The sequence below is a fragment of the Streptomyces sp. NPDC058001 genome (genome assembly GCF_042886315.1).
Lineage (GTDB): Bacteria > Actinomycetota > Actinomycetes > Streptomycetales > Streptomycetaceae > Streptomyces.
The window spans coordinates 340,883-530,173 of record NZ_JBHVQT010000008.1 but is presented as its reverse complement, the minus strand read 5'-3'; the positions used below and the strand labels follow the sequence as shown (position 1 = coordinate 530,173).

Below are 189,291 nucleotides of genomic sequence, written 5' to 3'. Positions count from 1 at the left end.
GACAGGACCCTCGATAAGTCCCATCGTTGCAGGTCAGCAGCACTCTCCGCTTATTTGATCAAGACCCGGACAGGCCCACTCACGAAAGCGCGAGGTTAGTCCCTGGCCGGGAACCCGGGTGACGCGGCCGGCCCACGGTGCTTGGGCAGCCCGATGGGATGCCAGGTCCGTTGGGCCGCGCCACCCGCGGTGGTTCACGCTGGGGCAGGCCGCCGACGCCGCCAAGTACGGATGGTCATACGGGAGTCCGGCGATTCGCCACGCCACGTTGTGGGGGCCTCGTCAGTGTGATTTGGCGGACGAGTTGGTGGAAACAGGCAACAGTGGCGATGGTGGGAAGGCTCGCTACGGTCGCACCGGTGAGGGTGCGGGGAGCCTGGTCGATGCAGAACCCGATGGCGAAGACCGAGAAGAGAAGGACCACGCACCAGGCGTGTGGTGCGCGGCGCTTGTTCAGCGCGGCGTGCAGGATCGACAGGGAAGCGACCAGCCAGGGCCCGTACACAAGGAGTGGCCACCAGTCCGCCACCTCGGACGGCGCGTCGGCCCCCGCCAGATGGCGCAGCGGGTCATGGGCCACGGTCCCTCCGAGCGCGCCGACCACGGTCATGATGACGACCGTCATGACGGTCGTCACGCAGCTCAGCATTTCACCCCGGGTGAGTTTGCGTCGTACCTCCTCTTTCTGCGCTTTAACCTTCTGGCGACGATGGCGATGACGTTGGTGGGGTAGCGAGACGCCCCTCGTCGGGGAGCCGACCGTGAGCCGATCTGCTCCTTTGGTCTCGACGGATGTTTCGAGGAGTCGCCTCAACTCCGTGTCTGATCTCCAGAACTCCTGGACACTGTCAAGGCCGGGAATCGTGGATTCGAGCGTATCCAGGTTATCGGCGGCAAGCCATGTGTCAGGGGGTGGTACCGCGGTGAAATCCCTGCTGCCGGCATCCTGAAGGTAGGGATAATCCCACACGTCATGCATCGTGGATCCTGTGATGCGTGAAGGTGCCCTCGATGCGGGTCATCATTTCCGCGAACCGCTCAAGGTCCACACCGCAGTGAAGGAGTGGGACCCGCTCACCGTCACGTTCGAGGTAGGCGTTTTCCTGTTCACCGGCGGATCCGAATGAGGCCGGAATCAGCACCCATCCGCCGAGCAAGGAGCCGGACCTGGTGATGGGAACTGGTGATGCATATTTCACCGTGAGTCACTCCAGATGTGACATTAATTCGTTCTCGCGTGCGCGCGAGGGACGGCAGTTTTATATGAGGGAAACTTGTGTGGCTTCAAGCGTCGGGAATGAGCGGGCCCCGGCCGACTCAAGAGGGGGTGTCGGCCGGGGCCCGCGTCTGGGGGACCCCCCGTTGATGTCCCCCAGTCGGGGTGGTTTCGGGGGACGCAAGCCTTGACGATCCTTTGGTCCAGTCAAGTCTGAGATTTTACGAGAACTTACATGAGGTTGCTCCATTGCTTTGATCCGCGGGCCACGCCAGGTGATGCCTGGAAATGGCGCCGACCGGCGGATCCCGTCCCCTCCCGGAAGAGTTTGCCCAACGACGCTGACGGCCGGATTGCTTTTCCGCCGGCCAGGTAGGTCGAACGGCAGCCGTCTGTCGCAACTCTCCCGGGAGGGGTGGGTAGCCCACCGGTGTGGATATGCACAGCAAATCATTGTAGGCGAATAAAAATCAAGGCGAGCAGGAGTAGTCGTATTAGGTGCAGGCATTTCTTGCGAACCTCGGGTGTACCACCCCTTTGTGCCAACCCCGTAACCCCCGACCGCCCTGACCTCCTTTTGGCAACACCATCGAAGGATTCAGGGAGCGAGTCACGGCCTTACCGCCTGGTGGATCCCATGCGCCGGGGGCGGAGCGAGGCGCTGAGCTGGGCGGCGGCGCCTTCGGGGCGAGGGTTTCGCACGCCGGCGCGAGCGGTCACCTGAGGGTCATTCGGTCAACGCGGTTCCTTCAGGAATCGATTGACCGCCTTCGCGGTACGTGACCACGCGACCCGTTGCTTCATTTCTCTCGACTCGCTCCTCGAATTCCCGTACCACCGGCTCATGGCGGTGCTTCCTCAGTTGGGACTGGAAACTCTTCAAATATCCCTTGCTGAGGTCTGACCGTAGATGAGCGTGCAGGGACAATGCCTGGGAGGCCGTGTGGCAGGCCGCACCCACTTCCCGGTCCTGAAGCTGCGCCATGGCAAGCAGAAGGAGGTCGATGGCGCGTCGGCGCACTCGGTGTTCCGGATGTCCGGCAAGTGCCTCCTGTGCTTTACGCACGGCGAGCTTGGGCTGCCGGAGGTCAACATAGCAATGGGCCAACTCGTCGGCGAGATAGGCATGATCGAAGTGACGGATCCACTCGGGTTCGTCGACGGGGTCGGCGCGTTCGAGTATTGCGGCAGCCTTGCCGGCGGCGAGGCTGCACGACCGTGCGTCACCGATGCGCGCGTACCCGCGGGCCTCTGCCACATAGAGGCACGCCTGGGTGGTGAACGTCGCCTGATCGCGTGTACCTTCCTGGGCCACACGTGCGAGTTGGGAGACCTCCCGTGGATAGCCGAGGGAGGCTGCGAGATGACTCATTCCCGCCGCCAGGACGTAGCCACCGTAGCCACGATCACCCGCGGCCTGGGCGAGACGCAGGGCTTGGATGTAATAGCGCTGGGCGAGTCCGGGTTTTCCGTTGTCAACCGCCATATAGCCCGCGAGTTCAGTCAAGCGTGCGCTCGCGGCGAAGAGTTGGGACCCGATGGTTTGCCGGTATGAGCCCTTGAGCAGGCCGGAGACGACACTGTTGAGGTAATGGACGGCGATCGGACGTACGTGTCCACTACCGAACCTGTGGTCCAGATCGGCAAGGTACCGCGTGGTCTTGGTCATCAACTCGATGTCCGCACTACCGACCAGTTGGCCCCCGGACCGGGACACCGCGGAGTCCGGATGGGTGATCAGCCAGTCACGGCTGGGCCCCAACAGCGCGGACGCGCCCACGACGGAGCCCGCGTGCACATTGCGCCCCGTGGCATCGGAGTGCCATAGCTCGATCACCTGGTCGACCGCATGAGGAAGGGCGCGGGCGAACATCAGCCCCACTCCTGATGCCTCCTGCTGACGGTTGTTCGCCATACCGATGTCCTCGACCGACACCGTACGTCCGAGCTGGTGACTGAGCACGTCCGCGATGATCGTCGGTGTCAGACCGCGGGGCTGTTGCCCTCGCAGCCAGCGGCTGACCGACGTCTTGTCGTATCGCAGGTCGATACCCCGCTCGGCACCGTACATATTGACTCGGCGCGCCAATCCCACATTGGAGCAGCCTGCCTCATTGATGGCGGACTGGAGTCGTTCATTGGGTTGGCGTTCCACGAGCGGTCGCGCCATGCTGACGCCCTTTCTTGAGTGCAAGGCTGACTAAGGGTCAAGGTCTATGTGTGCCAAAGGATTTTCGGGCACTGAATACCAACGCTGGTATATGCCCGGGGGATACTGTCAAGTTCGCTGCCGTGCGGGCTTGTTGGTGCGCGGGGTGGGTCAAGGGGCGCACTCCGGCCGTTTCGCTCTCGAACCCCCGCGTGAACGCGTGTGTGAATGGCCTTTGTTGAGCGATGAGGGGGCGCGGGGCGCGCCTCGGTGAAGCCGCCTTCGGGTGAGCTTGTCAAAGCGCTCGGACAGGCCGACTGTTTGATCCGCGGTATGACGCGCCGTCCGACCCGGCCGAACCGCGACCCGCAGCCGTTCGTCAGGAGTCCGACGTATTTCCCTCGGGGGAGTCCGCTACCGACAACTGCCGCTGTCGCCCGCTCTCATGGCGGTCGCACGCGGTCGATCGATGCGTCGGCGCGAGGGAATGGTCTGTGGTCATGGCTGAGCCGTTCGTCGGGGGGTGGAGCTCCCGGGCGCGCGGTGTGGGCATCACCCATGCACAGGTGCGGACAATTTCTGATGGGCCTTGGGCGCGTTCGCGGGTGTAGCGCGCTCGCGGCCGGGCAAGGCCACGTGGCAGCGCGCGCCTTGGACGATCTGGTCCGAGACGGGACGAACGCTGCCCGGGAACTTTATCGTCAGCACTGTGAGTGTTCAAGCGGCTGCGATGCGTCGCGGGCGCTGTGGCCGGCCTGCTCCGGGGCGGCGGTTGACGCGGTGGGTATCACGTGAGGGGGACAGTCGCCCACGTTGTCCGGGTGCCGTCGCGTTCCACGCGCGTGCCGAGTGCTTGGGTGGAGGTGATGATGAGGGCCAGGCCGCGGCCGTACTCAGAGGTGTTGTGCCAGTGGTCGTGGCCGGTGGGCTTGTTCCCTTCGTCGTTCACCTGTACCTGGAGGTATTTTCTGTTCTTTTGCAGGTTGGCGGTAATGATGGTGCTGCCGGTGTGGACGATGGCGTTCGTCGCCAGTTCCGTCGTGATCAGCAGCACGGTATGGCGTAAATTCTCATCGGTGAGGCGTTGATGAACGAGCCATAGACGGGCCAGGTGCCGGCAGACAGGAACTGCGCGATCCACGGCGGGGAGACGAAACGTGGTGGAGCGCGATCGGGGCCAGGTGGCGGTCAGTCTCCGGGCGGCGGGTGTGTCAGGCCATCGTTCGACTTCCTGCGGGGAGAACGCGATACGCGCGCATGGATGTACGGGCCTCAACATGGTTCTTCCTCGGTGAGGGGCGCAGGCGGGAAACGGCGAAACCGCCGCGCCTTGCGGAGTGGCGGTCTGCCCCGCGGTTCGTGTACTGCGGGCGAATTCCGTGTCACGGGGGCCCTGTGGTGGGGAAGATCCCCCGGTGCGTAGGGCAGGTACGTCCTGTGCGAACCGGGCGCGTCAGCCGGCGCCGGCCGACGCCGGCTGACGGATCCAAATCCCTCTCACGGGGGGCCCATCGTGGCTGACCCACCCCAGCGGCCGACACGTGGCCGACGCACGTGATGGTCGGGCAGCCACCATTCCCCCGGAGAGGATGGGCAGCCCACCGGTTGGATACGGACTGTTATCCCCCCAGGTGGCATATGGCTGCAACGGTGGACGACGGGCTACCACCCGGATGGCGTACTTCTGTCCGGGTGCCGGCCCGCATGGGCCGGTCTCTCCCGGGGCCCGAGCCCGACGGTGCTTTCAGCGTCCCAACGGGCAGCCGTACGGGGGTGGTTGCCTCCCGCGGCGAAGGATTTCCGGTGAGGGGTCCGGGCTTGCGCCGGTGGCAGCTGCGCGTTCCGCCCGCTGACCTGCAACTTGCCCTGATCGGAGCCGAGTTGAGTGCGTCCGATCGGGTGATGTGGCGGCCGACTCCTTGTGATGCCATTCGCCGCTGTGGCTTTACTGGATGACGAACCGGTGGGTCGCCCATCCCTTCCCCGGGGACTTGGCCGCGACCTTTCCGCTCGACACTCCCTTCAGGTGAAGTGCCAGGCAGTCAGGGTGAGTTCTCGTTCCCCGGCAGGCTCCTGGAAAGAGGGGCTGCGCTTCCGCCGGCCGCCGTTGCCGATAGGCGCGTGCATCACCGATAGGGAGTTTTCCATGAACCGTTCCCGCTTTACCGCCGCTACCGTCACCGCCGCCATGGCCGTGGCCGTCACTCTGGGCATCGTCCCCCTGGCAGTGGCGGCTCCCGCCGCCGTGGCTGCCTCGCCCTGTGTCAACGACCTCCAGGCCGCCCAGACGTCCAACAACGCCGCGATCGCTGCCGACCTGGTCAACGACACCAGTACCGCTCGCACCCACAACCTGTCCACCGCCACTTCGCTCGTCGCGGCCATGGGCGACTGCGTCGGGCAGCCGCCGGTGGTGGGGGCCAACATCCTCACGGCCTCCGCGACCAACGCGACCGCTCTCGTGTACAACCTGCTGGGCGCCTCGGCGTCGGCCCTGAGTTCCGAGCGCGCGACCGCTTCGTCCCTCACCCAGGCGCTGGCCAACGCGACCTGACCGGTGCGCAGGCGGGTGCCCGTTGCCGGGCCCCGCCTGCCGTCCCCGCCCGGGTGCCTGCCGGGCCGGCACACACCCGGGCGGGGACGGCCCTCTCATCGCATGACAGCGACGGCCCTTTGATCGCATGACGAGGTTTCTGTGCTGATTTCCCAGTTTCTCAGGTCACTGTGCCGGGCCTGCCTCCTCTTGTCCCGGTGCCTGATTCCTACGTACTACTACTTTCAGCGCGCGGCGGAGAATCGAAGGATATGCCGAAAATGATTCGCGTGATGCTTACCGAAGGGCCGGACTGGGCTCCCGTCGAATGGGAAGTGGAGTCCGTGGAAGGCGAGTCGAAGGTAAAGATCCTGTGCGGCAACGCCTACGAGCATTTCGAATTCTCGGGATCCTGCACGGCGTACGAAGGTGAGCAACTCCCCGTGTACCGCTGGTGCCTCCGTACCTATGTGGCCGAATAGGCCGGTTCATAGCTCCTGAAGGGAATTTCCATGATCAATCCATCGTCACCTGCGGGTGACTCGTGAGCCGGCGGACCGGAGGACGGGCGCGGGACGTGGTGGTCACCGGCATCGGACTGTGCCTTCCGGGCATCCAGTCCCCGGTCTTCAGCGCCGACGACCTCTGGCAGGTGGCCTCCAGCGGAATGTCCTGCCTCATCAAAAAGGGTGTCTACTACGGCACGGTAGGTCTGTCGGCCGAAGCGTTCGAGGAACGAGCGCCCGGCATTCCCGAGTTCTTCTCCCGCCACTACACGGATGCCCACCGCTTCGGGCTGGTGTCGCTGACACAGGCGTGCGCGGACGCGGACCTGGATGTCCACAGTGATCTGGAAGAGGCCGCCGTCCTCGTCGGCCGTGGCGGTGTGGACGCCAACATCGACAGCTATCTCGCCGTCCTGAGAGCCGATCCCGCGACCCTTCCCGTCGCGGAGGCGATGGAGATGTTCGTCGCGGCGGAGCAAGCTGTCACCCCCTCGGATGTGGCCCTGGTGCAGGGCGCGCTCACGCGGTCGAGGGGCGCCAACTTCACCGTCTCGTGCGGCTGTGCGTCCTCGGCCCTCCAGATCGGAAACGCCCAACGCATGATCGCCGCGGGCGAGGTCGACATCGCCGTGGTGACGGGGGTGGACGTCTTCAGTGTCACGCTCATCCGCAACATCCAGCGACTGCTGAGCGGAGCCCAGCACTCGTACGAAGCCCTGCGGTCCCAGGACATGCCCGCGCTCCTGCCGTCGTTCGACTCCTTGATGCGCCCGTACGACCGGCGTGCCGACTGCATCAATCACGGCGAAGGGTCCGCGACCCTCGTCATGGAGAGCCGGGAACACGCCTTCGGCCGGGACGCCCGTCTCTACGGCCAAGTCCTCGCGCAGGCCACCACCCGGGACGGTCTTGCCAACCCACTGGCCTGTGACGAGACCGGAAAGGCGCTGGTGTCGGCGGTACGGCGATGCCTCGGTGACACCTGGGAGATCGGACAGGTGCCCTACGTCCATGGCGGCAGCGACGGCAATGTGGTGGTCACGACGTTCGAGGCGAACGCGATCAAGGAGTTGTACGGCCCCGCGTCACGCGATCTGCTCATGACCTCCCAGGAGGGCTGCTTCGGTCACAACGGCGCACCCGCGGGCTGCCTCGGGGTGGCCGTGACGCTGCTGATGATGAACCACGGGCAGGTGTGTCCCACCGCCAACTGCGAGGAGCCGGCGGAGAATCTGACCTTCGACCCGGTCCCGGGGACGGTTACCCGGCCCCTCGACTTCGACTACGCCCTCAGCTTCAACTACCAGGTCGGGGGAGTGAAGAGCGCGATCCTGTTGGGCAGCCCCGACGTGTGAATCCCCCCTGCCGGGCCGTCTCCCCTGTGTGCGGGTCGTCGCCGGTCCGAGGCAGGTGGGGACCCGCGGGAGCACGCCCTCCTGAGGCTTCCCGCAGATCGGTCCGGACGTCCGCCGCCGGCATTCGGTACGCGCTCCGGTGCGCCCTGCCGCGTGGCACACCTCCTTCTCCTCACACAGCATCCGTTCCCCCCTTCCCTCATGGACGACAAGGAGAATGCCGTGCCCCTCGACAGTCACACCACTCGCCGTGCCAGTGCCAATGGACCCATCGCCGTCATCGGCATGGGGTGCCGGCTACCCGGAGACACCGACTCCCCGGCCGCCTTGTGGCGTCTGCTGATGGAGGGCCGCGAGGCGGTGGGCCCCCCTCCGCCCGGTCGTGACCTGGCAGGACCGGGCGACGGGACGGCAGCAGACGCACAGACCTTGTACCGGCGGGGCGGGTACCTGAGCGACGTTTCACGATTCGACGCGGATTTCTTCGGCGTATCGGGTCGCGAAGCCGACGTCCTCGACCCCCAGCACCGACTCCTGCTGGAGGTCGTCTGGGAGGCCCTGGAACACGCCGGCCTGGCCCCCGACCGGCTCACCGGCTCCCCGACGGGCGTCTTCACCGGCCTGAGTTACAACGACTACATGGACCAACTCGTCGGCCTGCCCCAGGAACTGGAAGGCTCCATCCTGACGAACGGCCACTGCGTCGCCGCCGGCCGCATCTCCTATCTCCTCGGCCTGAACGGCCCCAGCATCGCCCTCGACACCGCGTGCTCGTCCTCCCTCGTCGCCTTCCACTTGGCCTGCCAGTCACTGCAGCGCGAGGAGTGCGACCTCGCGCTGGCCGCCGGCGTCACCCTCATGCTCACCCCACGCACCACCCGATCCTTCGCCAGGATGGGCATGCTGTCCCCGACCGGACGCTGCCACACCTTCGACGCCGCAGCCGACGGATTCGTCCGCGGCGAGGGCTGCGGAGTCGTCGTCCTCAAACGCCTGACCGACGCCCGCAAGGCCGGCGACCGCATCCTCGCCGTCGTCCGCGGGTCGGCAGTGAACCAGGACGGCCGCTCCGACGGGCTCGCCGCCCCGTCCCCCACGGCCCAACAGGCCCTCTACCGCACGGCGCTCTCCCGGGCCGGCATCGACGCGGCCCAGATCTCACTGATCGAAGCCCACGGCACCGGCACCCCTGTGGGCGACCCCGTCGAGTTCACGAGCCTGGCCACTGTGTACGGCAACGGCCTCTCCCCGTGCGCCCTCGGCTCGGTCAAGACCAACCTCGGCCACCTGGAGCCCGCCGCGGGCATCACCGGACTGATCAAGACCGTCCTGTGCCTCCACCATGGGGTCATCCCTCCCAACCTGCACTTCACCCGCTGGCACCCCGACATCTCCGCGGACGCCACCCGCCTCTTCGTCCCCGTCGAATCGACCCAGTGGCCCAGGAAACAGCCCGTCAGGCTGGCCGCGGTCTCCTCGTTCGGCTTCTCGGGCACCAACGCCCATGTGATCCTGCAACAACCCCCGTCCCATCGGCGGGCCGGCCTGCCCGTTCCACGTCGGCCTCAGAGCGCACCGCCCGAGGCGATCCTCGTCGCGGCCGGATCCCACCGAGCGCTGCCGGCCGCCGCCCGTCGTCTGGCCGACTGGCTGGACTCGGACGGAGCGCGCGTCCCGCTTCGGGACGTCGCCCACACCCTGGCGCTGCGCCGTAGCCCCGGTCGAGGGCGTCTTGTTGTTATGGCCCGTTCCCGCACCGAAACCCGCGACGCACTGCGGCTGTTCGCCTCCGGGCAGGCCCATCCGGCCCTGATCTCGGGCGCGGCCGATGTCACTGCCCCCCGCCGGCCGGTATGGGTGTTCTCCGGCCAGGGCTCCCAGTGGGCGGGCATGGGCCGAGAACTCCTCGCGCAGCACGGGCCTTTCGCCAAGGCCCTGACCGACGTCGACGCCCTCATCCGGGACGAGGCGGGTTTCTCCGTCCTCGACCTGATCCGCACCGGCGAACCCGTCACCGGATGCCCGCGGGTCCAGCCGGTCCTCTTCGCGCTGCAGATCGCCCTGGCGGCGGCATGGCAGGCATACGACGTCCAGCCCGCCGCCGTCATCGGCCACTCCATGGGAGAGGTCGCCGCCGCCGTCGTGGCCGGAGCGCTCACCCTCGGCGACGGGGTCCGAGTCATCTGCCGCCGCTCGGCACTACTGGAGCGGATCGCGGGTACGGGAGCCATGGCGACCGTGGGTCTGGACCACACCACTGTGGAGGCCGACCTCGTGGACGCCGGGACCCATGCCGTCTCCGTGGCCGTCCTGGCCGCACCCGGTACCACCGTCGTCTCCGGCGACGCCGACCAGATCGCCCAGCTGATCACCCGATGGGAACAGCGCCGGATCCCCGCCCTGCCCATCGCGGTCGACGTCGCGTCGCACAGCGCCCACGTCGAACCCCTCCTGACCGACCTGCACGCAGCACTCACCGGCCTGAACCCCCGTCCGCCCCGCATCCCCTTCTACTCCACCGTGACCGAGGACCCGCGGCACGGCCCTCTCCTCGACGCCGCCTACTGGTGCGACAACCTGCGCCGACCCGTCCGCTTCCAGCCCGCCGTGGCCGCCGCCGCGCAGGATCGCCACCAGATCTACATCGAGATCTCGCCCCACCCCGTGGTCACCCAGTCCCTCACCGAGAGTCTGGCCGAACTGGCCCCCGACGCCCTGGTCCTGCCCACACTGCGCCGCGCACAGGACGAAGCCACCACCTTTCGGACCCAGCTCGCGACCCTCCACTGCAACGGCGGCACCGTCAACTGGGCTCCCCTGTACGACGGCGGCTCCTTGACCGACGCCCCCACCATCACCTTCGACCGCACCCGCCACTGGGCCTCCGGCCAGGGGACATCGACCGACGTGGACGCCCTGCCCGGTCGGCACACCGAGATCCCCGGCGACCAGATCCGCCACACGTGGCGTGCCGCCGCCCCGGCCCACCATCTGCCCTGGCTCAACGACCACCGCGTCCACGGCACCGCCGTCCTGCCCGGCGCCGCCTTCTGCTCCCTCCTCCACACGACCGCCCACACCGCGCTCGGCGGCGGGGCCACGGACGTCGAGATCACCGACGTCGCCTTCCACGACCTGCTGCGCCTGACCGGCGACACCGAACTGAACACCACGCTCACCCTCGCCACCTCCCAGCACACCACGTGCGAGATCCACTCCCGCCACCCCGACGGATCCTGGCAGTTGCACGCCTCGGCCGTCGCCCGCCGGGTGCCCGTGCGCCAGACCGCCCATGCCGCCACTGTCGGCGCCCTCGACCTCAGGCACCCCGTCGCCCTCGACCCGGCCACCCTGTACGCCGGGCTGCGCGCCTGCGGCCTCGAACACGGCCCCGCTTTCACCGGCATCACCACGCTCCACACCACGGACCGCCGGGACAGCTTCTGGGCCCGCATCGACCTTCCGCCCACCGCCCGTGTCCCCGAGCACGCCCTGAGCCTCCACCCCGTCCTCCTCGACCTGTGTCTGCAACTACTGGTCGCCGGAGCCGGTCACGACACCGCACCCGCGCCGATCCTGCCGGTCCAGGTCGGCGCCCTGCGGATCCTGGGCGACCCCGCGGCGGCGGTACACGCCCACGCCTGGATCACCGAGAACACCGCTACGACCCTGGGCGGACACGTCCGTGTCCTGGACGCCGACGGGCGACCCGTCCTTGCCCTCGACGGTGTGCGCTTCGCCCGCCGCGCACCTGCCGACGGCACACCCGTCGACCAGTGGTTCATGGCACTCGGGTGGCACCGCGAGCCCCGTTTTGACACCACGCGGACCCCGCCCGGGAACTGGCTCGTCGTGGGTGAGGGAGACGGCGAAGCCGGACACCTGGCCGCACTCCTGCGCGACGCCGGCGCCCAGGCCGAGGTGCGGGAAACTCCGCTGGGCCCGGAGGAACTCGCCTCACTGGTCGACACCTTCAGCGATCACCTGGCCGCCGGTACGGCCCCCTGGCGCGCTGTCGTCCTGTTGTCCGGCACGCCGTCCGCCGATGACACCGATCCCACCCAGGGCGCACAGCGACGCGCACGGCGACTGCTCGCCTTCGCCCAGGCCGCCGACAGCCACGCCGGATCCTGGCGCCTGTACGCCGCCACCCGGCAGGCCCGTGCCGTCACCGAGGACGAGACCGGTCATCCCGCTCACAGCACCGTGCGCGGCGTGGCACGCGTCGTAGCCGTCGAGTATCCACGCCTGCGGCCCACCCTCGTCGACACCGACTTCGGAGAACGCGGGCTGCGCGCACTGGCCGCCGAACTCCTGGCCGACGCGCCCGACGACGAGGTCGCACTGCGCGATGGCACCCGATACGTCGCACGCATCGACCGCGCCCCCGTCACCCCCACCGAACGCACCGCCTGCACCAGCCGAATCCTCCAGTACGGCCAGGACGGCTTCCGGCTGCGCGTCGGACGTCTCGGCGATCTCGACAGCCTCGAACTGGCGGCGTCCGGCCGCCGTCCCCCCGGCGCGGGCGAGGTCGAAGTACGCGTCCAGGCCGCGGGCCTCAACTTCCGTGACGTCCTGACCGCCCTCGGCATGCTCGGCTCGGAACCGGTCACCCCCTACCGCATCGGCTTCGAGTGCGCGGGCGAGGTCACCGCCGTAGGACCCGGTGTGGACCATGTCCGCACCGGAGACGCCGTGCTCGCCGTGCAGCTCGAAGGTGGTGCCTTCGCCTCCTTCATCACCGTCCCCGCCGGCGCCGTCGCCGTCGTGCCGCGCGCCCTCACACCCGCCACGGCCGCCGGACTTCCCACGGCATTCCTCACCGCCTGGTACGCCCTGAACCACGTCGCACGGCTCACCCCCGGTGAACGCGTCCTCATCCACTCCGCCAGCGGAGGCACCGGTCTGGCCGCGATCGCTGTCGCCCGACTGTTGGGCGCGGACGTCCTGGCCACCGCCGGCACCGAGGAGAAGCGACACTACCTGCGCGGCATCGGCATCCGCTGCGTCATGGACTCCCGCACTCTGGCCTTCGCCGAACAGACCCGCCAGGCCACCGGAGGCGAGGGAGTCGACATCGTCCTCAACTCCCTGGCCGGCCCCGCGGTCCGCGCCGGACTCGAAACCCTGCGCCCGTTCGGCCGCTTCGTCGAACTCGGCGTACGCGACATCATGGCCGACGCCGCCCTCGGACTCGCCCCGCTGCGCCACAACATCACCTTCAGCACCGTCGATCTCATCGAACTCCAGCAGCGGCGACCCGAGTTGTTCGCCACCGTCCTGCGCGAGGTCATGGACCACCTCACCGCTGGGCGCCTCAAACCACTGCTGTGCACCGCGTATTCGCTCGACCGTGCCGCCGACGCCTTCCATCTGATGGCCCGAGCCGGTCACATCGGCAAGATGGTGCTGACCGTCCCGGACCAGGGAGAGGCCACCGCCGTCCTGCCCGATGGGCCTCCCGTCGTACGCGCCGACGGTGCCTACATCATCACCGGCGGTCTGGGCGGTCTCGGACTGGCCACCGCGCGCTGGCTCGCGGAGCAAGGAGCCGGCCATATCGTCCTCAACGGCCGCCGATCCCCGTCTCTCGACACCGCGCGCGCCGTCGAAGCCCTGCCCGCCCGGACCACGATCGTCCTCGGCGACATCTCCCGGTCCGGCACCGCCGAACGCCTGGTCAAGGCCGCCACCGAAGGAGGTGTCCCGTTGCGCGGGGTCGCGCACTGCGCCATGGTCCTCAGCGACGCCGCCTTGACCGACGTCCGCGACTACCAACTCAAAAGGGTGTGGGCCCCCAAGGTCACCGGTGCCTGGAACCTCCATCGGGCCATGGCCGACCACGCACCGGACTGGTTCGTTCTGTACTCCTCGATGAGTTCTCTGCTGGGCAACGCAGGACAGGGAACCTATGCCGCCGCCAACGCCTGGCTCGACGCCTTCGCCACCTGGCGCACCCGCAACGGCCGACACACGCTGGCCGTCAACTGGGGCCCCTGGGGTGAAATCGGGCAGGCCACCGACTTCGCGGATCGCGGTTACGAGACGATCCCCACGCGCAAGGGCATCGAGGCCCTGCACACCCTCCTCGCCCAGCGACGGGTCCAGACGGCCGTGATCCCCGGCCCACCCCGGACCTGGATCCCCCGCACGAATGCGGATTCCAGCCTCTTTTCCCTCCTCACTTCGGACGGTCTTCCGGGGCCGGACGAGCCCACGGCCGGCGACACCGGCATCCGCGCCCGTCTGGAAGCCCTGCCCGCCGGCATTGCCCGCGAGACCGCCCTGGAGACCTACCTGGCCGACCACATCCGAGCCATCCTGCGTACCGGCAGCACCACACTGGACCCGCAAACCCCGCTCAAAGCCCTCGGTTTCGACTCGCTCCTGGCCACCGAACTGCGGATTCGCCTCGAAACCGACCTCGCCGTCCACCTGGCCGGCAACTTCGTCTGGCAACACCCCACCGTGGCCTCCCTCGCCACGGCCCTGGCCGACCGCATGGGCCTGGTACCGGAAGAGAGCCCATCGAATTCCGGCACGTAGCGTTCCGCGCCGGTGTGCCTCCCGCCCCGTACTCCCCGGCGCACCTGGTCTCGCGGCCGTTACTCAGAGCCAGTCCCGGTGCTTGAAGATGAAGTACAAACTGGTGCAAACGGCGGCCATGAGGATCAAGGCGAAGGGATATCCGAGCACCCACTGCAACTCCGGCATGCGGTCGAAGTTCATGCCGTAGATCGTGCCGACCAGGGTGGGGGCGAAGAGGATGGCCGCCCAGGAGGAGATTTTTTTGATCTCCTCGTTCTGTTCGAAGCCCGCCTCCGCCAACGCCCGCATTTCCGCGTTCTGTTGTTGTGTCACCAGCGTCGCGTTGACCGCCAGGATGTCTTGAAGCGCCTGGCGGAAACCGTCCACGCGCTCGCTGGTGTGTGTGACGTGGTCCGCCACGTCCCGCAGATTGCGTTGGAGTTCCTCGTCCGTGCCGTACTTGGCGAACCCCGCCATCAGCGCGTGCAGCATGCCCACCAGCGGACGTGTCGCGCGCTGGAACTCGACCATTTCGCGGGAGAGTTCATAGATACGGCGGGACACGGCGGGGTCGCCCCGGAAGACCTCGGTCTCGATCTCGTCGATGTCGTTCTGGACACCGGCGACCACGGGCGCGTACCCGTCGACCACCGCGTCCAGGATCGCGTACAGCACCGCCTCCGGGCCGAGTTTGAGCAGGTCGGGGGAGTCCTCCATACGGTGGCGCACCGCCGACAGATCGGGTGCGGCGCCGTGTCGTACGGTGATCACGAAGTCCGGGCCGACGAAGACATGCAACTCGCCGAAGTCGACCTCCTCCTGCGCGTCGAGATAGCGGGCCGCCCGCAGGACCACGAACAGTGTCTCGCCGTACCGCTCCAGCTTCGGCCGCTGATGTGCCTCCATCGCGTCCTCCACCGCCAGCGGATGAAGGTCGAACTCGGCTGCCAGGGACAGGAGTTCCGCCTCGGTCGGGCGGGCGAGACCGATCCACGCCATTCCGTCGGGCTGGTCGCGCAGCTCGCGGTACGTGTCCGCGAGCGTCGTCGGCGACGAGACTCGGACGCCTCCCCGGTACAGGGCCGTCTCCACGATGCTGCGGGGTTCCGCCGCGAGTGCGGGCGGGTCCTCGGCCGGGGGCGGCGGACCGGAGGTCGGCGAGGTCGCGGGGACGGTCGACGGGCGGCGCGTCCACATGTACCGCAGCGCATGCCGCGGGGTCTTCTCGCGCTCACCGCCGCGCGACGGTTCGGGGCTGCCGTCCGGGGACGGTACGGGGAGGTGTGCTGGCTCCGGCATCCTCGACGCCTCCCGTGTCACCGTGTCGCCCGTACGTCTCTTCGGCCACGGAGCAGGATATACGGCCCAAATGTCCCGACCGTCGCAGGACCCCGCGCCCTTGATGCGGACAGGGGGTGTCCGCAAGGGGCGTTACTGTGCGAGATATGACCTCAAGGACGCCCCGTACGACGCCCTGTACGACGCCTCGTACGCAGAGCGCGTCTCGCACCCCGGCCCCGGTGCTCGGCCCGCGCGCCCTCGGCCGCGCCACCCTCGCCCGGCAGCATCTGCTCCGCCGCACTCCCCTCTCCGCCCGGGACGCCGTCGAACACCTCGGCGGCCTCCAGGCGCAGAACGTGAAGCCGCCGTACTACGCGCTCGCCGCCCGCCTCGACGGGTTCGCGCCCGAGCATCTCTCCACCTTGATGCGGGACCGCGAGGTCGTCCGGATCGTCACCATGCGGTCGACCATTCACACGCACACGGCCGAGGACGCCCTGCGGCTGCGCCCGTTCGTGCAGCCTGCGCGTGTGCGGGAACTCGCCGCCTTCCGCTCGGGGCTCGCCGGTGTCGATCTCGACCTGCTGGCCCGGATCAGCCGCGAACTGGTCGAGGAGGAGCCCCGCACGATGAAGCAGTTGCGTGAGGCGCTGATCACGCACTGGCCGCACGCCGCACCAGAGGCCCTGGCCGTAGCCGCCCGCTGTCTGCTGCCCCTTGTCCAGATCACGCCGCGCGGCCTGTGGCGGGAGAGCGGTCAGGTCACGCTCACCACCGCCGAACGGTGGCTGGGCCGCGCCGCGCTGCCCGCGCCGCCGGCCGAGGACGTCGTACGCCGCTATCTCGCCGCGTTCGGGCCCGCGTCCGTGAAGGACATGCAGACCTGGGCCGGGGTGACCCGGCTGCGGGACACCTTCGAGCGGCTGCGGCCCGAACTGCTGACGTTCCGCGACGAGAACGGTGTCGAACTGTTCGATCTGCCGGACGCGCCCCGCCCGGACCCCGACACCGAGGCCCCGCCGCGCCTGCTGCCCGAGTTCGACAATCTGCTGCTCTCCTACGCCGACCGGTCCCGCCTGGTGCCCGACGCCTTCAAGGGCCGGACCTGGCAGGGCAACCGGGCCTACCGCGTCCTGCTGGTCGACGGACTCGTGGCCGGCGTATGGAATCTGGAGGAGCGGCGCGACGGGCGGGCGGTGCTCACCGTGGAGGAGTTCGCACCGCTCACCCGGGCGCGGCGGGACGCCGTCACGGAGGAGGCCGCGCGGCTGCTCGACGTAGTGACGGAGCCGTCGACGGCGTACGACATCCGGTTCGACACCGTGGTGGCGCCGGTCGCTCCGCGTGGCTGACCGGTCCTTCGAAACCCGGCACTCCCCACCCGCCCGCCCTACGGGCGGCCACCGGCACTTAGCCCGTCCTGCGGGTGGCCCCGGGCGCTCATTCCCGCCCGCCTGCGGGTAGTTACCGGCGCTGATTCCCGCCCGTCTTACGGGTGGCTACCGGCGCTCGGTCCCGCCGCCTGCGGGTGGTCACCGGGACCCAGCCCGTACTGCGGGTGCCACGGGCGCTGATTCTCGCCCGTCCTACGGGTGGCTACCGGCGCTCGGTCCCGCCCCATGCGGGTGGTCACCGGCACTTATCCCGTCCTGCGGATGGCTGTCGGGACATAGCCCGTCCTGCGGGTGGTCACCGGCGCTCAGTCCCGCCCCCTGCCGGCGGACACCAGCACTCAGCCCGTCCTACGCGTGCCACGGGCGCTCAGTCCCGCTCGCCCCACCCCTGACCACCCGCCCTCAATCCGCCCGGCCCGTCGCCGCCACCGTCACGCCCAGGCCGATCATCGCGAAGCCGCCCGCTCCGCCGATCACCGAAAGCCGTCGGTCCGACCGGGCGAACCAGGTTCGTGCCGCCGACGCGGTCAGACCCCACAGGGTGTCCGTGACGAGGCCGATGCCGATCGGTATGAGTCCGAGGAGCAGCATCTGGGCCGGTACCTGACCGGCGCCGTGGTCCACGAACTGGGGCAGTACGGCCGCGAAGAACACGATGCCCTTCGGGTTGGTCAGCCCGACGAACGCGCCGTCGAGCAGGGTCCGTACATCTCCGCGCGCGGCCTCGGGCACCGGTCCGGCCTCGATCGCCGCCGCCTTCATGTCCTTACGGTGCCGGAACGCCTGCACCCCGAGGAACACCAGATAGGCGGCGCCCGCCAGCTTCACCGCGAGGAACACCGTCGCGGACCGCTCGACCAGGGAGCCGACGCCGAGGGCTACCGCCACGACCAGGACGTACGACCCGACGACATTGCCGAGCGCGGTGGCCACCGCCGTCCGCCGCCCGTGCGCGAGGGCGCGTCCGATCACGAACAGCACACTGGGTCCCGGAATCACGATCACCAACAGGGACATCAACGCGAACGCAACAACCCGCTCACCGGACACCATGCCCACCACCCCCAACTCGACCTTCCCTCATTGAAGCAGCCCCCACCGACAACGTCCGCGCAACCGGTCACGGCAACAGCCCCGTCCGTCGTGCCGTGGAGACCGCCTCCCAGCGCGTGTGTGCGTCCAGCTTTCGCATGGCTGAGCGCAAGTACGCCTTCACCGTCTCCGGTCGGAGGCCCAACCGTTCACCGACCCCCGCGTTGGTCGCCCCCGACGCGACCCACGTCAGTACATCGATCTCCCGGGGAGCCAGCGGGGCGACCGGCGCCGTCACTCGTTCGGGTGCCGAGGCGAGGCGTTCGCAAACCGTGAGCAGTTCGGCGCGCAGCGCGGGGTCACCGATGCGCGGGGCCAGCGCGCGCAGCGCACCATGTGCCTCACGGACCCGCTCCCACGCCCCGCAGTCCCCGGCCGGCTCCCGCGCGGCGGTCAGCAGCGTCCGTGCCTCGTCCCGTACGACCAGGGCCTGTTCCACATCACGCGCCGCCGCGACCGCGAGCCCCAGGGTCCGGTCCCCGAGCGGCTGGGCCGCGCGCAACGCCCCGTATACGACACCCCGCACCCGGCGGCGTACGACCACCGGTACCGCCAGGACCGAGCGGAGCCCTTCCGTCTCGACCGCCATGTCGTACTCGTGGCTGATGTGCCGCGAGGAGCTGTAGTCGGTGACCGCGCAGGGGCGGGACAGGGCGATCGCCTTGCCGCCGAGGCCGTTGCCGGAGGAGACGGCGAGGGCGCGCAGCGCGGCCGTCGCGGTGCCGGTCATCTCCCGGATCCGGATCTGCCGGCCACCCGACTCGACCAGCCCGCCGAAGGCCACCGGCAGCCCCGATGCGCGCCGCAGACGCAGCAGCGCGGTCCGCATCTCCACCGCTTCGGTGCCGTCCGCCGTCACACGCCCGCTCCCTTTCCCACTCTCCCGCCGTACCCCCTTCCGGGGGTGGTGAGACCCGCATCACGGATCCCACGATGGTAGGCAAGGGGCCCGCAACCTGGAGGACACATGACGACGAGCGCCACCGAGGAGTTCCGCGCCGCGCGGGATTTCCTGCTGCGACACCGCGCGGACTACCCGGCCGCGTACGAGGGCTTCGCCTGGCCGCGGCCCGAGCTGTTCAACTGGGCGCTCGACTGGTTCGACGTCATCGCGCGCGACAACGACGCCGAAGCGCTGCACATCGTCGAGGAGGACGGCTCCCGGGCCGTGCGGACCTTCGCCGAGATGGCCGCGTACTCGAACCGCGCCGCCAACTGGCTGCGGGAACGGGGCGTCGGCGCCGGTGACCGCATCCTGGTGATGCTCGGCAACCAGACCGAGCTGTGGGAGACCGCGCTCGCCGCGATGAAGCTGCGGGCCGTGGTCATCCCGGCGACCCCGCTGCTCGGGCCCGCCGATCTGCGTGACCGGGTGGAGCGCGGCCGGGTCCGGCACGTGATCGTGCGCGCGGCGGACGCCGCGAAGTTCGACGACGTGCCCGGCGACTACACACGGATCACCGTCGGCGGCGAGGTGCCGGGCTGGCTCGCGTACGAGGACGCGTACGGGGCGTCCGCGGAGTTCACGCCCGACGGGCCGACGCGTGCCGACGATCCGCTGATGCTCTACTTCACCTCCGGGACCACCGCCCGGCCCAAGCTGGTCGAGCACACCCATGTGTCGTATCCCGTCGGCCACTTGGCGACCATGTACTGGATCGGGCTGCGTCCCGGCGACGTTCATCTCAACATCTCCTCGCCCGGCTGGGCCAAGCACGCCTGGTCGAACCTGTTCGCGCCGTGGAACGCCGAGGCGACCGTCTTCATCCACAATTACGCGCGCTTCGACGCGGCCCGGCTGATGGCCGAGATGGACCGGTCGGGCGTCACCACCTTCTGCGCGCCGCCGACCGTGTGGCGCATGCTCATCCAGGCCGACCTCAGTGGTCTGAGGACCCCGCCGCGCGAGGTCGTCGCCGCGGGGGAGCCGTTGAACCCCGAGGTCATCGAGCAGGTCCGGCGGGCCTGGGGCGTCACCATCCGGGACGGCTTCGGGCAGACCGAGACGGCCGTGCAGGTCTCCAACAGTCCCGGGCAGGAGCTGAAGACCGGGTCCATGGGCCGCCCCAGCCCCGGCTACCGGGTGGTCCTGCTCGACCCGGTGACCGGTGAACCCGGCGTGGAGGAGGGCGAGATCTCCCTTGATCTGTCCACGCGTCCCGTCGGCCTGATGACCGGCTACCACGGCGACCCGGAGCGGACCGCCGAGGCCATGGCGGGCGGCTACTACCGCACCGGCGACATCGGCTCCCGGGATGCTGATGGGTACATCACGTATGTGGGCAGATCGGACGATGTGTTCAAGGCGTCCGACTACAAGATCTCCCCGTTCGAGCTGGAGAGCGCCCTGCTGGAGCACGAGGCGGTGGCCGAGGCCGCCGTCGTCCCGGCGCCCGATCCGGTGCGGCTCGCCGTCCCGAAGGCGTACATCGTCCTCGCCGAGGGCTACACGCCGGGCCCCGACACGGCGAAGCTCCTCTTCGAGCACGCGCGCAGCGTCCTCGCGCCCTACAAGCGCGTCCGGCGCCTGGAGTTCGGGGAGTTGCCCAAGACGGTGTCCGGCAAGATCCGCCGCATCGAGCTGCGCGAGGCGACGGCACGGGGCTCGGCGGACGAGTACCGCGAGGAGGACTTCCGATGACCGGAGCCACCGGCGACATGACCGGAGCCGCCCCCGAACTGTCGTACACCCACGGCACCAGCGACACCTCCCTCCTCGGGGACACCATCGGCCGCAATCTCGACCGGGCGGTCGCCGCGTTCCCGGACCGGGACGCGCTCGTGGACGTGGGATCGGGGCGCCGCTGGACGTATGCCGAGTTCGGCGCCGACGTGGACCGGCTGGCCCGTGCGCTGCTCGCGCGGGGCGTGCTCAAGGGGGACCGGGTCGGTATCTGGGCGGTCAACTGCCCGGAGTGGGTCCTCGTCCAGTACGCGACCGCACGCGTCGGCGCGATCATGGTGAACATCAACCCCGCCTATCGGGCACATGAGTTGGAGTACGTGCTGCGCCAGGCCGGGGTGTCCCTCCTCGTCGCGTCGACCGGGCACAGGTCCACCGACTACCGTGCCCTGATCCGGGAAGTTCGCGGAAGCTGCCCGGAACTGCGCGGGACGGTGTTCATCGGCGACCCGTCCTGGGACGACCTGACGGCCGCCGGAACTTCGGCGTGGAGCAGTCAACTCGTAGCGCGACAGGCCGAGTTGAGCTGCGACGACCCGATCAACCTCCAGTACACCTCGGGCACCACCGGCTTCCCGAAGGGCGCCACGCTCTCGCACCACAACATCCTCAACAACGGCTACTGGGTGGGCCGTACGGTCGGCTACGACGAGCGGGACCGGATCTGTGTACCGGTGCCCTTCTACCACTGCTTCGGCATGGTCATGGGAAATCTGGCGGCCACCTCGCACGGCGCGTGCGTCGTCATCCCCGCGCCGTCCTTCGACCCTGCGGCCACCCTCCGCGCTGTCCAACAGGAGCGTTGCACTTCGCTGTACGGGGTGCCGACGATGTTCATCGCGGAGCTGAGCCTCCCCGACTTCGCGTCGTACGACCTGTCGTCGCTGCGCACCGGCATCATGGCGGGCTCGCCCTGCCCGGTCGAGGTGATGAAACGGGTGGTCGCCGAGATGCACATGGCGGAGGTGTCCATCTGTTACGGCATGACCGAGACCTCGCCCGTGTCGACGCAGACCCGCCGTGACGACGACCTGGAACGCCGCACCGGCACGGTCGGCCGGGCGCTGCCGCACATCGAGGTCAAGGTGGTCGACCCGGTCGACGGAGTCACCGTGGAGCGCGGCACGTCCGGCGAGCTGTGCACCCGTGGCTACAGCGTGATGCTCGGCTACTGGGGCGATCCCGAGCGGACGTCCGAGGTGATCGACGAGGGTCGCTGGATGCACACCGGGGACCTCGCCGTGATGCGCGACGACGGCTACCTCAAGATCGTCGGCCGCATCAAGGACATGATCATCCGTGGCGGCGAGAACATCTACCCGCGCGAGATCGAGGAGTTCCTGTACGGACACCCGAAGATCGCCGACGTCCAGGTGGTGGGCATACCCGACGAACGGTACGGCGAGGCGGTCCTGGCCTGTGTCATCCCCCGCGACCCGGAGGACCCGCCGACGCTGGACGAACTGCGCGCGTACTGCCGCGACCAGCTCGCCCATTACAAGATTCCCAGCGACCTGCGCATCCTGGACGCCTTCCCGATGACGGTGAGCGGGAAGGTACGGAAGGTCGAACTCCGCGAGACTTACGGGGTGTAGGTCCCCTCAAGAGGGGTCACGCGCCCGTTGAATTCAGTTCGTCCGCCGGGCTGTTGACCGGTTGCGGGGTTCCCGTCAGGTCGATGACGAAGAGAGGGACGGCCAGTTCGTCGGCGCGGGTCCTGGCGTCCTCCTCGTAGCCCGCGAGGGAGAAGGACACCGGGGCCGCCTCCTCCGTCAGCGAGGTGAGCCAGAGGCATTCCACGTCCTGGAGGGAGACGGGCAGCACGGTGGGTTCCACCAGGGCGATGACGCCCGGCGCGGTGAGTGCGACGCCGGTCGGGGGCGGGCGTTTCGCCTGGCGGATCTCGCGCCAGCCCAGCCAGCGCAGATAGAGCGCCGCCACGATCACCGCGTCCCGCGGGGTGCGTACCGCGACCGGCTGGAAGGCGGGGCGCGGGACCGGCGTGGGCGCGGGCCGTGGGGTGTGCAGCGGGAGGCCGACGGGGTCGGGGCCCGCTGTCTCCCGTACCGGAACACGCAGCAACGTGCCGCAGGAGCAGCCCAGTTCCGGGCTCGGCCACTGGTCCTCACGTCCGCACGCCCCGCACCGTACGGTCACCCAGTCCTCGGCCCAGATCCGGTGGGTCACCCGCAGCGGTGGCGCGCCGGGGATCAGTGGCGGCGCGACGGGGGCGCCGCAGGGGCAGGGGAGGGCCGTGGCGGCGTACGCATGCTCGCGCCGGCAGTCGGGACACCGCACCGGCACGGTCTCGGTCATCGCCTCTCCCCCCAGATCCCCAGGCTTCCCAAGACCCCCAGGCTTCCCAGGCTGCCCAAGCGGCAGTTCCCTCCATTCCCTTCATCGTCCTCCTCCGGCACAGCCTCCGCCGGGGTTTCGGCTCTCTTGACGGTCCAGGCACCGCCCTCTAAATTGATTCCATATAGCAGAACATAGTTTCCACGATGTGGAAAGAAGTCGAAAGAGGCGGGCTTGCCGCGGGGCGCGACGGGAGCCTGAATCCGACAGCCGAAGCAGGAGTACTCCATGGCTCGTATGACCGCTGCCCGCGCGGCAGTTGAGATCCTCAAGCGGGAGGGCGTCGCCCACGCGTTCGGTGTGCCGGGCGCGGCCATCAACCCCTTCTACAAGGCGCTCAAGGAGGGGGGTGGCATCGCGCACACCCTCGCCCGCCATGTCGAGGGCGCCTCACACATGGCCGAGGGGTACACCCGTACACACCCCGGAAACATCGGTGTGTGCGTCGGCACGTCGGGGCCCGCGGGGACCGACATGATCACCGGCCTGTACTCGGCGACCGGCGACTCCATCCCGATCCTCTGCATCACCGGCCAGGCGCCGACACATGTGATCCACAAGGAGGACTTCCAGGCCGTCGACATCGCGTCGATCGCGAAGCCGGTCACCAAGATGGCCGTGACGGTCCTGGAGGCCGCGCAGGTCCCCGGCGTCTTCCAGCAGGCGTTCCACCTGATGCGCTCGGGCCGTCCCGGCCCCGTCCTCATCGACCTGCCGACCGATGTGCAGCTCACGGAGATCGAGTTCGACCCGGAGACATACGAGCCGCTGCCGGTGTACCGGCCGGTGGCGACCCGCGCCCAGATCGAGAAGGCACTCTCGTTCCTCCTGGAGTCCGAGCGCCCGCTGATCGTCGCGGGCGGCGGGATCATCAACGCCGACGCGTCCGACCTGCTCGTCGAGTTCGCGGAGCTGACCGGTACGCCGGTCATCCCGACCCTGATGGGCTGGGGCGCCATCCCCGACGACCATGAGCTGAACGCCGGCATGGTCGGCCTCCAGACCTCGCACCGGTACGGCAACGCGACCTTCCTGGAGTCCGACTTCGTCCTCGGCATCGGCAACCGCTGGGCCAACCGCCACACCGGCTACAAACTGGACGTGTACACACAGGGCCGCACATTCGTCCACGTCGACATCGAGCCGACCCAGATCGGCAAGATCTTCGCCCCGGACTACGGGATCGCCTCCGACGCCAAGGTCGCCCTGGAACTCTTCGTCCAGGTGGCGCGGGAGCTGAAGGCCGAGGGCAGGCTGCCCGACCGGACCGCGTGGATCGCTTCCACGGGCGAGCGGAAGTCCACCCTCCAGCGACGCACCCACTTCGACGACATCCCCATCAAGCCGCAGCGCGTGTACGAGGAGATGAACAAGGCGTTCGGCCCGGAGACCCGGTATGTCACCACGATCGGCCTCTCGCAGATCGCCGGCGCCCAGATGCTGCACGTGTTCCGGCCCCGGCACTGGATCAACTGCGGCCAGGCGGGCCCCCTCGGCTGGACCATTCCGGCCGCCCTGGGCGTCGCCACCGCCGACCCGGAGAACCCCGTCGTCGCCCTCTCCGGGGACTACGACTTCCAGTTCATGATCGAGGAACTCGCCGTCGGCGCACAGCACCGCATCCCGTACGTCCATGTGCTGGTGAACAACTCCTATCTGGGGCTGATCCGGCAGGCACAGCTCGGACTCGACATCAACTTCGAGGTCAACCTCGAATTCGAGAACATCAACTCGCCCGAGCTGGGCGTCTACGGCGTCGACCACGTCAAGGTCGCCGAGGGCCTCGGCTGCAAGGCGATCCGGGTCACCGACCCGAACGAACTCGGTGCCGCCTTCGAGGAGGCCAAGAAACTCGCCGCCCGGTACCGGGTGCCGGTGGTGGTCGAGGCGATCCTCGAACGGATCACCAACATCTCGATGAGCCGCACCGCCGACATCAGCGACGTCACCGAGTTCGAGGAGATCGCCACCGAGCCGTGGCACGCACCGACGTCCATCAGGACCCTGAAGGTCTGATCGGACCGGAACAAACAGGGATGCGGGGCCGTCCGTCCGACCGGGTGGACGGCCCCTTCCGGCGTGCGGATACGGGAGTACGGATACGGGCGTACGGAAATGCGCGTACGGATACGGGGCATACGGAAGCGCCGGGTACGGGATCTTCCGTACCCGGCACTTCCGGCCGGCGGGCCCACGGGGTCGCGACGGTTCACGGTGTCCTGCCCTCAGGTCGAGCCGGGCACCGGAACTTTCACCACCGCACTGGCTCGCGAGCCGCCGAGGTCCTCACCGGGGTCTGGGAATTGAGTGGAATCCGGGCCGCGGGGCGCCTGGGCGCGACAGGACAGATGTCGGCGCGCCGCGGCCCGGAAATCTGGGGTCGAATCCGGGGTCGAATCCGGGGTCAGACCTGAGCGCCGGAGAGCCGCTCCACGGCCCGCAGCAGCGCCGAGTGGTCCAGGCCCCCGTCGCCCTGCGCGCGCAGGCTGGCCACGAGCTGGGCCACGACCGCGCCGACCGGCAGGGGGGCGCCGACGTTGCGCGCGGCGTCCGTGACGATGCCCATGTCCTTGTGGTGGAGATCGATACGGAAGCCCGGCGCGAAGTCCCTGTTCAGGAAGTTGGCCTTTTTACGGGTGAGTACCGTCGATCCGGCCAAACCGCCATTGAGCACGTCCAGCGCGGCCCCGAGATCGACGCCGGACTTCTCCAGGAAGACCACGGCCTCCGCGCACGCCTGGATGTTGACGGCGACGATCAGTTGGTTGGCGGCCTTCACCGTCTGGCCCGAGCCGTGCGGTCCGCAGAGCACGACGGTTTTGCCGAGGGCGTCGAACAGGTGCTTGGCGTGGTCGAAGTCGGCCTGTTCGCCGCCGACCATGATGGACAGGACGGCCTCGATCGCGCCGGCCTCACCGCCGGACACGGGGGCGTCCAGGACCCGCAGGCCCTTCGCCCCGGCGGCCCGCGCCAGATCCACGGAGGTCTGCGGGGTGATCGACGACATGTCGATGAGCAGGGCCCCGGACCTCGCGTGTTCCAGGATGCCGTCGGGCCCGTACGCGATGGCCTCGACCTGCGGGGACGCGGGCACCATCGTCACGATGACGTCGGCGTCGGCGACGGCCTCGGCGATCGACCCGGCGGCCGTGCCCCCGGCAGCGGTGAGCCGGTCCAGCTTGGCCTGCTCCAGGGTGTGACCCGTGACCTGGTAACCGGCCTTGATCAGGTTCTCGGACATGGGCGAGCCCATGATGCCGAGGCCGATCCAGGCGACCTTGGGAAGGGTGCTCGTGCTCATGAGGATGCCTCTCTTGTCTCAAGCCCTGGCGTCTTGTCTCAAGCCCTGGTCTCGTCTCAGGTCCTGGCGGGCAGCCAGTCGAAGGTGTCGGCGCTCGGCCGGTCGCCGGCCTTGTACTCCAGGCCGACCCAGCCGTCGTAACCGGCCTTCCGCAGTTGGTCGAGCAGCTCCTCCAGCGGCAGCGAGCCGGTGCCGGGGGCGCCGCGGCCCGGGTTGTCGGCGATCTGCACATGGCCGGTCCGGTCGGCGTACCGCGCGATGACCGAGGGGAGGTCCTCACCGTTCATGGCCAGGTGGTAGAGGTCCATCAGGAACCGGGCGTTGCCCAGTCCGGTCGTGGCGTTGAGTCGGTCCACGACCTCGACGGCCTTGTCGGAGCTGACGATCGGGCACAGCGGCGACTCGGGCGCGTTCAGGGCCTCGATCAGCAGGACCGCGCCGACGCGGTCCGCCGCGTGCGCGGCGATCGTCAGGTTCTCCAGGGCGAGCGCGTCCTGCTCCGCCGGGTCCACGCCCTCGACCCGGTTGCCGTACAGCGCGTTGAGCGCGGTGCAGCCGAGTGACCGCGCGAAGTCGGCGGCGACGTCGACATTGGCGCGGAACCGCTCGGACTCGGCGCCGGGGATCGACAGGGCGCCCCGGTCGGGGCCCGGTAGCTGTCCCGCGTAGAAGTTCAGGCCCACCAACTGGACGCCCGCGTCCTCGATCGCCCGTCGCAGGGCGTCGAGCGCGGACCGCTCGGGCGTGGGCGCATCGACCCAGGGCCACCACAGCTCGACCGCCGTGAAGCCCGCGTCGGCGGCTGCCGCCGGGCGCTCCAGGAGCGGGAGTTCGGTGAAGAGGATCGACAGGTTCACATCGAAGCGCTGGTCGGAGTATCCCATGAGGAGTGCGGCGCTCCTTCCGTATTGCGGAAGTTCAATTCTGCTTACCGGAAGATTGCCGGTGAAGCTCGGGGGTTGTCAAGAGGGTCAGGAGGGGGCTGCCGGAAAATCCGGAGGTCGCAGTAGGTTGTGCGGGTGCGATTGCGAGTGGAGTTCACGACCGAACCCTTCGACCTCGACGAGGCGCCGGGGCACGCGCTGGTCGCCCGCGAGGTCATCCAGGGCGCCGACCTGGACGCCGTCGACGTGGGTCCCTTCGGCAACACCGCCGAGGGCGGGGCCGACGCGGTCCTCACGGCGGTCGACGCACTGCTGCGCAGGACCCTCGCGGCCGGCGCCACCCGGGTCTCGCTCCAGGTCAACGTCATCGAAGACCCAGGTGCGGAGGGCGACCGGTGACCGCGTCCGCCGACGACCCCTTCGTGGCCGCCGTCAAGCCACTCGTGGACGCGATGGGCGGTGAACTCGTCCCACCGGACCAGGCAGGCGACGACGACGTGGTGCTCGCCTGGCGGGGCGAGGACGTCATCGCCGTACGGCTGCCGCAGCTCGCGGACTCCCTGGACCACATCCTCGCCGCGCTGGAACGCAAGCACGGACAGCCCCTCGCCGCACTCGACCGCAAGACCAAGCAACAGGTCGTCCGTGCGCTGGAGGCGCGCGGCGCCTTCGCCGTCCGGCACGGCGTCGAGACCGTCGCGAGCGCGCTCGGCGTCAGCCGCTTCACCGTCTACAACTACCTGAACAGGGAAAACGCCGCCAAGGGCGACTGAAGCGCGGGCCCCTGCGGGCCGCGGCGCGCGGAATCCGGCGTGACGGTTCACCTCGCCCAAAGTTTTCAACAAAGTGTTGACGCGGTGTTTCCGCTGGCGTTAGCTGTCCGCAGCCCGTCCAGCATCAAGGCCACGGAGGCTCCCGTGACGTCGCCCTCGACACCGGACACCGCCCGGTTCAACGCCCTGCCGGAGGAAGCGGCCACCACCGCCCTGCACGAGGTGTGCGCCTCTTCGGCCTGGGGGACCGCCCTGCTCGCCCAGCGCCCCTTCACCACCGCCGACGCCCTGCTCACCGCCAGCGACGCCGCCATGGCCGAGCTGACCGACGAGGACCTGGCGGAGGCGATGGCGGGACACCCTCCGATCGGGCGCCCCAGGCCCGGCGACCCCACCTCGTCACGCGAACAGAGCGGGATGACCGGGGCGTCCGACCGGCTCAAGGCCGAGATGCTCGAACTGAACCTGGCCTACCAGGAACGGTTCGGCCAGGTGTTCCTGATCTGCGCGACCGGCCGGACCGGCGAGCAGTTGCGGGATGCCGTCAGGGAACGGATCGACAACCCGCCGGAGCGCGAACGCGAGATCGTCCGCACCGAACTCGGCAAGATCAACCGCATTCGGCTGACCCGACTCCTCGAAGGCGAGAGCACATGAGCACGGACACCATGGCGTCGGTGTCGACCCACATCCTCGACACCAGCGCGGGCCGCCCCGCCGCCGGCGTCACCGTCTCGCTCGCGGCCCGACCGGACCCCGCCGCCGACTGGGTGACGCTCGGAGCATCCACGACCGACGCCGACGGACGGTGCAAGGACCTTCCGGCACCACCCGCCGGAACCACCCACGTCCGGCTCGACTTCGCCGTCGAGCCGTACTTCGAGAAGAAGCGAGCCGAGGCACAGCAGGACGCCCCCGCGCATCGGGACAGCGGCACACCCGGAGGGTTCATCCCCGTGTTCTTCCCCGAGGTGGCGATCACCTTCGCCGTCGCACCGGGCGAGCACTTCCACGTACCGCTGCTGCTCAACCCGTTCGGCTACTCCGTTTACCGAGGGAGCTAGCAGACACATGACCGACTCTTCCCGCCAAGACCCCGCCGCCGCCCGCCCCGTGATGCTCGGTCAGAACCAGTACGGCAAGGCCGAGAACCGCGTCGTCAAGATCACGCGCGACGGCGCCACCCACCACATCAAGGACCTCAACGTCTCCGTCGCCCTCTCCGGCGACATGGAGGAGGTCCACTACTCGGGCTCCAACGCGAACGTCCTGCCCACCGACACCACCAAGAACACGGTGTACGCGTTCGCCAAGGAGCACGGCATCGAGTCCGCCGAGCAGTTCGGCATCCATCTCGCACGGCACTTCGTCACCTCGCAGGAGCCGATCCACCGGGCCCGTATCCGGATCGAGGAGTACGCCTGGGAACGCGTTGCCGAGGCCGGGCACTCCTTCGTCCGTCAGGGCCAGGAGACCCGCGTCACCCAGATCACCTACGACGGTGAGCGCTGGGAGGTCGTCTCGGGGCTCAAGGACCTCGTCGTGATGAACACCACCGACTCCGAGTTCTGGGGCTACGTCAAGGACAAGTACACGACGCTCAAGGAGGCGCACGACCGCATCCTGGCGACGCAGGTGTCGGGGCGCTGGCGGTTCAACTGGACCGACGACGCCGAGCCCATGCCGAACTGGGAGGTGTCCTACGCGCAGACCAAGAAGCACATGCTCCAGGCGTTCGCGGAGACCTACTCGCTCTCGCTCCAGCAGACCCTCTACCACATGGGCTCGCGGATCATCGACAACCGTTCGGAGATAGACGAGGTCCGCTTCTCGCTTCCGAACAAGCATCACTTCCTGGTCGACCTGGAGCCGTTCGGACTGAAGAACGACACCGCCGACGGGGCCGTCTACTTCGCCGCCGACCGGCCCTACGGGCTCATCGAGGCCACCGTCCTGCGGGCGGGCGCCGAGCCCCTGATCCCCACCGACCTGACCAATCTCTGACGGCCCGGCCGTGTCCCTACCGCCACCCACCGAAGGACGCACCATGGCAGCAACGGCGGCCCAGCGCCTCGTCATCGAGAACTGCGCCATCGCCACGGTCGACGCGGACGACACCGAGTACGCGTCGGGCCATGTCGTCGTCGCCGGCACCCGGATCGAGTCGATCGGGCCAGGTCCGGCGCCCGAAGGACTTCAGAACGTGGTCCGCCGCGTCGACGGCACCGGCCATCTGCTCACCCCGGGCCTCGTCAACACGCACCACCACTTCTACCAGTGGATCACCCGCGGCCTGGCCACCGACCACAACCTCTTCAACTGGCTCGTCGCCCTCTACCCGACCTGGGCCCGCATCGACGAACCGATGGCGTACGCCGCCGCGCAGGGCTCACTCGCGATGATGGCCCGCGGTGGTGTCACCACCGCCATGGACCACCACTACGTCTACCCGCGGGGCGCGGGCGACCTGTCCGGCGCGATCATCCGCGCCGCGTCCGAGACCGGCGTCCGCTTCACCCTGGCCCGTGGCTCAATGGACCGCGGCACCTCGGACGGCGGTCTGCCGCCGGACTTCGCCGTCGAGACCCTCGACGGCGCGCTCGCCGCCACCGAGGCGACCATCGACCAGTACCACGACGACTCGTTCGACGCGATGACCCAGATCGCCGTCGCACCCTGCTCACCGTTCTCGGTCACCACCGAACTGCTGCTTCAGGGCGCCGAGTTGGCCCGCCGCAAGGGGGTGCGGCTGCATACCCACGGCTCGGAGACCGTGGAGGAGGAGAAGTTCTGCCACGAGCTGTTCGGCATGGGTCCCACGGACTACTTCGCGTCCACGGGCTGGCTCGGCGACGATGTGTGGATGGCGCACTGCGTCCATATGAACGACTCCGACATCGACGCCTTCGCACGGACCAAGACGGGGGTCGCGCACTGCCCCTCGTCCAACGCCCGGCTCGGCGCCGGCATCGCCCGTGTCCCCGACATGCTCGCCGCCGGCGTCCCCGTCGGCCTCGGAGTGGACGGCACCGCGTCCAACGAGTCCGGCGAACTCCACACCGAACTGCGCAACGCCCTGCTCATCAACCGCCTCGGCAGCCACCGAGAGGCCGCGCTGAACGCCCGTCAGGCACTACGGCTCGGCACCTTCGGCGGCGCCCAAGTGCTCGGCCGCGCCGGACAGTTGGGCTCCATCGAGGCGGGCAAGGTCGCCGACCTCGTGCTGTGGCGCCTGGACACCCTCGCGCACGCCTCCATCGCCGACCCGGTGACCGCCCTGGTCTTCGGCGCGGCGGCCCCGGTCACCCTCTCCCTCGTCGGCGGCCGTCCGGTCGTCGAGGACGGACGGCTCCTGCACGTCGACGAGGACGCCGTAGCCCGCTCCACGCGGGACCAGGCGCGCCGCCTCGCACGGATCGCCGCCGAGGGCTGACCTCCCCGGAAGTCCGGCCGAGGGGGACGGCCCTCGGCCGGTCTCCGTGGACCCGAACGGGGTCCACGGCAGCCGTGTCCGGGGAGCGCGCACAGACGTGCGCGCTCCCCGGAACGGTCGCACCGTCCGGCAACACATGTCCCGCGTACGGGAGTTCCGTACGCGCCCCAGCAGGTCACCGCACATGACTCGCGTCTCTCGCACCACCTCCCTGATACCCGCGTCACCGACGACGCGTCACCGACCGGAGGAGCCGCCGTGGCCGCACAGCCCAGGTTTCGCAACGACGCAGTGAGTTCCGAGAAGCATCCGGTGGACCAGAAGCTGCCGCCGCTGAGGATGGCGACCAGCGGCCTTCAGCACGTCGCCGCCATGTACGCGGGCGTGGTCGCCCCGCCCCTCATCGTCGGCGCGGCCGTGGGGCTCTCTCCGACCGAACTGACGTTCCTCACCGGGGCCTGTCTGTTCACGGCGGGCCTCGCCACCTTTCTCCAGACCATCGGTGTCTGGAAGATCGGCGCCCGGCTGCCGTTCGTCAACGGCGTCACCTTCGCGGGCGTCGCACCGATGCTCGCCGTCGTGGACTCCACACGGGACAAGGCCGACGCGCTCCCGATCATCTTCGGCGCCGTCATCGTCGCCGGCGTCCTCGGCTTTCTGGCGGCGCCCTTCTTCAGCAAGGCGATCCGCTTCTTCCCGCCCGTCGTCACCGGCACCGTCATCACCCTGATAGGTGTCTCGCTGATGCCGGTCGCCTTCGGCTGGGCCCAGGGCCCGGACCCGGCGGCCCAGGACTACGGCTCCATGACCTATCTCTCGCTCGCCGGGATCACGCTCGTCATCGTGCTGCTGCTGCGCCGCTTCACCCGGGGTTTCCTCAAGCAGGTCGCGGTCCTGGTGGGCCTGGTGCTCGGCACACTCGTCGCGATCCCGTTCGGGGTCACGGACTTCGGCCCGGTCGCGGACGCGGACGTCGTCGGATTCCCGACGCCCTTCCACTTCGGTGCCCCGCAGTTCGCCGCCGCCGCGATCGTCTCGATGTGTGTGGTGATGGTCGTGTCGATGACCGAGTCGACCGCCGACATGCTGGCGCTCGGCGAGATCGTCGGACGCCCAGCCGACGAGCGGACCATCGCCGCAGGACTGCGCGCCGACACCCTCGGCTCGGCCGTCAGCCCGCTGTTCAACGGCTTCATGTGCAGCGCGTTCGCCCAGAACATCGGCCTGGTCGCGATGACCAGGATCCGCAGCCGGTACGTCGTCGCCACCGGCGGTGCGTTCCTGGTCCTGATGGGCCTGTGCCCGATGGCGGCCTCGCTCATCGCGGTGGTGCCCCGGCCCGTGCTCGGCGGTGCGGGGGTCGTGCTGTTCGGATCGGTCGCGGCGAGCGGCATCCAGACGCTGGTCAAGGCCGGTCTGGACAAGGACAACAACGTCCTCATCGTGGCGGTGTCGCTGGCCGTCGGCATCATCCCGATCACGGCGCCGGAGTTCTACCACGCCTTCCCGGAGACCGCGAAGATCATCCTCGACTCCGGGATATCCACCGGCTGTGTCGCGGCCGTCGTCCTCAATCTCCTCTTCAACCACCTCGGCGCGGGGCGGGACGCCGACGAGGTCACCGCGCCGATGGAACCGGCCGGTGAACTCTCTGAACGCCGTGCGGCGACGGACACATCGGCGAGCGCCCACTGACCTCGCCGGACTGAAGGGGGGAGCGGCCCGAGCCGCGCTCGGGCCGCTCCCGTCATGACGCCGCCACGGCCACACCGGTCACACGGCGCCATGAGCGGACCGACGTCAGCCGATATGCAGCGACGTCAGCTGATACGGAACGACTTCAGTCGGCACGCGTCAACGTCAGCCGATGTGGAAGCTGTCGCCGTAGACCTTCCAGTCCAGCGGCGGATCCAGGTTCAGGTTCCGCTTGTTGAGGAACACGCGCTGTGCCGTGTCGACGCGGCTCGTGTCGGAGTGGGCCTCCTCCTGCTTCATCGCCCAGACCCGCGCGTCGAGGAAGGCGTTCAGCCAGGTGACCTCGTCGCCGCCCTGCGCCGGCGGTTTGGCCTTGCCCAGCGCCCGCTTGCGGATGTTGCCGAAGCTGGTGCTGTCGCCGCCGTCACCGTGCATGACGATCGCGTCGTAGTACGCGAACTGGCCGAGTACACCGACCCGGTCGGCCTTGCCCTGGCTGACCGACGGGTTGAAGTACACCCGGTCCCGCTCGTAGTTCTGCGCCTCCTGGAAGACGGTGTCCTGCGCGGCCTTCTGCCAGTCCTTGGTGAAGTTCGGGTCCAGACCGGCGTGCGAGTCGGTGCCGTCGACCCGGCGCAGCGCCGGGAGGTACTTCTCCAGGACGTTGCCCGGCTTGCGCTGCGCGTACAGCTCCACGAGGTCCAGCATGTCGCCGGTGCCGGAACAGAAGCCGATGATCCCGGCCGTGTAGCCGCGGCCGTCACCGATGTCCTCGATGTACTTGTACTGCGCCTTCCAGTCCAGCGAGGAGTTCTCCGCGCTGGACACGAGCTTCATGGCGATCTCCTTCTTCGCCGGGTCGTCGAGTCCGACGGCGGCGACGGCCGTGGTACCGGCGGGTGCCGTGCCGCCGGCGGCCGTCGAGGTGCCGGTCGGGGCGGCGGTGGCGACCTGGCCGACCAGGCTCGGCGCGGCCAGCAGGGACGCTCCCATGACGGCGAGCAATGCGCGGCGCGTGGTGCGCCGGTGGGGGGTGTGCACGAGACCTCCAACAAGGGGGAAGTGTGCTCGACAATCTGTTAGGAAACTTTCCTACCAGAGCATGCGTGTGACGTATACCCGTCAAGAGAAGGTCGGTTCAGATCGTGACCGGCCCCCGCCGGCCCCCCGTCAGCCCCGCGCGAGCCGGTCACGCACCTGAACAGCGATCCGGTACGTGCTCCCTGACGGCTTGGTCGCCAGCCGCCCGGGGTTCCGGATCCAGCGGTCCTCCAGCGCGAACCAGTCGATGAACGGCGGCTTCTTCCCGGACTTCAGAGAGGTACGCAATTCCGCGAAGTACCGTGCCCAGCGCAGCCGGTACAGCCCGCCGACCAGCCCGGCCCACTCCCGGTTGGCGTAGTCGCCCAGTCCGGCGTCGGCGCCCGCCCGGGTGCCCCACAGCGTGACGATCGACAGCGCGTCGTACGCGAGCCGGTCCCGCTCCGCCGCGTCCGCGCCCCACGCCCGTGCCTCGGCGACCCAACGCCCCAGCAGATGACCGGAGTCCGTGGCGAGCAGCCGCTCCAGAAGGTCCATCAGCGCCAGCCACTCGTCCGTCAGCCGCCCGAAGGCACCGGCGTCCCCGGCGTCGTATGCCGCCCTGATCCGGGGCAGCAGGATCCGGCCCCGGTTGGACAGCGCCTGTCCGGCCACGTCGAGCAGATCGCGACGGTACGCCGACGAGGACCGCAACCCGGCCCGCACCGCGAGGAGTTCACCGAGGGCGGGCTCGAAGTCGGCCGGGTCGTACCGCGTCTCCTTCGGTGACCAGGACGCCGCCCTGGCCACCGTCAGCGAGGGCCGCGCCCCGAACAGACTGTCGGCGCTCTCGCTCCAGCCGTCGGCGCGCGTCGTCCCGTACACCGTCCTGCGCAACCGGTCCCAGGCCGCCGTCGCCCGTGCGTCCGGCCCGCCGTACCGCGCTCGCGCCCACTGCTCGAACCATGCCGTCAGATCCAACTCGCCCTCCGTCCAGGCGAGTTCCGAGAACAGCTCGAAGGCGGCCGGGTTGTTGTCGGCGGCCTCGGGCATGAGGGCGATGCCGCGCAGCGCACTGCCGGGGCGGGTGCGCCATGCCTCGTAACTCCTGGCCCATTCGCTGGTGTTCGCGCCGAGTGTGGTGTGCCCGCCGAAGTTCCAGATCGACCCGAAGGCGTACGGTGTTCCGTCCCAGTCGGCCTCCCGGTCGGTGACTCGGGGGAAGCGGTCCGAGAGTCCGTCCACGATCAGCAGTCGCCGCTTGTCGACCGCGTCGACGATCTCCTTCGGCGGATTGGTCCGCCAGCCGAGCAGCACCCAGACCGCGTCCGGATGGGCCTTCCACAGCGCCTCGCCGACCCGCCGGGCCGCGTCCCCGACAGGAACGTCACCTGGACGGCCACCCTCGTGCAGCAGGTCCGCCTTGTAGAGCGTGGACGCGCCGAACATCTCGTCCTGGGTCCGGTAGTACGCCGCCGCCACCCGCGCGAACACCTCGGTCCGGGGATCCAGCCAGTCGGGCCGCCGGAAGCCGTACCACTCGCCCTGCGGGATGATCCGGGCGCCCGGATTCCGTCCGGCGAACCCGGGCGGCACCATCCCCGACCAGCCGGGCAGCACCGGTGTCATCCCCAGCTCACGGACCCGCCCCGCGATCCGCCGCCCCAACGCGGCGCGCTTGTCAAGGAGTTGACGGGACACCGGGTAAGGGAAGGCGGCCAGGTTCTGGAGCAGCCACCACGGCTGATGTGCCGGACCCGGGATCCAGCGGCGCAACTCCTCGTCACCGAGGCCGAACTCCTGGAACACCCGGTGATACAGCGCGTCCGCGCCCGCGTACACCAGGACCTCGTTGTAGCCGTGCAGCGCGAGCACGTCCAACTCGCGCTCCCAGTACGACCAGTCGTGGTACGGGCCCGTGTAGCCGTCGTTGGTGTCGTTCAGGGCGAACCGGTGCGGGACGTTCGCCCGGCGGGTCAGCGTCCCGCGCGGCGGCGCGGGCAGTTCGGCGGGGAGGTTCAGTTGCTCGCCCGCCCAGGTGATGTTGGCGTCCGCCACCTGCTTCAAGTACCAGCGCAGTCCGGCCAGTTGGACCGCCGGTGTGGTGCCCGCGACCGTGATGCGCCCTGCCTCGCCCGACACCTGGAAGACATCCGCCCCACCCGCCGCGCGCGGCAGGCTCCGCAGCACCACCTGGTCGGCGTGCCGGGGCAGCAGGCGGCGGACCGCCGCGGCGGCGGTGCTTCGCGGTGCGCCCGGAGTGAGCGCGCTCCAGCCCCCGCGCTCGCCACAGGCCACGGCGGTGGCCACGGAGGTGACCCCGGCCGATCCGGCGAGAGCGGTGAGCAGCGTACGGCGGGGGAGCGGCATGGCGCCTCCAAGGGGGTGCGGGCGGACCGGCAGGGCTCTCGGCGTTCCGTTCGGAGGTCGAGATCCTGTGTATCGGCCGCACCGGGCCGGAAGGTGAACACCCGGTGCTCCGACCGGTGCCCGCACCCGGTGCCCGCGCCGACCTGCGGCTCACCCCTGGTTCGCCGCCTGACAGGGCCGCGCCGACGGCAGCCGCCCGGTGAAGTACGAGGTCGGCGGTACGCCCGTCAGGGTGCGGAAGTCGGCCGTCATATGGGACTGATCGTAGAGGCCGGTGGCGGCGGCGAGCTGGGCCCAGGGGGTCGCGGTGGGGCTGGTGGAGTCCGGCTGTCGTCGCGATCCCCGGCCTCCGTCGCGTCCCGGCGCCTTCCCTCCCCTACAGCCCGAGGACATCTGGCGCCGATGCCAGGGTCCTGAAGCGTTCCACCGGGTCCGGAACCAGGCGGCGTTCCTTGAGGTCGAGCAGTCCGCTGACCGACGTCAGTTCGGCGGCGATCGTGCCGTCCTGCTTGGTGATCGTCTGTGCGATACGGAAGCTCTTGCCCTGGCCCCAGTCGAAGACGCAGCTCACCTCGACCTCGTCGCCCGCGCGCAGTTCGCGGAGGTAGCGGATGGTCGTCTCCAGGACGACCGGCCCGAGGCGCTGCTCCACCAGGTCGGACTGCCCGATGCCGGCCTTCTGGAGGATCGACCAGCGCGCGTGCTCCGCGTACTGGAGATATACGGCCTGGTTGAGATGCCCTTGGGTGTCCGTCTCATAGCCACGGACGACGACCTGAACGCTGAACCCGGACACGGCGGTCCTCTCTGCACGGGGGTGGCTGAGCGCTTGCTCAGCCCGTCAACGGCCTCAACTCGGCGGCGCTTCCCGGCATTCCCGGGAGCCGAGAGGCCCGGTCCGGTCCGGTCTCGTCCGGTCCCGTCACACTCTCCGTGGCGACGCCAGCAGATACCGGCGTCCACCGGACCGCCGCGGCTCCGTGTGCTCGCCCACCTGCCAGCCCGCCGCCTCAAGTGCCGCCGCGCAGGCCAGGAGCGCGGCGGGATCGGGCGCGTACACGGCGACGGCCTCCGGCTGGGCGGTGCCGGTCACCCGGTATCCGTCGTGGTCGGGGTCGGCCGGACGGCAGCCCGCCGCTTCCAGGGCGAGTGCCGCCGCCGGTATCAGATGGGTCCGCTCCCAGGCGCACGGCCGGTCAGTGGCACCGTCGGGATGGGTCATGCGCCGCATCTCCAGGAGCCCCAGCCAGGCGCTGTGCACCTCACGCGCCCGCGCGGGCCCGCCGTCGCCGGACGGCTCACCGCCGACCCGGGCCGCGAAGACACCGGAGGGCGCGGCAGGGCGTTCAGCGGCGGGCTCGGGCGCCGGCGCCGGCGCCGGCTCGTCGGCGGGCCGCTCGCGCCATACGTGTCCCGCCGGGGTCAGGAACCAGTCGTGCGGTGGCCGTGGGTGCCGGAACGCGAGCCGCAGCCGCACCAGCGCCATCAACTGGTTCTCGGTCCCGCGCAGCCGTCCGGTCACCGGGTCGGCGGCGCGGATGAGCCGCTGCTGCGCTGCGGTCGGTGGTCGTGCCATGGCTGCCTCCCTCGTGCCCACGGTCACGAGACCCCCGGGAGTTCCCCCTGAACTCCCCTGTCCTCGCAGCCTACGACCCGGGTCTGACATTCCAGCCGGCGAGCACGTGCCGCCCGTGTTCGATGCCGAGCCGGCCGATCGTGCCGGTCTCAAGTTGGAACAGGGCGCCGGCGGACGGCGGCAGACCGAGGCGTCGAGCGGTCAGCACTCGCAGGAAGTGGCCGTGCGAGACGAGGACGACACTGCCCTCGTCATCGGCGAAAGCGGCCTCCGCCTTCGCCAGCATGCGGTCGGCGCGCGCGCCCACCTGCTCCGGGGTCTCGCCGGGATGCTCGGGCGGCCCGGGGGCCACCCCGTCGTCGAACAGGAACCAGCCGGGCCGGGTGCGGTCGATCTCGACGCTGGTGACGCCCTCGTACCCGCCGTAGTCCCACTCGCACAGGTCGACGTCCACATGGACATGCTCCAGGCCCGCCAGTTCGGCGGTCTCCCGGGCGCGCTTCATGGGGCTGCTGAACACGCGGCCGATGCGCTCCGATGCGAGCAGCGGGCCGAGGGAACGGGCCTGCGCCCTGCCGTTGTCGGTGAGCGGAAGGTCCGTCCAACTGGTGTGCTGCCCGGAAAGGGACCATTCGGTCTCTCCGTGCCGGACGAGAAGAAGATCACCCATGCGTCTTTCATATCACCGGACCCGTGACGCGCCGGGGCGGATCACTGACGGCTCACTGACGGTATCCACCGAGGAACCGTCCGATCCGGCTGATGGCCGCGTCCAGGTCGTCCACGTGCGGGAGGGTGAGGATGCGGAAGTGGTCGGGGCGCGGCCAGTTGAAACCGGTGCCCTGGACGACCTGGATCTTCTCGCGCAGCAGCAGGTCGAGCACGAACCTCTCGTCGTCGTGGATCGGATGCACCTTGGGGTCGATGCGCGGGAACGCGTACAGCGCGCCCTTGGGCTTCACGCACGACACGCCGGGGATCTCGTTGAGCTTCTCCCACGCGCGGTCCCGCTGGTCGTGGAGCCGGCCACCGGGCGCGGTGAGGTCCCGGATGGACTGGCGTCCGCCGAGCGCGGCCTGGATGGCGTACTGCGCGGGCGCGTTGGCGCACAGCCGCATGGAGGCGAGCATGGTGAGCCCCTCCAGATAGTTCTTCGCGTGCTGCCGGGGTCCGGTGACGACCAGCCAGCCGGAGCGGAACCCCGCCACGCGGTAGGTCTTGGACAGACCGCAGAAGGTCAGGACGACCAGGTCGGGGGCGAGCGCGGCGGCCGAGTGGTGCACCGCGTCGTCGTAGAGGATCTGGTCGTAGATCTCGTCCGCGAAGACCATCAGATGGTGGCGGCGGGCCAGGTCGAGGATGCCCTCGACGATCTCCTTCGGGTAGACCGCGCCGGTCGGGTTGTTCGGGTTGATGATGACGACGGCCTTGGTGCGGTCGGTGATCTTCGCGGCCATGTCGTCCAGGTCGGGGTACCAGTCGGCCTGTTCGTCGCAGAGGTAGTGCACCGCGCGCCCGCCCGCGAGGGTCGTGACGGCCGTCCACAGCGGGAAGTCCGGTGCGGGGATGAGCACTTCGTCGCCGTCGTCCAGGAGTGCCTGGACGGCCATCGACACCAGTTCGGAGACGCCGTTGCCGAGGAACACGTCGTCCACGCCGACGTCCAGACCGATGCCCTGGTAGCGCTGGGCGACGGCGCGGCGGGCCGACAGGACACCCCGCGAGTCCGTGTAGCCGTGCGCCTGCGGGAGCATCCGGATCATGTCCTGGACGATCTCCTCGGGCGCCTCGAAACCGAACAGGGCCGGGTTGCCGGTGTTCAGACGCAGGACGCTGTGGCCCGCCTCCTCAAGGGCGTTGGCGTGCTCGATCACCGGACCCCGGATCTCGTAACAGACCTCGCTCAGCTTGCTCGACTGCCGGAACTCCATGCGCTGGCCTCCCAGACCTCTGTCCCCGTGTTGCTTGGTTTTACCAAGTGGCCGCTTGGAAAGTCCAACGACTTGGCTAGACTGCGGCGTATGCCACGTCAGCCACGACCCCCGGGCCGCCGCAGCTACGACCAGTACTGTGCCGCCGCCCGCGCCCTGGACGCCGTGGGCGACCGCTGGACCCTCCTCATCGTCCGGGAACTCCTCGGCGGACCCCGTCGTTACACAGATCTGCACGCCGATCTCCCCGGCGTCAGTACGGACATGCTGGCCACCCGGCTGAAGGACATGGAGCGCGACGCGCTCGTGGAGCGCCGCCGCCTCCCGGCGCCCGCGTCCGCGTCCGTGTACGAACTGACCGCGCGTGGGCGGCGGTTGCTGCCCGTGCTCCAGGCCCTGGAGGAGTGGGGCGCGCCCGCCCTGGCGGACCGCCGTCCCACGGACGCCGTCCGCGCGCACTGGTTCGCGCTGCCGCTGCGGCGCGCCCTGACCGGGCTCGGCTCCACGGGCGTGGTCGATGTGCGGCTGGACGAAGGGGAGTTCCATGTGCGGGTGGGGGCCGATGAGCCGTACGCGGTGTACGGCGACGGCTGCGCACCGGAGGAGCCGGACGCCCGGCTCGTCCTGGACACCGGGACATGCGTGGCGGTCGGCCGGGGAGACCTGACCCTGGAGGAGGCGGTGCGGGCGGGGCGGGTGGAAGTGATGGGGGAGGGGGAGTTGGCGAAGGTGCTGCGGGGGGCTTGAGGCGGGGGTGGGGGCGGGCGGGGATCGGGGGGAGGGGGAGGGGGCCCGCCCCAGGTGCGCGTTTGCGCCGACTGGGGCGGGCCCGGGGTTCGCTCGGTCAGGCGCGCGACGGGGCGCGTGCGGGGCGGCCGGGACCACGGGTCAGGGCGTATCCGCCGACTCCCGCCAGCGCGGCCAGCACACCGCCGCCGACGGTCCACAGCCAGCGGTCCGTCCACCAGCCGGAGGTCCAGCCGTCGTCCGGCTCACCGCCGGCCAGTGTGGCCGCCTCGTCCGCCGGTGCCCCACCGGCGTCCGACGCCACGGAGACCCCCGGCACCAGCGGAGTCGACAGACCCCCGTCCACGGCGTACGAACCACCCAGGTCACGGGAGACCGTCTCGACCTCGGCACGGACCGGAAGGCCCAGGTCGGCGGCGTTCAGCCCGACGGCCGTCAGCCGGATGTAGTACGTGCCCGGCAGTGGATCGTTGGCCCACTCCTCCGCCCACGCGCGGACCGGCCGCAGGGTGCAGGAGAGACTCACCGAACCGGCGTCGAGGGCACGCGACTGGACGCCGTACACACACGCCTGACGGCGCCTCAGACCGTCGTACACATCGACGCGCCAGGTCGACGCGGCCTTCTGGGTCGCCGTGTCGGGGAGCTTCACGGTCGCGCGCACGATGGGCCGGGTGCCCGCGTCCGCCGGGAACGACCAGTACAGGTAGTCGCCGCTGGAGCCGCTCGCGGTGGCCCGCTGTCCCGGACGGATCTCCGTGGCGGTACGGAAGGAGGTGCCCGCCTCGGTGGGCGCCCCGTCGGAGTCGCCGCTCGGGGACGGTGACGCGTCGGCCGCCGCCGGAAGGGCGCCGGGGCCCAGCAGGAGCGCGGCGGCGAGCAGCGCGCCGGACACGGCGGAGAGCCGGGACAGCGGCCGGGCGGTGCGGGACTGGGACCGGTGGGAACGGGTGAAGAGGGGTGCGAGGGACATCAGTTGGTCCTCCAGACAGCGAGACGCCAGCGTGAGACGAAGCCCCACAGGACACCCGCGAGGAACCCGGTCACGACCAGGGCACCCAGCAGCCACCAGCCACGGCCCAGACCGAACGCGGCGACGTCGGACGCCTCGTCGGGCCCGTCCACGACATCGACGGTCAGCTCGACGGGCAGACCCGGCGTGGTCTTCACGGACGGCGCCACCGAGAAGGAGTGCGCGATCTCCAGACAGACCGTCACGGCGGCGGGCTTGTCGACATCGGCGTCGTCCCGCGTCGGCTCCGTGTGGCGCAGCCCGGTCGAGATGACGTCGGTGCGGCCGTCCCCGGCCTCCGAGCCTCTGACGATCTCCCGTCCGTGGACGGTGACCGCGCGCAGCAGGACGCCGTAGTCGGGGTTGACCGCACGGTCAGCGGCGACGCTCACCGACGCGCGCACCTCCTGTCCGGGCAGTACGTCGACCCGGTACCAGCGGTGGGTGCCGAACGCGGCGCGGTCCGTGTACAGACCGGGCTTGACCTGCGGCGCGTCGGCGCAGCGCGCGGCACCCTCGACGGCGACCGGCACCACGACGGGCTCGGCGGCGCGGTCGACCAACTGGCCCACGCGGTCGGTGAGTTCGTCCTTGTGCCGGATCGACGTGTACGTACCGCCGGTGGCCTCCGCGATACAGCTGAGCTGCTCACGGGTCTTCGCGTCGGGGACCAGGCCGAGGGTGTCGATGGTGAGGTGGATGCCCTTGGCGGCGATGTCACGCGCCACCTCGCACGGGTCGAGCGGGGCGCAGGTGTCCTCGCCGTCGCTGATCAGGACGATACGGCGCGAGCCGTCGCCGCCCTCCAGGTCGTCGGCGGCCTTCAGCAGGGCGGGCCCGATGGGCGTCCACCCGGTGGGTGCGAGCGTCGCCACCGCCGTCTTCGCCTCGGTGCGGTCCAGGGGCCCCACCGGATAAAGCTGCTGGGTGTCCTTGCACCCCTCCTTGCGGTCGTCGCCCCGGTAGGACGCGCCGAGGGTACGGATCCCCAGCTCGACCTCCTCCGGGGTGGCGTCGAGCACCTCGTTGAACGCCTGCTTCGCCGCGGCCATCCGGGACCCGCCGTCGATGTCCCGGGCGCGCATCGAACCGCTGACGTCCAGGACGAGTTCGACCTTGGGGGCGGTCTTGCCGGCGGACGGTTCGTCCGCGACGGCGTCGGCCGGTATCAGCCCGACGCTCAGGGCGGCGGCGAGGACCCCGAGGCCCGCCGCCAGCCGTAGTCTTGTGATCATCGCCGGATCCTATTGATCACCGCCCGCGCGATCCAATCGCCGTCACAACGTCTGACATAACGCCTGACATAACGGCCGGCATGACGCCCGGCGCTACGCCTGGTACAGCGCCCGACCGGGGGCCCGGGACCGGAGGCGGGCCGCGTTCTGAGCGCCTGTTCTACAGTGGCCGGTGTGCTGCGCGACGTGACTGCTGTTCGTTATGTGACCCCCCTGCACACGGGTGGGTCGGTGCCTGGGATCGTCGAGGCCGACGACCTCGGGACCTATGTCGTGAAGTTCACCGGTTCCGGGCAGGGGCGCAAGGCGCTGGTCGCCGAGGTGATCGTCGGGGAACTCGCCCGGCGGCTCGGGCTGCGGGTGCCGGAGCTGGTGCGCGCCCACTTCGATCCGGCGGTCGCCCGGGACGAGCCGCACCAGGAGGTACGGGACCTGCTCGACGCCAGCCCCGGGCTCAACCTCGGTATGGACTTCCTGCCGGGCGCCGTCGACTTCACCCCGCACGCGCTGGACGTCGATCCGCTGGAGGCCGGGCGGATCGTGTGGCTGGACGCGCTCACCGCCAATGTCGACCGGACCGTGCACAGCTCCAACCTGCTGATCTGGCCCGCCTTCGGCACCCGCGAACCCAGGCTGTGGCTCATCGACCACGGCGCCGCCCTCGTCTTCCACCACCGTTGGGAGACGGCCGCCGCCTCCGTCGACAAGGTCTACGACTTCCGCCGGCACGCGCTGGGCGGCGGCGGACAGGCACCGGACACGGTCGCCGCCGACGCGGACCTCGCGCCCCGCGTCACCCGTGACCTGCTGCGCGAGATCACCGCGCTGGTCCCCGACGCATGGCTGACCGGCGAGCCCGGGTTCACCGGACCCGACGAGGTCCGCGACGCCTACGTCACGTATCTCGCGGCCCGCGCCGAGGCGTCCGCCCTCTGGCTGCCCACCGACTTCCCCGGCCGCGACCAACTCGCCGCCGAGGACGCCGACCGGGCCGCCGCGACCGAGGCGTCCCGCCCCGACTGGCTCAAACGGGTCCCGGACCTGCACGGCAAACCCGCCGCCGAGCAGGACTGGACCGCCCACCTGGGCTGACCCGCCCTCCCTGAGCCGACAGAAAGGTGGCGTCTTCCCATGGCCTCCGAACCCCCTGTGCGCCCCGCAGACCCCGCCCACCGTGTCCAGATCGAGTACTGCACCCAGTGCCGCTGGCTCCCGCGAGCCGCCTGGCTGGCCCAGGAACTCCTGACCACCTTCGAGAGCGAGCTGACGGAACTCTCCCTGGCCCCCGGCACCGGCGGAGTCTTCGTGGTCCGGGTCGACGGCGAGGTGGTGTGGGACCGGCGCACCCAGGGCTTCCCGGAGCCGACCGCCGTGAAGCGCCTCGTACGGGACCGCGTGGCGCCCGGCCGCAATCTCGGCCACGCCGACCGGCCGGGGGAAACAGCGTAAACAGGGGAAGCAGGGGAGACGAGGGAGACGGGGGCCTGGTTCGAGGGCTGCTCAGGTGGTCGCCACCAGCAGCTCTTCCCCGCTCGACGTACCGAGCCCGTCCGTCCGGCCCGCGAAATACCGCTCGTTGAGCAGGTCCGCCGACACATGCCGGGCGTCCTTGAATCCGGCGTCGCGGGCCAGGGCCAGCATCTCCGACGGGGCGTAGAAGCTGAGGAAGGGTGTCCCGCTCGCCCTGGCCCCGCGCTGCGCGACCTGGAGTCCGGCGCGCTTCTCCTCGTCGAGCAGTTCAGGCGGTAGCTGGAACGTCATGGCCAGCGTGGAGCCCGGGGCGAGTGACGCGAGCCGGCGCAGCGTGGCCGCGTTCGCCTCCTTGGTGAGGTAGAGGGTGACGCCGGTGGAGGCCACGACAGCTGGCCGGGCCGCGTCGAATCCGGCGGCCGTCAGCTCGTCCCACCACGAGCCGCCCGCCTCGAAGTCGACCGGGACCAGTCGCAGCCGGTCCGGGACGCCGTAGCCGAGTTCGGTGAGGCGTCGGCGCTTCCATGCCTGGGGTCCGGGCTGGTCGACCTCGAACACCCGTAGCCGCGACGCGATGTCGGGGCGGCGCTGGGCGAAGGTGTCCAGACCGGCTCCCAGGACGACGTACTGGCCGACGCCACGGTCCGCCCGCTCGATCACCAGGTCCTCGATGAAGCGGGCCCGAGCCACGATCGACGCCCGGAACCACCGGGTCGCGTCCGGGTCCATGTCCCCCCGGCGACGCCAGTCGTCGCCGGGGTCGGCGAGCCGCAGGCCGATCTCGTCCGCCAGCACATGGGGCGGCGGGTCGACCTGGACATGCAGAGCCCGCCACAGGGCCGTCCGTACCGCCGTATTGTCCGGGCCCGCGGTGGATTCGTCCGTCATGAGCGACAGCCTAGGCCGTCGCTCATGACGGACCGGCGCTACGAACGCCGTGGGGTCCGGGGCCGGTACGGCATGGCGCCGCGGGCCTGGAACTCGACCGCCAGGGGCATCGCCGTGAACATCGACGACCAGGTGCCCACCACGATCCCGATGAGCAGGGCCAGCGCGAAGTCGGTGAGCGAGTCACCGCCCAGGACGGCGAGCGCGGCGAGGATGAACAGCGCGCCCATCCCGGTGTTGACGGTCCTGGGCACGGTTTGCAGCACCGCAAGGTCGACGGTCCGTGCGAACGGCTCCTTACGGCGGCCCGGCCACAGCTCCCGGAGCCGGTCGATGAGGACGACGGAGTCGTTGACCGAGTAGCCGATCACGGTGAGCAGTGCCGCGAGGAACACCCCGTCGATCGGTTTGCCCAGCCAGGCGAACACGCCGACGAGGATCACCGCGTCCTGCGCCATCGCGGCGACCGCCGCCGCGCCGAGCGCCCAGCGGAACCGCACCGCGAGGTACAGCAACTGGCCGCCCACGGCCACCGCGAGGGCGATCACCGCACCCCGGCGCAGCTCGCTGCCCATGCTCGGACCGATCTGCTCGTCCCGGATCTTCTCCGCCGACCCGCCGACCGAGCCGACCGCCCGGTCCACCTTCGCCGCGTCGGCCTCGGACAACTGGTCGGTGCGTACGGTGAGATCGCCGTCCCCCGATGTCTGCACGACGGCGCGCGGGAAGCCTGCGTCGGCGAGCGCTCCCCGGGCCCGTTCCGCGTCCACGGGCTGCGTGGTCGCGTACTCGATGAGACGGCCGCCCGTGAACTCGACGCCGAAGTTCAGGCCCCGTACCACGATGCCCGCCACGGCGAGCACCAGGACGGCGGCGGACACCGCGAGCCAGCGTCGGCCGTGACGCATCGGACGCGGATCGCGGCGGGTGAGCCAGTCACGGACCCGGCCGGTGTTCGCGATCCCGGTGATCAGGGGGCGGCGGCGCACCGGGCGGCGGGCCACCGCGTACTCGGCGAGGGCGCGGGTGACGACGAGTGCGCTGAACATCGAGACGAGGACGCCGATGCCCAGCGTCACGCCGAAGCCGCGGACCGGTCCCGACGCCAGGAAGAACAGCAGTCCGGCCGCGATGAGCGTGGTGATGTTGGAGTCGGCGATGGCGCTGAACGCGTGCCGGAACCCGGACTTGAGGGCCGTGCGCGGACTCCGGCCCGCGCGGGCCGCGTACTCCTCACGGGCCCGTTCGAAGACGAGGACGTTCGCGTCCACGGCCATGCCGATGGCGAGGACGAATCCCGCGAGCCCCGGCAGGGTCAGCGTGGCGCCGAGCGCGGCCAGGGTCGCGTAGGAGACAAGGCCGTAGCAGGCGAGTGCGACGGCGGCGAGGGCGCCGAGCAGTCGGTAGACGACGATGACGAACAGCGAGGTCAGGAGGGTGCCGATGACGGCGGCCTGGGCGCTGGAGCGGATGGCGTCGGCGCCGAGCGTGGGGCCGACGGTGCGCTGCTCCACGGTCTCCACGGGCGTCGGGAGGGCGCCGCCACTGACCAGCAGCGCCAGCTCCCTGGCCTCCTCGCGGTCGAAGTTCCCGGTGATCTGGGTGGATCCGCCGGTGATGCCGGTGCCGCACGCCACCGACGGATCGACCTGGGGCGAGGAGATGACCTTGTCGTCCAGGACGATCGCGATCCGCCGGGCGGGATCGCCCGCCGGTACGCAGGCGGCGTCGGCGGTGAGCCGCGTCCAGAGGCCCTTGCCCGCGCCCTTCAGATCGAGGGTGACGAACCAGCCGAGGGCGGTCTGCTGGTCGAGCTGGGCCTCGGCGCCGTCGACGTCCGCGCCGGTGAGCGCGGCAGGACCGAGCCGCAGCGGCTGCCCGGAGTCGTCGGGGAGCACCCGCTCCTTGGCGTGTTTCGGCAGGGGTTTGGGCATCGGGTCGGTGTCAGTGGCGGTGCCGAGGACGGGGTGGACGGTGAGCTGGGCCGTGCGGCCGAGGATGTCGGCGGCCTCCTTCGGGTCCTGGACGCCCGGCAGTTCGACGATGATCCGGCGCTCCCCGGAGCGGGCGACGGTCGGTTCGGAGACACCGAGCGCGTCGATACGGCGGCGCAGTACTTCGAGGGTGCGGTCGGTGGCTTCGGAGTCCGGCTTGGCCGAGGCCGACGTGGGCCGGGTCTCCAGGACGATCTGGGTACCGCCGCGCAGATCGAGGCCGAGCCGGGCCGGGACGGTGAGGGTGATGTAGACGGACAGGGCGATGACGGCGAGGGCGAGAAACGCCCGCACCCGGGTGGCGCGTGCCAAAGGAGGTCTCCCACAGGCATACCGGGCCCACGAAGGGACACGGTGGGGATCGACAGAGGGACGTCGTCAACTACCTGTGCGGAGCGGCGGAGCGCGATCGGTGGGCCGGGCGACGGGCCGGGTGTACGGGGCGATGTCCGCCGACCGCCGGGTGTGCCCGGCGCGCGGGGCACCGGGACCTACCGTGCCCGGCGGGACGAGCGCGCCGCCGCCGGGTGTCGTGTGCCGCTCGCCGGGTGTGGCGTCGGGGGCCACGCGCGGCGGGGTGCCGCAGGTGGCGGCGCAGGGGGCGTCGTCGGCGGCGTGGGTGACGGTGACGGTGAGGTATGCCGGTGCCGATGCCGCCGTGACGGGTGCCGGTGCCGGTGCCGACGTGCCGGATGCCGGTGCCGACCTGATGGCCGCCGGTGCCTTCGCGGCGAGTGCCGCCGTGACAGCCGGTGTCGTCGTCGCGGTGGCGGGGCCGGTCGGGCCGAAGTCGCCCAGGGCGCACAGGAGGACGACGACCAGGGTGCTCAGGAGCGCGCGAGCGGCGGCAGGTATCTGCCGGGTCATACGGCCCCCCTCCGCTGTCGCCGTCAGTCTTCCGCACGCCCGGACGCGCGACTACTCCGGGTACCCCGGGTACCCCGAGCGCCCGGGGTACCCGGGTTGCTGGTCATGCCGGACCGGTCAGGGCTCGATCAGTCCGACGCGTATCGCGTACCGCGTCAGTTCCAGGCGGTCCCGCAGGCCGAGTTTGTGCAGCAGGTTCGCCCGGTGCCGCTGCACGGTCTTGACGCTGATCACCAGGGTCCCCGCGATCTCCTTGGACGACTGGCCCTCGGCGACGAGTTTGAGTACCTCCTCCTCACGGGCCGTCAGCACCGGGTCCCCGTCCGCGCCGCTCGCCTCGTCCCGTCGTGCGTGGTCCAGGTAGCTCCGGATCAGCGCGGTGATCGCCGCCGGGTACAGGAACGGCTCGCCGCGCATCGCCGCCCGGCAGGCCGCGACGAGATCACGGTCGGCGACGGACTTCAGGACATACCCGGAGGCGCCCGCCTTGAGGGCCTGGAAGAGGTACTGCTCGTTGTCGTACATCGTGAGCATCAGGATCCGCAGCGCGGGATGCCGGGCGGAGAGTTCGCGCGCGGCCTGGAGCCCGGTCATCCGCGGCATGGCGATGTCGAGGACCGCGAGGTCCACTCCGCCGGCGCGGGCCAGTTCCACGGCCTCCGCGCCGTGCCCGGCCTCGGCGACGACCTGAAGGCCCGGTTCGCCGTCGAGGATGAGCCGCACGCCACGGCGGACCAGCGCGTGATCGTCGGCGAGAAGGATGCGGATGGTGTCGGGAGTGGACATGGTCATGCGTCCCGCTCGGCGTCGGTGAGCGGCTCCGCGACAGTGACCGGCACCGGCCGCGCCCTCGGCACGGACAGCGTCACGCGGGTGCCGCCGCGCGGCCCGGACTCGATGTCGAGGGTGGCGCTGATGAGCAGCGCGCGCTCCCGCATGCCCCGGATACCGGCGCCCTCACGGATGACGCCGACCCCGCGCCCGTCGTCGCTGATGCGCAGTTCCACCGTGTCGGGCGTGTGGCACAGGGCGAGTTCGACGCGTTCGGCGTCCGCGTGGCGTGCCGTGTTGGTGAGGCTCTCCTGCGCGACCCGGTACAGCACCAGTTCCCGTTCGTGGTCCAGCGGCGGCAGGTCCGGGTCGAAGCGGCGCCGCACCTCCAGACCGGTGTGGGTGGCGAAGTCGCTGGTCAGCGAGGTCAGCGCGCTGACCAGACCGAGGTCCTCCAGGACACCGGGGCGCAGCCGGTGGGCGAGCCGGCGTACCTCGTCCAGGCTTTCGCGGGTGATCTCCTGCGCCTGCCGCAGCTCGTCGCGCAGCGCGTCGGGTGCCCGGTCCGCCGCCCGCTTCAGTCCGAGCAGTACGGCGGTCATGCTCTGGCCCACCTCGTCGTGGAGTTCCTGCGCGATCCGGCGCCGCTCGGACTCCTGCGCGGACAGCGCGCGGGCGGTGCTCGTGGCGCGCTCGGCCTCCAGCCGGTCGAGCATGGCGTTGAAGGTACGGATCAGCTCGATGAACCCGCCGTGACCGGGCACCGGCAACCGCTGCCCCGGACGCAGCAGATCGACCCGCGTCATCAGCCGGGTGAGCCGGTCGACGGGCGCGAGGCCGACGCGCAGCAGGGCCGCGTTGGCGACCAGCATCACGGCGAGCCCGCCGAGCAGCATGGTCGCCTCGGTGAGCAGTACCGGTACCGAGACCGTCACCGGCCCCCACAGCAGCAGCGCCGTGGCCGCGCCGAGCACCAGGGCGTTGAGTCCGAAAATCCGCCAGAACAGAGACACGATGACCAGCTTGCCGGGCCCGTGCGTCCCGGTCGATGGGGGTCAGTAGCCATATGCGCGGTCCCGGAACCCCTCCCTCCGGGTCACGTACACCCTCGGAACAGGTCACGTACACCATCGGGACCCCCGGCAATGGGCTCGGGGACCGATGGTCCGGACGCGGCGCGGCGGCGAAGGTGGAGAGCGTGCCCCCGTTCCCGGCGCACGGCGCTGGCCCCCTCGGGGTCACCGTCTCCGGCCCTCGTGGAAGGACTCGTCCGATGCCGCTCGACACGGCCCGCCCCGCCCCCGGTCCCCAGCACCCCACCGCGACCGAGATCCGCCGCCGCCTCACGCACGAGCGTGACTCGCGGCTCGCGCAGATCGAGGTGTTGGAGGAGAGCGCGGCCGGCGAGGACGGGGGCGACTCGTTCGTGGCCGCGCAACGGGCGTCCGTCGAGCGGGTTCTGAAGGACGTCGACATCGCCTTCGACCACCTGGCGCAGGGCCGGTACGGGATCTGCGAGGGCTGTACGCGGCCCATCCCCGAGGAGCGTCTGGAGATCCTGCCCTACGCGCGCCACTGCGTCGCCTGTCGGCAGCGGGCGGTGACGCGGTGACCGGCGGCCCGGTCACCGAGGCCGGTCCGTCCCCCGACGACCTCGCCGCGCTGACCGCCGACCTGAGGGAGCAGCGGGCGTTCCGCCTCGACCAGCTCAAGGAGTACGCACGGCCCACCCCGCCTGCGGGCGCCGACTCGGGCTCGCGGGACGAGGTCCGCGCGCAGCTCGCCGCGTCCGCGCGGATGGTGCTGAGCGATGTGGAGGCGGCCCTGGCCCGTCTGGAGAGTGGTCGGTACGGGCGCTGCGAAAGGTGCGCCCGGCCGGTTCCGGTACAGCGGCTGAGGATTGTGCCGCAGGCCCGCTACTGCGCTCGCTGCCAGCAGGCCGGGGAGTCCGGGAAGCCCGAGCGGTCCGGGAAGCCGGGGGAGCAGGGGAAGTCCGGGGAGTTCGGGAAGCCTGGGGAGATCGGGCGATGACTGCCTGGCCGATCCTGTCGCTCCGGCCGTCCCGTACCGGTGTCGCCATCGACCTCGGCAGTGCCCGTACCCGGGTCTGGATGTCCGGTCGGGGCGTCGTCCTCGATGTGCCCACGGTGACGTTCGCCGACCGGACCGTCAGCTATCCGGTCCGGCGCGGGACGGTCGTCGACCCGCAGGGCGTGGCCGTCATGCTGGAGCGGCTGCTGAGCCACCGTATGCCGAGGTTCGGCCGTCCGCTGGTGGTGCTCACCACGCCCGTGCCGTCCGGCGCCGACCACCGGAGGGCCGCGCTGACGGCGCTGGAGGTGCTGCGGCCCCGCGCGGTGCTGACCGTCCCCACCGCGCGGGCCGTCGCGCTCGGCGCCTGTGCCGACCTCACCCGGCCGCTCCTGGTCGTGGACGTCGGCGCGCATCTCACCGAGGTCGCGCTGCTCACCGAGGGCGCGGTGACCGACGCCTACCGCGCCGCGCTCGGCACCAGCGACCTGGACGCCACCACGACCTACGACGACCTGATCCGGGCGGTGGCCGGGATGGTGACCGAGACGTTGCGCCGCGACCGTACCGTGCACAGTGTCGAGGCGCTGGTGCGCGGGGTCCTGCTGTCGGGCGGCGGCGCCCTGCACCCGGACTTCGCGCCGGGCCTCGCGAAGGAACTGAACGCCCCGGTCGGCGTGGTCCCGGCGCCCGACACGGCGGCGCTCCGTGGCGCGGCCCGCGTCCTGGCGTCGGCGCACCGCCACCCGGCGTTGACGGCCGCCGGCCGGAACTGACCGGCGGCCGGGCCCTGCCTAGCGGGCCAGTTGCTCGTACGCCGGGACCGTCAGGAAGTCCGCGTAGTCCTCGTCGAGCGCGACCTTCAGGAGGAGGTCGTGGGCCTGCTGCCAGCGACCCGCGGCGAAGGCGTCCTCGCCGATCTCCGCGCGGATGGCGGCGAGTTCGTCGGCGGCGATCCGCCGGGTCAGCTCGGGTGTCGCCCGTACGGTCGCCCCGTCGTGCTCGAACTCGACGCCCGCGTTGATCCACTGCCAGATCTGCGAGCGGGAGATCTCGGCGGTCGCCGCGTCCTCCATCAGGTTGAAGATGGCGACCGCGCCGAGCCCGCCCAGCCATGCCTCGATGTAACGGATGCCCACCTGAACGGCGTTGACGAGCCCGGCGTAGGTGGGCCGCGCGTCCAGCGAGTCGACGGCGATCAGGTCACCCGCCGCGACCGACACGTCCTCGCGGAGTCGGTCCTTCTGGTTCGGCCGGTCGCCGAGGACCGCGTCGAACGACGCCATCGCGATCGGCACCAGGTCCGGGTGGGCGACCCAGGAGCCGTCGAAACCGTCCCCGGCCTCCCGGTCCTTGTCGTTCTTGACCTTCTCGAAGGCGACCTTGTTGACCTCGGGGTCGCGGCGCGAGGGGATGAACGCGGCCATGCCACCGATGGCGTGCGCCCCGCGCTTGTGGCAGGTGCGGACGAGGAGTTCGGTGTACGCGCGCATGAACGGGGCCGTCATCGTGACCGCGTTGCGGTCCGGCAGGACGAACTTGGGGCCGCCGTCACGGAAGTTCTTGACGATCGAGAAGAGATAGTCCCAGCGCCCGGCGTTCAACCCCGAGGCGTGGTCGCGCAGTTCGTAGAGGATCTCGTCCATCTCGTACGCGGCCGTGATCGTCTCGATGAGGACGGTCGCGCGGACCGTGCCCTGCGGGATGCCCACGTAGTCCTGCGCGAAGACGAACACGTCGTTCCAGAGGCGGGCCTCCAGGTGCGACTCCGTCTTCGGGAGGTAGAAGTAGGGGCCCTTGCCGAGGTCGATGAGCCGCCGCGCGTTGTGGAAGAAGTAGAGCCCGAAGTCGACCAGGGCGCCGGGCACCGGGCGCCCTTCGAGCTGGAGGTGGCGCTCGTCGAGGTGCCAGCCGCGCGGACGCGTGACGACCGTCGCCAGCTCGGCGGCGGGCCTGAGCGCGTACGACTTGCCGGTGCGCTCGTCCGTGAAGTCGATGCGGCGCTCGTAGGCGTCGATCAGGTTGAGCTGGCCCGTGACGACGTTCTCCCAGGTCGGCGCGGACGCGTCCTCGAAGTCCGCGAGCCACACCTTGGCACCGGAGTTGAGGGCGTTGATCGTCATCTTCCGGTCGGTCGGCCCGGTGATCTCCACCCGCCGGTCGTCCAGGGCGGCCGGCGAGGGCGCGACCCGCCATGAGGGGTCGTCGCGGATGTGCGCGGTCTCCGGGAGGAAGTCGAGCGTGGACGTGCGGGCGGTCTCGGCGCGCCGCTCGGCGCGGCGGGCGAGGAGTTCATCACGCCGGGGCGTGAACCTCCGGTGCAGCTCGGCCACGAAGGTGAGGGCCGCGTCGGTGAGGACCTCGTCCTGCCGGGGCAGGGTCTCCGCGTCGACGATGGCCAGCGGGGACGGCGCTGGTGCGGACATGAGCTGTCACTTCCTTCAGCGAACGTGCGAACTTCACTTCACGTGAACTTCACGTCGAACTTCACTTCACAGGGGCCTTCAGCGAACCGCACGGGCGGGGCTTCCGCGATCTCGCGACACGATCTCGCGACACGATCTCGTGGGGCGCTCGGGTGGTTCGGTCGGCTGGGGCATCTGGGAAATGGATACTAGTTTCCTCATAGTGGAAGTACAAGGTGTGTTGATGTCGAGAATCTCCCCCTCGACAGACCGTGGCCCTGCGTGCCACCGCGCTCACTCCGGGTGCGGGTACCCGTTTTCGGCCGCCGGCGGCCCGGTCCACCCCGGGTCACCCAGGTCACTCCAGCCGGGTCAGATCCGCCTCGGTGTCGATGTCGTACGCCTCGGCCACGTCCCCGCACTCGACCGCCGTCAACTCACCGGCGTGCGCGGCGAGATACGCGCGCGCACCGCGGTCGCCGACCGCCGACGCCGCGATGTCCGCCCACCGGTCGGCGCCGAACAGTACGGGATGGCCCCGCTCACCCCCGTACACGGCGGCGGCCAGAGCGTGCGGTGAGGTGCCGGCGGCCCGGACCCGCGCCACCGCCGCCGGGCCGATCCCCGGCTGGTCGACCAGCGTGACCAGCGCGGCCCCCGCCCCGGTGCCCGCGAGGGACGCGAGCCCCGCGCGCAGCGACGAGCCCATGCCCTCCTCCCACGCCGGGTTGTCCACCAGGACGCAGCCGGGCAGCGACGCCACCTCCCGTACCGTGTCCGCGCCCGCCCCGAGCACCACATGGACCCGGGCGCAGCCGCCCTCGCGCAGGACGCGCGCCGCGTGCTCCACGAGCGGGCGGCCCCGATACGTCAGCAGCGCCTTGGGGCGTCCGCCGAGGCGCCGGCCGCCGCCCGCCGCCAGCAGCAGACCGGCCACTTCGGCGACCGGCGGCACGGTCGGTTCGTTCGTCGTCATGTCCTCCTGCATACCTCAGCCGGGCCCGCTGTCACCCGGTGCCAGGGGGCTCGCCGCGCATTGAATCGAGTACGTGACGGACGCCTCGGGGGCGTGCCTTCGCAAATCGGTCCTCGGAGTGGCGGTCGCCGCACCGGTGGCGTTTACTGACCCGCGTCCCCGGCGCCCGACCAGCGCTCGCGGGGCGTGAACAGGGGTCTGTTTCGGTTGCGGCGCACGACCAAGTGCGCGGGGGGAGAGCTGTGTTGCGGAGCGTGGGACAGAGGGCAGTGGCCGGCAGTGACGAGGATCCACGGGTGACGGAGCTTCGCTTCGCCGTGGCCCGGTTGCGCCGTGAACTCGCGGCCCATCCGGCGGAGTTCCCCGACCGGGGCATCGCCGAGGAGGAACTCGCCGCGCTCGACGCCATGGCCTTGGGCGGCGTCCCCGAGAGCCTCCGGCTGCGCCGGTCCCTGCTGCTGATCGCCGGGTCGATCGGTTCCGTGAGCGCGCTCACCGCGCGGCTCGCGGACGTCCGTAACGCCGTCGATCTGTTCGGCGGACCACCCGGGCGATCACTGGGGCGATCCTCCGAGCGCTGACGCCGGTCCACATCCTGGACACCGACCCGCACTTAGGGTCCAACTTCCTCGAATTGGCCCTGCCGCACCCCAGGGTGGCAGCGAGACGCTGAGTACCCGGGCCACTTTGGCCTGAGGCGTCGACGAGGAGGTACGTCATGGGCCGCTACGACGCGTCGGTCACCGACGGCATCAGTGACCGCTTCGAGCGGGAGGCGCAGCGGCGCGCCGAGGAACGCATGCCGGGGGTTCCGCTGCGTGACCCCGTCCGCCGGATGTACGCGCGGGCCCTTGAGTGGAGCCGGGCGCACCGATGAACCGGCCGCCGGGCGACGCGTCGCGCGTGGTCGTCGGGGTGAGCGACACACCCGCCGGACTCGCCGCGCTGCGCGAGGGCGCGCGCGAGGCACGCGCGCGGGGCATCAGCTCTCCGGAGGCCAGCGGCAGCGCGTGAACATCGCGCGGGCGCTGATGAACGAGCCGTCCGTGCTCCTCGTGGACGAACCCACCAGCGCCCTCGACCACGAGCGGGGCGCCGCCGTCCTCGACCTGCTGGTCCGGCTGACTCGGGAACGGTCCACGGCGACGGTCCTCGTCACGCACGACCGGGCGCATCTCGCGGAGGCGGACGCGGTCCTGGAGATGACGGACGGAGAGCTGTCGGCGCCCACGCGCGCGTAATCGTGACGACGGGTGTCCCGCGCGCGTGGATGCGATGCCGGATCTCCCGCGCGCGTGGACCGTGTTCAGCCGGTCGGGCCCGAGCTGGCCAGGGCCTCGGAGAGTTCCGCGGCGACCTGCTGGAGCACCGGGACGATCCTCTCCGTCGCGGCGTCGGTGACCCGCCCTGCGGGTCCCGAGATGGAGATCGCGGCGGCCGTGGGGGAGTTCGGCACGGAGACCGCGAGGCAGCGGACGCCGATCTCCTGCTCGTTGTCGTCGAGCGCGTACCCCCGGCGGCGTACGTCCTCCAGGGCGTCCAGGAAGCCGTCGGGCGTGGTGATCGTCTTCTCGGTCGCGGCGGGCATCCCCGTACGGGCGAGCAGCGCGCGTACCTCTTCGGCCGGGGTGTCGGCGAGGAGGGCCTTGCCGACGCCCGTGGAGTGCGGCAGCACCCGGCGGCCGACCTCCGTGAACATCCGCATCGAGTGCTTCGACGGGACCTGGGCCACGTACACGATCTCGTCGCCGTCGAGGAGCGCCATGTTCGCGGTCTCGCCGGTCTCCTCGACCAGCCGGGCGAGATACGGGCGGGCCCAGGTGCCGAGCAGCCGGGACGCGGACTCGCCGAGACGGATCAGGCGCGGGCCGAGCGCATACCGCCGGTTGGGCTGCTGGCGGACATAGCCGCAGACGACCAGTGTGCGCATCAGGCGGTGGATGGTGGGCAGCGGGAGGCCGCTGCTCGCGGACAGCTCGCTCAGCCCGACCTCGCCCCCGGCGTCCGCCATCCGCTCCAGCAGGTCGAAGGCGCGCTCAAGGGACTGGACACCACCGCTGGGAGCGGGGGACTTGGCGGTGTCGGTGGTGCGTGCGCTGGACGGCGTCGGCACGGCGCGTTCCTTTCGGGCTGACGGGCAAGGCAGCAGCCTACCCGGCGACTGCCCGCGCGGTCCCGTGTCAGTTCTGTTCTGCGGAAGTCTACTTCCGCTGTATGGAAGTGTCCAGAGGTGTGGATGAGCGGAATCGGGTCGCGCGAGTGACCCTTGACGGCGTGAGGTCAGGGGTGACACGTTCTTCAACAGAACGTTGAATTTCCCGGGAACGGATGAGACGGGAACGGATGAGAGGGGTCCGGGTGTCCGACGTCCAACTGGTGCTGCGCTCGACACGCGTCATCACCCCCGAGGGGACACGCGCCGCGTCGGTCGCCGTCGCCGGAGGCAGGATCACGGCCGTCCTCGCGCACGACGCGCCCGTGCCGGAGTGCGCCCGCCTTGAGGACGTCGGCGACGACGTCGTCCTGCCCGGCCTGGTCGACACCCACGTCCATGTGAACGATCCCGGCCGCACCCACTGGGAGGGCTTCTGGACCGCCACGCGCGCGGCGGCGGCCGGCGGCATCACCACCCTGGTCGACATGCCCCTGAACTCGCTGCCGCCGACGACGACAGCGGCCCACCTCCGGGTCAAACAGGACGTGGCGCGCGCCAAGGCGCACATCGATGTCGGCTTCTGGGGCGGCGCCCTGCCCGACAACGTCGAGGACCTGCGCCCGCTGCACGACGCGGGGGTGTTCGGCTTCAAGTGCTTCCTGTCGCCGTCCGGCGTCGAGGAGTTCCCCGAACTTGACCGGGACCAACTCGCCCGCTCCCTCGCCGAGATCGCCGGCTTCGACGGACTGCTCGTGGCGCACGCCGAGGACCCGCGCGAACTGGCCGCCGCGCCACGGCTGACGGGACCCCGGTACGCGGACTATCTCGCGACCCGCCCGCCGGTCTCCGAGGACACCGCGATCGAGACCCTGATCGCCGCCGCCCGCCGGTTCGACGCCCGCGTCCACATCCTGCATCTGTCGTCGGCGAGTGCCCTGCCGCTGATCGCCGACGCCAAGCGCGACGGCGTCCGGCTCACCGTCGAGACCTGCCCGCACTACCTCACTCTCACCGCCGAGGAAGTCCCCGACGGCGCCAGCGAGTTCAAATGCTGTCCGCCCATCCGCGAGGCCGCCAACCAGGACCTCCTGTGGGCCGCGCTCGCCGACGGCGCCATCGACTGTGTGGTCACCGACCACTCGCCCTCCACCGCCGACCTCAAGACCCCGGACTTCGCGACCGCCTGGGGCGGTGTCTCCGGGCTGCAGACCAGCCTCCCCGCCGTGTGGACCGAGGCCCGCGAGCGCGGCCACACCCTGGAGGACGTCGTCCGCTGGATGTCCGCCGCGCCCGCCGCGCTCGTCGGCCTGACCCGCAAAGGCGCCATCGAGCCGGGCCGCGACGCCGACTTCGCCGTGCTCGCCCCCGACGCGACCTTCACCGTCGACCCCGCGGCACTCCAGCACCGCAACCGCGTCACCGCGTACGCCGGAAAGACCCTGCACGGTGTCGTCACGTCGACCTGGCTGCGCGGCGAGCGCGTCCAGCACGACGGCGTCATCGGCGCCCCGACCGGCCGCCTGATCGAAAGGAACCACTGACACCGTGAGCGACCTTCCCGCTTCCGCGTCCCCCGCCGCGCCCTCGTCCTCCGTGCCGTCCTTCACCGGCGACGCCAGTCCCTACGGGGGTGGCGACCCGTACGCCGACTACCGGACGGCCGACTTCCCCTTCACCTCGTACGCCAACCTCGCCGACCGGCAGCTCGGTGCCGGGGTCATCGCCGCCAACGACGAGTTCTTCGCGCAGCGCGAGAACATCCTGGTCGCCGGGCGGGCCGTGTTCGACCCCGAGCACTTCGGGCACAAGGGCAAGGTCATGGACGGCTGGGAGACCCGCCGCAGGCGCGGAGTCTCCGCCGAGCACCCGTGGCCGGCCGACGACGACCACGACTGGGCCCTGCTGCGCCTCGGGGCCCCCGGAGTGATCCGCGGTGTCGTCATCGACACCGCCCACTTCCGCGGCAACTACCCGCGGGCCGTCTCGGTCGAGGCGGTCGCCCTGCCGGGAGCGCCGTCCCCCGACGACCTCCTCTCCGACGATGTGAAGTGGACGACGCTGGTCGAGCGCGCCCTGGTCGGCGGCCACGCGGCCAACGGCTTCGCGGTCGACGTGGAACAGCGGTTCACCCACGTACGGATCACCCAGCATCCCGACGGCGGAATCGCGCGCGTACGGGTGTACGGCGAGGTCGTCGCCGACCCCGGCTGGCTCGGCGCGCTCGGCACCTTCGACGTGGTCGCGCTGGAGAACGGCGGCCAGGTGGAAGGCGCGTCCGACCTCTTCTACTCGCCCGCCACCCACTCCATCCAGCCGGGCCGCTCCCGCAAGATGGACGACGGCTGGGAGACCCGGCGCCGCCGCGACCACGGGAACGACTGGATCCGGTACCGGCTGGTCGCCGAGTCCGAGATCCGCGCGATCGAGATCGACACCGCGTATCTGAAGGGCAACGCGGCGGGCTGGGCGTCGATCTCGATCCGCACCGGCGAGGGCGCGTGGACCGAAGTGCTGCCCCGCACCCGGCTCCAGCCGGACACCAACCACCGCTTCGTCCTGGACACCCCCGCCGTCGGCACCCACGCGCGTGTGGACATCTACCCGGACGGCGGCATCTCCCGCCTACGCCTGTTCGGCTCACTGACGAAGCGGGGAGCCACCCAACTGGCAGCCCGACACCAACAACTCGGCACCTGACCGCCCCGGCCGGAGGGGCCTGCGTCGCTGGGTTCCGGGGCCGACGTCTTCTCTGCCGCACCGCTGCCCGGCCAGGGCGGCGCGGGGGGCCACCCACAGGCACTCCCACGCGCGCGAAGCCCCCACCCACTCCGTGCGGACGGGCCGGTGGGGGCCGTGTGCCCGACGTCCCGGGTCGGATCTCCTGTCCGCCGCAGCGGTGCCCGGCCACGGCGGCGTGGTCCGGCGGCGCGGAGGGCCGCCAAAGGCACTCCCACGCGCCGGAGGCACTCCCCGCGCGGGCGGGCCGGTGGGGCGCGCGTGCCCGGGGTCCGCATCAGATCTCCGCCGCAGCGGTGCTCAGCCACAGCGGTCTGGTTCGGCGGTGCCGGACGGCCTGCCACCCCGTCAGGCGGCGGTCCTGCCGCAGGCAGGAGGTACCCCACGGGGCCGGAAACCGATCAGCCGGCGGCAGCCCTACGCCGCGTGGCCGCCGTCCACCGCCAGTTCCGCGCCCGTGATGTACGCGGCCCGGTCGCCCGCGAGATACGCGACCAAGGACGCCACCTCGTCGGGTGAGCCGAAGCGGCCCAGGGCCGTCATCGCGCTCTGGGCGTCCGCGTAGGGGCCGTCCGCCGGATTCATACGGGTGTCCACCGGCCCCGGGTGCACGATGTTCGCGGTGATGCCGCGCTCGCCCAACTCCCGTGCGAGCGCCTTGGTCAGGCCGATCAGCGCCGACTTGCTCATCGCGTAGAGCGTGCCGCCGGGGCCCGGTACCCGCTGGGTCATACAGCTGCCGATCGTCACGATGCGTCCACCGCGCCCCATCCGGGCGGCGGCTGCCTGCGAGGCGAGGAACACCCCGCGGACGTTCACCGCGAGCACCCGGTCGACGTCGGCGAGCGCGAGCCCGTCCAGCGGGCCGAGCACACCCACGCCGACGTTGTTGACGAGCACGTCGAGCCGCCCGAACTCCTCCGCCGTACGCCGCACCGCCTCCGTCGCCTGCTCCGCGTCCGCCGAGTCGGCGCGCAGCGCGAGCCCGCGCCGGCCCAGCGCCTTCACCTCGCGGACGACGTCCTGCGCGGCCTCCTCGCCCTGGACGTAGGTGACGGCGACATCGGCGCCGTCCCGCGCGAGGCGCAGCGCGGTCGCGGCCCCTATCCCGCGGCTGCCGCCGGTCACCAGGGCCACCTTGCCGTTCATGGAACCTCCCGTGTTCGTGTCGGTCCGCCACCGTCTTCACCCGCGGTGGCGCGGGTTCCATGCAAGCAGCGGGCCCGGTCGGTGACCGGCGGCGAACGGACACCGTGTTCCCCGCGCGCGGGGGAGCGATGAATTGCGGGCGCCCCCGGGGTCTGAGTTGATGACGTTGATGGCAGGGACCCGTACCGCACGGAAGCAGGCACCTCTCATGGCTCAGCTCTCGCTCACCACGTTCCTCACGCTCGACGGCGTCATGCAGGCGCCCGGAGGTCCTCAGGAGGACACCAGTGGAGGATTCGAACACGGCGGCTGGACGGTGCCGTACGGGGACGACGACTTCGGCCGCTTCATGGCGGAGGTCTTCGACCGGTCCGGCGCGTTCCTGCTCGGCCGCCGTACGTACGAGATCTTCGCGGGCTACTGGCCCCTGGTGACCGACCCCGAGAACCCCATCGCGTCCCGGCTCAACTCCCTGCCGAAGTACGTCGCGTCGAACACGCTCGACACGGTCGACTGGGCGGGCACGACCGTCATCGGCGGTGACGTGGCCAAGGAGGTCGCCGTGATCAAGGAGCGCACCGACGGTGAACTCCAGGTGCACGGCAGCGGCGTCCTCGCCCAGTACCTGTTGGACCACGACCTGGTCGACACGGTCCATCTGCTGACGTTCCCCGTGGTCCTCGGCAAGGGGCTGCGGCTCTTCGCGGAGGGCGCGGTGCCCACCGCGTTCCGGCACGTCGCTGCCCGTACCACCAGTACCGGCGTGGCGATCCACACCTACGACCTCGCGGGCCGTCCCACCTACGGCAGCTACGCATAGGCACGCGCGCGTGCCCGGCGGTGGGTTAACTTCCGGAAAATTCGGCTGACTTGACATTGACACGTCATGCTCTACGCGCGTCATCCTAGGGGCATGCGAATCCCCCCACGCTTCCTCGCCGCCACCGCCGTCGCCGCCACGCTCCTCGTCGGCGGCCCCACGGCCGTCGCCGCGGAGGCCGCCCCGGCCCCCGTCACCGCCCGCTCGGCGTCCACGCTCTCCGTGGCCGCGGTCGGCAGCATCTGCTACTCCGCGCTCCCGTCCCAGGCGTACACGACGCTCGACCTGATCGCCAAGGGCGGCCCCTACCCGTACCCGCAGGACGGCGGGGTCTTCCAGAACCGCGAGGGCGTCCTGCCCGCGCAGTCGTCCGGCTACTACCACGAGTACACCGTCAAGACCCCGGGCTCCTCCACCCGCGGCGCCCGCCGCATCGTCACCGGCAAGGCCGTCGACGAGGACTACTACACCGCCGACCACTACGTGACGTTCAAACTGGTCAAGTACTCCTGCTGATAGCCCACTCCCGCTGGCCGCCACCCACGTGTTTCAGCCACCCATGCGTTTGAGGCTGTCCGCGACGGCGAAGAGGGCGAACGCGAGCACCAGCAGTGTGACGCTCGCGTAGATCTCGTACCCGTCGAGGAAGGCGAGCCGCTGGACGAGCCCCCAGCCGCCCAGCCAGCCGCTCACCGAGGTCACCAGGCCCGCAACCCCCTGGATCAGCGCGAACACACCAAGAATCTCCAGACCCTGCTTCATACGGCGATCCTCGCCCCGCGGCCCTTCCCGTCCCATCGGCCGCGGGGCGAGACCGTACCCACGGAAGTAGCCTCCCCGCGCGCGGTCACGCGCCGAAAGTATCCGGCGCCCCTACTTTGGTCGCCGCCGCCGTCCATCGGTCAGAGCGGGCCGCTGTGCGCGCGTAGATTTGTCGACCATGAGTGGCAATGAGCTGACGGCGCCCCCGCAGCCGGCGCCGGCGTACCGCTTCCGGTGGATGCTGCCGTCGGCCGTCGCCTCCGAACTGGATCCGGACCGGGCGACGGGCCGCAGGCCCCGCCGTACGGTCCGGGACTGGATCGTCGACTTCCTCTGCTTCCTCGTCGCCGTGTTCTTCGGGATGCTGGCCGCCGAGGCCCTGACGAAGGACCCGAACACCCCGCAGGCCCTGGCCAACCTGGACCAGGTCGTCGGCGCGCTGGCCTGCGGCGCCGTATGGCTGCGCAGGCGCTGGACGGTCGGCCTGGCGGTGGCGATGATGCCGATCGGATTCCTCGCCACCACCTCGGGCGGCGCGGGCCTGATCGCCCTCTTCACGCTCGCCGTCCACCGCCCCTTCCGGTACGTGGCGTGGATCGGCGGCGCCACCATGGCCCAGATGCCCCTCTTCTTCTGGGTGCGGCCCGACCCCGATCTGCCGTACACCGGCGCCGTCGGCTTCACCGTGCTGCTCGGCCTCACGGTGATCGGCTGGGGCATGTTCGTCCGCTCGCACCGCCAGCTCCTGATGTCGCTGCGGGACCGCGCCCGGCGCGCGGAGACGGAGGCCGAACTGCGCGCGGAACAGGCCCAGCGCCTGGCACGCGAGGCCATCGCGCGCGAGATGCACGACGTCCTCGCGCACCGGCTGACCCTGCTCAGCGTCCACGCGGGCGCCCTGGAGTTCCGGCCCGACGCGCCCCAGGCGGAGATCGGCCGCGCGGCCGGCGTCATCCGCGAGAGCGCCCACGAGGCCCTTCAGGACCTGCGCGAGATCATCGGCGTCCTGCGCGCCCCCGACGGCGACGAGTCGGGCCGCCCGCAGCCCACCCTCGCCGCGCTGGACGCCCTGGTCGCCGAATCCCGCGAGGCGGGCGCCAAGGTCCACCTCGACAACCAGGTCACCGACCCCGGAAGCGTCCCCGCGTCCGTCGGCCGCACCGCCTACCGCATCGCCCAGGAGGGCCTCACCAACGCCCGCAAGCACGCGCCGGGCGCCGAGGTCAACGTCCAGGTCACCGGAGGCCCTGGCGACGGCCTCACCGTCTCGGTACGCAATCCCGCGCCGCCCGGTGACGTCCCGCCTGTGCCCGGCTCGGGACAGGGCCTCATCGGGCTCACCGAACGGGCCACGCTCGCCGGTGGCCGGATCGAGCACGGACCCGAGGGCGACGGCGGCTTCCAGGTCCGCGCCTGGCTACCGTGGCCCTCATGACTGCGATCAAGGTGCTCCTCGTCGACGACGACCCACTGGTCCGCGCCGGGCTCTCGTTCATGCTCGGCGGCGCCGACGACATCGAGATCGTCGGCGAGGCGGGCGACGGCTCCGAGGTCGAGGCCCTGGTGGACCGCCACCGGCCCGACGTCGTCCTCATGGACATCCGGATGCCCACCGTCGACGGCCTCACCGCCACCGAGACGCTGCGCCGCCGCGAGGACGCCCCCGAGGTCGTCGTCCTGACCACCTTCCACGCCGACGAGCAGGTGCTGCGTGCCCTGCGCGCGGGCGCCGCCGGATTCGTCCTCAAGGACACCGCACCCGCCGAGATCGTCGAGGCGGTACGCCGGGTCGCCGCCGGTACACCGGTCCTCTCGCCGAGCGTCACCCGGCAGCTGATCACCCAGGTCGCGGGCGGTGACCCCCAGCAGGACCGCAGGGAACGCGCCCGCGCGCGCCTGGACTCGCTCGGCGAACGCGAACGCGAGGTCGCCGTCGCCGTCGGGCGCGGCCACTCCAACGCCGAGATCGCCGGCGAGCTGTACATGAGCGTCGCCACCGTCAAGACCCATGTCTCGCGCACCCTCGCCAAACTCGGCCTCAACAACCGGGTACAGATCGCCCTGCTGACCCACGACGCGGAACTCCTGCCCGAACCCCCCGAGACCGGCACCGGCACCGGCGCGTAGCCGAACCCGCGTTCCCGGCCCGTCCCTTCACCGCTGGAGGAGAACCGTATGACCGCAGTGTTCGACCTCGCCCAGGCTCAGAAGGTGCTGGAGAGCCAGCCGTTCAGCAGGCTGCTCCAGGCCCGTGTCACGGCCTTCGGTGACGGCGGGGCCACGCTGGAGATCGACATCCGCGAGGAACTGCACCAGCAGAACGGCTTCCTGCACGGCGGCGTCCTCGCCTATGCCGCCGACAACGCCCTGACCTTCGCCGGCGGCACGGCACTCGGCCCGGCCGTCCTCACCGGCGGCTTCACCATCCAGTACGTCCGCCCGGCCACCGGCCGCACCCTCGTCGCCCGCGCCGAGGTCGTCCACGCGGGCCGCCGCCAGGCCGTCGTCCGCTGCGACCTGTCCACCGTGGACGCGGACGACGGTACGGAACGGGTGTGCGCGGTCGCCCAAGGCACGGTGCTGCCCGCACGGTGACGGGTGCCCCACGCGCGCGTCAGGCGTCCGGGATCTCCCCGAGGGACACCGGCCGCCGCTCCCGCCGGGACAGCTCGCACGCCTCCGCGATCCGCAGCGCGTGCAGCGCCTCACGGCCGTCGCACGGGTTCTCGCGCTCACCGCGCACCACGTCCACGAAGGCCACGAGTTCCGCCTCGTAGGCGGGCGCGAACCGCTCCAGGAAACCGGGCCACGGCTTGTCGGCGGCCGGCGGCCCGGCCGCCTCGGTGGACGCGATCGGCGTACGGTCGTCCAGGCCGACCGCGACCTGGTCGCGCTCCCCGGCGAGTTCCATCCGTACGTCGTACCCGGCGCCGTTGAGCCGCGTCGCCGTGGCCGTGGCGAGCGTCCCGTCGTCGAGCGTGAGCAGCGCGGCGGCCGTGTCCACGTCCCCGGCGTCGCGGAACATGGCGGGCCCCGCGTCCGACCCGACGGCGTACACGTCGAGCACCTCGCGCCCGGTCACCCAGCGCAGCATGTCGAAGTCATGGACCAGGCAGTCCCGGTACAGCCCGCCGGAGAGCGGCAGATACGCGGCCGGCGGCGGCGCCGGGTCGGAGGTCATCGCGCGGATCGTGTGCAGCCGCCCCAGCCTGCCGTCCCGTACCCACGCGCGGGCGGTGGTGTACCCGGTGTCGAAGCGCCGCTGGAAGCCCATCTGGAGGACCGTGCCCGCCGTCTCCACCTCCCGCAGCGCCGCCAGCGTGCCCGGCAGGTCCAGGGCGATGGGCTTCTCGCAGAAGACCGGCAGTCCGGCCCGCGCCGCCCGGCCGATCAGCTCCGCGTGGGCCGACGTCGCCGTGGTGATCACGACCGCGTCCACGCCCCAGGTGAAGATCTCGTCCACTCCCGGGGCCACCGTCGCCCCGATCCGGTCGGCGAGCGTATGGGCCCGCGCGGGGTCGGCGTCGGTGACGACCAGGGAACCCACCTCACGATTGCGGGTCAGGGCCGCCGCGTGAAATGTGCCGATGCGGCCCGTGCCGATGAGTCCGATGCGCATGGGTACAAGCTGACCGGACCCACGCCTCCTGTCAACACTTTGTCCGGACAATCGAACTTCACAACTTCCCGTCATCATTTCCTGCGACTACGCTCGGGCCGTGCCCAAACCAGCAGTGGATCCGACCGTCGCGCTCCACCTCAGCGTCGACCGGGGCAGCCCGGTCCCGCTGTACTTCCAGCTGTCCCAGCAACTGGAGGCGGCGATCGAACACGGCACGCTCACGCCGGGCAGCCTCCTCGGCAACGAGATCGAGCTGGCGGGCCGCCTCGGCCTGTCCCGGCCGACCGTCCGCCAGGCCATCCAGTCCCTGGTCGACAAGGGCCTCCTGGTGCGCCGCAGAGGCGTCGGCACACAGGTCGTGCACAGCCAGGTCAAGCGCCCCCTGGAGCTGAGCAGCCTCTACGACGACCTGGAGGCGGCCGGTCAGCGCCCCGCCACCCGGGTCCTCGGCAACGCCCTCGTCCCCGCGTCCGCCGAGGTCGCCGCCGCCCTCGGCGTACCCGAGGGCAGCGAGGTGCACCGCGTGGAGCGGCTGCGGCTGGCGCACGGCGAGCCGATGGCGTACCTCTGCAACCATCTGCCGACCGAGCTGCTCGCCCTGGAGAACGAGCGCCTCGAAGCCACCGGGCTCTACCGGTTGATGCGCGCCGTCGGCATCACCCTGCACAGCGCACGGCAGTCGGTCGGGGCGCGGGCCGCGACGGCCGAGGAGGCCGAGCGCCTCGCCGAGCCCGAGGGGGCGCCGCTGCTCACCATGCAGCGCACCACCTTCGACGACACCGGACGGCCCGTCGAGTTCGGCTCGCACACCTACCGGGCGTCGCGCTACTCCTTCGAGTTCCAGCTCCTCGTACGTCCCTGAGCCCATGGGGGCGCCGGCCTCAGCGGGTGCCGCACGCGGTACCCGCTGAACAAGTGACCGATCCCCGTGACCGATACTGGAGCGTTCGGGGTCGCGAAGGCGGCCCACGGGGCCGGTCCGCCGGCCCCGGCGCACCAGCGAGTTCGGCAAGAGGGGCACCGCGTCGTGGCAAGGGTCGGTACAGGGGTACGCGCGGTGGGAGCCGTGCTGGTGGCGGCGCTGGGGATCTCCCTGGCGGGATGCAGCAGCACCGGCGGCAAACGGGCCGAGGACGCACGTAAGGCCGCCGCCGCGCAGGGCAAGGCAGCCGTGAACACACCCCGCTGGACCTTCGCGATGGTGACGCACTCCGGCGAGGGCGACTCGTTCTGGGACATCGTCCGCAGCGGCGCCGAGCAGGCCGCCGCCAAGGACAACATCAACTTCCTGTACTCGAACAGCGACGAGGGCCAGCAGCAGGCCCGGCTCGTGGACACCGCCATCGACAAGAAGGTCGACGGCATCGTCGTCACGCTCGCCAAGCCCGACGCGCTGAAGGCCGCCGTCGCCCGCGCCGAGAAGGCCGGCATCCCCGTCATCACCGTGAACTCCGGCTCCGCCGAGTCCAAGGAGTTCGGCGCGCTCACCCACGTCGGGCAGGACGAGACCATCGCGGGCGAGGCCGTCGGCGACACCCTCAACGAACGGGGCCGCCACAAGGCCCTGTGCATCCTGCACGAACAGGGCAACGTCGGTCACGAGCAGCGCTGCGCGGGCGCCAAGTCCCGCTTCAAGGGCGAGATGGAGAACCTCTACGTCGAGGGCACCAACATGCCGTCGGTGCGCTCCGCCATCGGCGCGAAGCTCCAGGCCGACTCCTCCATCGACACCGTGGTCACCCTGGGCGCGCCCTTCGCGGACGCCGCGATCCAGGCCGGGCGGGACGCGGGCAGCAAGGCCGAGATCGACACCTTCGACCTCAACGCCAAGGTCGCGGGCGCCCTGAAGGACGGCACCCTCGGCTTCGCCGTCGACCAGCAGCCCTACCTCCAGGGCTACCAGGCCGTCGACCTGTTCTGGCTGTACAAGTACAACGCCAACGCGCTCGGTGGCGGCCGGCCCGTCCTCACCGGGCCGCAGATCATCACCAAGGACCAGGCCCCGGCGCTTGAGGACTACGCCAAGCGGGGCACCCGATGACCGCCACCGCCCCGGCACCCGCGCCGGACGGCACCCGGGCCGACGAACTGCTGATGACGGCCTCGTCGCTGCGCAAGCTCCTGGGTCGCCCCGAACTGGGCTCGGTCGTCGGCGCCGTCGCCGTGTTCCTGTTCTTCGCGCTCGTCGCCGACAGCTTCCTGCGCGCCACCAGCATCAGCACCGTCCTGTACGCCGCGTCGACGCTCGGCATCATGGCCGTACCGGTGGCGCTGCTGATGATCGGCGGCGAGTTCGACCTGTCCGCCGGTGTGATGGTGACCAGCTCCGCGCTGATCTCCTCGATGTTCAGCTACCAGATGACCGCCAACGTCTGGGTGGGCGTCGCCGTCTCGCTGCTGGTGACCCTCGCGCTCGGCCTGTTCAACGGCCTGATGCTGACCCGTACCAAACTGCCCAGCTTCATCGTCACGCTCGGCACCTTCATGATGCTGACCGGGATGAACCTCGGCTTCACCAAACTGATCAGCGGCACCGTCTCCACCAAGTCGATCTCCGACATGGAGGGCTTCTCGTCCGCGCGGACGGTCTTCGCCTCGACGGTCACCCTCGGCGGCGTCGACTTCAAGATCACCATCCTGTGGTGGCTCGCGCTCGTCGCTGTCGCCACCTGGATCCTGCTCCGCACCCGCGCCGGGAACTGGATCTTCGCCGCGGGCGGCGCCAGGGAGGCGGCCCGCGCGGTCGGCGTCCCCGTCGACCGGACCAAGGTCGGCCTCTACGTCGGCGTCGCGCTCGGCGCCTGGATCTCCGGCCAGCATCTGCTGTTCTCGTTCGACGTCGTCCAGTCCGGCGAAGGCGTCGGCAACGAACTCAAGTACATCGTCGCGGCCGTCATCGGCGGCTGTCTGATCACCGGCGGCTACGGCTCCGCCGTCGGCTCGGCGGTCGGCGCGTTCATCTTCGGCATGGCGAGCATGGGCATCGTCTACGCCGAGTGGGACGCCGAATGGTTCACGTTCTTCCTCGGAGCGATGCTGCTCCTCGCGACCCTGCTCAACGCCTGGGTCCGCAAGCGCGCGGAGGCCACCTCATGACGACGTCAGCCGACCCGGCGGGTATCCCTGTCCCCGTCCCGGACCGTACGCCGCTGGTCGCACTTGACGGCGTCAGTAAGTACTACGGCACCATCCGCGCCCTTGAAGGTGTGTCCCTGGAGGTCCACGCGGGCGAGATCAGCTGTGTGCTCGGCGACAACGGCGCCGGCAAGTCAACGCTCATCAAGATCGTCGCGGGACTCCACCGGCACGACGCGGGCACCCTGCGCATCGACGGTGAGGAGTGCCGCCTCTCCTCACCGCGCGAAGCACTCGATCGGGGCATCGCCACCGTCTACCAGGACCTCGCGGTCGTCCCCCTGATGCCGGTCTGGCGGAACTTCTTCCTCGGCTCCGAGCTGACCAAGGGCAGCGGGCCGTTCAAGCGCCTCGACACCGACCTGATGCGCCGCACCACCCACGCCGAGTTGCTGCGCATGGGCATCGACCTGCGCGATGTCGACCAGCCCATCGGCACCCTCTCCGGCGGTGAGCGGCAGTGCGTGGCCATCGCCCGCGCCGTCCACTTCGGCGCCAAGGTCCTCGTACTGGACGAGCCCACCGCGGCCCTCGGCGTGAAGCAGTCCGGCGTCGTCCTCAAGTACGTCGCCGCCGCCCGGGACGCCGGACTCGGCGTGGTCCTCATCACGCACAACCCGCACCACGCCTATCTCGTCGGCGACCGTTTCGTCCTCCTCAAGCGCGGCGCGACGTCCGGCAGCCACACCCGCGACGGGATCACCCTCGACGAGCTGACCCGCGAGATGGCGGGCGGCAGCGAGCTGGACGACCTCCGGCACGAACTGGAGCGGGCCCCCGTACCCACCCACATCGGCGGCCCCCCTGCGGGCGCCGCGTCCGACGCATGAAGGCGGCGCTCCTCCGCCTTCGTTATGCGCCGCTACACGCGCGTGAGGCACAATCGGCGCGATGAGCACCTACCGCGACCTCGCGCACCGTGGCTCCGCACGCGCCACCGTCCTGCGGACCGTGGGGACCCGTGAGCGCCGATCCCATCTGACCGCGCCCCGCGTCCCCACCGTCGGCATCGACATCGGCGGTACGAAGGTGATGGCGGGTGTGGTCGACGCCGACGGCGTCATCCTGGAGAAGGTGCGCACCGAGACCCCGGACAAGTCCAAGAGCCCCAGGGTGGTCGAGGACACCATCGTCGAACTGGTCCTGGACCTGTCCGACCGGCACGACGTGCACGCCGTCGGCATCGGCGCCGCGGGCTGGGTCGACGCCGAACGCAACCGCGTCCTGTTCGCGCCCCATCTGTCCTGGCGCAACGAACCCCTGCGCGACCGCATCGCCGGCCGTCTCGCGGTGCCCGTGCTGGTCGACAACGACGCGAACACCGCCGCCTGGGCCGAGTGGCGCTTCGGCGCGGGGCGTGGCGAGGACCACCTCGTCATGATCACCCTGGGTACGGGCATCGGCGGCGCCATCCTGGAGGACGGCCACGTCAAGCGCGGCAAGTACGGTGTCGCCGGCGAATTCGGCCATATGCAGGTCGTCCCCGGCGGCCACCGCTGCGCCTGCGGCAACCGGGGCTGCTGGGAGCAGTACAGCTCAGGCAACGCCCTGGTCCGCGAGGCCCGCGAGCTGGCGTCGGCGGACTCCCCGGTCGCGTACAGCATCATCGAGCGCGTCCAGGGTCACATCCCCGACATCACCGGGCCCCTGATCACCGAGCTGGCCCGCGAGGGCGATGCCATGTGCGTCGAGCTGCTCCAGGACATCGGCCAGTGGCTCGGGATCGGCATCGCCAACCTCGCCGCCGCGCTCGACCCGTCCTGCTTCGTCATCGGCGGTGGCGTCAGCGCCGCCGACGACTTGCTCATCGTGCCCGCCCGGGAGGCGTTCCGCCGCCATCTCACCGGCCGCGGCTACCGCCCCGAGGCCCGGATCGCCCGCGCCCAGCTCGGCCCCGAGGCCGGCATGGTCGGCGCCGCCGACCTGGCCCGTCTGGTCGCCCGCCGCTTCCGCCGCGCCAACCGCCGCCGCGTCGAGCGCTACGAGCGCTACGAGCGGTCCGCACAGGCCCGCCGCACCTCGCGCTCCGCCCAGGGGGCCCCGTGACCGTGTCCACCGTTCCCCACCCGACGCACTCGCCCGACGAGCCGGAAGGGCGGCCCGCCGAAGGGCGTGGCCGCCGGATCCGGCGGCGCGCGCTCACCCTCCTGATCATCGTGCTGCTCATCGGCGTACCGGCCGGATATCTCATGATCTCCGCCGACCAGAGCCGGGACAGCGGCAAGGACAAGGAGGCCAAGTACTCCGCGACCGGCCTCACCCCCGGCTGGCCCTCCAAGGTCCAGCGACGCCTCTACGAGATCACCATCCCCTCGTACTCGGGGAACGTCGCCTACTACGAGACCAACAACTGGAAGACCAGCCGCCTCTACGTCCAGTTCCTCACCAGCCATGAGGGCCTGGACAAGTTCCTCGGCACCCTGGGCACCCACACGGACGCGCTGCGCGCCGACGACCTCCCGATCAACCCCCGGGACCGCGACGTCGTCCGCTGGGACTTCTCGGGCCCCGGCCCCTGGTCGGGCCTCACCCGCATCCAGGACGACCCGCGGCCCACCACGAACGTCGTCGTGAACTGGTCCGATCCCGCACATCCCATGGTGTACGTGGTGTCCACGGCGACACCGTGAGGTGACCGGCCCCGTACTGACAGCTCCGGCATGACGGCTTCGGAGGCGGGTCCCGCACGGCGCCGGAGCCGATTGTCAGAGGCCGCCCGTACAGTCGAAGACGTCTGATCGGGTTGTACGGAGGGAGGTGACCAGTCGTATGCGGACGACCCGGCTTGCCTGCGTCTTCGTACCCGGCGACGTGCCGCGCGCGGGACGGCTGGCCTTCTGGGACCCGGAGGGCGGCGCACCGCCCCCGGACGCCGGTCGGGCGTTGGAGGAACTCACCGTGGTGCGCCGGCACGGCCCCGGAGTGCGCGGCGCCCAGGTGCCCGCGCTGATGCTGCCCGTCGCCGAAGCCCTCCCGCTGCTCGTCCGCGCCCGGCACGACCCCACGGCCCATCCCGCCAGCGCCTGCTGGGGCGCCGCCGCCCTGCTCGCCCTGCGCCTGGTCGCCCGCGGACGCCTCCTCCCGGGCCTCACCGCCGAGGCGTACGACGCCTGGCGCGCAGGACCCCTGGAGGCCGACGACATCGCCCATCTGCGCGCGGTGGCCGCCGCACTGCCCCCGGAAGGGCACGCGACCCCGCTCCCGGACCGCACCCCCCTGGAACTGCCCCAGCCGGAAGCACTCGTACGGGCCTTCCTCGACGCCGTCGCCGACACCCTGCCCCGTACCCCGGCGGCACGCCACGCCTCCGGCGCCCCCTTCGCCGCCGAGGAACCGCAGCGGCTGCCCGGCGCCGTCGACTGGGCCGCCGAGGTCGCCGCGGGCCGGGACACCGGAGTGCGGATCTCCCTGCGGCTCGACCTGTCGGCGCTCCGCCTCTTCGACGGCACGGCCGAGGGCCGCAGCGCGGGCACCGCCGTCGTCCAGGTGCACAGCCTCGCCGACCCCACCCTCGTCATCGACGCGACGGCCCTGTGGGCGGGACAGGGCGAGGAGTCCTTCGGGCCGCGCGCCCGCGTGGACACCGCACTCGCCGTGCGCCGCGCCGCCCGGGTCTGGCCACCCCTGGACCGGCTCGGCGACCAGGACACGCCCGACGTCCTGCCGCTGTCCGAGGAAGAGCTGTCGGAACTGCTCGGCCTGGGCGCCACCCGGCTCGCCGCCGCCGGTGTCGCCGTGCACTGGCCGCGCGATCTCGCCCAGGACCTCACCGCCACCGCCGTGGTCCGCCCGGCACCCGGCTCCGCGACGGACGGCACCGGATTCTTCGAGAGCGAGGAACTGCTCCAGTTCCGCTGGCAGTTGGCGCTCGGCGGCGACCCGCTGTCGGAGGCCGAGATGGACGCGCTCGCCGAGGCCCACCGCCCGGTCGTGCGGCTGCGCGACCAGTGGGTGCTCGTCGACCCGGCCCTCGTCCGCAAGGCCCGCAAACGCGAACTGGGCCTGCTCGACCCGGTCGACGCACTCTCCGTCGCCCTCACCGGCAGCGCCGAGGTCGACGGCGAGACGGTCGACGCCGTACCCGCCGGCGCGCTCGCCACGCTGCGCGACCGACTCACCGTAGGACTGCCGCCCGCCGAGCCCCCGCCGGGACTGAGCGCCCGTCTGCGGGACTACCAACTCCGGGGTCTGGCCTGGCTCGACCTGATGACCTCGCTCGGCCTCGGCGGCTGCCTCGCCGACGACATGGGCCTCGGCAAGACCGTCACCCTCATCGCCCTGCACCTGCGCAGGGACCGCCGCGAACCGACCCTCGTGGTCTGCCCGGCGTCCCTCCTGGGCAACTGGCAGCGGGAGATCACCCGCTTCGCGCCCGGCGTCCCCGTCCGCCGTTTCCACGGCACCGAGCGCAGCCTGGACGACCTCGGCGCGGGCGGTTTCGTCCTCACCACCTACGGCACCATGCGGTCCACGGCCGCCCGGCTCGCCGAGCAGCCCTGGGGCATGGTCGTCGCCGACGAGGCACAGCACGTCAAGAACCCTTACTCGGCGACGGCGACCGCCCTGCGCACCATCCCCGCACCCGCGCGCGTGGCCCTCACCGGCACCCCCGTCGAGAACAACCTCTCCGAACTGTGGTCCCTGCTCGACTGGACGACCCCCGGACTCCTCGGCCCCCTCAAGTCCTTCCGCGCCCGGCACGCGCGCGCCGTGGAGAACGGCGAGGACAGCGAGGCCGTGGAGCGTCTGGCCCGGCTGATCCGCCCCTTCCTGCTGCGCCGCAAGAAGTCCGACCCGGGCATCGTCCCCGAACTGCCCCCCAAGACCGAGACCGACCACCCGGTGCCGCTCACCCGCGAACAGGCCGCGCTGTACGAGGCGGTGGTCCGTGAGTCGATGCTCGCGATCGAGACGTCCGAGGGCATCGCCCGGCGCGGCCTGGTCCTCAAACTGCTCGGCGCGCTCAAGCAGATCTGCAACCATCCGGCGCAGTATCTGAAGGAGGGCACGCCGGGGTCTTCGACGGCGGGGGTGCCGGGGCCGGGGGGCCTCGGTGTCGGTAGCGGTACTGGTGTCGGCGGTGAGCTGCGGTTGGCCGGCCGGTCCGGCAAACTCGCCCTGCTCGACGAGCTGTTGGACACCCTCCTCGCCGAGGAGGGTTCGGCACTGGTCTTCACGCAGTACGTGGGGATGGCCCGGTTGATCGGCGCCCACCTCGCCTCGCGCGCGGTCCCGGCGGAGCTGCTGCACGGCGGTACGCCGGTCGCGGAGCGGGAGCGGCTTGTCGACCGTTTCCAGAGCGGGGCGACGCCGATCCTCGTCCTCTCCCTCAAGGCGGCGGGCACCGGCCTGAACCTCACCCGCGCGGGGCACGTCATCCACTTCGACCGCTGGTGGAACCCGGCCGTCGAGGAACAGGCCACGGACCGTGCGTACCGCATCGGCCAGACCCAGCCGGTCCAGGTGCACCGCCTCATCACCGAGGGCACGGTGGAGGACCGCATCGCCGAGATGCTGGAGTCGAAGCGGGCCCTGGCCGACGCGGTACTCGGCTCGGGCGAGGCGTCCCTCACGGAACTGACCGACCGTGAGCTGTCCGACCTGGTGTCCTTGCGGAGGCCGTCATGAGCGGGGCGGGGACCGAGGGGAGCGCCGGGACCGAGAGGGGCGCCGGGACCGAGAGGGGCGGTGCGCGGCCGGCCGATGTCGCCCGGCGCGCGTTGTACGCGGCACGGGCCGGTGCGCCACGTGCCGACGAGGCGCCCGAGCCGGCCACCGGGACCGTCGCACCGCCAGAGGCCACCGGGAACGAAGCCGAGGCGGCGGGAGACGTGACCGGGACCCGGCCGGGGCAGGACGCCGCCCGTCCGGGAGACGTGGCGCGCGAGGCGCTGAGGGCGGCGCGGGCGGAATCCCAGGAGCCCGGGGGAGCGGGGGCGGCCGGGGCGAGCCGTCGGTCGACCGGTGGGCGGCGGCGCGAGGGGCGTGAGGGGCGCGGGAGTCGCACACCGATCCCGGCCGAGCGCCGACCCGGCACCGTCGGCCTTGACGACATCGGCAACCCCGGCAACCTCAACAGCCTCGGCAGCTTCAGCGGCCCCGACATCGCCGACGCCCTCGACACCACGGGCAGTCGCGACACGAACGGCGACACCGCACCCATGCCGAAGTCCGCCGACACTCCACCCCCCGCACCCGCCGGACCCCGCACCCGCGCCCGCGCCGGCGGTTCCGCCCCGCCACCCCCACCCCCCGGTGAGTCCTTCGCGACGACCTGGTGGGGGCACGCCTGGGTGCGGGCGCTGGAGGAAGGGGCCCTGGACGGCGCGCGGTTGGCCCGGGGCAGGACGTACGCGGGGCAGGGGCGCGTGGCGGCGATCAGCGTCACGCCGGGACGGGTCCTGGCCTATGTGCACGGCAGCCGCCCGCGCCCATACCGCGCGGAGATCCGGCTGCGGACGCTCGGGGACGACGAGTGGGAACGTTTCCTGGACGCCGCCGCCGAGCGCCCCGGCCATATCGCCGCGCTGCTCGACAAGGACCTGCCGCACTCACTCGCCGACTGCGGAGTCGACCTGCTCCCCGGCCCCGGTGATCTCGATCCCTCGTGCGGCTGCCCCGACTCCGGGCGGCCCTGCAAACACGCCGCCGCGCTCTGCTACCGGACGGCGCGACTGCTCGACGAGGACCCTTTCGTGCTGCTCCTGATGCGGGGCCGCGACGAGAGGGTCCTGCTGGACGCCCTCTCCCGCCGTAATGCCGCCCTGACCGCCCGTGCGGCGCGTGACGCCCAGGCCCCGGCGCCCCTGCCCGGAGTTCGCGCCCGTGACGCCTTCACCGCGCGCACCCTGCCGCCGCTCCCGCCCCCGCTGCCCGTACCCCCGCATCCCGAGCAGCCGCCGGCGCATCCGGCGGCGCCGGGCGGCCCTGACCCGTTCGCGCTCGACCAGTTGGCGACCGACGCGGCGGCCCGTGCGCACGCCCTGCTCACGGCGGGCCGTGACCCCGTCGCCGACCTCACCCTCTGGCAGGACGCCGTCCGTCTCGCCGCGGCCCGCCCCGGCTCCGGACTCACCGCGACGACCCGCAGTCTCTACGCCGCGCTCGCCGACGCCACCGGGCGCGGCACCGGGGAGCTGAGCCGGGCCGTCGCCGCCTGGCGCCAGGGCGGCGCCGAGGGACTGAGCGTGCTGGAGCAATCCTGGGACCCGCCCGCCGGGCGCTTCGACCGCGCGCGGCCCGCCCTCCTCGCCGCCGACCTCCCCGCGTTCCGGCCCTGGCGCAACCACCTCACCCACCCGAAGGGCCATGTCCAACTCCGCCTCGGCCGTGACGGACTCTGGTACGCGTACGAGTCGGAGCCCGGCCGCGAGGACTGGTGGCCCCGAGGCGTACCCGACCTGGACCCGGTAGGTGCCCTGACCGCCCTCGCCGCCGACCCACCACCACCCGCGCGGTAGTCCCGTCAGCCCGCAATCCGTGATCAGGGTGCCGTGGTCGTGGTGGTGCGGATCACCAGGTGCGGGGCGATGACGATCTCGCCCTCGGGGGCCGGTCCGTCCTCCAGTCGTGCGATGGCGCGGGCGACCGCCGACTCGGCCAGACACGGGATGTTCTGCGCCACCGTGGTGAGGTCGATATGGGCGAGCCGGGCCAGACGGCTGTCGTCGAAGCCGACGACGGAGATCTCGGCCGGGACCTGGACACCGGAGCGCAGAAAGATGTCGAGGGCGCCGGTGGCGCAGCGGTCGTTGAAGGCGAGGACGGCGGTGGGGCGGGCCCGGGTGGCGAGCAGCGCACGGGCGGCCCTGGCGCCGTCGTCCTCGGACAGCCCACCGGGCAGTACGCGGACGCGATCGGCCAGGCCGTGCCGGGCCATGGCGGTGAGGTAGCCACGGCGCCGGTCGGCGGCGCCCGGGGCCCGGCCGCCGTCGATGTGCGCGATGTCGCGGTGACCGAGCGCCGCGAGGTGGTCGACGGCTTGGCGGGCGCCCTCGTCGTCGGCGGTACGGACCACGTCCACCGGTCCGGCGGACGGTCGCAGGCGCCGGGCGACCGAGACGACCGGCAACTGACCTGCCAGCTCCGCCAGTCGCGCCGCCGGCATCTGCGGGCCGAGCAGGATCAGCGCCTCGCAGCGGTCGGCGAGCAGGGAGTCCACGGCGTGCTGTTCGCCACGGCTGGGCGCCACGGCACTCAGGGCGATCTGGTAACCGGCCGGTTCGGCCGCCGCGTAGAGGCTCTCCACCAGATCGGCGTGGAAGGCGTGCTGGAGGCCGAACTGCACGCCGAGCAGGCGCGAGCGGTGGCTGCGCAGCAGCCGGGCCCGGGTGTCGGGCCGGTAGCCGATCTCCCGCGCGGCCTCCAGGACCCGTTCACGGGTGGCGGCACCCGCGCCCTTGGCGCCGCGCATCACGATGGACACCAGCGCCGTGGACACACCCGCACGCGCGGCCACATCGGCGAGGGTGGGCCGCTTCCCGTCCGGGACCGCCGATGTCGGTGACACCACTGCCCTCCCTGGCCGAGATCTCCTTCTGGCCGACGATCGTAGACCAGGCGTGCCGTGAGCCGTTCCACCGTACTGCAACGTTCTAGTCGCGCACTCCCAGGGCTCTTGACAGGGGGGCGAGGCGATGGCGTACTACTGATCCGAAGGACTAGAACGTTCTAGTTCCGGTCCCAGTTCCAGTTCCAGTCCTGGTTCTGGTTTTGCGGGTGTCCCGGAGGGTGAGTGTGGCGATGTACACGTTGGCGGTCTGCGCCGAGATGGTCTTCCGTGACCTGCCGATCGAGGAGCGGGCCCGCCGTATCCACGACGCCGGCTTCCAGGTCGAGATCTGGGACTGGACCCGGCACGATCTGGCCGCGCTGGAGCGCACCGGAGCGGTCTTCTCCTCGATGACCGGCTACATCCGGGGCAGCCTCACCGACGAGGAGGGCGCGGCGGAACTGCTGCGCACGGCCGAGGAGTCGATCAAGGCCGCCGGGCAACTCGGCTGCCCCCGGCTGAATCTGCACGGCACCGGACTGGACGGTCAGGGGCTGCCGGTCCACCCGGTGACGGGCGAGGCCACCGGTCCGATGTGGATCGCCGCCCACCGCACCCTCGGCCGTATCGCCGAACTGGGCGAGGGCGCCGGGGTCGTCTTCACCCTGGAGAACCTCAACACCGCCGTCGACCACCCGGGTGTGCCGTTCGCCAAGGCCGCCGACACCCTTGCCCTGGTCGGGGCCGTGGACCGGCCGGGTCTGAAGATGAACCTGGACCTCTACCACGCGCAGATCGGCGAGGGGAATCTCATCGAGCTGGTCCGCCGGGCACACGGCCGGGGCCTGATCGGCGAGATCCAGGTCGCCGACGTGCCGGGCCGCTGCGAGCCGGGCACCGGCGAGATCAGCTATCCGGCCGTCGCCCGCGCCCTCGCGGACCTCGGCTATGACGGCACGGTCGCCATGGAGGCGTGGGCCTCCGGTGACGACGACCTGGCGCTCGAACGCTTCCGCACCGCCTTCACCACCGCCGCCGCCTGATGTCGCGGCCCGCGAGCCCCTGACTCGGAACCCCCCACCCCGCATCCCGAACCCCTCCATCCCGAAAACCCCGTTCAGAACCACCCGTTCCAAACCCCGTACGGAGATCGCTCATGACCCCTCAGCAGCCCCTCGCCGTCGGTCTCATCGGTGCCGGTCGGATGGGCTCCTTCCATGCCGAGAGCCTCGCGCACCGCATCCCCGGAACCCGGCTCGCCGCCGTCGCCGACCCCGTCCCGGGCGCCGCCCAGCGTCTCGCGGACCGGCTGGACTGTCCGAAGGCGTACACCGACATCGCCGCGTTCCTCGCCGACCCGGAGATCGACGCCGTGGTCATCGTCACCCCGGCCCGCACCCACGCCGACCTCATAGAGGCGGCGGCACGGGCGGGCAAGGCGGTCTACTGCGAGAAGCCCATGGCCGTCACCCTCGCCGAGGCCGACCGTGCCGTGGCCGCCGCCCGGGAGGCGGGCGTGGCGCTCCAGGTGGGCTTCAACCGGCGCTACGACGCGGGTTTCCGTGCCGCGCACGACAAGGTCGCGTCGGGGGCCATCGGCACCCCGCAGCTACTGCGGTCGCTCACCCGGGACCCCAAGCTGGTCGACCCGGCCCCCATCCCGCCGTGGACGATCTTCCTGGAGACCCTGATCCACGACTTCGACGCGCTGCGGTTCCTCAACCCCGGTGCCGCCCCGGTCGAGGTCTTCGCGATGGCCGACGCCCTGGTCCGCCCCGACTTCAAGGACCGGGGACTGCTCGACACCGCCGTGGTCACCATCCGCTTCGACAACGGCGCCATGGCCACCGCCGAGGCCAACTTCCAGGCCGTGTACGGCTACGACGTACGAGGCGAGGTCTTCGGCTCGGCCGGGATGCTCACCGTGGGCGAGCTGCGCCGCACCCACCTCACGTCGTACGGCCCGGCCGGCGCGACCGCCGAGTGCGTCACCTACGACCAGGACCTCTTCCATGACGCGTACGTGGCCGAACTCGCCGACTTCGCGACCAGCGTCCGCACCGGCAAGACCCCGGCGGTCACCGGCGAGGACGCCCGCGCCGCGCTGTCCATCGCCCTGGCCGCCATCCGGTCGGTGACCAAGGGTGGCCCGGTCCGAATCGACGAGGTCGAAGAAGTGGACGCCCGCGACTGACACGACGCACCCGACGGACTCAAGGACCGGTGAGCCCCCTCAGGCACGCATGAGGAGCTGGAACTCGAAGGCGTACCGGGACGCGCGATAGACATGGGTGCCGTACTCGATCGCGCGACCGGTGTCGTCGTAGGCCGTGCGCTGCATGGTGAGCAGGGCGGCACCCTCGGGCTCGTCAAGGCGCTCGGCCTCCTCGGCCGTGGCGCTGCGGGCCCCGATGGACTGGCGTGCGCTGTGCAGGGTGATACCGGCGGCTCGCATCATGCGGTACAGGCCGGTCGACTCCAGCGTGGCGTCGTCCAGTTCCAGCAGACCGGCCGGGACGTAGTTGCACAGGAACGCCACGGGTCGGCCGTGCGTGAGGCGGAGCCGCTCGATGCGGTGCGCGTCCGCGCCCTCGGTGATGCCCAGGGCCGCCGCGACCTCGGGGGACGCTGGCCGGATCTCATTGCGCAGTACCTGGGTCGTGGGGCTCTGCCCCGCGGCCTCCAGGTCGTCGTAGAGACTGCTCAGCTCCAGCGGGCGCTTGACCTGGCTGTGCACCACCTGGGTGCCGATGCCCCGGCGGCGTACGAGCAGGCCCTTGTCGACCAGGGTCTGCATGGCCTGGCGGACGGTCGGCCGGGACAGCCCGAGCCGTCCCGCCAGCTCGATCTCATTGCCGAGCAGGCTGCCCGGAACGAGTACGCCCCGCTCGATCGCGGACTCCAACTGCTGGGCGAGCTGGAAGTAGAGCGGAACAGGACTGTTCCGGTCGAGCATGAAGTCCAGGTCGGCCGGGGTGGAGGCGGTCACGGATCGAGCGTATCCGTCCGACCGCTTGACAGGAACCCTTGTCATCACATTGTCCTGACAATTGAAGGGGGAGCGGTGGTGGCCGGTGCGGGAGGCGGGCCCGGCATCGTCCGCCGGGGCTCGTCTCCCGGCGTCCCCCGGCCGCCTCCCGCCTTCTCCCGCACCGGCCACCGCTCCTCAGGAGTTGCTCGGGAACCCGAGGTTGATGCCGCCGTCCGCCGGGTCGGGCCAGCGGGTGGTGATCACCTTGCCCTGGGTGTAGAAGGCGATGCCGTCGTTGCCGTAGATGTGCAGGTCACCGAAGAGGGAGTCCTTCCAGCCGCCGAAGGAGTGGTATCCCACGGGCACCGGGATCGGCACATTGACGCCGACCATGCCCGCCCGGACCTCCATCTGGAACCGCCGGGCCGCGCCGCCGTCCCGGGTGAAGATCGCGGTGCCGTTGCCCCAGCGGGAGGAATTGATCAGCGTGATGGCCTCGTCGTACGTGTCGGTACGGACCACGCACAGCACGGGACCGAAGATCTCGTCGCGGTACGCGTCCGCCGTCACCGGCACCCGGTCGAGCAGCGAGACCCCGAGGAAGTAGCCGTCGGCGCACTCGGGATGTCCCTCGACGGTGTAGCCCGTACCGTCCACGACGACCTCGGCGCCCTGGGCGCGGGCGCTCTCCACATAGGAGGCCACCTTGTCGCGGTGCTCGCGGGTGATGAGCGGGCCCATGTCGCTCGTGGGGTCGTCGCCGGGACCTATCCGCAAGTTCTTCGCCCGCTCGGCGATCTTGCCGACCAGTTCGTCACCGGTGTCGCCGACCGCCACGACCACGGACACCGCCATGCACCGCTCGCCGGCCGAACCGTACGCGGCGTTGATGGCCTGGTCGGCGGCGAAGTCCAGATCGGCGTCCGGCAGTACCAGCATGTGGTTCTTGGCGCCGCCGAGTGCCTGCACCCGCTTGTCGTGCTCGACGGCCTTGAGCTGGATGTACTTGGCGATGGGTGTCGAGCCGACGAAGGAGACCGCGGCGATGTCCGGGTGTTCGAGGAGCCGGTCGACGGCGACCTTGTCGCCCTGCACGACGTTCAGCACACCGTCCGGCAGCCCCGCCGCCGAGGCCAGCTCCGCCAGCCGGTACGACGCCGACGGGTCCTTCTCGCTCGGCTTGAGGATGAAGGTGTTGCCGCACGCGATGGCGAGCGGGAACATCCACATCGGCACCATGGCCGGGAAGTTGAAGGGCGTGATGCCCGCGACGACACCGATCGGCTGACGGATCGACGCCACATCGACCCGGGTCGAGACCTGCGTGGACAGCTCGCCCTTGAGCTTCTCGGAGATACCGCAGGCCAGTTCCACGATCTCCATGCCGCGCGCGACCTCACCGAGCGCGTCCGCGTGCACCTTGCCGTGCTCGGCGGTGATCAGCTCGGCGATCTCGTCGCGGTGGGCGTCGAGCAGTTCGCGGTACTTGAACAGGACCGCCGTGCGCTTCGCCAGCGAGGCGGTGCCCCAGCTCTCGAACGCGGCCACGGCCGTGGCCACGGCGGTGTCGACCTCGTCGACCGTGGCGAACGCGACCTGCTTCTCCTGGGCGCCGGTGGCCGGGTTGTAGACCGGGCCGAAGCGCCCGGAGGCGCCCTCGACGGGCTTGCCGCCGATCCAGTGGGTGAGGGTCTTCATGGTGCGGGAACCTTTCGTGAGCGGGGGAGTCAGAGGTGCCGGCGGCGGTCGGTGACCTGGCGGTCGTACGTCGTGCGGGCGGCCACGGCGGCCTCGCGGGACGCCACCTCGGCGACCGGCACGTCCCACCACGCCTGCGCGGCGGGGGCGGTGGGCGTCGGATCGGTCTCGACGTACACACAGGTCGGCCGGTCCGAAGCGCGGGCCGCGGTGAGCGCGTCGCGCAGTTCGCCCACGGTCTTGGCGCGAATGACGTCCATGCCGAGGCTGGCGGCGTTGGCGGCGAGGTCCACCGGCAGCGGCGCTCCGGTGAAGGTGCCGTCCGGGGCGCGGTAGCGGTAGGCGGTGCCGAACCGCTCGCCGCCGACCGACTCGGACAGACCGCCGATGGAGGCGTACCCGTGGTTCTGGATCAGGAGCAGATTGACGGGCAGCCTCTCCTGGACCGCGGTGACGATCTCGGTCGGCATCATCAGATACGTGCCGTCGCCGACCAGCGACCACACGGGCGTGCCGGGGGCCGCCTGCTGGACTCCGATGCCCGCCGGGATCTCGTAGCCCATGCAGGAGTAGCCGTACTCCAGGTGGTACTGGCGCGGTGAGCGGGACCGCCACAGTTTGTGTAGATCGCCGGGGAGCGAACCGGCCGCGTTGATGATCACGTCGGTGTCGCCCACGACGCCGTCCAGGGCGCCGAGTACCTGTGTCTGGGTAGGCACCGCGCTGTCGTCGTCGGCGCGGTAGGCGGCGTCCACGACCCGCTCCCAGCGCTCCTTGCCCGCCCGGTACTCCGCCTCGTACGCCGCTTCCACGCGGTGCCCGTCCAGTGCGGCGGTCAGGGCCTCAAGGCCCGTCCGGGCGTCGGCGACCAGCGGGTGCGCGGAGAGCTTGTGCGCGTCGAAGGCGGCGACGTTGAGGTTGACGAACCGCACCCCAGGGTGCCGGAACAGGGTGCCGGACGCGGTGGTGAAGTCGGTGTAGCGGGTGCCGACACCGATGACCAGGTCGGCGGTGCGGGCGAGGTCGTCACTGACGGCGGTGCCGGTGTGGCCGATGCCCCCGAGGTCGGCCGGGTGGTCGTGACGCAGCGAGCCCTTGCCCGCCTGGGTGGACGCGACGGGGATGCCGGTGGCGTCCACCAGCGCCTTCAGCGCGTCCTCGGCCTCGCTGTGGTGGATCCCGCCGCCCGCGACGATCAGCGGGCGACGGGCGGCCCGGATCGCCGCCGCGGCGTCGGCGAGTTCGCGGGGATCGGGAGCGGCGCGGCGCACCCGCCAGACGCGCTCGGCGAAGAACTCCTCCGGCCAGTCGTACGCCTCCGCCTGCACGTCCTGCGGCAGGGCGAGGGTGACGGCGCCGGTCTCGGCCGGATCGGTGAGGACCCGCATCGCGCTCAGCGCGGCGGGGATCAGCATCTCCGGGCGGGTGATCCGGTCGAAGAAGCGGGAGACCGGGCGCAGCGTGTCGTTGACCGACACATCGGCCTCGACCGGGTGCTCCAACTGCTGGAGCAGCGGGTCGGCGGCGCGGGTCGCGAAGTAGTCGCCCGGCAGCAGCAGTACCGGGAGCCGGTTGACGGTGGCCAGCGCGGCGCCGGTGACCAGATTCGTGGCGCCGGGCCCGATGGAGGTGGTGACCGCCTGTGCCGAGAGCCGGTTGAGCTGCCGGGCGTGGCCGACGGCCGCGTGCACCATCGCCTGCTCGTTGCGGCCCTGGTGGAACGGCATGGACTCCTCGCCGGCCTCAAGGAGCGCCTGGCCGATGCCGGCGACATTGCCGTGGCCGAAGATGCCCCAGGTGCCGGCGATCAGCCGGTGCCGTACACCGTCGCGCTCGCTGTACTGCGCGGACAGGAAGCGCACCAGCGCCTGGGCGACGGTCAGGCGGCGCGTTGACTGGCTCATCGGGACCTCACTGGGACGGAGCGGTGTAGCGGGGGAGTCGGGGGTCGACCGGCTGGTCCGGCCAGGTGTCGCGGATCCAGGCGTGTTCGGGGTGGTCGCAGATCAGCCAGGAGCGCTCGGCACCGGGACCCGCCATCACGTTCAGGTAGTACATGTCGTGGCCGGGCACCGCCATCGACGGGCCGTGCCAGCCGTCCGGGATGAGTACGGCATCGCCGCCGCGCACCTCGGCCAGCACGTCGGTGCCCCGGCCGTGGCCGGAGGGTGAGACCCGCTGGTAGCCGAGGCCGGGGGTGCCCTCGTGGTCGGCGAACTCGAAGTAGTAGATCTCCTCCAGCTCGGACTCCTCACCGGGCCGGTCCTCGTCGTGCTTGTGCGGCGGGAACGAGGACCAGTTGCCGCCCGGTGTGATCACCTCGACGGCGATGAGCTTGTCGCACGCGAAGACCCCGGCGGCACCGAAGTTGTTCACCTGCCGGGAGCAACCGCCGGTGCCGCGCAGCTCCACGGGGACACCCGAAGCGGGCCCGTAACGGGCGGGCAGCCGCTCGGCGCAGCGGGCGCCGGTGAGCGCGAACCGGCCGCCATTGCGTGAGGCGAGGGAGACCTGCGCGTCACGCGGTACGTACGCGAAGTCGCTGACCCCGCTGAAGACGCTCTTGCGCCCGGTGAGGCGGAAGGTCTCTCCGGCGGTGGCGACCGTGCAGGAACCCGAGAGCGGCAGCACGATCCATTCGCTGTCACCGGTGTCGAAGGAGTGCCAGCCGCCGGGGGCCAGTTCGAGGACACGCAGGGCGGCGTGGCCCCAGCCGGCCGACTCGGGGGAGATGTCCACCGTGTAGAGGCCGTCCGCCGCCTTTCCCGCGGGCAGATGGTGCGTGGTCGTCATGATGCCGTTCTCCAGAACTTCGACGTGGCGAGATTTTTTGAGGTGGCGAGATTCTTGATGCGGCGGATCAGAATTCTTGATGCGGCGAGTCAGAATTCTTGGTGGGCGGGTCAGAGCAGGCCGACCGCGGTGTCCACCGCGGTCTCCACGCTGCCTTCGGCGGGGTACAGCAGCGAGCGGCCCACGACCAGACCCTGCACGGTGGGCAGCCGCAGCGCCTTGCGCCAGCGCTCGTACGCGCCGTCCTGGTCCCTGCCGACCTCGCCGCCGAGCAGCACGGTCGGCAGGGTCGAGGTCTCCAGGACCTCGGCCATGTCGTCGGGGTCCTCGGTGACCGGCAGCTTCAGCCAGGTGTAGGCGGAGGTGCCCGCGAGGCCCGAGGCTATGGCGATGGAACGGGTGACGGCCTCGGCACTCAGGTCGTTGCGGACGGTGCCGTCGACCCGGCGCGACAGGAACGGCTCGACGAACAGCGGCAGTTTCCGTGCCGCCATCTCGTCGATCGCGCGGGCCGCGGACTGGAGGGTGTTCAGGGAGCCCTGGTCCTCGTAGTCGATGCGCAGCAGCAGTTTGCCCGCGTCGAATCGGAGCCGCTCGATGTCCTCGGCGCGGTGTCCGGTGAAGCGGTCGTCCATCTCGAAGGACGCGCCCGCGAGGCCGCCGCGGTTCATCGATCCCATGACGACCTTGTTCTCCAGCACGCCCAGGAGCAGCAGGTCCTCCAGGATGTCGGCGGTCGCCAGCACACCGTCCACGCCCGGTCGTGACAGCGCCGTGCAGAGGCGTTGCAGGAGGTCGGCGCGGTTGGCCATGGCCAGCCGCCGATCGCCCACGCCGAGGGCGCCGCGCGCCGGGTGGTCGGCCGCCACGATCATGAGCCGGCCGCTGTCGCCGATCAGCGGGCGGCGGGTGCGGCGGTGGGCCGCTTCGGCGATGGCCTCCGGGTGCCGGGCGCGCACCGTGACGAGGTCGGGGATGCTGATGGTCAAGGGAAGCTCCGTTCGGGGGGTGGCGTCGGTCACCGGTGTCGGTCGGCGGCGTCGGTCGCGGCGGCGGTCAGCCGCGCGCGACGAGGTCCTCGACCTCAAAGGCGGTGGGCATCGCGGAGGAGCAGGCGAGGCGGGACGCGACCAGGGCGCCGGCCGCGTTGGCGTAGCGCATGGTCCGCTCAAGTCCCCAGCCGGAGAGCAGTCCGTGGCAGAGCGAGCCGCCGAACGCGTCACCCGCGCCGAGGCCGTTGACGACCTCCACCGGCACCGGCGGCACCTCGGCGCTGGTGCCGTCGCGGTGCACGGCGAGCACGCCCTTGGGGCCCTGCTTGACGACGGCCAGCTCGACGCCCGCGTCAAGGAGTGCCTGGGCACAGGCCCGGGGTTCCCGTACGCCGGTGGCGACCTCGCACTCGTCGAGATTGCCGACGGCCACGGTGCTGTGGCGCAGTGCCTCGGCGTAGAACGGCCGGGCGGCGTCGGGGTCCTTCCAGAACATCGGGCGCCAGTCCAGGTCGAAGACCGTGGTGCCCGACTTGGCGCGTTCCGTCAGCGCCGCGAGCGTGGCGGAGCGGCTGGGCTCCTCGCTCAGCCCGGTGCCGGTGATCCAGAAGACGCGCGCGGCACGGATCGCGGCGAAGTCCAGCTCGTCGGCGTGGATCTCCAGGTCGGGGGCCTTCGGCTGCCGGTAGAAGTACAGCGGGAAGTCGTCCGGCGGGAAGATCTCGCAGAACGTGACCGGCGTGGGGTAGGCGGCGACGGGGGTGACGAAGCGGTCGTCGACGCCGAACTCCCCCAGCGCCTGGTGCAGATAGCCGCCGAACGGGTCGTCGCCGGTCCGGGTGATCACCGCGGTGGAGCGGCCCAGGCGGGCGGCGGCCACCGCGACATTGGCGGCCGATCCGCCGAGGAACTTCCCGAACGACTCGACCTGGGACAGCGGAATCCCCGTCTGCAGGGGGTAGAGGTCGACACCGATGCGTCCCATGGTGATCAGGTCGAAGGTTTCAGGGGTCTCAGGCATGCGCGTCTCCTCAGGCGGGGGATGCGGGCACCCCGGGGCCAGGTGGGCCTGGTGCGGTGTCTCAGGTGTAGGGCTCGACCCCACCTCATGTCAATAGTTTGTACTGACATTCGTACCTGCTTGTGAAATGATGTCTTAACAAACTATTGACAGGCGGGTGCAACGGGGACTTGTATCCCGTCCCAACGCAACAGCCGCGTCACCGGCACATGACCTGGGCTCCCCGGCCCGGGTTTTCGTCCGGTCCGTGCTTTCGTCCGGGCCCGGTGCCCGGAACCCTCTTGCTCCCTTTCCCTCGTCCCACAGTGAGGTGCTGGAAAGATGGACCGCACGCTTCACCCCCGCTCCCGCAGAGTCGTCCCGCTCGTCGCGGTGGCCGCAGTCTCGATGCTGCTCGTCGCCGGCTGCTCCAGCAGCTCCGGCGGCAAGAAGGCCGAGGAGAGCGGGACCGGCACATCCGCCGGAAAGGCCGACACACCCCGTATGACCATCGCGATGGTCACTCACGCGGTTCCCGGCGACACCTTCTGGGACACCATCCGCAAGGGCGCCGAGGCCGCCGCCGCCAAGGACAACGTCAAGCTGGTCTACTCCGGCGACCCCAACGCGGCCAACCAGGCCAACCTGGTCCAGAACGCGATCGACCAGAAGGTCGACGGCATCGCGGTCACCCTGGCCAAGCCGGACGCGATGAAGGACGTCGTCGCCAAGGCGAAGCAGGCGGGGATACCCGTCGTCGCCTTCAACGGCGGGCTCGACGACTGGCAGAAGCAGGGGATCCTCTCCTACTTCGGCCAGGACGAGACCGTCGCCGGTGAGGCGTTGGGCAACAAGCTCAACGAACTGGGCGCCAAGCGCAACATCTGTGTGATCCAGGAGCAGGGCCATGTCGCCCTGGAGGCCCGCTGTGCCGGTGTGAAGAAGACCTTCAAGGGCAAGACCGACAACCTCTACGTCACCGGCGCCGACATGCCGTCCGTGAAGTCGACGGTCACCGCCAAGCTCAAGCAGGACAACTCCATCGACTACGTCGTCACCCTCGGCGCCCCCTTCGCGCTGACCTCCGTGCAGTCGGTCGCCGACGCGGGCAGCAAGGCCAAGGTCGCCACCTTCGACCTCAACAAGGACCTGGTCAACGCCGTCAAGGACGGCAGTATCCAGTTCGCCGTCGACCAGCAGCCCTACCTCCAGGGCTATCTCTCGGTCGACTCCCTGTGGCTCTACAAGACCAACGGCAACTTCAGCGGCGGCGGTGTGGCGCCGGTGCTGACCGGACCGGCGTTCGTCGACAAGTCCAATGTCGACACCATCGCCAAGTTCGCCGCGAAGGGCACCAGGTGACCGCGATGACCCAAGCAACGGCCCCGGCGGCGAGTCCCTCGTCGCCGGCCCCGCCGGCCTCCCCGAAGGACGGCCGAACCGCCGACCGGTCTCTGGCGCGGCGGCTGCTCGCCCGCCCGGAGATCGGTGCCCTCATCGCCGCCATCGCCGTCTACGCGTTCTTCTTCGCGGTGGCCCCCGCCTTCCGCGACGCCGGATCCCTGGCCACCGTGCTCTACCAGGCGTCGGTCATGGGCATCATGGCGATCCCCGTGGCCCTGCTGATGATCGGCGGCGAGTTCGACCTCTCCGCCGGTGTCGCCGTCACCAGCTCGGCGCTCACCGCGGGCATCCTCAGCTTCCAGCTCTCCACCAATGTCTGGACCGGCGTCGTCGTCGCCCTGGTGGCCTCGCTCGCCGTCGGCGCGTTCAACGGCTATCTGCTCGTCCGGACGGGACTGCCCAGCTTTCTCATCACCCTCGGCTCCTTCCTGATCCTGCAAGGCGCCAACCTGGCCGTCACCAAACTCTTCACCGGCAATGTCGCCAGCGACTCGATCAGCGACATGGACGGCTTCGACCAGGCCAAGAAGGTCTTCGCCTCCGAGATCGGCATCGGCGGGGTCAACTTCAAGATCACCATCTTCTACTGGCTGATCTTCGCGGCGGCGGCCACCTGGCTGCTGCTCCGCACCAAGATCGGCAACTGGATCTTCGCGGTCGGCGGCAACAAGGAGAGCGCCCGCGCCGTCGGCGTGCCCGTCAACTTCACCAAGATCGCCCTGTTCATGGGCGTGGGCGCCGGCGCCTGGTTCGTCGGGATGCACCTGCTGTTCTCGTTCAACACCGTGCAGTCCGGTGAGGGCGTGGGCAACGAGTTCCTGTACATCATCGCCGCGGTCATCGGCGGCTGCCTGCTCACCGGCGGCTACGGCTCCGCGGTCGGGCCCGTCATCGGCGCCTTCATCTTCGGCATGGTCTCCCAGGGCATCGTGTACGCCAACTGGAACCCCGACTGGTTCAAGGCGTTCCTCGGCGTGATGCTTCTGCTTGCCGCCCTCGTCAATCTGTGGGTCCGCCGCCAGGCGACCCGGAGGTGATCTGATCCCATGACAACCAACGGATCCTCGCCCAGCGCGGCGCCCGTCAAGGAAACAGCCCCCGGGGACGGCACTCCCGTCGTCGAACTCCGCGGGATCGGTAAGTCGTACGGCAACATCCGCGCCCTGCACGGCGTCGACCTGTCCGTCCGGCCCGGCCAGGTGACCTGCGTACTCGGCGACAACGGCGCGGGCAAGTCCACCCTCATCAAGATCGTCTCGGGGCTGCACCGGCACACCGAGGGTGACTTCCTCGTCGACGGTGAGCCGGCGCACTTCGGCACCCCGCGCGAGGCCCTCGACCGTGGCATCGCCACCGTCTACCAGGACCTCGCCACCGTGCCCCTGATGCCGGTCTGGCGGAACTTCTTCCTCGGCTCCGAGATGACCCGCGGCCCCTGGCCGCTACGGCGCCTCGACATCGCGCGGATGAAGCGGACCGCCGACGAGGAACTGCGCGCCATGGGCATCGTCCTGGACGACCTGGACCAGCCCATCGGCACCCTCTCCGGTGGCCAGCGCCAGTCCGTGGCCATCGCCCGCGCCGTCTTCTTCGGCGCCCGCGTCCTCATCCTGGACGAACCGACCGCGGCGCTCGGCGTCAAGCAGTCCGGGGTCGTGCTGAAGTACATCGCCGCCGCCCGCGAGCGTGGCCTCGGCGTCATCTTCATCACCCACAATCCGCACCACGCCTACATGGTCGGCGATCACTTCAGCGTGCTGCGCCTCGGCACCATGGACCTCAGCGCCGACCGCGACGAGGTGACCCTGGAAGAGCTGACCAACCACATGGCGGGCGGCGCCGAACTCGCCGCGCTCAAGCATGAGTTGGCGCAGGTCCGTGGTGTCGACGTCGAGAAACTGCCGGAGGAGTCCGACCTGAGGATCACCGCCGCGGCCACCGAAGGGACCCCCTGATGACGACCCCCCTGCACCGCATCCGCGTCGGCTCCGCGCCGGACTCCTGGGGCGTGTGGTTCCCGGACGATCCCCAGCAGGTGCCATGGGAGAGATTCCTCGACGAGGTCTCCGGCGCGGGCTACGAGTGGATCGAACTGGGCCCGTACGGCTATCTGCCGTCCGACCCGGCCCGCCTCACCGACGAGGTGGCCAAGCGGAACCTCAAGGTCTCGGCCGGTACGGTCTTCACCTCGCTGCACCGCGGCCCCGCCGTCTGGGACGCCACCTGGGAGCACGTCGGCCAAGTCGCCTCGCTCACCCGGGCGATGGGCGCGAAACACCTGGTGGTGATCCCCTCCTTCTGGCGCGACGACAAGACCGCCGAGATCATCGAGCCGCCGGAACTGACCGCCGAGCAGTGGGCCCATCTCACCAAGGGCACGGAACGGCTCGGCCACGAGGTCAAGGAGACCTACGGCCTCGACATCGTCGTCCACCCGCACGCCGACACGCACATCGACACCGAGGCACACGTCGAACGCTTCCTCGACTCGACCGACTCCGACCTGGTCAACCTCTGTCTGGACACCGGGCACTACGCCTACTGCGGCGGCGACAGCGTCAAGCTCATCGAGACCTACGGCGAGCGCATCGGCTATCTGCACCTCAAGCAGGTCGACCCGGAGATCCTCGCCGACGTCCAGGCGAACGAGGTGCCCTTCGGACCCGCCGTGCAGCGTGGCGTGATGTGCGAACCCCCGTCCGGTGTACCCGCGTTGGAGCCCGTCCTGACCGCCGCCCAGCGCCTGGGCGTCGAACTGTTCGCCATCGTCGAGCAGGACATGTACCCCTGCCCGCCGGACAAGCCGCTGCCGATCGCCGTACGCACCCGTCAGTTCCTCCGCTCCTGCGGCGCCTGATCCACTCGAAGGGACCACCCACCACCATGACTCAGCGTGGAACTCTCGGAATCGCCGTCGTCGGCACCGGGCGGATGGGCGCCGACCACGTACGCCGGATCAGCGAGGTGACCAGCGGCGCGCGCGTGACGGCCGTCGTGGACATCGACGCCGAACGGGCCAAGCGGCTCGCCGACGACATCGACGGCTGCACCGCCTACACCGACCCGGCGGCGGCGATGGCCGCCGCCGACGTCGACGCCGTCCTCATCGCCTCACCCGGGCCCGCCCACGAGGCGGCGCTGCTCACGGCCTTCAGCCACGACCTCCCGGTGCTGTGCGAGAAGCCGCTCACCCCCGACGCGGCCTCAGCGCTGCGGGTACTCGACGCCGAACAGCGGCTCGGCCACCGGCGGGTCCAGGTCGGTTTCATGCGGCGCTACGACGTCGAGTACGTGCAACTCAAGGCGCTCCTCGACAGTGGACGCCTGGGCCGCCCGCTGATGCTGCACAACCGCCACCGCAACGCGCAGTCCCCGTCCTTCTTCACCGGCGACATGGTCATCAGCGACTCGGTGGTTCACGAGATGGACGTGACCCGCTGGCTCCTCGATCAGGAGATCACCGCGATCACGGTGCTGCGCCCACGGCCCTCGTCGAACGCCCCCGAGGGCCTTCAGGACCCGCAGTTCGTCATCATGGAGACCGACGGCGGCGCCCTGGTCGACGTCGAGATCTTCCTGAACTGCGGCTTCGGCTACCAGGTGAAGGCGGAGGCGGTCTGCGAGCGCGGCACCGCCCGTATGGGCGAGGGACACGCCCTGGTCACCGAGACGGACGGTCATTGGGGCGGCACCGTCGCGCCGGACTTCGTGGTGCGCTTCGAAGACGCGTACGACCGCGAGGTCCAGGCATGGGTGGACGCCACCCGCCGTGGCGAGGTCACCGGGCCGAGCTGCTGGGACGGTTACGCGGCGGCGGCCGTCGCCGAGGCGGGCGTCCGCGCCTTGGCGGAGGGCCGCAGGGTCGAGGTCGAACTGATCGACCGGCCGGCCTTCTACCGCTGACGACGGAGCGCGAACCCGCACGGAACGGGAACCGGCACGGGGCGGGAGCAAGGAATGTCCTTGCTCCCGCCCCGACCTGTCGGGCCCGGACGCCGGCAACTCGGCCGGGTTCAGGCCCAGTCGGCGAGGTACTCGCCGATCTTCCGCCGCATGAAGACGGAAGACTCCCTCGCCCGCTCCTCCCACGCGAAGACACACGCCGTGAGCGTGCCGTCGAAACCGTTCGCCCGCAGCTCGCGGAAGAGTTCGTCGAAGTCGACCTCGCCCTGACCGATGTCCAGGTGCTGATGGATGCGCGCGGGGGTACCGGGCGGGTTGAGGATGTAGCGGTTGCCGGAGGACGCCGTGTGGTCGAAGGCGTCCGCGAGATGCACATGGGTCAGCAGGTCACCCGCGTGCGAGATGATCCCCGGCGCGTCGTCGCCGATGTGGAAGGTGTGCGGGGCGCAGTAAAGGAACGACACCCGTGGGTGGTTGATGCCGCGGATCAGACGGAGCGCGTCGTGGCCGTTCTCGATGAAGTCGTCCGGGTGCGGTTCGAGGACGAGTTGGATGCCCTCGCGGTCGAAGAGCGGCAGCAGTTCCTCCAGCGACTTCCAGAACTGGCCCTCGCTGCGCTCCGCGGCCTCGGGACGGCCGTTGAACTCCGAGATCATGCTGGTGACGCCGAGGTCCACGGCGATCTGGATGGAGCGCTTCCAGTACCGCACGGCGGCCTGTCGGTCGTCCTCGTCGGGTCCCGACCAGCGGAACAGCGGCAACAGCGAGGAGATACCGACCCCTGCCGACTCCAGCGCCGTGCGGAACCGCCGGACCGTGCCGTCGTCGACGCGCGGGTGCCGGAAGAAGGGGATGAAGTCCTCGCGGGGGGACAGCTCGATCCACTCGTACCCCAACTCGGCCACCACGGCGGGAAGTTCGAGGAGGGGTACGTCGCGGATCATGTAAGGGTCGAGTGCGATCTTCATGGTGGGTGTCACAGCCCTCAGACTTTGTCCTGCCAACAGGTCTTTTTAAAGCGCTTTAAGCATGGGTACTATGAGACGCGCCGCTCGGGTGTGTCAAGGGTGTCGCGCCCCGCGAACCGGACGAGGAGAAGCAGGTGGACGTGGCAGGCTCTGACGCCCGGCCCGACAGCGCGGGCGCGAGCGCGCGTCCCCGGCTGGAGGACGTCGCCGCGCGCGTGGGTCTGTCCACGGCGTCGGTGTCGCTGGTCCTGCGCGATGTGCCGGGCCCCAGCGAGCGCACCCGGCAGCGGGTCCTGAAGGCCGCCGCCGAACTCGGCTACCGCGCCGATCGCAACGCCAGCCTGCTGGCCCGCCGGCGCAGCCGGCAGCTCGGCGTCATGGTCGACATCCACAGCTCCTTCCACGCCGAACTGGTCGAGAGCCTGCACACGGCCGCCGAGGAGATCGGCTACGACCTGGTGCTCAGCACCCAGACCCGGACCCGCGACGAGAACACCGCCGTCGAGACCCTGCTGGCCTTCCGCTGCGAGGCGTTGATCCTGCTCGGCCCGACCGCACCCGCCGCCACCCTCAAGGCGCTGGACCGGAAGGTCCCCGTCGTCGCCGTCGGCCGCCGGATCGCCGACGCGAGCCTGGACGTCGTGCGCAGCGCGGACGAGGACGGCATCGGCCAGGTCGTCGACCATCTGGTGGAGCTGGGACACCGGGAGATCGTCCATGTCGACGGCGGCAAGGGCGTGATCGCCACGGACCGCCGCCGCGGCTACCGCAATGCCATGCGCCGCCATGGGCTGGACGCACACATCCGCGTCCTGAGCGGCGACCGCACCGAGGCGGCGGGTGAACGGGCCGCCCGACACCTCCTCGAAGCGGGCCAACCACCCACCGCGGTGGTGGCGTTCAACGACCGGTGCGCCATCGGCATCCTCACCACCCTCGGCGGAGCCGGTATCGCCGTCCCCGACCGGGTGTCCCTCGTCGGCTACGACGACGACGCCCTGTCCCGGATGACCTGCTTCGACCTCACCACGGTCGGCCAGAGCGCCGAGGACCTGGCCCGGCACGCCGTGACCGCGGCCGTCGAACGCCTCGACCACGGCCGCACGACCCCCCGCGAAGTGGTACTCCCACCACGCCTGTTGGTACGCACCACCACCGCCGCGCCGGACCGGCCACCTGGGGAAGTCTCGTGAGTGTCCCGACCCGCTCCCGTAGGAAAATGTGAGATATGGGAGCGTGAGCGGGTGAGTGAGACGACGACTGGACCTCTGCAATACCGCTCCGACGGGCCCGAAGACGCACCCACCCTGGTGATCGGGCCATCGCTCGGCACGACCTGGCATATGTGGGACCGGCAGATACCCGAGCTGACCAGACAGTGGCGGGTGCTGCGGTTCGACCTGCCCGGCCATGGCGGGGCGCCCGCCCACGCCGCCACGGCCGTCGGCGAGCTGTCCGACCGGCTGCTCGCGCTCCTCGACGACCTGGGCGTGCACCGCTTCGGCTACGCGGGCTGCGCGTTCGGCGGCGCCATCGGCCTCGATCTGGCGTTGCGTCATCCGCACCGGGTTGCGTCGCTCGCGGTGATCGCCGCGTCGCCCCGATTCGGCTCGGCCGACGAGTTCCGTCAGCGCGGTGTCATCGTCCGCAGCAACGGCCTCGACCCGATCGCCCGTACCTCGCCCGACCGCTGGTTCACACCGGGCTTCGCCGCCGCCCAGCCCGCGATCACCGAGTGGGCCGTGCAGATGGTCCGTACCACCGATCCCGGCTGCTACATCGCGGCCTGCGAGGCGCTGGCCTCCTTCGACGTACGGGCCGCGCTCGGCCGGATCGGGGTGCCCACCCTGGTCCTGGTCGGCTCCGAGGACCAGGTCACGGGCCCGGCCGAGGCCCGTACGCTCGTCGCCGGGATCCCCGACGCCCGGCTCGCGGTCGTCCCCGGCGCCTCCCACCTGGCCCCCGTCGAACAGCCCGCGGCGGTCACCGACCTGCTCGTACGGCACTTCTCTGCCGCCTGGCAGGCCGCTCCCGACACGACCGGACAGATCGCGATCCCGGCCGCCGTCGTCGCGCCCTCCGGGGACTCGCCGACCGCGACCATGGGCATGGCCGAGATCGAACCCCCCGCGCGACAGCCCGAAACGGACGGCAGGGCCGACCCGTACGACGAGGGTCTGAAGGTGCGGCGCGAGGTGCTGGGGGACGCGCACGTCGACCGGGCACTCGCGTCGGCCGACGACTTCTCCGGTGACTTCCAGCGGCTTCTCACCCGGTACGCGTGGGGCGAGGTGTGGACCAGGCCCGGTCTCGATCGTCGGCTGCGCAGCACCGTCACGCTCACGGCGCTCGTCGCGGGCGGTCACCTCGACGAACTGGCCGCGCACACCCGTGCCGCCCTGCGCAACGGCCTCACCCCGGACGAGATCAAGGAGATCCTGCTCCAGGCGGCCGTGTACTGCGGGCTGCCCGCAGCGAACAGCGCCTTCCGGGTGGTCCAGGAAGTGATCCGTGAGGAGACCACTCCGCAGGAGTGAGCCCGGCGGCGTGAACCCGCGCGCGTGGCTCCCGAACGCAGCAGGATGGTCACCATGAAGCTCACCAAGAAGACGCACTCGTGTGTCCGCCTGGAGAAGGACGGTCAGGTCCTCGTCATCGACCCCGGCGCCTACAGCGAGGAGGACGCGGCGGTCGGCGCGGACGCCGTCCTCGTCACCCACGAGCATCCCGACCACTTCGCCGAGGACCGGCTGCGGGCGGGCCTCGAAGCGAACCCGGACGCCCGGATCTGGACGCTGAAGTCGGTCGCCGAACAGGTGTCGGCCGCGTTCCCCGGCCGTGTGCACACCGTGGGTCACGGCGACACCTTCACGGCCGCCGGATTCGACGTCCAGGTGCACGGCGAGCTGCACGCCGTGATCCACCCGGACATCCCGCGCATCACCAACGTCGGCTATCTCGTGGACGGGTCGCTGTTCCACCCCGGGGACGCCCTCACGGTCCCGGACCACCCCGTGGAGACGCTGATGCTCCCCGTGCACGCGCCCTGGAACAAGATCTCCGAGGTGATCGACTACGTACGCGAGGTCAAGCCGCGCCGCGCGTACGACATCCACGACGCCCTCCTCACCGACCTCGCCCGGCCGATCTACGACCGCCAGATCGGCGCACTCGGCGGCGCCGAACACCTGCGCCTCGCTCCTGGCGGCACCGCGAGCGTCTAGGCACCGCGAGCGTCCGGGCACGGCAAGGGGTCCGGGCCCGTTGTCGTACCCGCCGGGTAGGTTGTGAGGCATGCGCATCGCGACCTGGAACGTGAACTCGATCACCGCGCGCCTCCCGAGGCTCCTCGCCTGGCTGGAGAGCAGCGGCACCGACGTGCTGTGCGTGCAGGAGACCAAGACCACCGAGGAGCAGTTCCCGGCCGCCGAACTCCGCGAGCTGGGGTACGAGTCGGCGGTCCACGCCACCGGCCGGTGGAACGGCGTGGCGGTGATCTCCCGCGTCGGCCTGGACGACATCGTCAAGGGCCTGCCCGGCGACCCGGGCTTCGACGGCGTGCAGGAACCCCGCGCGGTCTCGGCGACCTGCGGCCCGGTCCGCGTCTGGTCGGTGTACGTGCCCAACGGCCGCGAGGTCGAGCACCCGCACTACGCCTACAAGCTCCAGTGGTTCGAGGCCCTCAAGGCGGCCGTCGCGGGCGACGCGGCGGGCAGCAGGGCGTTCGCGGTGATGGGCGACTACAACGTGGCGCCGACCGACGACGACGTCTGGGACATCAGCCTCTTCGAAGGCGCCACCCATGTCACCCCGGCCGAGCGGGCGGCCCTCGCCTCCCTGCGCGAGGCGGGCCTGACCGATGTGATGCCGCGCCCGCTGAAGTACGACCACCCCTTCACCTACTGGGACTACCGCCAGCTCGGCTTCCCGAAGAACCGCGGCATGCGCATCGACCTGGTCTATGGCAACGAGACGTTCGCGAAGGCCGTCTCCGACGCGTATGTGGACCGCGAGGAGCGCAAGGGCAAGGGCGCGTCCGACCACGCGCCGGTGGTCGTCGACCTGGACGTCTGAGCCCGCCCGACCGGTCAGGCGGGCTGCCGTACCGGTCAGGTCCTGGTCCCGTACCGGTCAGGGCCTGAGCTGCCGCAGGTCCACCGAGTCGGCGAGCGCCGCGAGCCCCGCGTCGCCGGGATGCAGATGGTCCCCGCTGTCGTAGGCGGGCAGGATCCGCGACGGCTGCGCGGGGTCCCGCAGCACCCGGTCGAAGTCGAGCACGGCGTCGAAGTCACCGCCGTTGTCCCGGAGATAGGCGTTGATCGCGGTCCGCCGCGCGTCGGCGTCCGGGGTGCAGAGGCTTTCGCCCGCGCAGGGCGCGATGGTCGCCGCGAGCACCCGCAGCCCGCGCGCGTGGGCTCGCCCGGCGATCTCCCGCAGCCCGGCGATCACGTCATCGGCGGACGTGCCCCAGCGGACGTCGTTGACCCCCTGGAAGACGATGACGGTACGGGCCGACGGCTGCGCGAACACATCACGGTCGAGGCGGTGCAGCGCGCTCACCCCGCCCGAGTCCGTGGAGACACCGTCGCCGGGGTACCGGTCGGCGACCACCCGGTTCGCCGAGATGCCCTGGTTGAGGACGCCGTAACGGGGGACGTCGCGCTGGTTGAGGAGTCGGGTGGCGAGCACGTTCGGCCAGCGGCGGTTGGCGCCCTGCGTCGACCGTGCCCCGTCCGTGATCGAGTCACCGAGCAGTACCACGGACCCCGGCCCGCCGCTCACGTCGATCCCGGCGAGCAGCGGCCAGGTCGTGATCGTCGAGGGATACGCGTCCCCGCCCGCGTCGGCCGTGTGGTCGCCGGGCCCGCTCACGTACGACGCCTGCACGGCCTCCCGGTGCAGCGGGGCCGCCGTCACCGTGCCCGGCAGATGGAAGCTCACCAGCAGATCGCTGTCCGGCTCCACCCGGAAGGCCAGCGGATCGCTGAACGCCTGGGCGCCCGCGGGGACTTCGGTGCCGCGCCCGCCGCCGAACGTCAGCCGGACCGGGGCACTCCGCGCGCCCGCGCCCGTCCCCCGCACGGCGACCGTGGCGCTCCCGATCCGTACCGGCGCCGACGCGAACGTGTTGTCGAAGTGGATCCGCACCCGGGGCCCGCCGACGGAGGTGTGCGCGACGAGTCGTAGCGTGCGGTCGGTCCAGGGTCCCACCGTGGCGTAGGTCGCCGTCGACGCCGACCAGGTGCCGGTCCAACCGGTCGTCGCCGTACGCACCGACAGCGCGAACACATGCAGATCGGGGCCCGCGTCGCGCGGCAGCGCCACCGACTCGACCTCGCGGCCCCGGATCAGGGGCACCGTCACAACGTACAGCTTTGCCCGCTCGGCGAGTTGACCGTCCGGGGTGTTCACATGCGGGAGCGCGACGGCCTTCGTGGCGAGTGAGCCGAGGCGCCAGTCGGGCGCGGTCAGCCGGTAGGTGCCGCGTGAACCGTCGCGGTAGCGGACCGTGCCCGCGCCGCCGGCCGGGGCGCCTCCGGTGCCGGCCACCAGGAAGGCGAGCGCGTCCCCGCGTCCCCGCAGCCGGACGGACTGGCCGTCGGCGCGTACGTTGTCCGGCTCGCCGGCGGTCCGCCGGGGCCAGGTCAGCCGGGCGCCCTCGACGGTGAGGGAGCGGCCCGGCGTCCATCCCGCCGCGGCCAGGTCGCCCGCCGACAGGGAGGCGCCGGAGCCGTCGAAGTCGGCGTCCCCCGGGCGGTCGTCGTCGCTGACGGCGCGGTTGTCGAAGAGTTGGTCGAGGGAGACGGGGGCCGGTGCGCGGGACGGTACGCGTGCCGCTGTCGCCGCCGCGGCCGGTACCGGTGCCGCGATCGCCGCGACCAGGGCGAGCGCCGCCGCCGAACCCCACCACATGTGCCGGCGCATCACCGACTCCTCCCGCTCGGTCATGGCCCTTTCGTCCCACTCGGTGACGAATCGGCCACGGACAGCTGACATCACACGTGACTGAAGAAGCTAAAGAGCCAGCAGGTACGCGTCAACGCGCGACGCGCGAACTCCGTCGCGGACTTCGGCACGGACTTCGTCCAACAGCCGTGTCCCGCGCGCCTGTGGTGCGACAGCCGGTACGAATGTCACGCTGGGCTTATGAACATCCCCTTCCTGGACTTCCTGGACAAGTGGCGCAAGCGGCAGTCATCCGACAGCGGCGACGGACTCGCGGCCGTGTTCGAGAACGACCCGGAGGGCGTGAGTGAACTCTTCTCGGAGTGCGAACTGCTGCGCTCCCAGGCGAGTGCCGCGGGGCTCGAACTGGACGACACCGCCGCGTCGTTGAACGCCCTCGACCAACTCCCGCCGCGCTGGCGCGACGACCCCGAGGTACTGCCCTGGCTGGGCAACGACGCGGGTCTGTACCTCGGTTCGGTCATCGTCCGTACCGTGCCGGGTGCCGTCTGGCATGTGTGGCCGGGTGGTCACCCCGGGGTGCGGCTCGCCTCCGGGCGCGAGATCCATGTCGTGGAGGCGGGCCTCGACTGGGCCATCAACGGCGCCCCCGAACTGTTCCAGGTCTACGCCGAGGCCGCCGAGGCGTGAACCCGGCCATCTCGTACGCCAAGTAACTCAACTGCGGCAAATACGGTTAATGTCCATACGTGCGTGTCGTCCGTTAAGTCCCATATTGCGGTGGATAGTTTGCGCGGACCAACCGCCGAGAGTGGGCAGGGCAGGGCATGGCCGTCGATCCGTTGATCGAACTGCACGACGTGAACAAGTACTACGGGACGTTGCATGTCCTTCAGGACGTCAACCTCACCGTCGGCAAGGGGGAGGTGGTCGTCGTCATCGGCCCGTCGGGGTCGGGGAAATCAACATTGTGCAGAACGATCAACAGGCTTGAGACGATCCAGTCCGGTTCCATCCGTCTTGACGGTCAACCCCTGCCCGACGAGGGCAAGGCCCTGGCGAAACTGCGTGCCGAGGTCGGCATGGTCTTCCAGTCGTTCAACCTCTTCGCCCACAAGACCGTTCTGCAGAACGTCTCCCTCGCCCAGACCAAGGTCCGCGGACGCAAGAAGACCGAGGCCGACCAGCGTTCCCGTCAACTCCTCGACCGGGTCGGACTCGCCACCCAGGCGGACAAGTTCCCCTCACAGCTCTCCGGCGGCCAGCAGCAGCGCGTGGCCATCGCCCGTGCCCTGGCGATGGACCCGAAGGCGCTTCTGTTCGACGAGCCGACATCGGCACTCGACCCGGAGATGATCAACGAAGTCCTCGAAGTCATGCGGCAACTCGCCCGCGACGGCATGACCATGGTCGTCGTCACCCACGAGATGGGCTTCGCGCGGTCCGCCGCCAACCGCGTCGTCTTCATGTCCGACGGCCGCATCGTCGAGGACCGCACCCCGGAGGACTTCTTCACCCGCCCCGAGAGCGAGCGCGCCAAGGACTTCCTCTCCAAGATCCTCAAGCACTGACGGGGGGTGACACGTCTCGTGAGACGCCACAGCGCACCGCGCACGGTCCGCGCTCTCGTACTCCTGCTGTTCGCCGCCCTCGCCGCGGCGGCCTGCGGCAAGGAGGGCAGCCCGCCGACCAAGGGACCCGCCGCCGGGAAACTGCCCCACTACGCGGTCGCCCAGGGCTTCCAGCTACCGGACTCCAGCACCTGGAAACGGGCCAAGTCCCGTGGGTACTTCACCGTGGGCGCCAAGGAGGACCAGCCGTACCTGGGCGAGAAGGACCCGGCGACCGGCACCTATTCGGGCTTCGACATCGAGATCGCGAAGATGATGTCCGCGTCCCTCGGCTTCGACCCCGGCACGATCCGCTTCAAGACCATCGCCTCGGCCAACCGCGAAACCGCCCTGCAGAACGGCCAGATCGACTACTACGTCGGCACCTACACCATCAACGACAACCGCAAGAAGCTCGTCGGCTTCGCAGGCCCGTACTACATGGCCGGACAGGGCCTGCTGGTGCGGACCGACGAGAACGACATCCACGGACCGCAGGACCTCGACGGCAAACGCGTCTGCTCCGCCGCCGGCTCGACCCCGTACCAGCGGATCCAGCAGGACTACCCCAAGGCGACGCTCGTCGCGTACGACACGTACTCGGTCTGTGTGGACAACCTGTTGACGTACCAGGTTGATGCAGTGACCACCGACGACGCCATCTTGATCGGCTACGCGGCCAAGGTGCCCAAGGAGCTGAAGGTGGTCGGCAAGCCCTTCTCGCAGGAGCCCTACGGCATCGGCGTACCCAGAGCCGACAACGCGCTGCGCTTCGCCCTGAACGACGCGCTCGCCGCCCGTGAGAAGAACGGCGACTGGAAGAAGGCGTACGACGCGACACTCGGTCTGTCCGGAGTGCCCGCGCCCCAGCCACCCGCCATCGACCGCTACCCGGCGAGCTGAGCGAGGCACCGTTGAACGTATTGACCAGTAACTTCTCCACGTTCGCCCAGGGATTCCTCGGCACCCTCGAACTGACCGTCTACGCCTCGGTCCTGGCGCTCGTACTCGGCTTCGTCATGGCGTCGTTCCGGGTGTCGCCCGTGAAGTCCCTGCGGGCGGTCGGCACGGTCTGGGTCACCGTCCTGCGCAACACCCCGCTCACCCTGCTGTTCTTCGCGGTGCTGCTCGGTCTGCCGCGCTTCGGACTGGTGCTGCCCTTCGAGGTGTTCGCGATCCTCGCCCTCGGCTGCTACACCTCCGCCTTCATCTGCGAGGTCCTGCGCTCCGGCATCAACACCGTGCCCCGGGGCCAGGGCGAGGCGGCCCGCAGTCTCGGTATGACCTTCGGGCAGACGCTCTCCGTGGTCGTCCTGCCGCAGGCATTCCGCTCGGTGATCCCACCGGTCGGCTCCACACTCATCGCCCTCGCCAAGAACTCCGCCATCGCCGGGGCGTTCAGCGTCAGTGAACTGCTCGGCACCTACAAGACGTTGAGCGAGCTGGGCTACAACATCATCTGGACGTTCGTCTGGATCGCCGTCGGCTATCTCATCATCACCCTTGCCATCAGCGCGCTGTTCAACGTGTTGGAGCGCCGCTGGGGAGTCGCCCGATGACCACCACCGTCACTGCCACCGCCACCCCCTCCCCGGCAGGGTCCACCGTCCAGTCCACCGCCCTCTACGACGTCCCGGGCCCCCGGACCCGGCGGCGGCACCGCCTCTACGGCGTGATCTGTACCGTGTTGATCCTGGCCTTGGTCGGGTGGATCATCTATCTCCTCTTCGACACGGACCAGTTCACGTACACCAAGTGGATGCCGTTCGAGTACAAGGGCATCCAGGAACTGCTGTTGCGCGGGCTCGGCAACACGCTCAAGGCGTTCGGTATCGCCGCGGTGCTCTCGCTCGCGCTCGGTGGGATCCTCGCCGCCGGCCGGCTCTCCGATCACCGGATCGTGCGCTGGCTGGCGACGCTGGTCGTCGAGTTCTTCCGCGCCATGCCCGTACTGGTGATGATCTTCTTCATCTTCGTCGCGCTGAAGGTGCAGCCCTTGCCCGCGCTCGTCGCCGGGCTCACGCTCTACAACGGCTCGGTGCTCGCCGAGGTCTTCCGCTCCGGCGTGAACGCGGTCGAACGCGGCCAGCACGAGGCGGCGTTCGCCCTGGGCATGCGCAAGACACAGGTCATGGCCTTCGTCCTCGTACCGCAGGCCGTACGCGCGATGCTGCCCGCCATCATCAGTCAGTTGGTGGTGGCACTCAAGGACACCTCGCTCGGCTATCTGATCACCTACGACGAGTTCCTCCACGCGGGCAAACTCATCGCGTCGAACCTCGACTACGATTTGCCGTTCATCCCCGTGGTGATGGTGATCTCGCCGATCTACATCGGGATGTGCATGCTGCTCTCCTGGTTCGCCCATTGGGTGGCCCGGCGTGAGCAGCGCAATCCCAAGACGGAGGCCGCGGGTGTCGCCGCGGCCGAACCAGGGACGCTGCTGCCGGGTGGGGGTCCCCGAGGGGGTTCCCCCACAGCCCCCACACCTTAGGGGGAGCAGCAGCTCGCAGGGCCAGGCCCGCCCGGCGGCAGCAGCCGGAGATCACTGCTCACGCGGTGGCACCGACCCGTAGCGGGAGTCGGCCGCCGGTGAGCGGAAGGTCAGCTGCGCGCCGGACGGGTTGCGCTCGCGAGTCATGAAGGGAATGGGGAACAAAGGCGAGGGGCGGGGAGCAAAGAGGAGCAAAGGCGCGGGAGGCCAGGGAGTAAGGGCCCGTACCCACGAGGGCGCGGGCTACTTCGGAAGCTCGGTGGTCTCCTCGGTCGGGGCGCCGCCTTCCGCGTCCCGATCCGGCGGGGAGCCCTTGCTCACCGAGCACACCAGCGCGTCCTTCTGGACATCCGCCACGACCGTGTCACCCGGGTCCGCCTCGCCGCCCAGCAACAGCGCCGCCAGACGGTTGTCCAGCTCCGTCTGGATCGTACGGCGCAGCGGACGCGCCCCGAACTCCCGCTGGGTGCCGTGCGCCACCAGCAGCTTCTTCGCCGCGTCGGTGACCTCCAGGCGCAGACCCTGGGCGTGGACGCGGCGTTTGCTGCGGTCCAGGAGCAGATCGAGGATCCGTGTGAGGTCGTGCTCGCCGAGACCGTGGAACACGATGATCTCGTCGATACGGTTCAGGAACTCCGGCAGGAAACGCTCCCGCAGGTCCTCCATCAGCGCGTCCTTGAGGGACTGGCTCAGCGCCCCGCTGCCGGCCTCCACATCGCCCTGGTGCGCGAGGATGCGCTGCGCCCCGATGTTGCTCGTCATGATGACGACGGTGTGCCGGAAGTCGACCGTACGGCCGCGCGAGTCCGTCAGCCGGCCGTCGTCCAGGACCTGGAGCAGCGTGTTGAAGACATCCCGGTGCGCCTTCTCGATCTCGTCGAACAGCAGCACGCTGTACGGCTGCCTGCGCACCTTCTCGGTGAGCTGACCGGCGTCCTCGTGGCCGACGTACCCGGGCGGGGCGCCCACCAGGCGGGAGACCGTGTGCCGCTCCTGGAACTCGCTCATGTCGAAGCGGGCCATGCGGTTCTCGTCGCCGAAGAGGAGCTGGGCCAGGGCCTTGGCCAGCTCCGTCTTGCCGACGCCGGTCGGGCCGAGGAACAGGAACGAGCCCACCGGACGGTCCGGGTCGCCCATGCCGGCGCGGTTGCGGCGTACCGCCTCGGAGACCGCGACCACCGCCTCGTCCTGGCCGACGACCCGCTCGTGCAGCGCGTCCTCCAGTTTCAGCAGCTTGTCCTTCTCGCTCTGCGTCAGTTGGGACACCGGGATGCCGGTTCGGCGGGACAGGACGTCGGCGATGTCGTCGACGGTCACCTTCATGACGCCCTCGCGGCGCTCCGCCACGCCCGCCAACTCGTCCTCGACCTCGGCGATGCGCTGTTTGAGGTCCGAGGCCCGCTCGAAGTTCTCCGCCGCGATCGCCTGGTCCTTCTCGCGCTGGAGTTTGGCGAGCCGGTCCTCGCGCTCGACGGCCTCCGTGGACCGGCCCAGGGACTTCAGCCGGACCCGGGCGCCCGCCGTGTCCATCAGGTCGATCGCCTTGTCCGGCAGGAACCGGTCGGAGATGTAGCGGTCGGACAGCTCGGCGGCGGCGACCAGAGCGTCGTCGGTGAAGCGGACCTGGTGGTGGGCCTCGTACGAGTCGCGCAGGCCCTCCAGGATCTGCACCGTCTCCTCGACCGTCGGCTCCGGCACCATCACCGGCTGGAAGCGGCGCTCCAGGGCGGCGTCCTTCTCCACGTACCTGCGGTACTCGTCGATGGTCGTGGCGCCGACGACATGCAGCTCACCGCGGGCCAGGGCCGGTTTCAGGATGTTGCCCGCGTCCATCGCGCCCTCGCCGCCCGAACCCGCGCCGACCACTGTGTGCAGTTCGTCGATGAACAGGATCGTCGACTCGGACGCGGCCCTGACCTCGTCGATCACGTTCTTGAGGCGCTCCTCGAACTCACCGCGGTACTTGGAGCCCGCCACCAGACCCGACAGGTCGAGGGCGACCACCCGGCGGTCCGTGAGGCTGCCCGGGACCTCGCCCGCGACGATGCGCTGCGCGAGGCCCTCCACGATCGCCGTCTTGCCGACGCCGGGCTCGCCGATCAGCACCGGGTTGTTCTTGGACCGGCGCGACAGGACCTCCACGGTCTGTTCGATCTCGGAGGCGCGGCCCACCACGGGGTCGAGGCGCCCCGCCTTCGCCTCCGCCGTCAGATCACGGCCGTACTGGTCCAGGGTCGGGGTGTCGCTCTGCTGCGAGGGCGTCTCGATCCTGCGCGGCGCCGTGTCCGCGGCCCGGCGCAGCCGTGCGGTGTCCGGTACGTGATGGGCGAGCACCTGAGCGGCGCCCGAGTCACGGTCGTCGAGGAGGGCGCCCAGGATGTGCTCGGGGCCGATGTACGAGGCTCCCGCGGCCTGGGAACGGGCGTGGGCGCCGATCAGGACCCGTTTCGCGGCCGGCGTCAGCCCGGGCTCCGACGAGGCACTGGCGCTCTCGCCCGGCAGGACCTCCTCGATCTCCTTCGCGAGGCTGTCCGGGTTCGCGCCCGCCTCGCCGAGCAGTGTCCGGGTCGGGGTGATCTGCGTCGCCGCCCACAGCAGGTGCTCGGTGTCCAGGTCGGGGCTGCCGTCCTGCTCCGCGCGGGCCGACGCGGTGGCGAGCAGTTCACGGGCCGAATCGCTCAGCAATCGGCCGATCGGAACCCGCTGCACAGCGGGTGGCGCGGACGCCGGGGACATGCCGAAGAAGCGGTTGAGCAACTCGGAAAAGGGGTCCTGCCCGCCGGGGGTTCCGAAGGATGAGAGCGACATCTGGGCTCCGTGTGCGGTGTTTGGGTGGGTATGTCCACGAAAACACCGTGTGGTGGGCCCTGCAAATCGCCTGGCGGCGGGCTGACCGGTGTTGTCGGTGCCCGACCGCCTTCCGCCGGAGGGGGCTGCGCCCGGCCTTCTTCCCGCCGAAGGCGGACAAACCGCTGCCGCGGAGGCCGGTGTCGGGCGCGAGCGTCAGCTTGTTGACCTTGTCGGCGGCGGGCCTTCGTGAACGACCCCTTCGCGGTGCCGCCCCGCGCCGCCGTGGCCCGTACCGTGTACGCGGTCCCGGGCGCGGACACCCGCTCCGACGTCCAGGTCCGCTTGTCGGCCGACACCTTTCCGGCAAGTCGGCCGCCGTCCGCGTCCGTGACGGTGACCTTCCTCAGGGCGCCGTCCGCGAGCTTCACCGTCACCGGCTTGCCGGCCCGCGCCTGCGTGCCCCGCAGGTTCACGGAGATCTCCGGCTGCGCGGGCGCCCCCGCCCCGCCCTTGCCCGAGGTCAGAGCGTCCGGAATGGTTGCCTCTTGACCGGATTCCGTCGCTCACGTCACAGATGCGTGACGTCAGGAGCCGGCGCGGTGCGAGGTCCGGGCCGCGGGCACGGGTGCCGGAGCCTGCGCGGGCCGGGTGACATCCGCGACCAGCTCGACGACGTCCGGCCCGTACGCCTGCGAGTTGACGACCTTCAGCAGCAGGACGAAGGAGTTCTGGCCGTGCTTGCGGGACAGCCGTTCATGGTGGCGGGCCAGATAGCGGGTGGCCGCCTGATTGGTGATGGCGCGCTGGCCGCAGAACAGGAACACCGGTCTGGCCCGCTCGCCCTGGCCCGCCGTGAGCCGCGCCAGGATCACGTACTCCGTCTTGCCGCCGTCCATGCGGTACCGCTCGCTGCCGATCTGGAAGGCGCCCCGGTCCGGACCCGGCTCCGGCTCGGTGTTCACCCGGATACCGGGCAGCAGGCTCGCCATGTGCGCCGCCATCCGCCGGTTGGACGCCGGTCCGCCGACGCAGAACTCGGTGCGCTCCCCGAACCCCTGCTGCGCCGCGTCGTGCGCGACGACCTGCGCGTGTGCCCCGCAGTCCTTGATCAGCGCGGAGAGTTCGAGCAGGGCGAAGACGTCGTGCCGCGTCACGGTCAGCTCGGGGCCGCCCGCCTCCCGGTTCACCACGAGCAGCGACTCGGAGTTGTCGGGCAGCCCGAAGAACGCCTGCTTACGACGGAGCTTCCGCTTCCAGAGATAGGTACGGGCGAGCCAGCCCAGCGCGGCACTGATGCCCGCCGCGACCACGCCGAGGACGATGTTGCGCACGTCGTCATTCATGGGCGCGCATGCTAGCGGGCGAACGCACGCGGGTTCGAGAGGTGCGCTGGCGGGCGGAGGGGTGTGAAGTTACGCTGCGCGGACGGTTGTTGACTGGAGGTACGGATGCGTCGCCCCCTCACGCGGAAGCTACGGAACCTGTCGGTGCTGGCTGTCGCGGCCACGGTGGTGTCGGTCGGCGCGACGGCGCCCCCGACGGCCCCGTCAAAGGCGCCATCGGGCGGCCACGGGACCCCCGGGAAGGTTCCGGTCGCGGTCGGCTACGGCGGCGCGGTAGCCAGCGTCGACGCCGACGCGTCGGCCGCGGGCATCGAGATCCTGCGCAAGGGTGGCAACGCGGTCGACGCGGCCGTCGCCACCGCCGCGGCACTCGGTGTCACCGAGCCGTACTCGGCGGGCATCGGCGGAGGCGGCTACTTCGTCTACTACGACGCCAAGTCCCGTACCGTACGCACCATCGACGGCCGGGAGACCGCGCCGCTGAGCGCCGGCACGGACCTGTTCCTGGAGGACGGCAAGCCGATCCCGTTCGACGCGGCGGTCACCAGCGGCCTCGGCGTCGGCACCCCGGGTACGCCCGCCACCTGGCAGAGCGCGCTCGACGCCTGGGGCAGCAAGCGCCTCGGCACCCTGCTGAAGCCCGCCGAGCGGCTGGCCCGCGACGGGTTCACGGTCGATCAGACGTTCCGTGCGCAGACCGAGAGCAACCAGGCCCGTTTCAAGGACTTCCCGGCCACCGCGAAACTGTTCCTGCCCGGCGGCGCCCTGCCCGTCGTCGGCTCCACCTTCACGAACCCCGATCTCGCCCGTACCTACGACGAGTTGGGCCGCAAAGGCGTCGACACGCTGTACCGGGGCGCCCTCGCCGAGGACATAGTCCGTACGGTCAACAAGCCGCCGGTCGACCCCGCTTCAGGACGCGTCGCCCGCCCGGGAGACCTGACGCTGAAGGATCTGCGGTCCTACCGCGCCAAGTACCAGGCACCCACCGAAACCGGTTACCGAGGGCTCAAGGTCTACTCGATCGCGCCCTCCTCCTCGGGCGGCACGACCGTCGGCGAGGCGCTCAACATCCTGGAGCGCACCGACCTGTCGAAGGCCACCAAGGCCGCCTATCTGCACCGCTTCATCGAGGCGAGCCGGATCGCCTTCGCCGACCGGGGCCGCTGGGTCGGCGACCCCGCCTTCGAGGACGTACCCCGCGAGGAACTCCTCTCCCAGCGGTACGCGGACTCGCGCGCCTGCCTCATCAAGGACGACGCCGTCCTCACCAGCCCCCTCGCGCCCGGCGACCCGAGGCGCCCCGCACCCTGCGCGGCGGGCGACAAGGCGGCCCCGACGACGTACGAGGGTGAGCACACGACCCATCTGACGGCGGCCGACAAGTGGGGCAACGTCGTCTCGTACACGCTGACCATCGAGCAGACCGGTGGCAGTGGAATCACCGTGCCGGGGCGGGGTTTCCTGCTCAACAACGAGCTGACCGACTTTTCCTTCGCGCCCGCCGACCCCGCCGTGCACGACCCGAACCTGCCGGGGCCCGGTAAGCGACCGCGGTCCTCGATCGCGCCGACCATCGTGCTCGACCGGCACGACAGGCCCGTGGTGGCCGTCGGCTCGCCCGGTGGCGCCACCATCATCACCACCGTGCTCCAGACCCTGACCGGGTTCCTCGACCGGGGACTGCCGCTGGTCGACGCCATCGCGGCGCCGCGCGCGAGCCAGCGCAACCAGACGACCACGGAACTCGAACCGGGCCTGTGGAACAGCCCGTTGCGCGGTGAACTGGAAGCCATCGGGCACGGATTCCGGCAGAACCCGGAGATCGGCGCGGCGACCGGCGTCCAGCGACTCCCGGACGGCCGCTGGCTGGCGGCGGCGGAGACGGTCCGCAGGGGCGGGGGCTCGGCGATGGTGGTACACCCTTCGCGCTAGAGCCCTCTTTCAGCTCGGACTTCAGCGCGGATTTCAGCTCGGATTTCAAACACGGACCGGGCCCGCGGGTCCCGCCGCCGCAGCTACGGCTACAGGGCGGTGAGGATCCGTGGGCCCGCGTCCGTGATCGCCACCGTGTGTTCCGCGTGTGCCGCACGGCTGCCGTCGTTCGTGCGGAGGGTCCAGCCGTCCGGTGCCGCGTGGTAGCCGTTGGTGCCGCCGCTGATGACCATCGGCTCGATCGCCAGCGCCATGCCGTGCCGCAGCGGCATTCCGCGGCCCGGCCGCCCCTCGTTCGGCACTCCCGGGTCCTCGTGCATCCGGCGGCCGATCCCGTGCCCGCCGAAGTCCTCCGGGATGCCGTACCCGGCGGCCCGGCACACCGTGCCGATCGCGTGCGCGATGTCGCCGATGCGGTTGCCGACGACGGCCGCCGCGATCCCCGCCTCCAAGGCGCGCTCGGCCGTGGCGATCAGCCGCAGGTCCTCCTCGCGCGGGGTGCCGACGACGAAGCTGATCGCCGAGTCGCCCACCCAGCCGCCGAGTTCGGCGCCGAAGTCGGCCGAGAGGAGGTCGCCGTCCCGCAGCCGGTAGTCGGTCGGGATGCCGTGCACGATGGCGTTGTTCACGGACGCGCAGAGCACCGCGGGGAACGGGGTCGGGGCGAACCCCGGGCGATAGCCGAGGAAGGGCGACGAGGCACCGGCATCGCGCAGCACGTCGTGCGCCACCGTGTCCAGTTCGCGCAGCGAGACACCGACACCGGCCGCTTCCCGTACCGCCGTGAGGGCCTGCGCGACGACGCGCCCCGCCTCACGCATCGCGTCGATCGAAGTATCTGTCTTGAGTTCCACCATGCCAATTACTATACCGGTATTAGAATGGCGTCATGGTACGGACTCCGTTGACCCAGGAAGAGCGTGAGCGCGGCGAGCGGCTTGGCCGGCTGCTGCGTGCGGCGCGTGGCCCGCGCAGCATGGCGGAGGTCGCCGCCGACGCCGGCATCTCGGCCGAGACGCTGCGCAAGATCGAGACCGGGCGGGCGCCGACCCCGGCCTTCTTCACGGTCGCCGCGCTGGCCGGAGCGCTCGGCCTGTCGCTCGACGACCTGATGGCGAGGTGCGCGCTGCTGCCGGCGTGACCGCCACGCGCGCGGGGGTGCGCCTTCCCGACGGCATCCCGCGCGCGTAGAGGGCGGCCTCCCGGATGGGCATCCCGCGCGCGTGCCTCACTCCGCGAGGAACCCGAGCAGGGACGTCTTCATCGCCGCGATGAACGCCTCGCGCGCGGGCGCGGCGACCCGGTCGAGCGACAGGTACGGGTTCAGGTCCTCCAGCTCGACCAGAAGTAGCGACCCGTCCGGCGCGCGGCACGCGTCGACGCGCTGGATGCCGTGGTCCAGCGCGTTCCACTCCACGAACCGGCGCGCGAACGCGACGTCGGCGGCCGACGCCTCGTACGGCTCCAGCTCCCAGCGCCGCTCCGGGTCCGGCGCGTACAGCGCGTACTGGAAGGCGTCGTCGACGAAGTAGAACGAGATCTCGTGCCGGAACGCGATCCGGGGCTGGACCAGCGTGTCCGCGTCCGTCATCGCGGGCAGCAGCTCCCGGTCGGACACGAACCGCAGGCCCAGCGAGTCCGAGCCCGCCTTCGGCTTCACCACATAGGCGTCGGCGACCGGCAGCCGATCCAGGTCGGCCGGATCGTCCACCGTCGGTATCACTGGATACCCGGCCGCGTACAGGTCGAGCAGGTACTGCTTTCCGGCCATGTCGGCGTGGCCCGTCAGCGGGTTGTACACGCGGGTCCCTCGGCGCAGTGCCTCCGCGCGGAAGGTGTCGTACTGCTCCTGGTAGTGCAGGATCGGGCCGCTGTTGCGGACCACGACCGCGTCGAAGCCGTCCATCAGCCGTACGGCGTCGACCGGATGGCACAGCGCCACCGTGAACTCCTCGCGCAGCCGCGCCGACAGCGCGATGTCCTCGTCGCCGTACGGTCGCCCGCGCGCGGGGTACGTGAGGTCGGTGACGAAAAGGAGGCGGGGCGGTACGGCGTTCATGGTGCTCCTCGACGGCGTCGGGCGCGCCCCTCGGTGTGACGAGTGGTGCGCGATGGACCACCGGTGCGGCCCACAGGAGTATGTTCGGGCATCCCGATCGCGGGGGGCGCACAGGATCGCGCGCTAGTCTGCGCACGGTTCGAAAACTCCGCGTAGCCGTCCCGTAACACGACGGGTGTTGGCTACCGGACCGGAGGGCTCCAGTCTCACGGGGGCGGGCTTCGCATGGCAGTGGATCAACTCCCGGACCGGGTACGGGACTTCGCGACGTACCTGAACGGTTTGCTGACGCGCATCGACCAGGGCGCCGGCTGGTGCGGTGTGTTCTGGCAGCGAGATCCCGACGGCATGCGGGCCTGTCTCGACGGTCGGGAAGTACCGCCCTGGGACGTCGTGGAGGCACTTCTTCAGGATCTCGCCGCCGACCACGGGCCGCACGCCGCCGAGACCGAGACGGTACGCGCGAGGACCCTGCACACCGCCTCGCTCGCGGCCCTCGACGCCCGCCCCGGCGCCCTGGAGGCCCTCGGCAACCGGCTCGACGTGATGCTCAGGGAACAGCGGTACGCGGCCGATCGCCGCCGTGAACTCGGCCGGCTGCTCGCCGCCGCCCCATCCGGCGACGAGGTCGAGGCCGTCCGCCAGGATCTGGCCTGGGCCACGGACGACCACGACAGGGCCACGGCCCGCTGCGCGGAACTCCGCGCGCGAATGGCCGACTTGGGCCGGCGGCGCGCGGCACGGGGCGATCCGCACGGCACGGCACGCGACGGCAGGACGTACCCGCACCAGGCGCAGGCGCGCCCCCAGTACCCGGGTCAGCAGGCGCAACCTCAACAGACACAGCCCCCGCAGGCGCCGCAGCCCTCACAGGCGCCGTACTCCCCGCAGGCACAGCCCGCACAGCCGCACCCCCAGCACTCCCAGCACCCGCAACAATTCGCCCAACAACCCCACCCCCAGCAGCAGTTCGCCCCCGAGCGCCCGTACCCCCGCCACCCCTCCGGGGACGCCACCGCGAGCGAGCCCCACCAGGGTCAGATCTGGTCCGCGTGGACCCCGCCGCAGCGCCCCGCGCCGACCCCTGCCTGGCCCGAGGGATTCGCCGCGCCGGAACCGGCCGGGCCGGGCGACCGGCCCCCCGCTCCGCCCCCCGACCTGGAGTCCGCCCCGCGACCCGACCCACGACCCGACCGGGCGCCCGATCCCGCACCGGCCCCCACCCCAGAGCCCCCGAGCACCGTCCCCAAACAGCGCGGCCGGCGCCTGCGCGGCGCCCGTTTCGCCGGACTCGACAACGAGGGCGAGGACCGCGCCGGGGACGAGGCACCGGCCACCCCCGCGCTGCCCACCCCCGCCCCGACCGGCCGCACCCCGCGCGGCGCCCGGTTCGCCGGAGCCGCCGAGGAGCCGAGCGGCCCGGAGCCCGCGCTCACGGTCCCGGACGACGAGAGCCGCCGCGCCACCGCCGAGGCGGTGCGATCCCTGGTCCGGCTGCGCGCCGAAGGCCGCAGCGGCGAGGCCCACGGCGTCCTCGTCGAGGCCGCGTACTGGCCCGCCGAACGCTTCCCGCTGCTCGCCGTGGAACTCCGGCGGGCCGGGCTCGCCGCCGACTGGTCGACGCTCCTGTGGGAGGCCGCCTCGCTCCCCGCCGACCGGCTCGTGGCCCTCGCCGACACCCTCACCGCCGCGGGCGGCACCGAGGACGGGGCCCTGCTCCTGCGTCAGGGCGTCGCGCGCCCGCCGGACGAGATCGGCGCGACCGTCCTCGACCTCGCCGACGCGGGCCGCACCCGCGAGGTCCGCGCGCTGCTCGACGCGTACGTACGGGTCCGTACCCCCGAAGAGGCCGCCCGCAGTGTCGAGAACGATCCGCAGCGGCTCGTCCCGCTGCTGCTCGCCGCCGCGGCCGGTGTCTCCGACGAACGCCGCTGGGACCTCGTCCACGCCCTCCGCGTCGCGGGCCACGGCTCCTGACCGTCCCGCCGCCGTACGACCGCCCTACGGCCCAGCAGGGCTTCGTCCCCCAGCCGGGTAAGAAACATGATCGACTCAGCGGGTTCACGACGATGGTCTTGCCCCACTCGGCGGCGGGGCTTACGTTCGTGCCTCTACCGCCGTTGTCTACGGGCGTAGAAACTCGCTGACGTCCCGTCGAAGGAGCAGCTCATGGCCCATGTCGTACGTGCCGCACTGGTCCAGGCGACCTGGACCGGCGACACCGCATCCATGATGGACAAGCATGAGGAGCACGCGCGCGAGGCCGCCCGTCAGGGAGCGAAGGTCATCGGCTTCCAGGAGGTCTTCAACGCGCCGTACTTCTGCCAGGTGCAGGAGCCCGAGCACTACCGCTGGGCGGAGCCGGTGCCGGACGGCCCGACCGTCACCCGGATGAAGGCGCTCGCGGCCGAACTCGGCATGGTGATCGTCGTCCCGGTCTTCGAGGTCGAGCAGGCCGGGTTCTACTACAACACCGCCGCCGTGATCGACGCCGACGGCACCTACCTCGGCAAGTACCGCAAGCACCACATCCCGCAGGTCAAGGGCTTCTGGGAGAAGTACTACTTCAAGCCCGGCAACCTCGGCTGGCCCGTCTTCGACACGGCCGTCGGACGGATCGGCGTCTACATCTGCTACGACCGGCACTTCCCGGAAGGCTGGCGGCAACTCGGCCTCAACGGCGCCCAGTTGGTGTACAACCCGTCCGCCACCTCGCGAGGTCTGTCCGCGTACCTCTGGCAGCTCGAACAACCCGCCGCCGCCGTCGCCAACGAGTACTTCATCGCCGCGATCAACCGCGTCGGCCAGGAGGAGTACGGCGACAACGACTTCTACGGCACCAGCTACTTCGTCGACCCGCGCGGACAGTTCGTCGGCGACCCGGCGAGCGACAAGGCCGAGGAACTCCTCATCCGCGACCTGGACTTCGACCTCATCGAGGAGGTCCGCAACCAGTGGGCGTTCTACCGCGACCGGCGCCCCGACGCGTACGAGGGCCTGGTGCAGCCGTGAGCGACCTCTACGCACGCCACCGTGCCGTCCTGCCGGACTGGCTCGCGCTGTACTACGCCGAGCCCATCGAGATCACGCACGGCGAGGGACGGTACGTCTGGGACGCCGACGGCACCCGCTACCTCGACTTCTTCGGCGGCATCCTCACCACCATGACCGCGCACGCCCTGCCCGAGGTCACCAAGGCGGTCAGCGAGCAGGCCGGGCGGATCATCCACTCCTCGACGCTGTACCTCGACCGCCCGATGATCGACCTGGCCGAGCGGATCGCGTCCCTGTCCGGCATCCCCGACGCCCGGGTCTTCTTCACCACGTCGGGCACTGAGGCCAATGACGCGGCGCTCCTCCTCGCCACCACCTACCGCCGCTCCAACCAGCTTCTGGCGATGCGCAACAGCTACCACGGCCGCTCCTTCACCGCGGTCGGCATCACCGGCAACCGAGGCTGGTCCCCGACGAGCCTGTCCCCGCTCCAGACGCTGTACGTACACGGCGGCGTCCGCACCCGGGGGCCCTACGCGCACCTGTCCGACGCCGAGTTCATCGCCGCGTGCGTCGCCGACCTGGAGGACCTGCTCGGCCAGACGCGCGGGGGAGTGGCCGCCCTCATCGCCGAACCCGTGCAGGGCGTCGGCGGGTTCACGGCCCCGCCCGACGGGCTGTACGCCGCGTTCCGTGAGGTGCTCGACCGGCACGGCATCCTCTGGATCACCGACGAGGTGCAGACCGGCTGGGGCCGCACCGGCGAGCACTTCTGGGGCTGGCAGGCCCACGGCGAGAGCGGTCCGCCGGATCTGCTCACCTTCGCGAAGGGCATCGGCAACGGCATGTCCATCGGCGGTGTCGTCGCCCGCGCCGAGATCATGAACTGCCTCGACGCCAACTCCATCTCCACCTTCGGCGGTTCCCCGGTCACCATGGCCGCCGGGCTCGCCAATCTGACGTACCTCCTGGAACACGACCTCCAGGGCAACGCCCGCCGGGTCGGCGGTCTGCTGATCGAGCGGCTGCGCGCCGTCGCCGCCCAGATCCCCGGCGTACGGGAAGTACGCGGCCGTGGCCTGATGATCGGCGTCGAACTGGTGAAGCCGGGCACCGACGAGGCCGACCCGGACGCCGCGTCCGCCGTCCTCGAAGCGGCCCGCGAGGGCGGCCTCCTCATCGGCAAGGGCGGCGGCCACAACACCAGCGTGCTGCGGCTCGCCCCGCCCCTGTCCCTCACGGTCGCCGAGGCGGAAGAGGGCGCCGGAATCCTCGAACACGCCCTGCGCGTCCTGTAGTCGCGGCCTGTAGTTCAGCAACGTACGAAACGTACGAGAGGGAGCGCACCATGAGTACCCGCACCCTGGTCCGCGGCGGACTCGTCATCACCGCCGCGGACGAGACGCACGCCGACGTCCTGATCGAGGACGGCCGTATCGCGGCGCTCGCCGCGCACGGCTCCGCCGTCGCCGACGCCTGGACCGCGGACAGGGTCATCGACGCGACGGACAAGTACGTCATCCCGGGCGGTGTCGACGCCCATACGCACATGGAGCTGCCGTTCGGCGGCACCTTCGCGTCGGACACCTTCGAGACCGGTACCCGGGCCGCCGCCTGGGGCGGCACCACCACCATCGTCGACTTCGCCGTGCAGAGTGTCGGCCACGGGCTGCGCGAGGGACTGGACGCCTGGTACGCGAAGGCCGACGGCAAATGCGCCATCGACTACGCCTTCCACATGATCCTCTCCGACGTCCACGAGGGCACCCTCAAGGAGATGGACCTGCTCGTGGAGGAGGGCATCACCTCCTTCAAGCTGTTCATGGCCTACCCGGGCGTCTTCTACAGCGACGACGGACAGATCCTGCGCGCGATGCAGCGGTCCTCGTCCAACGGCGGGCTGATCATGATGCACGCCGAGAACGGCATCGCGATCGACGTCCTCGTGGAACAGGCCCTCGCGCGCGGGGAGACCGATCCGCGCTACCACGGCGAGGTACGCAAGGTCATCCTGGAGGCGGAGGCCACCCACCGCGCGATCCAACTCGCGCGCGTGGCCGGCGCCCCGCTGTACGTCGTCCATGTGTCCGCCGACGAGGCCGTCGCCGAAATCGCCGCCGCCCGCGACAAGGGCCTGCCCGTCTTCGGCGAGACCTGTCCGCAGTACCTGTTCCTCTCCACCGACAATCTCGCCGAGCCCGGCTTCGAGGGCGCCAAGTACGTGTGCTCCACGCCGCTGCGGCCCAAGGAGCACCAGAAGGCCCTCTGGCGCGGGCTGCGCACCAACGACCTCCAGGTCGTCTCCACCGATCACTGCCCGTTCTGCTTCACCGGCCAGAAGGAGTTGGGCCGCGGGGACTTCTCCAAGATCCCCAACGGTCTGCCGGGCGTCGAGAACCGTATGGACCTGCTTCATCAGGCCGTCCTCGACGGACACATCAGCCGCCGCCGCTGGATCGAGATCGCCTGCGCGACCCCGGCCCGGATGTTCGGCCTGTACCCCAAGAAGGGCACCATCGCGCCCGGCGCCGACGCCGATGTCGTCGTCTACGACCCGCGTGCCGAACAGACCCTCTCCGTGGACACCCAGCACATGAACGTCGACTACTCGGCGTACGAGGGCAAACGGATCACCGGACAGGTCGAGACCGTCCTGTCGCGCGGCGAAGTCGTCATCGACGGCCGTGAGTTCACCGGGCGCGCGGGACACGGCCAGTACACGCCGCGCGGCACCTGTCAGTACCTCGATTAGCGTCCCATCGCCCTAGGAGTTGCGCTCATGGACTTCGGACTCGTCCTCCAGACGGACCCGCCGGGCTCGGCGGTCGTCGGACTCATGCGGCGCGCCGAACGCAACGGCTTCCGCTACGGCTGGACGTTCGACTCGGCCGTCCTGTGGCAGGAGCCGTTCGTCATCTACAGCCGTGTCCTCGAACACACCGAACGGCTCATCGTGGGCCCGATGGTGACCAACCCGGGCACCCGCACCTGGGAGGTCACCGCCTCCACCTTCGCCACGCTCAACGAGATGTACGGCAACCGCACGGTGTGCGGAATCGGCCGCGGCGACTCCGCGATGCGCGTCGCCGGGCGCAGGCCCAACACGCTGGCCCGGCTCGGCGAGGCCATCGACGTCATCCGCGACCTCGCCGAGGGCCGTGAGGCGGACGTCGACGGACAGCCGCTGCGACTGCCCTGGGTCAAGGACGGCCGGCTGCCGGTGTGGATGGCGGCCTACGGGCCCAAGGCACTCGCCCTCGCCGGACAGAAGGCGGACGGCTTCATCCTCCAACTCGCCGACCCGTACCTGACGGAGTGGATGGTCAAGGCCGTACGGGACGCGGCGGCCGAGGCCGGACGCGACCCGTCCGACGTGAAGATCTGTGTCGCCGCGCCCGCCTATGTCGGCGACGACCTCGCGCACGCGCGCGAGCAGTGCCGCTGGTTCGGCGGGATGGTCGGCAACCATGTCGCCGATCTCGTCACCCGGTACGGCGAGCACTCCGGGCTCGTCCCCGAGGCCCTGACCGCGTACATCAAGGCGCGCGAGGGCTACGACTACTCCCACCACGGGCGGACCGGGAACCCCGACACGGCGTTCGTGCCCGACGAGATCGTGGACCGGTTCTGTCTGCTCGGCCCGGTCGAGTCGCACATCGAAAAGCTTCAGACACTGCGTGACATCGGCGTGGACCAGTTCGCGGTGTACGCCATGCACGACGCGCGCGAGACGGTCGTCGACACCTACGGGTCGGAGATCATCCCGCGCTTCCAGTGACCGGGTGCGGGTGCCCCACGCCTCCCCGCAGGGGCACCCGCACCCCGACGACCCACCCGCACGGCCCATGTCAGGTCCCTTCCCCGCGCCATCCGTGCGCCACCCGTGTGCCATCCGTCGAACGGACTGCTCATGACCGACACCGTCCCCACGGGCCCACCCACCGCGATATCCCAGACCACCGCCGCCGACGGCCGCATCGAACTGGTCCCCGGCGCCTTCCCCGCCGAGAGCCGCTTCGCCAATGACGACCTGAAGCCCATCCCGCTCGCCGAACGCCACTGGGGCACCTACAACTTCGCGGCCCTGTGGATCGGCATGGCCCACAACATCCCGTCCTGGACGCTCGCCTCCGGGCTCGTCGCGCTGGGCATGGACTGGAAACAGGCCGTCCTCACCATCGCGGCTGCCAATGTCATCGTCCTGCTGCCGATGCTCCTCACGGGCCACGCGGGCCCCAAGTACGGCATTCCCTTCCCGGTACTCGCCCGCGCCTCCTTCGGGGTGCGCGGCGCCAATCTGCCCGCCCTGGTCCGCGCCGCCGTCGCCTGCGGCTGGTTCGGCATCCAGACCTGGATCGGCGGCCAGGGCATCTACATCCTGCTCAACCAGGTCTTCGGCGGCGCCTGGGCGAAGGCCGGCGAGATCGGCGGCTACCCCTGGACCCTGTGGCTCTGCTTCGTCGTGTTCTGGGTGCTCCAACTCGCCATCATCCACCGGGGGATGGAGACCCTGCGCCGCTTCGAGAACTGGGCGGCGCCGTTCGTCCTCGTCGGCGCCGTGGTGCTCCTGGTGTGGATCGCCGACAAGGCGGGCGGCCTGGGCCCGCTGCTCGACCAGCCGTCCAAACTGGGCTGGGGCGCCGACTTCTGGCCGGTGTTCTTCCCCGCCCTGATGGGCATGATCGGCTTCTGGTCGACGCTGTCCCTGAACATCCCCGACTTCACCCGCTTCGGCAAGGGCCAGCGCGCCCAGGTGTGGGGCCAGACACTCGGCTTGCCCACCACCATGACGGCGTTCGCGCTGCTGTCCGTGCTCGTCACCTCCGGCTCCCAGGCCGTCTACGGCGCGCCGATCTGGGAGCCCGTGGAACTGGCCGCCCAGACGGACAACGTGTTCGGGCTGCTGTACGCCCTGGTGACGGTTCTGGTCGCCACGATCTCCGTGAACATCGCGGCCAACGTCGTCTCCCCGGCGTACGACCTGGCGAACCTCGCGCCCAAGGTCATCAACTTCCGCAAAGGCGCGCTCATCACGGGCGTCGTCGGCGTCGTCATCTTCCCCTGGAAGCTCATCGAGACACCCGAGTTCTACATCTTCGTGTGGCTCGGTGTCGTCGGCGGACTCCTCGGCACGGTCGCGGGCATCCTCATCGCCGACTACTGGATCATCCGCCGCACGGCACTCGACCTCGTCGACCTGTACCGGCCCGGCGGTAGGTACTGGTACCGGGGCGGCTGGAACTGGCGGGCCGTGGCCGCGTTCGTCGTCGGCGGTGTCCTGGCCGTCGGCGGCTCCCACTCCGCCCCCGGCAAAGGCCCCTTCCCGCAGGACGGCATCATCCCGTTCCTCAAGCCGCTCGCGGACTACGGCTGGGCGGTCGGCCTGGCGTCGGCGCTCATCGTGTACGTGGTCCTGTCGGGGCTCGGCAGGGCGGGCCGGACCCGCGCGTGACCGTTCAGGGCGCGTGACCGTAGGGGGCGGGCCTGTACGGGAGTTGGCCTGTTCGGGGGCGGGCCTGGGGTGGCCCGCCCCCCCCCGCGCGGGCCACCCCGGGGTCAGCGGCTCACCGGGGCCGTATCGCCGTCACCAGCCACACCCCCGAGCGCAGCCGCACCCCGTCCCGCGTCTCGTACGGGCGGAACACGTCCGCCAGAGCCGCGCGCGCCGTGGACGGCACCTCCTGGCCCGACTGGGACAGCAGGAAGCCGACCGTGTCGGCGGCGTCGCGGCCCCACACCGTGTGCACCGTCTCGGGTGTCACCGTCACGTCCTCGTAGCCGTCGAGCACCGCACGGATCCTGGCCGGGTCCGACAGGGACGCCATCGCGGCCATCGCCGCCATCCGGTCGGCCGACGGGCCCGCGCCCGTCCCGCTCTCCCGCAGCAGCGCGCCGAACGCGGCCATCACCCGGGACTCCTCGGCGTCGGGCCCTGCCGGCAGCGGACAGACGAACACCAGCCGCCCGCCGGGACGCAGCGCCCGCGCCAGATTGCGGAACGCCGCCGCGTGGTCGGCGAAGAACATCACTCCGCCCCGGCTGATCACCACGTCGTACCCCCGCGCGCGGAAGGGGTGCGACTGCGCGTCCACGCGCGCGTAGCGGACGTTACGGATTCCCGCGGCCTCGGTGAGGGCGCCGGCCCGCTCCAGGAGCGGCGCCGAGACGTCCGCGCCGAGCACCTCCCCGCGCGGGGCGAGTCCGGCCGCGATCCGGGTGGTCGCCCCGGCCCCGCACCCCACGTCCAGCACCCGATCGCTCTCACCGATCGCGGCGGCAAGGAACAGCGGCTCGTTCAGACCGGCGAGCATCCGGTCCATCCGTTCCTGCTGCTCGGCCCAGTGCGTCCCCACGGAACCGTTCCACACGCGCGCCTGCGTGGTGCCGTCGATCGCGGTCACGACGCCTCACCCGCCGTGCGCACGCGCGCGGACACGCTGCTCTCCAGACGGTCCACGGCCACGATCGCGCCGTACGCGATCAGATGCACCAGGCAGTGGTCCGTGAACGGTGTCTCAGGGGTGCGCCAGGCCGCGACGTCGTCCTCGGTGATCCGGTACGGCGCCAGCGCGGCCAGCACCGCGAGCCGCGCCCCCGGCCGTGACCGGTCCGGCAACGCGTCCCACACCAGGGGCGGATGCCCGCCGTCCCAGGCGGCGACCGCCTCGCGTACGAGCGCCTGATCCGCCTCGTCCAGCAGGCCCGCGCCCAGGAAGGCCGCCGTCCGCAGCGCCACGTACGCCGAACCCACCGGCGAGCCCGTCGCCCAGGACGGGACGGTACGCAGGTCGACGGGGGCGTCGAGGAGGGCCAGGCCCGTACCGGGTACGAGGGCGCGGCGCACGGTACTGGACACGGAACGCCCCACGACGCTGCGGACGGCGCGGAACCGCTGCGCGTTGCCCGGCAGCACGTTCTCCGTGAGCAGCGCCGACACCATGCGGTTGATGAAGTGGAACGCCAACGCGGAGCCGTAGTACGCGGGCAGATACGCCGGTGGGAAGGGCGGCGGATCGACCTCCGCGCCGCCCGGGACGCGGGTCTGTTCGCCCCAGGCCAGCAGACGCGCGTGCGCCTCGTCCCCGGGGGTGTCCCCGCGCGCGAGGGTCTCGGCCAGCGCGTGGTCGCCCGTCGCGTGCAGCAGCATGGTGTGGGCGTCCACGCAGAACGGGCACCGGTTGGCCCGGGACACCCCGTACGCCACCAGTTCGCGATCGGTACGCGTGCCCGCGCCCGCGAGCAGCGACTCACGCATCAACACCCAGGTGGGGACCAGGATCTCGGGTGCCGACGACAGCACGGTGAAGACGGCGGCGCGCTCGATACCGAACTCGTCGGCGAGTTGGGAGTAGACCTCGGCGGTCCGGCCGGTGACGGAGCGGTGCGGTACGGGGGTGGTGAAACGGAAGGGATTCGCCATGGCGGGCTCCAGAGTTGGGGGTTCGGGCGTCTCTTGGACGGTGACGGGCTGTCCCGTACGGGCTGTGAACGGTTCCGATCGTGGCCGGACGGGGGTGCGGCACGCGTCGTACCGGCGCATGCACTCCGCGCTGCGCCGCCGGAGCCGGAGCGCGCAGGCGACTACTACGCCGGGAGTAGTCCCGGAGCCGTCCGCTGGGGCGACGCCGTTGTCGGTGCGGCGGTCTAGGGTGCGGACATGGGGGATGACCAGGTGCGCGGTCGGGGCGACCGGCTGCGCGAGATCCACCCGGCCGACGGGGTGCTCGCCGTCGTGGCCGCGGCCGTCGTCGTGCTCGCGGCCGTCTTCGGGGACGGCCTCGGGGCGGTCGATGCGGTGCTCGTGGGGGTCGGTTCGGCGGCGCTCGCCGCGTACCGCGTCGCACCCCGCGCGGTCCTCGCGGTCACCACGGCCTGCCTTCTCGCCTACGTCCTGCGCTCCGACCCCGGCTCCACGGCCGCCGTCCCGGTCGTCGGCGCCGTCCACACCGCCGCCCGCGCGGGCCACCGGGGCACCGCCGCGTGTGCCGCCGCTGTCTTCCTCGGCGGGTTCCTGGTGGCCGGTACGGCCGAGGGCGGGGACACCGGGGCCGCCGTACGGCAGACCCTGCTGCTCACCGGATGGTTCCTGTGCGCCGTCGTCACGGGGCTCGCCGACCGCAACTGGCAGGCGTATCTCCGGCAGACCGAACAGCGCGCCCTGGAGGCCGAGCGCACCCGCGAGGAGGCCGCGCTGCGCCGGGCCGGTGATGAACGGCTGCGGATCGCCCGCGAGTTGCACGACTCGCTGACCCACAGCATCTCGATCGTCAAGCTCCAGGCGGGCGTCGCCGTCCACCTCGCCCGCAAACGCGGCGACGACGTACCGCCCGCGCTGCTCGCCATCCAGGAGGCGAGCGGCGAGGCCATGCGCGAACTGCGCGCGACCCTCGACGTCCTGCGCACCGACGAGCCCACCGGGACGCCCGCCGTGCTGGTCGAGCGGGCCCGGTCGGCGGGGATCGCGGTGGACCTCAAGGTGACCGGCCGTGAGCGACCGCTGTCCCGCGCGGTCGACGGCGCCGTGTACCGGATCGTCCAGGAAGCCCTCACCAACGTCGCGCGGCACGCCGGCCCCGCCGAGGTGACGGTCACCCTCGACTACGGCGAGCGCGAGGTGACGGTCCGCGTCGAGGATGACGGCGCCGCCGACCGGGCGCGCCCCCCTGAGCCCGGTACCGGCCTCACCGGCATGCGCGAACGCGTCGCCGCGCTCGGCGGCACCCTGCGCGCCGCGCCACGCGCCGACGGCGGATTCGCGGTACGGGCCCAACTGCCCCTGAACGCGGCCGTCATGGCACCGGCGGAGGCGCGGGCTGACGCACCGGCAGAGGTACGAGCTGAGGCACCGGCGGGGACACGGGCTGAGGCACCGGTGGAGGCGACGTGAGCGACACCGCGCGTGGTGACGGACGCCCGGTGAGGGTCGCCCTGGTTGACGACCAGGCGTTGATGCGGGCCGGTTTCCGCGCCCTCCTGGAGGCCGAGGACGGCATCGAGGTCGTCGGTGAGGCCGCCGACGGGCAGCGGGGTCTCGACCTGATCCGCGAGCAGGTGCCCGACGTGGCCCTGATCGACGTCCAGATGCCGGTGATGACGGGGATCGAGACGACCCGCCGGATCGCGGACGACCCGCTCCTCGCGGACGTACGCGTGGTGATCCTCACCAACTACGGCCTCGACGAGTACGTCTTCGACGCGCTGCGCGCGGGGGCCAGCGGTTTCCTCCTCAAGGACACCGAACCCGCCGACCTGTTGCAGGCCATCGACGTCGTCGCGCGCGGGGAAGCGCTGCTGTCGCCCTCGGTGACCCGGCGGCTGATCGGCGCGTTCGTGGCCCGGCCGCCCGACCGGGCCACGGCGCCCGGTCTGGAGTGCCTCACGCGCCGGGAGCGCGAGGTCACCGCGCTCGCCGCGCGCGGGCTCACCAATGAGGAGATCGCCGGGCACATGGTCATCAGCCCGTTCACGGCCAAGACGCATGTGAGCAGGGCGATGACCAAGCTCGGCGCCCGCGACCGGGCCCAACTGGTCGTCTTCGCCTATGAGTCGGGCCTGGTGGGGGCTCGGAACAGTGCGGACTAGGCGCCGATCGGGCGCCGGGACCGGGCCGTGGGGGCGATGCCCGCCGCCCCTTCCACCAGGAGAAGGTTCCCGTACCGCGTGGGTGGCCGGGGAGCCCATGCCATGATCAGGTCCGTGAGCGCGATACGAACCCGGCCGGTGCTCCGGTCGGCCCTGGGGGTCCTGGCCGCCGTCGTCCTGTTGTCCGGGACCACCGCCGCCTGCGGCCTGGGCGCGGAGATCGACCGCGAACGCAACCCCGACCGGCGCCCCACCCCCACGCCACCGCCGCCGACCTCGACACCTTCGCCGACCGCGGGGCTCGAACTGCCGCCCGGCCCGGCCACCGCCCGCCCCACCGGCTGCACCACTTCCGGTGTGCGTCTGACGTCCGACCCGGTGCAGGGCGCGATGGGCCTGCGCGCGATGACACTCACCCTGACGAACTGCGGCAGCGAGCCCTACACACTCGACGGCTACCCGTCCCTCAGCGTCCTGGACGACGGGAAGGAGCCGATGACGGGCGTCAAGGTGGTCGAGGGCACCGAGGCGGTCACCTCGGGGGACTCGGCACGCCCGGCCCGACTGACCCTGCGCCAGGGCGAGTCGGCGATCAGCAACCTGGTGTGGCGGATGAATTCCGAGTGGACGCCCTACCTTCGGGTCGTCCCCCGCCCTGGTGACGACCCCGTTACGGTCGACATCCCCGACCGCCTCGACATCGGCCCCGAGAACACGCTCGGCATCTCGGCCTGGCACCGCCGCGCCGACCCGCTCACCCCGTGAGGAGCCCGCTCTTGTTCACCACCCGGCCGACCCTTCAGGGCACCTTCGGCATGGAGGCCCCGAGGGCGGGCCGCTGACCTGGGCATTCGGAGCCCATTGAGTCTCTGAGCTGCGGGAACGTGTCTTTCGGCGTCTTTCACAGGGGTACCGGCTTGTGTCGCTAAAACTTCCCAAAGCCTCCCCGAGCGACGAGAAACTCCCCAGTTGCTCCCCAGGGGAGCGGCTGAGGAGGATCCGGCAGAGTGCCGCCTGCCTGCGATTATGGGCTGCAGCGGAGCGGTTTCAGGGTGGGCTCCACGGCTCCTGCAGGCTCCTGATGGGCATGCTGCCTCGGTAAAAAGGCAAGGGAGGATGTTGCCAACACGTCCACCGCCGCGCATGCCTCAGCGGTCTCCCGTGGATAGCCGGGGCTGGCGTCTGAGAGCCGGTGCAGAGTCCCAGGCCCTTCGATGGGAACGTCCTGCGTCGGTGTTCTATGAAGACAGGAAGCGCTCAACCCTCTGTTGCAGGTCAGGGGGCAGCCCATGCAACTTCGAGACGATCACGCGAAGCTCTCGGCCGAGTTCGGGAAAATCGGCCCAGACCGATGAGTGCCTGGTGAGAACCGCGGACAGCAGATCACCTTCGTACATGTGCCCCTCTGCCATCGGGTTCTCCCGCAGTACCTCCAGTGCCAATGGAAGGAGGTAGGGCAGGCATACGTCCTGCCCTACCAACAAGCGCATGTCCTCGACGGTCAGTTCGCCGATCGGCCGACGCCGCAAGGCGTGTGCCGTAGTGACAAGTCGGGTGTCGTCGGCTGACGGTGCCGGCCAGCGGGCGCGTTCAAGCTCGTCAAGGGAACGGTCACGATTCAAGGGGCGCGTCACCGATCGATTGTCCTACGCCCAGATCTCACACGCGGTCTCAGGTGGTGAGATGAAGGGTTTCGCCGGATCCGGGTGGGCCGTCGTTGACTTGCCCGGCCGAGGGTGGCTCACCGACCGCCTGCCCCGCTTGTGCCCGCGCTCCCGGTGTCGGCTTTCCATGGAAGGCGCCGTCGGAACGCGGCGGCGTCGCGCTCGGTTGAGGCGTGGTGCACGGCGGCCCACGGCGCCTGTGAACTGGTCCCGTTGAGCGGCCTTCGGGGCACGGTACCCTCTCGCATGCCGCGCGCTGTCGCTGCAGGACACTCCGACCGCATAGGGATGTAAGACAGGGATGCGAGCTGAAGGGTTGGGACTGTATGGCTGATCGTGCCGTCGTGCGCCGGATCGGCGCCGCTGTCGTGGCCCTGGCCGCGCTCGGGACGGCGGCGGGGCCGGTGTGGGCGCAGCCTCTGCCGGCGTCGGGGGATCAGACCGCCTTACGTGCCGAGGTTGCCATGGCGGCCGTCGCGGGCAGCACCCGGAGGGAGGCCGGCGGACTGCTGCCCACCGGCCACCGGAGCCAGCCGCCGCAACGGCCCGGGACCACCACCCGCGTGTTGCCCACCACCGCGGTCCGCGGCGTCGACCTGGCGCACCCTGGTTCGGCCCTTTTCGTCGGTGTGTCCCGGTCGTCGCTGGCCGACTACATCCCCGAGCCGCCGGCCGACTACACCCCCGTCACCGATACGGTCAAGGGCAGGGTGGGGAACACTGTCGTGGTCCGGCTCGGTGTGGCGAATCTGGGCCCCGGTTTGCCCGACGGCGATCCCGGCGGCACCTTCGCGGTGGTGCCGCCGGCCGGGACCACGATCACGTCCATTCCCTGGGAAGGGGACGACGACGACCGGAGATATGCATGCCAGCCGCCGCAGGACAAGGACAACTACTTCTTCCTGTGTGACCTCTCGGAGTGGGGTGTCCCATGGCCCAACAGGTCCCCGGTCACCATCGATTTCCACATCCGCATCGACAAGCGGATCCCCGGTGCCAAGGGCTCCATCACCGTGTACGGTCCGAATGACCCTGTGCCCGGCAACGACCGCGCTGTGATCCTCGTCGAGGCTGCACCCGCGCCGCTTTGGCGGTGGCAGCATCCGCTCTGGCGCTGGCAGCACTGGGCGCTGGCGGCGGGGGTACTGGCCCTTGTGGCCCCGGCGGGCAGATGGTTCGTCAGGAGACGGCGGGAGGACAGGCCCTAGCGCCGGGCATGTGCTGCTCGTTGCCTCTCTCAGAACCGTCCTCTTTCGTCAGCCCGGATTTCTGTTGTCGGCGTCGCCGTGCGCGCTATCTCCGGGTGACGGAAGGCGTGCTCCTCTGCTTTCAGCGATACGGATTGACGTGCAGGGCCGATATGTTCTCAGGCGGTGATCTTGAGGAGTGTGATCGCGTGCTCGGGGCGTGACCTGTAGTGATCGGCTGCGGCGGCGATGTTGTGCCAGCCGGCCTGGCGCATCAGGCCGATGGCGAGGTTGCGCAGGGTGGCCATGAGGCGGGGTGCTGTGCCGGTGCGGATCCGGGAGGCGTCTTCGCCATAGGTGACGTCTCGCACGTGGTGCAGGGCTTCCACCGACCAGTGGTCCTGGACGAGTTCGGCCAGACGGGTGGGGCCTGCTTGCTCGGGGGTGAGGCTGGTGACGGCGTAGACGGTCTTCGTCTGGACCCTGCCGGCCTGGCGGTTCACGCGGCGGCGTTTGATCTGCATGCCCTGGACGGCGTGCGGGAAGTGCAGGCCAGGCGCGACTGAGGGGCCTTTACGGGGCAGGCGTTTGCGCGTTCAGGGGTTCCGCACCATGGTCTGCTGGTGCACACGGCGGCCGTTGTGACGCAGCCCGGGAATTTCGGCTGCCGGACCGTGCTTGGTGAAGCCCTTCCGCTCGAAGAAGCGGACTGCCCGGGTGTTCTCCGACAACGTCTGCAGATGGCAGCCCTTGCCCGTCTGCTGCGCCACCTGCTCCAACCAGCGGTCCATCAGGCCATCGGCTGTCCCGGAGCCGCGCGCCTCCGGGGCCACGTTGATATGCAGGTGTGCCGGCCAACGCGCATCGTCGAAGTCGCTGGCGGTCGGCCTTCGCCGGACCGCAGCCCATGCCAGATCGGCGAGAGCCCGAGCGAAGAACGCCGCCGGTCGTACCCTGATGAACAGCCTGTACTGCTTGATGGCCTTCTCCATGCGCTCGCTCTCGCTGGGAAACGCCGCACTGTCCGTACACCCGGCGAGGTAGCCGACCAAACGGCTGCCATCGACGGCGAGGAAGAGCGAGGCGGGCGCCAGGTCCATGTATGGCTCAAGGTAGACGGCAGCCTCGGACTCGTCATGGCCCCACAGCGATTCGCTGGGAGATCCTGCTCCGGCACGGCCGAACAGGTACCGGAGGTCCGACCGATCCGCCTCGGTGAACGTGCGGATCTCCATAACGCTGCCACCCGCCTTTCAAGATCGTCTATGCGGTCGGGCGAGTCTGTCGCCGGTGCACTCCACGCCGGCGAAGCCACGGTGGGTGTGGGGCAGGCGCGAGGGCACCCATGATCGTTGTGTGACGAACAAACTGGACACCCTCGCGACAGCACTCTATGCGACGACCGACGATCTGCTGAAGGAGCGGACAGACTTGGCTCCGTGGCGGCCGGCCGTGGGGATTGCACCCCAGCTCACGGACGCCGAGCTGGTGACCCTCGCGATGATGCAGGCCATGCTGGGCTTCACTTCCGAGGCCAGATGGTGTCATGTGAGGTCTCAGGACTCGGCTGACACTTCGGGCTCATCACATTCTTGACAGGCTCAGGACTTACTGGACATGGTCGGGCAATCAGGGTCCGAAGCCAGCCGAAGGAGCTGGTGGCAGCGCTGTGGTGGACGAGATCAGGGTCCGTCTGAGTGGTCAGCGTTCGGATCGACGTTCCATCGCCTGGGTAGGTCTGCGTCGCAGAAGACGCAGACGAAGTGGCCTTCTCGCACGATGTTGTGCTCCTGGCAGATGGGACACCGACGGAAGACCACTGCGTGTGTGAAGCGGTCCGGGTGGTCGAGGTCGGCTTGATCCAGTGCCTGTGCGACAGCCGGCCATGAGGCAACGTCCGGGCAGTAGCCGGTCGACTGGTTGCTGACCTCGTTCACCGCCCAGCGTCCGGCGTCGCGGTAGAAGCTGACTTCGCCAGCGCCGAGCACCCGATCGCCGCTCGCGCAGGCGACGTGTTCGCTGCGGCGTGGGGCTAGCCGCAGAGCACGGTCCGTGCCGACGACGAAGGTGAAGGGCTCTTCCAGTTCCTCGGCGGACCGGGCTGCCACCCAGTCCGCGAAGTCGGCGGCTGCGCGGATCGTGGCACCGCCGTCCGCTGCTCTGACGGCAGCGATCACATGGTGCGGCCCGACATAGCGGTAGCCCCGTCCCGACGCGCCCATGTCGATCAACCTAGAACACCCAGTCTTGGCGGGCTCAGAGTTTCGGAGCGTGGATTTTTGCTCGGAACCGGGTGCCGGTCCGGTCTTCCATCACGCGACCCTGCCCCGGGTGCGGCTCGGTGACGTCTACGACTGGGTGCGGGAGTACGGCTATCCCGTACGGCGCCTGCCGCTGGCCCACTGGCGGGAACAACTGCCCCGCTCGGGCGCCGTCGCCGCTACGACGCTGGCCTTCTTCGACTCCGCCGAGCAGGCCGCTCCGATCGACCTGCGCCTCGGCCACGTCCAAGTCGGCAACGTCCGTGCCGGCTTGGAAGGCAGCGGCATCACCTGCCCGCCGGTCGACCGCGACCTGGTCTTCGGCTACGTGGACCACTGTGTCACCGCAGGGGTGCTGTCCGCCCCGGCCGGGCATCGGCACTCTCCGGCAACGCCCGGCAAGTAACCGGAACTTGCCGGGAACTCGCGGTGCCTTCGCCCCGACTATTGCAGCAGAACCGTTCAGCCCATGAGCAGATCACGTACGCAAGCAGCCCGCCTGCCGATCAACCGGCCGGTCGTCACCGCCCTGGCCGCCGATAGCCTGCTGGGGGAGCGGACCGAGGAAAGCTCCGGCCCGAACTCCCCAGATTCTCCCCCGGACCGATCCTGAGCGCCCATCGGTTTGGCCGATACGCGGAAACATCGAGGTGAGAGGCCGTATGTTCACGACCCGCCCCACCCTCCAGGGCACCTTCGGCATGGTCTCGTCCACCCACTGGATCGCCTCGCAGTCCGCGATGGCCGTCCTGGAGGACGGCGGCAACGCCTTTGACGCGGCGGTCGCCGCCGGCTTCGTCCTGCACGTCGTGGAGCCCCATCTCAACGGCCCGGCAGGCGAGGTCCCGATCATCCTCGCCCCGGCCGATGGCCCCGTACGCGTCCTGTGCGGCCAGGGCGTCGCCCCTGCGGGCGCCACCGTCGACCACTACCGCGGCCTCGGCCTCTCCCTGGTCCCCGGCACCGGCCCCCTCGCCGCCGCCGTACCCGGCGCCTTCGACGTGTGGATGCTGCTCCTTCGCGACCACGGCACCAAGTCCCTCGCCGACGTCCTCGCGTACGCGATCGGGTACGCCGACGACGGCCACGCGCCCGTGGAGCGCGTCGGCGAGACCGTCGAGAGCGTCCGGGATCTCTTCGAGACCGAGTGGACTTCCTCGGCCGACGTGTACCTGCCGGGCGGCGAGGCCCCGCGGCCCGGGGAACTGTTCCGCAACCCGGCGCTCGCGGCGACCTGGCGCAGGCTCCTCGCCGAGGCGACCCGCACCGGCGGCGCCGACCGGGTCGCCCAGATCGACGCGGCCCGGACCATCTGGAGCGAGGGCTTCATCGCCGAGGCCCTGGTCCGCCAGGCCGCGCGCCCCACCCGCGACACCAGCGGCACCCGGCACACCGGAATCCTCACCGCCCAGGACCTCGCCGGCTGGCGCGCGAGCTACGAGGACCCGGCCACCTACGACTGGAACGGCTGGACGCTCTGCAAGGCGGGCCCCTGGAGCCAGGGCCCCGCCTTCCTCCAGCAACTCGCCCTGCTGCCCGACGCGTTGCCCGCCTACGGCCGCGCCGACTACACGCACCTGCTCATCGAGGGCTGCAAACTCGCGATGGCCGACCGCGAGGCGTGGTACGGGGACGCGGCCGACGTTCCGCTCACGGACCTCCTGTCCGACGCGTACAACGCCGAACGCCGCGCCCTTGTGGGTGAGCGGGCCTCGCTCGACCTGCGTCCCGGCAGCCCCGGCGGGCGCGCCCCGAAGCTGTCCTCGTACGCCCATGCCGTCGCCACCGGTGACACGGAGGGCGAGTTCGACGCGCTGGGGGTCCCCGCGGGCGCGGGGGAGCCGACCGTCGCCTCCGACGGCGGGACCCGTGGCGACACCTGCCACCTCGACATCGTCGACCGCTGGGGCAACATGGTCGCCGCGACCCCCAGCGGCGGCTGGCTCCAGTCGAACCCGGTCGTGCCCGAACTCGGCTTCCCGCTCGGCAGCCGCCTCCAGATGACCTGGCTGGACGAGGGCCTGCCGAACTCCCTCACACCCGGCCGGCGCCCCCGCACCACCCTGACGCCGTCCCTCGCGCTGCGCGACGGGGTGCCCGTCATGGCGTTCGGCACCCCGGGCGGCGACCAGCAGGACCAGTGGCAGGTCCACTTCTTCCTCGCCGTCGCCCTGCGCGCACCCGTCCGGGGCGGACTCGACCTCCAGGGCGCCATGGACGCCCCGAACTGGCACAACGACAGCTTCCCCGGCTCGTTCTACCCGCGCGGTATGCGGCCCGGCAGCGTCACCGTCGAGTCCCGGACACCCCCGGAGGTCGTCGCGGACCTGCGCCGCCGAGGCCACCTCATCACCGTCGGGGACGCCTGGTCGGAGGGGCGGCTGTGCGCGGTCGCCCGGGACCCGGGGACCGGGATCCTGTCGGCGGCGGCCAACCCGCGCGGGATGCAGGGGTACGCCGTCGGACGGTGAACGCCGGGCCACGTCGCGCTCAATTCGCGTCGATTCCACCCCCCGTACACCGCCCGGGTACGGATTGTCAGAGACGCGTGCTTCGATGGACATATGATCGAAGACTTTCTCGCCCATGGCATGACCGATGTGGAGGAGGCGGTACGCAAGGCCGCCGCCGTCGAGGTCATGCCCCGTTTCCGGCAGCTCGCCGCCCACGAGATCGTCGAGAAGAACGGCCCGCACGACCTGGTGACCGTCGCCGACCGCCTCGCCGAGGAGCACCTCACCGCCTCGCTCACCGCACTGCTCCCCGGCTCGGTCGTCGTCGGCGAGGAGGCCGTGCACGCGGACCCGGCGACCACCGACGCGCTGAGCGGCGACACCCCCGTGTGGATAGTCGACCCGGTCGACGGCACCCGCCAGTTCGTGCACGGCGACCCCGGTTTCTGCACCCTGGTCGCGCTCGCCTTCCAAGGCCAGGTGCACGCCTCGTGGACGTACGCCCCGGCGCTGGAGGAGATGGCCGTGGCAGTACGCGGAGAGGGCGCCGTGCTCAACGGGCGGGCGCTCATCGCCGGCGCCCCCGCTCCCGACGCCGTCCTCGATGTGGCCACGTCCCACCCGGACTTCACCACGCCCGACGAGAAGCGCGCCCTGCTCGGGCTGTGGGCCGAAGGCGTGCTGCCGCGCCCCTGCGGTTCGGCGGGACTGGAGTATCTCGCCATAGCCAAGGGCGAGTTGGACGCCGTCGCGTTCTCCTGGGAGAACTCCTGGGACCACGCCGCCGGTCTCCTTCTCGTCGGCGAGGCGGGCGGCACCCATGCGACGCTGGACGGCACGCCCTTCCGGATCGCGGGCGGCAACGCCTTGCCGTTCACGGCGGGCCGCGACCGTGCCACGGTCACGCGGGTCCTGGAGCTGCTGCGCGCCGGGCGGTGACCCCGCGCCGGGATCCCGGAGCCGGCCGCCGACCGTGACCCCGCCCGAGGGCCCGGACGGCGCGGCATATCCTGGGCCCACTGGCCATCGGCTGACAAAGGAGTCCGAAGGTGCCGTCGATGCTCGATGCGGTCGTCGTGGGTGCGGGACCGAACGGACTGACCGCTGCCGTCGAACTGGCCCGCCGGGGCTTCTCCGTCGCCGTGTTCGAGGCCAGGGCCACCGTGGGCGGCGGCGCCCGCACCGAAGAACTCACCCTGCCCGGGTTCCGGCACGACCCGTGCTCCGCCGCGCATCCGCTGGGCATCACCTCACCCGCGTTCACGGCGATGCCGCTGGAGCGGTACGGACTTCAGTGGCTGCACGCCGGCCTGCCCATGGCGCACCCCTTCCCCGACGGCACGGCGGCCGTCCTGTCGCGGTCCGTCGGTGAGACGGCCGCCTCGCTGGGACCGCGCGACGCGGGCGCGTACCGCCGACTGGTCGCCCCCTTCACGGGCCGCTGGGACACGCTCCTGCGCGACTTCATGTCGCTCCCGCTGACCGCGCTGCCCCGGGACCCCGTCACCCTCGCCCGCTTCGGACTCGTCGGCCTGCCGCCGTCGACCTGGCTGACCCGGCGCTTCCACGACGACCGCGCGAAGGCCCTCTTCGCCGGGCTCGTCGCCCATGTCATCGCCCCGCTCGACGGCTTCGCCACCGGCGGCGTCGGCCTGGTCTTCGCGCTCGCCGCGCACGCCGCCGGCTGGCCCGTCGCCCGGGGCGGCTCCCAGTCCATCTCCGACGCCCTCACCGCGTATCTGAAGGACCTCGGCGGCCTCGTGCACACGGACTACGAGGTGAAGCGGCTCGACGACCTCCCGCCCGCGCGCGCCTATGTCTTCGACACCTCACCCGCCGCGCTCGCCCGGATCGCGGGCCTGGGGCGGTACTACGAGCGGTACCGCTACGGCGCGAGCGTCTTCAAGGTCGACTACGCCCTGGACGGCCCGGTGCCGTGGACCGCCGCCGAGGCGCGCCGCGCGGGCACCGTCCAGATCGGTGCGAGCAGCCGCGAGATCGGCGCCGCGCTGCGTGCCGCGTCCCGCGAGGGCCGCGCGCCCGAGACACCGTTCCTCATCACCGTCCAGCCCAGCGTCGCCGACCCGTCACGGGCGCCCGAGGGCAAGCACGTCTTCTGGGCCTACGGCCATGTGCCCAACGGCTGGGACGGCGATCTCACCGACGCCATCGAGCGGCAGATCGAGCGGTTCGCGCCCGGCTTCCGGGACCGCGTCCTCGCCCGCGCCACCGCGGGCCCGCCCCAACTCGCCGCGCACAACGCGAACTACGTGGGCGGCGACATCGCCTGCGGCGCCGCGGACGGCCTGCAACTCCTGCTCCGGCCCCGCGTCACGCTGTCCCCGTACACCACCCCGCACCCGGCGGTCTTCCTCTGCTCGTCCGCGACCCCACCGGGCCCCGGCGTGCACGGCATGTCCGGCCACAACGCGGCCAAGGCGGTCTGGCGCCACCTTCGCCGGAGTGCCTGACCGGTCCCCTCGTACGATGACGACATGACCGTCATCACCCTCGTCCAGGGCGACATCACCGAGCAGGCGGTCGACGTCGTCGTCAACGCCGCGAACTCCTCGCTGCTCGGCGGCGGAGGCGTGGACGGCGCCATCCACCGGCGCGGCGGCCCGGCGATCCTCGCCGCCTGCCGCGCGCTGCGGGCCGGCCACTACGGCAAGGGCCTGCCGACCGGACAGGCGGTCGCCACCACGGCGGGCCTGCTGCCCGCCGGCCATGTCGTCCACACCGTCGGCCCGGTCTGGTCGTCCACCGACGACCGCTCCGCCCTGCTCGCCTCCTGCTACCGCGCGTCACTGCGCGCCGCCGCCGACCTGAACGCCCGCACCGTCGCGTTCCCCGCCATCTCCACCGGAATCTACGGCTGGCCCATGACCGACGGCGCCCGCACCGCGATCCACACCGTCCGCACCTCCACACCCCCCTCGATCGAGGAGGTCCGCTTCGTCCTCTTCGACGAGCGAGCGTACGAGGCGTTCGCGGCAGCGGTGGCGGAGGAGTTCTGACCGGTCCGAAGGCCCTGGCACAGCGACCTCGATGTCGGAAATTTGCCAGCCACGGACGGGGGGATCGTTGATGCTTGAGGCATGCGAAGCGGGATGTACATCGATACCGAGCACTGTGTGCGGGCCGTGCAGTCCAAGGACGCGCGGTTCGACGGGTGGTTCTACACCGCTGTTCTGACCACGCGGATCTACTGCCGTCCGAGCTGTCCCGTGGTGCCGCCCAAGGCGGAGAACATGACGTTCTATCCGAGCGCCGCCGCCTGTCAGCAGGCCGGGTTCCGGGCCTGCAAGCGGTGCCGGCCCGACACGAGCCCCGGCTCACCCGAGTGGAACCTGCGTGCCGACCTCGTGGCCCGCGCCATGCGGCTCATCGGTGACGGACTGGTCGACCGCGAGGGCGTGCCCGGTCTCGCCGCGCAACTCGGCTACAGCACCCGGCAGATCGAGCGCCAGCTCCTGGCCGAGGTGGGTGCCGGGCCGCTCGCCCTCGCCCGTGCCCAGCGCGCCCAGACCGCGCGGCTGCTCATCGAGACGACCGCGCTGACCATGGCGGAGATCACCTTCGCCGCCGGTTTCGCCTCGATCCGTACGTTCAACGACACCGTGCGCGAGGTCTTCGCGCTGTCCCCGACCGACCTGCGCGCCCGTGCCCTGCGCACCCGTGCCCCGAGGCCGGCCCCCGTATCGGGCGCCCTCTCCCTGCGCCTGCCGTTCCGCGCCCCCCTCACCCCGGACAACCTCTTCGGGCACCTCGTGGCGACCGCGGTACCCGGTGTCGAGGAGTGGCGCGACGGCGCGTACCGGCGCACCCTCCGTCTCTCGTACGGACACGGCGTCGTCGCCCTCGCCCCGACCCCCGACCACATCGCGTGCCGGCTCACGCTCACCGACATGCGGGACCTGACCGTCGCCATCAGCCGCTGCCGCCGGATGCTCGACCTGGACGCGGACCCGGTCGCCGTGGACGACCGGCTCCGCACCGACCCGCTGCTCGCACCCCTCGTGGACAAGGCCCCCGGCCGCCGGGTGCCGCGCACCGTCGACGAGGCCGAGTTCGCCGTACGGGCCGTGCTCGGGCAGCAGGTCTCCACGGCCGCCGCCCGTACCCACGCCGGACGTCTCGTCACCGCCCACGGGCAACCCGTCGAGGACCCCGAGGGCGGCCTCACCCACCTCTTCCCGGCCCCCGACGCGCTGGCCGCGCTCGACCCCGAGGCGCTCGCCCTGCCGCGCAGCCGCCGCACCACCCTCACCACGCTGGTGGCACAGCTCGCCGACGGCAGCCTGCGGCTCGGCGCCGAATCCGACTGGAACGACGCCCGCGCCCGTCTGACCGGGCTGCCCGGCTTCGGACCGTGGACCGTCGAGGTCATCGCGATGCGGGCGCTCGGCGACCCCGACGCGTTCCTCGCCACCGACCTCGGGGTCCGCCGCGCCGCCGAACACCTGGGGCTCCCGTCCACGCCCGCCGCGCTCACCGCGCGCGCCGCGTCCTGGCGCCCCTGGCGGGCCTACGCGGTCCAGTACCTGTGGGCCACCGACGACCACCCGATCAACGTCATGCCCGCATAGACCATTTCACCGCGACATGGACCAGTTCAACGTGGTCCATACATCTTCAATGCGACCCGTACATCGTGGAGCAATCAACCATGAACCAATCAACTATGAAGCAGCACATGGTCATCGACAGTCCCTATGGACTCCTCACGCTCGTCGCCGACGACGGCGTCCTGTGCGGTCTCTACATGGTCGATCAACGTCACCGGCCACCGGAGGAGTCCTTCGGCGACCGTGACCCGGAGCCGTTCGCCGAGACCGTACGACAGCTCGACGCCTACTTCGCCGGCGACCGCACCGAGTTCGACGTGCCGATGCGCCTGCACGGCACCCCGTTCCAGCAGTCCGTCTGGGAACAGCTCCTGGCCATCCCGTACGGCGAGACCCGTACCTACGGCGATCTCGCGCAGGCACTCGGCAAGCCCGGCGCGTCCCGCGCGGTCGGGCTCGCCAACGGCAAGAACCCGATCAGTGTGATCGTCCCCTGCCACCGCGTGATCGGCTCCGACGGCAGCCTTACCGGCTACGGCGGCGGGCTGCCCCGCAAGCGGCGCCTGCTGGACTTCGAACGCGGCACCGCCCTGTTCTGACCCGTGACCGGTGGAAGACCGTCGCCGACCGAGGTGGCGCTACGCCGCCAGCTCCCGCAGCAGCCTCGGCAGCGCCGTCCCGATCGGCTCCCGTACGACCTCGTCGGCCACGGCGTCGTACGGCGTCGGCTCGGCGTTGACGATGACCAGACGGGCGCCGTGCTCCGCCGCGAGGCCCGCGAGCCCGGCGGCGGGCTGCACCTGAAGGCTGGTGCCGACCGCGAGGAACACCTGGCACGCCTTGGTGATGCCGAGGGCCTCGCCCAGGACAGCCGGGTCGAGCTGTTCGCCGAACATGACCGTCGCCGACTTGAGGATCCCGCCGCACGCCAGACACGGCGGGTCCTCCTCACCGGCCTCGACCCGCGCGAGCGCGTCCTCCATCGGCCCCCGGTCACCGCACTCCACGCAGACCACCGACCGCGCGCTGCCGTGCAGTTCGACGACCTTGCGCGCGGAGAACCCGGCGCGCTGGTGCAGCCCGTCGACGTTCTGCGTGATCACCCGCACCGGAACCCCGGAGCGCTCCAGCTCGGCCACGGCGTGGTGCGCGGTGTTCGGCTCGGCCTGGAGCGTGCGGTTGCCCCGCCGCATCCGCCAGGACCGCCGGCGGATCTCCGGATCACCCATGTAGTACGCGTACGTCACGAGCTTCTCGGCCTCGGGATCACGTCGCCACAGCCCGTTCGGCCCACGGTAGTCGGGGATGCCGGAGTCCGTGGAGATACCGGCGCCGCTGAGGATCGCGACGAGTGGCTTGTCCATGGGGCCGAGGGTAGGCCGGTACCCGCGCGCGCGGCGACCGTATTCCGGCGGGGGACGTGCCCCGGCCGGGTCAGGTCGGGTCAAGTCGGGTCAGACCGGATCCGTTCGCGGCCCCAGCAGCATCGCCCCCAGCCGCAGATACGCCTGATACGTCTCCGGCGCGAGCCAGGACAGCTCCACCGTGCTGCCCATGTGGAGATGGCTGTCCCGGGGCACCGTCACCACCCCCCGGCACCGCGAACTCAACCCCCGGATACTCCCGTGGTCAAGGGACCAACCCGCCGCCGGACGGCTGTGGTTGAGGACGACCACGGACTCCGTGACCAGGCCCGGCAGATCCAGCGCGACAAGCCGGTCCATCGCCTGCTGCGCCTGCGTCACCCCGGCGGGATCCGCGCGGGACACGATGACGGCCCGGTCGGCCGACTCCAGTACGGCCGCGGGGAACTTGTCCGTGTCGGTGAGCGTGAGATCGAAGTACGGCCGGGTCACCGCCACCACCCGGTCGTACTCGGCGTCCGCGAACTGCCCGGCCGTCGGCGGATGCGACACCGAGTCGTTGGACAGGACCATCAGACCCGAGCGGTGCTCCGACAGGAACAGCCGCAGATCCTCGAACCGACCCACCTCGTCGACCGACCGCGCCAGATCGGAGAGCCGCGCCGGAGTGTCCCGGTAGACCCGGCGGCCGATATGGACATGGCTGCCGACATGCCGGTCCGTGTCGACGGCGAGGACCCTCTCCTGCCGCTGCTCGGCGAGAACCGCACCGAGCACCATCGTCGTCGTGGTGCACCCGGCCCGGTCCTTCACCCCGACCAGCGCGATCCGCAGCGGCCGTTCCATGGGCGCCCGGATCGTACGGATCCACCGGTCGCGCCGTACGTCCTGCTCGGGCGTCTCCTCCACGTCCGTGACCGGCGCGTCGCCCCGGGCGTCGTCCTGGGCGTCCTCCCACTCCATCGCGCCCGGCAGCAGCGCGCCGAACCCCTCCATCACCTCCCGGGCCGTCGGCCGCGCCTCGGGCTCCTGGTCGATGCAGCGCAGCAGCAGCTCCCGCACGTTCCCGTCGAGAGACCCCAGCTCGGCGACGCGCTCCAGGGCGTCCCGCTCGTACCACCGCCAGTGCCGTCCCGTCGCGGCGTGCAGCAGCATCACGCCGAGCGCGTACACATCGCCCGCCGCGATCCGCGACTCGCCCCACGGCGTCACCTCCGGCGCCCGGTAGGGGGAGTGGGTCGGCATGGACAGCGGGGACGCGCTCGACGCGCCGTCGATACGGGCCGACGTCCAGCTGATGACATGCAGCGCCGACTCCGTCACCAGGACCGCGCCCGGCGTCAGCGAACCGTGCACGATGCCCTTGCGGTGACACCGGCCGACCGCGCGCGCCAGGCTCCAGCCCAGCCAGGTCAGCAGCGGCGACGCGTGCAGCGGCCCCGCGACCTCCAGGACCGACCGCAGCGTTGGCGCGGGCAGCCCGTTGCCGAGGGTGTCCAGACGCAGCGCGATCCACGGCGTGCCGCCCTCCAGATCGCTGCCGACCACGGCCGGCGCGCACACGCCGTCCATGCGCCGCAGCGCGCGCCGCTCCACGTCGAGCAGTTCCCGCGCCATCGGCGAGTCCCACGAGTGCGCGACGCGCAGCAGCACCCGCTGCCCCTCCGGGTCCTCACCGATGTACGCGACGGGCTTGCCGCGGGTGCCGTCGCGCATGGTCAGCGTGTACGGGCCCACGGTGTGCAGGTCCTGGAGCCGCACCGGAAGCCACGAGGGCGCCGTGTCCAGACCGGACGGCAGCAGCACACCCTCGTACTCGACGGGCTGCTGCGGCGGCGGCACCGACACCATCGGCCGGGCACCGAGATGCGTCAGGAGCCGGTCCTCCAGCCAGGCGAACGGCCGTGTCCCCGGCATCAGTTCACCCGTGCCGGACGGATGCGCCAGCCAGGCCGGGAAGTCGGGTGAGCGACCCACCAGGGTGCTCAGCCGCTCGGTGACCGCCCGTGTGGTGCGCAGCAGATCGATCGGTGTCGCCGTGTCGAGGAGGATCTCCTGCGCGTCCTCGGGGAAGCCGAACCGCCGGTGCTGCGCGGGCAGTCGGGCGTCCGCCGTGTCCACCTGCCGCATCAGCCCGCCGAGGAACACCTCCGCGAGATGCGCGGTGTCGGCGCGCCACGGCACCGCGGCCTGCACCAGCCGCATCACCGGCACCGTCAGCGGGGACACGGCGGCGAGATGCGCGGCCAGCCGGTACGCCTGCGGGGACGCCGCGTCCCGGAACCGCAGCACCGCGTCCGGCGCGTTCGGCCCCCGCGTCTCGGCCCGGCGCCTCGGGGTGCGGGCGTCCGGAGGCGTGAGCAGCGGCAGTTCGGTACTGGCACCGGGCGATGCCACCAGACGCGCCCAGGCCGCGACCGCCGGGGGATACGGTTCGAGTACCGGCACCGGCACCCCGGGGAACCCCTCGCCGAGGCCCGGCGGCAGCAGCGGATCGGCCACCTCCCAGGTGTCGTTGGCCGCGCCGCGCCGCCGCGTGGTGACCAGCCACGGCTCCGAACGGATCCCGGAACTCGCCCACATGTGCGCGGGCAGCGCGTGCAGCACCGCCGCCGGGCCCTGCCGCGCCCAGCGCTCCAGGGCCGTGTGCATCCGCCCGTCCCGCCAGCACACACCGACCCCGTCACTGATCACCAGCACCAGCGTCCGCCCGGACGGGTCGGCGACCGACGCGGGCGACAGAAGCGGAGCCATCGGGTCGAACGGCCGCACCCGCAGCCTGGGCGCGCCCGCCGACCGGGTGTCGAGGCCGTGCACCCGGATGTCCCGGAACGCGCCGAGCCGTTCCAGGACCGCCCGCAACTCGGTCGCGAGACGGCGCCACAGCAGCATCGAGATGCCGTCGTCGATGAGCAGCGTCAGATCGAGCCAGCGCTGCCGCGCGGGACGCAGCACCACATCGGGCAGCCCGGTCTCGGCCATCGCCGTCGCGGTGGCCTCCTCGTCGAACTCCCGCCGCTCCTGGCCCGGATGAGGCTGTTTCAGCACCCGAAGCGCCCGGCTCAGCCGCAGTTCGTCCGCGCCGAGCGCCTTCTCCTCGGGGACCCGCACGGGCAGCGCGCCACCGGCCGGCCGACGGCGTAACGGCCCGGCCGGATCCGCGAACTCCGGTGCGCTACGGGCCGCTGCGGCAGCGTGCAGCGCACCCATGAGCTGGGCGGGCGGCGGCGGCTGGTCCGGTACCCGCCCGGCCTGCTCGGTGTCGTCGCCCGCGCCGGGGCCGCCGTCCGGCGGCAGGTCACGGCCGCCGCGCCGCGCCGTACCTGGCCGGTGCTCGGAGTCCGGCGCGAGGGCGCCCACCAGCGGCGCGTCCTGACTGCGCGGCAGCCGGGCCGCGAGCCACAGCGTGTCGAGCAGCTCGTGGACGGACAACTCCTGGCCGAGCAACGACCCCAGGGTCGCCAGCGGCGAAGGTTCGGCGGGCGGCGGCACCGCTAGACCGCTCCGCCGAGCCGGTGCAGCACGGCGTCCAGCAGACCCTCGGCGTCCAGGTTCATCCCGCCCTTGCGCAGGAACACCGCGTTCAGCAACTGGTCCGTGGCCAGCTCGCCCGGCGCACGGCGGTTCAGGAACGCGTACAGCAGATCGTCCACACCGCTCAGCGCCTCCTCGCCGAGGTGCGCCGCGACGATGTCCCGCAGCCGCTCCTCGTCCGGGTCCGGCAGATCCAGGCGCACACAGCGGCGCAGGAACGCCGGCGGGAAGTCCCGCTCGCCGTTGCTGGTGATGACCACCACGGGGAACTCACGGCAGCGCACCAGACCCCGTGTCACCGTCACCCGTTCGCCGTCCGTGCCATGGGTCAGCACGGACACCTCCGCCTGGGTGTCCGGCAGCCGGGACAGCTCCGGGATCTCGAACTCGCCGTCCTCGAAGACCGTCAGCAGGTCGTTCGGCAGGTCCACATCGCCCTTGTCCAACTCGTCGACCAGCAGCATCCGGGGCCGGTCGCGCGGCACCAGCGCGGTGCCCAGCGGACCGAGCCGTACGAAGGTCCCGATGTCGGGTTCCGGGCCGCCCCGCTCCTTCAGCAGATGCGTCTCGCGGAGCCGGCCGATCGCGTCGTACCCGTACAGCGCGTCCTTGAGGACCGAGCGGCTGTTGACGGGCCACTGGAGGGCGGGGCCGAGCGCGAGTTCGTCCGCGATGGCGTGCGCGAGCGACGACTTGCCGGTGCCGGGATGCCCGGTGACCAGCAGCGGGCGCCGCAGATGCAGCGCGGCGCTCACCACGTCGGCCTCCGTGCGGCCGATCAGATACGGGCGATGCCGGGCGCGCCGATCGGGCCCCGGGCCGCCGAACTGCCGCCAGGGCGGCGCCGCGGGGAAGTCCACCCGGCGGACCGTGCGGTCACCCCGGAACAGCCGCCACCCGTCGTTCTCCGTCATATCGCCTGCTCCGTTTCTTCCGAGGGGTCGGCGAGACTCAGCGCGTCGGGCAGCGGCAGTTCCGCGTCCTCCCACACCAGCGCGGGACGTGCGGGCAGCGCCTGATCCATGTAGGCACGCACCCGGAAGTGGCGTACGCGCTCGGGTAGTTCGTCCACCGGACCGTCCGGCCCTGTGGTGTCGAGCTGCACGGCGTCGGCGGGACCGCGAGCCGCACGGTCCCACAGCACGATCGGGACGCCCATGGCCAGGCAGAAACGCAGCAACTGGGCCCGGCGCGCGGGTGTCCCGTGCACGATGACGCGCGCGGTACCCCGATGGGTTGTCTTCAGCAGCCGGATCAGCTCCATCTCGTCACCGATGCGCTCGTCGGCGACGAGCGTGTCGCTCTGCTGCCGGGCGTTCCAGCGCCGCTTCAGATCGCCCGCGACCCCACGGGAGCGGCGACGGATGTCCGGGCAGCGCAGCACCAGATGGAAGTCCTCACCCAGCGGAGCGGCGGGCAGATACTCGTCGGCGCTCGCGCCGTCCCACTCGTCCACCGGCAGGTCCAGCGCGTCCGGGCTCACCGACACGGCGACCAGGGCCACTTGGTCACCGGCGCCCTCGGTGCTGCCGGCGATGTCCCGGACCAGCTGGGCGATCTCCGGTCCCGTACGCGGCCGTTCGGGATCGGCTGACGTGCGCGCCGCGGTGCCGTCGGCGCGCACCCGCCACACCGAGCAGCGGTACCGGTCGGCGGGGTCCTTGGCGTACCGGCCGATGTCCACCAGGACCCGTACCCCGGCCGTGGTGGCGCGGGCGGACCAGCGGGTGGCGTCCGCGCGCCGCTCGCCCAGCGCCGACGCGTGGATCCCGAGGCGGGCCGCGACCCGGCCGCTCCACTCCTGGAGCGCCTGCGCGGCATAGCCCTCGGTCTCGGCGGCGACGTACTCGGCGACCCGCAGCAGCGCGGGCAGCCGCGGTGTCTCGTTCGGTACGGGCGAGCCGTCGCCGTGCCAGTTCTCCAACTCCCGCAGCACACCGGGCACGGCCTCCGGGGCGAGGCGTGCCGCCTGGAGCGAGCCGGGCAGGTCGACATAGGGCAGCGCGGCGGTCGCCGCCCGCGGCAGCAGCCCTGGATCCTGCCGTGTGAGGTGCTCCAACTTGCCGAGCAGGACGCGGTGTTCGGCGACCGAGAGGAGCCGGGCCGCGGTGGTGAGACGGCCCAGGGCGAGCAGCCGGTCGAGTTCGGTACGGGCCCTCGGCTCGCCGGTCACGGTGGGCGCCAGGGACTCCGCGAGGGACGGCAGCGCGCGTTCCGTCGTGCACAGCAGCCGCGCCAGTTCCTCGACGGTCGGCGCGGTCCCGTCGGCCGGGGTCCGCAGAGCGAGTTCGGCGGCGAGCGCGGTGGCGTGCGCTCCCCGTACGGTCGGATCGCCGAGCAGCGCCTGTAACGGCCCGATCATCATGTCCCGTATCGACTCGTCCCCGCCCGGCCCGCCCGCCGCCGCCCGTGCGTCCGGCGGGTACGCGTCCGGCGCGGCCCCCACATGCTCCAACTCCCGGCGCACCTGCTGCCAGGCGATGCCCCAACTGCGGCGCAGGGTGTGCTGCGCCGAGAACGCCGCGTCGGGCGCGGTGATCCTGCCCATCACCAGGCCCACGGCGGCCGAGTCGGTGAGCGACCACAACGGTCCGCCGCTGTACCCGTCGTCGACCGCGGCGCCCGACAACTGGCCGTCGAGATAGCCGATCCGGTCGTCGCAGGGCCCGACCCGCACATCCGCGTACGAGAACGCCTGCCCGCCCCCGTACCAGGCCCGCACCTCCTGCCCCGTCCGCATCGCGAGCCACCGGACGGGCGTCACCGGCGGCGGGGGCTCCTCTTCGAGTTCCAGTACGGCGAGGTCGCCGGCCCACTCCAGGGCGTCGTCACCGACCGGGCCCTGGTGCAGCACGGACCGGGGCGGCACCCAGGCCGCGAGGCGGGCACCGCGCGCGGGGGCACCGTTCAGCGCCGGGAAGGACACGGTGAGCGACACCGGGCCGGGGTCGTGGGGGCTGAGCATCGGCTGGCCCAGGGCAGCGTTGACGACATGGGCGCAGGTGAGGAGGCGGCGCCCGGTGAGGCAGACGCCCGCGCCGGCCGTCCGGCGCAGATCCGTGGCGAGGACCCTTACCAGCGCGCCACGGGCGTCGGCGGAGCCGTCGTCGCAGGACGCCTTGAACCAGGTCACCGGTCAGCTCCGGCGGGGGAGTTGCCAGGTCGCCGAGAGGGACAGGCTGGCCTGTCCGCCCGCGCCGACTATGCCGAGCTTGAGGTCCTGACCTATCTGTATCCCGAAGTCGACGGAGATCTCGTCCGGTGGATCGGGGATGCCGCTGATCGCGTCGTGGACATGCTGGAGCACCGGTCCCAGCGGGCTGAGCACGGTCCGCAGGGCGTCCGTGGCCTGCGTGCCGATCCGCGCGCCGACCCCGGTGCCGCGCCCGACCGGGGCGACCCCGCCGACCCCGCCCGGCAGATCGGGCGCTGCTCCCTCCGGCCCGGCGGCGGCCTCGGCCGCGCCCGCGGGCGCCAGCTCCAGCCGGACCTGCGAACCGTCCTCCAGGGTGAATTCCATGTACTCGTAGTGCGGCACAGGGTCATTGTGCCGATCAACGGTGTGCACGGGCAGGGAAGTCGAGGAAGTCGAACCCTGCGTTCCGCATGGCCGGTCCATGGTTGTCCACGGTGATCAACAGTGGTTCATGGTGATCAATGATCGTCAATGCACGGGTTCGCCGTTCTCCAGCTCCAGCGTGCCGGCGCCGGAGTCCAGGACGTCGAGCGCGGCCAGCACCCGGCGGCCGAGGACGCCCGGCAGCAGGTCCGTGAGACCGTCCCGGGGTACGAGGCGCCAGGACAGCAACTCCTCCTCCTGCAACCGGATCGACTTCAGCTGGTCGGCGCCGAGGACCCCGCCGTCGTACAGATACGCCACCAGCGGCGGAATGCCCGTCGCCTGCACCCAGTCCACCGCCAGGAGCCGTCCCGGCGGGACGTCCAGACCGATCTCCTCGGCGGTCTCGCGGCGCGCGCCCTGCCGCGGGGTCTCCCCGGCGTCCGACTCGACGGTGCCGCCGGGCAACGTCCAGCCGTCACGGTAGTTGGGCTCGACGAGCAGCACGCGCCCCTCGTCGTCCCGGAAGAGGGCGGCGGCCCCCACGAGGACGCGGGGGAGTCCGGCGATGTACGTGGCGAAGTCCTGGGTGGTCACGGGGGGAAGCGTAACCAGGGTCCGGGGTGATCAACCGTGCTGGTCGCGGCACGGGACTCGACCGCCGACCGACCGGGTCCGTCCCGGTCCGACCGGCCCGGTTTGATCGATCATTTCGCCGTCCATGGTGGGCAGGGGCCCCTTCCTCCGGTTAAGGTCGCAGCGGCGCGACTGCCTTGACGCGAGCAAGGCCCGGAAGCAAGGGGAATCCAAGGTGGCGGACGCTTCGGTGACGGACACGTCGGCGACGGTGGCGACGGCGGGGGTGACGCGGTCGGCGGACCATGTGCTCATCGCCGCGGACAAGTTCAAGGGGTCGCTCACGGCGGTGCAGGTCGCCGAGCGGGTCACGGCCGGACTGCTCCGTGTCGCGCCGCACGCGCGCGTGGAGGCCCTTCCGGTGGCCGACGGCGGCGACGGCACGGTAGCCGCGGCGGTCGCGGCCGGATTCGAGCGCCGCGAGGTACGGGTCGTGGGGCCGCTCGGCACCGAGGTCACGGCGGCGTACGCGCTGCGCGGTGACACGGCGGTTGTGGAGATGGCCGAGGCGTCCGGACTGCAACTCCTGCCCGAGGGCGAGTTCGCGCCGCTCACGGCCACGACGTACGGGTCCGGAGAACTGCTGCGGTCCGTGCTCGACGCCGGTGCCCGCACGATCGTGTTCGGCGTCGGCGGCAGCGCCACGACGGACGGCGGTGCGGGCATGCTCGCCGCGCTGGGGGCACGGTTCCTCGACGCGGACGGTGCGCCCGTGGCGCCCGGCGGCGGTCCGCTGAGCACCCTCGTCGCCGCCGACCTGTCGGGCGTCGACCCGCGCTTCGCCGACGTCGACCTGGTGCTCGCGAGCGACGTCGACAATCCGCTGACCGGGCCCAAGGGCGCGCCCGCGGTGTACGGGCCGCAGAAGGGCGCGACGCCGGACGACGTGGCGGCGCTGGACGCGGCGCTCGCGCATTTCGCGCGGGTCCTGGAGAAGTCGGTCGGCTCCCGGGCGGCGGAGTGCGCGCAGGCGCCGGGCGCCGGGGCCGCGGGCGGCATCGGGTACGGGGCGCTGGTGGGGCTCGGGGCGCGGTTCCGGCCCGGTATCGAGGTGATGCTCGATGTGCTCGGGTTCGGGCCCGCGCTGGAACGGGCCTCGCTGGTGATCACCGGTGAGGGGTCGCTGGACGAGCAGACCCTGCACGGGAAGGCTCCCGCCGGGGTGGCCGCTGCTGCCCGCGCCGGCGGCAAGGAGGTCGTCGCCGTCTGCGGCCGACTCGCCCTGGCACCGGAAGCGCTCGGCCGGGCCGGCATCCGCCGCGCCTACGCCCTCACGGACGTGGAGCCGGACGTCTCCCGCTGCATCGCCGACGCGGGGCCCATCCTGGAACAGGTGGCGGAACGCATCGCCAGGGACTTCCTGATCTGAGTTCTCCCCCAACGGAAAACGGGACCGGGTGGGTCCAAGCCTTCGAAGGCTTGGACCCACCCGGTCCCGTACAGGTTCCGTCTACCGCCCGTCAGGGCACGCGCGGGCCTCTCGGCGGTTGTCGCGGAAGTTGTTCACCCGGCGGGCCGTCGCGAAGAGCGGGATGACGGCGCCGAGGACGAGTTGCAGGGCGCAGCCCGTCTGGAGCAGCAGCTGACCGCCCGGCGCGTCGAACGCCCACGCCGCCAGCAGCCCCATGCTGAGCACGATCCACGACAGCATCGCCACCGCGAGCCGCCCCCGAGGCTTCGGGTACTCGACCCGGCTCACCATCAGCCATGCGGTCCCGACGATCGCGAGCAGCGTCGCCACGAACGGCAGTTCCAGCAGCACGATCGATACGACGGTCAGCGCGCCGAAGGGGCTCGGCATGCCCTGGAACATGCCGTCCTTCACGGCCACGCACGAGAACCGCGCGAGCCGCAGAACCACCGCCAGCAACACCACGATCGCTCCGACCGCGGCCACTTTCTGGTACGCGTCGTCCGCGACCATCCCGTAGACAAGGACGAAGTACGCGGGCGCCAGACCGAAGCTGATGAGGTCGGACAGGTTGTCCAGCTCGGCGCCCATCGGGGAGGACCGCAGCTTGCGGGCCACGAGTCCGTCGAAGAGGTCGAAGACCGCGGCGCAGAGCATCAGGATCACGGCGGTCGCGGCGGAGTGCCGGGCCATCCCGGACTCGTCGCTACCGGTGAGGTGCGGGATCAGAATGCCGGTGGTGGTGAAGTACACCGCCATGAAGCCGCAGGTGGCGTTGCCGAGCGTCAGGGTGTCCGCTATCGACAGCCGCAGTGAGAGGGGCATCTCCTCCGCGTCGTCGTCGGCCTCGTCCGCCTCCGGCACCCAGCCGGCCTGTGTTTCCGGATCAATCACGGTCAATGCGAGTCACCCCAGCCACGGTCTTCTGGCCGACCTCGACCGCGACGTCCACACCTTCGGGGAGGTAGATGTCGACGCGCGAGCCGAAGCGGATCAGACCGATCCGGTCACCCTGCTCCACCTTGGTGCCCTGCGGAACGTACGGCACGATCCGGCGCGCGACCGCTCCCGCGATCTGCACCATCTCGATGTCGCCGAGTTCGGTGTCGAAGTGCCAGACGACACGTTCGTTGTTCTCGCTCTCCTTGTTGAATGCCGGTACGAACCCGCCGGGGATGTGTTCGACCGAGGTGACCTCACCGGAGAGCGGGGCGCGGTTCACATGGACGTTCAGCGGGCTCATGAAGATCGCGACGCGGGTGCGTCCGTCCTTCCACGGCATGATGCTCTGCACCACACCGTCGGCCGGCGAGATGACCCGGCCCTGGGAGATCTGGCGCTCGGGGTCGCGGAAGAACCACAGCATGCCCGCCGCGAGCGCGGTGGCGGGCACGGCGACGACGGCCGCACCGCGCGAGCGGCGGGACCTGACCAGGCTCAGGGCGGCGGTGGCCACGGTCGGCAGGAGCCAGGGAGATGCTCCGCGCGCGATGCGGACCCGGCCGCGAGATGCAGAGGTTTGGCTGTCGGGCATGGATGACCTTCGTAGCGGATGAGGCCGCGCTAGGACGGGGGACGGCGGCTTTCCGGCGATCGTATCGGTTGCGAGGCACAACTCGGCAAGCCAGGAAGCCGAGTCGACGGCTGAGGGGTGCCGACGGGGTGTGATCTTCTTCTCGAAGAAAACACCCCGACCAGGGGATCTATACCTGGAGTCGATACTCCTCAAGCAGCCTGCGCCCAATGATCATTTTCTGGATCTCGGCGGTACCTTCCCCGATGAGCAGCATCGGTGCCTCTCGGTAGAGGCGCTCGATCTCGTACTCCTTCGAGAAGCCGTAGCCGCCGTGGATCCGGAAGGCGTCCTCCACCACCTCTTTGCAGTACTCGGATGCGAGGTACTTCGCCATCCCTGCTTCAAGGTCGTTTCGTTCCCCGGAGTCCTTTTTGCGTGCCGCGTTCACCATCATCGCATGGGCCGCCTCGACCTTGGTAGCCATTTCGGCCAGCTTGAACTGGATGGCCTGGTGCTGGGCGATCTGCTTGCCGAAGGTGTGCCGCTGCTGTGCATACGACACACCCAGCTCAAAGGCACGCTGTGCGACACCGCAGCCACGTGCGGCCACGTTCACCCGGCCGACCTCGACCCCGTCCATCATCTGATAGAAGCCCCGGCCGGTCGTTCCGCCGAGGACACGATTGGCCGGAATGCGTAGGCCATCCATGATCAGCTCGGTGGTGTCGACGCCCTTGTACCCCATCTTGTCGATCTTCCCGGGGATGGTGAGTCCCGGGCGCACCTCGCCGAAGCCGGGCTCCTTCTCGACCAGGAACGTCGTCATCGACCTGTGCGGCGCCGTGCCCTCGGGGTGGCCTTCGTCACTGCGCACCAGCACGGCCACCAGCGTCGACGTGCCGCCGTTCGTCAGCCACATCTTCTGACCGGTCAGCACATACTCGTCGCCGTCCCGCACGGCCTTCGAGGTGATCGCCGACACATCGGAGCCGAGCGCCGGCTCCGACATCGAGAACGCGCCACGCACCTCGCCGGCCGCCATCCGCGGCAGGAAGTACTCCTTCTGTTCCTCCGTGCCGTGCTGCTTGAGCATGTACGCGACGATGAAGTGCGTGTTGATGATCCCGGAGACCGACATCCAGCCGCGCGCGATCTCCTCCACGCACAGCGCGTAGGTGAGCAGCGACTCACCCAGGCCGCCGTACTCCTCGGGGATCATCAGCCCGAAGAGGCCCAGCTCCTTGAGGCCGTCGACGATCTGCTGCGGGTACTCGTCGCGGTGCTCCAGCTCCGTCGCGACCGGGAGGATCTCCTTGTCGACGAAGTCACGGACGGTGGACAGGATCTCCCGCTGGACCTCGGTGAGGCCATGGGTCTGGGCGAGTCGGCTCATGGCGTCACTTCTCCTGCGGCTTCTGGTCCCGCGGCTTGTGGTCCTGCGGCTTCTTCGGGGTTTCCCGCAGCTCCGGGCGGCCGGGCTGGTCCCCGCCGCGCTCCTTGACGTAGGTCTCGGTGGGCACCATCACCTTGCGGCGGAACACACAGACGAGGGTGCCGTCCTGCTTGTAGCCCTTGGTCTCGACGTACACGATCCCGCGGTCGCTCTTCGAGCGGGACGGGGTCTTGTCGAGGACCGTGGTCTCGCCGTAGATCGTGTCGCCGTGGAAGGTCGGCGCGACATGGCGCAGCGACTCGATCTCCAGGTTCGCGATCGCCTTGCCCGACACATCCGGTACGGACATGCCCAGGAGCAGCGAGTAGATGTAGTTCCCGACGACGACGTTGCGCCCGAAGTCCGTCGTCCGCTCGGCGTAGTTGCTGTCCAGGTGGAGCGGGTGGTGGTTCATCGTGAGCAGACAGAAGAGGTGGTCGTCGTACTCGGTGACCGTCTTTCCCGGCCAGTGCTTGTAGACGGCGCCGATCTCGAACTCTTCGTAGGTGCGGCCGAACTGCATGATGTCCTACGCCTCCGGAGCCTCGAACGCCGTCGTCCGCCGCATCCCCGCGGCGCGACCCTTGCCGGAGACGACCAGCGCCATCTTCCGGCTCGCCTCGTCGATCATCTCGTCGCCGAGCATCGCCGAGCCCTTCCTGCCGCCCGCCTCGGACGTGTAGTAGGCGTACGCGTCCAGGATGAGTTCCGCGTGGTCGTAGTCCTCCTGGGACGGCGAGAACACCTCGTTGGCGGCCTCGACCTGACCCGGGTGCAGGACCCACTTGCCGTCGTAGCCGAGCGCGGCGGCCCGCCCGGCGACCTCACGGAAACCGTCGACGTTCTTGATCTGGAGGTAGGGACCGTCGATCGCCTGGAGGTCGTGCGTGCGCGCGGCCATCAGGATGCGCATCAGGATGTAGTGGTACGCGTCCGCCGGATAGCCGGGAGGCTGCTCACCGACGACGAGCGACTTCATGTTGATCGACGCCATGAAGTCGGCCGGGCCGAAGATGATCGTCTCGATACGGGGTGACGCGGCGGCGATCTCGTCAACATTGACCAGACCCTTCGCGTTCTCGATCTGCGCCTCAATACCGATCCGGCCGACCTCGAAGCCCATCGTCTTCTCGATCTGCGTCAACAGCAGATCGAGGGCCACGATCTGCTGGGCGTCCTGCACCTTCGGCAACATGATGCAGTCAAGGTTCGGGCCGGCTCCCTCAACCACCGTCACGACATCGCGATACGTCCACTCCGTCGTCCAGTCGTTGACGCGCACCACCCGTGTCTTGCCCGTCCAGTCACCCTCATTGAGGAACTTGACGATCGTGTGCCGGGCGTCCGGCTTTGCCAGCGGTGCGCACGCGTCCTCCAGATCGAGGAAGACCTGGTCGGCGGCGAGTCCCTGGGCCTTCTCCAGGAAGCGCGGGTTGGAACCCGGCACCGCGAGACAGGAGCGGCGCGGACGCAGACGGTTGACAGGCGCGGTCATGCGGGAACCTCCAGTGGGTCGAGCTTGTTCGCTGTTCGGATCTCGTCGACGATACGACCGATGATCTCCGTGATGCCGAAGTCCTTGGGAGTGAAGACGGCGGCCACACCCGCCCGCTTCAGGTCGGCGGCGTCGTTGAGGGGGATGATCCCGCCGACGATCACCGGCAGGTCGGACGCGCCGGCCTCGCGCAGCCGCTCCAGGACGTCGGGCACCAGCGCCGCGTGTGACCCGGACAGGATCGACAGGCCCACACAGTGCACGTCCTCGGCGAGCGCGGCCGACACGATCTGTTCGGGCGTCAGCCGGATGCCCTGGTAGACGACCTCGAACCCGGCGTCCCGCGCGCGGACGGCGATCTGCTCGGCGCCGTTCGAGTGCCCGTCCAGGCCCGGCTTGCCGACCAGCAGGCGCAGCTTGCCCGCGCCCAGGTCGGCCGCGGTCCGCTCGACCTTGGCGCGGACCGCGGCGAGCGGGGTGCCCGCCTCCGCGGCCACGGCGACGGGCGCCGACGACACGCCCGTGGGGGCCCGGAACTCGCCGAACACCTCCCGCAGGGCGTCCGCCCACTCGCCGGTCGTGACACCGGCGCGGGCGCACTCCAGGGTGGCCTCCATCAGGTTCCCCGTACCGGCCGCCGCCGCCTTCAGCCGCTCCAGGGCCTTGCAGGGGCGCGGGTGGTTGAACGGCGGCTGGTAGCGCGTGTCGCGCCAGCCGCGCAGCGCCTTCACCACCTGGTCCTCGACCGCCGAGTCCACGGACATGATCGCCGTGCCGAGGTCCGCCGTGAGCGGGTTGGGCTCGGTGGTCTCGAAGATGTTGACGCCGACGATCTTCTCGTCGCCCGCCTCGATCCGGGCCCGTCGCTCGGCATGCGAGGACACCAGCCGCGACTTGAGATAGCCCGACTCGACGGCGGCCATCGCGCCGCCCATCTGCTGGATGCGGTCGATCTCCGCGAGGGATTCGGTGACCAGGGCCTCCACCTTGGCCTCGACGACCCGGGAGCCGTCGAAGATGTCCTCGTACTCCAGGAGGTCGCTCTCGTGCGCGAGGACCTGCTGGATCCGCAGCGACCACTGCTGGTCCCACGGCCGGGGCAGCCCCAGCGCCTCGTTCCACGCGGGCAACTGCACGGCACGCGCGCGTGCGTCCTTCGACAGCGTCACCGCGAGCATCTCCAGGACGATGCGCTGCACGTTGTTCTCGGGCTGCGCCTCGGTCAGGCCCAGCGAGTTGACCTGGACGCCGTACCGGAAACGCCGCTGCTTGGGGTCCATGACGCCGTACCGCTCGCGCGTGACCTGGTCCCAGATGCGGCCGAACGCGCGCATCTTGCACATCTCCTCGATGAAGCGGACGCCCGCGTTCACGAAGAAGGAGATCCGCGCGACGACCTCGCCGAACTTCTCCTGGGGCACCTGACCGCCGTCCCGCACCGCGTCCAGTACGGCGATCGCGGTGGACATGGCGTACGCGATCTCCTGGACCGGGGTCGCCCCTGCCTCCTGGAGGTGATAGCTACAGATGTTGATCGGGTTCCACTTGGGGATGTGCTTGACCGTGTACGCGATCATGTCCGTCGTCAGACGCAAGGACGGTCCCGGCGGGAACACATGGGTTCCGCGCGAGAGGTACTCCTTCACGATGTCGTTCTGGGTCGTCCCCTGGAGCCGGGTGATGTCGGCGCCCTGTTCCTCGGCGACCACCTGATAGAGGGCCAGCATCCACATGGCGGTCGCGTTGATCGTCATCGAGGTGTTCATCTGCTCCAGCGGGATGTCCTGGAACAGCCGGCGCATGTCACCGAGATGCGACACCGGCACACCGACGCGGCCCACCTCACCGCGCGCGAGGACGTGGTCGGGGTCGTACCCGGTCTGGGTCGGCAGGTCGAAGGCGACCGACAGACCGGTCTGGCCCTTGGCGAGGTTGCGGCGGTACAACTCGTTGGACGCGTCGGCGGTGGAGTGCCCCGCGTACGTCCGCATGAGCCACGGCCGGTCCTTCTGTCGCTCCGTCTGACGCTCGGTCATGGAGGGGTACCGCCTCTCAGAGGTCGCGGAAGCGGTTGATGGCGTCGAGGTGCCGCGCGCGCATCTCCTTGTCGCGGACGCCGAGGCCCTCGCGGGGTGCGAGGGCGAGGACGCCGACCTTGCCCTGGTGCAGATTGCGGAGCACGTCGTAGGCGGCCTGTCCGGTGTCCTCCAGGGCGTACACCCTGGAGAGGGTCGGGTGGATCTTGCCCTTGGCGACCAGGCGGTTGGCCTCCCACGCCTCGCGGTAGTTGGCGAAGTGCGAGCCGATGATCCGCTTCAGCGACATCCACAGATAGCGGTTGTCGTACTCGTGGGTGTAGCCCGATGTGGACGCGCAGGTGACGATGGTGCCGCCCTTGCGGGTCACGTACACGCTCGCGCCGAAGGTCTCGCGGCCCGGGTGCTCGAAGACGATGTCGACGTCCTCACCGCCGGTCAGCTCCCGGATCCGCTTGCCGAACCGCTTCCACTCGCGCGGGTCCTGGTGGTGCTCGTCCGCCCAGAAACGGTAGCCCTCGGCGGCCCGGTCGATGATCGCCTCGGCGCCCATCGCCCGGCAGATGTCCGCCTTCTCGGGGCTGCTCACCACACAGATCGGCGTGGCGCCGCCGGCCAGCGCGAACTGTGTCGCGTACGAGCCGAGGCCGCCGCTCGCGCCCCAGATCAGGACGTTGTCGCCCTGCTTCATACCGGCGCCGTTGCGCGAGACGAGCTGGCGGTACGCCGTGGAGTTGACGAGCCCGGGGGCCGCCGCCTCCTCCCAGCTGAGGTGGTCCGGCTTGGGCATCAACTGGTTGGACTTCACGAGCGCGATCTCGGCGAGTCCGCCGAAGTTGGTCTCGAAGCCCCAGATCCGCTGCTCCGGGTCGAGCATGGTGTCGTTGTGCCCGTCGGAACTCTCCAGCTCGACCGAGAGGCAGTGCGCGACGACCTCGTCGCCGGGCTGCCAGGCGTTGACCCCGGGCCCGGTGCGCAGGACGACGCCCGCCAGGTCGGATCCGATGACGTGGTAGGGCAGGTCGTGCCGCCTGGTCAGCTCGCTGAGGCGGCCGTAGCGCTCCAGGAAGCCGAAGGTGGCCATCGGCTCGAAGATCGAGGTCCAGACGGTGTTGTAGTTGACCGAGGACGCCATGACGGCGACCAGGGCCTCGCCGGGACCCAGCTCGGGCACCGGGACGTCGTCCAGGTGGAGCGACTTGCGGGGGTCCTTCTCACGGGTGCTGAGCCCGTCGAACATCTCCGTCTCGTCCTTGTGCACGGTGACCGCGCGGTACGACTCGGGGAGGGGGAGTGCCGCGAAGTCGGCGGCCGTACTGTCCTGCGATTGGATCGCGTCCAGGATTTCCTTCACGGTGGTGCCTCCGGCGAAGCGCGTCCCCGGCAAGAGGGGACGCTGAGGGATCCCTGCGGGAGGGAGGGGGCTGCTGCTGGTCCGGTGGGGTGGTGCCGTCGGTTCGGCGGAGGTGGTGCCAGGTGGTGCTGTGCGGCAGCGCTGGTGGCGCGAAGAGGGTGCCTGTGACGCAGGCGTCCGGGCGCGCAGGCCGTGACTTGCGGGGACAGCCGACGTACGAAGTTTCCTGCACGCCGGCCGCCCGGACCACTTCAACGTATGACACTGCGTGCCAGGTGACAAGACACTGCGTGCCAAGAGTTTCTCTCATTTGTCATTTGCTCGTCACAAATGAGCGATGATCGATCAGGTAGGGGTCCCGGAAAACGCCAAAAGGCCCCAAGAAGGGGCCGATCGGGCGGAAAAACGGATCAAAAACAGACCGGACGAACCCGGTGCGGGTGACGCGGAGGTGCCGGGGCCGTCAGCCGCGGTCGCGCAGGGCGTCCTCGATGGTGCGCATGACCTCGTCCAGAGGTACGTCCGTCCGGGCGACGGTGACCAGGACATCGCCCCGCGCGTGGGTGGTGGCCGCGGCCGGCGTCGCCTGTCCGGCGCCGATCCCGGTGCCGAAGGTCCGGCGGACGATCGCGAAGGCGTGGTCGAGCTGCGTCTCGACATCGCCCTGGCCGCCCGCGCGCAGCCAGCGCCGCAGCACGTGGTTGTGGGCCGTGACCACGGCGGACGCGGCGACCTCGGCGAGCAGTGGGTCGTCATTGCCGCTCTGGTGCGCCTGCTCGTCGAAGTGCCCCAGCAGATACCGCGTGAACAGCCGCTCGTAACGGGCCACCGAGGCGATCTCGCGCTCCCGCAGCGTCGGCACCTCGCGGGTGAGGCGGTAGCGCTCCACGGACACGGCGGGCGAGGCCGCGTACATCTTCATGACCTCCTTGATCCCGCGGCACACCGTGTCGAGCGGGTGCTCGTGCGGCGGGGCGGCGTTGAGGACGGCCTCCGCGCGGATCAGGGTGTCGTCGTGGTCCGGGAAGATCGCCTCTTCCTTGGAGCGGAAGTGCCGGAAGAAGGTGCGCCGGGCGACGCCCGCCGCCGCGGCGATCTCGTCGACCGTCGTCGCCTCGTACCCCTTGGTCGCGAACAGTTCCATGGCCGCGGCCGCCAGTTCCCTGCGCATCTTGAGCCGCTGGGCGGCGGCGCGGCTGCCCGCGGCGCTCTCCGGCGCGTCGGACACGGCGGCTGTACGGGTGGGGCGTCGGCCTGGATCTTCGGACTGGGACATGCCCCGAACGTACTGCATCGCATCCGACGGACGTGCACCTCCCGTCCTCCCTCCGCGCACCGCGGGGGGAGGGCTCCCGGCGAGGTCGCCGGGCGGACCGTCGGCGGGGTCCAGCAGGCCGCCCCAGCCCGCGCGTTCGGGGCGGCGGCCGGTACGGGGCTCGGCGTCGGGCACAGGGGCTCAGCGCCGGGCGTATTCGCGGAAGCCGCGGCCCGTCTTGCGGCCGAGGCAGCCTGCGGCCACCAGGTGCTCCAGGAGCGGCGCGGGGGCGAGTCCCGGGTCGCGGAACTCGCGGTGCAGGACCTTCTCGATGGCGAGCGAGACATCGAGGCCGACCACGTCCAGGAGTTCGAACGGGCCCATCGGATAGCCGCCGCCCAGCCTCATCGCGGCGTCGATGTCGTCCAGTGACGCGTAGTGCTCCTGGACCATCTTGATCGCGTTGTTGAGGTACGGGAACAGCAGCGCGTTGACGATGAACCCGGCGCGGTCGCCGCAGTCCACCGGGTGCTTGCGGATGGTCGCGCACACCTCGCGGACGGTGGCGTGCACCTCGTCGGCGGTGAGCACGGTCCGCACCACCTCGACGAGCTTCATCGCGGGCGCCGGGTTGAAGAAGTGCATCCCGATGACGTCCTGCGGGCGGGAGGTGGCACGGGCGCAGGCGACCACGGGCAGCGACGAGGTGGTGGTCGCGAGGACCGCGCCGGGCTTGCAGACCTTGTCCAGGACCGCGAAGAGCTGCTGTTTGACGTCCAGGTCCTCCGCGACGGCCTCCACCGCGAGGTCGACGTCGGCGAACCCGTCGTACGACCCGGCGGGCGTGATCCGGTCCAGGGTGCCGGTCGCCGCCTCCGCGGTCAGTCTGCCCTTGTCGACAGAGCGCGAAAGGGACTTGGCGATACGGGACTTGGCGGCCTCCGCCTTCTCGGGGCTGCGGGCGGCGAGCACCACGTCGTATCCGGCCTTGGCGAACACCTCGGCGATGCCGGACGCCATCGTCCCGGACCCGGCGACTCCCACCGAGCGCACCTCGCGGCCCGCGCCGGCCGTCGGGTCGCCGCCGGGCGTCAGCGCGTCGGGCACGATGACGGCGCCGCCCGGCTCCTCGTACGTGTAGAAGCCGCGGCCCGCCTTGCGGCCCGTCAGGCCGGCCTCGCTGAGCTGGCCGAGGATCGGCGCGGGGGCGTGCAGACGGTCGTGCGAGGCGGTGTACATGGCCTCCAGGACGGTGCGGGCCGTGTCGACGCCGATGAGGTCGAGCAGGGCGAGCGGGCCCATCGGCAGTCCGCAGCCCAGTTTCATCGCCGCGTCGATGTCCTCGCGGCTCGCGTACCTCGCCTCGTACATCGCGGCGGCCTGGTTCAGATAGCCGAACAGGAGTCCGTCGGCGACGAATCCGGGCCGGTCGCCGACCGCGACGGGCTCCTTGCCGAGTTCGATCGCCAGGTCGGTCACCGCGGCGACGGCGGCCGGTGAGGTCAGCACCGACGACACGACCTCGACGAGCTTCATCGCGGGCGCCGGGTTGAAGAAGTGCAGCCCGAGCACGCGCTCCGGGTGCGCGGATTCGGCGGCGAGCCGGGTCACGGAGAGTGCGTTGGTGCCGGTCGCGAGGATGGTGTCCGGGCGGACGATGTCGTCGAGCGCGCGGAAGACCTGCTGCTTGATCTCGTACGACTCGGGGACCACCTCGATCACGAGGTCGGCGTCGGCGGCGGCCCGCAGATCGGTGAAGGTACGGAAACGGGCCAGGGTGTCGCCGCGTTCCCCTTCGGTGAGGCGTTCGCGGCGCACCGCGCGCGTGGTCGACGTCTCCAGGGCGGCGGTCGCCTGGGCGGTGGCCGTCGCGTCGACGTCGATGCCTATGACCTCCCGTCCGGCGCGGGCCAGGACCTCGGCGATACCGGTGCCCATGGTGCCGAGGCCGACGACGGCGACGGTGTGCAGTGGCGGCAGGGAAGGGTCGGACTGGGGAGCGGCCATCGCGGGACTCCAAAGGATGAGTGACGACTGAGGTGAGCACGCGGGGACGCCGACGGGCGCCCGGGGTGCGGGAGTTGCTGTGGTTGCCGTGGTCACGTGACCCGGAGGGCGTACAAGGCGCACGCCCATGAGGGGGAATCGACGGGCCCTGTCCCGGGGCCCCGCCGTACTGAACCGAACCGACCAGCGCTCGTGGCGGCTGCGTCACCAGGCCGCCAGGAGCTGAAACGCGGGGGAGTGTGTCCCGCTCGTCTGAGGTTAACCGGCGGGTAACGAGCGCGCCACCCCTCCAGATGCGTGATTCGCTGTGGCTGTGTGTGACATACATCGCGGCCACGACAGGCTCTAGGGTCTCAGTCATGGACAAAGAGTTGCGATCACTCACGGAGCGCTTACGGAAGGAGTCCGGGGCCTCGGACGCGTACGAGCGGTTGGTCGCGACCCACGACCAGGAGGAACTGGCCGCCGTGCTGACGGCACCCGCGCAGCCCCTGTGGGCGCGGGAACTCGCCGCCTTCCGGCTCGGCGGCGCGGGGGACCCGCGCGCCTTCGAGGCACTCGTACTGCTGCTCAACCACCGCGAGCCGCAGCGGTGCGCCTCGGCGGCCGTCGCGCTCGCCCGGCTGGGTGACCCGCGCACGGCCCGCGCCGCCGCCGCGCTCGCCACGAACGAACTCCGCGTCGCGTACGCCCTGCACCCGGTACGGCTCCTCGTCGCGCTGCGCGCCCCGGAGTCCGTCCCGGCCCTGATCACCACCCTGGAACGCCGCCTGGCCCCGCAGGACCCGTACCGCGCGGTCGCCCTCGCCTGCGTACAGGGCCTCGGCGACCTGGGCGACACCCGCGCCCTCCCGGTCCTACGAGAGGCCCGCGCCCACCCCGCCCTGGCAGACACAGCCACCCGAGCCCTGACCCGCATTCCCGGTGGCCGCCGGGACTAGCGCCTCACAAGGACCCGAGCGGGAGCGTGTACCGCACCTCGGGCACGGCGGTTCCCTCGACGTCGAAGGGCTCTTCGGACCCGTCGGGTGTGAACCCGGCGGCCTCGTAGAAGCGGCGGGCCCGGTGGTTCTCCTTGAGGACCCACAGGAGGAGCCGCCGGTGCCCGTCGGCGGTGCGGTCGCGCACGGCCCGTGTCAGGAGGGTCCGTCCGACGCCCGTCGAGAAGGTGTCGGGGCGGACGTAGAGCGCGTACACCTCGGCGTCCTGCGCGTGTGTGTCGTCGTCGCGGCCGGGACCGTGGGCGCACCAGCCGACCACCTCGCCGTCGCGTTCGGCGACCAGGTTGGCCACCCGGCCGTTGCCTTGGGCGAGGTGGGTGCGCCGCCGGGCCGCGTCCTCGGTCACGTCGAGTGCGTCCAAGTAGGTCCGAGGCAGCAGCTCGGCATAGGCGGTGCGCCACCCACCGATCCGGATCGCCGCGACCGCCTCGCAGTCGGCATCCCGCATGGCGCGCACCCGAAGGTCGGTCACGCCGGGGCCTCCTCGGTGGGGACGATCGCGTATGCCTCGATTTCCAGGAGGTAGGACGGGTTTACGAGGGCGGTGACCTGGACTGCTGAGGAGGCTGGGAGGCGGGTTGGGTCCAGGTGGGTGTCTCGGGCCTCGCGGATGGCCGGCATGTGGGCCATGTCGGTGACGAAGTACGTCAGCTTCACCACGGAGTCGAAGTCCGTGCCCGCCGCGGCGAGGCAGCGGCCCAGGTTGGCGAAGACCTGGCGGGCCTGGGCTCCGGGGTCGTCCGCGCCGACGAGTGCGCCGTTCTCGTCCAGGGCGAGTTGGCCGGAGATCGCGATGAAACGGCCCGTGCCGACGACGACGTGCGTGTACGCCGTTGCCGGGAAGACGCCCTCGGGGGCCGGGATGTGGGTGAGGTGGGTGGGTCCGGTGCTCATGGGGTCATCCTCGCCCACGCGGCTTCGGGCCCGCCCACCTCCCCTGAACCCGTCAGCCCCGGAAGCCCAGCAGGCCGTGCAGGGCCGCGCCACGGGACGTGGCGTCGGTCTTCGCCTTGAGGGGCTTCGGGTCCGGCTGCTTCTCGCAGACCGCGTCGACCTCGCCGCCGTCGCCGCGCGGCACCTTGCCGGTGGCCAGATACGCCGTCAGATGGCGGTCCAGACACTTGTTGCCGCTCAGTGTGATGCCGTGGTTCCCGCCGCCCTGCTCAACGACCAGGCTCGACCCGTACAGCTTGCCGTGCAGGGTGACCCCGCCCTCGTACGGCGTGGCCCCGTCGTCGGTCGCCTGGAACAGCAGCACCGGCGGCAGCTTGCGGTTGGTCACGCTCGGTGGAACCAGCCGCTCCGTCGGCCAGAAGGCACAGGGCGCGTTGTACCAGGCGTTGTTCCAGGTGGAGAACGGCGCCTTCTCGCTGACCTTCCGGTTGTCGTGCCGCCACTTGTTCCAGTCGCGCGGCCACCACGCGTCACGGCACTGCACGGCCATGTAGACGCTGTAGCCGTTGTCGCCGGCGCGGTCGACGGCACCGAAGTTCTCGTAGGCGTCGACCAGGGCGTCCGCGCCTTTGCCGCCGGGGTCCTTCGCGTACGCGGCGAACGCCTGGGCCAGAGAGGGCCAGTAGCCGTTGTAGTACCCGCCGGGCAGGAAGGTGTCCTCCAGCTCACCGCCGCCGACCTTGCCGCGGGCCGGCTTCCGGGTTACCGCGTCCCGCATGGCGTACCACTTGGCCTCGACCTTCGCCGGGTCCGTGCCGAGCTTGTACGTCGCGTCGTGCCGGGCCACCCACGCCAGGAACGCCTGGTGACGGGCATTGAAGGCGTAGTTCTGCTGGAGGTTGTCGTCGTACCAGACCCCGGTCGGGTCCACGATCGAGTCCAGGACCATGCGCCGCACCCGGTCCGGGTACAGCTTCCCGTACACGGCCCCGAGATAGGTGCCGTACGAGTAGCCGAAGTAGTTGATCGTGCGGGCGCCGAGTGCCGCGCGGATCGCGTCCATGTCACGGACGGCGCTCACCGTGCCGAGGTGCGGGAGCAGGTCCGCGTACTTCTTGCCGCAGGCCCGCGCGAACGCCTCCGCGCGGTCCAGGTTGGCCTGCTCGATCGCCTGGGTGGTGGGCACGCTCGGCGGGCGTACGGGGTCGAACTGGCCGGGCCGGCAGTCGATCGCGGGCGTGCTCCTGCCGACGCCGCGCGGGTCGAAGCCGATCACGTCGTACTGGGACGCGACGGACTTCGGCAGCGCCCCCGCCACGTATCCGGCCATGCTGAGCCCGCTGCCGCCGGGGCCGCCCGGGTTGACCAGGAGCGGGCCCTGATACGTCTTCGCGGTGTGCGGGACACGGGAGAGCGCGAGGGAGATCTGCCGCCCGCGCGGACGCGCGTGGTCCAGGGGCACCTTGATCGAGGCGCACTGGAGGGTCGGATATTTCGTGGTGCCGCACTTCTTCCACGCCGGTGCCGAAGCCGATGCCGCCGATGCCGGTGACGGGGACGGTGCGGAACGTGCGGGTGCGGCATGGGCGCTCGCGGTCTGCGGAAGCGCCGTGATCATCCCGGCCACCGCGGCGGCGGCGCCGCACAGTGCGGCTGCGCGTTTCTTCATAGGGCCTCCCAGGGCGGAGGGTTCGGGGCCGTGGGCCCACGACCCCCGCCGCATCGTCCCGGAAAGCCCGCGCGGAAGGACGTGTCTGGCGCGGGTGTCGACCCGATCGGACCAGTCCGGGTGAGTCGACCGAGCCCGTGGCGTGGGTCAGAGGAGGCTCAGCTGCGTGGGCCCGGGGCCGGGCGTGGGCTCCGGCTCCCGCTCCGGCAGGGTGATCCGCCGGGCCGCTCCCGCGCGCGAGGGCCCGATCCCGAACTCCTCGGCCAGCTCGTGCACCTGACGGGTGATCCGGCGCTGATACCAGCGGGGCGCGTAGGCACCCTCCGCGTACAGCCGCTCGTACCGCCCCACGAGATACGGGTGGTGCTGCCCGAGCCAGGTCATGAACCACTCGCGGGCGCCGGGCCGCAGATGCAGCACCAGCGGTGTCACGGAGGTCGCCCCGGCCGCCGCGATCGACCGGACCGTGGCGCGCAACTGGTCGGGATGGTCGCCGAGGAAGGGGATCACGGGCGCCATCAGGACCCCGCAGCCGATGCCGTGTTCGCCCAGCGTCCGTACGACGTCCAGGCGCCGCTCGGGCGAGGGGGTGCCCGGTTCGACCGTGCGCCACAGCGCGGGATCCGTGAAGCCGACGGAGACCGAGATCCCGACGTCGGTGACCGCGGCTGCCTGCCGGAGCAGATCGAGATCGCGCAGGATCAGTGTGCCCTTGGTGAGGATCGAGAACGGGTTCGCGTGGTCGCGCAGCGCCGTGATGATGCCCGGCATCAACCGGTAACGTCCTTCGGCCCGCTGATAACAGTCGACGTTCGTCCCCATCGCTATGTGCTCGCCCTGCCAGCGGCGTGAGCCGAGCTGGCGGCGCAGCAGGTCGGGCGCGTTCACCTTGACCACGATCTGGGTGTCGAAGCCGACCCCGGTGTCCAGGTCCAGATAGCCGTGCGTCTTGCGGGCGAAGCAGTACACGCACGCGTGCGTGCAGCCCCGGTACGGATTGACGGTCCACTCGAAGGGCATACGGGAGGCGCCCGGCACCCGGTTCAGGATCGAGCGGGCCCGCACCTCGTGGAAGGTGATCCCGCGGAACTCTGGGCTGTCGAACGTACGGGTGGTCACCGCGTCCGCGCCGAACAGCGCGGGGTCCCGGTCCCGGTGTCCCGCGGGCCGGTCCGTGAGGTTCTCCCAGCGCATGGCGCCTCCCTGGTAGCACTGACCACAGAATAGAACACATGTTCCCTTGATCGTGCGACCCCATGGCCGGACCCCGATTTGGGAGGCTGTACACCGGGGTGGTTGGCTGGAGCAGCCCATGACGGGACCCCGACGGATCAAGCCCTGGAGGAAGTGCAATGGCGCAGGTCGAGGCCACCACGGAACGGATCATCGCGGCGCGGCCCGAGGATGTGTTCGACGCTCTGGCCGACTACAGCGGCGCGCGCGCGAAAGTCCTCAGCGAGCACTTCAGCGAGTACGAGGTGCGCGAGGGTGGCGACGGCGAGGGCACCCTCGTCCACTGGAAGCTCCAGGCCACCAGTAAGCGGGTCCGTGACTGTCTCCTTGAGGTGACCGAGCCCACCGACGGCGAACTCGTCGAGACCGACCGCAACTCCTCGATGGTCACCACCTGGCGGGTCACCCCGGCCGGTGAGGGCAAGGCCCGCGTCGTGGTCAACTCCGTCTGGAACGGGGCCGGGGGCATCGGCGGCTTCTTCGAGAGGACCTTCGCGCCCAAGGGCCTCGCCCGTATCTACGACGACGTGCTCGCCCGGCTCGCCGCCGAGACGGAGAAGTGACCCGCAAGGACCTGACCGGTACGGAGAAGTGACCCCGGAGGGTCACGATCATCCTCACCGGTTCGAGTGGTTCTCCGAACCGCTCCGTTGTACGCCGTAGGGCTCCCACCGGCGGGTTCATCCGCCGGGCCCCGCTCAGGGGCGACTCGTCGCGCTTGCTCGCAGTTGTCGCGTAATGCGAGAAATGTGCGGCGCAGGCGCGACGAGGGGAGCAGCAGGTGGGCGGGACGACGCTGGTGAAGGACGCCGGGCCGGGCATGGGGCCGGCCGGGACACAGGTCCGGGTACCCCTCGGGCAGCCGGGTGACACCCCGTCCGGCCCACCCTCCGGCACCCCACCGGGTCGGCCGCCGACCACGGCGGCCGACCCGACGCTCGGGCTCAGCCCCCGCCGGGTCCGCATGGTCTTCATCGGCCTGTTGCTCGCCCTGTTGCTCGCCGCGCTCGACCAGATGATCGTCGCCACGGCACTGCCCAAGATCGTCGGTGAACTCCACGGCCTGGACAAGATGTCCTGGGCGATCACCTCGTACCTGCTCACCTCCACCGTCGGCCTGCCGATCTACGGCAAGCTCGGTGACCTGGTCGGGCGCAAGAGCGTCTTCCTGTTCGCCATCGCCGTGTTCGTCGTCGGCTCGGCGCTCTGCGGCTGGTCCCGCACCATGGACGAGCTGATCGCCTTCCGCGCGATCCAGGGCATCGGCGCCGGCGGCCTCATGATCGGCGTGCAGGCGATCATCGCGGACATCGTGCCGCCCCGCGAACGAGGCCGCTACATGGGCCTCATCGGCGCCGCCTTCGGGCTCGCCTCGGTCGCCGGACCCCTCCTCGGCGGCTTCTTCACCGACCACGCGACCTGGCGCTGGTGCTTCTACATCAACGTGCCCTTCGGGCTGGTCACGTTCGTCGTCGTCATGGCTGTCCTCAAACTCCCCAAACCCGCGACGCGCGGTCGACTCGACGTCCTGGGCGCCCTGTTGCTCGCCGCCGCGTCCACCTGCCTGGTGCTGCTGACCAGTTGGGGCGGCACCGAGTACGCCTGGGGCTCCCGCGTCATCCTCGGCCTGGCCGCCGGTGCCGTCCTCGCCTCCGTGCTGTTCCTCGTCGCCGAACGCTTCGCCTCCGAACCGCTCATCCCGCTCAGGCTGTTCCGCGACCCGGTCTTCAACATCACCGGACTCGTCGGCATGGTCATCGGCGTCGCCCTCTTCGGCGCCGCCAGCTATCTGCCGACCTTCCTCCAGATGGTCGACGGCGCCAGCGCCACCGAGTCCGGGCTGCTGATGCTCCCGATGATGGGCGGCATCGTCGGCGCCTCCGTGATCTCGGGCCAGCTCATCAGCCGCACCGGACGCTACCGGGCGTACCCGATCGTCGGCGGCGTGGTCTCCGTCGCCGGGATGTGGCTGCTGTCCCGGCTCGAAACCGACACGCCCCGGCTGCACTACAGCATCTGGATGGCCGTACTCGGCGCCGGAATCGGCCTGGTCATGCCCGTCCTCGTGCTCGCCGTGCAGAACGCCGTACGCCCCGCCGACCTCGGCACCGCCACCAGCGCGCACAACTACTTCCGGCAGATCGGCGGCAGCGTCGGCGCCGCGATCTTCGGCACCCTCTTCGCCAACCGGCTCGCCGACGCGCTCGCCGACCGGCTGCCCGCCGGGGCCGACCTGCCCGACCCCGAGTCCATCACCCCGCAGGTCGTCCGCGCCCTGCCCGCCGCGCTGCGCGACGGCTACATCCGGGCCTACGCCGACGCCATGCCCCGGATCTTCCTCTACCTCGTGCCGGTGCTCGTCCTCGGCCTGCTGATCGCCTTCTTCCTCAAGGAGACCCCCCTGTTGTCCAGTGCCGCGTCCCAGAACGCCCCCGAAGCCGAGGCCGGTTCGTCGATTCCGGCCGCCCGCACCTCGTACGCCGCCGGGGTGCCCGTCTGCGGTTCGGTGCAGCACTCCGACGGCACCGCCGTACCGCGCGCCGCGCTCACCCTCATCGACATCTCCGGACGGCAGATCGGGCGCGGCGCCAGCGGCGGTGACGGGCGGTACGCGCTGTCCACACCGGGCGCCGGATCGTACGTCCTGATCGCGGCGGCCGGCGGACACCAGCCGCAGGCCGTCTCCGTCACCGTCGGGGAACGGCCCGTCGAACTCGACGTCGTACTTGGCGGCGCCGGGCGTCTCGCGGGCACCGTCGTCACCGCCGACGGCTCGCCCGTACGCGACGCCACCGTGACGCTCACCAATGTGCACGGCGAGGTCGTCGCCAGTACCCGCAGCGGACGTGAAGGCGGCTATGTCATCACGGAGTTGGTGGCCGGTGAGTACACCCTCGCCGGGAGCGCGCCAGCGTTCCGCCCCGCCGCGCTCCCGGTGAGCGTCCAGGCGTCGCGGGAGACCCGCCAGGACGTCGAACTCGCGGGCGGCGCCGTACTGCGCGGCACCGTCAGGGCCGGCGGCGGACGGCCGGTCGAGGACGCGCGGGTCACGCTTCTCGACGCCGCCGGCAATGTCGTGGACACCCTGACAACGGGCCCCGACGGGACGTTCCGGTTCATCGACCTGTCGTCCGGCGAGTACACGGTGATCGCCGCGGGCTATCCGCCGGTGGCCACCGTGCTCCAGGTCGCGGGCGGCGGCCGTACGGAACGGGACCTCCAACTCGGCCACGAGGACTGACGCGAGGACAGACGCGAGTCGCGAGTACTGACGGGAGTACTGGCGCGAAGACCGGCGCTTTCCCGGACCCCGCGCGGGGTCGCTCAACGGCGCGAATTCGCCGGATGTCGCACACCGCTACCCTCGGCGGACGTACCGTGGTGGCGGCGGCAGATCTTGTGATGCCGCCCCGGGAAGGAGCCTTGGCCATGGCACGTGGCACGGGATCGGCGCCACCCGTCGGCCACGGGGCCGAGGGGGAGCCGCCGGCGCACACCGCCGTCGGCCGGGTGCCGCTGGCCGTGATCGTCATCGACGGCGAAGGGCTCGTCTCCCACTGGAGCACCGGCGCACGCCGTCTGTTCGGCGCCACCAAGGACGACGCCGTCGGACGGCCCGCCGCCGACCTCCTGCCCGTGTCCGGCGCGCTCCCCGACGACGGGGACGCCGGTTCCTACGACGCGTTCGCCGCGTACGACGGACTGGGCCCCGATCTGGAGACCTCGCTCCACGGCCGCACCTCGTACCCCGCCGCGGGCCGCGCCCGGCTCGCGGAGCACCTATCCGACGCGGCGCACGGACCGCGGATCGACGTCCTGTGGTGGGCCTATCCCCTCGTCGGACCCGGTCCCGAGCGGCTGCTGGTGCTGGCCGCGGACGCCACCCGGCTGCGCGCCGACGCGGGAGTGCCGGACCCGGCGGACGACGACGCCGATGCCGACGCCGTGGAGCGGATAGCGCCCGCCTTCGCGCTGCACACCGACTTCCCCGGTGCTGACGAACTCGCCCGGGGGCTGCCCGAGATCCTGCCGAGTATGAGTGTCGGCGAGAGCGCCCGTATCGTCGCGCAGGTCCTCGAACTCGGCTATCCCGTCCTGGAGTTCAGCCAGCACGACCGGGTGCCCGTGACCCCCGACTGGGGCATCGCCCGGCGCGCGGAGCGCAAGGCGCGCAAGGAGCGCGCCGCACGCGCCGCGGCGGCCGGGAGCCCGCCGCCGAGGGAGACCGCGTCCGACGGCGACGACGGCGAGGACCTGGAGTACGCCGCCGTTCGGGAGCGCCTCGAATTCCTCAACGAGGTGAGCGGGCGCATCGGTTCGTCCCTCGACCTGTCCCGGACCATCGTCGAGGTGAGCCGCGCGGTGGTGCCCCGGTTCACGGACGTCGCCGGTACCTATCTGCGGGAACAGGTCGTCGCCGGTGAGGGGTTCCCGGACGGGCCGCCCGACGCGACCACCATGTGGCACCGGGTCGCCATCGAGCACACCGACGAACCGGGCCGCTGGGACGATGTCGTACCGGTCGGGGAATCCATGCCGTTCCCCGTGCACACCCCGTTCTTCCAGTGCATGACCACCGGGGAGCCCGTCCTCGTGCCGCGCATCACCGAGGAGATGGGCAACGCCATCGCCTCGCAGTTCGAGAAACGCGACATCAGACCGCTCATCAACCACCGTTCGATGCTGGTGGTGCCCCTCAAGGCGCGCAATGTGGTCCTCGGCTTCATGATCCTGTTACGCCACCGGGAACGGCCCGTCTTCAACGACATGGACCGCGTCACCGGCGCCGAACTCGCCGCCCGCGCGGGCCTCGTCCTCGACAACGCGCGCATGTACACCTACCAGGAGAGCGTCGCCGAGACCCTCCAGGACAGCATGCTCCCGCACATCGAACCCCGGATGGCCGGCTGCGACATCGCCACCCGCTATCTGCCGGGCACCCTGCTCGGACGGGTCGGCGGAGACTGGTTCGACTCGGTGAAACTCCCCGGGTCCCGCTCCGCACTCGTCGTCGGCGACGTCATGGGGCACGGACTCAACTCGGCGGCGATGATGGGGCAGTTGCGGACCGCCGTACAGACCATGGCGGCGCTCGACCTGCCGCCCGTACAACTGCTCCGCAATCTCGACGACCTCGCCCAGCGCCTCGGCGAGCACTACCTCGCGACCTGTCTGTACGCGGTGTACGACCCGATCGGCGGCGAACTGGAGATCGCCAACGCCGGGCACATCCCGCCCGTCCTGGTCCGCGCCGACGACGGCCGCAGCGAACTCCTCGACCTGCCCACCGGGGCGCCCATCGGTGTCGGCGGTGTGCCCTTCGAGACGGTACGGGTGCCGGTCGGGCCCGGTGACCGGCTGGTCATGTGCACCGACGGGCTGGTCGAGATGCGGGGGCAGGACATCGGCGTCGGCCTCGCCACGCTCTGTGAGTCCGCCGCGCATCCGGCGGCGTCCATGGACGACGCCTGCGACACCATCATCCGCGCGCTCGGACGGCGCGGCGGACGCAAGGACGACGTCGCCCTGCTGATGGCCCGGCTCAATGGCATCGCTGCCGACGACGTGGCCCTCCGAAGGTTCGCCGCCGACCCCGTCGAGGTGCGGGCCGCACGGGAGTTCGTCGCCGAACAACTCACCGCGTGGGGACTCGGAACGCTGATCGACCCCGCCCGGCTGATGGCCGACGAACTCGTCACCAACGCCGTACAGCACGCACGCGGGCGGCACATCGAACTCCGCCTGGTCCGCAGCGGCACCACCCTCACCTGCGAGGTCGTGGACGACGACCACACCCTGCCCACACTGATGAGCGCAGGGCCCGGTGACGAGTTCGGGCGGGGGCTGCGCGTCGTGACCGGGCTCGCCAAGGAGTGGGGCACCAGCAGGGCCGGCACCGGTAAGACCGTGTGGTTCGAACTCGCCCTGCCCAGACGGTAGTTGCGCGGTGAACGTATGCGGCGGCCCGCTTGTCGGCGGACCCCGGGAGCGGTAGACCGATCAGGTCGCCCGCTCGGGCGGCGGAAGATCGCACCTGTCGTACCTGGGGAGCTGGGCATGAGCGTGACGAGTCGGTACCGGGCGACCTGGGAAGGGTTCTGGAGCGAGGCTCCGGGGGAGCAGGGCGGGGTGTTCTGGGACGCGGGAGCCGAGGTGACCGCGGGTGTCCATCTCGGCCTCTTCGAACCCCGACTCGTGGCGCCGGGGCTGCCGTTGGTGGACCTCGGTTGCGGGAACGGCACACAGACGCGGTATCTCGCCGGACGGTTCTCCCGGGTCGTCGGCGTCGACCTGTCCGCCGCTGCCCTGGAACACGCGCGGCGGGCCGACCCTTCCGGCAGTGCGGAGTTCCGTGAGCTGGACGCGGCCGAGAAGGCCGAGACACAGCAGCTCCACGCCGAGGTGGGCGACGCCAACGTCTATATGCGGGGCGTGCTCCATCAGTGCGAGCCGGACGACCGGCAGCCGCTCGTGGAGGGTGTGGCGACCCTGCTCGGGGAGCGGGGGCGCGCGTTCCTCGTCGAGCTGTCCGAGGCGGCGGGACCGGTGATGCGCGGGCTGGCGCAGCAGCCCGGGGGGCCGCCGGTCAAGCTCGCGTCGGTGTTCCGGCACGGGATCGCCCCCGGCGAGGTCGCCGACGACGCCGTCACCGACTATGTGCGAGGTGCCGGACTCGACATCCTCGCGGAGGGTGCGCTGCCGTTGATCACGACGGAACACCATCCCGACGGGTCCGCCGTCGAAATCCCCTCACGGTGGCTGGTGGTGGGGCGACCCGTACCGGGGAGCTGAGCGGATCTCCGGTACCGCATCTCTTGGGGGATCCGGCCATTTTCCGCGCACTGGTACGGGGACTCCTTCTGAGGCGTCCTGGGCGTCCCCGTACCGGCGTGGGTCGTCAGGCCGAGGCGATGCCCAGGACCAAGGCAGCCGCGCCCACCAGGAGGAGGACCGTGGGAGTGGGGACGCCCTTGACGTCCTTGCCGCGGATGTGGGTCACGACGGCGCCGATGAAATAGAGCACGACACCGATGGCCGCCGCGATGCCCAGCGGCCGGAAGAAGATGCCGATCAACAGCCCCAGAGCGCCCGCGAATTCGAGCGCGGCAAGGCGCGGCAGCCAACTGTCGGGCACACCGATCGACCTCATGCCCGTCACGATCTTCTCGTCCTTGACGAGCTTCCCCCGACCCGACGCGACCAGCACCAGCGCCAGCAGAACACCGACCACCACATAAGCGACGAACATAACTCTCCCAAAGGTGTCGCACACTTTTTGTGAGTAGCTTACTTCTTTTTCGTTCTCCTCACACCCGTCACTTGTGCCGCAGGTCTGAACCACTGAACCTTTCGGAGGGTTCTGGTCCGGCCCCCCGCCGGCGCGTAACGTGGCGCGGCATGAAGATCCTTCTCAGCGCCGACATGGAGGGCGCCACGGGCGTGACCTGGCCCGCCGACGTACTGCCGGGCACCCCGCAGTGGGAGCGGTGCCGTGCGATGTTCACCTCCGACGTGAACGCCGCCGTGCTCGGCTTCTTCGACGGCGGCGCCGACGAGGTCCTCATCAACGAGGCCCACTGGACCATGCGGAACCTGCTCCTGGAACGCCTCGACGAGCGGGCCTCGATGCTGACCGGACGGCACAAGTCGCTGTCGATGGTCGAGGGTGTGCAGCACGGCGACGTCGACGGCATCGCCTTCATCGGCTACCACACCGGCGCCGGCATGGAGGGCGTCCTCGCCCACACGTATCTCGCGAACTCCATCACCGGTGTCTGGGTCAACGGCGAACGCGCCAGCGAGGGACTGCTCAACGCGCGCGTGGTCGCCGAGTACGGCGTCCCGGTCGTGCTCGTCACCGGCGACGACCTGACCTGCGAGGACGCACTCGGCTACGCGCCCGGCGCGCTGAAGGTCGCGGTCAAGGACCATGTGTCCCGGTACGCGGCCGTGTGCCGTACACCGGCGCGTACCGCGTCGGACATCCGCGCGGCGGCCAAGGAGGCGGCGTCGCTCGCGGTACGGCACAGTCCCGTCCGGGCGGGGCCGTTCACCGTGGAGTTGGAGTTCGACGCGGAACACCTCGCGATGGCCGCGACCGTCGTCCCCGGAGTGGCCCGTGGCGGCGAGCGCAGGGTCGCGTACACCAGCGACACCATGTACGAGGGCATCCGCACCTTCAAGGCGGTCACGACGATCGTCTCGGCCGCGGTGGAGGAGCAGTATGGCTGAGCAGAGCAGCACCACGGGGCAGAACGGGGTCGATCAGCAGGCGCTCGACGAGGTCGTCCGGTTCACCTCCGACCTCATCCGGATCGACACCACCAACCGGGGCGGCGGCGACTGCGAGGAGCGGCCGGCCGCCGAGTACGCCGCCGAACTCCTCGCGGACGCGGGCCTGGAGCCCACCCTTCTCGAACGCAGCCCCGGCCGCACCAACGTCGTCGCCCGCTTCGAGGGCACCGACCCGTCGGCCGGCGCGCTGCTGCTCCACGGCCATCTCGACGTGGTGCCCGCACAGGCCGACGACTGGGCCGTGCACCCCTTCTCCGGGGAGATCCGCGACGGCGTGGTCTGGGGCCGGGGCGCCGTCGACATGAAGAACATGGACGCCATGATCCTGGCGACCGTACGTCACTGGGTGCGCGCCGGGATCCGGCCCCGGCGCGATGTGGTGATCGCGTTCACCGCCGACGAGGAGGCCAGCGCCGAGGACGGCTCCGGGTTCCTCGCCGACCGCCACGCACCGTTCTTCGAGGGCTGCACCGAGGGCGTCAGCGAGTCCGGTGCCTTCACCTTCCACGACGGACGCGGCACCGAGATCTACCCGATCGCCGCCGGTGAGCGCGGCACCGCCTGGCTGAAACTCACCGCGCACGGCCGCGCGGGGCACGGCTCCAAGGTGAACCACGAGAACGCCGTCACCCGTCTCGCCTCCGCCGTCGCGCGTATCGGCGCCCACCAGTGGCCGGTCCGTCTCACCCCGACGGTCAGGGCCTCGCTCGCCGCGCTCGCCGACGTCTACGACATCGAGACCGACCCGGACGACCCCGACTTCGACGTGGACGACCTGCTCAAACGGCTGGGCCCGGCCGCAGCCCTCGTCGAACCGACCGTACGCAACAGCTCCAACCCGACCATGCTCGGCGCCGGCTACAAGGTCAACGTGATTCCCGGCGAGGCGACCGCGATGGTGGACGGGCGCTGTCTGCCCGGCGGCGAGGACGAGTTCCGCGACACGCTCGACCGGCTCACCGGACCCGACGTGGACTGGGAGTTCCACCACCGCGAGGTCGCCCTCGAAGCACCGGTCGACTCGGTGACGTTCGCCCGGATGCGCGCCGCAGTCGAGGAGTTCGCGCCCGAGGGCCGGGTGGTGCCGTTCACCATGTCGGGCGGCACCGACGCCAAGCAGTTCTCCCGCCTCGGCATCACCGGCTACGGCTTCACCCCCCTCAAGCTCCCCTACGGCTACGACTACGCCGCGATGTTCCACGGCGTGGACGAACGGGTCCCGGTCGAGGCCCTGCACTTCGGGGTCCGCGTCCTCGACCGCTTCCTGCGCACGGCATAGAGCACCGCATAGAGCACGGCCCGGAGCACGGCCCAGAACGGCATGGAGGAGACACCGACGATGCCCCTGCCCCACGGAACCTGGCCCTCACCGATCGGCGCCGCCCTGGCCGCCGCCCACGACGGGCACCCCGAGTACGTCGGCTTCGTCGGCGACGAGGCATGGTGGACCGCGCCCCGGCCCACCGAGTCAGGCCGCCGCGCCCTGGTGCGACGGCGCCCCGACGGCACCGAGGAGTCGGTACTTCCGCCGCCGTGGAACGTCCGCAGCCGCGTCATCGAGTACGGCGGGCGCCCCTGGGCCGGCGCCCGCCGCCCCGAGGGCCCGCTGCTGGTCTTCGTCCACTTCACCGACCAGCGCCTGTACGCGTACGAGCCGGACGCACCCGGCGCCGAACCGTACCCGCTGACCCCGCTGTCGACCGTCGGTGGCGGGCTGCGCTGGGTCGACCCCGATGTGCACCTCGACCGGGGCGAAGTGTGGTGCGTCCTGGAGGAGTTCACCGGCGCGGGACCCACCGACGTGCGCCGGGTGGTCGCCGCCGTACCGCTGGACGGCTCGGCGGCCGACGACCGCAAGGCGGTACGCGAACTGACGCCCGAGCGGCACCGCTTCGTCACCGGACCCCGCCTGTCCCCGGACGGCACCCGCGCGGCCTGGCTCGCCTGGGACCACCCCCGGATGCCGTGGGACGGTACGGAGGTCCTGTGCGCCGACGTCACCGCCGACGGCACCTTCGGCCGGCCGGTCGTGGTCGCGGGCGGCCCCACCGAGTCCGTCGCGCAGGCCGAATGGGCGCCGGACGGACGGCTGCTGTTCGCGAGCGACCGCACCGGCTGGTGGAACCTGTACCGCGCCGACCCCGATGGCGGCGCCAGCGCGCTGTGCCCGCGCGAGGAGGAGTTCGGCGGCCCGCTGTGGAAGATCGGCCAGAACTGGTTCGCACCGCTCGACAACGGCACGGTCGCCGTCCTGCACGGCCGTGGCGCCGCCGTCCTCGGCATCCTCGACCCCGCCACCGGCGAGATCGTGGACACCCCGGGACCCTGGACGGAATGGGCGTCAGCGGTCGGCGCGCACGGCAGCCGTGTGGTCGGAATCGCCGCCGGGCCGTACCGCTCGGCCGAGGTGGTCGAACTCGACACCCGCACCGGCCGCGCCCGCGTGATCGGCGCCGCCCACCACGACGCCGTCGACCCGACCCTCTATCCGCGCCCGGAGATCCGCACCTTCACCGGACCCGGGGGCCGTGACATCCACGCCCATGTGTACCCGCCGCACCACCCCGGCGAGACCGCTCCCGCCGGCACGCCGCCGCCCTTTGTCGTGTGGGTGCACGGCGGACCCACCAGCCGTACTCCGCTCGTACTCGACCTGGAGATCGCGTACTTCACCACACGTGGCATCGGTGTCGCCGAGGTCAACTACGGCGGCTCGACGGGCCATGGCCGCGCCTACCGCGACCGGCTGAAGGAACAGTGGGGCGTGGTCGACGTCGAGGACTGCGCGGCCGTCGCCCTCGCGCTCGCCGATGAGGGCGCCGCCGACCGGTCCCGCCTCGCGATCCGTGGCGGCAGCGCGGGCGGCTGGACGTCGGCGGCGGCGCTCACGAGCACCGATGTGTTCGCGTGCGCCGCGATCAGCTACCCGGTCCTGGACCTGACGGGCTGGGGCAGCGGCGAGACCCACGACTTCGAGTCCCAGTACCTGGAGTCCCTGGTCGGACCGCTCGCCGAGGTCCCGCAGCGGTACGTGGAGCGGTCGCCCGCGACGCACGCGGACCGGGTCACCGCGCCGTTCCTGCTGCTCCAGGGGACCGACGACGTGATCTGCCCGCCCGCCCAGTGCGAACGCTTCCTCGCCCGCATCGCCGGACGCGGCATCCCGCACGCCTACCTCACCTTCGAGGGTGAGGGACACGGATTCCGCCGCGCCGACACGGTGATCCGCGCCCTGGAGGCCGAACTCTCCCTGTACGCCCAGGTGTTCGGCTTCGACCGACCCGATGTCCCGACCCTGGAGCTGGAGCAGTGAACGCACCGGAACCGCCCGTACCGGACTTGCCCGTACCAGAGTTGGCCGCCCTGGAACGGCCCGCCCGGCTGCGGCCCGGCTCCCGCGTCGCCGTCGTCGCGCCCAGCGGACCCGTCCCCGACGACCGGCTCCAGGCCGGACTCGACCTGCTGCGCGGCTGGGACCTCGAACCGGTCGTCGGTGCCCATGTCCTCGACGTACACCCGGAGTTCGGCTACCTCGCGGGCCGCGACGCCGACCGGGCCGCCGACCTCCAGCGGGCCTGGTGCGACCCCACGGTGGACGCCGTCCTGTGCGCACGCGGCGGGTACGGCGCCCAGCGCATGGTCGACCTGCTCGACTGGGACGCGCTGCGGGCCGCGGGGCCCAAGGTGTTCGTCGGGTTCAGCGACATCACCGCCCTGCACGAGGCGTTCGCCACCCGGATGGGCCTCGCCACGCTGCACGGGGCGATGGTCGCGGGCGTCGACTTCCTGAAGAGCGGCCGAGCGCAGACCTCGCTCCGGCACACCTTCTTCGAGCCCGAGACCGTCCGGACCCTGGCGGCCGGACGGCCTTTGGTGGCGGGCCGCGCCACCGGCGTCACCCTCGGCGGCTGCCTCTCGCTGCTCGCCGCGGACCTCGGCACCCCGCACGCCCGGCCATCGGCGCGCGGCGGTCTGCTCTGCCTGGAGGACGTGGAGGAGGAGCCCTACCGGCTCGACCGGTACCTGACCCAACTCCTGCGCGCGGGCTGGCTCGACGGGGTCGCCGGGATCCTCCTCGGCTCCTGGGAGAAGTGCGGCGCCTACGAGGACGTAAGGGCACTCCTCGCCGACCGGCTCGGCGGGCTCGGTGTCCCGGTCGTGGAGCGGTTCGGGTTCGGGCACTGCGAGGGGGCGCTGACGATTCCGTTCGGGGTCCGGGCCGAACTCGACGCGGAGGCAGGGGTGTTGACGCTGACGGAGCCCGCGTTGCGGTAGCGGGACGGTGACCTGGCGGTGGCCGGACACCTTGGGACGCCTTGGGGCACCTTCGCTGGGACCTGTGTGGTCGACGCCGATCTGTACCGGCCGGCCGGCGTCGACCGGCGGCACCCCGCGCCCGCCGTGGTCGCCACCAACGGGTTCGGCGGCAGCAAGTCGGACGGCTCGACGGACGCGATCGGCAAGGCGTTCGCAGCCCGGGGCTATGTCGGACTCGTCTACTCGGGGCTCGGATTCGGCACGTCGGGCTGCCTGATCTCGCTGGACGACCCCGGCGTGGACGGGGCCGCCGCGTCGCGCCTGGTCGACTTCCTCGCCGGCAGTCGCGCCGCCGACGACGGCACCCGCGCCGACTTCGTCACCCTGGACCGCGCCGGCGACCCACGTGTCGGCATGATCGGCGGCTCCTACGGTGGCGCGATCCAACTCGCCACGGCCGCCGTCGACCACCGCGTCGACGCCCTCGTACCGATGATCACCTGGAACGACCTGGCGTACTCGCTCGACCCGAACAACGCGGCCGACAAGCTGGTCCTCTTCGCCAAGCTCTACGACATCGCGCCGGACGGCACCAAAACACTCGTGCACCGGCTGGTGGCCCCCGTGCGGGTACCGGACGTGACCCGCGCGTTCACCGTCGAGCTGCCGGGGATCGTGCACCGGTACGAGAAGGGGCACCGGCTGCGGTTCGTGATCGCGGCCAGTGACGACGCGTACTTCGGCAACAAGGGCGTCAAACCGGTGACGGTCACCAGCGCGCCCGGGGACACCGGTGTGCTGCGGCTGCCGGTGGTCGGCGACTGACACATCGCGACCCTGGGGGACCCTTCACCGTGCGTGAAACCGTACGGGTGTCCATGCTGGTGAGGGGAGGGTCGGTCGCACGGCCGCACTCCGACGGAAGGGTCCCTCATGAGCCCCAAGACCAGCACGAGTGAGAGGCGGAGGAACTCGGCGATGACGCCCGGACGGATCATCGTCCTCGCCCTGGCCGTCCTCGGACTCGTCTTCATCTTCCAGAACACCCAGAGCACCGAGATCCGCATCCTGGTCCCGCTGGTGGTCACACCGCTGTGGCTGGCCCTCCTGGCCACCGGTGTGATCGGGACGCTGTGCGGATACGTCCTGGCCAGGCGGCGGCGCTGAGGATGCCCGGCACGGGCCGGCCGAGGCCCGGCTCCGGTCCATGGCGCCGGGCGTACCCCGACCGGCGCCGGGCTTACCGTGGCCAGATGCCCGACGACGCCTCACCCGCATCCGCGACCCCGCCCGAGCCGTCGCCCGAGCCCCCTATTGCCGAGAGCGCCCGCGTCGGTATCCGCCGGATCCGCCTGGAGGACGGCGACGAGTTCGTCGCGCGGGCGCGCGAGAGCCAGGACCTGCACCGTCCCTGGCTGTTCCCGCCGGTCACGGCCGCCTCCTTCGCGGCCTACGCGGGCCGGCTCATCGACGACCCGACCCGGCACGGCTTCCTCGTCTGCACCCGTGACGACGGCGCCATCGCCGGATTCATCAACATCAACAATGTGGTCGAGGGATCCTTCCTCAGCGCGGCACTCGGCTACGGCGCCTTCGCGCACGCGGCGGGCCGCGGCCTGATGACCGAGGGCCTCACGCTCGTCGTCCGGCACGCCTTCCGGCGCCTGGGGCTGCACCGCCTGGAGATCAACGCCCAGCCCGACAACACCGCGTCCCTCGCCCTCGCCCGCCGCGTGGGTTTCCGCAGGGAGGGCTACTCGCCGGACTTCCTCTTCATCGACGGAGCCTGGCGCGACCACGAGCGATGGGCGATCACCGCGGAGATGACGGCGCCCGGCACGTCAGGGCCACCGCGCGGGTGAGGAACCCCGTTGCCCCGTGCGGGGCCCACCGGTGAGGATGGGCCCATGCGACGCCTCGTGGTCATCGACGCCCCCTCCAACCTGGGCCTTCGCCCGCCCGCGCCCGGTACCGTCCCCGGCTGCTACAAACTCGCCGGAGCCCTGCGCGAACAGCGGATCGTGCGGCGTCTCGGCGCGCACGAGGGCGGTGTCGTCGTGTCGCCGCGCTACGACCGGGGTGACTGGCAGGAGGGCGACGGCGTCTTCAACGCCGCCGCCGTCGCCGCGTACACCGTCAAGCTCGCCGACCGTATCGAGCCCCATGTACGCGCCGGTGACCTCCCCGTCGTCCTCGGCGGTGACTGCTCCATCCAGCTCGGCGCCGCCCTCGCCCTGCGCCGCGTCGGCCGGTACGGGCTCGCCGCGATCGACGGCTCGGCCGACTTCCGGCACCCGGGGAACTCCGACGCGATCGGCGCGGCGGGCGGCGAGGAACTCGCCCTCTCGACCGGCCGGGGGCAGGCCGACCTCACCGACATCGAAGGGCGCCGGCCCTACCTCCGGGACGAGGACGTCCGTCTCTTCGGCATGCGGGACTACGACGAGGACCGTGCCGAACTCGCCGCGCTGAAGATCACCCATGCCACGGTCGGCGAGATCCGTGAGTGGGGCGCCGACGCACTGGCCCGGTCCGTCGTCCAGACCCTGGAGATCGACGCACTCGACGGCTTCTGGGTGCACCTCGACGCCGATGTCCTCGACCCGACCGTGATGCCCGCCGTCGACGCCCCCGACCCCGGCGGTCTGCTGCCCGGCGAACTCACCGCGCTGCTGCGCCCGTTGGTACGGTCCCCGCGCTGCGCGGGCCTCAACATCACCATCTACGACCCCGATCTGGACCCCGACGGCTCGGCGGGCGCCCTCCTCACCGACCTGGTCGTCGCGGCCTTTGCGGAATCCTGACCGGGGGAGCCCCTGGCCAGTACCCCGATGACCCTGTTCCATGGTCATCGGGGGCGTTCCGTACCGTCGGCGCGCCCCGTACGACTGGGGAGGCCACCTTGCCGTCGACCGCCACGACGATCCGACGTGACGTACTGACCCTGCCCGCAGCCGAGTTGGGCCCGCCCAACCCGCTGCCGCCGCTGCGCCCGCTCGACGAGGCGCACCACATCGACGAGCGTGCCCGCGCCGGGCTGCCCCGCGACATGGCCCGGCAGATCGGCTACGAGCCGCTGCGCGGAGTGCTGCCCTTGCGGATCCTCGACGGCTACGGACGCGAGCGCGCCGACACCACCCTGGACACCCTCGTCCTGGAGAACGCCAAGCTCCGCGTCACCGTCCTGCCGGGGCTCGGCGGCCGGATCCACTCGCTGTTCCACAAGCCCACCGGGCGTGAACTCCTGTACCGCAACCCGGTGTTCCAGCCAGCCGACTTCGCGCTCAACGGTGCCTGGTACTCCGGCGGTGTCGAATGGAACATCGGCGCGACCGGGCACACCACCCTGTCCTGCGCGCCCCTGCACGCGGCCCGGGTGCCCGCGCCGGACGGGGGCGAGATGCTGCGCTTGTGGGAGTGGGAACGGCTGCGCGACCTGCCCTTCCAGGTCGACCTGTGGCTCCCCGACGGCTCCGACTTCCTGTACGTCGGTGTCCGCGTCCGCAATCCGCACGAGAAGCCGGCGCCGGTGTACTGGTGGTCCAACATCGCCGTACCCGAGGAGCGCCGGGTCCTGGCGCCCGCCGACGAGGCATGGCACTTCGGCTACGAACGTACTCTGCGGCGGGTGCCCGTACCGGAGTTCGAGGGCGCGGACCGCTCGTATCCGCTGAACGGCGCTTATCCCGCCGACTACTTCTACGAGGTGCCGGACGGACAGCGGCGCTGGATCGCCGCCCTGGACGATACGGGTCACGGGCTCGTGCAGACCTCGACCGATCTGCTGCGCGGCCGGAAGCTGTTCCTCTGGGGCTCGGGCCCCGGCGGGCGCCGCTGGCAGAGCTGGCTGACCGAACCCGGCACCGGTGGGTACGCCGAGATCCAGGCCGGGCTCGCCCGCACCCAGCTGGAACACGTACGCCTCGACGCCGAGAGCGAGTTCGCGTGGCTGGAGGCTTACGGGCCGCTGTCCTGCGCGCCCGCCGCCACGCACGGCGCCGACTGGGCCGCCGCGTGCGCCGAGACCGAGGCGCGGCTCGCGGACGTCCTGCCGCGCGACGCGGTCGACGCGGCGTACGACGCGTGGCGCCCGTACGCCGACACCGAACCCGGCGAGATGCTCGCCCGGGGCTCGGGATGGGGCGCCCTCGAAGTGCTGCGCGCCGAGTACAAACTGCCGGGTACGCCCTTCGACGAGGAGCAACTCGGGCCCGACCAGGAACCGTGGCGCGAACTGCTGCGCTCCGGATCGTTTCCGGTGCCGCGCCGGGTCGGGCCGCCCGGTCCGACGCTGGTCGCACCGCACTGGCGGGACATGCTGGAGACGGCACCCGCCGAACCGCTCGCCGAGTACCACCTCGGCGTGGCCCAGTGGCACGCGGGCGACCGCGCGCAGGCCGTCCGTAGCTGGGAGCGCGCGCTCGAACTGGCGCCTTCGCTCTGGCCGTTGCTGCGGTGCCTCGCCGTCTCCGACATCGAGACCGGCAACCGGGAGCGGGCCGCCGAGCGGTACGCGGACGCCTTCGACGACCTGTGCCAGGAGCGGCGGGACGACGGTGCCGTATGGACGGCCGCGACCGCGGCGCTCGGCCGCGAGGCCATCGCGGCGCTGCTCGCCGTGGGCGCCACCGCACGCGCCCGCGCGGTCTGGGACCGGCTGCACCCCGCCACCCGCGAACGGGGCCGCTTCCGCCTGATCGAGGCCCAACTCCTCCTCACCGAGGGCAACCGCGAAAGCGCCCGCGCCCTCTTCGACACGGGCTTCGAAGTCCCCGACCTACGCGAGGGCGCCAAAACCCTCACAGAAACCTGGTCCCACCTGACCGAAGACCCCCTCCCCCCGCACTACAACTTCACCATGCACCCACCGACGACGGCTTGACGGGGGGATCGGACGGGTTCCGTTTCCCGGCGTAGTAGTGGTGGCGTGCTGCGGTGGTGGGTGGGTGTGCGGGGGTGTTGTTGGCGTGCTGGGCTACTCCCGGGGCCGGGCGGCTTGTGGCGCGTCCGACATGCAACCGCCCCCCTTCCCCCCGCAGCGGCGGCGCACCCAGACGGCGGGAGTCCGGCGGCATCCGCGACGGCGTCAGGGCGAGGTGTTTCTCGCGGGCCGGGCGGAGCCCAGCGGTGGGGGCGATGGGTCCCCCGACCGGGAAGGCCGCCGAGCCTCGGTACCCCAAACCGGTCAGGCCCCCGGTCGTCGGTCCACGTATTCGAAGACCGAGCCGTCCGGGTGCATGGCGATCAGGTTGCGGCCGGCTGGGGTGGGGATGGGGCCTGCCAGGATTCTTGCTCCGGATGAACTCAGGACGTCATGCGCCTCGTCCACATCCCGTACCGCGATCGTCGCGGCGACGCGGCGCAGGACCTCCAACTCCTCCTCGGGACCGCTCATCAGCAGAAAGCAACCGACCGCCGCCACCGAGACACCCCCGCGGTCGAAGCGGAGCGCCGTGCCGCCCGCGAGCCGCTCGTAGAACGGCACCGAGACCTCCAGGTCCTCGACGCAGATACGCAGGGTGGTTCCCAGAATGTCCATACGGGCGAGCGTAGTTGGGGCGGACCGGGCCCGTCATACCCTGCAGAGGATCTCCCCGTGGAGTACGGAGAACCAGCCGTCCTCCTCCGCGCCCCAGCGCCGCCACGCGTCGGACACCGCCCGCAGCCGCCGCTCGTCGGCGTGGCCGCCACGCACCGCACGGTCGGCGTAGGCCGAGGCGAGGGTCCGGTCCGCCCACAGACCGCTCCACCAGGCGCGCTCGTCGGCGGTCGAGAAGCACCAGGTCCCCGCGGTCGCCGTGATGTCCGTGAAGCCGGCCCGCCGTGCCCACGCCTTGAGACGGCGCCCCGCGTCCGGCTCACCCCCGTTCGCCCGGGACACCTTCTCGTACAGGTCGAGCCAGTCGTCCAGACCGGGCGACGCCGGATACCAGGTCATCGCCGCGTAGTCCGCGTCCCGTACCGCGACCAACCCGCCCGGCCTCGTCACCCGCCGCATCTCGCGCAGCGCTCGTACCGGGTCGCCCACGTGCTGGAGGACCTGATGCGCGTGGACCACGCAGAAGCTGTCGTCCGGGTAGTCCAGGTCGTGCACGTCGGCCACGGCGAACTCGACGTTCTTAAGGCCCCGTTCGGCCGCCGTCGCGCGAGCCCGGTCCAGGATGCCGGGTGCGTGGTCGACGCCGGTGACCTGTCCGTCGGGGACCAGTTCGGCGAGGTCGGCGGTGATGGTGCCGGGCCCGCAGCCGATGTCGAGGATCCGCATATGGGGCTTGAGCGAGCCGATGAGATAGGCCGCCGAGTTGGCGGCGGTGCGCCAGGTGTGCGAGCGAAGCACGGACTCGTGGTGGCCGTGCGTGTACACGGCGGTCTCCTTCGGCATGCCGTTTCCCCTTCGCTTCCCCGGTGCACGGGTCACCCGCGGCGCGACACCGCGCGGTCCCTCCACCGTACGCCGCATGTCGCATGCTGAGACCATTCGTCTCGCTATACGAAACACTCGCGGGGCTCAGAGCGTCAGCGGGCGGTACACCGTGAGCGACTCGTGCAGCTTGTCCACGACCAGAGACGGACCGCACGGGGCGACCTCCCCGTCGTACGCGAGCGGTGTCCCCGGCGCGATCCCCTCCACCCGCAGCCGATGACGCCGTACCGCCGCGTGGAACGGCGACCGCGACAGCGGCCCCGCCAGCGCCGCGCCCAGGAGCCGGATGCCCGGCCAGCGGCCACCGTGCACGGCCCGTACATCGAGCAGTCCGTCCGCGAGATCGACCCGTCGCCCGGCCGTCAGACCCATCCGGCTGTACGTGCAGTTGCCGGCGAACAGCATCCACAGCGGCCGGCGCCGCCCGTCCACGACGGCCTCCAGCGGATGGTCCCGGCGCAGCACATGCACCGCCGCCACCACATCCGCGAGCCGCCCGCCGATCCGCGACCAGCGCTCCCGCTCCCGCACCAGCTCCGGATACGCGCCCAGGCTGAAGGTGTTGAGGAAGTACCCCGAGGTCTTCTCGGACCGGAACCTGCCCACGTCCACTGCGACCGCGTCACCCCGTTCGACCGCCCGGACCGTGTCCCGCGGGTCCTCTATCCCCAGGTCGTACGCGAAGTGGTTCAGCGTGCCGCCGGGCAGCACCGCGAGGGGCAGCCCGTGCCGCAGCGCCACACCCGCCGCCGTGTTCAGCGTGCCGTCGCCGCCGCACACCCCGAGGGCGACCGCGCGGGACGCCGCCTTCTCCAGCTCGGCCGCCACCTCCGGACCCGCGCACTCGACGATCTCCGCGTGCGGCAGCGCGTCCCGCACCGGACGCATCCGCTCCGGGGTGCCGGCGGCCGTGTTCACCACCATCACCAGGCCCCGGCCCTCCGGCAGCGCCGGCGCGTCCACGAGCGGCCGGCCGGGCGCCGGCATCTGGTCGCGCGTCGGCACCAGACCCCGTACCGCGAACGCGGCGCCCGCGCCCAGCGCGGCGCCCACCAGGACGTCGCCCGGATAGTGCACACCGGTGTAGATCCGGGAGAACGCCACCGACACGGCGATCGGCGCGACGACCGCGCCCCAGCCCCGTGACTCCAGGGCCACGCCGGTGACGAACGCGGCGGCCGACGCGGCATGCCCCGAAGGGAACGACGTGGTGACCGGCTGCCGCTTCAGCCGCCGCACCACGGGGACCGCGTCCAGTATCGGCCGCGCCCGGCGCACCGACCGCTTCCCCAGCGTGTTGATCGTCGCCGACGCCAGCGCGAGCGACGCCATCCCGCGTACGGCGGCCCGGCGGCCCCGGGGCGTGCGCGTGGCGGCGAGGCCCACGGCGACACCGCCCCACAGCAGCCCGTGGTTCGCGCTCCGGCTCAACCGGGGCAGCACCCGGTCGCCGCCCGGCCAGCGGTGCGTGGCGACCGCATCGAACAGGCCCCGATCCAGTCCGGCGAGCCGGTCCCGTAGTCCGGGCGCGGGAGGTGGCGCGGACGGTGCGAACAGCCGGCCGGACGCGCTGGGCACCCGGCTCAAGAGGTCGCCGGGCACCCGGCCCAGGAAGTCGCCGGGCACCCGGCTCAGGAAACCGCCGAGGCGACCGAGGGCGGCGGCCGGGCGGGGCGGCAGGGCGAAGGTGTCGACGTCAGGACGCATTCGGCACGGGTACCCGCTTCCCGGCGTCCCGACGCGCGGTGCGTCCCTCTGCCGAACCGGGCGCGGTGAAAATCACTTGGACGCGGCCCCGGCACGGCACGGACAATGCGCGGTATGGGACATCTGGAAGCCGCACACCTGGAGTACTACCTGCCGGACGGGAGGGCGCTGCTCGGGGATGTCTCGTTCCGCGTCGGCGAGGGTGCGATCGTCGCCCTGGTCGGGCCGAACGGCGCGGGGAAGACCACCCTGCTGCGGATCGTCTCGGGCGACCTGAAGCCGCACGGCGGCACGGTCAGGGTCAGCGGCGGCCTCGGTGTGATGCCCCAGTTCGTCGGATCCGTACGGGACGGGACGACCGTACGGGACCTGCTGGTGTCGGTCGCGACCCCCCGTATCCGCGCCGCCGCGAAGGCGGTCGACGCCGCCGAGCACGACATCATGACCGTGGACGACGAGGCCGCGCAGCTGCGGTACGCGCAGGCGCTCGCCGACTGGGCCGAGGCCCGGGGGTACGAGGCCGAGACCCTGTGGGACATGTGCACCACGTCGGCACTCGGCGTGCCCTACGAGCAGGCGCAGTGGCGTGAGGTCCGCACCCTCAGCGGCGGCGAGCAGAAACGGCTCGTCCTGGAGGCCCTGCTGCGCGGCACCGACGAGGTCCTGCTCCTCGACGAGCCGGACAACTACCTCGACGTGCCCGGCAAGCGCTGGCTGGAAGAGCGCCTGAAGGAGACCCGTAAGACCGTCCTGTTCGTGTCGCACGACCGGGAACTGCTCGCCCGCGCCGCCGAGAAGATCGTCAGCGTGGAGCCGGGCGCGGCGGGCGCCGACGCCTGGGTGCACGGCGGCGGCTTCGGTACGTACCACGAGGCGCGGCGTGAACGCTTCGCCCGCTTCGAGGAGTTGCGGCGCCGCTGGGACGAGAAGCACGCCCAGCTCAAGAAGGTCGTCCTGGCGCTGCGTCAGGCCGCCGAGAACAGCGCGGAGTTGGCGTCGCGGTACAAGGCCGCGCAGACCCGCTTGCGGAAGTTCGAGGAGGCCGGGCCGCCGCAGGAGCCGCCGCGCGAGCAGGACATCCGGATGCGGATCGTCGGCGGGCGCACCGGGCTGCGGGCCGTCACCTGCGAGGGCCTGGAGCTGACCGGCCTGATGAAACCCTTCGACCTGGAGGTCTTCTACGGCGAGCGGGTCGCCGTCCTCGGCTCCAACGGCTCCGGCAAGTCCCACTTCCTGCGGCTCCTCGCGGGCGGCGACGTCGGCCATACGGGCGGCTGGAAGCTGGGGGCCCGGGTCGTGCCGGGACACTTCGCGCAGACCCACGCGCACCCCGAGCTGGAGGGCCGCACCCTCCTCGACATCCTCTGGCGCGATCACGCCAAGGACCGGGGTGCCGCGATGTCACGGCTGCGGCGGTACGAGCTGACCGGTCAGGCCGAACAGTCCTTCGACCGGCTCTCCGGGGGGCAGCAGGCCCGTTTCCAGATCCTGCTCCTGGAGCTGACGGGGGTCACGGCGCTGCTCCTCGACGAGCCGACGGACAACCTGGACCTGGAGTCGGCGGAGGCCCTTCAGGAGGGTCTGGAGGCGTTCGACGGCACGGTACTCGCGGTCACGCACGACCGCTGGTTCGCGCGCTCCTTCGACCGGTATCTGGTCTTCGGCAGCGACGGGCGGGTACGGGAGACCCCGGAGCCGGTATGGGACGAGCGACGGGTGGAGCGGGCCCGGTAGGGGTCAGCGGTGAGGGGCCGGGAGACGTTGCGAGGGGCCCGATCGGCCGACCGTTCGTACAGTGGAGGCAAGGACACGACGACCGAGTGGGGTGCACCATGATCGGAGTCGAGCCTGGCCGTCTGGACGACCAGCAACTGATGCGGGAGCTGGAGACCATCCACCGCACCCGCCACGACACGCTGCTGCACGGCTCGAACGAGGCCCTGCACACCCACAACGAACGCATGGCCCAGCTGGAGGGCGAGTACCTGCGGCGCCACCCGCGCCGTCCGGTCGCCCGGGGCAGGACCCGTGCGGGCGCCCGCGAACGGGAGGCCGAGGCGGAGGGCGACGCCGGGACGGGCGCCGGGGTGACGGACGGGGCGGGCGTCGGCGCCTGACCCACCGGATCCGGTACCTGACGTGACGCGCGGGCTCAGGACAGCGCGTCCGCGAGGTCCCCGAAGCTGACGATCCCCACCGGACACCCGTCCTCCACCACGGGCAGCCGCCGCACGGAGTGCTCCCGCATCAGCCGTACGGCGTCGGCCAGCGCGTCGTCGGGGCCGACGACGACCGGGTGCCGGGTGCACACGGCCCGCGCGCTCACGGTCAGCGGATCCGCACCCTCCGCGACGGCCCGTAACGTGATGTCACGGTCGGTGAGCACCCCGATGAGCCGCCGCCCCTCGGCGACCAGCACCCCACCGATGTCCTGGGCCCGCATCACCTGCGCGGCCTCGACCAGCGAGGCGTCGGGCGACACGGCCACCACGGCCGACGTCATCACGTCCCTGACGCAAACAACCACACCCACACACCCCTTCCCACCCCCGCCTCCCCACCGCAGTACCCCCACCCGACCCGACCATGCCCCTTCACGCCCGCGAATCCGACCGTCGACATCCGTGGTGCCGTCAACGGAGCGCGGCCGGCGGTGTGTTTGGGTGGCCGTCGCTCGGGCACGCGCCCTGTGTGCTTCGGAACGGAGGCACGTCCGTGGGATGGCGGGAGAGTCGCCCCGGGTGTGCCCTGTGACGGTCGCGCGCGCTCCCACGGTGACCTTCCCCACCGCGGACCTACGGGAGTTGGCACGCATCATGCCTATCCATGCGAGCGCGAAGCACCATCCCCACCACGACGCCCCCGACACGGCCGCGGACTTCCGCCGGCTCGTGGGGCTGCCCCACGGGGCCGAACGCGACGCCCTGCGCGAGGAGTTGGTCCGGGCCTGGCTGCCGATGGCGGACCGGCTCGCCGGACGGTTCCGCGGACGCGGCGAGTCCCTGGAGGATCTGCGCCAGGTCGCCGCACTCGGCCTGGTCAAGGCCGTCGACCGCTACGACCCGGAGCGCGGGCACGCCTTCGAGAGCTATGCCGTGCCCACCGTCACCGGTGAGATCAAACGGCACTTCCGCGACCATCTGTGGACCCTCCATGTGCCGCGCCGCGTCCAGGAGTTGCGCAACCGGGTGCGGTTCGCGCAACAGGACCTGGCGGGGACCGTCTCCGGGCGCCGGCCGACCCTCGCCGAGATCGCCGAGCGGGCCCAGCTCACCGAGCAGGAGGCCCGTACCGGACTTGAGGCGCTGGAGAGCTTCACCGCGCTGTCCCTGGACGCCGAGATCTCCGGCGGCTCCGGGGACGGCGACGGATACGCGCTGCGTGACGCGCTCGGCGCTCCCGATCCCGCGCTCGACGTCGTCATCGACCGCGAGGCCGTCAAGCCCAGGATCCAGCAGCTCTCCGAGCGCGACCGGACCATCCTCTACCTGCGGTTCTTCGGCGACATGACCCAGGGCCGCATCGCCGAACAGCTCGGCATCTCGCAGATGCATGTGTCCCGGCTCATCAGCCGCTGCTGCGACCGGCTGCGGGCCGAGGTCCTCGACGACGCCGCGTGACGACCTGGGCGGCCACCGCTCACCGTCTTCGCCGCGCCGCGAGCGCGATGTGCCGCGACATCACGTCCACCGCCCGTGCCTCGGCCATCGAGAACGCCTGCCGGGCGCCCGTACGCAGGAGGGTGAGCACCCCCTGCACCGCGCCCGCGTCCGGGCCTTCCCCGATCGCCAGCGGCACACACAGCAGCGAGGTCACGTTCAGCGCGGCGAGCACCGGCTCACCCGCCGTGTCCCGGCCGAACGCCTCCGGGTCCGCGGGCCGCACCTGAAGCGCCGTGGAACCGCCACGCGCCGCCTCCACCACCAGCGGACAGTCCGCCGGATCCTGCCCGGCCACGGCGGCGACGGCACCGGCCTCCGTACCCTCCGGCGCGAGTACGGCGGTGCGGACCGGGCGCGCCGCGCCGGTGTCGGCGACCACCCAGTCCGCGAACCGGCCGCGCAGCACCCCGGCCGCCCGCTCCAGGACGGCGGCCGGATCACCGGCGGGCGCGCCGAGCAGACAGGTGGCCATGACGTCCACGAGGTCCATCAGGGCCGTGTGCCGGGTCGCCTCGCCGAGATCGGGCAGCGGACCGGGCGCCGCCTCAGCCGCCGGGATCTCCGAGTCGGCGGCCTGGAGCACCACCAGGACGGCGGTACGCGGCTCGGAACTCGGCCGAACCGCCGTCAGCGTGGCCCGCACCGGCGCCGCCGGAAGCTGTTGCAGATGGACCGTCACCCCACGGTCCCCGTCCCCGCGCGCCACCGCCGCCACCTGTGAGCGGAACGCCGCCCGGTCGGGGTGCGCGAGCAGCCCGGACAGCGCCCGGCCGGTCGCGTAGCCCGCGCGGACACCGGTCAGACCGGTCGCGGCGAAGTTCATCCGGCGCACCACCGTCTCGCGGTCCACCAGGACCACCGGCAGCGGAAACCGCTGGAACACTGCCCGTAGCAACTGCTGTTCCTGCCGGTCGCCCGAGGGCCGCGCCGGTGCGTCGGCGCCCGTCAGCCGCTCGTACCACGGCCACAACTGGGCCACCACGTGGTCGAGTTCGAACAGCGCCGCGTCCAGAACCGTCGACAGGTCGTCCCGGGGGACGGTGCGCGCCGACTTCAGCTCCGCGACGCGCCGCACGAAGTCCGCGAGTTCTTCACCGAACTCCTCCGTCTGCGCCATGGGCCGAACGTAGCCCCTCGCGCCGTTTTCCGAGGCCCGGACGGGGAAGGCGCCCGAAGAGACCGAAGGCGCGGGGCGAGCGGCGGAGGCGTGGGACATGACGGAAACGGACCAGAGGGAGCACATCGGACCCGAGTCACCGGAGTCCGCGCTGCCCGGACGCCGGCTCTCGGAACTCGCCGAACAGGCCGTCCGGTGCACGGCCGACTGCTGCGGCGCGGTCGCCACGGTCTCCGACGCCGGTACGGACCGCCCGGCCGCCGTCACCCACCCCGATCTGTCGGCCCTGGTCTCCGTCCAACTCGGCACCGGGGACGGACCGATCCCGGCCGCCGTCGCCCGGGGCGAGTGCGTCGACACGGCCGACCTGCTGCACGACGAACGCTGGCCCCGCTACCGGGCCGTGGCCCTCGACTCGGGTGTCCGCGCCGGGGTCACACTGCCGTTCCGGCGCGCGGGCCTCACCGTCACGCTGAGCCTCTACAGCTTCCGGCCGGGCGCGCTGCGCGGCGCCGGGCACGGGCCCGCGCGGGCGCTCGGGGGCCTCGCCGCCGCGTGTCTCGTCCGCGACCGCTCGTACCGCGCGGCCCTCGCCGAGGTGGACCAGTTGGAGGCGGCCCTGCGCACCCGGCCGGTGGTCGACCAGGCGTGCGGGATCGTCATGCACATCCTCGGCTGCGACGCGGAGGGCGCGTTCGCCGTGCTGCGCCGGATCTCGCAGCACGCCAACCGCAAACTCGTGGACGTCGCCGCCGGTTTGGTCGAGACCCGGGGTCGGGGCCTGGAGAAGGAACTCGCGTCGCTGGCCCCGTGAGCCGGGCAGGGGCCGCCATGCGTCCGGTCACCCGGGCGGCGGTGCGCGTCATGCGAATGGCTCCGGCCGGGGGCGGCCTCGCGGCGGCCGGGCTCTGATGGGCTTGACGGGTGCGCCACCGTGCCCGTCGTCCCCGGCCGAAGGAGCCCGTACCCATGCCCCGCACCGTCCCCTTCCTGGCCGTAGGTGCCCTGGCCGTGCTGTCCGTGCTCGGCACCGCGTCCACCGCGTACGCGGAGCCGGGCGCCGAGGTGCGCCCGCACCGGGTCGAGCCCGGCGGCTCCGTGGAGATCCATGTGTCGTGCGGACGCGGCGGGCACGAGGGCGGCCGGGACGGCGAGCGGGGACGTGAGGGCGAGCGGGGCGGCGGCCGGGACCCCGAGTTCATCGAGGCGCACTCGCGGGCGTTCGAGGAGGGCCGCGTCCGGCTGCACAAGGCCGACGGCGGCGCCTACAAGGGACGGGCCCGGATCGCCCGGGGCGAGAACTTCGAGGGCGGCCCGGACTCCGTGGGCCCGGTCTCCGAGTGGAGCGTCGAAGGCCACTGCCCCGGCGAGCGCCGCTGGTCCGCGAGTTTCACCGTGGTCCGCGAGACCGGCTTCCGGCACGGTGTGCACGCCGGTGAGGGCGGCACCTTCACGGACTCCGGTACCGCCCTGGTCACCGGCGGCGTCCTGATCGCCGGTGCGCTCGGCGCGG

166 protein-coding genes and 4 pseudogenes (1 of these 170 running past the window's edge) are annotated in these 189,291 nt (G+C 71.2%); 97 read left to right on the top strand and 73 right to left on the bottom strand.

What is annotated here, in order from left to right; genetic code table 11:
* Positions 1–235 precede the first annotated feature (235 nt).
* Positions 236–637, bottom strand: coding sequence for a DUF2637 domain-containing protein (locus ACFVT5_RS22705; RefSeq protein WP_389890696.1), 402 nt, complete (start codon positions 635–637; stop codon positions 236–238).
* A gap of 343 nt (positions 638–980) precedes the next feature.
* On the opposite strand from ACFVT5_RS22705, the gene ACFVT5_RS22700 reads away from it, so the two are divergent.
* Positions 981–1,127, top strand: a complete 147-nt coding sequence (locus ACFVT5_RS22700; RefSeq protein ID WP_389890693.1) for a hypothetical protein — start codon at positions 981–983, stop codon at positions 1,125–1,127.
* A gap of 885 nt (positions 1,128–2,012) precedes the next feature.
* Here the strand turns inward: ACFVT5_RS22700 and ACFVT5_RS22695 are convergent.
* A pseudogene (locus tag ACFVT5_RS22695) lies at positions 2,013–3,386 on the bottom strand (transcriptional regulator); the annotation flags it as partial.
* A gap of 766 nt (positions 3,387–4,152) precedes the next feature.
* Positions 4,153–4,506: an ATP-binding protein gene (locus ACFVT5_RS22690; RefSeq protein WP_389890690.1), complete on the bottom strand. Its 354-nt coding sequence runs from the start codon at positions 4,504–4,506 to the stop codon at positions 4,153–4,155.
* A gap of 1,005 nt (positions 4,507–5,511) precedes the next feature.
* Here ACFVT5_RS22690 and ACFVT5_RS22685 point away from each other — a divergent pair.
* From ACFVT5_RS22685 to ACFVT5_RS22670, 4 genes are all read left to right on the top strand, one after another.
* Positions 5,512–5,919: a hypothetical protein gene (locus tag ACFVT5_RS22685; RefSeq protein ID WP_389890687.1), complete on the top strand. Its 408-nt coding sequence runs from the start codon at positions 5,512–5,514 to the stop codon at positions 5,917–5,919.
* A gap of 251 nt (positions 5,920–6,170) precedes the next feature.
* Positions 6,171–6,380, top strand: coding sequence for a DUF5988 family protein (locus tag ACFVT5_RS22680; RefSeq protein WP_389890684.1), 210 nt, complete (start codon positions 6,171–6,173; stop codon positions 6,378–6,380).
* Between the two features lie 62 nt (positions 6,381–6,442).
* On the top strand, positions 6,443–7,759 hold the full coding sequence (locus tag ACFVT5_RS22675; RefSeq protein ID WP_389890682.1) for a beta-ketoacyl synthase N-terminal-like domain-containing protein: 1,317 nt from the start codon (positions 6,443–6,445) through the stop codon (positions 7,757–7,759).
* A 222-nt stretch (positions 7,760–7,981) separates the two neighbouring features.
* Positions 7,982–14,308, top strand: coding sequence for an SDR family NAD(P)-dependent oxidoreductase (locus ACFVT5_RS22670; protein ID WP_389890679.1), 6,327 nt, complete (start codon positions 7,982–7,984; stop codon positions 14,306–14,308).
* A gap of 63 nt (positions 14,309–14,371) precedes the next feature.
* Here ACFVT5_RS22670 and ACFVT5_RS22665 read toward each other — a convergent pair whose 3' ends face one another.
* Positions 14,372–15,487: a magnesium and cobalt transport protein CorA gene (locus tag ACFVT5_RS22665; protein ID WP_389890780.1), complete on the bottom strand. Its 1,116-nt coding sequence runs from the start codon at positions 15,485–15,487 to the stop codon at positions 14,372–14,374.
* A gap of 248 nt (positions 15,488–15,735) precedes the next feature.
* Here ACFVT5_RS22665 and ACFVT5_RS22660 point away from each other — a divergent pair, with 248 nt between their 5' ends.
* Positions 15,736–16,923: a winged helix DNA-binding domain-containing protein gene (locus ACFVT5_RS22660; RefSeq protein WP_389890676.1), complete on the top strand. Its 1,188-nt coding sequence runs from the start codon at positions 15,736–15,738 to the stop codon at positions 16,921–16,923.
* Between the two features lie 444 nt (positions 16,924–17,367).
* Here the strand turns inward: ACFVT5_RS22660 and ACFVT5_RS22655 are convergent, their stop codons facing one another.
* Together ACFVT5_RS22655 and ACFVT5_RS22650 are read right to left on the bottom strand one after the other, a co-directional pair.
* Positions 17,368–18,018 carry a LysE family translocator gene (locus ACFVT5_RS22655; protein ID WP_389890673.1) on the bottom strand — a complete coding sequence of 217 codons (651 nt, stop codon included), beginning with the start codon at positions 18,016–18,018 and terminating at the stop codon, positions 17,368–17,370.
* A 67-nt stretch (positions 18,019–18,085) separates the two neighbouring features.
* Positions 18,086–18,916, bottom strand: coding sequence for a response regulator transcription factor (locus tag ACFVT5_RS22650; protein WP_389890670.1), 831 nt, complete (start codon positions 18,914–18,916; stop codon positions 18,086–18,088).
* 108 nt (positions 18,917–19,024) lie between these two features.
* On the opposite strand from ACFVT5_RS22650, the gene ACFVT5_RS22645 reads away from it, so the two are divergent.
* Together ACFVT5_RS22645 and ACFVT5_RS22640 are read left to right on the top strand one after the other, a co-directional pair.
* Positions 19,025–20,698 carry an AMP-binding protein gene (locus tag ACFVT5_RS22645; RefSeq protein ID WP_389890667.1) on the top strand — a complete coding sequence of 558 codons (1,674 nt, stop codon included), beginning with the start codon at positions 19,025–19,027 and terminating at the stop codon, positions 20,696–20,698.
* Positions 20,695–22,335, top strand: coding sequence for an AMP-binding protein (locus ACFVT5_RS22640; protein WP_389890664.1), 1,641 nt, complete (start codon positions 20,695–20,697; stop codon positions 22,333–22,335). Before ACFVT5_RS22645 ends, ACFVT5_RS22640 begins: the two co-directional genes overlap by 4 nt.
* A 16-nt stretch (positions 22,336–22,351) precedes the next feature.
* On the opposite strand, the gene ACFVT5_RS22635 is transcribed toward ACFVT5_RS22640, so the two are convergent.
* On the bottom strand, positions 22,352–23,056 hold the full coding sequence (locus ACFVT5_RS22635) for a hypothetical protein (RefSeq protein ID WP_389890661.1): 705 nt from the start codon (positions 23,054–23,056) through the stop codon (positions 22,352–22,354).
* Between the two features lie 276 nt (positions 23,057–23,332).
* Between ACFVT5_RS22635 and gcl the strand changes: the two genes are divergently transcribed.
* On the top strand, positions 23,333–25,111 hold the full coding sequence (gene gcl, locus ACFVT5_RS22630) for a glyoxylate carboligase (RefSeq protein ID WP_389890777.1): 1,779 nt from the start codon (positions 23,333–23,335) through the stop codon (positions 25,109–25,111).
* Positions 25,112–25,499: 388 nt separating this feature from the next.
* On the opposite strand, the gene ACFVT5_RS22625 is transcribed toward gcl, so the two are convergent.
* Together ACFVT5_RS22625 and ACFVT5_RS22620 are read right to left on the bottom strand one after the other, a co-directional pair.
* Positions 25,500–26,396, bottom strand: coding sequence for a 2-hydroxy-3-oxopropionate reductase (locus tag ACFVT5_RS22625; RefSeq protein WP_389890658.1), 897 nt, complete (start codon positions 26,394–26,396; stop codon positions 25,500–25,502).
* Positions 26,397–26,452: 56 nt separating this feature from the next.
* Entirely contained in the window at positions 26,453–27,280 is an 828-nt protein-coding gene (locus tag ACFVT5_RS22620; protein WP_389890655.1) for a TIM barrel protein, read from the bottom strand.
* A gap of 135 nt (positions 27,281–27,415) precedes the next feature.
* Between ACFVT5_RS22620 and ACFVT5_RS22615 the strand changes: the two genes are divergently transcribed.
* The 7 genes from ACFVT5_RS22615 to ACFVT5_RS22585 all read left to right on the top strand — a co-directional run bounded on the left by ACFVT5_RS22615 (position 27,416) and on the right by ACFVT5_RS22585 (position 33,181).
* The gene (locus ACFVT5_RS22615) at positions 27,416–27,679 is read left to right on the top strand and encodes a hypothetical protein (protein WP_389890652.1); all 264 of its coding nucleotides are present in this window, start codon (positions 27,416–27,418) and stop codon (positions 27,677–27,679) included.
* Between the two features lie 53 nt (positions 27,680–27,732).
* A complete protein-coding gene (locus tag ACFVT5_RS22610) occupies positions 27,733–28,053 on the top strand; it encodes a helix-turn-helix domain-containing protein (RefSeq protein ID WP_389890774.1) in 321 nt (106 codons plus the stop codon).
* Positions 28,054–28,197: 144 nt separating this feature from the next.
* The gene (gene uraD, locus ACFVT5_RS22605) at positions 28,198–28,710 is read left to right on the top strand and encodes a 2-oxo-4-hydroxy-4-carboxy-5-ureidoimidazoline decarboxylase (RefSeq protein WP_389890650.1); all 513 of its coding nucleotides are present in this window, start codon (positions 28,198–28,200) and stop codon (positions 28,708–28,710) included.
* Positions 28,707–29,117, top strand: coding sequence for a hydroxyisourate hydrolase (gene uraH / locus ACFVT5_RS22600; RefSeq protein WP_389890647.1), 411 nt, complete (start codon positions 28,707–28,709; stop codon positions 29,115–29,117). The genes uraD and uraH overlap by 4 nt, the downstream gene beginning before the upstream one ends.
* A gap of 7 nt (positions 29,118–29,124) precedes the next feature.
* Positions 29,125–30,057, top strand: a complete 933-nt coding sequence (pucL, locus tag ACFVT5_RS22595; protein ID WP_389890644.1) for a factor-independent urate hydroxylase — start codon at positions 29,125–29,127, stop codon at positions 30,055–30,057.
* Between the two features lie 43 nt (positions 30,058–30,100).
* Positions 30,101–31,486 carry an 8-oxoguanine deaminase gene (locus ACFVT5_RS22590; RefSeq protein WP_389890641.1) on the top strand — a complete coding sequence of 462 codons (1,386 nt, stop codon included), beginning with the start codon at positions 30,101–30,103 and terminating at the stop codon, positions 31,484–31,486.
* A 339-nt stretch (positions 31,487–31,825) separates the two neighbouring features.
* Positions 31,826–33,181, top strand: coding sequence for a nucleobase:cation symporter-2 family protein (locus tag ACFVT5_RS22585; RefSeq protein WP_389890771.1), 1,356 nt, complete (start codon positions 31,826–31,828; stop codon positions 33,179–33,181).
* A gap of 165 nt (positions 33,182–33,346) precedes the next feature.
* Here the strand turns inward: ACFVT5_RS22585 and ACFVT5_RS22580 are convergent, their stop codons facing one another.
* From ACFVT5_RS22580 to ACFVT5_RS22555, 6 genes are all read right to left on the bottom strand, one after another.
* A complete protein-coding gene (locus ACFVT5_RS22580; protein ID WP_389890638.1) occupies positions 33,347–34,222 on the bottom strand; it encodes a chitosanase in 876 nt (291 codons plus the stop codon).
* 129 nt (positions 34,223–34,351) lie between these two features.
* Positions 34,352–36,571: an alpha-N-acetylglucosaminidase gene (locus tag ACFVT5_RS22575; RefSeq protein ID WP_389890635.1), complete on the bottom strand. Its 2,220-nt coding sequence runs from the start codon at positions 36,569–36,571 to the stop codon at positions 34,352–34,354.
* Between the two features lie 376 nt (positions 36,572–36,947).
* A complete protein-coding gene (locus ACFVT5_RS22570) occupies positions 36,948–37,367 on the bottom strand; it encodes an acyl-CoA thioesterase (protein WP_389890631.1) in 420 nt (139 codons plus the stop codon).
* A 126-nt stretch (positions 37,368–37,493) separates the two neighbouring features.
* Complete coding sequence (locus tag ACFVT5_RS22565) at positions 37,494–38,147, bottom strand: hypothetical protein (protein WP_389890628.1); 654 nt, start codon at positions 38,145–38,147, stop codon at positions 37,494–37,496.
* Positions 38,148–38,217: 70 nt separating this feature from the next.
* Positions 38,218–38,817, bottom strand: coding sequence for a histidine phosphatase family protein (locus ACFVT5_RS22560; protein WP_389890625.1), 600 nt, complete (start codon positions 38,815–38,817; stop codon positions 38,218–38,220).
* Positions 38,818–38,869: 52 nt separating this feature from the next.
* Entirely contained in the window at positions 38,870–40,078 is a 1,209-nt protein-coding gene (locus ACFVT5_RS22555) for a pyridoxal phosphate-dependent aminotransferase (RefSeq protein WP_389890622.1), read from the bottom strand.
* A 90-nt stretch (positions 40,079–40,168) separates the two neighbouring features.
* On the opposite strand from ACFVT5_RS22555, the gene ACFVT5_RS22550 reads away from it, so the two are divergent.
* Positions 40,169–40,825, top strand: a complete 657-nt coding sequence (locus ACFVT5_RS22550; protein ID WP_389890619.1) for a winged helix-turn-helix transcriptional regulator — start codon at positions 40,169–40,171, stop codon at positions 40,823–40,825.
* A 97-nt stretch (positions 40,826–40,922) separates the two neighbouring features.
* On the opposite strand, the gene ACFVT5_RS22545 is transcribed toward ACFVT5_RS22550, so the two are convergent.
* Both ACFVT5_RS22545 and ACFVT5_RS22540 read right to left on the bottom strand, forming a co-directional pair.
* Positions 40,923–41,798: a hypothetical protein gene (locus ACFVT5_RS22545; protein ID WP_389890617.1), complete on the bottom strand. Its 876-nt coding sequence runs from the start codon at positions 41,796–41,798 to the stop codon at positions 40,923–40,925.
* Entirely contained in the window at positions 41,798–43,072 is a 1,275-nt protein-coding gene (locus ACFVT5_RS22540) for a VWA domain-containing protein (RefSeq protein ID WP_389890614.1), read from the bottom strand. Before ACFVT5_RS22540 ends, ACFVT5_RS22545 begins: the two co-directional genes overlap by 1 nt.
* 174 nt (positions 43,073–43,246) lie before the next feature.
* Between ACFVT5_RS22540 and ACFVT5_RS22535 the strand changes: the two genes are divergently transcribed.
* Entirely contained in the window at positions 43,247–44,164 is a 918-nt protein-coding gene (locus ACFVT5_RS22535; protein WP_389890611.1) for a HipA family kinase, read from the top strand.
* A gap of 39 nt (positions 44,165–44,203) precedes the next feature.
* Positions 44,204–44,521, top strand: coding sequence for a SelT/SelW/SelH family protein (locus ACFVT5_RS22530; protein ID WP_389890608.1), 318 nt, complete (start codon positions 44,204–44,206; stop codon positions 44,519–44,521).
* Between the two features lie 51 nt (positions 44,522–44,572).
* On the opposite strand, the gene ACFVT5_RS22525 is transcribed toward ACFVT5_RS22530, so the two are convergent.
* The 5 genes from ACFVT5_RS22525 to ACFVT5_RS22505 all read right to left on the bottom strand — a co-directional run bounded on the left by ACFVT5_RS22525 (position 44,573) and on the right by ACFVT5_RS22505 (position 50,075).
* The gene (locus ACFVT5_RS22525) at positions 44,573–45,430 is read right to left on the bottom strand and encodes a class I SAM-dependent methyltransferase (protein ID WP_389890605.1); all 858 of its coding nucleotides are present in this window, start codon (positions 45,428–45,430) and stop codon (positions 44,573–44,575) included.
* Between the two features lie 38 nt (positions 45,431–45,468).
* Positions 45,469–47,736, bottom strand: a complete 2,268-nt coding sequence (secD, locus tag ACFVT5_RS22520) for a protein translocase subunit SecD (RefSeq protein ID WP_389890602.1) — start codon at positions 47,734–47,736, stop codon at positions 45,469–45,471.
* A gap of 66 nt (positions 47,737–47,802) precedes the next feature.
* Positions 47,803–48,291, bottom strand: coding sequence for a hypothetical protein (locus tag ACFVT5_RS22515; protein ID WP_389890599.1), 489 nt, complete (start codon positions 48,289–48,291; stop codon positions 47,803–47,805).
* A 117-nt stretch (positions 48,292–48,408) separates the two neighbouring features.
* The gene (locus tag ACFVT5_RS22510) at positions 48,409–49,077 is read right to left on the bottom strand and encodes a response regulator (protein ID WP_389890596.1); all 669 of its coding nucleotides are present in this window, start codon (positions 49,075–49,077) and stop codon (positions 48,409–48,411) included.
* 2 nt (positions 49,078–49,079) lie between these two features.
* Positions 49,080–50,075, bottom strand: coding sequence for a HAMP domain-containing sensor histidine kinase (locus ACFVT5_RS22505; protein WP_389890593.1), 996 nt, complete (start codon positions 50,073–50,075; stop codon positions 49,080–49,082).
* Positions 50,076–50,335: 260 nt separating this feature from the next.
* Here ACFVT5_RS22505 and ACFVT5_RS22500 point away from each other — a divergent pair, with 260 nt between their 5' ends.
* From ACFVT5_RS22500 to ACFVT5_RS22490, 3 genes are read left to right on the top strand one after another with little or no spacing between them, the layout of a single operon-like run.
* A complete protein-coding gene (locus ACFVT5_RS22500; RefSeq protein ID WP_389890590.1) occupies positions 50,336–50,674 on the top strand; it encodes a TraR/DksA family transcriptional regulator in 339 nt (112 codons plus the stop codon).
* Positions 50,671–51,093: a TraR/DksA family transcriptional regulator gene (locus tag ACFVT5_RS22495; RefSeq protein WP_389890587.1), complete on the top strand. Its 423-nt coding sequence runs from the start codon at positions 50,671–50,673 to the stop codon at positions 51,091–51,093. The genes ACFVT5_RS22500 and ACFVT5_RS22495 overlap by 4 nt, the downstream gene beginning before the upstream one ends.
* Positions 51,090–51,869: a rod shape-determining protein gene (locus ACFVT5_RS22490; RefSeq protein ID WP_389890585.1), complete on the top strand. Its 780-nt coding sequence runs from the start codon at positions 51,090–51,092 to the stop codon at positions 51,867–51,869. Before ACFVT5_RS22495 ends, ACFVT5_RS22490 begins: the two co-directional genes overlap by 4 nt.
* 18 nt (positions 51,870–51,887) lie before the next feature.
* Here ACFVT5_RS22490 and aceB read toward each other — a convergent pair whose 3' ends face one another.
* Entirely contained in the window at positions 51,888–53,519 is a 1,632-nt protein-coding gene (gene aceB / locus ACFVT5_RS22485; RefSeq protein ID WP_389890583.1) for a malate synthase A, read from the bottom strand.
* Positions 53,520–53,856: 337 nt separating this feature from the next.
* Positions 53,857–54,474 carry an NTP transferase domain-containing protein gene (locus ACFVT5_RS22480; protein ID WP_389890580.1) on the bottom strand — a complete coding sequence of 206 codons (618 nt, stop codon included), beginning with the start codon at positions 54,472–54,474 and terminating at the stop codon, positions 53,857–53,859.
* 242 nt (positions 54,475–54,716) lie between these two features.
* On the opposite strand from ACFVT5_RS22480, the gene ACFVT5_RS22475 reads away from it, so the two are divergent.
* The 4 genes and pseudogenes from ACFVT5_RS22475 to ACFVT5_RS22460 all read left to right on the top strand — a co-directional run.
* On the top strand, positions 54,717–55,055 hold the full coding sequence (locus ACFVT5_RS22475; RefSeq protein ID WP_389890577.1) for a DUF5955 family protein: 339 nt from the start codon (positions 54,717–54,719) through the stop codon (positions 55,053–55,055).
* Between the two features lie 137 nt (positions 55,056–55,192).
* Positions 55,193–55,351 carry a hypothetical protein gene (locus ACFVT5_RS22470; RefSeq protein WP_389890574.1) on the top strand — a complete coding sequence of 53 codons (159 nt, stop codon included), beginning with the start codon at positions 55,193–55,195 and terminating at the stop codon, positions 55,349–55,351.
* A complete protein-coding gene (locus ACFVT5_RS22465) occupies positions 55,348–55,488 on the top strand; it encodes a hypothetical protein (protein ID WP_389890786.1) in 141 nt (46 codons plus the stop codon). Before ACFVT5_RS22470 ends, ACFVT5_RS22465 begins: the two co-directional genes overlap by 4 nt.
* Positions 55,437–55,715: pseudogene (locus ACFVT5_RS22460) on the top strand (ATP-binding cassette domain-containing protein); the annotation flags it as partial. The gene ACFVT5_RS22465 and the pseudogene ACFVT5_RS22460, both read left to right, overlap by 52 nt.
* A gap of 65 nt (positions 55,716–55,780) precedes the next feature.
* On the opposite strand, the gene ACFVT5_RS22455 reads toward ACFVT5_RS22460, so the two are convergent.
* The gene (locus ACFVT5_RS22455) at positions 55,781–56,587 is read right to left on the bottom strand and encodes an IclR family transcriptional regulator (protein WP_389890571.1); all 807 of its coding nucleotides are present in this window, start codon (positions 56,585–56,587) and stop codon (positions 55,781–55,783) included.
* A 245-nt stretch (positions 56,588–56,832) separates the two neighbouring features.
* On the opposite strand from ACFVT5_RS22455, the gene allB reads away from it, so the two are divergent.
* Positions 56,833–58,170, top strand: coding sequence for an allantoinase AllB (gene allB / locus ACFVT5_RS22450; protein WP_389890568.1), 1,338 nt, complete (start codon positions 56,833–56,835; stop codon positions 58,168–58,170).
* Between the two features lie 4 nt (positions 58,171–58,174).
* Positions 58,175–59,326: an allantoicase gene (gene alc, locus ACFVT5_RS22445; RefSeq protein WP_389890565.1), complete on the top strand. Its 1,152-nt coding sequence runs from the start codon at positions 58,175–58,177 to the stop codon at positions 59,324–59,326.
* A gap of 456 nt (positions 59,327–59,782) precedes the next feature.
* Here the strand turns inward: alc and ACFVT5_RS22440 are convergent, their stop codons facing one another.
* Positions 59,783–60,514 (bottom strand): SDR family oxidoreductase, encoded by a 732-nt coding sequence (locus ACFVT5_RS22440; RefSeq protein WP_389890562.1) that lies wholly within the window; start codon positions 60,512–60,514, stop codon positions 59,783–59,785.
* Between the two features lie 208 nt (positions 60,515–60,722).
* On the opposite strand from ACFVT5_RS22440, the gene ACFVT5_RS22435 reads away from it, so the two are divergent.
* Both ACFVT5_RS22435 and ACFVT5_RS22430 read left to right on the top strand, forming a co-directional pair.
* Positions 60,723–61,334 carry a dihydrofolate reductase family protein gene (locus tag ACFVT5_RS22435; protein WP_389890559.1) on the top strand — a complete coding sequence of 204 codons (612 nt, stop codon included), beginning with the start codon at positions 60,723–60,725 and terminating at the stop codon, positions 61,332–61,334.
* Positions 61,335–61,427: 93 nt separating this feature from the next.
* On the top strand, positions 61,428–61,850 hold the full coding sequence (locus ACFVT5_RS22430; protein WP_389890556.1) for a ribonuclease domain-containing protein: 423 nt from the start codon (positions 61,428–61,430) through the stop codon (positions 61,848–61,850).
* Between the two features lie 33 nt (positions 61,851–61,883).
* Here the strand turns inward: ACFVT5_RS22430 and ACFVT5_RS22425 are convergent, their stop codons facing one another.
* Positions 61,884–62,096, bottom strand: a complete 213-nt coding sequence (locus ACFVT5_RS22425; protein WP_389890553.1) for a hypothetical protein — start codon at positions 62,094–62,096, stop codon at positions 61,884–61,886.
* 178 nt (positions 62,097–62,274) lie between these two features.
* Between ACFVT5_RS22425 and ACFVT5_RS22420 the strand changes: the two genes are divergently transcribed.
* Genes ACFVT5_RS22420 through ACFVT5_RS22410 form a run of 3 tightly spaced genes read left to right on the top strand, consistent with a single transcriptional unit; the run spans position 62,275 to position 64,691 of the window.
* Positions 62,275–63,531 (top strand): sensor histidine kinase, encoded by a 1,257-nt coding sequence (locus ACFVT5_RS22420; protein ID WP_389890550.1) that lies wholly within the window; start codon positions 62,275–62,277, stop codon positions 63,529–63,531.
* Positions 63,528–64,223: a response regulator gene (locus ACFVT5_RS22415; RefSeq protein WP_389890547.1), complete on the top strand. Its 696-nt coding sequence runs from the start codon at positions 63,528–63,530 to the stop codon at positions 64,221–64,223. Before ACFVT5_RS22420 ends, ACFVT5_RS22415 begins: the two co-directional genes overlap by 4 nt.
* A gap of 48 nt (positions 64,224–64,271) precedes the next feature.
* On the top strand, positions 64,272–64,691 hold the full coding sequence (locus ACFVT5_RS22410) for a PaaI family thioesterase (protein WP_389890545.1): 420 nt from the start codon (positions 64,272–64,274) through the stop codon (positions 64,689–64,691).
* A 19-nt stretch (positions 64,692–64,710) separates the two neighbouring features.
* Here the strand turns inward: ACFVT5_RS22410 and ACFVT5_RS22405 are convergent, their stop codons facing one another.
* The gene (locus ACFVT5_RS22405) at positions 64,711–65,715 is read right to left on the bottom strand and encodes a Gfo/Idh/MocA family oxidoreductase (protein WP_389890542.1); all 1,005 of its coding nucleotides are present in this window, start codon (positions 65,713–65,715) and stop codon (positions 64,711–64,713) included.
* Between the two features lie 115 nt (positions 65,716–65,830).
* On the opposite strand from ACFVT5_RS22405, the gene ACFVT5_RS22400 reads away from it, so the two are divergent.
* From ACFVT5_RS22400 to ACFVT5_RS22365, 8 genes are all read left to right on the top strand, one after another.
* The gene (locus ACFVT5_RS22400) at positions 65,831–66,580 is read left to right on the top strand and encodes a GntR family transcriptional regulator (RefSeq protein ID WP_389890769.1); all 750 of its coding nucleotides are present in this window, start codon (positions 65,831–65,833) and stop codon (positions 66,578–66,580) included.
* Between the two features lie 165 nt (positions 66,581–66,745).
* Positions 66,746–67,759, top strand: a complete 1,014-nt coding sequence (locus tag ACFVT5_RS22395) for a sugar ABC transporter substrate-binding protein (protein ID WP_389890539.1) — start codon at positions 66,746–66,748, stop codon at positions 67,757–67,759.
* Positions 67,756–68,814, top strand: a complete 1,059-nt coding sequence (locus ACFVT5_RS22390) for an ABC transporter permease (RefSeq protein ID WP_389890536.1) — start codon at positions 67,756–67,758, stop codon at positions 68,812–68,814. Before ACFVT5_RS22395 ends, ACFVT5_RS22390 begins: the two co-directional genes overlap by 4 nt.
* On the top strand, positions 68,811–69,683 hold the full coding sequence (locus ACFVT5_RS22385) for an ATP-binding cassette domain-containing protein (RefSeq protein ID WP_389890533.1): 873 nt from the start codon (positions 68,811–68,813) through the stop codon (positions 69,681–69,683). The genes ACFVT5_RS22390 and ACFVT5_RS22385 overlap by 4 nt, the downstream gene beginning before the upstream one ends.
* A gap of 61 nt (positions 69,684–69,744) precedes the next feature.
* Complete coding sequence (locus ACFVT5_RS22380) at positions 69,745–70,899, top strand: ROK family glucokinase (RefSeq protein ID WP_389890531.1); 1,155 nt, start codon at positions 69,745–69,747, stop codon at positions 70,897–70,899.
* Positions 70,896–71,483, top strand: coding sequence for a sugar kinase (locus tag ACFVT5_RS22375; RefSeq protein ID WP_389890528.1), 588 nt, complete (start codon positions 70,896–70,898; stop codon positions 71,481–71,483). The genes ACFVT5_RS22380 and ACFVT5_RS22375 overlap by 4 nt, the downstream gene beginning before the upstream one ends.
* 139 nt (positions 71,484–71,622) lie before the next feature.
* On the top strand, positions 71,623–74,481 hold the full coding sequence (locus tag ACFVT5_RS22370) for an SNF2-related protein (RefSeq protein ID WP_389890525.1): 2,859 nt from the start codon (positions 71,623–71,625) through the stop codon (positions 74,479–74,481).
* A complete protein-coding gene (locus ACFVT5_RS22365; protein WP_389890522.1) occupies positions 74,478–76,313 on the top strand; it encodes an SWIM zinc finger family protein in 1,836 nt (611 codons plus the stop codon). The genes ACFVT5_RS22370 and ACFVT5_RS22365 overlap by 4 nt, the downstream gene beginning before the upstream one ends.
* Before the next feature lie 23 nt (positions 76,314–76,336).
* Here the strand turns inward: ACFVT5_RS22365 and ACFVT5_RS22360 are convergent, their stop codons facing one another.
* Entirely contained in the window at positions 76,337–77,365 is a 1,029-nt protein-coding gene (locus ACFVT5_RS22360; protein WP_389890519.1) for a LacI family DNA-binding transcriptional regulator, read from the bottom strand.
* A gap of 230 nt (positions 77,366–77,595) precedes the next feature.
* Here ACFVT5_RS22360 and ACFVT5_RS22355 point away from each other — a divergent pair, with 230 nt between their 5' ends.
* Together ACFVT5_RS22355 and ACFVT5_RS22350 are read left to right on the top strand one after the other, a co-directional pair.
* Entirely contained in the window at positions 77,596–78,387 is a 792-nt protein-coding gene (locus ACFVT5_RS22355) for a TIM barrel protein (protein ID WP_389890517.1), read from the top strand.
* A 113-nt stretch (positions 78,388–78,500) separates the two neighbouring features.
* A complete protein-coding gene (locus ACFVT5_RS22350; protein WP_389890514.1) occupies positions 78,501–79,538 on the top strand; it encodes a Gfo/Idh/MocA family oxidoreductase in 1,038 nt (345 codons plus the stop codon).
* 39 nt (positions 79,539–79,577) lie between these two features.
* Here ACFVT5_RS22350 and ACFVT5_RS22345 read toward each other — a convergent pair whose 3' ends face one another.
* The 6 genes from ACFVT5_RS22345 to iolC all read right to left on the bottom strand — a co-directional run bounded on the left by ACFVT5_RS22345 (position 79,578) and on the right by iolC (position 86,819).
* Positions 79,578–80,300 (bottom strand): GntR family transcriptional regulator, encoded by a 723-nt coding sequence (locus tag ACFVT5_RS22345; protein ID WP_389890766.1) that lies wholly within the window; start codon positions 80,298–80,300, stop codon positions 79,578–79,580.
* Positions 80,301–80,510: 210 nt separating this feature from the next.
* Complete coding sequence (locus ACFVT5_RS22340) at positions 80,511–82,013, bottom strand: CoA-acylating methylmalonate-semialdehyde dehydrogenase (protein ID WP_389890511.1); 1,503 nt, start codon at positions 82,011–82,013, stop codon at positions 80,511–80,513.
* A gap of 29 nt (positions 82,014–82,042) precedes the next feature.
* Positions 82,043–83,917: a 3D-(3,5/4)-trihydroxycyclohexane-1,2-dione acylhydrolase (decyclizing) gene (iolD, locus tag ACFVT5_RS22335; protein ID WP_389890508.1), complete on the bottom strand. Its 1,875-nt coding sequence runs from the start codon at positions 83,915–83,917 to the stop codon at positions 82,043–82,045.
* Positions 83,918–83,924: 7 nt separating this feature from the next.
* Positions 83,925–84,806, bottom strand: coding sequence for a 5-deoxy-glucuronate isomerase (gene iolB, locus ACFVT5_RS22330; protein WP_389890505.1), 882 nt, complete (start codon positions 84,804–84,806; stop codon positions 83,925–83,927).
* 110 nt (positions 84,807–84,916) lie between these two features.
* A complete protein-coding gene (locus ACFVT5_RS22325; RefSeq protein ID WP_389890503.1) occupies positions 84,917–85,795 on the bottom strand; it encodes a deoxyribose-phosphate aldolase in 879 nt (292 codons plus the stop codon).
* Between the two features lie 67 nt (positions 85,796–85,862).
* On the bottom strand, positions 85,863–86,819 hold the full coding sequence (gene iolC, locus ACFVT5_RS22320) for a 5-dehydro-2-deoxygluconokinase (protein WP_389890501.1): 957 nt from the start codon (positions 86,817–86,819) through the stop codon (positions 85,863–85,865).
* Positions 86,820–87,140: 321 nt separating this feature from the next.
* Between iolC and ACFVT5_RS22315 the strand changes: the two genes are divergently transcribed.
* The 5 genes from ACFVT5_RS22315 to ACFVT5_RS22295 are packed head-to-tail and all read left to right on the top strand — an operon-like array spanning position 87,141 to position 92,105.
* The gene (locus tag ACFVT5_RS22315) at positions 87,141–88,160 is read left to right on the top strand and encodes a sugar ABC transporter substrate-binding protein (protein WP_389890498.1); all 1,020 of its coding nucleotides are present in this window, start codon (positions 87,141–87,143) and stop codon (positions 88,158–88,160) included.
* Between the two features lie 5 nt (positions 88,161–88,165).
* A complete protein-coding gene (locus ACFVT5_RS22310; protein WP_389890495.1) occupies positions 88,166–89,239 on the top strand; it encodes an ABC transporter permease in 1,074 nt (357 codons plus the stop codon).
* A 9-nt stretch (positions 89,240–89,248) separates the two neighbouring features.
* Positions 89,249–90,157, top strand: a complete 909-nt coding sequence (locus ACFVT5_RS22305; protein ID WP_389890492.1) for an ATP-binding cassette domain-containing protein — start codon at positions 89,249–89,251, stop codon at positions 90,155–90,157.
* Positions 90,157–91,059, top strand: a complete 903-nt coding sequence (locus ACFVT5_RS22300; protein WP_389890489.1) for a sugar phosphate isomerase/epimerase family protein — start codon at positions 90,157–90,159, stop codon at positions 91,057–91,059. Before ACFVT5_RS22305 ends, ACFVT5_RS22300 begins: the two co-directional genes overlap by 1 nt.
* 26 nt (positions 91,060–91,085) lie before the next feature.
* On the top strand, positions 91,086–92,105 hold the full coding sequence (locus ACFVT5_RS22295) for a Gfo/Idh/MocA family protein (protein WP_389890487.1): 1,020 nt from the start codon (positions 91,086–91,088) through the stop codon (positions 92,103–92,105).
* 110 nt (positions 92,106–92,215) lie between these two features.
* Here ACFVT5_RS22295 and ACFVT5_RS22290 read toward each other — a convergent pair whose 3' ends face one another.
* Entirely contained in the window at positions 92,216–93,073 is an 858-nt protein-coding gene (locus tag ACFVT5_RS22290; protein ID WP_389890763.1) for a sugar phosphate isomerase/epimerase family protein, read from the bottom strand.
* A 140-nt stretch (positions 93,074–93,213) separates the two neighbouring features.
* Here ACFVT5_RS22290 and ACFVT5_RS22285 point away from each other — a divergent pair, with 140 nt between their 5' ends.
* From ACFVT5_RS22285 to ACFVT5_RS22270, 4 genes are all read left to right on the top strand, one after another.
* Entirely contained in the window at positions 93,214–94,266 is a 1,053-nt protein-coding gene (locus tag ACFVT5_RS22285) for a LacI family DNA-binding transcriptional regulator (RefSeq protein ID WP_389890484.1), read from the top strand.
* A 51-nt stretch (positions 94,267–94,317) separates the two neighbouring features.
* Complete coding sequence (gene pcaC / locus ACFVT5_RS22280) at positions 94,318–95,610, top strand: 4-carboxymuconolactone decarboxylase (RefSeq protein ID WP_389890481.1); 1,293 nt, start codon at positions 94,318–94,320, stop codon at positions 95,608–95,610.
* Positions 95,611–95,664: 54 nt separating this feature from the next.
* Positions 95,665–96,297: an MBL fold metallo-hydrolase gene (locus ACFVT5_RS22275; protein ID WP_389890478.1), complete on the top strand. Its 633-nt coding sequence runs from the start codon at positions 95,665–95,667 to the stop codon at positions 96,295–96,297.
* Between the two features lie 70 nt (positions 96,298–96,367).
* Positions 96,368–97,147: an exodeoxyribonuclease III gene (locus ACFVT5_RS22270; RefSeq protein ID WP_389890476.1), complete on the top strand. Its 780-nt coding sequence runs from the start codon at positions 96,368–96,370 to the stop codon at positions 97,145–97,147.
* Positions 97,148–97,204: 57 nt separating this feature from the next.
* Here the strand turns inward: ACFVT5_RS22270 and ACFVT5_RS22265 are convergent, their stop codons facing one another.
* Positions 97,205–98,998, bottom strand: a complete 1,794-nt coding sequence (locus ACFVT5_RS22265) for an SGNH/GDSL hydrolase family protein (protein WP_389890760.1) — start codon at positions 98,996–98,998, stop codon at positions 97,205–97,207.
* Positions 98,999–99,220: 222 nt separating this feature from the next.
* Here ACFVT5_RS22265 and ACFVT5_RS22260 point away from each other — a divergent pair, with 222 nt between their 5' ends.
* From ACFVT5_RS22260 to ACFVT5_RS22240, 5 genes are all read left to right on the top strand, one after another.
* Positions 99,221–99,670: a DUF6278 family protein gene (locus ACFVT5_RS22260; protein WP_389890473.1), complete on the top strand. Its 450-nt coding sequence runs from the start codon at positions 99,221–99,223 to the stop codon at positions 99,668–99,670.
* Between the two features lie 137 nt (positions 99,671–99,807).
* Positions 99,808–100,551 (top strand): amino acid ABC transporter ATP-binding protein, encoded by a 744-nt coding sequence (locus tag ACFVT5_RS22255; RefSeq protein ID WP_389890470.1) that lies wholly within the window; start codon positions 99,808–99,810, stop codon positions 100,549–100,551.
* An 18-nt stretch (positions 100,552–100,569) separates the two neighbouring features.
* Positions 100,570–101,493, top strand: a complete 924-nt coding sequence (locus tag ACFVT5_RS22250) for a glutamate ABC transporter substrate-binding protein (RefSeq protein ID WP_389890468.1) — start codon at positions 100,570–100,572, stop codon at positions 101,491–101,493.
* 11 nt (positions 101,494–101,504) lie between these two features.
* Positions 101,505–102,149: an amino acid ABC transporter permease gene (locus ACFVT5_RS22245; RefSeq protein WP_389890465.1), complete on the top strand. Its 645-nt coding sequence runs from the start codon at positions 101,505–101,507 to the stop codon at positions 102,147–102,149.
* Positions 102,146–103,084, top strand: a complete 939-nt coding sequence (locus tag ACFVT5_RS22240; RefSeq protein ID WP_389890462.1) for an amino acid ABC transporter permease — start codon at positions 102,146–102,148, stop codon at positions 103,082–103,084. Before ACFVT5_RS22245 ends, ACFVT5_RS22240 begins: the two co-directional genes overlap by 4 nt.
* A gap of 243 nt (positions 103,085–103,327) precedes the next feature.
* Here ACFVT5_RS22240 and ACFVT5_RS22235 read toward each other — a convergent pair whose 3' ends face one another.
* The 3 genes from ACFVT5_RS22235 to ACFVT5_RS22225 all read right to left on the bottom strand — a co-directional run bounded on the left by ACFVT5_RS22235 (position 103,328) and on the right by ACFVT5_RS22225 (position 107,217).
* Positions 103,328–105,820, bottom strand: coding sequence for an ATP-dependent Clp protease ATP-binding subunit (locus tag ACFVT5_RS22235; RefSeq protein WP_389890757.1), 2,493 nt, complete (start codon positions 105,818–105,820; stop codon positions 103,328–103,330).
* Positions 105,763–106,302, bottom strand: a complete 540-nt coding sequence (locus ACFVT5_RS22230) for an Ig-like domain-containing protein (protein WP_389890754.1) — start codon at positions 106,300–106,302, stop codon at positions 105,763–105,765. The genes ACFVT5_RS22235 and ACFVT5_RS22230 overlap by 58 nt, the downstream gene beginning before the upstream one ends.
* A gap of 156 nt (positions 106,303–106,458) precedes the next feature.
* The gene (locus tag ACFVT5_RS22225; protein ID WP_389890459.1) at positions 106,459–107,217 is read right to left on the bottom strand and encodes a hypothetical protein; all 759 of its coding nucleotides are present in this window, start codon (positions 107,215–107,217) and stop codon (positions 106,459–106,461) included.
* A gap of 105 nt (positions 107,218–107,322) precedes the next feature.
* Here ACFVT5_RS22225 and ggt point away from each other — a divergent pair, with 105 nt between their 5' ends.
* Positions 107,323–109,152 carry a gamma-glutamyltransferase gene (gene ggt / locus ACFVT5_RS22220; RefSeq protein ID WP_389890456.1) on the top strand — a complete coding sequence of 610 codons (1,830 nt, stop codon included), beginning with the start codon at positions 107,323–107,325 and terminating at the stop codon, positions 109,150–109,152.
* 89 nt (positions 109,153–109,241) lie between these two features.
* On the opposite strand, the gene map is transcribed toward ggt, so the two are convergent.
* Positions 109,242–110,009 (bottom strand): type I methionyl aminopeptidase, encoded by a 768-nt coding sequence (map, locus tag ACFVT5_RS22215; RefSeq protein WP_389890453.1) that lies wholly within the window; start codon positions 110,007–110,009, stop codon positions 109,242–109,244.
* 32 nt (positions 110,010–110,041) lie between these two features.
* Here map and ACFVT5_RS22210 point away from each other — a divergent pair, with 32 nt between their 5' ends.
* A complete protein-coding gene (locus ACFVT5_RS22210; RefSeq protein ID WP_389890450.1) occupies positions 110,042–110,293 on the top strand; it encodes a helix-turn-helix domain-containing protein in 252 nt (83 codons plus the stop codon).
* Positions 110,294–110,380: 87 nt separating this feature from the next.
* Here the strand turns inward: ACFVT5_RS22210 and ACFVT5_RS22205 are convergent, their stop codons facing one another.
* Positions 110,381–111,211 (bottom strand): hypothetical protein, encoded by an 831-nt coding sequence (locus ACFVT5_RS22205; protein WP_389890448.1) that lies wholly within the window; start codon positions 111,209–111,211, stop codon positions 110,381–110,383.
* A gap of 225 nt (positions 111,212–111,436) precedes the next feature.
* Here ACFVT5_RS22205 and ACFVT5_RS22200 point away from each other — a divergent pair, with 225 nt between their 5' ends.
* The 6 genes from ACFVT5_RS22200 to ACFVT5_RS22175 all read left to right on the top strand — a co-directional run bounded on the left by ACFVT5_RS22200 (position 111,437) and on the right by ACFVT5_RS22175 (position 119,657).
* Entirely contained in the window at positions 111,437–113,188 is a 1,752-nt protein-coding gene (locus ACFVT5_RS22200) for a hypothetical protein (protein ID WP_389890445.1), read from the top strand.
* A gap of 192 nt (positions 113,189–113,380) precedes the next feature.
* On the top strand, positions 113,381–114,223 hold the full coding sequence (locus ACFVT5_RS22195; RefSeq protein ID WP_389890442.1) for a nitrilase-related carbon-nitrogen hydrolase: 843 nt from the start codon (positions 113,381–113,383) through the stop codon (positions 114,221–114,223).
* Complete coding sequence (locus ACFVT5_RS22190; protein ID WP_389890439.1) at positions 114,220–115,503, top strand: aspartate aminotransferase family protein; 1,284 nt, start codon at positions 114,220–114,222, stop codon at positions 115,501–115,503. Before ACFVT5_RS22195 ends, ACFVT5_RS22190 begins: the two co-directional genes overlap by 4 nt.
* Positions 115,504–115,553: 50 nt before the next feature.
* Entirely contained in the window at positions 115,554–116,957 is a 1,404-nt protein-coding gene (gene hydA / locus ACFVT5_RS22185; protein ID WP_389890436.1) for a dihydropyrimidinase, read from the top strand.
* Positions 116,958–116,984: 27 nt separating this feature from the next.
* Entirely contained in the window at positions 116,985–117,983 is a 999-nt protein-coding gene (locus ACFVT5_RS22180; RefSeq protein ID WP_389890433.1) for a TIGR03842 family LLM class F420-dependent oxidoreductase, read from the top strand.
* Between the two features lie 132 nt (positions 117,984–118,115).
* Complete coding sequence (locus ACFVT5_RS22175) at positions 118,116–119,657, top strand: NCS1 family nucleobase:cation symporter-1 (RefSeq protein ID WP_389890429.1); 1,542 nt, start codon at positions 118,116–118,118, stop codon at positions 119,655–119,657.
* Between the two features lie 112 nt (positions 119,658–119,769).
* Here the strand turns inward: ACFVT5_RS22175 and ACFVT5_RS22170 are convergent, their stop codons facing one another.
* Positions 119,770–120,606, bottom strand: a complete 837-nt coding sequence (locus ACFVT5_RS22170) for a class I SAM-dependent methyltransferase (protein ID WP_389890426.1) — start codon at positions 120,604–120,606, stop codon at positions 119,770–119,772.
* The gene (locus ACFVT5_RS22165) at positions 120,603–121,625 is read right to left on the bottom strand and encodes a carboxymuconolactone decarboxylase family protein (protein WP_389890423.1); all 1,023 of its coding nucleotides are present in this window, start codon (positions 121,623–121,625) and stop codon (positions 120,603–120,605) included. Before ACFVT5_RS22165 ends, ACFVT5_RS22170 begins: the two co-directional genes overlap by 4 nt.
* A 237-nt stretch (positions 121,626–121,862) precedes the next feature.
* Here ACFVT5_RS22165 and ACFVT5_RS22160 point away from each other — a divergent pair, with 237 nt between their 5' ends.
* From ACFVT5_RS22160 to ACFVT5_RS22150, 3 genes are all read left to right on the top strand, one after another.
* On the top strand, positions 121,863–123,092 hold the full coding sequence (locus ACFVT5_RS22160) for a sensor histidine kinase (RefSeq protein ID WP_389890420.1): 1,230 nt from the start codon (positions 121,863–121,865) through the stop codon (positions 123,090–123,092).
* The gene (locus ACFVT5_RS22155) at positions 123,089–123,787 is read left to right on the top strand and encodes a response regulator (RefSeq protein ID WP_389890418.1); all 699 of its coding nucleotides are present in this window, start codon (positions 123,089–123,091) and stop codon (positions 123,785–123,787) included. Before ACFVT5_RS22160 ends, ACFVT5_RS22155 begins: the two co-directional genes overlap by 4 nt.
* Before the next feature lie 114 nt (positions 123,788–123,901).
* Positions 123,902–124,552, top strand: a complete 651-nt coding sequence (locus tag ACFVT5_RS22150; protein ID WP_389890415.1) for a DUF4232 domain-containing protein — start codon at positions 123,902–123,904, stop codon at positions 124,550–124,552.
* Positions 124,553–125,025: 473 nt separating this feature from the next.
* Here ACFVT5_RS22150 and ACFVT5_RS22145 read toward each other — a convergent pair whose 3' ends face one another.
* Positions 125,026–125,421 (bottom strand): contact-dependent growth inhibition system immunity protein, encoded by a 396-nt coding sequence (locus ACFVT5_RS22145; protein WP_389890412.1) that lies wholly within the window; start codon positions 125,419–125,421, stop codon positions 125,026–125,028.
* Positions 125,422–125,777: 356 nt separating this feature from the next.
* On the opposite strand from ACFVT5_RS22145, the gene ACFVT5_RS22140 reads away from it, so the two are divergent.
* Complete coding sequence (locus ACFVT5_RS22140) at positions 125,778–126,659, top strand: hypothetical protein (protein ID WP_389890409.1); 882 nt, start codon at positions 125,778–125,780, stop codon at positions 126,657–126,659.
* 158 nt (positions 126,660–126,817) lie between these two features.
* Here ACFVT5_RS22140 and ACFVT5_RS22135 read toward each other — a convergent pair whose 3' ends face one another.
* Positions 126,818–127,162 (bottom strand): hypothetical protein, encoded by a 345-nt coding sequence (locus ACFVT5_RS22135; protein WP_389890406.1) that lies wholly within the window; start codon positions 127,160–127,162, stop codon positions 126,818–126,820.
* Positions 127,163–127,234: 72 nt separating this feature from the next.
* Positions 127,235–127,873 carry a GNAT family N-acetyltransferase gene (locus ACFVT5_RS22130; RefSeq protein ID WP_389890404.1) on the bottom strand — a complete coding sequence of 213 codons (639 nt, stop codon included), beginning with the start codon at positions 127,871–127,873 and terminating at the stop codon, positions 127,235–127,237.
* Between the two features lie 121 nt (positions 127,874–127,994).
* Here ACFVT5_RS22130 and ACFVT5_RS22125 point away from each other — a divergent pair.
* Positions 127,995–128,180 (top strand): annotated as a pseudogene (locus ACFVT5_RS22125) (IS982 family transposase); the annotation flags it as partial.
* A gap of 140 nt (positions 128,181–128,320) precedes the next feature.
* Here the strand turns inward: ACFVT5_RS22125 and ACFVT5_RS22120 are convergent.
* Positions 128,321–128,860, bottom strand: coding sequence for a hypothetical protein (locus ACFVT5_RS22120; RefSeq protein WP_389890751.1), 540 nt, complete (start codon positions 128,858–128,860; stop codon positions 128,321–128,323).
* A gap of 49 nt (positions 128,861–128,909) precedes the next feature.
* Here ACFVT5_RS22120 and ACFVT5_RS22115 point away from each other — a divergent pair, with 49 nt between their 5' ends.
* From ACFVT5_RS22115 to ACFVT5_RS22085, 7 genes are all read left to right on the top strand, one after another.
* On the top strand, positions 128,910–129,305 hold the full coding sequence (locus ACFVT5_RS22115; RefSeq protein WP_389890401.1) for a hypothetical protein: 396 nt from the start codon (positions 128,910–128,912) through the stop codon (positions 129,303–129,305).
* Between the two features lie 256 nt (positions 129,306–129,561).
* Entirely contained in the window at positions 129,562–131,370 is a 1,809-nt protein-coding gene (locus ACFVT5_RS22110; protein WP_389890398.1) for a gamma-glutamyltransferase family protein, read from the top strand.
* A gap of 93 nt (positions 131,371–131,463) precedes the next feature.
* A complete protein-coding gene (locus ACFVT5_RS22105) occupies positions 131,464–132,291 on the top strand; it encodes an inositol monophosphatase family protein (protein ID WP_389890395.1) in 828 nt (275 codons plus the stop codon).
* A 110-nt stretch (positions 132,292–132,401) separates the two neighbouring features.
* Positions 132,402–133,823 (top strand): phytoene desaturase family protein, encoded by a 1,422-nt coding sequence (locus ACFVT5_RS22100; RefSeq protein WP_389890392.1) that lies wholly within the window; start codon positions 132,402–132,404, stop codon positions 133,821–133,823.
* A 24-nt stretch (positions 133,824–133,847) separates the two neighbouring features.
* Positions 133,848–134,369 carry an O-acetyl-ADP-ribose deacetylase gene (locus tag ACFVT5_RS22095; RefSeq protein WP_389890389.1) on the top strand — a complete coding sequence of 174 codons (522 nt, stop codon included), beginning with the start codon at positions 133,848–133,850 and terminating at the stop codon, positions 134,367–134,369.
* Positions 134,370–134,462: 93 nt separating this feature from the next.
* Positions 134,463–135,941: an AlkA N-terminal domain-containing protein gene (locus ACFVT5_RS22090; RefSeq protein ID WP_389890748.1), complete on the top strand. Its 1,479-nt coding sequence runs from the start codon at positions 134,463–134,465 to the stop codon at positions 135,939–135,941.
* Between the two features lie 95 nt (positions 135,942–136,036).
* Entirely contained in the window at positions 136,037–136,519 is a 483-nt protein-coding gene (locus ACFVT5_RS22085; RefSeq protein WP_389890745.1) for a methylated-DNA--[protein]-cysteine S-methyltransferase, read from the top strand.
* Between the two features lie 39 nt (positions 136,520–136,558).
* Here the strand turns inward: ACFVT5_RS22085 and ACFVT5_RS22080 are convergent, their stop codons facing one another.
* The 6 genes from ACFVT5_RS22080 to ACFVT5_RS22055 all read right to left on the bottom strand — a co-directional run bounded on the left by ACFVT5_RS22080 (position 136,559) and on the right by ACFVT5_RS22055 (position 144,974).
* Positions 136,559–137,284: an NAD-dependent deacetylase gene (locus ACFVT5_RS22080; protein WP_389890386.1), complete on the bottom strand. Its 726-nt coding sequence runs from the start codon at positions 137,282–137,284 to the stop codon at positions 136,559–136,561.
* 90 nt (positions 137,285–137,374) lie between these two features.
* A complete protein-coding gene (locus tag ACFVT5_RS22075) occupies positions 137,375–140,776 on the bottom strand; it encodes an SAV_2336 N-terminal domain-related protein (RefSeq protein WP_389890383.1) in 3,402 nt (1,133 codons plus the stop codon).
* A gap of 2 nt (positions 140,777–140,778) precedes the next feature.
* Positions 140,779–141,732, bottom strand: a complete 954-nt coding sequence (locus ACFVT5_RS22070) for an AAA family ATPase (protein ID WP_389890380.1) — start codon at positions 141,730–141,732, stop codon at positions 140,779–140,781.
* On the bottom strand, positions 141,729–143,951 hold the full coding sequence (locus tag ACFVT5_RS22065) for a trypsin-like peptidase domain-containing protein (protein WP_389890377.1): 2,223 nt from the start codon (positions 143,949–143,951) through the stop codon (positions 141,729–141,731). The genes ACFVT5_RS22070 and ACFVT5_RS22065 overlap by 4 nt, the downstream gene beginning before the upstream one ends.
* 3 nt (positions 143,952–143,954) lie before the next feature.
* Complete coding sequence (locus ACFVT5_RS22060; protein WP_389890374.1) at positions 143,955–144,356, bottom strand: CU044_2847 family protein; 402 nt, start codon at positions 144,354–144,356, stop codon at positions 143,955–143,957.
* Between the two features lie 126 nt (positions 144,357–144,482).
* Positions 144,483–144,974 carry an NUDIX domain-containing protein gene (locus ACFVT5_RS22055; RefSeq protein WP_389890370.1) on the bottom strand — a complete coding sequence of 164 codons (492 nt, stop codon included), beginning with the start codon at positions 144,972–144,974 and terminating at the stop codon, positions 144,483–144,485.
* Between the two features lie 214 nt (positions 144,975–145,188).
* Here ACFVT5_RS22055 and ACFVT5_RS22050 point away from each other — a divergent pair, with 214 nt between their 5' ends.
* Positions 145,189–146,382: a glycerate kinase gene (locus ACFVT5_RS22050; protein ID WP_389890367.1), complete on the top strand. Its 1,194-nt coding sequence runs from the start codon at positions 145,189–145,191 to the stop codon at positions 146,380–146,382.
* Between the two features lie 81 nt (positions 146,383–146,463).
* Here the strand turns inward: ACFVT5_RS22050 and pssA are convergent, their stop codons facing one another.
* The 9 genes from pssA to ACFVT5_RS22005 form a co-directional block, all read right to left on the bottom strand.
* Positions 146,464–147,288, bottom strand: a complete 825-nt coding sequence (gene pssA, locus ACFVT5_RS22045) for a CDP-diacylglycerol--serine O-phosphatidyltransferase (protein ID WP_389890742.1) — start codon at positions 147,286–147,288, stop codon at positions 146,464–146,466.
* A gap of 22 nt (positions 147,289–147,310) precedes the next feature.
* Entirely contained in the window at positions 147,311–147,958 is a 648-nt protein-coding gene (locus ACFVT5_RS22040) for a phosphatidylserine decarboxylase (protein ID WP_389890365.1), read from the bottom strand.
* Between the two features lie 169 nt (positions 147,959–148,127).
* Positions 148,128–149,333, bottom strand: a complete 1,206-nt coding sequence (locus tag ACFVT5_RS22035; RefSeq protein WP_389890362.1) for an acyl-CoA dehydrogenase family protein — start codon at positions 149,331–149,333, stop codon at positions 148,128–148,130.
* Between the two features lie 4 nt (positions 149,334–149,337).
* On the bottom strand, positions 149,338–149,895 hold the full coding sequence (locus ACFVT5_RS22030; protein ID WP_389890359.1) for a MaoC family dehydratase: 558 nt from the start codon (positions 149,893–149,895) through the stop codon (positions 149,338–149,340).
* 6 nt (positions 149,896–149,901) lie between these two features.
* Positions 149,902–150,867 (bottom strand): HpcH/HpaI aldolase/citrate lyase family protein, encoded by a 966-nt coding sequence (locus tag ACFVT5_RS22025; protein ID WP_389890356.1) that lies wholly within the window; start codon positions 150,865–150,867, stop codon positions 149,902–149,904.
* Entirely contained in the window at positions 150,864–152,903 is a 2,040-nt protein-coding gene (locus tag ACFVT5_RS22020) for a protein meaA (protein ID WP_389890353.1), read from the bottom strand. Before ACFVT5_RS22020 ends, ACFVT5_RS22025 begins: the two co-directional genes overlap by 4 nt.
* A 16-nt stretch (positions 152,904–152,919) precedes the next feature.
* Positions 152,920–154,257, bottom strand: coding sequence for a crotonyl-CoA carboxylase/reductase (ccrA, locus tag ACFVT5_RS22015; RefSeq protein WP_389890739.1), 1,338 nt, complete (start codon positions 154,255–154,257; stop codon positions 152,920–152,922).
* Positions 154,258–154,720: 463 nt separating this feature from the next.
* On the bottom strand, positions 154,721–155,551 hold the full coding sequence (locus ACFVT5_RS22010) for a TetR family transcriptional regulator (protein WP_389890350.1): 831 nt from the start codon (positions 155,549–155,551) through the stop codon (positions 154,721–154,723).
* Positions 155,552–155,713: 162 nt separating this feature from the next.
* Positions 155,714–157,519 carry a 3-hydroxyacyl-CoA dehydrogenase family protein gene (locus ACFVT5_RS22005; RefSeq protein WP_389890347.1) on the bottom strand — a complete coding sequence of 602 codons (1,806 nt, stop codon included), beginning with the start codon at positions 157,517–157,519 and terminating at the stop codon, positions 155,714–155,716.
* Positions 157,520–157,878: 359 nt separating this feature from the next.
* Here ACFVT5_RS22005 and ACFVT5_RS22000 point away from each other — a divergent pair, with 359 nt between their 5' ends.
* The gene (locus ACFVT5_RS22000) at positions 157,879–158,460 is read left to right on the top strand and encodes an adenylosuccinate lyase (RefSeq protein ID WP_389890344.1); all 582 of its coding nucleotides are present in this window, start codon (positions 157,879–157,881) and stop codon (positions 158,458–158,460) included.
* Between the two features lie 4 nt (positions 158,461–158,464).
* On the opposite strand, the gene ACFVT5_RS21995 is transcribed toward ACFVT5_RS22000, so the two are convergent.
* From ACFVT5_RS21995 to ACFVT5_RS21980, 4 genes are all read right to left on the bottom strand, one after another.
* Positions 158,465–158,992, bottom strand: a complete 528-nt coding sequence (locus ACFVT5_RS21995; RefSeq protein ID WP_389890341.1) for a GNAT family N-acetyltransferase — start codon at positions 158,990–158,992, stop codon at positions 158,465–158,467.
* The gene (locus ACFVT5_RS21990; RefSeq protein WP_389890339.1) at positions 158,989–159,414 is read right to left on the bottom strand and encodes a RidA family protein; all 426 of its coding nucleotides are present in this window, start codon (positions 159,412–159,414) and stop codon (positions 158,989–158,991) included. The genes ACFVT5_RS21995 and ACFVT5_RS21990 overlap by 4 nt, the downstream gene beginning before the upstream one ends.
* Positions 159,415–159,466: 52 nt before the next feature.
* Positions 159,467–161,083 carry an alpha/beta hydrolase gene (locus ACFVT5_RS21985; protein ID WP_389890336.1) on the bottom strand — a complete coding sequence of 539 codons (1,617 nt, stop codon included), beginning with the start codon at positions 161,081–161,083 and terminating at the stop codon, positions 159,467–159,469.
* A 147-nt stretch (positions 161,084–161,230) separates the two neighbouring features.
* Positions 161,231–162,277 (bottom strand): Rv2578c family radical SAM protein, encoded by a 1,047-nt coding sequence (locus tag ACFVT5_RS21980; protein ID WP_389890333.1) that lies wholly within the window; start codon positions 162,275–162,277, stop codon positions 161,231–161,233.
* Between the two features lie 158 nt (positions 162,278–162,435).
* On the opposite strand from ACFVT5_RS21980, the gene ACFVT5_RS21975 reads away from it, so the two are divergent.
* The 4 genes from ACFVT5_RS21975 (at position 162,436) to ACFVT5_RS21960 (ending at position 169,108) form a co-directional block, all read left to right on the top strand.
* Positions 162,436–162,879: an SRPBCC family protein gene (locus ACFVT5_RS21975; RefSeq protein ID WP_389890330.1), complete on the top strand. Its 444-nt coding sequence runs from the start codon at positions 162,436–162,438 to the stop codon at positions 162,877–162,879.
* Between the two features lie 218 nt (positions 162,880–163,097).
* Positions 163,098–165,557, top strand: a complete 2,460-nt coding sequence (locus ACFVT5_RS21970; protein WP_389890328.1) for an MFS transporter — start codon at positions 163,098–163,100, stop codon at positions 165,555–165,557.
* A 188-nt stretch (positions 165,558–165,745) separates the two neighbouring features.
* Positions 165,746–168,256, top strand: coding sequence for a SpoIIE family protein phosphatase (locus tag ACFVT5_RS21965; protein WP_389890325.1), 2,511 nt, complete (start codon positions 165,746–165,748; stop codon positions 168,254–168,256).
* Between the two features lie 117 nt (positions 168,257–168,373).
* Positions 168,374–169,108, top strand: a complete 735-nt coding sequence (locus tag ACFVT5_RS21960; protein ID WP_389890322.1) for a class I SAM-dependent methyltransferase — start codon at positions 168,374–168,376, stop codon at positions 169,106–169,108.
* 106 nt (positions 169,109–169,214) lie between these two features.
* On the opposite strand, the gene ACFVT5_RS21955 is transcribed toward ACFVT5_RS21960, so the two are convergent.
* Complete coding sequence (locus tag ACFVT5_RS21955) at positions 169,215–169,565, bottom strand: DoxX family protein (RefSeq protein ID WP_389890319.1); 351 nt, start codon at positions 169,563–169,565, stop codon at positions 169,215–169,217.
* Between the two features lie 149 nt (positions 169,566–169,714).
* Here ACFVT5_RS21955 and ACFVT5_RS21950 point away from each other — a divergent pair, with 149 nt between their 5' ends.
* From ACFVT5_RS21950 to ACFVT5_RS21910, 9 genes and pseudogenes are all read left to right on the top strand, one after another.
* Positions 169,715–170,548 (top strand): M55 family metallopeptidase, encoded by an 834-nt coding sequence (locus ACFVT5_RS21950; protein WP_389890316.1) that lies wholly within the window; start codon positions 169,715–169,717, stop codon positions 170,546–170,548.
* On the top strand, positions 170,541–171,890 hold the full coding sequence (locus tag ACFVT5_RS21945; protein ID WP_389890313.1) for a M20/M25/M40 family metallo-hydrolase: 1,350 nt from the start codon (positions 170,541–170,543) through the stop codon (positions 171,888–171,890). Before ACFVT5_RS21950 ends, ACFVT5_RS21945 begins: the two co-directional genes overlap by 8 nt.
* 60 nt (positions 171,891–171,950) lie before the next feature.
* A complete protein-coding gene (locus tag ACFVT5_RS21940; RefSeq protein WP_389890310.1) occupies positions 171,951–173,924 on the top strand; it encodes an LpqB family beta-propeller domain-containing protein in 1,974 nt (657 codons plus the stop codon).
* A gap of 41 nt (positions 173,925–173,965) precedes the next feature.
* Positions 173,966–174,886, top strand: a complete 921-nt coding sequence (locus ACFVT5_RS21935; RefSeq protein WP_389890737.1) for an LD-carboxypeptidase — start codon at positions 173,966–173,968, stop codon at positions 174,884–174,886.
* Positions 174,887–174,946: 60 nt separating this feature from the next.
* Positions 174,947–175,693, top strand: a pseudogene (locus ACFVT5_RS21930) (CocE/NonD family hydrolase); the annotation flags it as partial.
* Positions 175,694–175,846: 153 nt separating this feature from the next.
* Positions 175,847–176,035 carry a hypothetical protein gene (locus ACFVT5_RS21925; protein ID WP_389890307.1) on the top strand — a complete coding sequence of 63 codons (189 nt, stop codon included), beginning with the start codon at positions 175,847–175,849 and terminating at the stop codon, positions 176,033–176,035.
* 86 nt (positions 176,036–176,121) lie between these two features.
* The gene (locus ACFVT5_RS21920; RefSeq protein WP_389890304.1) at positions 176,122–176,730 is read left to right on the top strand and encodes a GNAT family N-acetyltransferase; all 609 of its coding nucleotides are present in this window, start codon (positions 176,122–176,124) and stop codon (positions 176,728–176,730) included.
* A gap of 45 nt (positions 176,731–176,775) precedes the next feature.
* Positions 176,776–177,672 (top strand): arginase family protein, encoded by an 897-nt coding sequence (locus ACFVT5_RS21915; RefSeq protein ID WP_389890301.1) that lies wholly within the window; start codon positions 176,776–176,778, stop codon positions 177,670–177,672.
* A gap of 98 nt (positions 177,673–177,770) precedes the next feature.
* The gene (locus tag ACFVT5_RS21910; RefSeq protein WP_389890298.1) at positions 177,771–179,750 is read left to right on the top strand and encodes a DUF5107 domain-containing protein; all 1,980 of its coding nucleotides are present in this window, start codon (positions 177,771–177,773) and stop codon (positions 179,748–179,750) included.
* A 303-nt stretch (positions 179,751–180,053) separates the two neighbouring features.
* Here the strand turns inward: ACFVT5_RS21910 and ACFVT5_RS21905 are convergent, their stop codons facing one another.
* From ACFVT5_RS21905 to ACFVT5_RS21895, 3 genes are all read right to left on the bottom strand, one after another.
* A complete protein-coding gene (locus ACFVT5_RS21905) occupies positions 180,054–180,407 on the bottom strand; it encodes a VOC family protein (protein WP_389890295.1) in 354 nt (117 codons plus the stop codon).
* 33 nt (positions 180,408–180,440) lie between these two features.
* Positions 180,441–181,250 carry a class I SAM-dependent methyltransferase gene (locus tag ACFVT5_RS21900; RefSeq protein WP_389890292.1) on the bottom strand — a complete coding sequence of 270 codons (810 nt, stop codon included), beginning with the start codon at positions 181,248–181,250 and terminating at the stop codon, positions 180,441–180,443.
* Between the two features lie 126 nt (positions 181,251–181,376).
* Entirely contained in the window at positions 181,377–182,999 is a 1,623-nt protein-coding gene (locus ACFVT5_RS21895) for a bifunctional phosphatase PAP2/diacylglycerol kinase family protein (RefSeq protein WP_389890289.1), read from the bottom strand.
* 114 nt (positions 183,000–183,113) lie between these two features.
* Here ACFVT5_RS21895 and ACFVT5_RS21890 point away from each other — a divergent pair, with 114 nt between their 5' ends.
* Both ACFVT5_RS21890 and ACFVT5_RS21885 read left to right on the top strand, forming a co-directional pair.
* Positions 183,114–184,733, top strand: a complete 1,620-nt coding sequence (locus ACFVT5_RS21890) for an ABC-F family ATP-binding cassette domain-containing protein (RefSeq protein ID WP_389890286.1) — start codon at positions 183,114–183,116, stop codon at positions 184,731–184,733.
* Positions 184,734–184,831: 98 nt separating this feature from the next.
* Positions 184,832–185,116, top strand: coding sequence for a DUF6158 family protein (locus ACFVT5_RS21885; protein WP_389890283.1), 285 nt, complete (start codon positions 184,832–184,834; stop codon positions 185,114–185,116).
* A gap of 35 nt (positions 185,117–185,151) precedes the next feature.
* Here ACFVT5_RS21885 and ACFVT5_RS21880 read toward each other — a convergent pair whose 3' ends face one another.
* Positions 185,152–185,502, bottom strand: a complete 351-nt coding sequence (locus ACFVT5_RS21880; RefSeq protein WP_389890280.1) for a CBS domain-containing protein — start codon at positions 185,500–185,502, stop codon at positions 185,152–185,154.
* 313 nt (positions 185,503–185,815) lie between these two features.
* Here ACFVT5_RS21880 and ACFVT5_RS21875 point away from each other — a divergent pair, with 313 nt between their 5' ends.
* Positions 185,816–186,619 carry a SigB/SigF/SigG family RNA polymerase sigma factor gene (locus ACFVT5_RS21875; RefSeq protein WP_389890277.1) on the top strand — a complete coding sequence of 268 codons (804 nt, stop codon included), beginning with the start codon at positions 185,816–185,818 and terminating at the stop codon, positions 186,617–186,619.
* A 19-nt stretch (positions 186,620–186,638) separates the two neighbouring features.
* Here ACFVT5_RS21875 and ACFVT5_RS21870 read toward each other — a convergent pair whose 3' ends face one another.
* A complete protein-coding gene (locus ACFVT5_RS21870; protein WP_389890274.1) occupies positions 186,639–187,778 on the bottom strand; it encodes a PAS domain-containing protein in 1,140 nt (379 codons plus the stop codon).
* Between the two features lie 97 nt (positions 187,779–187,875).
* Between ACFVT5_RS21870 and ACFVT5_RS21865 the strand changes: the two genes are divergently transcribed.
* Both ACFVT5_RS21865 and ACFVT5_RS21860 read left to right on the top strand, forming a co-directional pair.
* Positions 187,876–188,592, top strand: coding sequence for an ANTAR domain-containing response regulator (locus ACFVT5_RS21865; protein ID WP_389890271.1), 717 nt, complete (start codon positions 187,876–187,878; stop codon positions 188,590–188,592).
* A gap of 155 nt (positions 188,593–188,747) precedes the next feature.
* Positions 188,748–189,291, top strand: partial view of a hypothetical protein gene (locus ACFVT5_RS21860; protein WP_389890268.1) — the 5' portion only. Its footprint extends 59 nt past the window's final position; only the first 544 of its 603 coding nucleotides appear in the window; the start codon lies at positions 188,748–188,750; its stop codon lies beyond the right edge, outside the window.

Excerpts from the sequence above, each read along its gene's own strand:
- ACFVT5_RS22165 (WP_389890423.1), bottom strand. The coding sequence starts at position 121,625 with ATGGCGAATCCCTTCCGTTTCACCACCCCCGTACCGCACCGCTCCGTC.
- ACFVT5_RS22000 (WP_389890344.1), top strand. The coding sequence starts at position 157,879 with ATGGACAAAGAGTTGCGATCACTCACGGAGCGCTTACGGAAGGAGTCC.
- ACFVT5_RS21990 (WP_389890339.1), bottom strand. The coding sequence starts at position 159,414 with ATGAGCACCGGACCCACCCACCTCACCCACATCCCGGCCCCCGAGGGC.
- ACFVT5_RS22575 (WP_389890635.1), bottom strand. The coding sequence starts at position 36,571 with ATGCCGCTCCCCCGCCGTACGCTGCTCACCGCTCTCGCCGGATCGGCC.
- ACFVT5_RS22275 (WP_389890478.1), top strand. The coding sequence starts at position 95,665 with ATGAAGCTCACCAAGAAGACGCACTCGTGTGTCCGCCTGGAGAAGGAC.
- ACFVT5_RS22265 (WP_389890760.1), bottom strand. The coding sequence starts at position 98,998 with ATGCGCCGGCACATGTGGTGGGGTTCGGCGGCGGCGCTCGCCCTGGTC.
- ACFVT5_RS22510 (WP_389890596.1), bottom strand. The coding sequence starts at position 49,077 with ATGTCCACTCCCGACACCATCCGCATCCTTCTCGCCGACGATCACGCG.
- ACFVT5_RS22240 (WP_389890462.1), top strand. The coding sequence starts at position 102,146 with ATGACCACCACCGTCACTGCCACCGCCACCCCCTCCCCGGCAGGGTCC.
- ACFVT5_RS22625 (WP_389890658.1), bottom strand. The coding sequence starts at position 26,396 with ATGAGCACGAGCACCCTTCCCAAGGTCGCCTGGATCGGCCTCGGCATC.
- ACFVT5_RS22255 (WP_389890470.1), top strand. The coding sequence starts at position 99,808 with ATGGCCGTCGATCCGTTGATCGAACTGCACGACGTGAACAAGTACTAC.
- ACFVT5_RS22140 (WP_389890409.1), top strand. The coding sequence starts at position 125,778 with ATGGCTGATCGTGCCGTCGTGCGCCGGATCGGCGCCGCTGTCGTGGCC.
- ACFVT5_RS21955 (WP_389890319.1), bottom strand. The coding sequence starts at position 169,565 with ATGTTCGTCGCTTATGTGGTGGTCGGTGTTCTGCTGGCGCTGGTGCTG.
- ACFVT5_RS22590 (WP_389890641.1), top strand. The coding sequence starts at position 30,101 with ATGGCAGCAACGGCGGCCCAGCGCCTCGTCATCGAGAACTGCGCCATC.
- ACFVT5_RS22655 (WP_389890673.1), bottom strand. The coding sequence starts at position 18,018 with ATGGTGTCCGGTGAGCGGGTTGTTGCGTTCGCGTTGATGTCCCTGTTG.
- ACFVT5_RS22260 (WP_389890473.1), top strand. The coding sequence starts at position 99,221 with ATGAACATCCCCTTCCTGGACTTCCTGGACAAGTGGCGCAAGCGGCAG.
- ACFVT5_RS22515 (WP_389890599.1), bottom strand. The coding sequence starts at position 48,291 with ATGACCCGGCAGATACCTGCCGCCGCTCGCGCGCTCCTGAGCACCCTG.
- ACFVT5_RS22175 (WP_389890429.1), top strand. The coding sequence starts at position 118,116 with ATGACCGACACCGTCCCCACGGGCCCACCCACCGCGATATCCCAGACC.
- ACFVT5_RS21875 (WP_389890277.1), top strand. The coding sequence starts at position 185,816 with ATGCCTATCCATGCGAGCGCGAAGCACCATCCCCACCACGACGCCCCC.
- ACFVT5_RS22070 (WP_389890380.1), bottom strand. The coding sequence starts at position 141,732 with ATGACGGAGAACGACGGGTGGCGGCTGTTCCGGGGTGACCGCACGGTC.
- ACFVT5_RS22025 (WP_389890356.1), bottom strand. The coding sequence starts at position 150,867 with ATGACCGCGCCTGTCAACCGTCTGCGTCCGCGCCGCTCCTGTCTCGCG.
- ACFVT5_RS21915 (WP_389890301.1), top strand. The coding sequence starts at position 176,776 with ATGCGACGCCTCGTGGTCATCGACGCCCCCTCCAACCTGGGCCTTCGC.
- ACFVT5_RS22310 (WP_389890495.1), top strand. The coding sequence starts at position 88,166 with ATGACCCAAGCAACGGCCCCGGCGGCGAGTCCCTCGTCGCCGGCCCCG.
- ACFVT5_RS22540 (WP_389890614.1), bottom strand. The coding sequence starts at position 43,072 with ATGATCACAAGACTACGGCTGGCGGCGGGCCTCGGGGTCCTCGCCGCC.
- ACFVT5_RS22080 (WP_389890386.1), bottom strand. The coding sequence starts at position 137,284 with ATGGACAAGCCACTCGTCGCGATCCTCAGCGGCGCCGGTATCTCCACG.
- ACFVT5_RS22665 (WP_389890780.1), bottom strand. The coding sequence starts at position 15,487 with ATGTGGACGCGCCGCCCGTCGACCGTCCCCGCGACCTCGCCGACCTCC.
- ACFVT5_RS22205 (WP_389890448.1), bottom strand. The coding sequence starts at position 111,211 with ATGAACGCCGTACCGCCCCGCCTCCTTTTCGTCACCGACCTCACGTAC.
- ACFVT5_RS22440 (WP_389890562.1), bottom strand. The coding sequence starts at position 60,514 with ATGAACGGCAAGGTGGCCCTGGTGACCGGCGGCAGCCGCGGGATAGGG.
- ACFVT5_RS21905 (WP_389890295.1), bottom strand. The coding sequence starts at position 180,407 with ATGGACATTCTGGGAACCACCCTGCGTATCTGCGTCGAGGACCTGGAG.
- ACFVT5_RS22415 (WP_389890547.1), top strand. The coding sequence starts at position 63,528 with ATGACTGCGATCAAGGTGCTCCTCGTCGACGACGACCCACTGGTCCGC.
- ACFVT5_RS22525 (WP_389890605.1), bottom strand. The coding sequence starts at position 45,430 with ATGACGGACGAATCCACCGCGGGCCCGGACAATACGGCGGTACGGACG.
- ACFVT5_RS21985 (WP_389890336.1), bottom strand. The coding sequence starts at position 161,083 with ATGAAGAAACGCGCAGCCGCACTGTGCGGCGCCGCCGCCGCGGTGGCC.
- ACFVT5_RS22490 (WP_389890585.1), top strand. The coding sequence starts at position 51,090 with ATGACTGCCTGGCCGATCCTGTCGCTCCGGCCGTCCCGTACCGGTGTC.
- ACFVT5_RS22425 (WP_389890553.1), bottom strand. The coding sequence starts at position 62,096 with ATGAAGCAGGGTCTGGAGATTCTTGGTGTGTTCGCGCTGATCCAGGGG.
- ACFVT5_RS21960 (WP_389890322.1), top strand. The coding sequence starts at position 168,374 with ATGAGCGTGACGAGTCGGTACCGGGCGACCTGGGAAGGGTTCTGGAGC.
- ACFVT5_RS22090 (WP_389890748.1), top strand. The coding sequence starts at position 134,463 with ATGTACATCGATACCGAGCACTGTGTGCGGGCCGTGCAGTCCAAGGAC.
- ACFVT5_RS21885 (WP_389890283.1), top strand. The coding sequence starts at position 184,832 with ATGATCGGAGTCGAGCCTGGCCGTCTGGACGACCAGCAACTGATGCGG.
- ACFVT5_RS22105 (WP_389890395.1), top strand. The coding sequence starts at position 131,464 with ATGATCGAAGACTTTCTCGCCCATGGCATGACCGATGTGGAGGAGGCG.
- ACFVT5_RS21950 (WP_389890316.1), top strand. The coding sequence starts at position 169,715 with ATGAAGATCCTTCTCAGCGCCGACATGGAGGGCGCCACGGGCGTGACC.
- ACFVT5_RS21865 (WP_389890271.1), top strand. The coding sequence starts at position 187,876 with ATGACGGAAACGGACCAGAGGGAGCACATCGGACCCGAGTCACCGGAG.
- ACFVT5_RS22120 (WP_389890751.1), bottom strand. The coding sequence starts at position 128,860 with ATGGGCGCGTCGGGACGGGGCTACCGCTATGTCGGGCCGCACCATGTG.
- ACFVT5_RS21980 (WP_389890333.1), bottom strand. The coding sequence starts at position 162,277 with ATGCGCTGGGAGAACCTCACGGACCGGCCCGCGGGACACCGGGACCGG.
- ACFVT5_RS21900 (WP_389890292.1), bottom strand. The coding sequence starts at position 181,250 with ATGCCGAAGGAGACCGCCGTGTACACGCACGGCCACCACGAGTCCGTG.
- ACFVT5_RS22465 (WP_389890786.1), top strand. The coding sequence starts at position 55,348 with ATGAACCGGCCGCCGGGCGACGCGTCGCGCGTGGTCGTCGGGGTGAGC.
- ACFVT5_RS22020 (WP_389890353.1), bottom strand. The coding sequence starts at position 152,903 with ATGACCGAGCGTCAGACGGAGCGACAGAAGGACCGGCCGTGGCTCATG.
- ACFVT5_RS22235 (WP_389890757.1), bottom strand. The coding sequence starts at position 105,820 with ATGTCCCCGGCGTCCGCGCCACCCGCTGTGCAGCGGGTTCCGATCGGC.
- ACFVT5_RS22635 (WP_389890661.1), bottom strand. The coding sequence starts at position 23,056 with ATGACCGAGACCGTGCCGGTGCGGTGTCCCGACTGCCGGCGCGAGCAT.
- ACFVT5_RS22685 (WP_389890687.1), top strand. The coding sequence starts at position 5,512 with ATGAACCGTTCCCGCTTTACCGCCGCTACCGTCACCGCCGCCATGGCC.
- ACFVT5_RS22620 (WP_389890655.1), bottom strand. The coding sequence starts at position 27,280 with ATGGGATACTCCGACCAGCGCTTCGATGTGAACCTGTCGATCCTCTTC.
- ACFVT5_RS22095 (WP_389890389.1), top strand. The coding sequence starts at position 133,848 with ATGACCGTCATCACCCTCGTCCAGGGCGACATCACCGAGCAGGCGGTC.
- ACFVT5_RS22530 (WP_389890608.1), top strand. The coding sequence starts at position 44,204 with ATGGCCTCCGAACCCCCTGTGCGCCCCGCAGACCCCGCCCACCGTGTC.
- ACFVT5_RS21920 (WP_389890304.1), top strand. The coding sequence starts at position 176,122 with ATGCCCGACGACGCCTCACCCGCATCCGCGACCCCGCCCGAGCCGTCG.
- ACFVT5_RS22225 (WP_389890459.1), bottom strand. The coding sequence starts at position 107,217 with ATGAATGACGACGTGCGCAACATCGTCCTCGGCGTGGTCGCGGCGGGC.
- ACFVT5_RS22350 (WP_389890514.1), top strand. The coding sequence starts at position 78,501 with ATGACCCCTCAGCAGCCCCTCGCCGTCGGTCTCATCGGTGCCGGTCGG.
- map (WP_389890453.1), bottom strand. The coding sequence starts at position 110,009 with ATGGTGGAACTCAAGACAGATACTTCGATCGACGCGATGCGTGAGGCG.
- iolC (WP_389890501.1), bottom strand. The coding sequence starts at position 86,819 with ATGCCTGAGACCCCTGAAACCTTCGACCTGATCACCATGGGACGCATC.
- ACFVT5_RS21925 (WP_389890307.1), top strand. The coding sequence starts at position 175,847 with ATGACGCCCGGACGGATCATCGTCCTCGCCCTGGCCGTCCTCGGACTC.
- ACFVT5_RS21895 (WP_389890289.1), bottom strand. The coding sequence starts at position 182,999 with ATGCGTCCTGACGTCGACACCTTCGCCCTGCCGCCCCGCCCGGCCGCC.
- ACFVT5_RS22645 (WP_389890667.1), top strand. The coding sequence starts at position 19,025 with ATGACGACGAGCGCCACCGAGGAGTTCCGCGCCGCGCGGGATTTCCTG.
- ACFVT5_RS22660 (WP_389890676.1), top strand. The coding sequence starts at position 15,736 with ATGACCTCAAGGACGCCCCGTACGACGCCCTGTACGACGCCTCGTACG.
- ACFVT5_RS22385 (WP_389890533.1), top strand. The coding sequence starts at position 68,811 with ATGACGACGTCAGCCGACCCGGCGGGTATCCCTGTCCCCGTCCCGGAC.
- ACFVT5_RS22585 (WP_389890771.1), top strand. The coding sequence starts at position 31,826 with ATGGCGACCAGCGGCCTTCAGCACGTCGCCGCCATGTACGCGGGCGTG.
- gcl (WP_389890777.1), top strand. The coding sequence starts at position 23,333 with ATGACCGCTGCCCGCGCGGCAGTTGAGATCCTCAAGCGGGAGGGCGTC.
- ACFVT5_RS22380 (WP_389890531.1), top strand. The coding sequence starts at position 69,745 with ATGAGCACCTACCGCGACCTCGCGCACCGTGGCTCCGCACGCGCCACC.
- ACFVT5_RS22135 (WP_389890406.1), bottom strand. The coding sequence starts at position 127,162 with ATGCAGATCAAACGCCGCCGCGTGAACCGCCAGGCCGGCAGGGTCCAG.
- ACFVT5_RS21965 (WP_389890325.1), top strand. The coding sequence starts at position 165,746 with ATGGCACGTGGCACGGGATCGGCGCCACCCGTCGGCCACGGGGCCGAG.
- ACFVT5_RS22130 (WP_389890404.1), bottom strand. The coding sequence starts at position 127,873 with ATGGAGATCCGCACGTTCACCGAGGCGGATCGGTCGGACCTCCGGTAC.
- ACFVT5_RS22085 (WP_389890745.1), top strand. The coding sequence starts at position 136,037 with ATGAAGCAGCACATGGTCATCGACAGTCCCTATGGACTCCTCACGCTC.
- ACFVT5_RS22555 (WP_389890622.1), bottom strand. The coding sequence starts at position 40,078 with ATGGAGTTCCGGCAGTCGAGCAAGCTGAGCGAGGTCTGTTACGAGATC.
- ACFVT5_RS22435 (WP_389890559.1), top strand. The coding sequence starts at position 60,723 with ATGGCTCAGCTCTCGCTCACCACGTTCCTCACGCTCGACGGCGTCATG.
- ACFVT5_RS22410 (WP_389890545.1), top strand. The coding sequence starts at position 64,272 with ATGACCGCAGTGTTCGACCTCGCCCAGGCTCAGAAGGTGCTGGAGAGC.
- ACFVT5_RS22365 (WP_389890522.1), top strand. The coding sequence starts at position 74,478 with ATGAGCGGGGCGGGGACCGAGGGGAGCGCCGGGACCGAGAGGGGCGCC.
- ACFVT5_RS21945 (WP_389890313.1), top strand. The coding sequence starts at position 170,541 with ATGGCTGAGCAGAGCAGCACCACGGGGCAGAACGGGGTCGATCAGCAG.
- ACFVT5_RS22345 (WP_389890766.1), bottom strand. The coding sequence starts at position 80,300 with ATGCTCGACCGGAACAGTCCTGTTCCGCTCTACTTCCAGCTCGCCCAG.
- ACFVT5_RS22480 (WP_389890580.1), bottom strand. The coding sequence starts at position 54,474 with ATGACGACGAACGAACCGACCGTGCCGCCGGTCGCCGAAGTGGCCGGT.
- ACFVT5_RS22355 (WP_389890517.1), top strand. The coding sequence starts at position 77,596 with ATGTACACGTTGGCGGTCTGCGCCGAGATGGTCTTCCGTGACCTGCCG.
- ACFVT5_RS22200 (WP_389890445.1), top strand. The coding sequence starts at position 111,437 with ATGGCAGTGGATCAACTCCCGGACCGGGTACGGGACTTCGCGACGTAC.
- ACFVT5_RS22420 (WP_389890550.1), top strand. The coding sequence starts at position 62,275 with ATGAGTGGCAATGAGCTGACGGCGCCCCCGCAGCCGGCGCCGGCGTAC.
- ACFVT5_RS22005 (WP_389890347.1), bottom strand. The coding sequence starts at position 157,519 with ATGGCCGCTCCCCAGTCCGACCCTTCCCTGCCGCCACTGCACACCGTC.
- iolD (WP_389890508.1), bottom strand. The coding sequence starts at position 83,917 with ATGAGCCAGTCAACGCGCCGCCTGACCGTCGCCCAGGCGCTGGTGCGC.
- ACFVT5_RS22040 (WP_389890365.1), bottom strand. The coding sequence starts at position 147,958 with ATGCCCGACAGCCAAACCTCTGCATCTCGCGGCCGGGTCCGCATCGCG.
- ACFVT5_RS22030 (WP_389890359.1), bottom strand. The coding sequence starts at position 149,895 with ATGCAGTTCGGCCGCACCTACGAAGAGTTCGAGATCGGCGCCGTCTAC.
- ACFVT5_RS21890 (WP_389890286.1), top strand. The coding sequence starts at position 183,114 with ATGGGACATCTGGAAGCCGCACACCTGGAGTACTACCTGCCGGACGGG.
- ACFVT5_RS22210 (WP_389890450.1), top strand. The coding sequence starts at position 110,042 with ATGGTACGGACTCCGTTGACCCAGGAAGAGCGTGAGCGCGGCGAGCGG.
- ACFVT5_RS22405 (WP_389890542.1), bottom strand. The coding sequence starts at position 65,715 with ATGCGCATCGGACTCATCGGCACGGGCCGCATCGGCACATTTCACGCG.
- ACFVT5_RS22270 (WP_389890476.1), top strand. The coding sequence starts at position 96,368 with ATGCGCATCGCGACCTGGAACGTGAACTCGATCACCGCGCGCCTCCCG.
- ACFVT5_RS22545 (WP_389890617.1), bottom strand. The coding sequence starts at position 41,798 with ATGTCCCTCGCACCCCTCTTCACCCGTTCCCACCGGTCCCAGTCCCGC.
- ACFVT5_RS22340 (WP_389890511.1), bottom strand. The coding sequence starts at position 82,013 with ATGAAGACCCTCACCCACTGGATCGGCGGCAAGCCCGTCGAGGGCGCC.
- hydA (WP_389890436.1), top strand. The coding sequence starts at position 115,554 with ATGAGTACCCGCACCCTGGTCCGCGGCGGACTCGTCATCACCGCCGCG.
- ACFVT5_RS21940 (WP_389890310.1), top strand. The coding sequence starts at position 171,951 with ATGCCCCTGCCCCACGGAACCTGGCCCTCACCGATCGGCGCCGCCCTG.
- ACFVT5_RS22195 (WP_389890442.1), top strand. The coding sequence starts at position 113,381 with ATGGCCCATGTCGTACGTGCCGCACTGGTCCAGGCGACCTGGACCGGC.
- uraH (WP_389890647.1), top strand. The coding sequence starts at position 28,707 with ATGAGCACGGACACCATGGCGTCGGTGTCGACCCACATCCTCGACACC.
- ACFVT5_RS21975 (WP_389890330.1), top strand. The coding sequence starts at position 162,436 with ATGGCGCAGGTCGAGGCCACCACGGAACGGATCATCGCGGCGCGGCCC.
- ACFVT5_RS22290 (WP_389890763.1), bottom strand. The coding sequence starts at position 93,073 with ATGAAGATCGCACTCGACCCTTACATGATCCGCGACGTACCCCTCCTC.
- ggt (WP_389890456.1), top strand. The coding sequence starts at position 107,323 with ATGCGTCGCCCCCTCACGCGGAAGCTACGGAACCTGTCGGTGCTGGCT.
- ACFVT5_RS22305 (WP_389890492.1), top strand. The coding sequence starts at position 89,249 with ATGACAACCAACGGATCCTCGCCCAGCGCGGCGCCCGTCAAGGAAACA.
- ACFVT5_RS22315 (WP_389890498.1), top strand. The coding sequence starts at position 87,141 with ATGGACCGCACGCTTCACCCCCGCTCCCGCAGAGTCGTCCCGCTCGTC.
- ACFVT5_RS21880 (WP_389890280.1), bottom strand. The coding sequence starts at position 185,502 with ATGACGTCGGCCGTGGTGGCCGTGTCGCCCGACGCCTCGCTGGTCGAG.
- ACFVT5_RS21870 (WP_389890274.1), bottom strand. The coding sequence starts at position 187,778 with ATGGCGCAGACGGAGGAGTTCGGTGAAGAACTCGCGGACTTCGTGCGG.
- ACFVT5_RS22370 (WP_389890525.1), top strand. The coding sequence starts at position 71,623 with ATGCGGACGACCCGGCTTGCCTGCGTCTTCGTACCCGGCGACGTGCCG.
- ACFVT5_RS22180 (WP_389890433.1), top strand. The coding sequence starts at position 116,985 with ATGGACTTCGGACTCGTCCTCCAGACGGACCCGCCGGGCTCGGCGGTC.
- ACFVT5_RS22550 (WP_389890619.1), top strand. The coding sequence starts at position 40,169 with ATGCCACGTCAGCCACGACCCCCGGGCCGCCGCAGCTACGACCAGTAC.
- ACFVT5_RS22110 (WP_389890398.1), top strand. The coding sequence starts at position 129,562 with ATGTTCACGACCCGCCCCACCCTCCAGGGCACCTTCGGCATGGTCTCG.
- ACFVT5_RS22390 (WP_389890536.1), top strand. The coding sequence starts at position 67,756 with ATGACCGCCACCGCCCCGGCACCCGCGCCGGACGGCACCCGGGCCGAC.
- ACFVT5_RS22680 (WP_389890684.1), top strand. The coding sequence starts at position 6,171 with ATGCCGAAAATGATTCGCGTGATGCTTACCGAAGGGCCGGACTGGGCT.
- ACFVT5_RS22010 (WP_389890350.1), bottom strand. The coding sequence starts at position 155,551 with ATGCAGTACGTTCGGGGCATGTCCCAGTCCGAAGATCCAGGCCGACGC.
- ACFVT5_RS22035 (WP_389890362.1), bottom strand. The coding sequence starts at position 149,333 with ATGAGCCGACTCGCCCAGACCCATGGCCTCACCGAGGTCCAGCGGGAG.
- ACFVT5_RS22610 (WP_389890774.1), top strand. The coding sequence starts at position 27,733 with ATGGGCGGTGAACTCGTCCCACCGGACCAGGCAGGCGACGACGACGTG.
- ACFVT5_RS22560 (WP_389890625.1), bottom strand. The coding sequence starts at position 38,817 with ATGGGTGATCTTCTTCTCGTCCGGCACGGAGAGACCGAATGGTCCCTT.
- ACFVT5_RS22470 (WP_389890574.1), top strand. The coding sequence starts at position 55,193 with ATGGGCCGCTACGACGCGTCGGTCACCGACGGCATCAGTGACCGCTTC.
- pucL (WP_389890644.1), top strand. The coding sequence starts at position 29,125 with ATGACCGACTCTTCCCGCCAAGACCCCGCCGCCGCCCGCCCCGTGATG.
- aceB (WP_389890583.1), bottom strand. The coding sequence starts at position 53,519 with ATGTCCGCACCAGCGCCGTCCCCGCTGGCCATCGTCGACGCGGAGACC.
- ACFVT5_RS22300 (WP_389890489.1), top strand. The coding sequence starts at position 90,157 with ATGACGACCCCCCTGCACCGCATCCGCGTCGGCTCCGCGCCGGACTCC.
- ACFVT5_RS22295 (WP_389890487.1), top strand. The coding sequence starts at position 91,086 with ATGACTCAGCGTGGAACTCTCGGAATCGCCGTCGTCGGCACCGGGCGG.
- ACFVT5_RS22565 (WP_389890628.1), bottom strand. The coding sequence starts at position 38,147 with ATGGCACGACCACCGACCGCAGCGCAGCAGCGGCTCATCCGCGCCGCC.
- ACFVT5_RS22430 (WP_389890556.1), top strand. The coding sequence starts at position 61,428 with ATGCGAATCCCCCCACGCTTCCTCGCCGCCACCGCCGTCGCCGCCACG.
- iolB (WP_389890505.1), bottom strand. The coding sequence starts at position 84,806 with ATGACGACCACGCACCATCTGCCCGCGGGAAAGGCGGCGGACGGCCTC.
- ACFVT5_RS22160 (WP_389890420.1), top strand. The coding sequence starts at position 121,863 with ATGGGGGATGACCAGGTGCGCGGTCGGGGCGACCGGCTGCGCGAGATC.
- ACFVT5_RS22640 (WP_389890664.1), top strand. The coding sequence starts at position 20,695 with ATGACCGGAGCCACCGGCGACATGACCGGAGCCGCCCCCGAACTGTCG.
- ACFVT5_RS22500 (WP_389890590.1), top strand. The coding sequence starts at position 50,336 with ATGCCGCTCGACACGGCCCGCCCCGCCCCCGGTCCCCAGCACCCCACC.